Origin of the sequence: Candidatus Pelagibacter sp. HIMB1593 (assembly GCF_052047755.1) — a bacterium.
Taxonomy (GTDB): domain Bacteria; phylum Pseudomonadota; class Alphaproteobacteria; order Pelagibacterales; family Pelagibacteraceae; genus Pelagibacter.
Genome location: NZ_JBNAJK010000001.1, coordinates 918,529 through 1,147,260 on the forward strand (window position 1 = coordinate 918,529; position 228,732 = coordinate 1,147,260).

General features: G+C 29.5%; 253 protein-coding genes, 11 tRNA genes, 1 pseudogene and 1 riboswitch (2 of these 266 cut by a window edge). Of the genes and pseudogenes, 113 read left to right on the forward strand and 152 right to left on the reverse strand.

All coding sequences use genetic code 11. The features are described 5' to 3' along the window. The 7 genes from ACTTA0_RS04775 to phoB form a co-directional block, all read left to right on the forward strand. Positions 1-140, forward strand: partial view of an ATP-binding protein gene (locus ACTTA0_RS04775; protein WP_440676292.1) — the 3' end only. 1,018 nt of this gene lie to the left of the window's left edge; only the last 140 of its 1,158 coding nucleotides appear in the window; the start codon falls outside the window, past its left edge; its stop codon occupies positions 138-140. 106 nt (positions 141-246) lie between these two features. Beyond that, positions 247-1,266 (forward strand): substrate-binding domain-containing protein, encoded by a 1,020-nt coding sequence (locus tag ACTTA0_RS04780; protein ID WP_440676293.1) that lies wholly within the window; start codon positions 247-249, stop codon positions 1,264-1,266. A 110-nt stretch (positions 1,267-1,376) separates the two neighbouring features. Continuing rightward, positions 1,377-2,780 (forward strand): phosphate ABC transporter permease subunit PstC, encoded by a 1,404-nt coding sequence (gene pstC / locus ACTTA0_RS04785; protein WP_440676294.1) that lies wholly within the window; start codon positions 1,377-1,379, stop codon positions 2,778-2,780. Further along, positions 2,773-4,035 carry a phosphate ABC transporter permease PstA gene (pstA, locus tag ACTTA0_RS04790; protein ID WP_440676295.1) on the forward strand — a complete coding sequence of 421 codons (1,263 nt, stop codon included), beginning with the start codon at positions 2,773-2,775 and terminating at the stop codon, positions 4,033-4,035. Before pstC ends, pstA begins: the two co-directional genes overlap by 8 nt. Continuing rightward, entirely contained in the window at positions 4,035-4,796 is a 762-nt protein-coding gene (gene pstB, locus ACTTA0_RS04795) for a phosphate ABC transporter ATP-binding protein PstB (protein ID WP_440676296.1), read from the forward strand. Before pstA ends, pstB begins: the two co-directional genes overlap by 1 nt. A 3-nt stretch (positions 4,797-4,799) precedes the next feature. Next, on the forward strand, positions 4,800-5,492 hold the full coding sequence (gene phoU / locus ACTTA0_RS04800) for a phosphate signaling complex protein PhoU (protein WP_262589241.1): 693 nt from the start codon (positions 4,800-4,802) through the stop codon (positions 5,490-5,492). Positions 5,493-5,494: 2 nt separating this feature from the next. Continuing rightward, the gene (gene phoB / locus ACTTA0_RS04805) at positions 5,495-6,175 is read left to right on the forward strand and encodes a phosphate regulon transcriptional regulator PhoB (protein WP_440614404.1); all 681 of its coding nucleotides are present in this window, start codon (positions 5,495-5,497) and stop codon (positions 6,173-6,175) included. On the opposite strand, the gene ACTTA0_RS04810 is transcribed toward phoB, so the two are convergent. The 5 genes from ACTTA0_RS04810 to ACTTA0_RS04830 all read right to left on the reverse strand — a co-directional run bounded on the left by ACTTA0_RS04810 (position 6,164) and on the right by ACTTA0_RS04830 (position 9,546). Further along, positions 6,164-6,820: an MIP/aquaporin family protein gene (locus ACTTA0_RS04810; protein WP_440614403.1), complete on the reverse strand. Its 657-nt coding sequence runs from the start codon at positions 6,818-6,820 to the stop codon at positions 6,164-6,166. The two genes, phoB and ACTTA0_RS04810, sit on opposite strands and share 12 nt — an antisense overlap. After that, on the reverse strand, positions 6,810-7,241 hold the full coding sequence (locus tag ACTTA0_RS04815) for an arsenate reductase ArsC (RefSeq protein WP_440648448.1): 432 nt from the start codon (positions 7,239-7,241) through the stop codon (positions 6,810-6,812). Before ACTTA0_RS04815 ends, ACTTA0_RS04810 begins: the two co-directional genes overlap by 11 nt. Beyond that, positions 7,241-7,465, reverse strand: coding sequence for a DUF6552 family protein (locus tag ACTTA0_RS04820; protein ID WP_440614401.1), 225 nt, complete (start codon positions 7,463-7,465; stop codon positions 7,241-7,243). Before ACTTA0_RS04820 ends, ACTTA0_RS04815 begins: the two co-directional genes overlap by 1 nt. A 50-nt stretch (positions 7,466-7,515) precedes the next feature. Further along, positions 7,516-8,397: a phytanoyl-CoA dioxygenase family protein gene (locus ACTTA0_RS04825; RefSeq protein WP_440614400.1), complete on the reverse strand. Its 882-nt coding sequence runs from the start codon at positions 8,395-8,397 to the stop codon at positions 7,516-7,518. Between the two features lie 132 nt (positions 8,398-8,529). Next, on the reverse strand, positions 8,530-9,546 hold the full coding sequence (locus ACTTA0_RS04830; RefSeq protein WP_440676297.1) for a zinc ABC transporter substrate-binding protein: 1,017 nt from the start codon (positions 9,544-9,546) through the stop codon (positions 8,530-8,532). A 70-nt stretch (positions 9,547-9,616) separates the two neighbouring features. Between ACTTA0_RS04830 and ACTTA0_RS04835 the strand changes: the two genes are divergently transcribed. From ACTTA0_RS04835 to ACTTA0_RS04850, 4 genes are read left to right on the forward strand one after another with little or no spacing between them, the layout of a single operon-like run. Continuing rightward, positions 9,617-10,363: an ATP-binding cassette domain-containing protein gene (locus tag ACTTA0_RS04835; protein ID WP_440676298.1), complete on the forward strand. Its 747-nt coding sequence runs from the start codon at positions 9,617-9,619 to the stop codon at positions 10,361-10,363. 1 nt (position 10,364) lies between these two features. Next, positions 10,365-11,168, forward strand: a complete 804-nt coding sequence (locus ACTTA0_RS04840; protein ID WP_440634127.1) for a metal ABC transporter permease — start codon at positions 10,365-10,367, stop codon at positions 11,166-11,168. Positions 11,169-11,192: 24 nt separating this feature from the next. Further along, complete coding sequence (locus ACTTA0_RS04845; protein WP_440676299.1) at positions 11,193-11,591, forward strand: Fur family transcriptional regulator; 399 nt, start codon at positions 11,193-11,195, stop codon at positions 11,589-11,591. Next, complete coding sequence (locus ACTTA0_RS04850) at positions 11,591-12,589, forward strand: Ldh family oxidoreductase (RefSeq protein ID WP_440676300.1); 999 nt, start codon at positions 11,591-11,593, stop codon at positions 12,587-12,589. Before ACTTA0_RS04845 ends, ACTTA0_RS04850 begins: the two co-directional genes overlap by 1 nt. Here ACTTA0_RS04850 and xth read toward each other — a convergent pair. Both xth and ACTTA0_RS04860 read right to left on the reverse strand, forming a co-directional pair. Next, a complete protein-coding gene (gene xth / locus ACTTA0_RS04855) occupies positions 12,581-13,357 on the reverse strand; it encodes an exodeoxyribonuclease III (protein WP_440676301.1) in 777 nt (258 codons plus the stop codon). The genes ACTTA0_RS04850 and xth overlap by 9 nt on opposite strands. Continuing rightward, entirely contained in the window at positions 13,357-13,674 is a 318-nt protein-coding gene (locus ACTTA0_RS04860) for a HesB/IscA family protein (RefSeq protein ID WP_262589230.1), read from the reverse strand. Before ACTTA0_RS04860 ends, xth begins: the two co-directional genes overlap by 1 nt. 50 nt (positions 13,675-13,724) lie before the next feature. On the opposite strand from ACTTA0_RS04860, the gene ACTTA0_RS04865 reads away from it, so the two are divergent. The 13 genes from ACTTA0_RS04865 to secF are packed head-to-tail and all read left to right on the forward strand — an operon-like array spanning position 13,725 to position 24,517. Then, complete coding sequence (locus tag ACTTA0_RS04865) at positions 13,725-14,843, forward strand: deoxyguanosinetriphosphate triphosphohydrolase (protein WP_440676302.1); 1,119 nt, start codon at positions 13,725-13,727, stop codon at positions 14,841-14,843. Further along, positions 14,840-16,573, forward strand: coding sequence for an arginine--tRNA ligase (argS, locus tag ACTTA0_RS04870; protein WP_440676303.1), 1,734 nt, complete (start codon positions 14,840-14,842; stop codon positions 16,571-16,573). The genes ACTTA0_RS04865 and argS overlap by 4 nt, the downstream gene beginning before the upstream one ends. Continuing rightward, positions 16,573-16,836, forward strand: coding sequence for a hypothetical protein (locus ACTTA0_RS04875; RefSeq protein WP_262589227.1), 264 nt, complete (start codon positions 16,573-16,575; stop codon positions 16,834-16,836). Before argS ends, ACTTA0_RS04875 begins: the two co-directional genes overlap by 1 nt. Continuing rightward, on the forward strand, positions 16,826-17,776 hold the full coding sequence (locus tag ACTTA0_RS04880; RefSeq protein WP_440676304.1) for a glycoside hydrolase family 3 N-terminal domain-containing protein: 951 nt from the start codon (positions 16,826-16,828) through the stop codon (positions 17,774-17,776). The genes ACTTA0_RS04875 and ACTTA0_RS04880 overlap by 11 nt, the downstream gene beginning before the upstream one ends. 9 nt (positions 17,777-17,785) lie before the next feature. Continuing rightward, positions 17,786-18,529 carry a segregation and condensation protein A gene (locus ACTTA0_RS04885; RefSeq protein ID WP_440676305.1) on the forward strand — a complete coding sequence of 248 codons (744 nt, stop codon included), beginning with the start codon at positions 17,786-17,788 and terminating at the stop codon, positions 18,527-18,529. Continuing rightward, complete coding sequence (gene scpB / locus ACTTA0_RS04890) at positions 18,522-19,223, forward strand: SMC-Scp complex subunit ScpB (RefSeq protein WP_440676306.1); 702 nt, start codon at positions 18,522-18,524, stop codon at positions 19,221-19,223. Before ACTTA0_RS04885 ends, scpB begins: the two co-directional genes overlap by 8 nt. A 47-nt stretch (positions 19,224-19,270) precedes the next feature. Beyond that, positions 19,271-19,471, forward strand: a complete 201-nt coding sequence (gene tatA / locus ACTTA0_RS04895; protein WP_262589223.1) for a twin-arginine translocase TatA/TatE family subunit — start codon at positions 19,271-19,273, stop codon at positions 19,469-19,471. 5 nt (positions 19,472-19,476) lie between these two features. Next, positions 19,477-19,695 (forward strand): Sec-independent protein translocase protein TatB, encoded by a 219-nt coding sequence (gene tatB, locus ACTTA0_RS04900; RefSeq protein ID WP_262589222.1) that lies wholly within the window; start codon positions 19,477-19,479, stop codon positions 19,693-19,695. Continuing rightward, positions 19,688-20,458, forward strand: a complete 771-nt coding sequence (gene tatC, locus ACTTA0_RS04905) for a twin-arginine translocase subunit TatC (protein WP_262589221.1) — start codon at positions 19,688-19,690, stop codon at positions 20,456-20,458. Before tatB ends, tatC begins: the two co-directional genes overlap by 8 nt. Further along, a complete protein-coding gene (serS, locus tag ACTTA0_RS04910) occupies positions 20,451-21,710 on the forward strand; it encodes a serine--tRNA ligase (protein WP_440676307.1) in 1,260 nt (419 codons plus the stop codon). Before tatC ends, serS begins: the two co-directional genes overlap by 8 nt. Before the next feature lie 53 nt (positions 21,711-21,763). Then, on the forward strand, positions 21,764-22,054 hold the full coding sequence (yajC, locus tag ACTTA0_RS04915; protein WP_262589219.1) for a preprotein translocase subunit YajC: 291 nt from the start codon (positions 21,764-21,766) through the stop codon (positions 22,052-22,054). 13 nt (positions 22,055-22,067) lie between these two features. Beyond that, positions 22,068-23,621, forward strand: a complete 1,554-nt coding sequence (gene secD, locus ACTTA0_RS04920; RefSeq protein ID WP_440676308.1) for a protein translocase subunit SecD — start codon at positions 22,068-22,070, stop codon at positions 23,619-23,621. After that, the gene (gene secF, locus ACTTA0_RS04925) at positions 23,621-24,517 is read left to right on the forward strand and encodes a protein translocase subunit SecF (RefSeq protein ID WP_440676309.1); all 897 of its coding nucleotides are present in this window, start codon (positions 23,621-23,623) and stop codon (positions 24,515-24,517) included. Before secD ends, secF begins: the two co-directional genes overlap by 1 nt. Here the strand turns inward: secF and ACTTA0_RS04930 are convergent. Together ACTTA0_RS04930 and uvrA are read right to left on the reverse strand one after the other, a co-directional pair. After that, positions 24,514-25,116, reverse strand: a complete 603-nt coding sequence (locus tag ACTTA0_RS04930; protein ID WP_262589216.1) for a urate hydroxylase PuuD — start codon at positions 25,114-25,116, stop codon at positions 24,514-24,516. The genes secF and ACTTA0_RS04930 overlap by 4 nt on opposite strands. 50 nt (positions 25,117-25,166) lie before the next feature. Then, complete coding sequence (uvrA, locus tag ACTTA0_RS04935; RefSeq protein ID WP_440672401.1) at positions 25,167-28,019, reverse strand: excinuclease ABC subunit UvrA; 2,853 nt, start codon at positions 28,017-28,019, stop codon at positions 25,167-25,169. A gap of 89 nt (positions 28,020-28,108) precedes the next feature. Between uvrA and ssb the strand changes: the two genes are divergently transcribed. From ssb to ACTTA0_RS04965, 6 genes are all read left to right on the forward strand, one after another. After that, positions 28,109-28,561: a single-stranded DNA-binding protein gene (gene ssb, locus ACTTA0_RS04940; RefSeq protein WP_440676310.1), complete on the forward strand. Its 453-nt coding sequence runs from the start codon at positions 28,109-28,111 to the stop codon at positions 28,559-28,561. Positions 28,562-28,566: 5 nt separating this feature from the next. Continuing rightward, complete coding sequence (gyrA, locus tag ACTTA0_RS04945; protein WP_440676311.1) at positions 28,567-31,146, forward strand: DNA gyrase subunit A; 2,580 nt, start codon at positions 28,567-28,569, stop codon at positions 31,144-31,146. Next, entirely contained in the window at positions 31,146-31,640 is a 495-nt protein-coding gene (coaD, locus tag ACTTA0_RS04950) for a pantetheine-phosphate adenylyltransferase (protein WP_262589212.1), read from the forward strand. The genes gyrA and coaD overlap by 1 nt, the downstream gene beginning before the upstream one ends. Further along, positions 31,633-32,193, forward strand: a complete 561-nt coding sequence (locus ACTTA0_RS04955; RefSeq protein WP_440676312.1) for a peptidylprolyl isomerase — start codon at positions 31,633-31,635, stop codon at positions 32,191-32,193. The genes coaD and ACTTA0_RS04955 overlap by 8 nt, the downstream gene beginning before the upstream one ends. 8 nt (positions 32,194-32,201) lie before the next feature. Further along, positions 32,202-33,314 (forward strand): tRNA guanosine(34) transglycosylase Tgt, encoded by a 1,113-nt coding sequence (tgt, locus tag ACTTA0_RS04960; RefSeq protein ID WP_440676313.1) that lies wholly within the window; start codon positions 32,202-32,204, stop codon positions 33,312-33,314. Positions 33,315-33,466: 152 nt separating this feature from the next. Then, positions 33,467-33,542: transfer RNA gene (locus ACTTA0_RS04965), tRNA-Lys, on the forward strand. Positions 33,543-33,551: 9 nt separating this feature from the next. Here the strand turns inward: ACTTA0_RS04965 and ACTTA0_RS04970 are convergent. Continuing rightward, positions 33,552-34,379 carry a M48 family metallopeptidase gene (locus ACTTA0_RS04970; RefSeq protein WP_440676314.1) on the reverse strand — a complete coding sequence of 276 codons (828 nt, stop codon included), beginning with the start codon at positions 34,377-34,379 and terminating at the stop codon, positions 33,552-33,554. 112 nt (positions 34,380-34,491) lie between these two features. Here ACTTA0_RS04970 and ACTTA0_RS04975 point away from each other — a divergent pair, with 112 nt between their 5' ends. Beyond that, on the forward strand, positions 34,492-35,148 hold the full coding sequence (locus ACTTA0_RS04975; RefSeq protein WP_440634822.1) for a DUF502 domain-containing protein: 657 nt from the start codon (positions 34,492-34,494) through the stop codon (positions 35,146-35,148). Here the strand turns inward: ACTTA0_RS04975 and recG are convergent. Further along, on the reverse strand, positions 35,145-37,196 hold the full coding sequence (recG, locus tag ACTTA0_RS04980; protein ID WP_440676315.1) for an ATP-dependent DNA helicase RecG: 2,052 nt from the start codon (positions 37,194-37,196) through the stop codon (positions 35,145-35,147). The genes ACTTA0_RS04975 and recG overlap by 4 nt on opposite strands. Positions 37,197-37,219: 23 nt before the next feature. On the opposite strand from recG, the gene ACTTA0_RS04985 reads away from it, so the two are divergent. After that, positions 37,220-37,477 carry a succinate dehydrogenase assembly factor 2 gene (locus tag ACTTA0_RS04985; RefSeq protein WP_440676316.1) on the forward strand — a complete coding sequence of 86 codons (258 nt, stop codon included), beginning with the start codon at positions 37,220-37,222 and terminating at the stop codon, positions 37,475-37,477. A gap of 5 nt (positions 37,478-37,482) precedes the next feature. Here ACTTA0_RS04985 and ACTTA0_RS04990 read toward each other — a convergent pair. Beyond that, a tRNA-Ser gene (locus ACTTA0_RS04990) sits at positions 37,483-37,572 on the reverse strand. 85 nt (positions 37,573-37,657) lie between these two features. On the opposite strand from ACTTA0_RS04990, the gene rarD reads away from it, so the two are divergent. From rarD to ACTTA0_RS05035, 9 genes are read left to right on the forward strand one after another with little or no spacing between them, the layout of a single operon-like run. Continuing rightward, positions 37,658-38,536: an EamA family transporter RarD gene (rarD, locus tag ACTTA0_RS04995; protein WP_440676317.1), complete on the forward strand. Its 879-nt coding sequence runs from the start codon at positions 37,658-37,660 to the stop codon at positions 38,534-38,536. Beyond that, positions 38,523-39,524, forward strand: a complete 1,002-nt coding sequence (locus tag ACTTA0_RS05000) for a lytic murein transglycosylase (RefSeq protein WP_440676318.1) — start codon at positions 38,523-38,525, stop codon at positions 39,522-39,524. Before rarD ends, ACTTA0_RS05000 begins: the two co-directional genes overlap by 14 nt. Then, a complete protein-coding gene (locus ACTTA0_RS05005; RefSeq protein WP_440676319.1) occupies positions 39,514-40,353 on the forward strand; it encodes an SPOR domain-containing protein in 840 nt (279 codons plus the stop codon). Before ACTTA0_RS05000 ends, ACTTA0_RS05005 begins: the two co-directional genes overlap by 11 nt. Then, entirely contained in the window at positions 40,346-41,497 is a 1,152-nt protein-coding gene (locus ACTTA0_RS05010; RefSeq protein ID WP_440676320.1) for a D-alanyl-D-alanine carboxypeptidase family protein, read from the forward strand. Before ACTTA0_RS05005 ends, ACTTA0_RS05010 begins: the two co-directional genes overlap by 8 nt. Further along, positions 41,490-42,104 carry a dTMP kinase gene (gene tmk, locus ACTTA0_RS05015; RefSeq protein ID WP_440676321.1) on the forward strand — a complete coding sequence of 205 codons (615 nt, stop codon included), beginning with the start codon at positions 41,490-41,492 and terminating at the stop codon, positions 42,102-42,104. Before ACTTA0_RS05010 ends, tmk begins: the two co-directional genes overlap by 8 nt. Further along, positions 42,101-43,030: an AAA family ATPase gene (locus ACTTA0_RS05020; RefSeq protein WP_440676322.1), complete on the forward strand. Its 930-nt coding sequence runs from the start codon at positions 42,101-42,103 to the stop codon at positions 43,028-43,030. The genes tmk and ACTTA0_RS05020 overlap by 4 nt, the downstream gene beginning before the upstream one ends. Continuing rightward, positions 43,023-44,564, forward strand: coding sequence for a methionine--tRNA ligase (metG, locus tag ACTTA0_RS05025; protein ID WP_440676323.1), 1,542 nt, complete (start codon positions 43,023-43,025; stop codon positions 44,562-44,564). Before ACTTA0_RS05020 ends, metG begins: the two co-directional genes overlap by 8 nt. After that, on the forward strand, positions 44,557-45,318 hold the full coding sequence (locus ACTTA0_RS05030; RefSeq protein ID WP_440676324.1) for a TatD family hydrolase: 762 nt from the start codon (positions 44,557-44,559) through the stop codon (positions 45,316-45,318). Before metG ends, ACTTA0_RS05030 begins: the two co-directional genes overlap by 8 nt. A gap of 4 nt (positions 45,319-45,322) precedes the next feature. After that, a complete protein-coding gene (locus tag ACTTA0_RS05035; protein WP_440676325.1) occupies positions 45,323-46,093 on the forward strand; it encodes an MBL fold metallo-hydrolase in 771 nt (256 codons plus the stop codon). Here ACTTA0_RS05035 and ACTTA0_RS05040 read toward each other — a convergent pair. The 3 genes from ACTTA0_RS05040 to ACTTA0_RS05050 are packed head-to-tail and all read right to left on the reverse strand — an operon-like array spanning position 46,088 to position 48,288. After that, a complete protein-coding gene (locus ACTTA0_RS05040; protein ID WP_440676326.1) occupies positions 46,088-46,597 on the reverse strand; it encodes a glutathione peroxidase in 510 nt (169 codons plus the stop codon). The two genes, ACTTA0_RS05035 and ACTTA0_RS05040, sit on opposite strands and share 6 nt — an antisense overlap. 29 nt (positions 46,598-46,626) lie before the next feature. Next, positions 46,627-47,808, reverse strand: coding sequence for a Na+/H+ antiporter NhaA (nhaA, locus tag ACTTA0_RS05045; protein WP_440676327.1), 1,182 nt, complete (start codon positions 47,806-47,808; stop codon positions 46,627-46,629). A gap of 6 nt (positions 47,809-47,814) precedes the next feature. Continuing rightward, positions 47,815-48,288 (reverse strand): zinc-ribbon domain-containing protein, encoded by a 474-nt coding sequence (locus ACTTA0_RS05050; protein ID WP_440676328.1) that lies wholly within the window; start codon positions 48,286-48,288, stop codon positions 47,815-47,817. A gap of 94 nt (positions 48,289-48,382) precedes the next feature. Here ACTTA0_RS05050 and ACTTA0_RS05055 point away from each other — a divergent pair. The 9 genes from ACTTA0_RS05055 (at position 48,383) to ACTTA0_RS05095 (ending at position 54,945) form a co-directional block, all read left to right on the forward strand. Beyond that, positions 48,383-48,459: transfer RNA gene (locus ACTTA0_RS05055), tRNA-Pro, on the forward strand. Positions 48,460-48,464: 5 nt separating this feature from the next. Then, positions 48,465-48,746 carry an ETC complex I subunit gene (locus ACTTA0_RS05060; protein ID WP_440676329.1) on the forward strand — a complete coding sequence of 94 codons (282 nt, stop codon included), beginning with the start codon at positions 48,465-48,467 and terminating at the stop codon, positions 48,744-48,746. Between the two features lie 3 nt (positions 48,747-48,749). Further along, positions 48,750-49,751, forward strand: a complete 1,002-nt coding sequence (locus ACTTA0_RS05065; RefSeq protein ID WP_440676330.1) for a putative transporter — start codon at positions 48,750-48,752, stop codon at positions 49,749-49,751. Further along, a complete protein-coding gene (gene glpX / locus ACTTA0_RS05070) occupies positions 49,741-50,688 on the forward strand; it encodes a class II fructose-bisphosphatase (protein ID WP_440676632.1) in 948 nt (315 codons plus the stop codon). Before ACTTA0_RS05065 ends, glpX begins: the two co-directional genes overlap by 11 nt. A gap of 46 nt (positions 50,689-50,734) precedes the next feature. After that, positions 50,735-50,809, forward strand: a tRNA-Glu gene (locus tag ACTTA0_RS05075). 5 nt (positions 50,810-50,814) lie between these two features. Then, positions 50,815-51,069, forward strand: coding sequence for a GIY-YIG nuclease family protein (locus ACTTA0_RS05080; RefSeq protein WP_440676331.1), 255 nt, complete (start codon positions 50,815-50,817; stop codon positions 51,067-51,069). Next, a complete protein-coding gene (locus ACTTA0_RS05085) occupies positions 51,066-53,171 on the forward strand; it encodes a glycosyltransferase (RefSeq protein WP_440676332.1) in 2,106 nt (701 codons plus the stop codon). The genes ACTTA0_RS05080 and ACTTA0_RS05085 overlap by 4 nt, the downstream gene beginning before the upstream one ends. Positions 53,172-53,176: 5 nt before the next feature. Next, on the forward strand, positions 53,177-54,055 hold the full coding sequence (locus ACTTA0_RS05090) for an NAD-dependent epimerase/dehydratase family protein (RefSeq protein WP_440676333.1): 879 nt from the start codon (positions 53,177-53,179) through the stop codon (positions 54,053-54,055). A 5-nt stretch (positions 54,056-54,060) separates the two neighbouring features. After that, entirely contained in the window at positions 54,061-54,945 is an 885-nt protein-coding gene (locus tag ACTTA0_RS05095) for a glycosyltransferase family 2 protein (RefSeq protein WP_440676334.1), read from the forward strand. 9 nt (positions 54,946-54,954) lie between these two features. Here the strand turns inward: ACTTA0_RS05095 and ACTTA0_RS05100 are convergent, their stop codons facing one another. Then, entirely contained in the window at positions 54,955-55,800 is an 846-nt protein-coding gene (locus ACTTA0_RS05100; RefSeq protein ID WP_440676335.1) for a glycosyltransferase family 2 protein, read from the reverse strand. 133 nt (positions 55,801-55,933) lie between these two features. Here ACTTA0_RS05100 and glf point away from each other — a divergent pair, with 133 nt between their 5' ends. Beyond that, on the forward strand, positions 55,934-57,061 hold the full coding sequence (gene glf / locus ACTTA0_RS05105; protein ID WP_440676336.1) for a UDP-galactopyranose mutase: 1,128 nt from the start codon (positions 55,934-55,936) through the stop codon (positions 57,059-57,061). Here glf and ACTTA0_RS05110 read toward each other — a convergent pair. Then, complete coding sequence (locus ACTTA0_RS05110; RefSeq protein ID WP_440676337.1) at positions 57,058-58,011, reverse strand: site-specific integrase; 954 nt, start codon at positions 58,009-58,011, stop codon at positions 57,058-57,060. The two genes, glf and ACTTA0_RS05110, sit on opposite strands and share 4 nt — an antisense overlap. Before the next feature lie 81 nt (positions 58,012-58,092). On the opposite strand from ACTTA0_RS05110, the gene ACTTA0_RS05115 reads away from it, so the two are divergent. From ACTTA0_RS05115 to ACTTA0_RS05125, 3 genes are read left to right on the forward strand one after another with little or no spacing between them, the layout of a single operon-like run. After that, positions 58,093-58,569, forward strand: coding sequence for a DUF2938 family protein (locus ACTTA0_RS05115; protein WP_440618401.1), 477 nt, complete (start codon positions 58,093-58,095; stop codon positions 58,567-58,569). Positions 58,570-58,613: 44 nt separating this feature from the next. Then, positions 58,614-59,051, forward strand: a complete 438-nt coding sequence (locus ACTTA0_RS05120) for an N-acetyltransferase family protein (protein ID WP_440654153.1) — start codon at positions 58,614-58,616, stop codon at positions 59,049-59,051. After that, positions 59,032-59,307 (forward strand): methylated-DNA--[protein]-cysteine S-methyltransferase, encoded by a 276-nt coding sequence (locus ACTTA0_RS05125; RefSeq protein WP_440618399.1) that lies wholly within the window; start codon positions 59,032-59,034, stop codon positions 59,305-59,307. The genes ACTTA0_RS05120 and ACTTA0_RS05125 overlap by 20 nt, the downstream gene beginning before the upstream one ends. A gap of 544 nt (positions 59,308-59,851) precedes the next feature. Here ACTTA0_RS05125 and ACTTA0_RS05130 read toward each other — a convergent pair. The 7 genes from ACTTA0_RS05130 to rplM are packed head-to-tail and all read right to left on the reverse strand — an operon-like array spanning position 59,852 to position 65,085. Further along, the gene (locus tag ACTTA0_RS05130) at positions 59,852-60,703 is read right to left on the reverse strand and encodes a DMT family transporter (RefSeq protein WP_440676338.1); all 852 of its coding nucleotides are present in this window, start codon (positions 60,701-60,703) and stop codon (positions 59,852-59,854) included. A gap of 16 nt (positions 60,704-60,719) precedes the next feature. Further along, positions 60,720-61,622 carry an AEC family transporter gene (locus ACTTA0_RS05135; protein ID WP_440676339.1) on the reverse strand — a complete coding sequence of 301 codons (903 nt, stop codon included), beginning with the start codon at positions 61,620-61,622 and terminating at the stop codon, positions 60,720-60,722. Next, a complete protein-coding gene (locus tag ACTTA0_RS05140) occupies positions 61,622-62,914 on the reverse strand; it encodes a homoserine dehydrogenase (protein ID WP_440676340.1) in 1,293 nt (430 codons plus the stop codon). The genes ACTTA0_RS05135 and ACTTA0_RS05140 overlap by 1 nt, the downstream gene beginning before the upstream one ends. Continuing rightward, positions 62,911-63,135: a hypothetical protein gene (locus tag ACTTA0_RS05145; protein ID WP_440676341.1), complete on the reverse strand. Its 225-nt coding sequence runs from the start codon at positions 63,133-63,135 to the stop codon at positions 62,911-62,913. Before ACTTA0_RS05145 ends, ACTTA0_RS05140 begins: the two co-directional genes overlap by 4 nt. Beyond that, on the reverse strand, positions 63,132-64,154 hold the full coding sequence (gene argC, locus ACTTA0_RS05150) for an N-acetyl-gamma-glutamyl-phosphate reductase (protein WP_440676342.1): 1,023 nt from the start codon (positions 64,152-64,154) through the stop codon (positions 63,132-63,134). Before argC ends, ACTTA0_RS05145 begins: the two co-directional genes overlap by 4 nt. Positions 64,155-64,187: 33 nt before the next feature. Beyond that, positions 64,188-64,625, reverse strand: a complete 438-nt coding sequence (rpsI, locus tag ACTTA0_RS05155) for a 30S ribosomal protein S9 (protein WP_440614345.1) — start codon at positions 64,623-64,625, stop codon at positions 64,188-64,190. Position 64,626: 1 nt separating this feature from the next. Then, a complete protein-coding gene (gene rplM, locus ACTTA0_RS05160) occupies positions 64,627-65,085 on the reverse strand; it encodes a 50S ribosomal protein L13 (RefSeq protein WP_440676343.1) in 459 nt (152 codons plus the stop codon). A 141-nt stretch (positions 65,086-65,226) separates the two neighbouring features. Continuing rightward, positions 65,227-65,293, forward strand: a riboswitch (SAM riboswitch). A 2-nt stretch (positions 65,294-65,295) separates the two neighbouring features. On the opposite strand from rplM, the gene ACTTA0_RS05165 reads away from it, so the two are divergent. Further along, complete coding sequence (locus tag ACTTA0_RS05165) at positions 65,296-66,624, forward strand: O-acetylhomoserine aminocarboxypropyltransferase/cysteine synthase family protein (protein WP_440649103.1); 1,329 nt, start codon at positions 65,296-65,298, stop codon at positions 66,622-66,624. Positions 66,625-66,651: 27 nt separating this feature from the next. Here ACTTA0_RS05165 and ACTTA0_RS05170 read toward each other — a convergent pair whose 3' ends face one another. Continuing rightward, positions 66,652-67,677: a COX15/CtaA family protein gene (locus ACTTA0_RS05170; RefSeq protein ID WP_440676344.1), complete on the reverse strand. Its 1,026-nt coding sequence runs from the start codon at positions 67,675-67,677 to the stop codon at positions 66,652-66,654. Between the two features lie 43 nt (positions 67,678-67,720). Here ACTTA0_RS05170 and ACTTA0_RS05175 point away from each other — a divergent pair, with 43 nt between their 5' ends. After that, positions 67,721-68,011: a chorismate mutase gene (locus ACTTA0_RS05175; protein ID WP_440651441.1), complete on the forward strand. Its 291-nt coding sequence runs from the start codon at positions 67,721-67,723 to the stop codon at positions 68,009-68,011. 1 nt (position 68,012) lies between these two features. Here the strand turns inward: ACTTA0_RS05175 and ACTTA0_RS05180 are convergent, their stop codons facing one another. The 6 genes from ACTTA0_RS05180 to ACTTA0_RS05205 are packed head-to-tail and all read right to left on the reverse strand — an operon-like array spanning position 68,013 to position 70,527. Next, positions 68,013-68,204, reverse strand: a complete 192-nt coding sequence (locus ACTTA0_RS05180; RefSeq protein WP_023853780.1) for a 50S ribosomal protein L33 — start codon at positions 68,202-68,204, stop codon at positions 68,013-68,015. Continuing rightward, the gene (locus ACTTA0_RS05185; RefSeq protein WP_440651442.1) at positions 68,205-68,567 is read right to left on the reverse strand and encodes a MerR family transcriptional regulator; all 363 of its coding nucleotides are present in this window, start codon (positions 68,565-68,567) and stop codon (positions 68,205-68,207) included. Then, positions 68,560-68,859, reverse strand: a complete 300-nt coding sequence (locus tag ACTTA0_RS05190; RefSeq protein ID WP_262589169.1) for an HU family DNA-binding protein — start codon at positions 68,857-68,859, stop codon at positions 68,560-68,562. Before ACTTA0_RS05190 ends, ACTTA0_RS05185 begins: the two co-directional genes overlap by 8 nt. After that, positions 68,860-69,861, reverse strand: a complete 1,002-nt coding sequence (gene plsX, locus ACTTA0_RS05195) for a phosphate acyltransferase PlsX (protein ID WP_440676345.1) — start codon at positions 69,859-69,861, stop codon at positions 68,860-68,862. Positions 69,862-69,874: 13 nt separating this feature from the next. After that, on the reverse strand, positions 69,875-70,057 hold the full coding sequence (gene rpmF / locus ACTTA0_RS05200) for a 50S ribosomal protein L32 (RefSeq protein WP_023853776.1): 183 nt from the start codon (positions 70,055-70,057) through the stop codon (positions 69,875-69,877). A 2-nt stretch (positions 70,058-70,059) separates the two neighbouring features. Then, positions 70,060-70,527, reverse strand: a complete 468-nt coding sequence (locus tag ACTTA0_RS05205) for a ubiquinol-cytochrome C chaperone family protein (RefSeq protein WP_440676346.1) — start codon at positions 70,525-70,527, stop codon at positions 70,060-70,062. On the opposite strand from ACTTA0_RS05205, the gene bamE reads away from it, so the two are divergent. Then, positions 70,526-71,008 carry an outer membrane protein assembly factor BamE domain-containing protein gene (gene bamE / locus ACTTA0_RS05210; protein WP_440676347.1) on the forward strand — a complete coding sequence of 161 codons (483 nt, stop codon included), beginning with the start codon at positions 70,526-70,528 and terminating at the stop codon, positions 71,006-71,008. The two genes, ACTTA0_RS05205 and bamE, sit on opposite strands and share 2 nt — an antisense overlap. Here the strand turns inward: bamE and ACTTA0_RS05215 are convergent. From ACTTA0_RS05215 to ACTTA0_RS05265, 11 genes are all read right to left on the reverse strand, one after another. Continuing rightward, the gene (locus ACTTA0_RS05215) at positions 70,995-73,100 is read right to left on the reverse strand and encodes a sodium-translocating pyrophosphatase (RefSeq protein WP_440676348.1); all 2,106 of its coding nucleotides are present in this window, start codon (positions 73,098-73,100) and stop codon (positions 70,995-70,997) included. The genes bamE and ACTTA0_RS05215 overlap by 14 nt on opposite strands. Positions 73,101-73,176: 76 nt before the next feature. Further along, positions 73,177-74,136, reverse strand: coding sequence for a thiamine-phosphate kinase (gene thiL, locus ACTTA0_RS05220; RefSeq protein ID WP_440676349.1), 960 nt, complete (start codon positions 74,134-74,136; stop codon positions 73,177-73,179). Further along, positions 74,129-74,530 (reverse strand): transcription antitermination factor NusB, encoded by a 402-nt coding sequence (locus ACTTA0_RS05225; RefSeq protein WP_262589163.1) that lies wholly within the window; start codon positions 74,528-74,530, stop codon positions 74,129-74,131. The genes thiL and ACTTA0_RS05225 overlap by 8 nt, the downstream gene beginning before the upstream one ends. Further along, on the reverse strand, positions 74,527-74,916 hold the full coding sequence (gene ribH / locus ACTTA0_RS05230) for a 6,7-dimethyl-8-ribityllumazine synthase (RefSeq protein ID WP_075506742.1): 390 nt from the start codon (positions 74,914-74,916) through the stop codon (positions 74,527-74,529). Before ribH ends, ACTTA0_RS05225 begins: the two co-directional genes overlap by 4 nt. Further along, entirely contained in the window at positions 74,916-76,016 is a 1,101-nt protein-coding gene (ribB, locus tag ACTTA0_RS05235; protein WP_262589161.1) for a 3,4-dihydroxy-2-butanone-4-phosphate synthase, read from the reverse strand. The genes ribH and ribB overlap by 1 nt, the downstream gene beginning before the upstream one ends. Beyond that, entirely contained in the window at positions 76,003-76,596 is a 594-nt protein-coding gene (locus ACTTA0_RS05240; protein WP_440676350.1) for a riboflavin synthase, read from the reverse strand. The genes ribB and ACTTA0_RS05240 overlap by 14 nt, the downstream gene beginning before the upstream one ends. Beyond that, positions 76,589-77,701, reverse strand: a complete 1,113-nt coding sequence (gene ribD / locus ACTTA0_RS05245; RefSeq protein WP_440676351.1) for a bifunctional diaminohydroxyphosphoribosylaminopyrimidine deaminase/5-amino-6-(5-phosphoribosylamino)uracil reductase RibD — start codon at positions 77,699-77,701, stop codon at positions 76,589-76,591. The genes ACTTA0_RS05240 and ribD overlap by 8 nt, the downstream gene beginning before the upstream one ends. Beyond that, positions 77,682-78,140 carry a transcriptional regulator NrdR gene (gene nrdR, locus ACTTA0_RS05250; protein WP_075506746.1) on the reverse strand — a complete coding sequence of 153 codons (459 nt, stop codon included), beginning with the start codon at positions 78,138-78,140 and terminating at the stop codon, positions 77,682-77,684. Before nrdR ends, ribD begins: the two co-directional genes overlap by 20 nt. A gap of 3 nt (positions 78,141-78,143) precedes the next feature. Then, positions 78,144-79,451, reverse strand: coding sequence for a serine hydroxymethyltransferase (gene glyA / locus ACTTA0_RS05255; RefSeq protein WP_440676352.1), 1,308 nt, complete (start codon positions 79,449-79,451; stop codon positions 78,144-78,146). A 6-nt stretch (positions 79,452-79,457) separates the two neighbouring features. Beyond that, positions 79,458-79,883, reverse strand: a complete 426-nt coding sequence (gene rpiB / locus ACTTA0_RS05260) for a ribose 5-phosphate isomerase B (protein ID WP_075506748.1) — start codon at positions 79,881-79,883, stop codon at positions 79,458-79,460. A 1-nt stretch (position 79,884) separates the two neighbouring features. Then, on the reverse strand, positions 79,885-80,523 hold the full coding sequence (locus tag ACTTA0_RS05265; protein ID WP_440614331.1) for an aspartyl/asparaginyl beta-hydroxylase domain-containing protein: 639 nt from the start codon (positions 80,521-80,523) through the stop codon (positions 79,885-79,887). A gap of 73 nt (positions 80,524-80,596) precedes the next feature. Here ACTTA0_RS05265 and hemB point away from each other — a divergent pair, with 73 nt between their 5' ends. Beyond that, on the forward strand, positions 80,597-81,586 hold the full coding sequence (hemB, locus tag ACTTA0_RS05270; protein WP_075506750.1) for a porphobilinogen synthase: 990 nt from the start codon (positions 80,597-80,599) through the stop codon (positions 81,584-81,586). On the opposite strand, the gene recO is transcribed toward hemB, so the two are convergent. Genes recO through dapA form a run of 10 tightly spaced genes read right to left on the reverse strand, consistent with a single transcriptional unit; the run spans position 81,587 to position 88,909 of the window. Further along, on the reverse strand, positions 81,587-82,267 hold the full coding sequence (gene recO / locus ACTTA0_RS05275; protein ID WP_440676353.1) for a DNA repair protein RecO: 681 nt from the start codon (positions 82,265-82,267) through the stop codon (positions 81,587-81,589). Position 82,268: 1 nt separating this feature from the next. Next, on the reverse strand, positions 82,269-82,934 hold the full coding sequence (gene rnc, locus ACTTA0_RS05280; protein WP_440676354.1) for a ribonuclease III: 666 nt from the start codon (positions 82,932-82,934) through the stop codon (positions 82,269-82,271). Next, positions 82,934-83,671 (reverse strand): signal peptidase I, encoded by a 738-nt coding sequence (gene lepB, locus ACTTA0_RS05285; protein ID WP_075506753.1) that lies wholly within the window; start codon positions 83,669-83,671, stop codon positions 82,934-82,936. The genes rnc and lepB overlap by 1 nt, the downstream gene beginning before the upstream one ends. After that, complete coding sequence (gene acpS, locus ACTTA0_RS05290; RefSeq protein WP_440614327.1) at positions 83,671-84,054, reverse strand: holo-ACP synthase; 384 nt, start codon at positions 84,052-84,054, stop codon at positions 83,671-83,673. The genes lepB and acpS overlap by 1 nt, the downstream gene beginning before the upstream one ends. After that, the gene (locus ACTTA0_RS05295; protein ID WP_440614326.1) at positions 84,054-84,773 is read right to left on the reverse strand and encodes a pyridoxine 5'-phosphate synthase; all 720 of its coding nucleotides are present in this window, start codon (positions 84,771-84,773) and stop codon (positions 84,054-84,056) included. Before ACTTA0_RS05295 ends, acpS begins: the two co-directional genes overlap by 1 nt. Further along, entirely contained in the window at positions 84,770-85,357 is a 588-nt protein-coding gene (gene pyrE, locus ACTTA0_RS05300; RefSeq protein ID WP_075506756.1) for an orotate phosphoribosyltransferase, read from the reverse strand. The genes ACTTA0_RS05295 and pyrE overlap by 4 nt, the downstream gene beginning before the upstream one ends. Then, positions 85,314-87,059 carry a RelA/SpoT family protein gene (locus ACTTA0_RS05305; RefSeq protein ID WP_440676355.1) on the reverse strand — a complete coding sequence of 582 codons (1,746 nt, stop codon included), beginning with the start codon at positions 87,057-87,059 and terminating at the stop codon, positions 85,314-85,316. Before ACTTA0_RS05305 ends, pyrE begins: the two co-directional genes overlap by 44 nt. 20 nt (positions 87,060-87,079) lie before the next feature. Beyond that, on the reverse strand, positions 87,080-87,598 hold the full coding sequence (gene folK / locus ACTTA0_RS05310; protein WP_440614324.1) for a 2-amino-4-hydroxy-6-hydroxymethyldihydropteridine diphosphokinase: 519 nt from the start codon (positions 87,596-87,598) through the stop codon (positions 87,080-87,082). Beyond that, a complete protein-coding gene (gene smpB / locus ACTTA0_RS05315) occupies positions 87,564-88,034 on the reverse strand; it encodes an SsrA-binding protein SmpB (protein ID WP_440676356.1) in 471 nt (156 codons plus the stop codon). Before smpB ends, folK begins: the two co-directional genes overlap by 35 nt. Next, positions 88,034-88,909 carry a 4-hydroxy-tetrahydrodipicolinate synthase gene (dapA, locus tag ACTTA0_RS05320; protein WP_075506760.1) on the reverse strand — a complete coding sequence of 292 codons (876 nt, stop codon included), beginning with the start codon at positions 88,907-88,909 and terminating at the stop codon, positions 88,034-88,036. Before dapA ends, smpB begins: the two co-directional genes overlap by 1 nt. Positions 88,910-88,952: 43 nt before the next feature. Here dapA and ACTTA0_RS05325 point away from each other — a divergent pair, with 43 nt between their 5' ends. Continuing rightward, a complete protein-coding gene (locus ACTTA0_RS05325) occupies positions 88,953-91,139 on the forward strand; it encodes a lytic transglycosylase domain-containing protein (RefSeq protein WP_440676357.1) in 2,187 nt (728 codons plus the stop codon). Here ACTTA0_RS05325 and ACTTA0_RS05330 read toward each other — a convergent pair. Further along, positions 91,140-91,231 (reverse strand) — tRNA-Ser (locus ACTTA0_RS05330). Between the two features lie 67 nt (positions 91,232-91,298). Here ACTTA0_RS05330 and ACTTA0_RS05335 point away from each other — a divergent pair. From ACTTA0_RS05335 to ACTTA0_RS05350, 4 genes are read left to right on the forward strand one after another with little or no spacing between them, the layout of a single operon-like run. Beyond that, positions 91,299-92,552 (forward strand): sarcosine oxidase subunit beta family protein, encoded by a 1,254-nt coding sequence (locus tag ACTTA0_RS05335; RefSeq protein ID WP_440651460.1) that lies wholly within the window; start codon positions 91,299-91,301, stop codon positions 92,550-92,552. After that, entirely contained in the window at positions 92,552-92,827 is a 276-nt protein-coding gene (locus ACTTA0_RS05340; protein WP_075506763.1) for a sarcosine oxidase subunit delta, read from the forward strand. The genes ACTTA0_RS05335 and ACTTA0_RS05340 overlap by 1 nt, the downstream gene beginning before the upstream one ends. Before the next feature lie 5 nt (positions 92,828-92,832). Next, on the forward strand, positions 92,833-95,838 hold the full coding sequence (locus ACTTA0_RS05345) for a sarcosine oxidase subunit alpha family protein (RefSeq protein ID WP_440676358.1): 3,006 nt from the start codon (positions 92,833-92,835) through the stop codon (positions 95,836-95,838). Continuing rightward, positions 95,831-96,394 (forward strand): sarcosine oxidase subunit gamma, encoded by a 564-nt coding sequence (locus tag ACTTA0_RS05350; protein ID WP_440676359.1) that lies wholly within the window; start codon positions 95,831-95,833, stop codon positions 96,392-96,394. Before ACTTA0_RS05345 ends, ACTTA0_RS05350 begins: the two co-directional genes overlap by 8 nt. Positions 96,395-96,397: 3 nt before the next feature. Here ACTTA0_RS05350 and ACTTA0_RS05355 read toward each other — a convergent pair whose 3' ends face one another. From ACTTA0_RS05355 to gatC, 7 genes are read right to left on the reverse strand one after another with little or no spacing between them, the layout of a single operon-like run. After that, on the reverse strand, positions 96,398-96,925 hold the full coding sequence (locus ACTTA0_RS05355; RefSeq protein WP_440676360.1) for a thermonuclease family protein: 528 nt from the start codon (positions 96,923-96,925) through the stop codon (positions 96,398-96,400). Further along, on the reverse strand, positions 96,925-98,262 hold the full coding sequence (locus ACTTA0_RS05360; RefSeq protein ID WP_440676361.1) for an MATE family efflux transporter: 1,338 nt from the start codon (positions 98,260-98,262) through the stop codon (positions 96,925-96,927). Before ACTTA0_RS05360 ends, ACTTA0_RS05355 begins: the two co-directional genes overlap by 1 nt. Before the next feature lie 20 nt (positions 98,263-98,282). Further along, a complete protein-coding gene (trhO, locus tag ACTTA0_RS05365; RefSeq protein WP_440676362.1) occupies positions 98,283-99,188 on the reverse strand; it encodes an oxygen-dependent tRNA uridine(34) hydroxylase TrhO in 906 nt (301 codons plus the stop codon). Then, positions 99,188-99,838, reverse strand: coding sequence for an O-methyltransferase (locus ACTTA0_RS05370; protein WP_440676363.1), 651 nt, complete (start codon positions 99,836-99,838; stop codon positions 99,188-99,190). Before ACTTA0_RS05370 ends, trhO begins: the two co-directional genes overlap by 1 nt. Before the next feature lie 4 nt (positions 99,839-99,842). Next, on the reverse strand, positions 99,843-101,306 hold the full coding sequence (gene gatB, locus ACTTA0_RS05375; protein WP_440676364.1) for an Asp-tRNA(Asn)/Glu-tRNA(Gln) amidotransferase subunit GatB: 1,464 nt from the start codon (positions 101,304-101,306) through the stop codon (positions 99,843-99,845). Next, the gene (gene gatA, locus ACTTA0_RS05380; RefSeq protein ID WP_440676365.1) at positions 101,303-102,760 is read right to left on the reverse strand and encodes an Asp-tRNA(Asn)/Glu-tRNA(Gln) amidotransferase subunit GatA; all 1,458 of its coding nucleotides are present in this window, start codon (positions 102,758-102,760) and stop codon (positions 101,303-101,305) included. The genes gatB and gatA overlap by 4 nt, the downstream gene beginning before the upstream one ends. Then, positions 102,760-103,047 carry an Asp-tRNA(Asn)/Glu-tRNA(Gln) amidotransferase subunit GatC gene (gatC, locus tag ACTTA0_RS05385; protein ID WP_075506772.1) on the reverse strand — a complete coding sequence of 96 codons (288 nt, stop codon included), beginning with the start codon at positions 103,045-103,047 and terminating at the stop codon, positions 102,760-102,762. Before gatC ends, gatA begins: the two co-directional genes overlap by 1 nt. Before the next feature lie 50 nt (positions 103,048-103,097). Here gatC and ruvX point away from each other — a divergent pair, with 50 nt between their 5' ends. The 7 genes from ruvX to ACTTA0_RS05420 are packed head-to-tail and all read left to right on the forward strand — an operon-like array spanning position 103,098 to position 109,774. Continuing rightward, a complete protein-coding gene (gene ruvX / locus ACTTA0_RS05390; RefSeq protein ID WP_440634565.1) occupies positions 103,098-103,553 on the forward strand; it encodes a Holliday junction resolvase RuvX in 456 nt (151 codons plus the stop codon). A gap of 42 nt (positions 103,554-103,595) precedes the next feature. Continuing rightward, positions 103,596-104,534 carry an aspartate carbamoyltransferase catalytic subunit gene (locus ACTTA0_RS05395; protein ID WP_440676366.1) on the forward strand — a complete coding sequence of 313 codons (939 nt, stop codon included), beginning with the start codon at positions 103,596-103,598 and terminating at the stop codon, positions 104,532-104,534. Beyond that, positions 104,535-105,821, forward strand: a complete 1,287-nt coding sequence (pyrC, locus tag ACTTA0_RS05400) for a dihydroorotase (protein ID WP_440676367.1) — start codon at positions 104,535-104,537, stop codon at positions 105,819-105,821. It abuts the gene before it with no gap. A 2-nt stretch (positions 105,822-105,823) separates the two neighbouring features. After that, on the forward strand, positions 105,824-106,402 hold the full coding sequence (plsY, locus tag ACTTA0_RS05405; RefSeq protein ID WP_440676368.1) for a glycerol-3-phosphate 1-O-acyltransferase PlsY: 579 nt from the start codon (positions 105,824-105,826) through the stop codon (positions 106,400-106,402). 37 nt (positions 106,403-106,439) lie between these two features. Continuing rightward, entirely contained in the window at positions 106,440-109,025 is a 2,586-nt protein-coding gene (gene topA / locus ACTTA0_RS05410; RefSeq protein WP_440676369.1) for a type I DNA topoisomerase, read from the forward strand. Continuing rightward, complete coding sequence (locus tag ACTTA0_RS05415) at positions 109,022-109,309, forward strand: hypothetical protein (RefSeq protein WP_440676370.1); 288 nt, start codon at positions 109,022-109,024, stop codon at positions 109,307-109,309. Before topA ends, ACTTA0_RS05415 begins: the two co-directional genes overlap by 4 nt. A gap of 3 nt (positions 109,310-109,312) precedes the next feature. Continuing rightward, complete coding sequence (locus ACTTA0_RS05420; protein WP_440676371.1) at positions 109,313-109,774, forward strand: RidA family protein; 462 nt, start codon at positions 109,313-109,315, stop codon at positions 109,772-109,774. A gap of 1 nt (position 109,775) precedes the next feature. On the opposite strand, the gene ACTTA0_RS05425 is transcribed toward ACTTA0_RS05420, so the two are convergent. Both ACTTA0_RS05425 and ACTTA0_RS05430 read right to left on the reverse strand, forming a co-directional pair. Next, entirely contained in the window at positions 109,776-111,071 is a 1,296-nt protein-coding gene (locus tag ACTTA0_RS05425; protein WP_440676372.1) for a UDP-glucose dehydrogenase family protein, read from the reverse strand. Continuing rightward, on the reverse strand, positions 111,068-111,883 hold the full coding sequence (locus ACTTA0_RS05430) for a sugar phosphate nucleotidyltransferase (RefSeq protein WP_440676373.1): 816 nt from the start codon (positions 111,881-111,883) through the stop codon (positions 111,068-111,070). The genes ACTTA0_RS05425 and ACTTA0_RS05430 overlap by 4 nt, the downstream gene beginning before the upstream one ends. Positions 111,884-111,887: 4 nt before the next feature. On the opposite strand from ACTTA0_RS05430, the gene panC reads away from it, so the two are divergent. Then, the gene (gene panC / locus ACTTA0_RS05435) at positions 111,888-112,733 is read left to right on the forward strand and encodes a pantoate--beta-alanine ligase (protein WP_440676374.1); all 846 of its coding nucleotides are present in this window, start codon (positions 111,888-111,890) and stop codon (positions 112,731-112,733) included. Here panC and mgtE read toward each other — a convergent pair. Then, positions 112,730-114,103 carry a magnesium transporter gene (gene mgtE / locus ACTTA0_RS05440; RefSeq protein WP_440676375.1) on the reverse strand — a complete coding sequence of 458 codons (1,374 nt, stop codon included), beginning with the start codon at positions 114,101-114,103 and terminating at the stop codon, positions 112,730-112,732. The two genes, panC and mgtE, sit on opposite strands and share 4 nt — an antisense overlap. A 61-nt stretch (positions 114,104-114,164) precedes the next feature. Between mgtE and lipB the strand changes: the two genes are divergently transcribed. Further along, positions 114,165-114,782, forward strand: a complete 618-nt coding sequence (lipB, locus tag ACTTA0_RS05445) for a lipoyl(octanoyl) transferase LipB (protein WP_440676376.1) — start codon at positions 114,165-114,167, stop codon at positions 114,780-114,782. Here the strand turns inward: lipB and ACTTA0_RS05450 are convergent. From ACTTA0_RS05450 to ACTTA0_RS05655, 42 genes are all read right to left on the reverse strand, one after another. Continuing rightward, a complete protein-coding gene (locus tag ACTTA0_RS05450) occupies positions 114,760-115,677 on the reverse strand; it encodes an RluA family pseudouridine synthase (protein ID WP_440676377.1) in 918 nt (305 codons plus the stop codon). The genes lipB and ACTTA0_RS05450 overlap by 23 nt on opposite strands. 10 nt (positions 115,678-115,687) lie before the next feature. Beyond that, positions 115,688-116,131: a 50S ribosomal protein L17 gene (rplQ, locus tag ACTTA0_RS05455; RefSeq protein WP_440676378.1), complete on the reverse strand. Its 444-nt coding sequence runs from the start codon at positions 116,129-116,131 to the stop codon at positions 115,688-115,690. Next, on the reverse strand, positions 116,131-117,159 hold the full coding sequence (locus ACTTA0_RS05460) for a DNA-directed RNA polymerase subunit alpha (protein WP_075506787.1): 1,029 nt from the start codon (positions 117,157-117,159) through the stop codon (positions 116,131-116,133). Before ACTTA0_RS05460 ends, rplQ begins: the two co-directional genes overlap by 1 nt. Next, entirely contained in the window at positions 117,159-117,608 is a 450-nt protein-coding gene (gene rpsK, locus ACTTA0_RS05465) for a 30S ribosomal protein S11 (RefSeq protein WP_075506788.1), read from the reverse strand. Before rpsK ends, ACTTA0_RS05460 begins: the two co-directional genes overlap by 1 nt. A gap of 2 nt (positions 117,609-117,610) precedes the next feature. Next, complete coding sequence (rpsM, locus tag ACTTA0_RS05470; protein WP_075506789.1) at positions 117,611-117,994, reverse strand: 30S ribosomal protein S13; 384 nt, start codon at positions 117,992-117,994, stop codon at positions 117,611-117,613. Positions 117,995-118,049: 55 nt separating this feature from the next. Next, positions 118,050-118,613, reverse strand: coding sequence for an adenylate kinase (locus ACTTA0_RS05475; protein ID WP_440656745.1), 564 nt, complete (start codon positions 118,611-118,613; stop codon positions 118,050-118,052). Continuing rightward, the gene (gene secY, locus ACTTA0_RS05480) at positions 118,614-119,894 is read right to left on the reverse strand and encodes a preprotein translocase subunit SecY (RefSeq protein WP_075506791.1); all 1,281 of its coding nucleotides are present in this window, start codon (positions 119,892-119,894) and stop codon (positions 118,614-118,616) included. It lies immediately after the preceding gene. Positions 119,895-119,903: 9 nt separating this feature from the next. Next, on the reverse strand, positions 119,904-120,356 hold the full coding sequence (rplO, locus tag ACTTA0_RS05485; RefSeq protein WP_075506792.1) for a 50S ribosomal protein L15: 453 nt from the start codon (positions 120,354-120,356) through the stop codon (positions 119,904-119,906). After that, on the reverse strand, positions 120,356-120,871 hold the full coding sequence (rpsE, locus tag ACTTA0_RS05490) for a 30S ribosomal protein S5 (protein ID WP_075506793.1): 516 nt from the start codon (positions 120,869-120,871) through the stop codon (positions 120,356-120,358). The genes rplO and rpsE overlap by 1 nt, the downstream gene beginning before the upstream one ends. A gap of 2 nt (positions 120,872-120,873) precedes the next feature. Next, positions 120,874-121,230: a 50S ribosomal protein L18 gene (gene rplR / locus ACTTA0_RS05495; RefSeq protein WP_262589109.1), complete on the reverse strand. Its 357-nt coding sequence runs from the start codon at positions 121,228-121,230 to the stop codon at positions 120,874-120,876. Beyond that, positions 121,230-121,769, reverse strand: coding sequence for a 50S ribosomal protein L6 (gene rplF / locus ACTTA0_RS05500; protein ID WP_262589108.1), 540 nt, complete (start codon positions 121,767-121,769; stop codon positions 121,230-121,232). Before rplF ends, rplR begins: the two co-directional genes overlap by 1 nt. Next, on the reverse strand, positions 121,769-122,164 hold the full coding sequence (rpsH, locus tag ACTTA0_RS05505) for a 30S ribosomal protein S8 (RefSeq protein WP_440614294.1): 396 nt from the start codon (positions 122,162-122,164) through the stop codon (positions 121,769-121,771). The genes rplF and rpsH overlap by 1 nt, the downstream gene beginning before the upstream one ends. Before the next feature lie 11 nt (positions 122,165-122,175). Continuing rightward, a complete protein-coding gene (rpsN, locus tag ACTTA0_RS05510) occupies positions 122,176-122,481 on the reverse strand; it encodes a 30S ribosomal protein S14 (RefSeq protein WP_440676379.1) in 306 nt (101 codons plus the stop codon). Positions 122,482-122,483: 2 nt separating this feature from the next. Further along, positions 122,484-123,038: a 50S ribosomal protein L5 gene (gene rplE, locus ACTTA0_RS05515; protein ID WP_262589106.1), complete on the reverse strand. Its 555-nt coding sequence runs from the start codon at positions 123,036-123,038 to the stop codon at positions 122,484-122,486. Further along, positions 123,038-123,283 carry a 50S ribosomal protein L24 gene (gene rplX / locus ACTTA0_RS05520; protein WP_262589105.1) on the reverse strand — a complete coding sequence of 82 codons (246 nt, stop codon included), beginning with the start codon at positions 123,281-123,283 and terminating at the stop codon, positions 123,038-123,040. The genes rplE and rplX overlap by 1 nt, the downstream gene beginning before the upstream one ends. Position 123,284: 1 nt before the next feature. Further along, positions 123,285-123,653: a 50S ribosomal protein L14 gene (gene rplN / locus ACTTA0_RS05525; RefSeq protein WP_008544079.1), complete on the reverse strand. Its 369-nt coding sequence runs from the start codon at positions 123,651-123,653 to the stop codon at positions 123,285-123,287. Then, on the reverse strand, positions 123,653-123,889 hold the full coding sequence (rpsQ, locus tag ACTTA0_RS05530; protein WP_428080011.1) for a 30S ribosomal protein S17: 237 nt from the start codon (positions 123,887-123,889) through the stop codon (positions 123,653-123,655). The genes rplN and rpsQ overlap by 1 nt, the downstream gene beginning before the upstream one ends. After that, positions 123,882-124,073 (reverse strand): 50S ribosomal protein L29, encoded by a 192-nt coding sequence (rpmC, locus tag ACTTA0_RS05535; RefSeq protein WP_075506802.1) that lies wholly within the window; start codon positions 124,071-124,073, stop codon positions 123,882-123,884. The genes rpsQ and rpmC overlap by 8 nt, the downstream gene beginning before the upstream one ends. Continuing rightward, positions 124,074-124,484, reverse strand: a complete 411-nt coding sequence (gene rplP, locus ACTTA0_RS05540) for a 50S ribosomal protein L16 (protein ID WP_075506803.1) — start codon at positions 124,482-124,484, stop codon at positions 124,074-124,076. Further along, the gene (rpsC, locus tag ACTTA0_RS05545; RefSeq protein WP_075506804.1) at positions 124,484-125,164 is read right to left on the reverse strand and encodes a 30S ribosomal protein S3; all 681 of its coding nucleotides are present in this window, start codon (positions 125,162-125,164) and stop codon (positions 124,484-124,486) included. Before rpsC ends, rplP begins: the two co-directional genes overlap by 1 nt. After that, positions 125,148-125,546 (reverse strand): 50S ribosomal protein L22, encoded by a 399-nt coding sequence (gene rplV / locus ACTTA0_RS05550; protein WP_075506805.1) that lies wholly within the window; start codon positions 125,544-125,546, stop codon positions 125,148-125,150. Before rplV ends, rpsC begins: the two co-directional genes overlap by 17 nt. 2 nt (positions 125,547-125,548) lie before the next feature. Beyond that, positions 125,549-125,839 carry a 30S ribosomal protein S19 gene (rpsS, locus tag ACTTA0_RS05555; RefSeq protein ID WP_075506806.1) on the reverse strand — a complete coding sequence of 97 codons (291 nt, stop codon included), beginning with the start codon at positions 125,837-125,839 and terminating at the stop codon, positions 125,549-125,551. After that, on the reverse strand, positions 125,839-126,678 hold the full coding sequence (rplB, locus tag ACTTA0_RS05560) for a 50S ribosomal protein L2 (protein ID WP_075506807.1): 840 nt from the start codon (positions 126,676-126,678) through the stop codon (positions 125,839-125,841). The genes rpsS and rplB overlap by 1 nt, the downstream gene beginning before the upstream one ends. 3 nt (positions 126,679-126,681) lie before the next feature. Next, positions 126,682-126,975 (reverse strand): 50S ribosomal protein L23, encoded by a 294-nt coding sequence (gene rplW, locus ACTTA0_RS05565; protein ID WP_440676380.1) that lies wholly within the window; start codon positions 126,973-126,975, stop codon positions 126,682-126,684. A gap of 1 nt (position 126,976) precedes the next feature. Continuing rightward, a complete protein-coding gene (gene rplD / locus ACTTA0_RS05570) occupies positions 126,977-127,600 on the reverse strand; it encodes a 50S ribosomal protein L4 (RefSeq protein WP_262589100.1) in 624 nt (207 codons plus the stop codon). Then, on the reverse strand, positions 127,600-128,310 hold the full coding sequence (gene rplC / locus ACTTA0_RS05575) for a 50S ribosomal protein L3 (protein WP_440676381.1): 711 nt from the start codon (positions 128,308-128,310) through the stop codon (positions 127,600-127,602). The genes rplD and rplC overlap by 1 nt, the downstream gene beginning before the upstream one ends. 2 nt (positions 128,311-128,312) lie before the next feature. Next, on the reverse strand, positions 128,313-128,621 hold the full coding sequence (gene rpsJ, locus ACTTA0_RS05580; RefSeq protein WP_023853699.1) for a 30S ribosomal protein S10: 309 nt from the start codon (positions 128,619-128,621) through the stop codon (positions 128,313-128,315). Next, positions 128,621-130,699, reverse strand: a complete 2,079-nt coding sequence (fusA, locus tag ACTTA0_RS05585; RefSeq protein WP_440676382.1) for an elongation factor G — start codon at positions 130,697-130,699, stop codon at positions 128,621-128,623. Before fusA ends, rpsJ begins: the two co-directional genes overlap by 1 nt. Before the next feature lie 6 nt (positions 130,700-130,705). Further along, positions 130,706-131,176 (reverse strand): 30S ribosomal protein S7, encoded by a 471-nt coding sequence (gene rpsG / locus ACTTA0_RS05590; protein ID WP_075506812.1) that lies wholly within the window; start codon positions 131,174-131,176, stop codon positions 130,706-130,708. Then, on the reverse strand, positions 131,176-131,547 hold the full coding sequence (rpsL, locus tag ACTTA0_RS05595) for a 30S ribosomal protein S12 (RefSeq protein WP_075506813.1): 372 nt from the start codon (positions 131,545-131,547) through the stop codon (positions 131,176-131,178). The genes rpsG and rpsL overlap by 1 nt, the downstream gene beginning before the upstream one ends. 169 nt (positions 131,548-131,716) lie before the next feature. Beyond that, positions 131,717-135,889 (reverse strand): DNA-directed RNA polymerase subunit beta', encoded by a 4,173-nt coding sequence (rpoC, locus tag ACTTA0_RS05600; RefSeq protein WP_440648603.1) that lies wholly within the window; start codon positions 135,887-135,889, stop codon positions 131,717-131,719. After that, positions 135,889-139,974: a DNA-directed RNA polymerase subunit beta gene (rpoB, locus tag ACTTA0_RS05605; protein ID WP_440676383.1), complete on the reverse strand. Its 4,086-nt coding sequence runs from the start codon at positions 139,972-139,974 to the stop codon at positions 135,889-135,891. Before rpoB ends, rpoC begins: the two co-directional genes overlap by 1 nt. Before the next feature lie 56 nt (positions 139,975-140,030). Beyond that, complete coding sequence (rplL, locus tag ACTTA0_RS05610) at positions 140,031-140,396, reverse strand: 50S ribosomal protein L7/L12 (protein WP_262589092.1); 366 nt, start codon at positions 140,394-140,396, stop codon at positions 140,031-140,033. A 6-nt stretch (positions 140,397-140,402) separates the two neighbouring features. Next, positions 140,403-140,921, reverse strand: a complete 519-nt coding sequence (gene rplJ, locus ACTTA0_RS05615) for a 50S ribosomal protein L10 (protein WP_440676633.1) — start codon at positions 140,919-140,921, stop codon at positions 140,403-140,405. A 5-nt stretch (positions 140,922-140,926) separates the two neighbouring features. Further along, a complete protein-coding gene (rplA, locus tag ACTTA0_RS05620) occupies positions 140,927-141,616 on the reverse strand; it encodes a 50S ribosomal protein L1 (protein WP_440618335.1) in 690 nt (229 codons plus the stop codon). Then, a complete protein-coding gene (rplK, locus tag ACTTA0_RS05625) occupies positions 141,616-142,041 on the reverse strand; it encodes a 50S ribosomal protein L11 (RefSeq protein WP_262589090.1) in 426 nt (141 codons plus the stop codon). The genes rplA and rplK overlap by 1 nt, the downstream gene beginning before the upstream one ends. After that, positions 142,041-142,571: a transcription termination/antitermination protein NusG gene (gene nusG, locus ACTTA0_RS05630; protein ID WP_262589089.1), complete on the reverse strand. Its 531-nt coding sequence runs from the start codon at positions 142,569-142,571 to the stop codon at positions 142,041-142,043. Before nusG ends, rplK begins: the two co-directional genes overlap by 1 nt. Next, positions 142,571-142,762 (reverse strand): preprotein translocase subunit SecE, encoded by a 192-nt coding sequence (gene secE, locus ACTTA0_RS05635; RefSeq protein WP_262589088.1) that lies wholly within the window; start codon positions 142,760-142,762, stop codon positions 142,571-142,573. The genes nusG and secE overlap by 1 nt, the downstream gene beginning before the upstream one ends. A gap of 17 nt (positions 142,763-142,779) precedes the next feature. Then, a tRNA-Trp gene (locus ACTTA0_RS05640) sits at positions 142,780-142,855 on the reverse strand. Positions 142,856-142,866: 11 nt separating this feature from the next. Beyond that, positions 142,867-144,057 carry an elongation factor Tu gene (gene tuf, locus ACTTA0_RS05645; RefSeq protein WP_262589086.1) on the reverse strand — a complete coding sequence of 397 codons (1,191 nt, stop codon included), beginning with the start codon at positions 144,055-144,057 and terminating at the stop codon, positions 142,867-142,869. A gap of 44 nt (positions 144,058-144,101) precedes the next feature. After that, a tRNA-Gly gene (locus ACTTA0_RS05650) sits at positions 144,102-144,175 on the reverse strand. Between the two features lie 46 nt (positions 144,176-144,221). Continuing rightward, positions 144,222-144,307: transfer RNA gene (locus tag ACTTA0_RS05655), tRNA-Tyr, on the reverse strand. Between the two features lie 130 nt (positions 144,308-144,437). Between ACTTA0_RS05655 and rlmB the strand changes: the two genes are divergently transcribed. Continuing rightward, on the forward strand, positions 144,438-145,181 hold the full coding sequence (gene rlmB / locus ACTTA0_RS05660) for a 23S rRNA (guanosine(2251)-2'-O)-methyltransferase RlmB (RefSeq protein ID WP_440676384.1): 744 nt from the start codon (positions 144,438-144,440) through the stop codon (positions 145,179-145,181). Positions 145,182-145,214: 33 nt separating this feature from the next. Continuing rightward, positions 145,215-145,290: transfer RNA gene (locus ACTTA0_RS05665), tRNA-Thr, on the forward strand. A gap of 152 nt (positions 145,291-145,442) precedes the next feature. Here the strand turns inward: ACTTA0_RS05665 and ACTTA0_RS05670 are convergent. From ACTTA0_RS05670 to ACTTA0_RS05690, 5 genes are all read right to left on the reverse strand, one after another. Next, a complete protein-coding gene (locus ACTTA0_RS05670; RefSeq protein ID WP_440676385.1) occupies positions 145,443-146,213 on the reverse strand; it encodes an NAD kinase in 771 nt (256 codons plus the stop codon). Between the two features lie 4 nt (positions 146,214-146,217). Next, positions 146,218-146,303 (reverse strand) — tRNA-Leu (locus ACTTA0_RS05675). Positions 146,304-146,347: 44 nt separating this feature from the next. Further along, positions 146,348-147,640: an NAD(P)H-dependent oxidoreductase gene (locus tag ACTTA0_RS05680; protein WP_440676386.1), complete on the reverse strand. Its 1,293-nt coding sequence runs from the start codon at positions 147,638-147,640 to the stop codon at positions 146,348-146,350. Between the two features lie 5 nt (positions 147,641-147,645). Next, positions 147,646-148,047, reverse strand: a complete 402-nt coding sequence (locus tag ACTTA0_RS05685) for a gamma-glutamylcyclotransferase family protein (protein ID WP_440672185.1) — start codon at positions 148,045-148,047, stop codon at positions 147,646-147,648. Further along, entirely contained in the window at positions 148,047-148,796 is a 750-nt protein-coding gene (locus tag ACTTA0_RS05690; protein WP_440672184.1) for a competence/damage-inducible protein A, read from the reverse strand. The genes ACTTA0_RS05685 and ACTTA0_RS05690 overlap by 1 nt, the downstream gene beginning before the upstream one ends. A 20-nt stretch (positions 148,797-148,816) precedes the next feature. Between ACTTA0_RS05690 and sfsA the strand changes: the two genes are divergently transcribed. The 9 genes from sfsA to grxD are packed head-to-tail and all read left to right on the forward strand — an operon-like array spanning position 148,817 to position 156,036. Next, positions 148,817-149,515, forward strand: coding sequence for a DNA/RNA nuclease SfsA (gene sfsA / locus ACTTA0_RS05695; protein ID WP_440676387.1), 699 nt, complete (start codon positions 148,817-148,819; stop codon positions 149,513-149,515). Next, positions 149,508-150,278 (forward strand): type I methionyl aminopeptidase, encoded by a 771-nt coding sequence (gene map / locus ACTTA0_RS05700; RefSeq protein WP_440676388.1) that lies wholly within the window; start codon positions 149,508-149,510, stop codon positions 150,276-150,278. Before sfsA ends, map begins: the two co-directional genes overlap by 8 nt. Positions 150,279-150,281: 3 nt before the next feature. Then, on the forward strand, positions 150,282-151,574 hold the full coding sequence (gene purB, locus ACTTA0_RS05705) for an adenylosuccinate lyase (RefSeq protein ID WP_440676389.1): 1,293 nt from the start codon (positions 150,282-150,284) through the stop codon (positions 151,572-151,574). Next, a complete protein-coding gene (purC, locus tag ACTTA0_RS05710; RefSeq protein ID WP_440676390.1) occupies positions 151,574-152,359 on the forward strand; it encodes a phosphoribosylaminoimidazolesuccinocarboxamide synthase in 786 nt (261 codons plus the stop codon). The genes purB and purC overlap by 1 nt, the downstream gene beginning before the upstream one ends. Beyond that, a complete protein-coding gene (gene purS / locus ACTTA0_RS05715) occupies positions 152,356-152,598 on the forward strand; it encodes a phosphoribosylformylglycinamidine synthase subunit PurS (RefSeq protein WP_440633465.1) in 243 nt (80 codons plus the stop codon). Before purC ends, purS begins: the two co-directional genes overlap by 4 nt. A 3-nt stretch (positions 152,599-152,601) precedes the next feature. Continuing rightward, positions 152,602-153,285 carry a phosphoribosylformylglycinamidine synthase I gene (purQ, locus tag ACTTA0_RS05720; RefSeq protein WP_440676391.1) on the forward strand — a complete coding sequence of 228 codons (684 nt, stop codon included), beginning with the start codon at positions 152,602-152,604 and terminating at the stop codon, positions 153,283-153,285. Next, positions 153,282-155,474 carry a phosphoribosylformylglycinamidine synthase subunit PurL gene (purL, locus tag ACTTA0_RS05725; protein ID WP_440676392.1) on the forward strand — a complete coding sequence of 731 codons (2,193 nt, stop codon included), beginning with the start codon at positions 153,282-153,284 and terminating at the stop codon, positions 155,472-155,474. The genes purQ and purL overlap by 4 nt, the downstream gene beginning before the upstream one ends. After that, positions 155,474-155,704 (forward strand): BolA/IbaG family iron-sulfur metabolism protein, encoded by a 231-nt coding sequence (locus ACTTA0_RS05730; RefSeq protein ID WP_440676393.1) that lies wholly within the window; start codon positions 155,474-155,476, stop codon positions 155,702-155,704. Before purL ends, ACTTA0_RS05730 begins: the two co-directional genes overlap by 1 nt. Further along, positions 155,704-156,036: a Grx4 family monothiol glutaredoxin gene (gene grxD, locus ACTTA0_RS05735; RefSeq protein WP_440676394.1), complete on the forward strand. Its 333-nt coding sequence runs from the start codon at positions 155,704-155,706 to the stop codon at positions 156,034-156,036. Before ACTTA0_RS05730 ends, grxD begins: the two co-directional genes overlap by 1 nt. A 9-nt stretch (positions 156,037-156,045) precedes the next feature. Here the strand turns inward: grxD and rpsD are convergent, their stop codons facing one another. Genes rpsD through ACTTA0_RS05770 form a run of 7 tightly spaced genes read right to left on the reverse strand, consistent with a single transcriptional unit; the run spans position 156,046 to position 163,438 of the window. After that, positions 156,046-156,663 carry a 30S ribosomal protein S4 gene (gene rpsD, locus ACTTA0_RS05740; RefSeq protein WP_440676395.1) on the reverse strand — a complete coding sequence of 206 codons (618 nt, stop codon included), beginning with the start codon at positions 156,661-156,663 and terminating at the stop codon, positions 156,046-156,048. A gap of 40 nt (positions 156,664-156,703) precedes the next feature. Then, positions 156,704-157,417: an RNA methyltransferase gene (locus ACTTA0_RS05745; RefSeq protein WP_440676396.1), complete on the reverse strand. Its 714-nt coding sequence runs from the start codon at positions 157,415-157,417 to the stop codon at positions 156,704-156,706. Continuing rightward, positions 157,417-158,280: an urea carboxylase-associated family protein gene (locus tag ACTTA0_RS05750; protein ID WP_440676397.1), complete on the reverse strand. Its 864-nt coding sequence runs from the start codon at positions 158,278-158,280 to the stop codon at positions 157,417-157,419. Before ACTTA0_RS05750 ends, ACTTA0_RS05745 begins: the two co-directional genes overlap by 1 nt. A gap of 2 nt (positions 158,281-158,282) precedes the next feature. Further along, positions 158,283-159,884, reverse strand: coding sequence for a citramalate synthase (gene cimA, locus ACTTA0_RS05755; RefSeq protein ID WP_440676398.1), 1,602 nt, complete (start codon positions 159,882-159,884; stop codon positions 158,283-158,285). Beyond that, positions 159,881-161,236, reverse strand: coding sequence for a cysteine--tRNA ligase (gene cysS / locus ACTTA0_RS05760; protein ID WP_440676399.1), 1,356 nt, complete (start codon positions 161,234-161,236; stop codon positions 159,881-159,883). The genes cimA and cysS overlap by 4 nt, the downstream gene beginning before the upstream one ends. 45 nt (positions 161,237-161,281) lie before the next feature. Beyond that, entirely contained in the window at positions 161,282-162,019 is a 738-nt protein-coding gene (gene nadE, locus ACTTA0_RS05765) for an NAD(+) synthase (RefSeq protein ID WP_440672173.1), read from the reverse strand. 39 nt (positions 162,020-162,058) lie between these two features. After that, a complete protein-coding gene (locus tag ACTTA0_RS05770) occupies positions 162,059-163,438 on the reverse strand; it encodes a class II 3-deoxy-7-phosphoheptulonate synthase (protein ID WP_440676400.1) in 1,380 nt (459 codons plus the stop codon). Between the two features lie 122 nt (positions 163,439-163,560). Between ACTTA0_RS05770 and ACTTA0_RS05775 the strand changes: the two genes are divergently transcribed. Further along, on the forward strand, positions 163,561-165,099 hold the full coding sequence (locus ACTTA0_RS05775; protein ID WP_440676401.1) for a tetratricopeptide repeat protein: 1,539 nt from the start codon (positions 163,561-163,563) through the stop codon (positions 165,097-165,099). Positions 165,100-165,104: 5 nt separating this feature from the next. On the opposite strand, the gene glmS is transcribed toward ACTTA0_RS05775, so the two are convergent. Both glmS and ACTTA0_RS05785 read right to left on the reverse strand, forming a co-directional pair. Beyond that, positions 165,105-166,925 (reverse strand): glutamine--fructose-6-phosphate transaminase (isomerizing), encoded by a 1,821-nt coding sequence (glmS, locus tag ACTTA0_RS05780; RefSeq protein ID WP_440676402.1) that lies wholly within the window; start codon positions 166,923-166,925, stop codon positions 165,105-165,107. A 3-nt stretch (positions 166,926-166,928) separates the two neighbouring features. Further along, positions 166,929-167,552 (reverse strand): DapH/DapD/GlmU-related protein, encoded by a 624-nt coding sequence (locus ACTTA0_RS05785; RefSeq protein ID WP_440676403.1) that lies wholly within the window; start codon positions 167,550-167,552, stop codon positions 166,929-166,931. A gap of 69 nt (positions 167,553-167,621) precedes the next feature. Here ACTTA0_RS05785 and ACTTA0_RS05790 point away from each other — a divergent pair, with 69 nt between their 5' ends. From ACTTA0_RS05790 to ACTTA0_RS05805, 4 genes are read left to right on the forward strand one after another with little or no spacing between them, the layout of a single operon-like run. Continuing rightward, positions 167,622-168,302, forward strand: coding sequence for an HAD-IA family hydrolase (locus ACTTA0_RS05790; protein WP_440676404.1), 681 nt, complete (start codon positions 167,622-167,624; stop codon positions 168,300-168,302). 53 nt (positions 168,303-168,355) lie between these two features. Next, a complete protein-coding gene (locus tag ACTTA0_RS05795) occupies positions 168,356-169,858 on the forward strand; it encodes an MmgE/PrpD family protein (protein ID WP_440676405.1) in 1,503 nt (500 codons plus the stop codon). Continuing rightward, complete coding sequence (gene prpB / locus ACTTA0_RS05800; RefSeq protein WP_440651517.1) at positions 169,858-170,754, forward strand: methylisocitrate lyase; 897 nt, start codon at positions 169,858-169,860, stop codon at positions 170,752-170,754. Before ACTTA0_RS05795 ends, prpB begins: the two co-directional genes overlap by 1 nt. Beyond that, positions 170,754-171,878 carry a bifunctional 2-methylcitrate synthase/citrate synthase gene (locus ACTTA0_RS05805; protein ID WP_262589057.1) on the forward strand — a complete coding sequence of 375 codons (1,125 nt, stop codon included), beginning with the start codon at positions 170,754-170,756 and terminating at the stop codon, positions 171,876-171,878. Before prpB ends, ACTTA0_RS05805 begins: the two co-directional genes overlap by 1 nt. A gap of 14 nt (positions 171,879-171,892) precedes the next feature. Here the strand turns inward: ACTTA0_RS05805 and ACTTA0_RS05810 are convergent, their stop codons facing one another. Next, entirely contained in the window at positions 171,893-172,906 is a 1,014-nt protein-coding gene (locus tag ACTTA0_RS05810) for a ribonucleotide-diphosphate reductase subunit beta (RefSeq protein ID WP_262589056.1), read from the reverse strand. Then, a complete protein-coding gene (locus ACTTA0_RS05815) occupies positions 172,897-174,834 on the reverse strand; it encodes a ribonucleoside-diphosphate reductase subunit alpha (RefSeq protein WP_440614252.1) in 1,938 nt (645 codons plus the stop codon). The genes ACTTA0_RS05810 and ACTTA0_RS05815 overlap by 10 nt, the downstream gene beginning before the upstream one ends. A gap of 179 nt (positions 174,835-175,013) precedes the next feature. On the opposite strand from ACTTA0_RS05815, the gene ACTTA0_RS05820 reads away from it, so the two are divergent. Beyond that, a complete protein-coding gene (locus ACTTA0_RS05820; RefSeq protein WP_440676406.1) occupies positions 175,014-176,468 on the forward strand; it encodes a phosphomannomutase/phosphoglucomutase in 1,455 nt (484 codons plus the stop codon). Positions 176,469-176,560: 92 nt separating this feature from the next. On the opposite strand, the gene ACTTA0_RS05825 is transcribed toward ACTTA0_RS05820, so the two are convergent. The 5 genes and pseudogenes from ACTTA0_RS05825 to ACTTA0_RS05845 form a co-directional block, all read right to left on the reverse strand. Further along, positions 176,561-176,971 (reverse strand): HIT domain-containing protein, encoded by a 411-nt coding sequence (locus tag ACTTA0_RS05825; protein WP_440676407.1) that lies wholly within the window; start codon positions 176,969-176,971, stop codon positions 176,561-176,563. A 2-nt stretch (positions 176,972-176,973) separates the two neighbouring features. Then, complete coding sequence (locus ACTTA0_RS05830; RefSeq protein ID WP_440676408.1) at positions 176,974-177,759, reverse strand: sulfite exporter TauE/SafE family protein; 786 nt, start codon at positions 177,757-177,759, stop codon at positions 176,974-176,976. Positions 177,760-177,799: 40 nt separating this feature from the next. Beyond that, on the reverse strand, positions 177,800-178,792 hold the full coding sequence (gene dusA / locus ACTTA0_RS05835; protein ID WP_440676409.1) for a tRNA dihydrouridine(20/20a) synthase DusA: 993 nt from the start codon (positions 178,790-178,792) through the stop codon (positions 177,800-177,802). Positions 178,793-178,972: 180 nt separating this feature from the next. Then, a pseudogene (rpoZ, locus tag ACTTA0_RS05840) lies at positions 178,973-179,353 on the reverse strand (DNA-directed RNA polymerase subunit omega); the annotation flags it as partial. A 45-nt stretch (positions 179,354-179,398) separates the two neighbouring features. Next, on the reverse strand, positions 179,399-180,607 hold the full coding sequence (locus tag ACTTA0_RS05845; RefSeq protein ID WP_440676410.1) for an MFS transporter: 1,209 nt from the start codon (positions 180,605-180,607) through the stop codon (positions 179,399-179,401). An 11-nt stretch (positions 180,608-180,618) separates the two neighbouring features. Here ACTTA0_RS05845 and ACTTA0_RS05850 point away from each other — a divergent pair, with 11 nt between their 5' ends. Together ACTTA0_RS05850 and ACTTA0_RS05855 are read left to right on the forward strand one after the other, a co-directional pair. Then, complete coding sequence (locus ACTTA0_RS05850) at positions 180,619-181,494, forward strand: NAD(P)-dependent oxidoreductase (protein ID WP_440647983.1); 876 nt, start codon at positions 180,619-180,621, stop codon at positions 181,492-181,494. 3 nt (positions 181,495-181,497) lie between these two features. Then, the gene (locus tag ACTTA0_RS05855) at positions 181,498-182,103 is read left to right on the forward strand and encodes a flavin-binding protein (RefSeq protein ID WP_440676411.1); all 606 of its coding nucleotides are present in this window, start codon (positions 181,498-181,500) and stop codon (positions 182,101-182,103) included. On the opposite strand, the gene ACTTA0_RS05860 is transcribed toward ACTTA0_RS05855, so the two are convergent. From ACTTA0_RS05860 to ACTTA0_RS05870, 3 genes are read right to left on the reverse strand one after another with little or no spacing between them, the layout of a single operon-like run. Continuing rightward, positions 182,100-182,390 carry a DUF1330 domain-containing protein gene (locus ACTTA0_RS05860; RefSeq protein ID WP_262589034.1) on the reverse strand — a complete coding sequence of 97 codons (291 nt, stop codon included), beginning with the start codon at positions 182,388-182,390 and terminating at the stop codon, positions 182,100-182,102. The two genes, ACTTA0_RS05855 and ACTTA0_RS05860, sit on opposite strands and share 4 nt — an antisense overlap. Positions 182,391-182,417: 27 nt before the next feature. Beyond that, complete coding sequence (locus ACTTA0_RS05865) at positions 182,418-183,335, reverse strand: ROK family protein (protein WP_440676412.1); 918 nt, start codon at positions 183,333-183,335, stop codon at positions 182,418-182,420. Between the two features lie 11 nt (positions 183,336-183,346). Further along, complete coding sequence (locus ACTTA0_RS05870; protein ID WP_440676413.1) at positions 183,347-183,859, reverse strand: gamma carbonic anhydrase family protein; 513 nt, start codon at positions 183,857-183,859, stop codon at positions 183,347-183,349. A 20-nt stretch (positions 183,860-183,879) separates the two neighbouring features. Here ACTTA0_RS05870 and ACTTA0_RS05875 point away from each other — a divergent pair, with 20 nt between their 5' ends. From ACTTA0_RS05875 to ACTTA0_RS05885, 3 genes are read left to right on the forward strand one after another with little or no spacing between them, the layout of a single operon-like run. Beyond that, complete coding sequence (locus ACTTA0_RS05875; protein WP_440676414.1) at positions 183,880-184,434, forward strand: thioredoxin family protein; 555 nt, start codon at positions 183,880-183,882, stop codon at positions 184,432-184,434. Beyond that, the gene (locus ACTTA0_RS05880) at positions 184,434-185,516 is read left to right on the forward strand and encodes a glycosyltransferase family 4 protein (RefSeq protein WP_440676415.1); all 1,083 of its coding nucleotides are present in this window, start codon (positions 184,434-184,436) and stop codon (positions 185,514-185,516) included. The genes ACTTA0_RS05875 and ACTTA0_RS05880 overlap by 1 nt, the downstream gene beginning before the upstream one ends. Next, on the forward strand, positions 185,513-186,403 hold the full coding sequence (locus ACTTA0_RS05885; protein WP_440676416.1) for a DMT family transporter: 891 nt from the start codon (positions 185,513-185,515) through the stop codon (positions 186,401-186,403). The genes ACTTA0_RS05880 and ACTTA0_RS05885 overlap by 4 nt, the downstream gene beginning before the upstream one ends. Here the strand turns inward: ACTTA0_RS05885 and ACTTA0_RS05890 are convergent. From ACTTA0_RS05890 to ACTTA0_RS05900, 3 genes are read right to left on the reverse strand one after another with little or no spacing between them, the layout of a single operon-like run. Continuing rightward, positions 186,400-187,899 carry a tripartite tricarboxylate transporter permease gene (locus tag ACTTA0_RS05890; protein ID WP_440676417.1) on the reverse strand — a complete coding sequence of 500 codons (1,500 nt, stop codon included), beginning with the start codon at positions 187,897-187,899 and terminating at the stop codon, positions 186,400-186,402. The genes ACTTA0_RS05885 and ACTTA0_RS05890 overlap by 4 nt on opposite strands. Beyond that, complete coding sequence (locus ACTTA0_RS05895) at positions 187,896-188,366, reverse strand: tripartite tricarboxylate transporter TctB family protein (RefSeq protein ID WP_440618295.1); 471 nt, start codon at positions 188,364-188,366, stop codon at positions 187,896-187,898. Before ACTTA0_RS05895 ends, ACTTA0_RS05890 begins: the two co-directional genes overlap by 4 nt. A 28-nt stretch (positions 188,367-188,394) precedes the next feature. After that, entirely contained in the window at positions 188,395-189,375 is a 981-nt protein-coding gene (locus ACTTA0_RS05900; protein ID WP_440676418.1) for a tripartite tricarboxylate transporter substrate binding protein, read from the reverse strand. An 80-nt stretch (positions 189,376-189,455) separates the two neighbouring features. Here ACTTA0_RS05900 and ACTTA0_RS05905 point away from each other — a divergent pair, with 80 nt between their 5' ends. Further along, on the forward strand, positions 189,456-190,529 hold the full coding sequence (locus ACTTA0_RS05905) for an AbrB family transcriptional regulator (protein ID WP_440676419.1): 1,074 nt from the start codon (positions 189,456-189,458) through the stop codon (positions 190,527-190,529). On the opposite strand, the gene ACTTA0_RS05910 is transcribed toward ACTTA0_RS05905, so the two are convergent. After that, a complete protein-coding gene (locus tag ACTTA0_RS05910) occupies positions 190,519-191,460 on the reverse strand; it encodes a glycosyltransferase family 9 protein (protein ID WP_440676420.1) in 942 nt (313 codons plus the stop codon). The genes ACTTA0_RS05905 and ACTTA0_RS05910 overlap by 11 nt on opposite strands. A gap of 32 nt (positions 191,461-191,492) precedes the next feature. Between ACTTA0_RS05910 and ACTTA0_RS05915 the strand changes: the two genes are divergently transcribed. Next, on the forward strand, positions 191,493-191,882 hold the full coding sequence (locus tag ACTTA0_RS05915; protein ID WP_440652322.1) for a DUF6165 family protein: 390 nt from the start codon (positions 191,493-191,495) through the stop codon (positions 191,880-191,882). Here ACTTA0_RS05915 and ACTTA0_RS05920 read toward each other — a convergent pair. Genes ACTTA0_RS05920 through ACTTA0_RS05955 form a run of 8 tightly spaced genes read right to left on the reverse strand, consistent with a single transcriptional unit; the run spans position 191,872 to position 198,595 of the window. After that, positions 191,872-192,660: a phytanoyl-CoA dioxygenase family protein gene (locus tag ACTTA0_RS05920; protein WP_440676421.1), complete on the reverse strand. Its 789-nt coding sequence runs from the start codon at positions 192,658-192,660 to the stop codon at positions 191,872-191,874. The two genes, ACTTA0_RS05915 and ACTTA0_RS05920, sit on opposite strands and share 11 nt — an antisense overlap. A gap of 1 nt (position 192,661) precedes the next feature. Continuing rightward, positions 192,662-193,339 (reverse strand): ABC transporter permease, encoded by a 678-nt coding sequence (locus ACTTA0_RS05925; protein ID WP_440676422.1) that lies wholly within the window; start codon positions 193,337-193,339, stop codon positions 192,662-192,664. After that, the gene (locus ACTTA0_RS05930) at positions 193,339-194,031 is read right to left on the reverse strand and encodes an ABC transporter permease (protein ID WP_440676423.1); all 693 of its coding nucleotides are present in this window, start codon (positions 194,029-194,031) and stop codon (positions 193,339-193,341) included. Before ACTTA0_RS05930 ends, ACTTA0_RS05925 begins: the two co-directional genes overlap by 1 nt. 44 nt (positions 194,032-194,075) lie before the next feature. After that, positions 194,076-194,927 (reverse strand): transporter substrate-binding domain-containing protein, encoded by an 852-nt coding sequence (locus ACTTA0_RS05935; RefSeq protein WP_440676424.1) that lies wholly within the window; start codon positions 194,925-194,927, stop codon positions 194,076-194,078. Between the two features lie 56 nt (positions 194,928-194,983). Then, positions 194,984-196,024, reverse strand: a complete 1,041-nt coding sequence (gene speD / locus ACTTA0_RS05940) for an adenosylmethionine decarboxylase (RefSeq protein ID WP_262589017.1) — start codon at positions 196,022-196,024, stop codon at positions 194,984-194,986. Next, positions 196,024-196,659: a class II aldolase/adducin family protein gene (locus ACTTA0_RS05945; RefSeq protein ID WP_440676425.1), complete on the reverse strand. Its 636-nt coding sequence runs from the start codon at positions 196,657-196,659 to the stop codon at positions 196,024-196,026. The genes speD and ACTTA0_RS05945 overlap by 1 nt, the downstream gene beginning before the upstream one ends. Then, complete coding sequence (gene mtnA, locus ACTTA0_RS05950; protein WP_440676426.1) at positions 196,656-197,726, reverse strand: S-methyl-5-thioribose-1-phosphate isomerase; 1,071 nt, start codon at positions 197,724-197,726, stop codon at positions 196,656-196,658. Before mtnA ends, ACTTA0_RS05945 begins: the two co-directional genes overlap by 4 nt. After that, positions 197,723-198,595 (reverse strand): S-methyl-5'-thioadenosine phosphorylase, encoded by an 873-nt coding sequence (locus ACTTA0_RS05955; RefSeq protein ID WP_440676427.1) that lies wholly within the window; start codon positions 198,593-198,595, stop codon positions 197,723-197,725. Before ACTTA0_RS05955 ends, mtnA begins: the two co-directional genes overlap by 4 nt. 33 nt (positions 198,596-198,628) lie before the next feature. On the opposite strand from ACTTA0_RS05955, the gene ACTTA0_RS05960 reads away from it, so the two are divergent. The 3 genes from ACTTA0_RS05960 (at position 198,629) to ACTTA0_RS05970 (ending at position 201,907) form a co-directional block, all read left to right on the forward strand. Beyond that, entirely contained in the window at positions 198,629-199,156 is a 528-nt protein-coding gene (locus ACTTA0_RS05960; protein ID WP_440618283.1) for an adenine phosphoribosyltransferase, read from the forward strand. 229 nt (positions 199,157-199,385) lie between these two features. After that, entirely contained in the window at positions 199,386-200,816 is a 1,431-nt protein-coding gene (locus tag ACTTA0_RS05965; protein WP_440676428.1) for a hypothetical protein, read from the forward strand. Positions 200,817-201,133: 317 nt separating this feature from the next. Beyond that, positions 201,134-201,907 (forward strand): heparin lyase I family protein, encoded by a 774-nt coding sequence (locus ACTTA0_RS05970; RefSeq protein ID WP_440676429.1) that lies wholly within the window; start codon positions 201,134-201,136, stop codon positions 201,905-201,907. 25 nt (positions 201,908-201,932) lie between these two features. Here ACTTA0_RS05970 and ACTTA0_RS05975 read toward each other — a convergent pair whose 3' ends face one another. Continuing rightward, entirely contained in the window at positions 201,933-202,712 is a 780-nt protein-coding gene (locus ACTTA0_RS05975; RefSeq protein WP_440676430.1) for a hypothetical protein, read from the reverse strand. A gap of 147 nt (positions 202,713-202,859) precedes the next feature. After that, positions 202,860-202,936, reverse strand: a tRNA-Met gene (locus ACTTA0_RS05980). 58 nt (positions 202,937-202,994) lie between these two features. Between ACTTA0_RS05980 and ACTTA0_RS05985 the strand changes: the two genes are divergently transcribed. Further along, positions 202,995-203,468, forward strand: a complete 474-nt coding sequence (locus tag ACTTA0_RS05985) for a DM13 domain-containing protein (RefSeq protein WP_440676431.1) — start codon at positions 202,995-202,997, stop codon at positions 203,466-203,468. A gap of 9 nt (positions 203,469-203,477) precedes the next feature. Here the strand turns inward: ACTTA0_RS05985 and ACTTA0_RS05990 are convergent, their stop codons facing one another. The 3 genes from ACTTA0_RS05990 to ACTTA0_RS06000 are packed head-to-tail and all read right to left on the reverse strand — an operon-like array spanning position 203,478 to position 208,420. Further along, positions 203,478-205,922, reverse strand: a complete 2,445-nt coding sequence (locus ACTTA0_RS05990; RefSeq protein WP_440676432.1) for a GcvT family protein — start codon at positions 205,920-205,922, stop codon at positions 203,478-203,480. Between the two features lie 2 nt (positions 205,923-205,924). Continuing rightward, on the reverse strand, positions 205,925-207,043 hold the full coding sequence (gene ald, locus ACTTA0_RS05995) for an alanine dehydrogenase (protein ID WP_440676433.1): 1,119 nt from the start codon (positions 207,041-207,043) through the stop codon (positions 205,925-205,927). Positions 207,044-207,073: 30 nt separating this feature from the next. Then, on the reverse strand, positions 207,074-208,420 hold the full coding sequence (locus tag ACTTA0_RS06000; protein WP_075505902.1) for an aspartate aminotransferase family protein: 1,347 nt from the start codon (positions 208,418-208,420) through the stop codon (positions 207,074-207,076). 203 nt (positions 208,421-208,623) lie between these two features. Between ACTTA0_RS06000 and ACTTA0_RS06005 the strand changes: the two genes are divergently transcribed. The 3 genes from ACTTA0_RS06005 to ACTTA0_RS06015 all read left to right on the forward strand — a co-directional run bounded on the left by ACTTA0_RS06005 (position 208,624) and on the right by ACTTA0_RS06015 (position 212,374). Further along, positions 208,624-209,565 carry an ABC transporter substrate-binding protein gene (locus ACTTA0_RS06005; RefSeq protein WP_440614218.1) on the forward strand — a complete coding sequence of 314 codons (942 nt, stop codon included), beginning with the start codon at positions 208,624-208,626 and terminating at the stop codon, positions 209,563-209,565. Positions 209,566-209,651: 86 nt separating this feature from the next. Beyond that, positions 209,652-210,449, forward strand: a complete 798-nt coding sequence (locus ACTTA0_RS06010; protein WP_262590519.1) for an ABC transporter ATP-binding protein — start codon at positions 209,652-209,654, stop codon at positions 210,447-210,449. Next, positions 210,449-212,374: an ABC transporter permease gene (locus ACTTA0_RS06015; RefSeq protein WP_440676434.1), complete on the forward strand. Its 1,926-nt coding sequence runs from the start codon at positions 210,449-210,451 to the stop codon at positions 212,372-212,374. The genes ACTTA0_RS06010 and ACTTA0_RS06015 overlap by 1 nt, the downstream gene beginning before the upstream one ends. 18 nt (positions 212,375-212,392) lie before the next feature. On the opposite strand, the gene ACTTA0_RS06020 is transcribed toward ACTTA0_RS06015, so the two are convergent. From ACTTA0_RS06020 to ACTTA0_RS06030, 3 genes are all read right to left on the reverse strand, one after another. Next, a complete protein-coding gene (locus tag ACTTA0_RS06020; protein WP_440676435.1) occupies positions 212,393-212,902 on the reverse strand; it encodes a TRAP transporter small permease in 510 nt (169 codons plus the stop codon). Continuing rightward, the gene (locus ACTTA0_RS06025) at positions 212,902-214,185 is read right to left on the reverse strand and encodes a TRAP transporter large permease (protein WP_440633518.1); all 1,284 of its coding nucleotides are present in this window, start codon (positions 214,183-214,185) and stop codon (positions 212,902-212,904) included. The genes ACTTA0_RS06020 and ACTTA0_RS06025 overlap by 1 nt, the downstream gene beginning before the upstream one ends. A gap of 90 nt (positions 214,186-214,275) precedes the next feature. After that, complete coding sequence (locus ACTTA0_RS06030) at positions 214,276-215,316, reverse strand: TRAP transporter substrate-binding protein (RefSeq protein WP_440614214.1); 1,041 nt, start codon at positions 215,314-215,316, stop codon at positions 214,276-214,278. Between the two features lie 224 nt (positions 215,317-215,540). Between ACTTA0_RS06030 and ACTTA0_RS06035 the strand changes: the two genes are divergently transcribed. The 3 genes from ACTTA0_RS06035 to ACTTA0_RS06045 are packed head-to-tail and all read left to right on the forward strand — an operon-like array spanning position 215,541 to position 219,200. Next, positions 215,541-217,028: an aldehyde dehydrogenase gene (locus ACTTA0_RS06035; RefSeq protein WP_440634456.1), complete on the forward strand. Its 1,488-nt coding sequence runs from the start codon at positions 215,541-215,543 to the stop codon at positions 217,026-217,028. Positions 217,029-217,031: 3 nt separating this feature from the next. Continuing rightward, the gene (locus ACTTA0_RS06040; protein ID WP_440676436.1) at positions 217,032-218,186 is read left to right on the forward strand and encodes an epoxide hydrolase family protein; all 1,155 of its coding nucleotides are present in this window, start codon (positions 217,032-217,034) and stop codon (positions 218,184-218,186) included. Next, complete coding sequence (locus ACTTA0_RS06045) at positions 218,187-219,200, forward strand: Ldh family oxidoreductase (protein ID WP_440676437.1); 1,014 nt, start codon at positions 218,187-218,189, stop codon at positions 219,198-219,200. It abuts the gene before it with no gap. Here the strand turns inward: ACTTA0_RS06045 and ACTTA0_RS06050 are convergent. Beyond that, complete coding sequence (locus ACTTA0_RS06050; protein ID WP_440651552.1) at positions 219,180-219,377, reverse strand: hypothetical protein; 198 nt, start codon at positions 219,375-219,377, stop codon at positions 219,180-219,182. The genes ACTTA0_RS06045 and ACTTA0_RS06050 overlap by 21 nt on opposite strands. A 114-nt stretch (positions 219,378-219,491) precedes the next feature. On the opposite strand from ACTTA0_RS06050, the gene ACTTA0_RS06055 reads away from it, so the two are divergent. After that, positions 219,492-220,448, forward strand: a complete 957-nt coding sequence (locus tag ACTTA0_RS06055; RefSeq protein ID WP_440676438.1) for a MarR family transcriptional regulator — start codon at positions 219,492-219,494, stop codon at positions 220,446-220,448. Here ACTTA0_RS06055 and ACTTA0_RS06060 read toward each other — a convergent pair. Then, the gene (locus ACTTA0_RS06060) at positions 220,441-221,289 is read right to left on the reverse strand and encodes a bile acid:sodium symporter family protein (protein WP_440676439.1); all 849 of its coding nucleotides are present in this window, start codon (positions 221,287-221,289) and stop codon (positions 220,441-220,443) included. The genes ACTTA0_RS06055 and ACTTA0_RS06060 overlap by 8 nt on opposite strands. A 144-nt stretch (positions 221,290-221,433) precedes the next feature. Here ACTTA0_RS06060 and ACTTA0_RS06065 point away from each other — a divergent pair, with 144 nt between their 5' ends. Genes ACTTA0_RS06065 through ACTTA0_RS06090 form a run of 6 tightly spaced genes read left to right on the forward strand, consistent with a single transcriptional unit; the run spans position 221,434 to position 228,382 of the window. After that, entirely contained in the window at positions 221,434-222,471 is a 1,038-nt protein-coding gene (locus ACTTA0_RS06065; RefSeq protein ID WP_440676440.1) for an ABC transporter substrate-binding protein, read from the forward strand. Between the two features lie 12 nt (positions 222,472-222,483). Further along, positions 222,484-224,676 carry an ABC transporter permease gene (locus ACTTA0_RS06070; protein ID WP_440676441.1) on the forward strand — a complete coding sequence of 731 codons (2,193 nt, stop codon included), beginning with the start codon at positions 222,484-222,486 and terminating at the stop codon, positions 224,674-224,676. 3 nt (positions 224,677-224,679) lie between these two features. Continuing rightward, a complete protein-coding gene (locus ACTTA0_RS06075) occupies positions 224,680-225,735 on the forward strand; it encodes an ABC transporter ATP-binding protein (protein WP_440676442.1) in 1,056 nt (351 codons plus the stop codon). A 4-nt stretch (positions 225,736-225,739) separates the two neighbouring features. Then, a complete protein-coding gene (locus tag ACTTA0_RS06080) occupies positions 225,740-226,651 on the forward strand; it encodes a bifunctional enoyl-CoA hydratase/phosphate acetyltransferase (RefSeq protein WP_440676443.1) in 912 nt (303 codons plus the stop codon). Between the two features lie 60 nt (positions 226,652-226,711). After that, complete coding sequence (gene hisD / locus ACTTA0_RS06085) at positions 226,712-227,992, forward strand: histidinol dehydrogenase (protein WP_440614200.1); 1,281 nt, start codon at positions 226,712-226,714, stop codon at positions 227,990-227,992. 24 nt (positions 227,993-228,016) lie between these two features. After that, the gene (locus ACTTA0_RS06090) at positions 228,017-228,382 is read left to right on the forward strand and encodes a rhodanese-like domain-containing protein (RefSeq protein ID WP_440676444.1); all 366 of its coding nucleotides are present in this window, start codon (positions 228,017-228,019) and stop codon (positions 228,380-228,382) included. On the opposite strand, the gene ACTTA0_RS06095 is transcribed toward ACTTA0_RS06090, so the two are convergent. Beyond that, positions 228,379-228,732 carry the end of an ester cyclase gene (locus ACTTA0_RS06095; RefSeq protein WP_440648057.1) on the reverse strand. It continues 732 nt past the right edge of the window, so the window shows 354 of its 1,086 coding nt (coding positions 733-1,086); its start codon lies off the right edge, out of view — the gene reads right to left on this strand; its stop codon occupies positions 228,379-228,381. The genes ACTTA0_RS06090 and ACTTA0_RS06095 overlap by 4 nt on opposite strands.

A 228,732-nucleotide genomic window follows, 5' to 3' on the forward strand; every position in this document is an offset into this window, starting at 1 on the left:
GCAAAAGTCGTAGTGTTGGAGGAACTGGTCTTGGTTTAGCTATTGTTAAACATTTAGTTTCGCAACATAGAGCTGAAATGGATATTAATAGTGTAGAAAATCAAGGGACAACTATAGATATCAAATTTAACTCACTATAATACAACTAAAAAGTTAGTGGTTGTAACAAAAGTTTAACCTTTCTTTAATAAAATATTTAAGAATCAAATCTATTTAGTTCGCATTATGAATCTAAAAAGGAGAATTATGAAAAAAGTAATAAGTGTAATATTTGGATTTCTTTTAGTACTTAGTTTTACAACAACTAGTTACTCAAGAGATCAAATCAAAATTGTAGGATCTTCGACTGTATATCCTTACGCAACAGTGGTTGCAGAAAAATTCGGTAAAAGTGGGAAGTTTAAAACCCCTGTAATCGAAAGTACAGGTACTGGTGGTGGAATGAAATTGTTTTGCGCTGGTGTGGGTGTTAATCACCCAGATGTAACTAATGCATCAAGAGCGATTAAACCAAAAGAAAAAGCATTATGTGAAAAAAATGGTGTATCTGAAATTATAGAAATTGTAGTAGGTAATGATGGTATTTCTTTTGCACATGCAGTTAGTGCTCCAGACTCTAACTTTACAAAAGAGCAATTATGGAGAGCTTTAGCAGCTAAAGTTGATGTTGATGGTAAACTTATTGAAAATCCATATAAAAAATGGAGTGATATTGATGCAAGTCTTCCAAACAAAAAAATTGAAATTTTAATTGCACCCCCAACGTCAGGAACAAGAGATGCTTGGAATTCATTAGTGATGGGTAAAGGTTGCTCTAAAACAGCAAAATCTTTATTTGGTGATAAAGCTAAAAAAGAATGTGCAAAAATGAGAGAAGATGGTTATGCAGTTGAGGCTGGTGAAAATGATACTCTTATTGTACAAAAATTAACATCAAACCCTGATGCTTATGGTTTCTTTGGTTACAGTTACCTTGTGGCAAATAAAGATAAGGTAAAAGCAGCTTCTATTGAAGGTGTACAACCATCTCTAGAAGGTATTCAAGATTACTCATACCCAATTGCAAGACCATTATTCTTTTACGTTAAAAAAGCACATATTGGTGTTGTTCCTGGTATTGAGGAATACTTAAAAGAGTTTACTTCTAAAAAAGCTATGGGTAACAGAGGATACTTGGGAAAAATTGGATTAGTTCCTTTAGCATCTGACAAGTACAAAGTTACTCGAACTGCAGCATTAGATTTAAACACAATAAGTATTAATTAATTAAAATCTTATTTTCAAAAAAAGGCCAGTTTATCTGGCCTTTTTTTTATTCAATCTAGAATTTAATTTGTAACAAAACTGTAACATTTAGAATATAGACATCATTTCTAATGAACTTCGTCTTAATATTCTTAATATCAATATTTTCATTATCTTTATTTTTTTACGGTAAATCAAAAACTAAAAGTATCTCAATAAACAAAAATATTAAATTAAACGCACTTCCAAAATTTTATGGATACTACCTGGTATTATGGTGTTCGATACCTTCTTTAGTGTTCCTGGTTATCTGGACATTGTTCGAACCAGTAATTATTAAATCAATAATTATTGAAACTGCTGCAAATAAGGGAGCTATTTTTAATGATAAGAATGAAGCAAATTTAGTTTATGAAAAAATTAAAGCTATTTATGCTGGTACTTTTTTTGGAGATATAGATATTATTTTAAAAGAAAGTGCAATTTCATATGCAAAATTTATTAATATTTTTATTAATTCAAAAATAGTATTAATTTTTACTATTGTCATTGCTTCAGTAATTTATTCGTTAAAAAAAATCAAAAATAACAACAAAGCAAGAGATGATGTTGAAAAAATTTTAAAAGGATTATTATTTGCTTCATCTCTAATTGCAATTTTAACCACTTTAGGAATAATTTTTTCACTTTTATTTGAAAGTATAAAGTTTTTCTCAGTGATAAATATTTTTGATTATTTATTTGGGACTAATTGGAGTCCTCAGAGAGCTTTTGTTAGTGATGCCTCTGCAATCACAGCAGCCGAATACGAAGAGCTTAAAGATGCATTTGGATTTATTCCATTGATTGCAGGAACATCATTTATTGCTTTAATTGCCATGTTAGTTGCAGTTCCAATTGGGTTATTTTCTGGAATTTATATGGCAGAATACGCTTCACTAAAAATAAGGAGAATATCAAAACCAATAATTGAAATCTTAGCTGGTATTCCAACAGTTGTTTATGGATTTTTTGCAGCCCTAACCGTTGGTCCTTTTTTTAGACAAATTGGTGAAAATTTAGGATTAACTGTATCATCGGAAAGTGCTCTAGCAGCAGGATTAATTATGGGTATTATGATCATTCCTTATGTGTCATCATTATCTGATGATGTTATTAATTCGGTGCCACAATCTTTAAGAGATGGTTCTTATGCAATAGGTGCAACAAAGTCTGAAACAATAAAAAAAGTTGTTATACCTGCTGCATTACCAGGTATCATTGGCTCAGTTTTACTTGCAGTATCAAGAGCAATTGGTGAAACAATGATTGTTGTTATGGCAGCTGGTCTTGCAGCAAATTTAACTATTAACCCATTAGAATCCACAACAACTATAACCACTCAGATTGTAATGATTTTAGTTGGTGACCAAGAGTTTGATAGTCCAAAAACTCAATCTGCTTTTGCTTTAGGATTAACTTTGTTCATAGCAACTCTTGTTCTTAATTATATAGCACAAAGAGCTGTTAAAAAATATCGAGAGAAATATGACTAAAGAACAAAGATTAAAAAAAAGACATAATGCTGAAAAAAGATTTAGATTTTATGGTCTAGCATCAATTTTTGTAGCATTGTTGTTTGTTATTATTTTGGTTCACAATATTTTTTCAAAAGGAAGTTCTGCATTCATGAAAACTGCAATAAATGTTGAAGTTTTTTTTGATCAAGAACTTTTAGAAATTCAAAATGGAGCAACAGAAAATGAGATTTTAGATGCTGATTTTTATGATGTTACTATTGAGAGTTTGTTAAAAGTTTATCCTGCTAAGAATTTAGATCAAGAAAATCAATTGATTGACTTATTCACAACAGATGCTGAGATTGAAATTAAAAGAGCTTTTTTAGAAAATAATAATTTAATTGGAAAAACATTCAATATAGAGATTACAGCATCAGATGATATTGATCAGTTACATAAAGGAAATTATCCAAGAGATTTACCAGAAGACAGAAGAAGAATATCAGATTTTCAATTAGTTATTTATGATACGTTAGTTGAAAATAAAAAAATTATTAAGAATTTTAATAATTATTTTTTTAAAAATGGAGATTCTCGTGATCCTGAACTTGCAGGAATTGGAGGTGCTTTAGTTGGATCTTTTTACAGTATAATTATCTGTTTATTATTAGCTTTTCCTGTTGCAGTGTTAGCTTCAATTTATTTAGAGGAATTTGCTCCCAAAAATAAGATTACTGATTTTATAGAAATTAATATCAATAATTTAGCTGCTGTTCCCTCAATAGTTTATGGTTTATTAGCTTTACAAATATTATTAGCCACAATCCAATTGCCAAGATCCACACCATTAGTTGCTGGAATAACTTTAGCTTTAATGACACTGCCTAGGATAATTATACCTTGTAGAGCTTCATTGAAGGCAGTACCTCCATCAATACGAGAAGGGGCTTTAGCAGTTGGTGCTTCCAAATTTCAATCTGTATTCCATCATGTTGTTCCTTTAGCGTTGCCTGGAACTTTGTCTGGAACAATTATAGGATTAGCACAAGCTTTAGGAGAAACAGCTCCATTAATATTAATTGGTATGGTTGCTTTTGTTGTGGATATTCCTTCAACACCAATAGATCCTTCAGCCTCTCTACCTGTTCAAGTATATTTGTGGTCTGAGTCTGCCGAAAGGGGATTTGTAGAGAAAACATCTGCTACCATCATGATGTTATTAAGTTTTTTAATTGTAATGAATTTCTTAGCGGTATATTTAAGACAGAAATTTGAGAAAAGATGGAACTAATGAACCAAGTAAAAATTAAATCAACTAACTTAAATGTTTACTACGGTGAGAAGCAAGCATTGTTTGATGTTAATTTGGATTTAAATGAAAAAGAGGTTACAGCTTTAATTGGTCCATCTGGTTGTGGAAAATCTACTTTTATTCGATGTTTGAACAGGATGAACGATGTTATTGATATCTGTAAAGTTACTGGAAATATAGAAATTGATAGTATTGAAATTAATGACAAAAATTTAGATGTTGTATCTTTAAGAGAGAGAGTAGGTATGGTCTTTCAAAAACCAAATCCATTTCCAAAAAGTATTTATGATAACATTTCATATGGTCCAAAAATTCATGGAAAAGGTGAAACTAAAAGTGAATTAGATGAAATCGTTGAGAGTAGCTTAAGAAAAGCTGCTCTATGGGAAGAGGTGAAGGATCGACTTGACGAACCAGGTACAGGACTTTCTGGGGGTCAACAACAACGACTTTGTATCGCGAGAGCAATCTCTGTAAATCCTGAAGTTATATTAATGGACGAACCTTGTTCAGCATTAGACCCTATAGCAACAGCAAAAATTGAAGAATTAATCGATGAACTTAAAAAAACATATACAATTGTGATTGTAACACACTCAATGGCTCAAGCAGTTAGAGTTTCGCAAAAAACAGGCTTTTTCCATCTAGGTAAGTTAATTGAGGTAGGTAAAACAGAGAAAATTTTTAAAAATCCTGACAATAAAATGACACAAGACTATATTACAGGTAGATTTGGATAAATTATGAGTAATGAGCACACAGTAAAATCATACGAAGAAGAATTAAGATACTTAATTGATTCAGTAATTAAAATGGGAAGTTTAACAGAGTCTCAAATGGTAGATTCTATGGATGCTGTAATCAAAGTTGATAAAGACTCTATTGATAAAATTATTAAAAGCGATGAAGAAATAAATAAATTCAGATCCAAAATAGATACTCAGATTATGACATTACTAGTCAAAAGAGCACCTATGGCTATTGATTTAAGAGAAACAATCAGTTCTTTAAAAATATCTCAAGATTTAGAAAGAATAGGTGATCTATCAAAAAGTAACGCAAAAAAAGTAAAACCTTTACCATTAGATTTGCCTGAGGAACTATTAGGAAATTTAAAGAGATTAGGAGATTTAGTAATTAAACAATTAAATGATGTTCTAGATAGTTACGTAAATAAAAATTATGATAAAGCTAAAGAAGTATGGGAAAAAGATGAACAAGTTGATGATTTGACCTATATAGCCATGGAAAGTGTTATTGATTTTCTTTCAAAAGATAAAAAGAATTTAGATTTTTCAACCCATTTGATTTTTGCAACAAAAAATCTTGAAAGAGCTGGAGATCATATAACTAATATAGCTGAAACAATTTGTTTTTTAATTAAAGGTGAATACTTAAAAGGTAGCAGACCTAAAGGAAAAGTTATTCAACAATAAAAATGAATGGTAAGATATTTATTATTGAAGACGAACCTTCAATAATTCAATTAGTTCAACATAATCTAGAAAAAAACGGTTTTATAGTATCATCATCATTAAATGGCAATGATGGTTTAAAAGAATTAAAAAAATTTCAACCTGATCTACTATTATTAGATTGGATGTTACCTGATCTTTCAGGGATAGAAATTTGTAAAAGTATAAGAAAAGACAATAGTTTTAAAAGTTTACCAGTGATTATGCTAACTGCTAAAGGTGAAGAGGAAGACAAAATAAAAGGTCTAGATAGTGGTGTAGATGACTATTTAACTAAACCATTCAGCTTTAATGAATTAATGGCAAGAATGAAGGCTGTGTTAAGACGATCTAATCCAAATATAGTATCTGACAGTTTAGAGTATGAAGACCTAAGCTTAGATAGAATTGAAAAAAGAGTGTTTAGAGATCAACAAGAAATTAAGCTTGGACCAACAGAATTTAGATTGTTAGAATTTTTTTTAACTAATCCTAAGAGAGTTTATTCAAGAGATCAAATTTTAGAAAATGTTTGGCCAAATAATGTAAATGTTGAAAGCAGAACTATTGATGTCCATATCAGAAGATTAAGACAATCTGTAAATTTAAAAAATAAAAAGGAATTAATTAGAACTGTAAGATCTTCTGGTTATTCACTTATTTAAAAAAACTTTTTTTACCAGATAAACAGCTATTATCATTCCAATCAATTCAGCTATTATATAAAATGGTGTATTTAAATAATTTATACCAGTAAAAGACTCTGTGAAAGTTCTAGCTATTGCAACTGCAGGATTTGCAAATGATGTTGATGAAGTAAACCAGTAACCTGCTGTAATATATAAACCAACTGAAGCAGCCACAGTAATTTTACCTGATTTCATTGAACCAAAAATTATCATTATAAGACCTAATGTAGCTACTATTTCTGATACAAATATATAAATGCCATCTCTTGATTTTGTAGATAGTTCAAATATTTGATGTTCAAAAAAGAAGTTAGCTAAAGCTACACCTAACATACAGCCTAAGATTTGAGCAGAAATATAAAATGGAAGTAATCTTTTTTTTAATTTTCCTGTAATTGTCATTGCAATACTAACAAATGGATTGAAATGAGAACCAGATACATCAGCAAATACTGTGATTAATACAAATAAGCCTGCACCTGTTGCTATAGTATTAGCAATTAACATTACAGCTATATCGTTGGTCAAGTTTTCTGCCATTAAACCTGATCCAACTATGATCATTACTAGAAAGCAACTTCCAATAAATTCTGAAAGAAAATATTTACTTTTATTTTTCATTTATCCAATCTTTAATTTTACTACTAATAATATTAAATGTATTTCTAATGATTATTTGTTTTTCTTCATTATTTGCACTTTGAAGTTTGGATACAGGATCTTCAATATCCCAATGTATTATTTGTTCCTTTTGAGGCCAGATAGGGCACACCTCATTATTTGCGTTATTGCATACGGTAAATACATGATCCATTTTAATTTCATTATTTATAAATTCTTCAAAGTTTTTAGAGCTATAATTACTTAGATCATAATTTTTGTTTTTCTCTAAAAAACTTCTAACATCTTGATTGATTGTTCCAGAAGGATTACTTCCAGCACTAAAAGCTTTAAATTTATTTGAGTATTCGTTATTTATAATACTTTCAGCTATAATACTTCTTGCAGAATTACCAGTGCATACAAATAAAACATTTTTCATTAAAAAATAATTTTGTAAATACCGATTACAAATAGTGGAATTTGTAATCCAAAATTAGTTAAAATAGCCTTATCCTTTAACAAGAAACCTGAAATTGTCCATCCAACAACACCCAGTCCATGAAAATATATATTCAGTGGATAAACATTAAGATTTGTAAGCAAAATGCCAGTTAACACCAAAAATGTGCTGATCCATTTAAGATATTTTTTTATAAATAACATTCAAAATTTATATGAATGTTATGTTAAAGATTTATTACAAAGAATTTAATTTAATTTTTTTGAAGTTCGTAGATAGAAACATAATGTTTCTTCTTAGGTAGTGGGATTATTGTTGGAACTTTAGCTAATCTTGGTTTTATTGATTTATTTCCTACAATAATATTTTTATCATAATTTTCTAAATTGACTTCAGGATGAGGGTTTCCATCATTGATTAATGGCCAAGCATCACAAGCTCTATAACCAAATAAAATTAAGGGTCTTGAGTTATTCATTTGGTTGTGTCCAGACCCATGAACTGATCTACAATGAAAAAAAACAACTGTTCCAGCAGTTCCTGTTATAGAAACACTATCTTTAGTTCCTATTTTATTTTTTTTAGTATCTATTTTTCCAACAAAATAATTTTCTTTGCTGTGGTGGCTGTATAATTTCTTTTTGTGTGAATTTTTTATTATTTTAAGAGGTCCATTTTTCTCATAGCAATCATCTAAATATATACCAACCGTGATTAAATCATCGTTTGTATGAGGGTAAAAAGCCCAATCTTGGTGCCATCCAATTTCACTTCCTTTTTTCTTATTTGGAAGCTTAAAATTTAATTTACCAAGATGAAATCTAACTGTTCCACCTAACAATTTTTTAGCTATTGATATAATCTTTTTATCTCTAGATAATTCATAGAAAACTTTATGCCTGTTCTGAGGATTATTTAGTCTTAAAATTTCTTTATTTTTGGATGAGCCTGAATTGTAAACAAAATGGTAATTATTATAGGATTGAGTTCCATTTACACCATTATGATATTTTTTATTTTTCTCTTTTGAAATAACTTCATTAACAATTTTATTTATTTTGTTTATCTTTGTTTGAGAAATTAAATTGTCTTTAACAAGAAAACCATTTTTTTTAAATAAATTTAAATCGTTCATAAAATCAAATTATAAAGAAAATAAATCCTCTTAGAAAAAATTACAATGCTTATTGTATTATAAAAATATCAGTGAATGTTATATGTTAATCCGAGAATTTAAAAAAATTCCCGGATTAAACCTAATTTTTAATTAACAACCTTTGAAAGATGCAGACATATTTCTAATTAAATTGAAATATAGATCTTTACCTGGATCTAATGTTGCACCTAAAGGATCCATAACACCAGTTTTAATCTTCATATCTTTTGCTACAGCATTGATAATAGCAGGATTAAACTGAGGCTCTGAGAACACACAAGCTACTTTATCATGCTCAATAATTTCTCTTATTTCAGCAAGTTGTTCTGCACCAGGCATTACATCAGTATTAACAGTAAATGCTCCTAATATTTTAACGTTAAATCTTTCCTCGAAATATTGATAAGCATCATGAAATACAATTGAAGATACGCTGTTACTTAAATCAGTCATTACATCAATTGTAAGTTTATCAATTTCTTGCAAAGCCTTAGCTAAATTACTTTTGTATTTAGCTTCATTTTTTGAATCATTTTCAATTAAATGTTCTGCCATTTCATTTAAGATAACTTTTGCATTAATTGGGTCCAACCAAATGTGTGGATCAAATTCACCATGTGCATGTCCATTATGATCATCATGTCCATGGTCGTCGTGATCATCTTCTTTTTTACCATGATCTTCGTGACCGTGGTCGTGATCATCTTCTTTTTTACCGTGATCATCATCATGTCCATGGTCGTCATGATCATGTTCGTCAAAAATATTTCTTTCTCTAAATTTTAATACTTGTAATCCTTTGATTTCTATTAGTTCAATTTTTTCAGCTTTTTTTGCGATTGAACTTAAAGGTTTTTCTAAAAAATTTTCTAAATCTTCTCCTACCCAAAACACAAGATCAGCATTTTGAAGCATTTTTGCATGAGAGGGCTTCATTGCAAATCCATGAGGTGAGCTATAACCATCCACTATTAGATCTGGTTTACCTACACCATCCATTAAATAACTTGCTAATGAATGTATTGGTTTAATAGAAGCAACTACTTTGATTTCAGCATTTACTGATGAAAATATAGTTAAAAAGGATATTAATGAAAAGATTATTGGTAATTTTTTTAGATTTATCATAAGTAATTATTTAAAAGTTGTTATAATATAACGTTATGTAATAATATAACATTTACAAGTCAAGCAATATATGAGCTCAGAAAATAATACATTAGTAAAATTAAATAACGCTGGTTTTAAACAAAATGATAAATGGCTAGTGGAAGGTGTTTCGTTAAAAGTTGAAAAAGGAAAAATTGTAACTTTAATTGGTCCTAACGGGTCAGGAAAAAGTACAACTGCGAAAATTGCTTTAGGAATTTATAAAAATATAGAAGGGAATGTTGAAAAATATACTAACAAGATTGGATATGTTCCTCAAAAAATATCTATAGATTGGACATTACCTCTTCGTGTTTATGATTTTATGCTGTTAACAGAAAATATTGATGAGGAAGTGATAGATGAAGCTTTAAATTTAACTGGTGTCATTCACTTAAAAAATAAAAATTTAGGAAATTTATCTGGGGGTGAGTTTCAAAGAGTTTTAATAGCAAGGGCTATTTCAAAAAAACCAGAATTATTAGTTTTAGATGAACCTGTTCAAGGTGTAGATTACACAGGTGAAATTGCTCTTTATGAATTGATTAAAAAAATTTCAGACACTCTTAATTGTGGAATTTTATTAATTTCACATGATTTACACACTGTCATGACAGCTACTGATCATGTTGTTTGTCTAAATGGTCACGTTTGTTGTTCTGGTACACCAATGGATGTGGCAAAAAATAACGAATATAAAACCTTATTTGGTGAAAAAGCATCTCAAATTCTTTCTGTATATGAACATAAACATGATCATGTTCATTCAGAGGAAGGACAAATAAAGAAAAATTAATATGTTTGATGATTTTTTTATTAGAGCTTTAGTTGCTGGAATAGGTGTGGCTTTAGTTACTGGCCCCTTAGGTTGTTTTGTAATTTGGAGAAGATTATCTTATTTTGGTGATACACTCTCTCACTCAGCTTTATTAGGAGTGACTATGGCTTATTCTTTAGAGTTAAATATAGCCTTATCTGTTTTTGTAATTTCATCTGTAGTTGCTTTAATTCTTATTCAACTTCAAAAAAAAACTAATCTACCAGGTGATGCTTTGCTAGGTTTGTTAGCCCATTCTTCTCTAGCAGTAGGCTTGGTTGTGATAGGTTTTTTAACATTCATTAGATTTGATATAATGGGTCTGTTGTTTGGTGACATATTAGCTGTAACTACAAATGACATACTAATAATTTGGATAGGTGGTGCTATCATTTTGCTGATTTTAAAATTGATATGGAAACCTTTATTTGCATCGACTGTTAATTATGAATTAGCTGAGGCAGAAGGGTTAAATCCAGAGCGAGCCAAAGCTGTATTCACAATTTTAATGGCAGCAATCATCGCAATTTCAATAAAAATGGTAGGATTATTATTAATAACCGGAATGCTAATCATTCCAGCTGCTATGGCTAGAAATATCTCAGACAGTCCTCAGAAAATGATATTTTTCTCAATTATAGGTGGTTTATTATCTGTAATACTAGGATTGTTTTCTTCACTTGAGTTTAACACAGCTTCAGGACCCTCAATTATTGCTGCTTCATTGTTTTTATTCATTTTATCTTTGTTTAAAATAAAGCAATCCATTCAATTGAAAAACTAATGACTAATTGATAAGAATTTATAGATGCAAAAAGAACACAATCTTTCTAAAAACCAAAAAATAATTTTTGATCTCATTGATAAATCTGGTGAACCTATGAAGGCTTATTCAATTCTTTTTAATGTTCAAAAAAAAGGAATTAAAGCACCACTACAAGTTTATAGAGCTTTAGATAAATTAGTTGAAATTGGAAAAATTCATAAGATCGAAAGCAGAAATGCTTTTATTGCCTGCCAAAATTCTAGCTGTCAGATCTCCAAAGCGACAGCTTTTTCAATTTGTGAAAGTTGTGAAAATGTATCTGAAATAAGTAATTCAAAACTTTCAAAATATTTATCTAATTTTTCAGATGAGTCTGGTATGAAATATAGTAAATATAATTTAGAATTTTTTGGTATGTGCAAAAAATGTAAATCAAAATAATGAGCACTGTACCATTAACTTTAGATGAAATATTTGAACTTACCAAAAAAACTCTTTTGACTAATGGATGCGATGATGAAACAGCATCAATTTTATCAGATTTAATAAGAAATGCAGAAAGAGATGGATCAGTATCTCATGGTTTATTTAGATTGCCAGCATACGTGACCGGTCTTAAAAGCGGAAAAATTAATGGAAAAGGTAAACCTGAAGTTAAAAAAATATCTCCATCAGTAATTAAAGTTGAAGGAAATAATTGTTTAGCACCAGTTGTTTTAAACAAAGGTTTACCTGAATTAGCCAAAGCTGCAAAAGAAAATGGTGTTGCCGTATTAGCAATAAATAATTCACATCATATGGCTGCTATGTGGCCTGAAACAGAAAAGTTAGCAGAAGAAGGTTTAGTTGCATTTGCTTGCACATCATACAAACCCGCTGTTGCACCTGCAGGAGCAATAAAACCATTATTTGGAACGAACCCAATTTCATTTGCTTGGCCAAGACCTGGAAAAACTCCAGTTGTTTATGATATGGCAACTGCATCGATGGCAATGGGTGAAGTTCAGGTTGCTAAAAGAGAAGGTCACAAAGTTCCACTTGGAACTGGTTTGACTAAAGATGGAAAAGAAACAACTGATCCAGGTGAAATTGCTGATGGTGGAGTATTATTACCTTTCGGTGGTTACAAAGGTTCTGCAATTGCAATGATGGTTGAATTATTAGCGGGTGCTTTAGTTGGTGATAATTTTAGTTATGAAACAGCTGCTAAAGATAATAATGATGGCGGTCCTCCAAGCGGTGGTGAATTTATATTAGCAATAAATCCAGATAAAACTTCAGGAACTAACTGGCAAAAACATACAGAAGAATTTTTTGAGAAGATGAAATCAATGGGTGAAGTAAGATTACCAGGTGAAAGACGTCATAAAAATAGATTGGACACCGGTCCAAGAAATATAAACAAAGAGTTAGTTAATAAAATAAAATCTTTAAGTTAAAGTAATTTCAATAGGAGTGTGGTCAGAGGGTTTTTCTCTTCCACGAGGATCTTTGTTGATGTTTATATCCCTAATTTGATCAATTAATGAATTAGACACTAAAAAATGATCAATTCTCATGCCATTATTTTTTTGCCAGGCACCTCTCATATAATCCCAAAATGTATATCCTTCTTTCTCTTCATTAAAATATCTATAAACATCGTTAAAACCTAGATTTATCATCTCTCTAAATTTTTTTCTTATTTCCAACCTATATAAAGCGTCATCCTCAAAACTTTTTACATTATAAACATCTTCTGCTGATGGAATTATATTAAAATCACCAGCTAAAATTAAATTTGGATTTTTTTTAGATAAAGTTTTTAGTTGTTTGATTAATTGATCAAGCCAATTTTTTTTGTAGTCATATTTTTCAGTATCAACAGGATTTCCATTTGGAGTGTATATATTAATTAATTGAATAGTTTTTTTCTTATATTCAAATTCAGCAGAAATTATTCTTGATTGTTTTAATTTATCTTTAATTAAATCAGTTTTAATATTTTTTAATTTATTTTTAGAAATAATTGCTACACCATTATAACTTTTTTGACCAAATACGTGGCTTTCATAATCCATTGAAGAAAAATCATCATAAGGAAAATTGATATCCTCGGTTTTGATTTCCTGCATCATTAAAATATCTGGTTTATATTTTAATAAATAACTTTTGATATTTTCAATTCGTGCTCTTACAGAATTTACATTCCAAGAAGAAATCAGCATTAAAGTGAGAAAGAAACACCACAACCACAAGAGGATTTTGTTTGTGGGTTAGATATTTTAAATTGTTCACCTATTAATTCAGAAACATAATCAACTTCAGATCCTTTAAGTAAATCTGCAGAAGTTTTATCAATTAAAATATTTTGATAATTTAAATCATCATCTTGTTTTGATTTATCAAAAGTGAATTCGTATTGAAATCCTGAACAACCACCACCTTTAATAGCGATTCTAAAAAATGAACCTTTGTCTTTTTTTGCTAACAAACTTTCTATTTGTTTTAACGCATTATCTGTAAATTTAATTTCTTTAATCATGTCTCAACACTGATATTACTAATATAATACTTAATTATTTTAATTAAAGGATGAAAAAAGACGCTTTGTTAGGGGTATACAAAAGTAAAGGCAGACTAATCAAGGAAGCTAACTCAAAATATCGATCTCCTTTTCAAAGAGATAGAGATCGTATTATTCATAGCGCATCATTTAGAAGGTTAAAACATAAAACCCAAGTATTTGTTAATACTGAGGGAGATCATTTTAGAACAAGGATTACTCACTCAATAGAGGTTGCTCAGATTGCAAGATCAATAGCCAAATATTTAAAATTAAATGAAGATTTAGCTGAAACTTTAAGTTTAGCACATGATTTAGGCCACACGCCGTTTGGTCATGCTGGAGAAGATGCCTTACATGAATGCATGGATAATTATGGTGGTTTTGATCACAACCTTCAAACTTTAAGAATAGTTATGTTTTTAGAAAATAAGTATTTTAAGTTCAATGGATTAAACTTGACCATAGAAACGTTAGAAGGTCTTCTTAAACATAACGGACCTATTGAGGATATTGGTTTAGTTAATAAGTTAATAGGGTTAAAAGCTTTTAAAGGTAAAATTAAATATAATTCATTTCCCTCTCTTGAAGCTCAAATTTCAGCAATTTCAGATGATATTGCATATAACAATCACGATATTCAAGACGGAATAAAAGCCAACCTTTTTAAAATGGAGGAATTGGTTGAAATAGATTTTTTTAAAAATATTCATATAAAATATAAAAATAAAATTACTAATAAAAATTATAAAATTGCAATTTATCAAATTATAAGAGACTCAATTGACCTCATGGTTAAAGATTTATTGAGCAATACTCAGAAAAATATTCAAAAGCTTAAGATAAAATCCTCAAGAGATGTAGCTAAATCTAATGAGTTAATTGTTTGCTTTTCAAACCAAATTAAGAATGCAGAAAAAGAAATTAAATCTTTCTTAAGACACAAAATGTATGACAATAAATCAGTATTGAAAAAAAATCATAAAGGTAAATTAATAATTAAGAAATTATTTAAAATAATTAAATCAAATCCAAGAAAATTTTTGTCCAAAGATCAATTGACTAAAGACAAATATAGAGCTATTTCAGATTTTATATCTGGTATGACTGATAGATATGCTATTAAACTTTATAACGATAATAAATGAATATTTTTGAATTATATTTAGACAAAATTAAATCAGTTATTGTTGATTTGAATAAAAATAATCATCTAGAAATTTCAGAGAGTTTTAATGGTATTAATGCAGAAATACCTCCACCAAAATTTGATTGTGATATTTCAACAAATGTTGCAATGGTTTTATCAAAAATCAATAAAACCTCACCATTACAGCTTGCAGAAAAACTTGCTCCTGAAATTAAAAATAATGACAGCGAAATTGAAACAATATCTGTAGCCAAACCAGGATTTATTAATATTAAATTTAAACCATCTTTTTGGTCAAATTTTATTAAAGATATTACAGATAATGCAGATAATTTTGGAATTAATGAGAAAGAAAAGAAAAATAATTATTTAGTGGAGTTTGTTTCGGCAAACCCTACAGGACCCTTACATGTAGGACATTGTAGAGGTGCTATTCTAGGCGATGTTATCTCTAATGTTTTAATTTTTAATAAACATAAAGTTACAAAAGAATATTATGTGAATGATTATGGTAACCAAATTATAAATTTTACTAAATCCGTATATTTTAGAATTAGAGAAGTTCATTTTAAAGAAACATTTCCTGAAGATAATCCTGATTTGTATCCTGGGGATTATCTAATTGATTTTGCAAAAAATATAATTTCAAATAATTCAAATCTTAACTTTGATAATTTTGACGAAATTAGTGATAAATTAACTGCCTTATCAATAGAGCAGGCACTTCTGCTTATCAAAAACAATCTTAAAAGCTTGGGTATTAAACATGATAACTTTGTTAGTGAAAAAAGTATTGTATTAAACAATGAAGTTGAAAGTGTAATAGATTTTTTAGAAAAAAATAACTTTATTTATAAAGGAAAAATTAAAGCCCCCGCTGGTGAAGATAACAAAGATTGGGTTGAAAGGGAGCAATTATTATTTAAATCAACAGACTTTGGAGACGATAAAGATCGTGCACTTCAAAAATCAGATGGTACATGGACTTATTTTGCAAGTGACGTTGCTTATCATAAAAATAAAGTTGATAGAAATTTCGATTACTTAATCAATATTCTTGGAGCAGATCACGCAGGTTACATAAAACGGATTACTTCATCTGTTGAAGCACTGTCAGGAAAAAAAGATACATTAATTTGTAAAATTAGTCAGTTAGTAAAATTAATAAAAGATAACAAGCCTTTTAAAATGTCTAAAAGAAAAGGGGATTACATTACGGTTGATGACTTGATTGAAGAAGTTGGAAAAGATGCAACAAGATTTATTATGCTTAACAGAAGTAGTGATGTTGAATTAGATTTTGATTTCGATGCAGTCAAAGAAAAATCTAAGGACAATCCACTATATTATGTTCAATATTGTTACGCTAGAATTTCATCTGTATTTAGACATATAGATGAAGATGTAAATTCAAAAATTGAATTAAATGATTTCAATTTTGAATATTCTAATGATGAAATTAAAATTTTAAAAAAGTTATCTGAATGGCCAAAATGTATTGACGCAGCTAGTACAAAATTAGAACCACATAGAATACCTGTTTATTTATATGATCTTGCATCAGAATTTCACTCGTATTGGAATTTAGGAAAACAATTTCCAGAAAAAAGGTTCATTAATGATCAAAAAATAGTCTCACCAGATAAATTGATCTTTTTGAAGGCTATTTCCAATGTAATAAAAACAGGTATGGATATTGTTGGTGTTGATACACCAAATCAAATGTAATGCTTAAAGAAATAAAGTACTTAATATTTGTTTTAGTAATACTTTTATTTATTTTTTTTACAGGAAAATATTATTTTTCAGATGAACACAAAAAAAAATCATACAGATCTCATCAAAATATTGATGAGAAAATAAAATTATATTCAAAAAATTTACCAGTTTTAGAGAATGATACTCAAAATGTAATTGAGTATGTTAAGCAAACAAACAAAAAGAAAAAGAAAAAATTTAATTTTTGGAAATTATTAGACAATGATAAGTAAAAGAAAATCTTTTATAGTTGGTTTAAAATCAACAAAATTATCTAAAAATGAAATTTTATTTCTAAAAAAATATAAACCCTGGGGAATTATCCTATTTACTAGAAATATTAAATCTTTTGATCAAGTTAAAAAATTAACCTCTAGCATTAGAAAAATTTTTAAGGATAAAAAATATCCAATTATGATTGATCAGGAAGGAGGAAGAGTAAACAGATTAAGAAATTTAATTTCCTTTGATAATATGACATCTGAATATTTTGGAGATTTGTTTAATAAAGATAAAAAAAAATTTGAAATCGTTTATAAGTTATTTGTAGATAAGACTTCTTATTTATTGAATTTAATTGGAGTGAATATTAATACTGTTCCAGTTTTAGATCTTAGAGTTAATGGCGCTAGCAAGGTAATTGGTGATAGATCTTATTCAAAAAATAAAAAAATTGTCTCTAAATTAGGGGATATTTGTATTGAATTATTTCAAAATAACTCAATAGGAGCTGTAATGAAGCATATACCTGGTCATGGTTTAGCAAAAGTCGACAGTCATTATTCAACACCGATTATTAATAAAACATATGGATATCTTCTCAAAAACGATTTTTGGACATTTAAAAAGAAGAAATGTTTATTTGCAATGACAGGTCATGTTGTTTATTCAAAAATTGATAAAAATAACACCGCCACTCACTCTAAAAAAATAATTAATATTATTAGGAAAAATATAGGATTTAAGAATATTTTAATTTCAGATGACTTATCAATGAAGAGTTTAAGTGATGATTTAAAACTTAATACTATTAATTTATTCAGTGCAGGTTGTAATATAGCACTTCATTGCAATGGAAATATGAAAGAAATGAATATAGTTGCAGAAAATTCACCTCAAGTGAATAGTTTTATTGTTAAAAAAACATCTCAATTTTATAAAATTTTAAGTTAATATCTTTTCATGTCTGCCACTGATTCTGAATTATTTAATGTCGATATAAATAATTATAATGGACCATTAGATGTACTTTTAGATTTAGCAAAAGCTCAAAAAGTTGATCTAGAAGAAATATCTATAACTAAGTTAGCAGATCAATTTCATGAGTATATTACTAATGAAAAAAACTTAAATTTAGAAATTGCTTCTGAATATCTTTTAATGGCTACATGGTTAGCCTATTTAAAATCAAAATTACTTTTACCTGGTACTCCAGAAGAGGAATTTAAAGTACAAGAAGTTGCAGAAAAGTTAAAATTACAGCTAAAAAAATTAGAACTAATTAGATTATTATCCGAACAAATGCTTAAGAGAAAAAGATTAGGTAGAGAAATAAGAACAAGAGGTATGAAAGGAAATATTAGATCAATTTATAGCACAGAATATAACTTAAGTTTATTTGAACTAATGAAAGCTTACTCAACAATAATAATGACTAAAGATTTTCAAAAAATGAATATTCCAAAACTACCTGTGTTCACAACAGAAGATGGCATCAAAACAATTAGAGAATTTTTTGGCAAACTATTTGAATGGAAAAAACTTGATGAATTAATACCAAGTAATTTTAAAAGTGGTTCAAAATACAAAAGAACTGGTAAGGCTGGGATATTTGCTGGATCATTAGAATTAGTTAAAGAAGGAAATTTATCAATTAAACAAGATAAATTGTTTGATGAAATATATATAAAGGAAATAAATGATTAAAAAAGCAAAAGCTTCAAAAGATAATGTTTTAAAGTTTCCATCAAAATTATCGGATTTAGATAAAGAAATAGAAGCAATTATTTTTGCTGCAGCTGAACCTTTAGATGTAGATACTATAGAAAGTAAAGTTTCTAAAAAAGGCAACGTTCCAGAGTCTTTGGAAAAATTAAAGCAAGAATATTCAAATAGAGGAATTAATTTAATTTGTATAAAAGATAAGTGGTCTTTTAGAACATCACCAAATTTATCAAGTTTGATGTCCCAAGAAAAAACTGTTGAAAAGAAACTATCTAGAGCTGCAGTAGAGACATTGGCTATAATTGTTTATCATCAACCAGTTACGAGAGCTGAGATAGAGGAAATAAGGGGAGTTGCTTTTGGTACAAATACTTTAGAGATATTAATGGAATTAAATTGGGTAAAACCAGGTGGTCGAAAAGATGTTCCAGGTAGACCAATTCAGTACATAACTACTGATGATTTTTTAAGTCACTTCAACATACAAAAATTGTCTGATCTTCCAACAATTGATGAATTGGGTGCTGCTGGTTTAATTGATAGTTCAAGTGTTGATAATGCTATTTTTGGAACTGGAAAGTTTTACAAAGAAAAGCAAGAAGAGAAAAAAGAGGATATTTATTCCAATATAGATGAAATGCTAAACAGCACTCTAGACCCTGAAGAGAAAGATTAATAAAAAAGTAACTTTCAAAATAACCTTAAAAAGGTTATAAGTTTTTCATGAGTATAGGAATTTGGCAAATAGCTATTGTAGTTATATTGGTTGTTTTATTGTTTGGAAGAGGAAAAATTTCAAGCTTAATGGGTGATGTAGCTAAAGGTATTAAAAGCTTCAAAAAGGGAATGGCGTCAGACGTGACTGACGATACAGAGCCAAAAAATATATCTGACGATAACAAAGACTCGGATAACAAAAATTAATTTAAATGCCTACTATCGGTTGGTTTGAAATTTTAATTGTTGTTGCTATTGCTATAATAGTTCTTGGTCCAAAGGATTTTCCAGTAATGTTAAAAAAAGCAGGCTCGTGGATCGGATCAGCAAAAAGATACGTTAACAATATTCAAAATGAAGTTTCAAATCTAGAGATAGATGAAGAAAAAATTGATAACGAAATAAAAAAAGAAATTAAAAAAGATGAGTAATGAAGATCAGGAAGGTGGATTTGTAAGTCACCTTACAGAATTAAGAAAAAGATTGATAAATAGCTTTATCTTTTTATTTATCTTTTTTGTGATTTGTTACTTATTTGCAGAACATATCTATGGTTTCCTTGTTGATCCATTTGCAAGAGCTGTAAAAGAAGATGGATCTGATAGAAGATTGATATTTACAGCTTTACAAGAGACCTTTTTAACATACCTTAAAGTATCATTCTTCACAGCTTTTTTTGTTACATGTCCTTTTATCTTGATGCAAATTTGGAAATTTATTGCACCTGGTTTGTACAAACATGAAAAGGTAGCAATTCTGCCTTACCTTATATTAACACCAATATTATTTTTTTTAGGAGGTATGCTGGTTTATTATTTGATAATGCCCCTTGCGATTAAATTTTTTCTTTCATTTGAAAGCACAGGTCTTTCTACAAATTTACCAATCCAATTAGAGGCTAAAGTTAATGAATATTTATCACTAGTTATGAAATTAATTTTTGCTTTTGGTATCAGTTTTCAGCTACCAGTTGTTTTAAGTTTACTAGCAAGAATTGGAATAGTTGATAGTCAATTTTTAAAAGAGAGAAGAAAATATGTAGTTGTTATTATATTTGCAGCAGCTGCATTGCTAACACCGCCAGATCCAATAACTCAAATTGGTTTAGCAATACCTTTATTAATTCTGTATGAATTATCAATATTTTCAGTAAAATTTATAGAAAACAAAAATTTACAAAAAGAAGATGCATAACATTAAAGAAATACGGAAAGATTTTTCAAAATTTCAAAAATCTCTTGAAAAAAGAAACTTAGAAGTAGATTTTGAAAAAATACAAAAATTGGATGAACAAAATAGAAATTTAATTCAAAAAAAAGAAAGTTTAGAAAAAGAAAAAAAAGACATTTCTAAATCAAAAGATGAGAGCTTGTTTAAGAAATCTAAAGAAATCAGCAAGGAACTCGACAAAATTGTAGAAGATCAAAAACAAATTAAGTTTGATTTAGATAGTATTCTGTCTAGCATACCTAATATACCGCATGAAGATGTTCCAAATGGTAAAGACGAAAATGATAATAAAGAAATATTAAAATCAGGAGAGATACCTAATTTAGAATTTAAACCTAAAACACATTACGAATTAGGTGAAAAACTAAATATGCTTGATTTTGATTTAGCTACAAAAACTACTGGTTCAAGATTTGTATTTGTAAAAGATAAATTGGCTCTTTTAGAAAGAGCAATATCAAATTTTATGCTTGATACACATATTCATCAAAATGGTTATCAGGAGATATCACCACCGTTAATGGCATCAGAAAGCACTATGTACGGTACCGGACAGTTGCCAAAATTTGAAAATGATCAGTTTGAAATTAAATTTGACGAAGGTTCAGATAGAAAATTTTTGATACCAACAGCAGAGGTCATTTTAACGAATATTGTTAAAGATAAAATGATTGATCTTAATAATTTACCAATGAGATTTGTAGCTTCAACTCCTTGTTTTAGAAAAGAGGCTGGAAGCTATGGAAAGGATACAAGGGGTATGATTAGACAGCATCAATTTTACAAAGTTGAAATGGTAAGCATTGTTGAGAATGAAAAATGTTTAGAAGAATTAGAGAGAATGACAGATTGTGCAACTGACATACTAGATAAATTAGAGTTACCTTATCGGAAAGTAATTTTATGTTCAGGTGATATGGGTTTTAGCGCAGAGAAGACCTATGATATTGAGGTATGGTTGCCATCAGAAAATAAATATAGAGAAATATCATCATGTTCATCTTGTTCAACGTTTCAAGCACAGCGTATGAAGGCAAGATACAAAAACAATAATAAGGAAAATGTTTTTGCAGGTACGTTGAATGGAAGTGGTTTAGCTGTTGGAAGAACTCTGATTGCAATTATGGAAAACTATCAGCAAAAAGATGGTTCTATTATAATTCCTAAAGTTCTAAGACCTTATATGAACAATATGGAATTGATTTCTAACAATTAAAGTTGTTTTAATTAGTTAGATGGTATAAGAATGCCATAATTTAAAGGAGATTTATGGAAGGTTCAGGAATAGGTCAGTTTATACCGCTAATTTTAATTTTTGTTATTTTTTATTTTTTCTTAATCAGACCACAGCAAAAAAAAGTTAAAGAGCATAAAGCAATGGTCGAAGGTTTAAAGAGAGGTGATAAAGTTGTCACTTCAGGCGGTATAACAGGAAGAGTAGAAAGATTAATTGATAACGACAAAGTAGAAGTTGAAATAGCTGAAAATGTTAAAGTAGAAATTGTTAAAGCCACAGGTATTCAAAGTCTCTTAAACAATACTCCAGAAGTTAAAAAATAATCAATTAAGATAAGTGCTTTATTTTTCTAAACTAAGAATCTTATTTGTAACTTTATTTTCTTTATTATTTATTTTAATTGCGTCATCAAATTTATTTAAGTTTGATGATAGTTTTTTTAATAAGAAAATAAACCTTGGTTTAGATTTACAAGGTGGTTCTTACCTTTTACTTGAAATTGATAATGAGCCTGTAATTGAACAAAAATTACAAAATTTAACAACCACTATTAGAAATTATTTCAAAGAGAAAAACATCAAAATTAATAATATAAAAATTGATAATCAAAATATTTTTTTCAATGTTGCTGATTTAGACAAACAAGCAGTACTAGATGTGTTTCAAGATGAAAATAGTGATCTAAATCCTTATTACCCAAGATTTAAATCACACCAACTTGATATAGAAGATAATGGTATCAATTTAAAAGTAAGTTTTTCAAGACAAGGCATAATCAATCTTAAAACTTCATCGCAAGATCAAGCTATAGAAATTGTAAGAAGAAGGGTAGATGAAGTCGGTACTAATGAACCAAATATTTTAAAAAGAGGAAATGATAGAATACTTGTTGAGCTTCCAGGTCTAGATGATCCTCAAAGAATTAAATCACTATTAGGAAAAACTGCAAATCTTACATTTAGATTTGTAACTAATGATGAAAGTGACAGATTTGGTGTTGAGAAGTTAAAATTTGAAGATGGCTTAGAAGAGGCAACAGTAAGTAAAAGAATAATCATCAGTGGTGAAAATCTATTAGATGCACAACCAAAAATGGATACTCAAAATAATCAAACAGTTGTAAATTTTACCCTTGATAGAGTAGGTGCTAAAAGATTTGGTAAAGCGACGTCTACTGGTATTGGAAAACAATTAGCCATAGTTTTAGATGGAAAAGTAATTAGTGCACCAGTTGTTAGAGATACAATTGCAAGCGGTTCTGGACAAATAAGTGGAGGATTTACTTTTCAAAGTGCTACTGATTTAGCTTTATTATTAAGATCTGGAGCTTTACCTGCTCCATTAGAGATTATAGAGGAACGAACTGTGGGTCCTGATCTTGGACAAGATTCGATTAATGCAGGAATGATTGCTTTAGCTATAGGCTTTTTATTAGTTATTATTTTTATGTTTGTTAAATACAAAGTTTTTGGACTAATCACTAACGTAACATTAATAATTAATTTATTTTTATTACTTGGTATTTTAACTTTATTTGAAGCAACACTAACTCTTCCAGGTATAGCAGGGATAATTTTAACCGTTGGTATGGCTGTTGATGCAAATGTACTAATTTTTGAAAGAATTAAAGAAGAACTTAAAGATGAAAGTAATAATATTTTAGCTTTTGATGGAGGTTACACAAAATCAAGAACAGCAATTATTGATGCAAATATTACTACTTTATTAGCAGCTATAATTTTATTTTTTATGGGTTCTGGTCCAGTAAAAGGATTTGCCGTTACTCTTGGTGTTGGAATTTTTACAACACTATTTTCAGTTTATTTTATAGCAAGATTGTTCACTAGTTTTTATGTGACAAGAAATAAAAATAAGGAAAAACTAATCTAATGATAGCATTTAATAAATACTATAATCACTTTAACATACTATCTATATTCTTAATTACAGCATCACTTTTATTACTAATTTTTAAAGGTTTAAATTACGGTATAGACTTTAAAGGTGGAACATTGATTGAACTAAGATCATCAGATAGCAAAATTAGCGTTAGTTCATTGAGAGATAAATTTAATCAAATGGATTTAGGAGATGTTTCTGTTAAAAAATTTGGAAATGACACTGATTTTCTAATTAAATTTGAAAATAAAGATAATAAAAAAAATATTATAGAAGAAATTAAAAAAGATTTAGACAGTTCTTTTGGAAATAACTATGATTTTAGAAGAGTTGAAAACGTAGGTCCTAAAGTTAGTGCTGAGTTGCTTAAAGCTGGCGTGATAGCAATTTCTTTATCTTTAGCTGTAATGCTTATTTATATTTGGATACGTTTCGAGTGGCAATTTAGTTTAGGTGCAATTTTGGCATTATTTCATGATGTAATTGTTACATTAGGAATTTTTTCATTGTTTAGTCTTGAGATTAATTTATCAATTATTGCAGCTGTTCTAACTATTGTTGGTTATTCTATGAACGACACAGTTGTAATCTTTGATCGTGTTAGAGAAAATTTGAGAAAATATTCAGACATTAAAATTTTTGAATTAACAAACATTTCAATTAATGAAACTTTATCTAGAACAATAATAACCTCAGCTACAACTTTGTTAGCTTTGTTGGCGATATTCTTTTTTGGTGGCGAAATTTTAAAAGGTTTTTCTTTAGCAATGATACTTGGTGTTGTGTTTGGAACTTATTCTTCGATTTATATAGCTAATACAGTTTTAGTGAGATTAAGAGTATCACAAAAAACAGTCTTAAGAGAAGACGATAGTAAAACAGTTTAATATAAGTTTTGAGCAGCTACCATTGAAAGTAACATTGGTAAAGATAAAAGTGTATTTGTTCTTGAAAATAACATTGCAGTTTTAGCAGACTTAGCTTTTGTTTCTGGATCAGCTTCAACTATTCCTAAAGCTCTTTTTTGGTTTGGCCAAATCACAAACCAAACATTAAAAGCCATTACAATTCCTAACCACATACCAATTCCTATTGCTGTATGTTTTGGAACACCAGATCCAATGCTAAAAGTCATAGCATCATGTAAATATCCATTTAACAGAGCTAAAATTAATCCTGAAAGAACAGTAAACGCAGCTGCCCATCTAAAATAAAATAATGCAGCAGGAGCAATTACTTTCCCAATAGCAGGTTTTTGTTCATCAGGTATTTTTCCCATATTTGGAATTTGAACAAAATTAAAATACCACAATAATCCTATCCACATTATTGCAACAACAACATGAATGTATCTAAATAACCAGCTCCAAAAAAGCGTATCGAATGCAATACCATCATTTAAATAGGAAAGACCTAAAAACAATATGATTGCTAATGCAAGCGATGCATGAATTGTTTTAGATAGTGATGATAATAAACTGCTCATGATTCTAATTTAATATACACTAAATTTAGATTTTTTATAAGTTTTTATATTTAGTACAAAAGAGGTTTTAAAAACTGGCCTGTGTAGCTTTCTTTCACTTTGCAAACTTCTTCAGGTTTGCCTTCTGCAACAATTTTACCACCTTTAACACCGCCCTCAGGACCCATATCAACTATATGATCAGCTGTTTTTATAACATCTAAGTTATGCTCTATTACAACTACGGTGTTTCCTAATTTCACGAAGGTATGAAGAATTTCTAGTAATTTTTTAATATCGTGCTGATGTAGTCCAGTAGTTGGTTCGTCTAATATGTACATAGTTCTACCAGTTGATCTTTTTGATAATTCTTTAGCTAGTTTAATCCTTTGTGCTTCACCACCTGATAGAGTTGTGGCCTGTTGTCCAATTTTAATGTAACCAAGTCCAACTTTTTTTAAGGTTAATAATTTAGATTTAATATTTGAAATGTTTTCAAAATATTCACAACCTTCATCAACAGACATATCTAAAACATCGGCTATACTTTTTCCTTTAAACTTAATCTCTAAAGTTTCTCTGTTGTATCTCGTTCCTTTACACTCATCACACTGAATATAAACATCTGGTAAAAAATGCATTTCATAAGTAATAACACCGTCTCCTTCGCAAGCCTCACATCTACCACCCTTAACATTAAATGAAAATCTTCCTGGCTTATAACCTCTAGTTTTAGACTCGGGTAAACTAGTAAACCAATCTCTTATAGGACCAAAAGCTCCAGTATATGTTGCTGGGTTAGATCTTGGAGTTCTACCAATAGGGGATTGGTCGATATCAATAATTTTATCAATTAATTCCACACCTTTGTAACCTTTAAATGCTTTGGGGGTTTTTCTAGCTTTATTATTAAGTGTTAAATTTAATGCATGAAATAATGTTTGTAATACTAATGTAGATTTACCACTACCTGAAACTCCTGTTACACAAGTAAATGTACCTGTAGGAATTTTAAGATTAACATTATTTAAATTATTTCCACTAGCACCATTTATTTCTACAAATCTACCATTTTTTGCCAATCGTCTAGTTTTAGGAATTTCAATTTTTTGTTTATTTGCAAGATATTGTCCAGTTATACTCTTCTTATCCTTTTTAAGTTCTTCATAAGTTCCTTGAGCTGTTATTTGACCACCATTCGTTCCAGCTTCAGGCCCAAGATCAATAATATGATCTGCATTTTCCATTGTTTCAGTATCATGTTCAACAACAATTACTGTATTTCCAAGATCTCTTAATCTTTTTAATGCATTAATTAATTTAACGTTATCTTTTTGATGTAAACCAATTGATGGTTCATCTAAAACATACAATACTCCAGTCAAACCAGATCCAATTTGTGATGCCAATCTAATTCTTTGAGCTTCTCCACCTGATAAAGTTCCAGATTCTCTTGATAGTGTTAAATAATCTAAACCAACGTTAAGTAAGAAATTTAATCTTTCATTTATTTCTTTTAGGACATGCTCTGCAATTTTAAATTGCCTTTTATCCAAATTGTTTTCTAAGCTTTTAAACCATTCGGCGGCATCATGAATTGATTTTTTAGTGACCTCACTAATATTTAAATCATTAATCTTAACACATAATGCCTCTTCTTTAAGTCTATCACCATTACAAGCTTCACATGCAGTATCAGATTGATATTCGGCAATTGCTTCTCTTTTCCATTCACTATCAGATTCTAAGAAACGTCTTTCAAGATTATTAATTACACCTTCAAAAGTTTTTTTATATGAATATTTTTCATATCCATCATCATAATTAAATTTAATTTCGTCCTCATCTGAACCATATAAAATTATATCTTTTATTTTTTTTGGAAGTTTTTTCCATTTTTCATCAAGAGAAAATTCATAATGCTTTGCAAGAGAAGCTAATGTTTGGGCATAATATAAAGTTGTCGATTTGGCCCATGGTTCAATTGCCCCATCTGCTAAACTTTTTCGCTCATCTGGAACTACTAAATTTGGATCTACATTTAATTTCATTCCTATACCTTCACATTCTTCACAAGCACCATAGGGACTATTAAACGAAAACAATCTTGGTTCTATTTCTTCGATAGTAAAACCACTTTCTGGACAGGCAAACTTTGTTGAGTAAATTAATTTTTCAATTTTTCTAAATTTTTGAGGAAGTGTTTCATCTTCGTATTCAACAAAAACTAATCCATTAGCTAAATTTACAGCTGTTTCTACACTTTCAGCCAATCTGTTTCCAAGTTTTGAATTAAGTACAATTCTATCAACTAGAATTGAAATATCGTGTTTTAATTTTTTATCAAGGTTAGGAGATTTTTCTATGTCGTATAATACATTATCAATCTTTATTTTTCTAAATCCACGTCTCTTATAGCTTAAAATATCTTTTTTATATTCACCCTTACGACCTCTAACTACTGGAGCATAAATATAAATTGTAGATTTTTTTGGTAATTTTTTAATTAAATCAACAATTTGAGTAATTGTTTGAGAGGTTATTGGCTTACCTGTAAAAGGAGAGTAGGGAATACCTGCTCTTGCATAGAGTACCCTCATATAATCATAAATTTCTGTAACAGTTGCAACAGTTGATCTGGGATTTTTTGAAGTGTTTTTTTGTTCAATTGCTATAGCAGGACTTAAGCCTTCAATTAAATCAACATTTGGTTTTTTCATTTTATCTAAAAACTGACGAGCATAAGCAGATAAACTCTCAACATATCTCCTTTGACCTTCAGCATAGATGGTATCGAAAGCTAATGAGGATTTTCCTGACCCAGACAAACCTGTTATCACTACAAATTTATCTTTTGGAATCTCTACAGTCACATTCTTCAAATTGTGTTCTTTAGCGCCCTTAATAACTATCTTTTTCATCATATTTTTTGTTGCTTTGAGTCAATAAAATTAATATTCAGAAGAATTGTGATATAAATCTTATTAATTAATTTAACAAATAGTAAAATATTATGGCTGGAAGTTTAAATAAAGTATTATTAATTGGTCGTTTGGGCGCAGACCCTGAAATTAAACAAATGGTAAATGGTAAGAGTGTAGCTAGACTAAGCCTTGCAACCAGTCAAACATGGAAAGATAAAAATACTGGTGAAAGAAAAGAAAAAACTGAATGGCACCGTATAGTTGTATTTAATGAAGGTTTGGTAAATGTAGTTCAACAATATTTAAAAAAAGGTGCTCAAGTTTATGTAGAGGGACAAATAACAACGCGTAAATGGAAAGATGAACAATCTGGTCAAGACAAGTATTCAACAGAAATTGTCATACAAGGTTACAATTCTTCACTTACAATGTTAGGTGGAGGAAATACAGGCGGTGGAATTCAGAATGACACAACTCAACAAAATAATATTGAGGACTCTTCTCAGGTGTCAAATGATATGGATGACGAAATTCCTTTTTAATTTCTATGCAAAAAACTGAAGAACCAAAAGATAAAAACATTAATCTAATCTCTATGCATGACGAGATGAGCTCGTCTTATTTATCATATGCAATGAGTGTTATTGTAAGTCGTGCATTACCTGATGTAAGAGATGGATTAAAACCAGTTCACAGAAGAATTCTTTATGCAATGTATAAAGGTGGTTATGATTGGTCTAAACAATTCAGAAAATCAGCAAGAATAGTCGGGGACGTAATTGGTAAATACCACCCTCATGGCGATCAATCTGTTTATGATGCTTTAGTTAGGATGGTGCAAGATTTTTCTATGAGTTTACCGTTGGTTCAAGGTCAGGGTAATTTTGGATCTATAGACGGTGATCCAGCGGCTGCTATGAGGTACACTGAAACAAGATTATCAAAAGTTTCACAATATTTGATTGATGATATCGAAAAAAATACGATTAGTTTTAAAAGTAATTACGATGAAACAGAAAAAGAACCCAGTGTATTACCTGCTCAATTTCCAAATTTATTAGTTAATGGTGCTGGTGGTATTGCTGTTGGAATGGCAACTAGTATTCCCCCACATAATTTAGGTGAGATAATTGATGGTACTTTAGCCTTAATAGACAATAAAGATATTAAAATAAAAGAATTAATGAAACATATTCCAGGACCAGATTTTCCAACTGGAGGTGTAATAATCGGTAAAGATATAATTAAACAAGGTTACAACAATGGAAGAGGTTCATTTAAAATAAGAGGTGAAGTATCAGTTGAAAGCTTAAAGAATGGTAGAGATAGATTAGTAATTACTTCAATTCCATACCAAGTAAATAAAGCTGTACTAAATGAAAGAATTGCACAATTAGTTAGAGAAAAGAAAATTGAAGGTATTAAAGATATAAGAGACGAGTCTAATAGAGAAGGTATAAGAGTTGCTATTGATTTAAGAAATGGTGTTGAACCAGAAACAATTAAAAGACAACTTTACAAAAATACTCAAATAGAGAGTTCTTTTGGTTTTAACACTTTGGCAATAGTAGAAGGGAAACCAAAAACATGTACATTAAAAGAATTTCTTTCTAATTTTTTATCCTTTAGAGAAGATGTAGTAATCAAAAAAACAAAATTTGATCTTCAAAAAGCAGAGGAAAGAGCTCATATCTTAATTGGTCTGTCTGTAGCTGTAGAAAACTTAGATAAAATTATAAAAATCATTAGATCTTCCAAAACACCTGAAGATGCAAAAAATGCTATTCTTAAGACTAAATGGAAAATAAACAAATCACAAAAATTAATTTCTTTAGTAGAAGGAAAAAAAGGTAAAAATATTTATTCTTTATCCGAACCACAAGTGTTAGCTATCTTAGAATTAAGATTACAGAAATTAACAGCTCTTGGTATCAATGAAATTGAAGTTGAGATTAAAAAATTAGCTGAATTAATTGCAAAATATAAAAAAATTATATCCTCAAAAAAAGAACTTTTGAGAGTAATAAGTGAAGAATTAAAAAATATTAAAGAGAAATTTGCTGTTCCAAGAAGAACCAAAATCATTGATGCGGTGTTAAATTATGACATCGAAGAAACAATCCAAAAACAATCTGTAATTATTACAGTAACCTTGCAAGGGTATATTAAAAGAGGATCATTAAATAATGTTAAACAACAAAAAAGAGGTGGTAAAGGCAAATCTGGAATTACTACCAGAGATCAAGACTCTGTCATACAAACTCTTTCGGTAAATACCCATACATCAGTTTTATTTTTTTCAACAGAGGGACTTGTTTATAAAATTAAAGCTTGGAAAATACCTGAGGGCTCATCGGCTTCAAAAGGTAAATCCTTATTTAATATTCTTCCGCTAAAGAATCATCAATCCATTAGTTCAATTATGCCAATGCCTGATGAAGATACAGATTCAAAAAATTACCAAATTATTTTTGCAACCGCACAAGGTAAAGTTAGAAAAAATAGTTTAGAGGATTTTTCTTCAATTAATGCTTCTGGAAAAATTGCAATGAAGCTTGACAACAACGATAAAATTGTTGGTGTTAAAATTTGTAAAGATGACCAAGATATAATTCTAAGTACTAGATTTGGTAAATGTATCCGTTTTGAAGCTAGAAAACTAAGAGTATTTAAGGGAAGATCTTCAAAAGGAATTAAAGGAATTGAACTCGCATCTGGTGATCAAATTGTTTCATTGTCCGTAATTGATAACGATAAATTAAATAAAAATGGAAAAAAATCAAAAGATGAAAAATCAGAATTAAAAGCAAAAGAAAAATTTGTTTTAGCAATAAGTGAAAACGGTTATGGCAAAAAGACTTCTCATATTGACTACAGAGTTACTAATAGAGGTGGAAAGGGTATTATTGGAATTATAAATTCTCCAAGAAACGGGAATATAACCTCATCTTTTCCAGTTTTTGAAGGTGATGAAATTTTAATTTCCACAAACAAAGGAAGAGTTATTAGAGTTGCAGTGAAAGAAATAAGAACCGCTAGTAGAAATACTCAAGGTGTAAGAATTATAAAATTATCTGGTGATGAAAAAGTTGTTTCTGCAATTAAAATTGATGATAATTTAATTTAATGAGCAAAATTGCTATTTATCCAGGAACTTTTGATCCAATTACTTATGGTCATATAGATGTTATTAAAAAAGCACTAAAACTTTTTGATAAAATAGTAGTTGGAGTTTCAGATGTTAGTAATAAAAATTATTTATTTTCATCAGAGGAAAGAATAGAAATTGTTAATAAAGCTTTATTTAAGGATTTAAAATTAAATAAAAAAAAAATTATAGTTGTATCCTTTGGTTCACTAACCACTGATTTGTGCAAAAAATATAAATCAAACATCATTTTACGTGGCTTGAGAGCTGTATCTGATTTTGAATACGAATTTCAACTTGCTGGAATGAATAGAAAACTCAACCAAAATATTGAAACAATTTTTTTAATGTCAGATGTAGAAAATCAAATCATTTCCTCAAGGTTTGTTAAAGAAATTGTAAAATTAAATGGAAATATTAAAAAATTTACTACCAAAAGCACAATAAAATCTTTAAAAGAAAAATATGAATAGAATTTTATCGTACATATTTATTTTATTTTTTGTTAGTACAAATCAATTAATAGCTGAGGAGAATATAATGATTTTAAAACTAAAAGATGGTGATGTAAAAATTGAATTATTTGAAGACGTGGCACCAAACCACGTCAAAAGAATAAAAGAATTAGCTAACAGCGGAAAATATGACAACGTTGTATTTCATAGAGTAATCGATGGTTTCATGGCTCAAACAGGTGATGTTAAATTTGGAAATTCAGAGTCTAAAGAATTTGATTTAAGAAGAGCCGGTATGGGTGGATCTGATATGCCTGATTTAGAACAGGAGTTTAATAGTTTACCTCATGATAGAGGCACATTATCTATGGCTAGAGCTCAAGATCCAAATAGTGCAAATAGTCAGTTTTTCATTTGTTTTCAACCAGCACCTTTTTTAGACAGACAGTATACTGTTTTTGGTAAAGTTATTGAGGGAATGGAGTTTGTAGATAAAATTAAAAGAGGTGACCAAAATAACAATGGTGCTGTAACAGATCCTGATAAAATTATAAGTTTTAAATCTTTGTAAAATATTAAATGGCATTAAAAAATTTTGCCTTTAAAGTTTTAAACAAAGATAAATTTGCTAGACGCGGTGTTATAGAAACTCATAGGGGTGAGATTAATACACCAGCATTTATGCCTGTTGGTACACAAGCAACAGTTAAAGCTTGTACAATCGACGATATAAAGAAAACTGGATCAGAAATAATACTATCTAACACATATCATTTAATGATCCGTCCTGGAGTGGAAAGAGTTGAGTTAGCAGGCGGTTTACATGAGTTCATGAATTGTGATTTACCAATACTTACAGACTCAGGTGGTTTTCAAGTAATGTCTCTATCAAAGTTAAATAAAATAGATCGCGAAAAAGGAGCCATATTTAATTCTCACGTTGATGGAAAAAAATTTTATTTAAGTCCTGAAGAAAGTATTAGGATTCAATTAGGCTTAAACTCAGATATTGTAATGATAATGGATGAGTGTCCAAAAAAAACTGAAGATTATGATTTAATAAAAAAATCTATGGATCTATCTTTGTATTGGGCTGAGAGATCTAAAAAGGCATTTGGAAACAATCCTCACAAAGCTTTATTTGGAATTATTCAAGGAGGATTATTTAAAGATTTAAGATTAAAATCACTTGAAGGACTTACAAAGATCGGGTTTGATGGGTATGCGGTTGGAGGATTAGCTGTAGGTGAAACTCAAGATGAAATGTTTGCTACTTTAGATGCTATTAAAGAACATTTACCAGATGAAAAACCCCATTATTTAATGGGTGTTGGTACACCATCAGATATTTTAGGTGCTGTAAAAAGGGGTATAGATATGTTTGATTGCGTTCTTCCAACTAGATCAGGTAGAACAGGTCTTGCTTTTACTTGGAATGGACGGGTAAATATTAAAAATAACAAATACCAACATGACAACACACCCTTAGATCTGAATTGTGAAAATTTAAATTTAAATAAATATTCAAAAAACTATTTAAATCATTTGTTTAATACCAATGAAATATTAGCATCAATGCTATTAACACTTCATAATATAAATTTTTATCAAGAATTAATGTCCGAAATCAGAAAAAATATTATGAATAATACCTTCGATGAATTTCACGATAAATACATTGATAAGTTGTAGTTTTATTAACTGTGCTATTATGTGTACAACTTTGTAATGAAAACCCCTCATTTATAACGAATTCTTTTTATAAAAATTACATTGAACGAATTGAAATATTAAAATTTATCTGTATACAAACCATATTCATTTTCAAAAAAATGAATCTTTGTGGGCCGTTAGCTCAGTTGGTAGAGCAATTCCCTTTTAAGGAATGGGTCGATGGTTCGAGTCCATCACGGCTCACCACTTTTTGAATTAACTTGTTTCAATTGGTGGATAATCAAGAATTACCTCATTCATCCAATCATTTAACTGTTTAATTCTAGTGTCAGATGAAGGGTGGGTACTCATAAATTGTGGAGGCTCTTTGCCTTTATTAAATTCTTTCATTCTTTCCCAAATTTTAACTGTTTCTCTGATATCATATCCGGATAAAGATGAAAAAATCATACCAAGATAATCAGCTTCGCTTTCTTGTTTTCTGTTAAATGGATTCATTAATCCAATTTGAGATAGTAGGCCAACTGTATCCATTCCAGTTGTTCTGTTGATATCTGATAATATACCTCCACTTGCAATATCAATAATTCTAGTACCTGTGTTTAGTAAAACTCCTCTACTTGCTCTTTCAACTGAATGTTTTGCAACTGCATGAGCAACCTCATGTCCCATTACTGCAGCCAGACCATTAGTATTTTTTGTAACATCTAGTATACCTGTATACACTGCAATTTTTCCACCTGGCATACACCAAGCATTTCTAACTTTTTTATTATCAATTAATATATATTCCCAATCAAAGTTAGCAGTTGGATCATTTAAATTAGATCTATAGAAATATTCACTAATTGAATCTTCCATTTTTTTTCCAATTTCTTTTATTTCATTTAAAGTTTTTGTGTCGTCACTCATTTTCTCTTTTTCTTTAACTTTCTCATAAATTTGAGCAGCTTGAGCATTTAATTTAGCTTCAGGTATTAATTTTAATTGTTTTCTGTCAGTAATTGGAGCACTTGTGCACGAAGGTAGAAGTAAGCTTCCACAACCACATCCAACATATGTTAAAAATTTTCTTCTATTCATTTCATTCTAAAATTGGTAATAATTTATCATTATGAATCTTAATAATAAAATTTTAGTTGTATTATTTATCATTGCAATAATTTTTGTTACATATTCTAGCTATAGTTAATAAATGAAAGAAACCAAAAAGAAACCTATAAAAAAAAGAGAAATTATAGGTCTATGGTTTTATATATTATCTTTAAAAATTAGGAATTATTTTTTTACAGGTGTTGTCGTTTTAATACCAATAGGACTAACTATTTATTTAAGTAAATTTTTAATAAATACGTCTTCAAAAATTTTACCGTCTCAGATAAATCCAAATTATTATTTGCCATTTAATATACCTGGTCTAGAGATAATTATTTCAATTATTTTCATAACAATCATTGGATTTATATCTTTATCTTATTTGGGGAAAAAATTTCTTCAGTTAATAGACAGTTTATTCAAAAAAATACCACTACTAGGAACTTTTTGGTCTGCAATTAAACAAATGTCACAATCATTTAAAGAAAGTGGCAGTAAAAGTAAGAGTGTTGTTCTTGTTGAATATCCAAGAAAAGGTGTATGGGCTGTAGGTTTTGCTACTAAAGAAAATTCTGGAGAAATTGCTGAAAAAACAAATCAAAAATTAATAAACGTATTTGTTCCAACAACTCCAAATCCAACAAGTGGTTTTTTGCTAATGTTCCCAAAAGACGAAGTTATATTTTTAAACATGACTTTTGAAGAAGCTTCAAAATTTATTGTATCAGCTGGAACAACAACAACAGAAAAAAATTAAGCGATATCGTTAATTATATCTGCTCTATCATACAATTTAATTAATGGTTTAAACTTACTTAAATTTTCATTTTCTATTTCAATTCTTTTTATTTCTTTTTCAGCCAATTCAAATAAGTCACTATTCTGTATTGGGTCTGCTAACTTGAAATTTTTAACACCACTTTGTTTAAAACCTAATATATCACCAAAACCCCTGATCTTCATATCTTCCTCAGAAATAACAAATCCATCATTGGTCTCTTTTAATATGTTTATTCTTTTTTTAGCATTTTCACTCAAATTTGACTTAAACATCAGAATACAAGTTGCTTCTTTCTCTCCACGACCAACTCTACCTCTTAATTGGTGGAGCTGAGATAGGCCAAACTTATTTGCATTTTCAATTACAATTACATTGGCATTTGGAAAATCTATTCCAACCTCGATAATGGTCGTAGATACTAATATTTTAAACTCTTTATTTAAAAATCTTTTTAAAATTTCATCTTTTTCATTTACATCCGTTTTTCCATGGAGAATAGAGACTTGTTTAGGGAATAATTTTTTTAAATATTCAAATTTTTGAATTGCAGAAGTATGATCTAATTTTTTAGACTCCTCAATTAATGGACAGACCCAAAATATTTGATTTCCTGACTTAATTTCTTTTTTTATAAATTTAATTACATCATCAATTTTACTTTCTAATTTACTGTAAGTTTTTATCATTTTACGGTTTTTAGGTTTTTCTCTAATAATTGATAAATCCATATCACCATAAATTGTCATTGTTAAAGTTCGTGGAATAGGTGTAGCAGTCATCAATAATACATCACAATCATTCCCTCCTTTGTCAGATAATCTTTTTCTTTGATTAACACCAAACTTATGTTGTTCATCAATAATAATTAATCCTAATTTTGTAAATTTAACTGTTTTTTGAAAAATAGCATGAGTACCAAAAATTATATTAATCTTATTATTTATTAATTCATTGAGGATTAATTTTTTTTCTTTGTAGCTAGACTTACCAGAAATTAACTCTGTTGATATGTTTGATGGAAAAATTTTTTTTGCTAAATTATAATGTTGTCTTGCTAGTATTTCGGTAGGGGCCATAACAGCTACTTGGAAACCAGAATTTATAGTATTAAATGCAGCTAATAATGAGACAATTGTTTTTCCACTTCCAACATCTCCTTGCAATAATCTAAACATTTTAGTTGAGGATGATAAATCGTCATTAATTTCGTTAATCGATTTAATTTGATCATCAGTTAATGAAAATTCTAATTTATTAATGAGTTGTTTTTGTTTAATTAAATTAATACTTTTATTTTTTTTTTTAACTTTTTTAATTTTTTTTCTTATTTCTGAATTAACTAAAAATGTTGCAAATATTTCATCAAAGGCAAGTCTTTGATAAAAATGATCTTTGTATTTACCTATATTCTCATGCTTGTGTAATTCTTTAATTGCATCATTCCAATTGATATTATTGAATTTATTTAAAATTTTACTTGAGTGCCATTCTTTTAAGTTAGGTAATTTATCTATTATTTGTTTTATGATTTTATTATAAATTTTCTCAGATATTCCCTCAGTTAATGAATATTTATTATGAACTTGTTTAATTAAACTTGAGTCCTCAGATACATACTTGGGATTGGTAATTTGATATTTATTTTTAAAGTAGCCAATTTTGCCACTTACCGTTATTTCTTTTCCCAAAGGTAGTATTTTTTTAATATATCCCTCATAACTATTAAAAAAGACACAATCTAACTCACCTGTTTCATCTGAACACTTAACTCTATTTGGTAATTTTCTAATTCGTGGAAACAAATATTTATTTGCTACAACGGTAACAGTTTGATTTTCACCAATCTTTAAATCTTTTACTTTTGTTGATAAACTTCTATCTGTATAAGCCTTTGGAAGTTTCCAAAGTAAATCAAAAATATTATTTATATTCTTTTTCTTGAGTAAATTTGTTGTTTTTATACCAACACCATTTAAAGCTGTTAAATCAGATAATAAATATTCAAAATTAGTTTTATTATCCATGATAAATTAATTATATTCTAATAATGAGCCTCAATATAGATGATTTAAAAAAAAAAATTATTTATCGTTCCAATTATCGAGGTACCAAGGAAATGGATAAGCTTTTAGGTAAATTTGTAAAAAAATACATTAATGATTTGCAAAAAGAGGATTTAATTGATTTAGATAAATTTCTTAATATTGATGACACAAATTTATATAATTTCTATAATGGTTTTGATACTGAGTTTGAAATAGAAAAAAACAATATTAGCTTGTTGTTTAAAAATTTTAAATATTAAGATAATGGCGGAGAGACTGGGATTCGAACCCAGGAAAGAGTTGCCCCTTTGCCGGTTTTCAAGACCGGTGCTTTCAACCGCTCAGCCATCTCTCCGTGAGCAAGGTTTTATAATTATAATTATTTAATTCAACCATAAAATAGTCGAAAAAAACTCATTAACGACTAATATCAAAGCCACATGATCAAAGAATTTAATAAAGGGCTTTTACTTGCTGGATTTGGATCTTTTTGGTGGGGTTTTTTTGGGGTTTTATATTTTAAATATATTACTTTTATTGGTTATATTGAGTTAGTAGTCCACAGATGTTTATGGACAACTTTGACTTTAATATTAACAACTTTCTTTTTTTCAAAGTGGGATATTTTTTTTAAGATAATTAAAAGTAAACAAAATCTTATTTATCTTTTTATGTCAGGCTTTTTGATTTTTATGAATTGGGGTGTATGGATTTATGCAATCGCTACCAACAGAATAATAGATGCGAGTTTTGGTTATTTTATAATGCCAATATTAAGTGTTCTTCTTGGTTATATTTTTTTTAAAGAAAAATTAAATAATAAAAGAATTTTTTCAATTATCTTAGTTTTTTTGTCAATTTTATATTTAATTTTTGTAAGTCTAAAATCGCTTCCTTGGGTCGGTATACTTGTAGCACTAAGTTGGGGATTTTATAATTTAGTAAGAAAAAAGGTTAATGTTGATACTGATATTGGACTTTTAATAGAAAGTTTATTTATATTACCAATTGCAATTGTTGCATTCTATCTTATTGCAGTTAATGGTTACAATGATTTCTCGTTATCTAACCCTTCAATGATGTTAATAATATTGTTGGCAGGTCCAATGACGGTAATACCTTTATTTTTATATGTAAGAGGAGTTGAATTATGTGGATTAGGTCCAACTGGGATGATTTTCTATATCACACCAACTCTTCAATTTTTACTAGGTTTTTTTTATTACGATGAAGTTTTCTCATTTAATAAACTAGTAAGTTTCTTTTTAATCTGGATTGCTGTAATAATATATTTGAGAGATTTATATGAAACTAATTAAACTTATACTTATTTTATCTCTTTTTTTTCATTCAAATACATTAGCAGGTATCAATATAGAATTCGAAAAATGGAAAAATAATTTCAAAAAAATTGCTCTAGAAAATAATATTTCTGAAGCAACATTTGATCTAGTTATGTCTAATACTAAGTTTTTACCCGATGTAATTAAATATGACAGATATCAACCAGAGTTTTATGAGGATACAAAAACTTACATATCAAAAAGAACATCTGACCAAAAAGTAAAAAAAGGAAAAAAACTTTATATAGATAATTTAAATTTAATTACCTCTGTTGAAAATGAATTTAACATAGAAAAAGAACTTCTCTTATCATTAATGGGTATAGAAACAAATTTTGGAACCTATGTTGGTAAAATGGACATTCTTTCTTCACTAGCTACATTAAGTTTTGACAAAAGAAGATCAGAATTTTTCACCAAAGAACTTTTAATACTTTTAAATTTAATTGAGAAAAATCAGATTGATTATAAAACATTGTATGGTTCTTGGGCGGGTGCTTTTGGTTACTTCCAATTTATGCCTTCTACTATGAAAAATTATGCAACAGATTATGATGGCAATGGTTCAATAAATTTAAAAAGTAACCCTGATGCGTATGCTTCAGCAAGTAATTATTTAAAGAAAATAGGTTGGAAATCTAATCAACCATGTTTTTATAGAATTGACCTGAATAATGATATTCCAAAAAAGTATTTAAATATTTCTGCAAAAAAATTACATGATAAGAAAAAATTAAAGTTTTTTAGACAATACATTCAGAACAATTCAATTATATCAAATAATTATGATGAATTAGAAGTTGCAATAATAACACCAGATAAAGATATAATTCCTGATGCGGAAACTTTAAATCCAGCTTATGTGGTATTTAATAATTATGAAATAATTTTACAATGGAATAGATCTTTAAGATTTGCTTTAGCAGTCTGCACATTAAAGGATAAATTCAAAAATGAACTTTAAAAAAGTATTACCATTATTGTTGTTTATTTTTTTTGTAGGATGCAAACAATTAGAAACAACTCAAAAAAAAACTATAAATACAGAACCTGATATATCTACAGAAAAAACAACTTTAAAATCTTCGGATGAAAATGAAGAAGATAGTTCTAAATATATTTTTGATAGAGAGTATACTAACCAGGGCTTTGCATTAATTTACGATGAAAATCTCTTTAATGAAAAAAGTATTTCAAAAAAATTAGATAATAGAGGTTTGTTTATTTTTCATACCAAAATTAGAAAAAATTCTTTTGTGAAAATTACTAACCCAGAAAATACAAAAACTGTTATTGCTCAAGTGATATCTAATAAGGCAATTTTTTCAAATTTTTATAATTCAGTAATCACCAAAAGAATTGTTGATGAACTGTTGCTTGATGAAAATGAACCTTATGTTGAATTATCTCTAATTTCTAATGAATCAACTTTTGTAGCCAAAAAAGCTAAAACGTTTGATGAAGAAAAAAAAGTAGCTCAAAAGGCACCTGTAGATGGAATAACCATAGATAATTTAGGAACCGTAAAGAAAAAGGAATTGCCTAAGACTACTCAAAGTAATTTTCTATATTCAATTAAAATTGCAGATTTTTATTATAAAGACTCAGCTGAAAATATGATCCAAAGAATTAAAGATGAAACAAAGATAACAAATCCTGTTATAAAAAAATTATCTCAAACAAAATATAGGGTATTATTAGGTCCATTTAATGATATAAAAAAAATTCAAGAGTCATTTGACGAAATAGAAAAACTAAACTTTGAAAACCTAAAAATTATTAAAGATGTTTAAAAAATTAAATTTAATTATTTTAATATTCATTTTATTTGCATCTAAATCATTTGCGAATTTTGATGTGAAAGCAAAAACTGCAATAATTCAAGATTATCATTCTGGTGAAATTCTTTTTGAAAAAGAAGCGGACTTATCAATTTATCCTGCATCTATGACAAAAATCATGACCTCCATCATTGCCTTCGACTTAATTAAGTCAGGAGATTTAAGTATGGATGAAAAATTTATTATTTCAGAAAAAGCTTGGCGATTATCTACAGCTGGTTATTCCTCAATGTTTATAATGGTAGGGGATGAGGTCTCAGTTGAAAATTTACTAAAAGGTATAATCATAGCATCTGGTAATGATGCTTGTATTGCATTAGCAGAAGGCATAGCGGGTACTGAAGAAGAGTTTGCAATCTTAATGACAGCAAAAGCTAAAGAATTAGGAATGGACAATACAAATTTTTCCAATTCATCAGGTATCAATCATCCTGATAACAATTCAACAGTTAGAGACATAATGATTATGTCTAGATACCTAATTAAAGAACATCCAGAATTTTATAAAATGTTTGCAGAAAAAGAATTTACTTGGGATAGAACAGGAGGAGATCCAATAACACAAGGTAATAGAAACCCTTTGTTATATAAAAATCTTGGAGCAGATGGTATCAAAACTGGTTATTTGGCTGTAGAAAAATATTCATTAGCTTCATCTATAGAGAGAAACGGAAGAAGATTAATTGCTGTTGGTAGTGGTTTTAATTCAAAAAATGCCAGATCGAAAGAAAGTACTAAAATGTTAACTTATGGACTTACAAATTTTGATTTAGTTAAAATTACTGAAGCTAATAAACCTTTTCAAAAAATAGACGTATGGTTAGGAAAAGAAGATACTGTTGATGTTTATACAAATGAAGACATTTACAAAACAATTAAAAAAGCCAAAAAAAAATTATTAAAAGTTTCTGTAAATTATAATGGTCCAGTAGAAGCACCAATAAATAAAGATCAAAAAGTTGCAACATTAAAAGTGGTTTATAACCAAGAATTAGTAGGTGAGTATGATTTGCTTGCTTTGAAAGAAATTAAAAAAGTAAATTTCTTTTCTAGTTTGCTGAAATCATTAAACTACTTAATTTGGGGCGATGTCTAAGAACCCAATAATTGTTTTTGAAGGTATAGAAGGCAGTGGCAAAAGTCATCATATTAAAATTGTTTCAAGATATTTCGACAAAAATAAAGTTAAATATTTAAAAATTAGAGAACCTGGAGGGAGTTTAAATTCTGAAAAAATTAGAAAATTAATTTTAAATAAGAATTCCAATTTTAATGTAAAAACAGATTTACTTTTATATCTAGCTGCCAGAAGTGAAAATATTAATCTTATTAAAAAATATTATAAAAAAAGAGTTATTTTAATTGATAGATTTATAGATTCTACAATTGCTTATCAGCATTATGGCATGGGTGTTGATATTAAAATTATAAATATAATTAATAAATATTTATTAAAAAATATTAAAGTTAATTTTACATTTCTTAATGTTGTAAATAAAAAAAATCTTTTCTTAAGATTAAAAATGAGAAAATCATTGAATAGATATGATCAATTTAATAACAGTTTCTACAACAAAGTTCAAAATGGATTTATTAAGATGTCAAAACTAAACAAGAAAAAATATAAGATAATTGATTCAAATTTAGATATTAAGAAAAATGAAAAATTAATTATCAATCAGGTTAAAAAGTTAATTAAATGAATCTAAATTCATCTACACAACAGAATTTGTACGAACATCAAGGAATTTTCAACAATTTATCTAAATTATATTTAAATAACAAATTACCAAATAAAATACTTTTATCTGGTGAAAAAGGTATTGGTAAAGCAACATTAGGTTATCATCTAATAAACTTTGTATTATCAGAAGATGAAGAGCATTCTTATGATGTTGAAAATAATAAAATTAATTTAGAAAATAAATCATTCAAACTTATACAAAATAAATCTAATCCAAATTTTAATCTTATAGACGTAGCTGAAGATAAAAAAAACATTGATATAAATCAAATAAGAGAATTAATTATTAATCTAAATAAATCTTCATTTAACAATAAAAAAAGATTTGTTTTGATAGACAATATAGAATTATTAAATTTGAATTCTATTAATGCATTACTAAAAGTCTTAGAAGAACCTAATGAAAATATTAATTTTATCTTAATTAATAATAATAAAAGAGTTTTACCAACACTTAAATCTAGATGTTTAAATTTCAAAATTTTTTTAACAAATGCTCAATCTATTGAAATTGTTAATAAATTAATAAACGATGATGTTTATAATTTTATAAATCAAGATTTAGTAAATTACTATACAACACCAGGTAAATTGTATGAATTATTAAAACTTGCAGAAAACTTTGATTTAGATCTTAAGGATTATAATTTAGATACTTTTTTGGAAAGTTTAATATCAAGTAAGACTTACAAAAAAAACAAACCAATTATTCAATTAATATATTCTTTTATTGAAGTTTATTTTAGAAACAATATATCTACGAAAAATATTAAATTATTTCACCTTTATCATTATTTTTTAAAAAAAATTAATGATACTAAAATTTATAATTTAGATGAAGAGACGTTAATTATGGAATTTGAAGATAAAATTTTAAATGGATAAAAATTTTTATATTACAACACCTATTTATTATCCATCAGCTAAACCTCACATGGGACACGCCTACTCAAGTATAGCTGCTGATTTTTTTGCAAGATTTAAAATCATTGATGATTATAAAGTACATTTTTTAACTGGTACAGATGAGCATGGTTTAAAAATTCAAAGATCTGCTGAACGAGCAGGGGAGTCTCCTCAAAAATTTTGTGATCAAATAAGCAAAACTTTTCGAGATCTTTCAGATACTCTGAATTTATGCAACACTGATTTTATTAGAACAACCGAAGAGAGGCATAAAAAAACAGTTCAATATCTTTGGTCTGAACTTGAAAAGAATGATGATATTTATCTATCAAATTATTCTGGTTGGTATTCAGTATCGGATGAAGCTTTTTATAGCGAAGATGAGATAGAAGAAATAGATGGTAAAAAAATAGCTATATCATCAAAATCTCCTGTTGAATGGATTGAAGAAGAGTCGTATTTTTTTAGACTTTCAAAATGGGAAAAACCTCTTTTAAAATATTATGAGGATAATCCTGATTTTATTTATCCAGAGTCTAGACGAAATGAAGTTATTAGTTTTGTAAAAAGTGGTTTAAAAGATCTTTCTGTTAGTAGGAAAAGTTTTTCATGGGGTATACCAGTTCCTAGTAACAAAAATCATGTAATTTACGTTTGGTTAGATGCCCTCACAAATTATTTAAGCTCAATAAATTACCCAAATAAAGATGATGAATTGTTCAAAAAATTTTGGCCTGCATCAATACATTTAATCGGTAAAGATATACTGAGATTTCATGCTGTTTATTGGCCAGCTTTTTTATTAGCTGCTAAAATTGAAGTACCAAAAAGAGTTTATGGTCATGGTTGGATTTTGTCCGGAGAGGAAAAAATGTCCAAATCTAAAGGGAATATTTTGGATCCATTAGAAATAATTGATGAGTATGGTTTAGATCCATTAAGATATTATCTAATTAAAGAAGTTTCGTTTGGCAATGATGGTAATATTTCTCAAGATAGATTGGAAGATTGTATAAACAGTGATTTAGCAAATAATTATGGAAATTTATGTCAGAGAGTTACTGCATTTGCAATCAAAAATTGTGATGGAAAAATTCCCTCTGAAATTAAATTTCTAGATGAAGATATTTTAATTTTAAATAAGTATAAAAAAAATTTAGATAATATTAGATCTAAAATTGATCATCAAAATATCAACTTTTATATAGACTACATTGTTAATTCACTATTTGAGGCTAATAAATATTTTAATGATCAAGAACCATGGAAAAAGAAAAATGACCAAATTAGATTAAATACAATTGTTTATACTACATTAGAAATTGTTAGAAAAATTAGTTTCTTATTATATCCAATTATTCCAGAGTCTTCATTAAAAGCACTAAAAATTTTTGACATCAATGAAGACCAAATAAAATTAAATTCCCTTTCAGATAATGAGTATTTAACTAAAGGAAATAATATTAATAAAATTGATATACTATTTAAAAAAATAGAAAAAAATAATGATTGATTCTCATTGTCACCTAGATCACGAACCTTTGTTAAGTGATTTACAAAATGTTTTACAAAGATCAAAAGATATAGGTATTGAAAAACTATTAACAATATCAACATCTTTTGAAAGTTTCTCTAGAGTTAAAGAATTAGTTAATAAAGATGAAATGATTTATGGCACAATTGGTATTCATCCAAATGAAAGTTCTACAAACATAATTACCTCTAAGGAAATTATTGATAGTTTAAAAAATAATAAAAAAATTATAGGCATTGGCGAAACCGGTTTAGATTTTTATTACAATAACAGTGAAAAAAACAAACAAATTTCAAGTTTTAGAGAACATATTAAAGCATCTATCAAAACTAATATTCCCCTAATTGTTCATTCAAGAAATGCTGAAAATGAAACATTTGAAATTTTAAATGAATATAAAGATGAAAATGTTAAAATTTTGATGCATTGCTTTACTGGTTCAAAAGAATTTTCAGAAAAACTATTGTCTTTAAATTCTTACTTTTCCGCTAGTGGAATAATTACTTTTAAAAATTCAGTTGATTTACAAGAGACATTTAAATCAATCCCAACTGAAAATATTTTAATTGAAACAGATAGTCCTTTTTTAGCACCAGTTCCAAATAGAGGAAAAAAAAATGAACCATCATTTATAGATTTTACAGCTGCAAAATTAGCTGAGATAAAGAATATTTCTAAAAAAGAACTGATAGAGCTAACTACTAATAATTTTAATAAACTTTTTTTTAATTAAAAATATGAAATTTATTATTTTAGGCTGTGGTAGTTCAATGGGTGTACCAAGACCAGATGGTTTTTTTGGAAATTGTGACCCAAATAATAAAAAAAATTACAGAACAAGATGCTCAGCTTTATTGAAAACTACTGATGAAAATATACTAATAGACACCTCTCCTGATTTAAGACAACAACTTTTAAGACACAAAATTAAAAAAATTAATAAAGTTCTCTTTTCACATATGCATGGAGATCAAACTCATGGAATAAATGATTTAAGAACTTTTTATATAAATAGCAGAAAACAAATTAATGTTTATGCAGATAATGATACTTCAAAATATCTTAAAAATTCATTTTCATACATTTTCGAAAGTTCCTCAAAAGAATATCCAGCAACTTTAAATTTAAATAAATTACCAAAAAATATTTTTACAAAAAATAATAATAAAAAAATTAATATTCAATCTATTACTGTTGAACATGGTCAAGTAAATTCAAATTGTTTTATTATTGATAAAAAATTAGCTTATATTAGTGATGTAAGTAAAATTTTTGAAAAAGATTATAAATATTTTAAAAACTTAAAGTATTTAATAATTGATTGTTTGTGGTACAATTTTCATCCGTCACATTTCAATTTGGAAAATTCACTCAATATAATCAAAATGTTCAAACCCAAGAAAGCTATTCTTACAAATTTATCAACAGTCTTAGATTATAAAGTACTTAAAAAGTTATTACCTAAGAATGTTATACCTGCTCATGATGGTTTAAGTTTAGAACTATAAAATATTTTCAATTGATTTAATCAACTTTTTTGACATTGGTTTAGTAAAGGATGCAAATGTATCTTCAACTTTTCCTTCTTTGTTAATTAAAATTTTATGAAAATTCCATTTTGGAACAGCAGATTTACCATGATTATTTTTTGCCCACTTGAAAAGTTCGTGGGCATTTTCCCCTTTAACTTCTGTGATTGTTGTTAATGGAAAATTGATGTTGAAATTTACTTCACAGAATTCTTTTACATCTGCATTATTTTTTTTTTCTTGATTAAAGGAATTTGAAGGGACTCCAAGAACAACTAAACCATTATTTTTATATAAATCCCACAATTCCTGCAATTCATCATATTGTTTGGTAAAACCACAAAAACTAGCTGTATTAACTACCAGGATAACTTTATCTTTGTAGTCATTTAGATTTATTGTTTCACCAGTTATGCTTTCAATTGTGAAATCATAAAACTTTTTTTCATAGTTTGCTGATGCTGTGGTTTTAAAAAAAAACATAAATATTGAAAATATAAATATTATTTTTCTCATTTTTTAGGTTTATTTGGAGTAAGTAATATTAAGAAATAACCAAATAAAGTAGATAGTAATGAACCAGTCAAAACACCTATTTTTACACCATCCATATATTGCATGTTTTCAACGAAAGCTAAATTTCCTACAAATAAACTCATTGTAAAACCAATACCTGTAAGAACTCCAACTCCATAAAAATTGTACCAACTTGTATCGTTTGGCATTTGTGCTACTTTTAATTTTATTGATACATAAGAGAATACAAATACACCAAGTTGTTTACCTAAGAATAAACCAAGCACAATACCTAGTGGAACTTTATCCAACAATGAAGCAAAAGATAAACCTTCAAGAGAAACACCTGCATTTGCAAATGCGAAGAGAGGCATTATTCCAAAAGCAACATATGGACTTATTGAATGTTCTATTTTTATTAATAAAGAAAAATCTTTGTCTTTTTTTCTATGAGGGATAGTCATAGCCAATAAAACACCAGCAATTGTAGCGTGGATGCCTGAGTTATGTGTAAAATCCCATAAGAAAAGCCCAACAACTAAATAAGGTAAAAATTTTTTAATATTAAATTTATTTATTAACAACAAAACGATGAAAGCTAAAAGCATCAAAGTTAAATATTTAATGCTCAAATCTCCAGAGTAGAAAAGGGCAATGATTACTATCGCTCCTAAATCATCAATTATAGCTAGAGCTGTTAAAAATACTTTTAGTGATAAAGGAACTCTTTTTCCAAGTAATGACAACACTCCTAAAGAAAAAGCTATATCTGTTGCTGATGGAATTGCCCATCCATTTAACGTTTCGCTATCGCCTAAATTAATAAAAACGTAAAATAATGCAGGAACTAACATTCCCCCTACAGCAGCTATGATTGGCAGTAAAGCCTGTTTAATATTTGAAAGTTCACCTTGTAGAAATTCTCTTTTTATTTCTAAGGTGACAAAGAAAAAAAATATTGCCATCAAGGCATCATTTATCCAATGTATTACTGATAACTTTAAACCAAAATTATTAATACCTATAAATAAGTATTTATTTAGAGTAGCAAAATATAAATCCGCTAATCCCGAGTTACTTATAAATAACGCAATTATTGCTGCAAACAAAAGAACAAGTCCACTTGCAGCTTCTAATTTAAAAAACCATCTAAAAGGTTTAGATATATAATTAATCATAAAAATTTAAATTAGGTCTATAATAAATAGTTTTATATCTTGCAATGTTTCAAAAAGGTTGAATAATATTACTTCTAGTCCAGGAAATACATTAATTAGTGGTGTTTTAAGCGTATCAACCAAGATTATTAAAGCAACAAAAGATATAATAAAAACTATCAAATAAGATAATAATTTAGATTTTTTACCTGCTGACTTTTCAACTGATTTTAAATTTTCATTTTCTATTTCAGCTTCAATTATTTTTTCTTGTTGTAATGTTTTGCTAATTTCTAAATTTTTTTTTTTTACCTCAATATTTTGTTCTGTTTTATTGGTAGAAACATTATTGTTTAATGTTAACGGAGCTTCACTTTCATTTTTTGGTTTGTAAAACCAGACTCTTTTACATGATCCACATTGTAGCTCACGTCCTTCACTGGGAATTAACGAACTTTCAATTTTGAATTGTTTTTTTTCACAAGGACAAGTAATTATCATGTCTAGTTATATAACAGATTTTACTCAAAATTCTTTTAATTTAGGCTTCTTTATACATTGAAATTATTAGTAACTACTGTATTAGTACTTCGATCGGAGTGTAGCGCAGCCTGGTAGCGCATCTGGTTTGGGACCAGAGGGTCGCAGGTTCGAATCCTGCCACTCCGACCATCATTATGAAAAAAGCAATTATTTACATTCCAAATAAAAACCCAATGCAGTCAGGATTAGGAAAAAATGATAAATGGATTTTAGAATTTAAAACTAAAGATCCAACAAAAAACCCGTTGATGGGTTGGGAAAGTTCTTCGGATACTTATTCAGAATTAAAATTAGAGTTTTCATCAAAAGAACTAGCAATTAATTATGCAAAAAAAAAGAAAATTGAATTTGAATTAATTGAACCGAGAAAAAGAAAAATAGTAAAAAAATCTTACGCTGATAATTTTTTAAAATAAAAAATGTTTAGGTTTTTTACTCAAAAACATTGGTTATTATGGTCATGGATTGGTTCAGCCATAATTTTATCTTCGCTTTGGATACAAGTTAAAATTGATGTAAAAATTAATGAATGGTTTGGTCAATTTTACGATATGATTCAAAAAGCACTAGGCGCACCAAACTCTATTACCTTAGAAGAGTACTGGGCAAGCTTATTATCTTTCATAACTTTAGCTGCCATGTACGTAGGCGTAGCTGTTGTTGTTAGTTTTTTTACTTCACACTATTTGTTCAGATGGAGAACTGCTATGGTTGAATGGTATCATAGCGTATATGATAAAGCTCGAAAAATAGAGGGAGCTGCACAAAGGGTTCAAGAAGATACAATTAAGTTTTCTAGAATAATGGAATCACTGGGAACGAGTTTAATTGAAGCTTTAATGATACTGATTGAATTTATGCCAATTTTATTTGGTTTAAGTATTGGAATTCCAATTTTTTTCTTTGGTGATTGGGATTATGGATTGATAGTTGGTGCTTTAATTTGGTCAGTAGGTGGAACAATTTTTTTGATTTTGCTTGGTCTAATTTTAAGATTAGTTGGTGTTGAGTATGATCTTCAAAAAAAGGAGGCTGCATATAGGAAAATACTTGTGATTGCAGAAGATGATGGAACAATTCGTCCAAAAACTATTGAAGAATTATTTGATGGTGTAAGAAATATTCACTTCTTAAGTTATATTAGATACTTATATTTCAATATTGGAAGAATAGCTTACTTACAAGCAAATGTGTTATCTGCATATGTTTTTTTAGCACCAGCAATTGTAGCTGGTGCCGTTACTCTTGGTGTAATGCAACAAATAATTAGAGCTTTTGGTAGAGTAGAAGGTTCTATGCAATATATATTGAAAGCATGGCCAACTATAATTGAACTTGCTAGTGTATATAAACGTTTAAGAGAATTTGAATCCAAAATTTTAAAAAAAGATTTGATTGAAAAAAATTCTAATGGCAATTGATAAAAAATTTATAAAACAATTTGTTAATGTAACTTCAAAAGCTGCAATAGCTTCATCATATTTTGTTGGCAAAAAAGACAAAATAGCAGCTGATAAAGCAGCAGTAGACTCAATGAGAAAAGAGTTAAATATTATGAATATAAAAGGTGAAATAGTAATAGGTGAAGGTGAATTAGATGAAGCCCCTATGTTATACATTGGAGAAAAAATTGGTACCAAAAATGGCCCTGAATTTGATATAGCTGTTGATCCATTAGAGGGAACTAATTTTGCAGCAAACAATCTTCCTGGCGCTTTATCAGTCATGGCAATTGCTGAAAAAGACAATTTGTTTAAAGCTCCTGAAACTTACATGGAAAAAATCTCAACCAAAGTAAGTGAGAAAAATGTTGTTGATTTAGATTTTTCAGTTAAGAAAAATATTTTTAATTTAAGCGAATACTTAAACAAAAAACCTGAGAATTTAACTGCATGTATTTTAGATAGACCAAGACATAATGAAATTATTTCTAAATTAAAAGATTTAAAAGTTAAAATCAAATTTATATCTGATGGAGATGTGGCAGGCGCCCTATTAGTAACTGACGAAAAATACTCAGTTGATATATTTTTAGGTACAGGAGGTGGACCGGAGGGTGTTTTGGCTGCCGCAGCTTTAGATGCTTTTGATTGTGGTTTTCAAGGAAGATTTTTATTTAAAACAGATAAAGACAAGCAAAGAGCTAGAGAAATGGGTATTGATAATCTTACAAAAAAATACGATTTAAACGAAATTATTAGGGGTGACTCTATTTTTTGTGCAACTGGAATAACTTCATGTGATTTGGTTAAGGGAGTTAATTTGAATATAAAGAGTAATGAATTTACATCAGAAACTTTAGTAACACACAAATCATCTGGATTAAAAAATATAATAAAATTGAATCAAATTGTTTGATGATAAGCTTGATTAATCAATTAATTTACAATAAAAAGCAATTTCTGGTCCCTTCGTCTATCGGTTAGGACACGTGGTTTTCATCCTCGAAAGAGGGGTTCGATTCCCCTAGGGACCGCCATCATAATGTCTTATTTCGTATATGTAATAAAATGCACCTCACCAGGTATTAAAAAAACCTATGTTGGATATAGTATTGATGTAGAAAAAAGATTAATTAAACATAATTCAAATAAAGGAGCAAAGTCAACACGTGGTCATAAATGGAAATTAATTTACAAACAGAAATTTAAAAATAAAAATGATGCTATGTCATATGAGTATAAAATTAAAAATAATAAAAGTTTAAGAAAAAATATAATAGAAAATTTTAGTAAATGAAAATTTCAATTTTATTGCCTTATAAAGAAAACTTTTCTCCTGAATATGCAGGTGCTGTTTCTATATTTATAAAGGATACTGTAGAAAAAAGTAAATATAAAAAAAATATTACAGTTTTTGGAAATACTAGTAATAAACAAATTTATAATATTAATTATAAGAATTTAAATTTTAAAAAAACAATTTTAAAAAGTTCTTCAAAATCTTATATTCAAGAGTTTTTAAAAATTGAAAAACGAGAGAAATCAAATATAATTGAATTTCATAATAGACCTACATATTTAAAATATCTTTTAAATCTAAATTACGCAAAAAAAGTTTTATATTTTCATAATGATCCTTTAGATATGAATGGATCACGTAAAAATGAAGAAAGAATATATTTAATTGATAATTTAGATAAAATTATTTTTAATAGTGAATGGTCGAAGTCAAGATTTATTAAAAATCTTAGTCCAATTTATAAAAACTCACCAAAACTTATCACCATAAAGCAATCTATTGATAAGAAAAAAATTAATTTAAATAAGAAAGAAAAAATAATTACTTTTGTTGGTAAATTAAATTCAGCTAAAGGCTATGATATATTTGGAAGAGCTATTATACCCATTTTAAATAAATACAAGGATTGGTCTTCATATGTAGTAGGTGATGAACCTAGAGAAAAAATAACATTTAATCATCCAAAATTAAAATTACTTGGTTTTCAAAAACACCCAAATGTACTTAAAATTTTAGAAAAATCCTCTATAGCTGTAGTTTGCTCAAGATGGAATGAACCTTTTGGTAGAGTGAGTTTGGAAGCAGCAAGTAGAGGTTGTGCAGTTATAATTAGTGATAGAGGAGGACTTAAGGAAACAATTACAGATGGAATTGTTATAAAAAAAATAAATGCAACAAACTTTCAAAGAGAAATAGAAAAGTTAATAAATGACAAAAAGTTGATGTCACATTTTCAATCTAATTCAATTAAAAACTTTTATCTAACAAATAAATTTGCCTCAAATAATATAGATGTGTACAGAAAAGAATTTTTACATCAAAAAACAAATAAATATATTATTAAAAATATTAAAATTTTACATATAACTAATTTAAATCAAAGGCATAATGGTAGACTTTTCTATAATACAGGTAGAAGAATAAACAATGGTTTAATAAAACTAAATCACAAAGTTTTAACTTTAAGTGATAGAGATATGTTAAGTAGTTATAGATCTATCAGAGATTTTTCTGGTTCTAAAAAATTGAATAATACTTTAATTGAAACTGTAAGAAACTTTAAACCTGATTTAATTCTTTTAGGACACGCCGATGCAATTAAAACAGAGAGTCTTAAAATAATTAAGGATGAATTTCCTAATATAAAAATTTCTCAATGGTTTCTAGATAGGATGGATCAAAATTGGAAAAAAAATAAATTAAGATTTTTACATAAAATTAATTTTATGGATCATAGTTTTTGTACAACAGATCCGAAATCACTTAATTTTAATGAAAAATATAAAATTTCATTTATTCCAAATCCAGTTGATGAATCAATTGACGATTTGAAAGTATTCAAAAATAAAAACGCTAAATATGATTTATTCTTTGCAATGTCTCATGGTGTACATCGAGGTGTATTAAAAAAAGGAAAATTTGATGAAAGAGAAAATATAATTAATAATTTGATAAAAAAGAACCCCCACCTAAAATTTAACATTTTTGGAATGAGTAACAAACAACCAATATGGGGAGATGATTTTAAAAATAATTTAAATAACTCAAAAATTGCATTAAACCTTAGCCAAGGTAAACCTTTAAAATATTACAGCAGTGATAGAATTGCACAATTAATGGGTAACGGAATAGCGACATTAATTGATGAAAAAACAAAAATTAATGAATTATTTTCAAACGATTGTGCAATATTTTATAAATCTTTAGATGATTTAAATTTAAAAATAAATAAACTAGTTAAAAACGATAAACTAAGAAATAAAATAGCAAAAAATGGCAGGTCAAAGTATCACAAGATGTACAATTCCACAAAAATAGCTGATTTTATAATTTGTAAGACTTTTGACATTAAAAAAAAATTTTTTTGGGACAAATTTTAATTTATATGAAAAAAAATATAATTTTAATAACTGGTGGTGCTGGATTTATTGGCTCTTCATTAATAAATTATTTAATTAAAAAAAAAATTAATGAAAAAATAATTAGTTTGGATAATTATTTTACTGGTACAAAAAAAAATCACGTTAATAATAAAAAAGTAAAATATTTTAAAGGTGAGAATAAAGATATTGATTTAATTTTAAGGAAATATAAAAATAAAATTAAAGTTATTTTCCATTTTGGTGAGTTTTCTAGAATTTTTCAAAGTTTTAAAAATTATAAAAAATGTTTTGATTACAATATACATCATTCATCAAAAGTTATTGATTTTGCAAAAAATAATAAAATAAAATTAATTTACTCAGCTACATCGAGTAATTTAGGTAACGATGGTAATGACGAAAACCTTTCCCCCTATTCATGGACTAAATCTAAAAATATAGAATTAATTAAAAATTATAATAAATGGTTTGGTTTAAAATATGAATTTATTTATTTTTATAATGTTTATGGACCAAGGCAAATTACAAATTCCCCGATGTCTGCTGTAATAGGAATTTTTGAAGAACAATTTAAAAAAAGAAAACCATTAACAATAGTTAAACCTGGCACTCAAAGAAGAGATTTTACTCACATAGATGACATTGTTGAAGGTTGTTACCTTGCATGGAAAAAAGGTAAACAGAATCATTATATGCTAGGTACACAGAAATCCTACTCAATAATTGAAATTGCTAAGATGTTTAAAACTAGAATTAAATTCATAGCTGCTAGACCAGGGGAGAGATTCGGCTCTACAATTCCAAACAATAATGCAAAAAAAATTCTGGGATATAAAGCTAAAAAAAATATTAGGAATTACATAAAAAATATCATTAAATAGAGTTAATGTTTTCAATTCTTATTCCATCTTTTAACAATTTGGAATATCTAAAATTGTGTATCAAAAGTATAAAAAAAAATTCTGAATTTGATCATCAGATAATAGTTCATATAAATGATGGAAAAGATGGTTCTCTTGACTTTATTAAATATAATAATATCGAATATACATTTAGTCATGAAAACATTGGGATGCCTAAAGCTCTAAATTTATCTTCAAAATTAGCAAAATTTACTTACATTTTAATTTCCCATGATGACTTTTATTACTGTCCTGGATGGGATATTGAACTTAGTAAAGAAATTGAAAAAATTGGTCATAAAAATTTTTATATTTCGGGTACAATGGTTGGAGCAGGACAAGTCAGTTTTGATGCAGGCCAATCAATTGCTAATTTTAATGAAGAACATTTACTAAAAAATCAGGAAAAAATCGAAACGTTCGATTTTCAGGGAACAACGAAGTGTCCTGGTTTAGTTCATAAAGATATTTGGAATAAAGTTGGAGGTTGGAGCGAAGAATTTTCACCAACTGGAGGAGATGATACAGATTTTGCAATGAAATTATGGAAGTCAGATATTCGTATTTTTAAGGGATTGGGTAAAAGTTTAGTATACCATTTTGGATCTATTACGACTAGAAAAAAAGATAAATCATTATTTACTTACTTGGGCAGTAGGGGAAATAAAATTTTTTTAAAAAAATGGGGAATAAGTATTAATTTTTTTGAAAAATTCTACTTGAGATCTGGCTTAGATAATAAAAAACAATTAATTTTTAGAGAATATATGGGAGAGCTAAAAGATCCTAAAAAAAATTTTAATTATTACATTGAATATTTTAAATCGAAATTACAAAAAATTTATCTTATTTTAGTTAATTACAAATAATAATTTAATTTAAATTCTCTTATGTGATTTTTTACCTAACATAGAACTAATTAAACCAGACCATCTTGTCCTATATTTATTCAGTTTTTTATTATTTTTACTGATTTTATAAAAAAAGATTCTAAACAAAATTCTAAATATTGTAGGTATAAATATAATTAGAGCAATAAAATATGTAAAATGTTTTCTATAGTAGTAAAATTTTGACCAAATAAAATGCCAAGTTCTTAAATTATCTTGTTCATTTTTATCACTTTCATTTTTTGGTATCACAGAAGTCCCTGCTTTGTGATTAACTTTTACTGAATTTAGTTGGTAATTTTTATTTAATTTAGATAATCGTAAACAAATATCATTATCTTCAAAATACAAGAAAATATTTTCATCAAAACCACCTATAGTATCAAAATTTTTTTTGTTAAAGAACATGCATATTCCACTTATCTGATTTGTTTCTAAAAGATCAATTTTATCGTAATCAGTTTTACGTCTTTCAGGTTTGTGATCTAAATCAACAGGACCCATCATGGAAAATTGATCATTAATTTTTATAGCTGCATCATAAAATTTAATAATACTATCAGATGTAATTCCTTCAACATCAGGATTACTAACTAAAAAAAATTTAGTTTTTACAAATTTACTGCCATAATTTATTGCAGCACCGTAACCTTTATTTGACATAAAATTAAATGTTACGTTTGGATATTTTGTTTTAATTTCTTTTTCTAACTCTATGTCGTTTGAGTTATCAATTACTATAATATGAAATTTTTGATAAAGATTTTTAATATAATTAATAATCAGATTTTTACTTTTATGAGCAGTTAAAACAATTGATATATGTTCATTCATTTGAATTTATTTTTTTGCAGATATATAAATTTAAAATTTTTTTTTTAAACTTATATCTTAAAATTTGAAATAAATTAAAATTAATGTAATAATAGATTTTTTAAATCAAAGTTAAATTTATAGTCCTTAACGAATGTACAACGCTGATGTGGTTATAGTAGGTGCTGGGCCTGTCGGTTGTGTTTTAGCTAATAAATTATCTACGGAATTGAATTTATCATGTCTTATTATTGATAAAAGAAATCATATTGCAGGCAACTGCTATGATGAAAAAAACAAAAAAGGTGTTTTATATCATAAATATGGACCTCATTACCTTAGATTTAAAAATAATAAAATTTTTGAATATTTGTCTAACTTTACTGAATGGATACCTGGTGACTATATTGTTAAATCAAGTATTGATAAAAAACTTTATCCATTTCCTATAAATTTAGACACTATTGAAAATTTTTTTAATGTTAAATTTAAATCTAAAAATGAAGCAATTAAATTTATAAATAAAAAAAAAGTTAAAATTAAAAACCCTAAAAATTCTGAAGATTTTATTCTATCTAAGCTTGGTTATGAAATTTATGAGAAATTTTATAAAAATTATACAATTAAACAATGGGGTATTAGTCCAAAAAAATTATCAAGTAATATTGCTGGTCGTGTACCAATTAGATTTAATAGGAATCCATATTATGTAAATGAAAAATTGAAGTTTATGCCTAAAAAAGGATTCACTAAAATGTTTGAAAAAATGATAAGCAATAAAAAAATAAGTCTAAGTCTAAACACAGATTTTTTTAAAATAAGAAAAAAAATTAAATATAACAAATTTCTTATATATACTGGTGCACCAGATAAATTTTTCAATTATAGATATGGTAAATTAAATTGGAGATCTTTAGATTTTAAATTTAAAACATTTAAAAAGAAATATATACAGAAATCTGTTCAATATAACTATCCTAATGATTATAAATTTACCAGAAAGGTAGAGATCAAGCATGTTACAAAACAAAATACTCCATATACGGTTATTTCCAAAGAATATCCTAAATCTAAAGGTGATCCCTATTATCCAATTATTAATAATGAAAATTTAATTAAATTTAACAAATATAAAAAATTAATAGATGAAATTGAAAACCAAAATATTTTTTTTGAAGGTAGATTGGCTCAATATAAATACTTTAACACTGATGAGGTAATAGAAAGAGCTCTTAATTTATATAAAAAAATAAAAAAAATAAAAGTTAACATTAAAAATTAAATCTTTATTTTGTTTAGCGCGTTATTTCTAAAAATATTTGCCTCTCTAATATATCTCCTTACCATTTGAGTTGATTTATGACCTGTCATAGCCATTATGCTTCTCTCATCAGCACCTGAATCAGCAGCTACTGTTGCAAAACCCGATCTTAAACTATGACCAGAAAAATTTTTATTTTCAATACCTGCTAACTTTAAATACTCTTTCATTAATAAAACTACAGATTGGTCAGTTAATCTTTTGTCTGTTAATGATAAACCTTTAGAAAATCTTCTAAAAATAGGCCCAGACTTAATTTTAGAAATTTCTAACCATTTTTTTAGATTTGTAACAGGGCAGTAAATTTCATTATCAAAGTAGGGTAGACCTTTAGTCATTCCTTCACCGAATTGATCAGTTTTTGATCTTTTAACTGTGATTTTAAGACCTTCAGGAACAAATTCTAAATCCTCATGATCAATTGAAATGAGCTCGGTTCTTCTAAAGCCTCCTCCAAAACCAATTAAGATTATTGATTTGTCTCTAAGTTTTTTTATTTCCTCTGTTTTTTTTTCATTAATTACATTAATAATTAATTTTAAATGACTGATTAGTATTGGTTTTTTACCTTTCTGTATACTTCCTTTAATCCTTCTTATTCCCATTAAATTTTCAACAATGATTGGATGCTTCGTGTCCAGATAATGTCCTTTAAGCCTATGAACCATGCTTATTGATACTAATCTTCTTCTTAAAGTACTTATTTTTGAGTTTTTTGAAAGATGGGTTAGATATAATGAGACTATTTTTGGCTCAGTAGGTAATGAATTTAATCCATGCTTTGCACAAAATGTCCCGAAGTCTTTAAAATCTGATTTATAAGCTCTTAAAGTATTATTTGCTTTTGATGTTTTAAGGTTATTTAAAGTTGCCTCATGAAGCAATTTTAGATCTGTTGACAATTCATTCATATTATTACTATTGATAACAATTAATTATCACTAGTAATATAATAAGTGATATTTATTGTCAATAGTTTAAATATTAAATAATTGAATGATATTTTGATTATTTTTGTTGCAGGAATATTTTCTTGCATAATATTGGATATTTTAGGTTATTTGCTTAAAAAAATGGGCATTCCAGAACCATCATGGAGTATTGTTGGAAGATGGACCTACCTAATGCTTAAAAATGGAACCTTTTACAACCCAAATATTATTGAAAAGCCAGTATTTGAACATGAGGTAATATTGGGATGGGTTTTTCATTACTTTATATCATTATGCTGGGCAACAATTTATTACATTTGCTTTATTTTTATTGGAATTAAAATGTCATATTTTTCGGGTTTTATTTTTGGCGCGATAACAACTTTAGCTCCATTGTTATTGTTTTTACCATTTACAGGACAAGGTATTTTTGCCAAAAATACTGATAAACCAATAGAAATTTCACTTATTTTCCTCATTAGGCATTCAATATATGGGTTAGCGATGTATGAAGGTTTTAGGTGGTTTGGATTTTAAAAAAAACTATAATTACAATGTTTTGTTTAATATTATTAATGTAAATGATTAGAAAAATTAGAAGAAAAGATAAAGAAAAATGGATAAATTTGTACTGCGGTTATGCTAAATTTTATAAAGTTCCTATGAATCAAGACATTTTAGATACTTTATGGAGTTGGATAAACGATGAAAATCATATTGTTAATGGAATTTGTTATGAAATTGAGGGTAAAATTGTTGGAATTGCACACTACAGAACAATGCCAAGACCAATTAAAGGTCAATATATTGGATTTTTAGACGATTTGTTTGTAGATGAACATTTTAGAGGCCAGAAAATAGCTCAAAAACTTATAAATTACTTAGAATCTTTATCTAAAGAAAATAATTGGGATGGAATTCGTTGGATAACCCACTCTTCCAATGAGACGGCGAAAAAATTATATGATAAGATTGCTAAAAATACAGGATTTGAATTATATGAACTTAAAAGGGACTAAATTTCAGATAAAAGTTTGGAACTACTTGAAAAAAATACCTAAAGGAGAAGTCAGAACTTACCTCCAGGTGGCAAAAGCTATTGGAAAGCCAAAAGCTCATAGAGCAGTTGCAAATGCAGTTGGGAAAAACCCATATCCTCCTAAAATACCTTGTCATAGGGTAATTAGGACTGATGGATCGCTCGGAGGGTACTCAGGAAAAGGTGGAATTAAGACTAAGCTGCGCTTACTTAGATCTGAAAAAGTTGATATTTAAAGATAAAAAAGTGTTGAAAATAAATACTTTTAAACGATTTTCGTAAATAATCATGCAAATAGCACTATTCACCCTTCAGTTGTACCACATATCTAAATATAACTAAATAAGTACCCTCTATGGGCGATTAAAGAGCATATTCTATTACTGCATTGCTCTATTTTTCAATGATATCAACCCTTTTTTAATGTCTCAAATTTGCTCTATTTTACAGGTCTTTTAAGCCACCTGCCCTACAATTTTTGATGTAAAAATATATTTTCGAATTTTATTAGTAAAAAACTGTTGAAAATAAACACTTCTAGGAATTTATACTATTTTTAAACGCTATTAACTAAATTTACTGTTTCTTATATATTAATGTGATCTAAAAAAGCTATTAATATTAATGATTTTAATTAAAAAACCAAAATTTTACTCTACATCAACAAATATTAATGCATTTTAATTATATTTATATATAAATAATTTATTCAATAATTACAATAGTTTAAATATATATATTAATGTAAAACATTAATAATTAGTATACAAATAAATACTATTAATTACTTCTTTTTAATATGTATTCTCGCCTGGTTATATAGAGACCACTTAAGACAATTATAAAAAGACCTAAATAAGTCCAATTATCTGGTAATTCATGAAAGAAATAATAGCTAATTAATATGTTTGTTATGATTTCTGTATAGCCCAAAGGAGCTAATTTTGAGGCATCAGCATATTTGAGTGATAAAATTAAGAAAAGATGGGCTACAGAGGCTATAAGGCCGATTAAAGCCATTAAAATCCACTGATTTGTAGTAGGATTTACCCATACAGAAGGCATAAATAAGCTAATAATGACTGTTCCTATTAAACCTGAAAGCAAAAGCGTTAAAAGAGGGTTATCTGAAGTGCTAAGTTTTCTTGTTATAATAAGGTAAAATCCATAACAAATTCCATTACCTAAAGCAGCTAAAGTAGCTAGATTAAGTTCAATAAATCCAGGTCTAATAACAATCAAAGTACCAACAAACCCTAACGATACAGCAGTCCATCTTTTCACCCCTACTTTCTCATTTAAAAAAAATGGAGATAAAGCTGTGACACAAATTGGTGCTACAAATGCTAAAGTTAAAGCTTTAGGGAGTGAAATTTCAGAAATCGCATAAAAGAATAAATACGTAGAAAAAACAAATATCAAACCTCTTATTAGTTGAAGAGCCGGTTTTTTAGTCCAAACTAATGACTGTCTATAAAATATAAGCATTAAAGACAGAGTAAAAACTACGGTAAAAAAATATCTAGCCCATGTTATTTGTAAAACATCCATTGATGAGCTTAAATATTTAGCAAACGCATCCATAACAGGGACAATCATCCAAGCAGACGCATTTAAAATTATAGCCTTCACAGCTGAAAGATATATCCTAATAGAAGTATTTTAAAGCAAAGAATACAACTATTGGAACTGTAATAAATGACATTAATGTAGAAACAACAATTGTGCTAGCGATGTTATCTACTATTTCCTTTGGTGAGTACATAGATCCAATTAAATAATTTAAAATAGCGCTTGGCATAGCAGATTGAATTAAAATTACACCTGCACCAAATCCAGAAAGATCGAAAAAAATTATAATTAAAAAACCAATTATGGGTCCAATGATTACTCTTCCTATAGAGGCAATTATTGAATTAGTGAAAGAAAAAATTTTTAATTTTGTTAATGCAATTCCTAACGACATTAATATTAAAACAATTGCTGTATATGTTAACAATTCAGTTAAATTAATAATTGCCTTGGGCATCTCCAAGTCAAAATAAATAAAAGTAACTGAAAATATAATTGCGTAAAAAGGTGGATTTTTAATTAAAATATTAAAGTCAAATTTTCTGTCGGCTAGAAACACTCCTAATGTAAAGTGAAGTAAAATTATAAGAGAAGATATTGATGCAGCTATTCCTAAACCTTGTGAACCATAAGCAAAAAGACAAATAGGAATACCCATATTTCCATTATTAGGAAGAAGAAATACTGGGATTTCTCTAATGATATCTTTAGTTTTTAATAGATATAAAATAATTATGCCTGTTAAACCAAAACCAGCAATAGCAATTAAATAATAAATAAAATAACTGGTATATTGTTCAAATGTTATACCTGTAGAAGTAATAGAATATATAACCATTGCAGGCGTACCAACATTTGAGGCAAAAGTAGTTATAAAGGAATTATCGAAATCTGGTTTTTTCTTACCAAGATAATATCCAATCCCAACAACAAAAAATACAGGAAATAATACTTCAATAAGTTTGAAATATATTTCCATTAATCAAGCAATCTAATTAACGTAGGTGATTTTAAGATATTCTTATTTTTTTTAAATATAGATAAACAGCTATTACAATTTAATTCTGTGGTTTTATGAGTAACTATAACGATTGTAGCTTTATTATTTTTTTTATCTGGAGTTTGAATTAATCTTTTTACAGAAATTTTATATTTAGCTAAACGATTGGTTATTTGAGATAAAACGCCTGGTTTATCTTTAACTTCAAATCTTAAATATAGAGAATTAACATAATTATTTACGTTGTAAGTCTTTAAAGTTTTAAGCTTATTTACACTTACACCAAATGGCTTTTTAATGTTTCCTCTTAAAATAGATAATAAGTCAGATAATAAAGATGATGAAGTGGGACCTGGTCCAGCACCCTCCCCTTGTAACACACTTTCTCCTACTGGCTTGCCATTAAGGATCACTGCATTCATTACTCCATTTACATTACCAATATATGATTTTTTACTTACAAGACATGGATGAACAGTTTCAAAAAGTTCATTGTTTTTGAGTTCAGAGATACCCAGTAGTTTAATTCTTAAATCTAATTGATTTGCAATTTTAATATCTTTTAAATCAATCTTTTCTATTCCTTCCATTAAACATTTTTTATTTGATATTTTACTATTAAAAGCCAAAGCGGATAAAATTCTCACTTTTGCAAATGCATCAAAACCATTTAAATCTAATTTTGGATTACCTGGTTCTGCATATCCAAGCAGTTGAGCTTTTTTCAAAACATCTACAAAATTTTGCTCAGAATTTTCCATCTCTGATAATATATAATTTGAAGTACCATTTAAAATTCCATAAACTTTAGATAATTTATTAGTAGCTAATCCTTCTTTAATAGATCTCAATATTGGTATCCCACCAGCAACAGATGCTTCGAATTCTAAATTGACATTATTTTTTTCAGCTAGTTTTGCTAAATTATTTCCGTGTTTTGAAATTAAAGCTTTATTTGGAGTAATTACATGAATTTTATTCTTTAAAGCAGTTTCAACTAATTTTTTAGAAACCCCATCAGATTGTCCAATTACTTCAAATAATATATCAACTTTTTCTTTTTTAAAAATATCAAAAGGGTTTTTATAAAAAATTTTTCTATTAATTTTATATTTTCTTTTTTTATTTATATTTTTTGCAGAAATAGCTACTACGTTAACTCTTTTGCCTGTTTTAAGTTCAATATCTTTTTTTTTAGCAATTAGTTCATTGAATAAATAATTACCAACTCGACCAAGTCCAACAACTGCAACATTTACTATATTATTCATTTGCTTATATCTGGATATTTACTTTTTTTTGTATAGTCATCTATATAAATCTCATATTCTTCTAATGTCATTTTTGTTATATCGTCTGACTTTTTAAGTATTTCAGTTATTTTTTTTTGATTTTTTTTATTTTCAGCTGGATGTTCTGTCCAATACCGAGAATCTTTATTTAAAGAGCAATTACATAAAAAAATTAGAAAAATAATTAACAAATATTTCATTTTAAAGCAGTTCTTTCAGGAAAATTAAATTTATTATTTAAATTTTGTACAGCCTGACCTGCTCCGCCTTTTATTAAATTGTCTATTGCAGAAATAATGATTATTTTGTTTTTATATTTTGATTTACACACTGTGATAAAGCAATTGTTTGTATTTATAACATCATTTGTGCTCAAGAGTTTATCAGAGTCTAATATTTTAACAAAATTTTCACCCTTATAAGACATCTCAAGTGTTTTGATGATTTTTGATTGATTAACATTTTTTTCTAAATCTAAATAAATTGTACTTAATATACCTCTAAACATTGGAGATAAATGTGGAGTAAAACTAAATTGAAAATTTTTATTTGTAAATTTGCTTAAAAATTGATGAATTTCAGAATTATGTCTATGAAAACCAACACCATAAGCACTCAAAGACTCGTATAAATTCTTATCTTTATATTTTTTATGAACTCCTCTACCGGCGCCAGAATATCCAGATTTTGAATCAATGATTATATTGTCTAATTTAACTAATTTTTTTTTAATTAGCGGAACAAGAGGTAATAATATTGATGTTGGATAACATCCTGGACATGAAATTATATTGTGATTTTTTAATTCATCGCGATTTATTTCGGGTAAACAATAAATGCTTTTCTTCTGTAATTTTGGAGCTCGGTGTTTTTGTTTATACCATTTTAAATAATCATTAGCTTTTTTTAATCTAAAATCTGCTGCTAAATCAATTAAAGTAACATTATCATTAAGTTTTTTTGCTATATCTTGAGCTTCACCATTTGGTAGAGCTGTAAAGACAACATCAATACCATTTAGCAGTTTAGGATTAAATTTTACGATTTTAGGTAATTTTTTTTTTGACAGAGATTTATCATAATTAGAAATATTTTTTCCAACAGACGAGTTTCCACATAGATATTTAATATTAATATATTTATGGTTAATTAATAACTTAATTAATTGAACACCAATATATCCTGTAGATCCGGCAACTAATGCATTAAGCTTAGGCATTTTTTATTATAGCAGTTTAAATTGTAAAAAAAATTATCTTTTAGAAAACTGGAAGCTTCTTCTAGCTTTTCTTCTACCAGGTTTTTTTCTCTCAACAGCTCTAGAATCTCTGGTTGTAAGCTTTTCAGTTTTCAATGTTGTTTTTAAATTTTCATCAAAGAGAACCAAAGCTTTAGAAATACCATGAACCATTGCTCCAGCTTGACCTGTAGGTCCGCCACCTTTTACACTACATCTAACATCATAATCTGTAGCTTGATTTATAATTTCAAAAGGTCTTGTAATTTGCATTTTGTGAATTTCATCAGCAAAATACTCATTATATAATTTGCCATTAACATAAATTTTACCAGAACCTTTTTTTAACCAAACTTTTGCTATTGAAGTTTTTCTTCTACCTGTCGCGTACTTACTATCTTTAAAGTCTAACTTTAATTTAGGAGTTTTTGTGTTTGATTGTACGTTTTCCATATTAATTTCTTGCAATGTTTTTATTGTTTAGTTTATCTAATTCTATAACTTTTGGGTTTTGTGCAGCATGTGGATGCTCACTTCCAGAATAAATTTTTAATTTTGTTAGTTGTTTTCTACCCAAAACACCACCAGGCAACATTCTTTTAACTGCTAATTTCAAAGTTTCTCCAGGTTTTTTTTCATGAAGTTTTTCTGGTGTGGTAACTTTAATTCCACCAGGATGTCCTGTGTGTCTATAGTATTTTTTGTTTTGAAACTTCTTGCCAGTAAATTTTGCTTGTTCGATATTTTTTACTACAACAAAATCTCCATCATCCATGTGAGGTGTATAAGTAGTCTTATTTTTGCCTCTAATAATATTAGATATAACAGTCGCTAATCTTCCAACAACTGCATTTTTTGCGTCTATCTCGTACCAAGACGAAGTAACTTGATCTTTTTTTGTGAATTTTGTCATTGTGCGAGGATTAATACTATTAAATTATTCAAAGTCAATTTTATATTTAGCTTGTAAAACATAACTAATATGCTATTTATCACTTGCCGATTTGATCCTATTGCGGGCATAAAACTGCTAAAATGGAATTTTCATAAAATTATAATCGGTAGGCATTTGAACTGTATTGTGCGCCTTGCATAAAGCAAAAGCACTAAAAAAGGAGTAAAAATGAGTACAAAAAGAAATAATCCAGAAACTATTGCGATACATGGTGGAGACTACAGAAGTGATCCAGCTACAAATTCAGTAGCAGTTCCAATTTATAGAACAACCTCGTATCAATTTAATAACACTGAACATGCAGCTAATTTATTTGCGTTAAAAGAGTTTGGAAACATCTATACACGAATAATGAATCCAACTAACGATGTGTTGGAAAAGAGAATCGCTGCTCTTGAGGGTGGTCTTGCAAGTTTAACTGTAGCTTCTGGTCAAACAGCGTCTACTTTTGCAATATTAAACGTTGCTCAAGCCGGAGATAATATTGTTAGTTCAACAGATCTTTATGGTGGAACAGTTTCTTTATTTACGCATACTTTAAGTAAGCTTGGTATAGAAGTAAGGTATGCAGATCCGTCAGATCCAAAAAACTTTGAAAAAGCAATAGACGATAAAACTAGAGCTTTTTATGGAGAAACATTACCAAACCCATATTTAAGAGTTTTTCCAATTAAAGAAGTTTCGGATATTGGTAGAAAATATAACATTCCATTAATCTTGGATAACACTGCTGCCCCTGTAATTTGTAAACCAATTGAACATGGTGCTGCTGTGGTTGTTTATTCTTTAACAAAATATATAGCAGGTCATGGAACAGTAGTTGGAGGTGCACTAGTAGATGGTGGAAATTTTGATTGGACAGCAGATCCAAAAAGACAGCCACTATTTAATGAACCTGATGCAAGTTATGGAGGTGTTGTTTGGGGTAAAGCTGTGCCCGAATTAACAGGTGCAAATGTTGCTTTTGCAGTAAGAGCAAGAGTAACCTTGTTAAGAGATTTAGGATCAGCACTTTCACCAGATAATGCATTTGGCGTCATACAAGGACTTGAAACAGTTGCTTTAAGAATGAAACAACACTGTGATAATGCCGCAAAAGTTGTAGAGTACTTAAAAAATCATAAAGCTGTTGAGAGAGTAATTTATTCCACTGAACATAATGAAGAGATATCAAGTCGAGCAAAAAAATATCTGAAAAATGGTAATGGTGCTTTAGTTGGTATTGAATTAGCTGGTGGTATCGAAGCTGGTAAAAAATTCATTGAGGCTTTAAAAATGTTTTACCACGTTGCAAATATAGGTGACGCTAGAAGTTTAGCAATACACCCAGCAACAACTACTCACAGTCAATTAAATGAGGATGAATTAGCTGCTTCAGGTGTAACGCCAGGATATGTTAGGCTTTGTATTGGTTTAGAACATATTGATGATATCATTGATGATTTAGATCAAGCTTTAGACAAATCATCAAAAGGTAATTTAAAGGCAGTTAGTTAAATTTATTTATATGTCTACAAATAGAAATTAATTAATCTGTCTTTTGTATTTTATGATAAATATAAAATACAAAGTTGAAAGTATTATCAAAATAGAATTTATCTGGTGTAAAGATGCAAATAACATTTTTACTCCAGATAAAATAGTTATCACTCCAAGAAAAATTTGAAATACCAAAGTCAAACCAATTACTGTGATAGGCTTGTATAATTTTTTGTTTCCAGTATTAATTACTTTAAAGAGGATTAGGGCATAAATGACGATAATTAAGTATGCTAAATTTCTATGTATAAATTGAACAATTGAGGGATTATCAAAAACTTTTAAATTCAAAAACTCTTTAAAACTACTATCATCAGGAAAATAATTAACACCCATCAATGGCCAAGTGTTATAAATTTTACCAGCATCCATACCAGAAACAAAAGCACCTATAATTAGTTGCAAAAATAATAAGACTAAAAAAATTTTTACTATAAAAAGATTAATAGAAACTGTTTGATTTGAAGAGGATGATAACTTTAAAAATTGCCAATATACAATTGATAAAATGATAAAAGCTGTTACCAAATGTATTGCAAGTCTATAATGACTAACATCAATTCTTTCAACTAATCCACTAGATACCATGTACCAACCTAAAAATCCTTGAAAACAAACCAGTAAAAAAATAAGTCCATATTTTTTTATAATCCAAACTCCTTGTTTTAATGAAAAATAAACCATTGGGAGTAATACAGTTAAACCAATTATTCTCCCTAACTGCCTGTGTCCCCACTCCCACCAGAATATTACTTTGAATTCGTCAAGAGTCATATTGAAGTTTTGTTGGCTGTATTCAGGAATTGTTTTATATAAACTAAAATATTCCAACCATTTTTCATTTGTAAAAGGAGGAAAAAAACCAACAAATAATTCCCAAGTAGTAATTGATAGACCAGAGTCAGTTAATCTAGTCAAGCCTCCTACCAATATTATTAAAGAAACTAAAACTAATAATGATAGCATCCACAATTTAAGTTGATTATTTAAATGATTATTCTCACTGTACATGCTCAAATAAATATAATAATTATTAAGTATTCCAATAAATTAAATGTCGCCAAATAATAAAAAAAAACTAGATTTAATAAGAGTTAAGCTAGATAAATTAGATAATAAACTGTTATCACTTATTAAATATAGAACAAATCTAGTTGAGGAAGTTTTAAAACTTAAAGAATTTAAAAAAGAAATCGTAGATAAGAAAAGAATTAATTTTATTTTAAAAAAAATTAAAGCAAAATCATTAAAACAAGGCATTGATCCAAAGATAACTAATCGTATTTGGAAAAATATGATTTGGTCTTATATTGATTACGAAAGAAGAAATTTTAAAAAAAAATAAATTATTTACTGTGCGGTGGAAGTTTTTTCTCCACAAACATTTCGTGTTTTCTAGTGTCAGGATTGTATTTTTTTGCAGATAATTTTACTTTTGCTTTTTCACCACCTGCTGGTTTTTTTACATAGTAAAAATAAGGACTATCTGGTTTAGCTTCAGGTACCATTCTAACTTTTACGTGTGTTTTTTTCGCCATTTATTTTAATGTTTTTAAAATATTTGATATTTTAGTTAACTTATTTTTTAATTTTTCAGCTTTTATAGATTTATCTGCCATTTCGTCAAGCTTTAAAGTATCTTCATTATCAAGGATCTTTTTAACTCCATTAATTGTCATTCCTTGATCTTTAAGCAAATATTTAATCTTCTTAAGAAGATCAATATTTTTTTCATCATAGTATCTTCTATTAGAATTAAGAATTTTTGGCTTGATTTGTTTAAACTGTGTTTCCCAAAATCTTATTATGTGAGTAGGCAAAGAACCCTTCTTATTGACTTTTAAGTCTAAAATTTTAGCAACCTCACCAATAGTTTTATAAGCTTGATCAGCTTTATCCATAATCTTTAAGATTTATAAACTCTTTAAATTCTTTTGAAGGTTTAAATAAAACAACATCCCTACTAGTTATTACTTTAGTTTCCTTAGTTTTTGGGTTTCTACCAATTCTACTTTTTTTTTGTCTAATAGAAAAAGTTCCAAATTTAGATAATTTTAGCTTTTTTTCAGATTTAATATTGGAAACAATTGTTGATAAAAAATCATCAATTAGATTTTCTGAAATCTGTTTAGAAAAACCTAGTTGCATATAAACTAAATTAACTAAATCTTTTTTAGTTAAATTTATTCTCATTTAAAGATTCTGTTTAATCTTTTCTATCAAATTACCTTTAACAATTCTATGACAAACATCTAATGAGTTAGCAAAACCAACGTAATCGGTACCACCATGACTTTTTACTACAGGAGAGTCTAAACCTATAAAAATTGCACCATTATACAGTCTTGGATCTAATCTTTTTTTAAATTTTTTTAAATTTGAAATGTTTAAAAGAGAAGATAGTTTTCCTATCCAATTTCCAGTCATCGCTTTTTTTAATTCACTTGTAATAAAATTTGCTGTCCCTTCAGCTGTTTTTAATGCTACATTTCCAGTAAATCCATCAGATACAATTACATCAACTTCACCATCCATTATGTGATTACCCTCGATGTATCCTGAAAAATTAAAATTTTCAGATTTTTTGTCATTAAGAATTTGATATGTTTCTTTTATTACATCATTACCCTTTAATTCTTCTGAACCAATATTCAATAAAGCAACATTGGCAATTTCATCTGGATATAAAGAGTTATAAAGTGCAGCTCCCATCGAAGAAAAATCACTTAAATTTTTTGCACTGCATTCAATATTGGCCCCAAGATCTAGTACAACACTCATGCCTTTTTTATTTGGCCACAGCGCAGATAGTGCTGGTTTATCTATATTTTCAATCATTTTAAGATTCAATTTTGATACAACTAATAGAGCACCAGTATTACCAGCAGATATAACTATATCAGCCTGCTTTTCTTTAACGCTTTGAATAGCAAGCCACATGCTTGTGTCTTTTCCTCTTTTTGCTCCCTCTAAAGGACTGTCTGTACTTTTAATTGAATTTTCTGTATGGAAAATTTCATAGAACTCTTTATTAATTTTATTTTCAATTAATGGAGAAATTTTACTTTTATCTCCAAATATTTTGTAAAAAATGTTTTTATTTGATTGATGGTTATAAATAATACCATCAATTACTTTTTTTGGTGAACCATCACCTCCCATTGCATCAACTGCAATTTTAATTTTTTCGGACATTAAGATAATTATACTATTCTTTTGGGTCTAAAACTTGTCTACCCTTATACATGCCAGTTTTTAAATCTAGATGATGAGAAAGCCTGTATTCACCTGATTTTTTATCCTCAACTATATTTTTAGTTGAAAATTTCATTGTTTGTGCCCGTCTCATTCCAGTTCTGGATGGAGTTTGTTTTCGTTTCGGTACAGCCATAATTATGGGTTACTTACACTTTTTAAATAATAATTCAAAGTTTTTTTTGATAAATTTAAGTTAAATTCATCAAAATAATCAAGTAAATCATTAATATTATTAAAATCTTCTAAAAATATTGATAATTTTTCAATTTTATCTGATTTCGATAACTCGTCCCAAAAATGAATCTCAGAAACCATGGAATGAAACAAATTAATATAATCTTTCATTTTTTTATTTATGGACTGGTCTCCATATCCTATTTCTCTAATGCTCAATTCCAATTGCCTGAAGTTGAAGTCATAAATTTCTTGTAATTTTTTTTTATTTTCTTCATTTTTATAATTTTTGAGAAAAAAAGAAAAATGAAGTAAAAATAAAGTTAATCTATCAGAAAAACTATCTTCTCTATTTAAATCCTTATATAAATCTTTATTTCTAGTGAAATTAATTAAATTATTATAAATATGTAGATACGAATTGCTCATGAATAAATTATATATATTTCTTTTATTTTTAATACTTTCAAATTGCTCTTTTAAACCTGTGGTAAAACATCATGGTGTACCTTCATTAGAAAAAAAACAATTAAAACTTATTGTTAATAAAACAAATAAAAACGATATCGTCAAATTTATTGGATATCCATCAACTACTAGTAAATTTGATAATGATGTTTGGATATATATAGAAAGAAAACAAACACAATCAAGATTAAAAAACCTTGGAAGAATGAAAATATTCAAAAATGATATTCTTGTTTTAGAAATTGATGATTATGGAATTCTTCAAAAAAAAAATTTTTATAATAAAGATGATATGGAAAATATTAAAATAAGTGAAGCAACTACACAATCAGGATTTAGAAAAAATTCATTTATTTATGAATTCATGAGCAGTATGAGGCAAAAGCTTGATGACCCTCTTGGACAGAGGGCCAAAAGACGTAAAGAACTTATGAAGCGATAACTGCTAATAATAATAAAGCTACAATATTTGTAATCTTAATCATTGGATTAACAGCAGGACCTGCTGTATCTTTATATGGATCTCCAACAGTGTCACCTGTTACAGCAGCTTTATGAGCTTCTGAACCTTTTCCACCATGGTTTCCATCTTCAATATATTTCTTAGCATTATCCCATGCGCCACCTCCAGCAGTCATAGAAACTGCCACAAATAGTCCAGTAATAATAACTCCTAACAGCATAGCTCCAACTGCAGCTAACGCAGCTACCTGACCACCTATTGATAGAATTATAAAATATAAAACTACAGGTGATAACACTGGTAATAATGATGGGATTATCATTTCTTTAATTGCAGCAACAGTCAACAAGTCAACTAATTTTGCGTAGTCAGGTTTTTGTTTTCTTTTCATGATACCAGGAAATTTTTTAAATTGTCTTCTAACTTCTACAACTACAGCTCCACCAGCTCTACCTACAGCTTGCATTCCCATAGAACCAAATAAGTAAGGTAACATTCCACCAATTAATAAACCAACAACAACATATGGATTTGATAAATCAAAAGTTACAACAATACCTTCAAGAGCAGAACCTGCTTCTTTAGAAAAATGTTTGATATCTTCAGTGTAAGCTGCAAATAAAACTAGTGCACCTAAACCTGCAGAACCAATCGCATATCCTTTTGTTACAGCTTTTGTAGTATTACCAACGGCATCTAAAGCATCAGTTGTTTTTCTAACTTTTTTATCCAAGTTAGACATTTCCGCGATCCCTCCAGCATTGTCAGTTACTGGACCATAAGCATCTAACGCAACAACCATTCCAGCTAACGCTAACATTGTTGTTACAGCAATTGCAATACCAAATAGGCCAGCAATAGAATTTGTAATTAATATACCTGCAACAATGATTAACGCAGGTATAGCTGTCGCTTCCATTGATACAGCTAAACCTTGAATAACATTAGTTCCATGACCAGTTGTTGATGATAAAGCTACAGATTTAACAGGTCTATAATTTGTACCTGTGTAATATTCTGTAATCCAGATCAACAAACCAGTAATAACTAAACCAATTACTCCACAATAATATAAATCCATTCCATTAAACGTTTTTCCATTAACAGTGTATTCATTTGTAAAACCAATAACGTGATCTGTTACAGGCCAAAGAATAGCCAATGATGCAACAGCAGAAACAATAAATCCTTTATACAATGCGTTCATCACATTGTTGTCTTTTCCAAGTTTAACAAAGAATGTACCTATAATAGATGTTAATAAACAAGCAGCACCAATCGTAAGAGGATAAATCATCATATTGAGATCACCTACGAAGAAAATTGATGATAAAACCATGGTAGCAACAATAGTAACCGCATATGTTTCAAATAAATCAGCTGCCATTCCTGCACAGTCACCAACATTATCTCCAACGTTATCTGCAATTACAGCTGGATTTCTAGGATCATCTTCAGGAATACCGGCTTCAACTTTACCAACTAGATCGGCACCTACATCTGCACCTTTAGTGAAAATACCTCCACCTAATCTTGCAAAAATTGAAATCAAAGAAGCACCAAACCCTAAAGCAACAAGAGCATTCACTATTTCTCTTTCATCCACTTCAAATTTCAATAATAAAAAATAATAAACTGCTATTGCCAACAATGCCAAACCAGCAACCAACATACCAGTTACAGCACCAGATTTAAAAGCTACAGAAAGACCTTGAGCTAGACCTTTTCTTGAAGCTTCAGCAGTTCTAACATTAGCTTGTACAGAAACTAACATACCAACATAACCTGCAATACCAGATAATGCTGCGCCTATTAAATAACCAAGACCAACTAATGGGCTAAATGCAATACTAACAATTACAAGAACAGCTGCACCAACAATTGCAATTGTTTTGTATTGTCTTGCTAGATAAGCTTTTGCTCCGATTTGAATAGCTGAAGCAATATCTTGCATTTTTGCATTTCCCGCACTTGAATTTAAAATGTTTTTTCCAGTTAAAAATCCATAAACGATAGATAAAAAACCAGCTCCGATTGTGTATAATAAGATAGTTTCGACAGTTGCGTTCATATAACCCTTAGTTGTTGGTTGTTAATTTTTTAAGCCCGGACAATACAAAAAAAGTCAAAAAAGACAATAATTAACTTCAAAATTGGTGGATATAACCACCTACATTATTGGCGATTTCTCTGCCTTTTTGATCTAAAATTACAGATTTGTTTTTACCGTATAAAATAGTTCCTATTTTAGAAATTTTTACACCAAGAGATTTACTTAATTTATAAATGATTCTGGCATTGTTTGGGTTAGCAGTAAACAAAATTTGATAATCATCTCCATTAGAAACTAAATCAATTTTATTTAAATTCTTTCTATTAATTAGGTTGTTAAGATTTCTTGATACAGGAATAAATTTTTCATAAATTTTATAAGAAACATTTTGCTTGTTTATTAATTTATTCAAATCTGCGATTAAACCATCAGATATATCCATAGAACTTGTTGCTAGAGAAAGTAAATTTTTAGAAAACTTATTTTGGATATCTGGCATATAATATTTATTGATAAAATACTTAGTTTTAGATTTATTCAACTTAATTTTATTTTTTAAAATCTGTAGTCCGATAAAACTATCACCTAAATTTCCTGTAACATATATATCATTATTTACATTAGATTGATTTCTATAGATTATTTTTTTTGAGTAACCAACTGAGGTTATAGTAAAGCTAAGTTTATTAGAAAAAGTTGTATCCCCTCCTCCTAATAATAAATCATATTTTTTTTGCTCTTCCCTTAAAGAATTGGATATTTTTTTTAGATTGTTTTTTGTAAAGTTTTTTTTGTTACCTGATCCAGCAATAAAATAATATTTTGGCTTAACTCCTTTACAAATCAAATCAGAAATTGAAGATCTTAAAATTTTTTTAATAACTAAATCTGGTCTTTTAAAATCTATAAAATGCGTACCTATGTTGTATGTGTCTACTGAAATAGCTAATCCTTTTTTTTTATCAAAAAAAACATCATCATTTAAACTTAAAGCAGCTTTATTTTTTTTAGAAATATTAGAAAAATAATTATTTATTAATTCAAATTCATGCATTTGTTCTTAATTTTTTTCCAACATTATCAAGTAAAGCATTTAGGTACTTAGTTTGTGAATTTTCTAAGAAATAATTTGATGAATTTAAATACTCTTTAATAATGATGTTTAAGGATAAATTAGGTTTGTACATTAATTCATATGTAGCAGCTTTTAAAATAGTTTGAAAAACCTTATCTAAATTTTCAAAGACAAATTCATCGCCTAATTTATTTTTTAATTCATCTATAATTAGATCATTTCTTTCAATAGTTCCTAGCACAATATCTTTAATAAATTTTTTAAATCTATGTTTTGGAAACTGTAATTCATCATCCTCGTTATAAAATTTACCATACAGTTTTTGAATTATTATAACCCTAGGATTATTTTTTGGATTAAAATGTGTTCTCATTTTTGAGATAGAACAGAAATTACTGCTTCAGCTGCTTCCGCACCTTTTTTCTTTCTTGCTTTAGCTTGAGACATATTCAAACAAGTAATTATTCCATTCCCAATTGGTTTTTTGCTTGAAATTGATAATTCCATAATACCATTAGTTGCTGCTTGAGAAATAAAATCAAAGTGAGGAGTTTGACCTTTAATAACACAGCCTAAAGCTAAAAAGGCATCATGCTTATTTATATTTTTTGAAATAGTTACTGGGATTTCAAAAGCTCCTGGAACATTAATAACTTTTATATTATTTTTTTTTGAAATTAATTTTAAAGCACTTTTAAGTAGTCCATCTGCAATATCTTTGTAATAATCAGCTATAACAATCAAAATTTTTTTCTTCATTATATCAATTCTTGTTTAGTAATTTTTATACCATAACCATCTAAACCAATAACTTTTTTTGGAGATTTTGTGATTAATATCATATTTTTAATTTTCAAATCTTTTATAATTTGAGCTCCAATTCCGTAATTTCTTATTAATTTATCATTACCCTTTTTATAAAAATCTTTATTTTTATAATCTTTTAGAGTTTGTGTTACAGATTTTAAATTAGAGTCTTTAATAAAGATTAATACACAATTGTTATATTTTTTAAAATAATTCAAAGTTTTGTTAAATGAGTTTGGTAATTGTTGATTAATTAAATAATTTTGAACTACATTTGAAGAGATCACTCTTACCCTTGGGGTAATACCCTTTTTTATTTTTCCTTTAATTAGAGCAAAATGTTCTGCACCATCAATTAAATTTTCATAAATTCGAATATTATACTTTTGATCTTTTACAATTATTGAGCTTTGTTTTTTTAATTTAATTAATTTTTCTTTTTTAAGTCTATAAGCAATCAAATCTTCAATCTTACCTATTTTAAGTTTATGCTTATTTGCAAAATTAAATAAATCGTTACCTTTAGCCATTGTTCCATCTTCGTTCATAATTTCACAAATTACAGCTGAATTATTTTTTTTTGCTAATTTTGAGATATCAACTGAAGCTTCTGTATGCCCAGCTCTTACAAGTACACCTCCGTCTTTTGCTATTATTGGAAACACATGACCCGGAGATACAATTTCATTTTTGTTAGCATTTTTCTTTGAAGCAACTTTAATTGTTTTGGCTCTATCCTTCGCTGAAATTCCTGTTGTAATTCCCTTTTTAGCTTCGATAGAAATGGTAAATGCAGTTTTATTTCTTGATTGATTAATTGGTGACATTAATGAAAGGTTTAATTTTTTTGCCTGAACACTATCTAGAGCTAAACAAATTAAACCTCTGCCATATTTGGCCATAAAATTTATATTTTTAGAATTGGTATCCGATGTCGATATTACTAAATCGCCTTCATTTTCTCTTTTTTCATCATCAACCAATATGAACATTCCACCTTTTCTGGCAATGCTAATAATAGTTTCTATTGATGCAAAATTATTTTTTGTCATTAAAATAATTTCTTACATATTTAGACAAGATATCAATCTCAATATTTACCAAACTAGATTTTTTTAAAGTAGATAAATTGGTTTCTTTATAAGTATGGGGAATAATCCAAATTTGAAAACCTTTTTTTGTAATTTTTGAAATTGTAAGAGAGATGCCATTTACACATATTGAGGCCTTCTCTATCAAATGTTTTCTTTCTTTTTTTGGTATCTCAAAATCAAAAAGATAAGATTTATCTATTTTATTAATACTATTAACTATTCCAACCGTATCCACATGACCCTGACAAATATGGCCAGAAATTTTAGTTCCATATTTCAAAGGTAATTCTAAGTTCAAAACATCATTTGTTTTGAGAAATTTAAATTTAGACCTAATTAAAGTTTCATTAGATAAATAAAATTCCATTATTTTTGACTTATAGGAAATTAGTGTGAGACATACACCATCACATGCAACTGACAATCCCATATCTTTTAATGAAACCTTTAAGTTACTTTTAACAAATATATTGATGCCTTTTGGTCTGCTAGTAATTTTTTTGACAGTACCTTGGTTATATATAATTCCGTTAAACATAATTTTTATATAATTCTATTTTATCTTTTTTTAATTTCAGATTTAATTTTGACTTATATCTATATTTTGAATTTAAAGTATTTAAACTGTTAAATTCAACAAATTCTGTATTTTTAGATAAATTATTTGAACTTTTAAACAAATAAAATTTATTAAAAATTTTATCATTTATGAATGATTTTGTAAGAATATCTCCACCTTCAACCAATAAATTTCTACTTCCTAAAGAATAAAGTTTTTTTAATATCTCTTTTAATTTGAATTCTTTATTTTTATTAATTTTAGATTTGATTACTAAGACTTTTTTAGATTTAAATAACGAGATTTTTGATTTTGACGCTTCATTATAAAAAATAATTGTTTTTATTTTAGTTGCAGATTTTATTAAGTAAGAGTTTGGATTAGAATTTAGCTTATTATCTAAAATAACTCTTATAGGTGAAAAATTATTTTTGCTTTTAAGTCTACAATCAAGTTTTGGATTATCCTTATTTAAGGTTTTGTATGAAATTAATATCGTATCATTTTTATATCTTAAAAAATGCGAAAATTTATCAGAATAAATATTAGTAATTTTTTGCTTTTCTTTACTATAAATTAAATTGTTCTTTGAAACAGCAATTTTACCTGTAACAAAAGGTTTTTTATTTTTTCTGTTAAAAAAATAAGGATAGTAAAACCGACTGATTTCTTTTTTTAAAAGATTTTTTCCAACTTTTATTTTACTTGATTTCAAAACTTTAAAAGATTTTCCACTAACACGTTCGTCAATATCAGAAATTGAATAAATAACTTCTGATATTTTTGATTTAATTATTAAATTTGTACAAGGTGGTGTTTTTCCTTTATGACAACAAGGTTCTAATGTGACATACATCTTTGAGCCAGCAACATTTTCTATAGAATCTTTAATTGCATTTCGTTCAGCATGAGGTCTTCCATTGTATGAAGTTTGTCCTATAGATATAATTTTATTATCTTTAACGATTACACATCCAACGGATGGATTTGTTCCGGTTAAACCTTCACGAGCAATTGCCAAATTGAGGGCAATTTGCATGAATTGTTTATCTTTGCTGGTAAAATTATCTTTTTTTGTAGACATCTAATCTGTCCACGAATTGCACAAAGTCTTTTTCTTCTCTGAAATTTCTATAAACGGAAGCAAAACGCACATATGCTACAGGATCAAGCTCTTTTAATCCTTCCATAACCATTGTTCCAATTGTACTAGTTGATATTTCTGTTTGTCCGAGTTCTTCTAATGATCTTGAGATTTTACTTATAAATTTTTCAGCAGTTTCGGTATCAATTGGTCTCTTTTTTAATGCTATATAGATTGATTTAGATAATTTATCTCTGTCAAAAGAAGACTTTCTTCCATTTTTTTTAACGACCATTAATTCTCTAAATTGAATTCTTTCAAAGGTAGTAAATCTTTCACCGCATATACATAATCGTCTTCTTCTAATTGCAGTTCCATCTTCAGTTGGTCTAGAATCTACAACTGATGTATCACCTTTTTTTTCACAAGGACAAATCATTATTTATAAATTTTTATATATTGGAAATGATGAGGTTAGATTAATAACTTCATTTCTTACTTCGTTTTCAACTTTACTGTTATCATCAGGATTTTCAGATAAACCTTTAATAGTTTTTGTTATCAATTCACCTACGGTTTTAAATTCATTTAATCCAAATCCACGTGTAGTAGCAGCTTGAGCACCTAATCTAATACCCGATGTAATCATTGGCTTCTCTGTATCAAAAGGTATTCCATTTTTATTACATGTTATGTTAGCTCTTGATAGACTTTCCGCTGCAAGATTTCCTTTAACATTAAAAGGTCTTAAGTCAACAAGCATTAAATGAGTATCAGTTCCATCTGAATAAATTTTAAACCCATTGTTTTTCAAAGTTTCAGCTAAGATTTTTGCATTAGCTAAAACAGATTTTATATAATCTTGAAAATCTGGTTGAAGAGCTTCTAGAAAACCAGCAGCTTTAGCAGCAATAATATGCATCAAAGGTCCACCTTGATAACCAGGAAAAACAGCTGTGTTAAACTTTTTACCAAGCTCTTCGTCATTAGACAAAATTATTCCACCTCTTGCGCTTCTAAATACTTTATGTGTAGTTGAGGTTACAACATGAGCATAATCACATGGATTTGGATAACCTTTACCAGCCACAAGTCCTGAGAAATGTGCCATATCAACCATTAAATAGGCTCCTACTTTATCAGCTATTTCTCTAAATCTTTTAAAATCTATTACTCGAGAATAAGCACTTCCACCTGCTATTATTAATTTAGGCTTGTGTTCTAAAGCAAGTCTTTCAACATTATCATAATCAATCAACTCAGACTCTTTATCAACGTCATAACCTATAGCGTTAAACCATTTACCTGACATAGATATTTTCAATCCGTGTGTTATGTGTCCACCTGAATTTAAACTCATTCCCATAAATGTATCTCCAGGATTTAATAAAGCTAAAAATACAGCTCCATTTGCTTGTGCTCCAGAGTGCGGTTGTGCATTTGCATAATTACAATTAAATAATTTTTTTAATCTCTCAATTGCAAGACTTTCTGCAACATCTACATGTTCGCAACCATTATAGTATCTTTTTCCAGGATATCCTTCGGCATACTTATTAGTTAAAACTGATCCTTGAGCTTCAAGAACTGCTTGTGAAACTATATTTTCTGATGCAATTAATTCTATATGTTGTTGTTGTCTTAAGAGTTCGTCTTTTATAGCTTTATATAATTCAGGGTCCTTGCTAGACAAACCATCTTCAAAGAAACTCTTATAACTATCGTTTAAATAACTTTTTTCACTAGACATAATCAATCATATTTTTTTTACTCTTTTTAAGTGTCTCCCACCTTCAAACTTTGTATTTAAAAAAATGCTAATAAATTTTAATGCATTTTTTTTAGTTAGTAATCTAGAACCCAATGTAATGATATTTGCATCATTATGCAATCTAGATAATTTAGTCGATTTTTCATTAAAGCATTGAGCGGCTCTAACATTTTTATGTTTATTTGCCGCAATATTCATTCCAGTTCCTGATCCACATACCAAAATACCAATATTTTTTTTTGATGAATTTACTTTTCTTGCAACTTTATGTGCGTAATCTGGGTAATCAACGCTATTCTCATTTGAGGGACCAAAATCTTGGAAATTAATTTTTTTCTTTTCTAAATAAATTTTAATTGCTTCTTTAAGTTTAAAACCAGCGTGGTCTGATGAAATAAATATCTTTTTCAAATTAATTGAATTTATAATCTAGCACACAAGCAACAAGGTGGACTCTATTTTCTTCACCACCATTAAATGCATTATGATATTTTGTGTTATTAGTCACCCACACAGAACCATCTGCTGGCATATGTTTTGCAACATTATCTATAACCATTAAGCATCCAGGATTAGTTACAATTGGAATGTGCAATCTTGGTTCTGGATCTCTATGCCAACTTAAAGTTGATCTTGGTTCTTTTAGCAAAATTCTTACTCTACCCAATTTGTATTTGCTTGATAAAACATCATAAACTTCTTTAAAATAAGTGTTCTCATAATCTTTTATAAATTCAGAATAAGCTGCTTCATCAATTTCAACATCTCTAGAAACCTCTTGTCCAGTTTTATCAGGTTTAGTCCAGTAAACACCTCTAGCTTTATTGCCTTTGATTGAGTCAGGATCACCAGGAATTTGAGTTAATGAAATTGCTCCAAAGTGTGTTATTCCAGCATCTTCGAATTTTTTTGTCTTAATAATTTGGTTATAGGCCTCTTGAAGTTTGTTTATATCAAATTTCAAGTTTTGTTTTTGAAAATCGCTAAAATCTAAAACTCTTTCTTCTTTTTTTAGGTTTAGGTTTACAACTTTTGTGTTATCAATGCTCATAAAAATGGTTTTGTACTTAATTTAAGAGTTATTTGTATAATACATTTGTCGCATTAATAAAGTAAATTTAAACATGATTGTAGGAAAATATCCAAGCCTAAGATTAAGAAGAAACAGAAAATCTTCTTGGACTAGAAAACTAATACAGGAAAATACTCTAAGTCCTAATGATTTTATTCTTCCAATTTTTCTTATTGATGGAGTAAATAAAAAACAACATATAAAATCAATGCCTGGCGTCTACAGGTATTCAGTGGATAGAATCGGTCAAATTATTGATAAAGCGATAAGCAAAGGAATTCCGATGGTTGCTCTTTTCCCAAACACAAAAAAGTCATTAAAAAATGAACTAGGATCAGAAGCGCTCAATGAAAATAATCTTGTTTGTAGAGCATCAAGAATGATTAAAAAAAAATACAAAAATCAAATTGGAATTATGTGTGATGTTGCATTAGATCCTTATACCTCTCATGGACATGACGGATTAATCAAATCTAATAAAATTTTAAATGATGAAACAATTCAAGTTTTAATAAACCAATCTTTACTTCAAGCTGAAATGGGTTGTGATGTTTTAGCTCCATCAGATATGATGGATGGAAGGATTAGTAAAATTAGAAAAGCAATCGATCAAAACAATTTCCAAGACGTTCAGATTTTATCTTATGCAGCAAAATATGCATCCAGCTTTTATGGTCCCTTTAGAGATGCTGTGGGATCAAAAAGTTCATTAAAGGGTGATAAAAAAACATATCAAATGGATTTTAGAAATTCTGATGAAGCATTAAGAGAAGTTGCTTTGGATATAAAAGAAGGAGCTGATATGGTTATGGTTAAACCAGGAATGCCATATTTGGATATAATTAAATCAATTAAAGAAAAATTCAAAATCCCAGTTTTTGCATATCAAGTATCTGGTGAGTACAGTCTAATAGAAAATGCTATTAATAAAAACCTTGTAAATAAAGATGCAGTGTATGAAAGTTTAGTGTCTTTTAAAAGAGCTGGTGCAAATGCGATTGTGAGTTATTACGCTGATCGAATTGACAAAATAATAAAGTAATCACCTTAAAGTATTTAGAAATAACAATCTATTGTTTGGAAAATTAATATTATTTGGTTTTAAAATTGTTTTATCTAGATAATCATTAACTAACTTCAAACCTTTTAGTAAAATTTTAATATCTTCAACCTCTTTATCTTTTTCAATAAGAAAGTTTGGAACATATTTTTTTTCATTTGATGATGAAACATAGTAAACAGTTTTGTTATTTTCAGTATCTTTCTCTACTAAGTTTTCTAATTCTAAATCATAACCTAATATTTTGAGTAATTCTAATTCCCAAAAAATATATTTTTTTAACCAATTTTTATCTTGTAAAATTAAAAAAAAATTCTGAATTATGAAAAAAACTTTTTCATTTGATTGTGCGTCTGCTGTTAAAATTTTAATCAAATTCATTGCAGAAGTTAAGCATGATAATTTTTGTCTATCATCAAAATACAAAGGGCTGTAAGCATTTAAAATTTCAACTTTAAAATAGCCAATCCTATTCTCATTTTTTGAATTATAATTAACATGCAACTTATTTCCTATTTGCAGATAATTTTTAATTTTTTTTGATGTTCCACCAAATATGATGCCTGATACTTTACCTTTTTCTTTGGTGAAAATTTCTACAATTAAGGAGTTTTCGTTATATCTATTTTTACTTATCAAAAAACCTTCATCAGACCAATTCATATTATTTATTGAAACTATTTAAACACTCTGTAGCTGCACTTTGCTCGGCATTTTTTTTGGAATTGCCAATGCCAATAAAGTATTTTGTATTGGGTAATTTTACTCCTACTTTAAATAAAGGTTTGTGTCTTGGACCAGTATTTGAGATTAATTTATATTTAGGAAGACTTTTAAATTTTTTTAATGTTTGTTCTTGTAACTTAGTTTTGGCATCAATTTCGGTAACAACACTATCGCTAATTTTTGCTTCCCACTGCTTTAAAATAAATTTTTCAACAATATTAAAGCCTTTATCGAGATAAATTGCTCCTATTAAAGCTTCACAACTATCTGCAATAATTTTATCTTCAATTTTTATTTTTTTATTTCTTGGATTAAAAGTTTTAATATATTTTTCTAAATTAATTGATTTTGCAATTTCAAGACAAGATTTTTTATTAACAAGTGAAGCAAATTTCTTATCAAGTATTCCCTCTTTTTCATTTGGATAAATTTCTAATAATTTTTTAGCCATGACCAGTCCTAGTACACGATCACCTAAAAATTCAATTTTCTCATTATTTTTAGAGGAATTAAAACTTTTATGAGTAAGAGATTGGTCTAATAAATTTTTGTTTTTAAAAACTATATTTATTTTTTTTTCTAGTTCTTGATGCTTTATTTTCATTAATTAATAACATTAAAGGTTCTTTTAAATCTTATAGATTTATGCCATTTCCAAAATTCAATAAAACTTCCTATTTTTTTATCAGATGAAAAAAAAATAAATTGAGCCTTACCAACCAGGTTATCTTTATGAACATAACCAACACTTGAAAGAAATCTGCTATCCTTAGAACAATCTCTATTATCACCCAAAAAGAAATAATGATCATCTGGAACTGTAAAAACATCTGAATTTTGATATGTATAATTTTTTAAATAAACTGTATGAAATTTTTTACCGTTAGGTAATTTTTCCTCAAACTTTAAGACATCTATTGTTGTGTCACCACAATAAATTTTTGTTTTAAGTGGGATTTTAGATTTAAGTATTTCGCTACTATTTAAATATAGATTGGCGTCAATAAACTGGATTTTATCTCCTGGCAGCCCAATTAAACGTTTTATATAATCTGTTCTATTGTCAGCTGGTGTTTTAAATACAATTACATCCCCTCTTTCAGGACTTTTAAACATTATTCTTTTACTAAGTATTGGCGGACTAAAAGGGAAAGAATGTTTACTATACCCATATGAATATTTTGTAACAAATAATCTATCTCCTACAAGTAATGTGGGTTCCATCGAAGAAGAAGGTATATAAAAAGGTTGCACTAAAAGTGATCTAATTATTACTGCAATTATCAAAGCATAAAATAAAGTTTTTATATTTTCTGAAAAAAATTTTTTATCTAGTTTCATTATGATTGAATAATAGCAAATGCTGTTGAATATTTTTTTTCATCCGAAATGGATAGAAAACAATTATATTTTTTAATTTTAAATTTATTTTGGATCATTTTGGTGATTTTTTTGTTTGTAACATAATTTGGTTTACCCATTTTATCGTTAACTACTTCTATATCTTTAAAGTTCAATTTCATTCTAAATCCGGTACCCAAAGCTTTGGCAAATGCTTCTTTTGCTGCAAATCTTTTTGAAAAAAAAGCCACTTTATTCTTTATTAAGTTTGATTGTCTTTGCTCTCTCACACTATAAACTCGATTAATAAAAGATTTATTTTTTATAGCTTCTTTAATTCTTTTATTTTCAATTATATCAACTCCAATACCTAAAATTTTCATTAATTTTTAATAATTTTTTTAAAATCTTTAATTACTTTGGGTAGCCCATAAAATATCGACTCTCCAATAATAAAATGTCCTATGTTGAATTCCTCGATTTCTTTAATTTTTGTTAAAATTTTAGTAGTCTTGTAATCTAAACCATGACCTGCATGTACTTCTATATCTAGCTTAGATGCAAGTTTTGAGCTTTTTTTAATTCTATTTAATTCGCTTGAAAAATTTTTATGCGATTTAACATAATTAGCTAGTTTTCCAGTGTGGATTTCAACACAATCCACATTTAATTTTTTTGAAAGTTTAATATCATTTAAGTTGGGGTTGATAAATAAACTAGTTCTAATATTTGACTTTTTAAATTTAAAAATTATTTCTTTTAATTTTTTATAATTATCTTTTAGATTTAAACCACCTTCTGTGGTTATTTCTTTTCTGTTTTCTGGAACAATACAAATGTAATTTGGTTTATATCTTAAAGCTTTTTTAATTATTTCACTATTCATTGAGACTTCAAGATTCACTAACACTTTATTCAAAGCACAAATCTCTTTAGTATCTAAATCATTTATGTGCCTTCTATCTTCTCTCAAATGAATAGTTACGGAGTCTGCACCCAATTTTATAACTTTTTTTGCTGCAAATACTGGATTAGGATGTTTTTCACCACGTGCATTACGCAGTGTTGCAATATGATCTATATTTACACCTAATCTTTTCACTTAATAAATCTACTTCCTGGAGTAGTAATGGGAATTGATTTTAGAGATTTAGGTATGTTTTTAAGGTTATAGCTAGGCACATCTATTTTTAAATGAGAAACAATTTTATTTTTTATTTTCAGAGATTTTTTTGTTGATCTGTCAATTATAGAAGCAAATCCAACAAGTCTTGCATTTGATTTTTTTATAAGTTTTACGCATTCCAAACTAGATTTACCTGTCGTAATCACATCTTCTATAATTAAAACTCTTGCTCCCTTTTTTATACTAAAACCTCTTCTGAGAGTAAATTTTCCATTCACCCTTTCGCAAAAAATTGTTTCTTTTTTTAAAATTTTACCAATTTCATAGCCTATTATTACACCACCCATAGCAGGAGCGAGTATTAAATCTATTTTTTTAAAATTTTTTTTAATTTTATTTGCTAGTGATTTGCAAATTTTTTCAGCTAAATAAGGAAAGCTTAAAAGTTTAGCACATTGAATATACTTTGGAGAGTGTAGTCCTGAGGATAAAACAAAATGTCCTTCTAATAACGCATCAGTCTTTTTTAAAATATTTAAAGATTTTTTGAGTGAAAGCATTTCTTTTTTCTTCGTGTCTAATTATCTTAAATTTTATACCTTTTTGCTTTAGCTCTGCAATAAAATTTGTAAAATTCTTAAGATTTCTGATTATTAATCTAAATTTAAAATTAATATAGTTTGGATTTTTACCCGCCATCTCTAAATTAGAAATGTTAAGTTTATGACTTCCAATTAAAGAACTTATATCACCAAGTTGACCGGGTTTATCAGGTAATGAAATCCAAAGTGTAGTGTTATATTTTTTTGTTTTTTCCTCTTTTTGTTCACCTTTGTCATGCCAATATCTTCTAATAGCAGCTCTTGCTTTACCTGTTTTGGTGGTAGGTATCCAATGCAGAGATGGTGAACTATTTTTAGATGTGAGAATGTTAACCCTATCACCATTTCTTAATATTGTTTGTAATTCACAGTTATTTCCATTTACTTCACAACCAATTGCGGAATTACCAATTTTAGTGTGAACAGCATAAGCAAAATCAATTGCTGTTGCATCTTTTGGCAATTTAATTACAGATCCTTTTGGTGTGAAGCAAAAGACATTTTCCTGAAACATTTGAAGCTTTGTATATTCATAAGAGTCCTCAGGATTTTCATTTTTTTCAATAATCTCCACTAAATCTTTTAACCAATCATACTCTTTCCAACTTAATGAATTAAATTTTTCAGAAGATTTATATTGCCAATGCGATGCAACACCTCTTTGTGCAAAGTCATGCATTTCTTTAGTTCTAATTTGAATCTCTATAGGCTTTTTATTTGAAACAATAACTGAAGTGTGAATTGACTTATATCCATTTATTTTGGGCGAAGAGATGTAATCTTTAAATTTACCAGGAATACAGTTCCATTTCTTATGAAATATACCAAGAGTTTTATAACAGTCATCAATAGTATCTAGTATAATTCTAAAGCCAATGATGTCTGTTATCTGCTCTAATGAAACTCTTTTTTTTTGAACTTTTCTCCATATTGAAAATGGAGTTTTTTCTCTTCCATAAATTTCAGCATTAATTTCGTGATCATTCAATATTTCACTGAGTTCATATGATTGTTCTTCAAAAATATCTTTTCTATCTAATTTTATTTCATCAAGTCTTTTTTTTATTAATTTTCTCGCATCGTAATTTAAAATTTCAAACGATAAATCTTCAAGCTCATCACGTATTCTGTGCATACCCATTCTGTCTGCCAATGGAGCATAAATTTCCATTGTTTCTTGAGCAATCCTTTGTCTTTTTTCCACTTTAGTAATTGCTTTAATCGTTCTCATGTTGTGCAATCTGTCTGCAATTTTTACTAATAAAACTCTAATATCTTTTGATGTTGCTAAAATTAATTTTCTAAAGTTTTCTACTTTAGAATTTGATCCAGCTGTATTTTCAAAAACAGATATTTTAGTGACACCATCTACTAAGTCAGCAACCTCATCACCAAATTCAGCTTTTATTGTTTCATAAGTTGCAAAGGTATCTTCAATAGTGTCATGCAATAACCCAGTGGTAATTGTAGCACTGTCTAATTTTAACTCTGTTAAAATATTTGCAACTTCAATTGGATGTACAGAGTAAGGATCACCGGAAGCTCTTTTTTGACTCTTATGGGCCTTTACAGCAAAATTATAAGCTTTATCTAATTTTTCAGGATTTAAAAATTTATTATAATTTTTAACTTTATTAATTAGTTCATTAGAATTTAGCATAACCCTATTATAACATTAATTTAAATTTGTTTAATAGACCTAATGTCTGCTTGAGAGAGTGAAGAAATCAAGCTTTTAAGATCTTTTTTAATAATTGGATGATGCCATTCTTTTTGAATTTCAAAAAAAGGGATGAGTACAAAATTTCTTTTATGCATAAGTTTATGAGGCAAAGTTAATTTGTTTTTTACTTTTAAAATCTTTTTATTAAAATCAATAATGTCAATATCACAAATACGTGGATCATTTTTTTTACCTTTTTTTCTTCCTAATAAAATTTCAATTTTCTTACATATTTTAAGGAGACTTTCAGGATCAAAACAAAACTTTGCCTTGATAACTACATTTAAAAATTTAGGTTTTTTGGGGTCCGGCCAAGAAGGTGTTTCATAAAAACTTGAGATAGATAAAAAATCTAGATTATTTTCGCTTAAATGAGATTTTGCAATTTCTATATTTTTTTTTCTATCACCCAAATTAGAGCCAATACCTAAGTAAACAATTTTAGCTTGATTTTCTGATATATCTTGCCTTTTCACGGTTCCAGTCTCTGCTCTTTTTTGTTGCTCTTTTATCGTATTGCTTCTTTCCTTTAGCAACTGCTAATTCAATTTTGGCCTTTCCTTTTTTAAAATACATTTTTGTTGGAACAATAGTAAAGCCATCTCTTTGCATTTTTCCAATCAATTTGTTTATTTCTCTTTTATTTAGTAGCAACTTTCTTTCATCGGTTGGGTTATGATTGGAATAACTTGCTTGTTTGTAAGGTGAAATATGAGAATTAATTAAAATTATTTCTCCATTTTTTTCAACTGCATAAGAATCTGCTATATTAACTTTTCCACCTCTTACTGATTTAATTTCAGAACCTTTAAGAACAATTCCTGCTTCTAAAATATCCTCAAAAAAATAATTAAAACTAGCTTTCCTATTTAAACAAATTATTTTTAAACCAGAATTGGTTTTTTTGTTCATTAAATCAATTTTGCTGACTGAAGAGACTTTTTAACAATTTCCTTAGTTTGTTCGGTAACTTTTACCAGAGGTAATCTAACATCATCTTCGCATAGATTTAATAATTTAGCAGCATATTTTACTGGACTAGGATTACTTTCAACAAACATTGAATGATGAATTGGCTGTAAAATTTTATCTAATTTTTCAGCTTCACCAATATCATTTTCTGATTTAGAAAATTTTTGAAAATCTGAACAAAGTTTTGGTGCTATGTTTGCTGTTACACTTATTGCACCTACTCCACCTCTTTTATTAAATTCTAGCGCATTGTCATCATTACCAGTCAATTGAACAAATTCTTTACCCATTTTTGATAACTGTTGATCAACCCTATCCAAATCTCCAGTGGCATCTTTTACACCAACTATATTTTTTAACTCGAACAGTCTTGCCATTGTATCAACATTCATATCAATAACTGATCTACCTGGTATATTGTAAATTATTATTGGTATCCCGCATTTGTCATTTATAGCTTTATAATGCTGGTACAAACCTTCTTGAGTAGGTTTATTATAATAAGGTGTTACGATTAGAGCACCATTTGCACCTGCCTTTTCAGCGTGTGAAGTTAAAGAAATAGCTTCCTCAGTAGAATTTGAACCTGTTCCAGCTATAACTGGAATTTTTCCATTACTTTCTTTTATGCAGAGATCAATTACTTTTTGATGTTCATCATGACTTAATGTTGGGGATTCTCCTGTTGTACCAGCAGGTACAAGCCCACTAGTTCCATTTTCAATATGAAAATGTATTAATTTAATATACGCCTCTTCATCTAAGAGATTGTTTTTAAACGGCGTAATTAAAGCAACATTTGATCCTTTGAACATAAATACTTATAACATAGTTTAAAGATTCATATACCAAAAGATTATGATTAAAAAATTATTATTTTTAATAATAACTTCCTTGATTAGCTTTAATTTCAGTGGTGCACAGATTGTACCTTTAAAAAAACCATCGCTATCCTCTGAGGAATTAAATAAAAAAATAATATTAAACACAATCAAACCTCTAAAAAAACCTTCAAAAGTTAAAGTTGAGAAAAAGGTAGCTAAAAAAGAAACCAAACTTAGTTTTCTTTTACCTAAAAAAAAACCAGTTATTAGAGGATTAATTAATTCAGAAACAGTAAAAATTTCTAAATTTTATAATAAAAAAGATTTTGGGATTGCAAAAAAAGCTATTGGCGAAATGCAAAAAGGCCAGTGGAAATCTGCAATTAAAATCTCAAAAAAAGCTAAAGATAGATCTATATATAATTTTATAAAATGGAGACATTTATTAACTACAGGTAATCAAGAGACATTTTTTGATTACCAAGTCTTTATCGAAGAAAATTCAGATTATCCAAGAATAGATAGATTGAGATATTTGGCTGAGCATAAACTTTCGACGGAAAAAGTTTCTCCAAAAAAAATAATCAATTGGTTTTCAAAAAATGAACCTTTAAGTGGATATGGTAAAATGATTTTAGGTGAAAGTCATATTTTATCAGGAGACAAAGCAAAAGGTATTGCTCTTATTAAAAATGGATGGATTTCTGCAGATTTATCAAAAAGTGAGTTAAGGTTTTTCAGAAAAAAATATAAAAAATATCTTGATGCAAATGACTATATTAAGAGAGCTGATCATCTTGCATGGAATAGTGATCATTGGGATTTAAAAAGACTAATCAGATATTTACCTAAAGACTATGAATTGCTCTATACAGCAAGACATATTTTAATGACCAAGGGATACGGTGTAGATCAAGCAATCAAAAATGTTCCAAATAAATTTAAAAACGATGCTGGATTAAACTATGATCGTTTAAAGTGGAGAAGAAAAAAAGGACGATTGGAGTCTTCTACTGAAATTTTGCTCAAGATAAGAAATGATAAAGATTATTTAGTTAGACCTGACAAATGGTGGAAAGAAAGAGAAATCATTTCTCGAAAGTTAATTTATAAAAAACAATATGAACTAGCTTATAAAATTAGTAGCAATCACGGAATGTCTGAAGGATCTGAATTTGCTGAAGCAGAATGGATGAGTGGTTGGATAGCACTAAGTTTTTTAAATGATCCACTTCTTGCTAAAGATCATTTTAAAAACTTTTTTGATAATGTTAATTATCCAATAAGTGTTTCTAGGGGCGCATATTGGTTAGGTAGATCATACGAAAAACTAAAAGATAAAGATCGATCGGAAAAATGGTATAAAGAGGCTACAAAATATTTAACTACATATTACGGACAACTAGCATTTTTAAAAATTAATCCTAATGGAAAATTTGAACTTGATAAAACAATGTTGGTTGAAGATGAATATAGAAAAGCTTTTTTTAATAAAGAATTAGTAAAAATCACACATCTTTTGCATGAATTAGATAAAGACAAGTATACAAAATTTATCTTAAGACATCTTGCTAATGATAACGTTTCTGAAGGCAGTGAACTTTTAGCTGCTGAACTTGCTACAAGTATCAGTAGATATGATTTTGCAATACAAGTATCAAAAATTGCCTCTTATCAAAAAAGATTTCATAACAAATACAATTATCCATTAATAAGCACACCTAAATACATTAATGGAAGAAAGATTCCTGAAAGCGCATTAATTTTATCAATTATAAGACAAGAAAGTGAATTTGATTTAAAAGCAAATAGTCATGCGGGTGCAAAAGGTTTAATGCAATTAATGCCTTACACAGCAAAATTAGTTGCTAAACAAGCAAAGTTTCCCTATACAAAATCTCGATTAACAACCGACCCAGAGTATAATATAAATTTAGGGTCTCATTATATTGCTGGTTTAATTCAGCAATATGATGGAGCTTATCCATTTGCAATAGCTGCGTACAATGCTGGCCCAAATAGAGTTAAATATTGGAAAAAATTAAATAAGGATCCACAAAAAAAACAAATAAATTATGTTGATTGGGTTGAGCTGATTAAATTTAGAGAGACTAGAAACTATGTTCAGCGTGTATTGGAAAATTATAATGTTTACAGATATGTGCTGGAACAAAACCCAATAGTAATGAAAGATTTTTTTAAAGATCAGCCTTTATATTAGTGGCGGAGAGAGAGGGATTCGAACCCTCGGTACAAGTTTCCTCGCACGGTCATTTAGCAAACGACTGGTTTCAGCCTCTCACCCATCTCTCCGTATGACATTGTGTAATAAGTGATTTTATTGAAAATTCAATATTTATAAAGTAATTATTCAATTATTATGGGAAATAAATACTCAGTATTTTCATTAATCAAAAACGCTTTTTCATACCATGAGAATTGGCAAAGAGCATGGAAAGACCCTACTCCAAAAAAAGAGTATGATGCTGTCATAGTTGGTGGAGGTGGTCATGGTTTAGCGACAGCATACTATTTAGCAAAAAAACACAATATGAAAAATATTGCTGTTGTTGAAAAAGGATGGATTGGTGGAGGAAACACTGGTCGTAACACTACAATTATCAGATCAAATTATTTATGGGACGCTAGTGCTGGACTTTATGATCACGCGCTAAAAATTTGGGAAGGATTATCTCAAGAGTTAAACTACAATGTAATGTTTAGTCAAAGAGGTGTAATGAATCTTGCTCACAATTTGCAAGATGTAAGAGATTTAAAAAGAAGAACACACGCAAATAGACTAAATGGTATTGATGCCGTTTACTTGAGTACAGAAGAAGTTAAAAAGTTTTGTCCAATTATAAATACATCTCAAGATATAAGATATCCGGTACTTGGTGGTACATTACAAAGAAGAGCTGGTACAGCAAGACATGATGCTGTTGCCTGGGGTTATGCTAGAGGTGCTGATGAAATGGGTGTTGATATAATTCAAAATTGTGAAGTAAAAGGTATAAAAAGAAATGGTGATAGTGTTGAAGGTATAGAAACAACAAAAGGATTTATTAAAACAAAAAAAATTGGAGTTGTGGCAGCTGGACATTCAAGTGTGATTGCTAATATGGCTGGAATAAGACTTCCTCTAGAGAGCAAACCTCTTCAAGCACTAGTATCAGAACCTGTGAAACCAATTATAGATACAGTTGTTATGTCAAACGCTGTACACGCTTATGTAAGTCAATCTGATAAAGGTGAATTAGTTATTGGCGCTGGAACAGATGATTATGTTTCATACACTCAGAAAGGAAGTCATCAAATAGTCGAGGGAACTCTAAATGCTATTTTAGAATTGTATCCAATTTTCAGCAGAATGAGAATGCTAAGACAATGGGGAGGAATAGTAGACATTTGTCCTGATGCAAGTCCAATATTAAGTAAAACTTCTATCAAAGGACTTTATTTTAATTGTGGTTGGGGTACAGGGGGTTTTAAAGCTACACCTGGATCAGGAGATTTATTTGCACACACAATTGCTAATGATGAGCCACACAAACTCAACGCAGCATTTAATTTAAATAGATTTGTAAGTGGAGACCTTGTTGATGAACATGGCGCTGCAGCAGTTGCTCACTAATGTTTGTTATTAATTGTCCATATTGTGGTGAGAGAGATCAGCAAGAATTTAAAGCTGGTGGTGAAGCTCATATTGAAAGACCAAAACAACCGACAGAACTTAGTGATGATGAATGGGCAGAATATTTATTTATGAGAAAAAATATTAAAGGTGTTCAATATGAAAGATGGAACCATGCTCATGGTTGTCGTAAATGGTTTAATATGATTAGAGACACTTCGAATGATGAGATTAAAGCAATCTATAAAATGGGAGAAAAACCCCCATCGATATAAAACAAATGTCAGAAAATTTAAGAGTTAAATCTAGTCAATATATTGATGAAACAACAAGAGTTTCGTTTAAATTTAATGGTACAACTTATTATGGATTTAAAGGAGACACTCTTGCTTCTGCTTTATTAGCAAATAATGTTCATTTAGTAGGTAGGAGTTTTAAATACCATAGACCAAGAGGTATAATGACATCAGGTTCTGAGGAGCCAAATGCAATTGTTCAAATTAATCCAAATACTAATAGAACTGAACCAAATGTTAGGGCAACTGAAGTTGAAATATATGAAGGAATGGAGGCATCAAGTCAAAATTGCTGGCCAAGTGTAAACTTTGATATTGGTGGAATAAATAATTTTTTATCACCCCTACTTCCAGCAGGATTTTATTACAAAACATTTATGTGGCCTGCAAGCTTCTGGGAAAAATATGAATACTTTATAAGACACTCAGCAGGATTAGGAAAATCACCAACGTTAAAAGATCCTGACATTTACGATCACAGAAATATTCATTGTGATGTTCTTGTAGTTGGCGCAGGTATATCTGGAATTCTAGCAGCTAAAAATGCTGCGAAGAATAATTACAAAACTTTACTTTTAGATGAAAAAAATGAATTAGGAGGATCAACTATTTATGAAAACAATGAAAGTAATAAAATTGATAATAAAATTTCATCTGAATGGTTAAAAAAAGAAATTGAAGAACTTAAAAATATTAAAAATTTAGAAATAAAAACTAGAACAAGTGTTGCTGCCTACCATCAATATAATTATTTGCTTGCAAGAGAGAACTTAACAGATCATTTAGAAAAAAAAGATAAGACAAATAAAATTAGACAAAGGTTACTTAAAATTAGAGCAAAGAAGGTAATTTTGGCAACAGGTGCTTTGGAAAGACCGATGGTATTTAATAATAATGATAGACCTGGAATAATGCTTTCTTCTGCAATTAAAAAATATAGTGATTTTTATGGTGTAGCCTGTGGTAGTAAGATTGTATTTTTTACAAATAATGACAGTGCATATGAAAGTGCACTTTCATTAAACGATAAAGGTATCAAAGTTGAAGCAATAGTTGATATTAGAAAGCAATCAGAAACAAATTTAGAAAAAAGAGTTATTAATGCAGGTATAAAAATATACTGGGAACATACAGTTGTTGATACCTTTGGTTATAAAAGATTAAACAACGTCTCAATAATGAAACTATCAAATGATGGAACTTCAGTAACTGGAAATAAAATTTCTATTTCATGCGATTGTTTAGGGGTTGCTGGTGGATGGACTCCAGCTGTTCATCTATATACTCAGTCAGGTAGCAAACTTGCTTTTGATGAGGACAAAAAAATATTTATTCCAAATAAAAATAATTTAGATCAAATAAGTGTTGGATCTTGTTGTGGTGATTTTAAACTTGATGAAATATTTAAAAACTTAAATGAAAAACTAAAAGATTTTTTAGATATAAATAAAACAGATTTTGAAAATATTACTGTTAATAACAACCAAGAGATTTCAAAAAGAAACATATGGTTATTACCATCTGATAAAGCTTTAGGCAAAACTAAGCCTTTTGTTGATTATCAAAATGATGCAACTGCAAAGGATATAAAATTAGCTCTAAGAGAGGGTTTCAGATCTATTGAACATGTCAAAAGATATACAACAACTGGGATGGGAACTGATCAAGGAAAATTAGGAAATATGCATGCTTTGGGAATAATAGCAGATACAGCAGGTGTTAAGATGGGAGAACTTGGAACGACTACTTTTAGACCTCCATACACTCCTTTAACATTTGGAACAATTGTAGGACGTAATGTTGGTAAGTTTTTTGATATTTTTAGAAGAACGCCTATGAATGATTGGCATGTTGAACAAAAAGCAGAATTTGAAAATGTTGGTCAATGGAAAAGAGCTTGGTACTACCCTATGAATGGTGAAACTATGCATCAAGCAGTTCAAAGAGAAAGCAAAGCTGTAAGAGAAAGTTCAGGAATATTGGATGCGTCCACACTTGGTAAGATTGATATACAAGGAAGTGATGCCTCAGAGTTTTTAAATAGAGTTTATACAAACGCATGGTCAAAACTTGGTATTGGCAAATGTAGATATGGTTTAATGTTAAATGAAGATGGTATGGTATATGACGATGGTGTTACGACGCGATTAGGTGAAAATCACTATCTAATGACAACAACAACTGGTGGTGCAGCAAACGTTCTTGGAAAATTAGAGGATTATCTTCAAACTGAATGGCCAGAATTAGATGTGTATTTAACTTCAGTTACAGATCAATTTGCTACAGCAAGTTTGTGTGGCCCTAATAGTAAAAAAATTCTTAAAAAAATTATTCCTGATTTAGATTTGTCTGATGAAAATTTTCCACACATGTCATTTAAAGAAGCAAAAATTGGAAGTATTGTTTGCAGAATTATGAGAATAAGTTTCACAGGAGAACAAAGTTTTGAAATTAACGTGCAAGCAAGTTATGGAAAAGCTCTATGGGAGAAATGTATAGAGGCTGGTAAAGAATTTAATATTACTCCTTATGGTACGGAAACGATGCACTTACTAAGAGCTGAAAAAGGTTTTATTATTGTTGGCCAAGATACAGATGGAACAATGACTCCAATAGATTTACAAATGGATTGGATTGTTAGTAAAAAGAAATATGATTTTATTGGCAAAAGATCTCTATACAGATCCGATACTATGAGAGAAGACAGAAAACAATTGGTGGGATTGTTAACAGATGACCCTGAGGTTGTATTAGAAGAAGGAGCACAAATTGTTTCTGAACTAGATAAAAAACCTGTTGAAATGCTTGGTCATGTTACATCAAGTTACTTTAGTCCAAATTTAAATAAATCTATAGCCCTAGCCGTTGTCAGAGGTGGAAAAGATATGATGGGTAAAAAACTATTTATTCCTATGGAAGATAAAACAATTAATGTAACTGTTTCAAATCCAGTTTTTTTTGATCAAACTAATGAAAGATTAAATGCTTAGTTATAATCAAGTAACAAATAGTGAAATTAATAACAACGGTGTTTCCATAAAAGAAATTGCACCAATAATGAAATTAAATTTAAGAGGTAAAACACGAGAATTTTTTACAAATGTAGGAAAAACTTTAAATATGATTTTGCCAACTGAGGCGAATACATCCTCATCTAGTGATAAACTTACTGCGATATGGTTAAGTCCAGATGAATGGATGATTGTATCAAATGAGACTACTAGCAAAGAAAACAATACATACCAATTAAATGATCTATTATTTAATAACATTTCAAAAACATCATTAGGGGCAGTAACTGATGTAACTGACCAATTTGTTCAATTAGAGATAAAAGGTGAAAAAATATATGAACTTTTTTCCTCAGGATGTCCTTTTAATTTTAACTTATTTCGTGAAAAAAAAGGGTCAACAACTCAAACTTTGCTAAATCATATAGATGTTATTATTCACAATAAAGACAAAGATTTAGTTAATTTATTTGTTAGAAGATCATTTGCTGAACACCTTTGGGAATGGATGGAAGATAGCTCTTCAAGATTATAAAGACTAATTTTTACGCCTATAATCCCACGGCATTTCAAATTTACCTTGCCAAATACCTAATTTATTTTTTTTGGCATTAATTTCATATGAAACATATTTTTTAGAATACTTTCTATATGCTACTGCATAACCATTTGAAACCATCCAAGAATTTAAATTTATATTTCTTTTAAAACACTCACCTATTAACCTTTTATACCTATCAACGTCTATAACATTACAATTCAATTTTTGATTATTAATCTTTTTAATTAACTTTTGAGTAGATACTTCTCCACACATATAATCTTTAGTTAAAGACATAAAAGATATTGTTAAATAAGTTTTTTTACATTTTTGTTTTTTTTCAGGTGCATCAATACCGTATAATCTAATTTTTTTTGAATTGATCTTAATTGTATCTCCGTCAACAACTTTAGCAAAACCTGATATTTTATTTAAATTTTCAGATCTTACATCTTTATATGTAAGTATAAAAAATATAGATGAAATAATTATCAAAATTATCAATTTCTTTTTTGTATAAAACATTAACCGGTAGTTAATTTATTGTTAATATAATATTTAACATAAAAGAATAGTAAGATTGATATTAACCATTGCAATATTGCCCAGATATAAAAGAAAGTTTTAAAGTCTGCATCAATAGAACGTGCTATATAATAAGATAAAAATGGAACCAAAACATTCCTTAATATATTGTTAATCATTGCTTTCTCAGATTTTTTTAAAGCCATAAAAAAACCATTTGATAGAAAAAAAATTGGGTATGCTGGTAAGATAAATGCAGAAATTTTTAAATACATTGACCCATATTCAATAACTTCCGTGTTAGATGAGAAAAATTTTGGCATTAAATCTGCAGTTACAAACACCAATACTCCAGACGCTAACATTATAATCAAGCCGTATTTTACAGATGTAAAATAAGATTGCTTTACTCTATCATAATATTTCGCACCTATATTCTGTGCAATAATTGATATTATTGCTGTATTTATCCCTAATACAGGCAGTAAGACAACCTGCTCTATCCTTGTTGCTGCTCCATAACCAGCAACGGCATATTCTCCTGTAAATGCAACATAAGTAAATACAATCGTTGCAGCAATTGAGTACCCAAGAATAGCTATTGTGATTGGCATTGATTGGAAGAAAATGTTTTTAATGTAGAAAAATTTAATCTTAAAATTTTGAATAGTGATCTCTTTAATACGTTTATTTTTTAACAATTTAATTAAAACGATTATTAGAGAAAGAAATTGGGCAATCAAAGTTGCATAACCTATACCCGCAACACCAAAAGCTGGGATAAATAAAAATCCAAATATAAATATTGGATTTAATAAAATGTTTAAAAAAAAAGATAATATAAGAGCATTTCTATATGTAACTGTATCTCCCTCAGCATGAAGAAATGAGTTTAATGCAACAACTAGAATAAAGAGAATAGTTCCATAAAATATTACATTAGTATACTCAAGGCCAAGAGTAATTACCTCTCTCGATGAATTCATGGTTAAAAATAATTTTTCAGAAAAACTAAAGCCAATTATTGATACAATTATTGAAATTATTACTGAATAAAGAATGATATTTGTAAAATAACCTAATACATTTTTTTCATTTTTTTCTCCAATACTACTTCCAATTAATGAAGTGCCCGCAACAGTGACACCAATAGATGTAGCGATAATTAGAAAGTAGATTGGAAAGGATTTACTTAAAGCAGATAAAGCTTCAGGTGAAATTTTCCCAGCATAAAAAGTATCAACTAAAGTGTACAATGTTTGAAATAATGTTCCAACACTTGCTGGTATTGCAAGTTTTTTTATAAGTTGAGAGACGTCATCTTTTAATAAATTCATTTCTTTAAACTAAAAATATTTTAATATTCTTTTTGAAAGATATGACTTTTTCCAGTTTTTTTGGCAAGGTTAATTTGTTTTTGTCTCATTCTAAATCTTGATTTTTGATCATTTGTTAAATTATCGTGACAATTTGGACAAGAAACACCTTCTTCATATTTTTTAGATTTTTTATCTTTTGGAGAAATTGGTTTTCTACAACCACTACACATTGAGTAAGAACCTATTTTCAAACCATGCTTTAAACTAATTCTGTTATCAAATACGAAGCACTCACCTTTCCATAAGCTTTTTTTTGGGTCTGTTTTTTTTAAATAATTTAAAATACCACCCTTTAATTGGTAGACATTATTGTAGCCTTTGTTTTCCAAAAAAACTGACGCTTTTTCACACCTAATGCCTCCAGTACAAAACATAGCAATAGGTTGATTTTTTTTTAATTTTTTAAGATATTTTGGAAAATCTCGAAAATTATCTACATCTGGATTAATTGAACCTTTAAAAGTTCCAACTTTATATTCAAAAGGTTTTCTTGCATCAATTAAGACTGTTTTTTTGTCTTTTATTAAAGAGTTCCACTTTTGAGGGTTAACATGACTATCTTTTTTTTTAATTCTCTTTTTTAAACTTAAATTCATTGGAACCACTTCTTTTTTAATTTTTACTTTTGGTTTATGAAATGGCTGAAAAGAGCTTTTTGAATTGTTAATGCTATCAAATTTTTCAAATTTAAATAATTTGTGCAAATAATCTTTAATCAATTTAATATCTTTTTTTTTTCCAGAAATTGTTCCATTTAATCCTTCCTTGGAAATAATAATTGTTCCTCGTATGTTTTTATTCAATAATTGATCTTGAAGTATTTTTTGATTTTTCTTTAAATAAGAAATTTTAATAAACTTATAAAATCCAAAAACATCAAACATTATAATTTTCTACAAACTGTCATACCATCACCTAATGGAACTATAATTTTTTCAACTCTTTTATCTTTAGAAATATAATTATTAAAATCTTTTATAGTTAAAGTGATTTTATCATCACTATTTTCATCAACAATTTGACCGTACCATAGAACATTATCAATTATTATTAAGCCATTTTTCTTTAAAAATATTAAAGATTTTTCATAATATTCTTTATAATTTTTCTTATCAGCATCGATAAAAATTAAATCAAAATCATTTTCTTTTATTTCGCTCAAACTTTCTAAAGCAGGTTTAATTATTGTTTGAATTTTATGACTTTGTTTTGCTTTTTCAAAAAATTTTATTGCAATTTCGTTAGTTTCTTGATTTTTGTCTAAAGCAATAATTCTACCATCTTCTGGTAAAGCAAGAGCCATTGACAAAGCACTTAAGCCAGTAAAAGTTCCAATCTCTAGGATTTTTTTAACATTAGATGTTTTTACTATTAAGTGTAAAAATTGAGATTGTGAGATAGATATTTGCATCCTTTTAATATCTCCCAAGGACTCATTATAAGAAATAATCTCTTTTTGAACTGAATGAAGATCTAGTCCATTATTTAAAATGTACTCTTGAATTTTAGTGCTAATTTTTAGGTCTGAGCCCATGAACCTAAAGTTTTTTCTTTAAAATCTCATTTACTAGCTGAGGGTTAGCTTTTCCACCTGAAACTTTCATTACTTGTCCAACAAAGAAGCCAAATAATTTAACTTTACCAGATTTATATTCAGTAGCTTTATCTCTATTGCTATCAATTACTTTATCAATTAAAGCCTCTAAAGCTTTTGGATCACTTTCTTGTTTTAAACCTTTTTCTTCAACAATTTTTTTAGGATCCTTGTCCCCTTCCATCATTTGTTCAAAAACAGTTTTTGCAATTTTTCCAGAAATTGTTCCATCCTTAATTAAATTAATTAATTTTGATAAATTACCGGCACTAATTGGACTATCGGTTATTTCTAAATTTTTTTCATTAAGTACAGCAAATAATTCACCTATGATCCAGTTTGTTGCTAATTTAACGTCTGATTTTTTAACAACATCTTCAAAATATTTTGAGGTTTCTATATCTGAGACCATGATATTTGCTTCATATGGTGTTAATTTAAATTGATCTATAAATCTCTTTTTCTTTTCATCGGGTAACTCTGGTATTTCTGATTGTAATTGATCGATAAATTTATCAGAAACTTCTAATGGTAATAAATCAGGGTCTGGAAAATATCTATAATCATGAGCATCTTCTTTTGATCTCATGGATCTAGTTTCATTTTTTTTAGTATCAAAAAGTCTTGTTTCTTGATCAACAGATTGTCCATCTTCAATTAAATCGACTTGTCTATTTGCTTCATATTCAATTGCCATTTGCATGAATTTAATAGAATTAACGTTTTTAATTTCACATCTAGTACCAAAATCTTTTGTTCCTTTTTTTCTTACAGAAACATTAACATCTGCTCTCAAAGATCCTTCCTGCATATTACCATCACAAGTTCCTAAATATCGCATAATTGATCTTAATTTCTTAATATAAGCATTAACTTCCTCTGGTGATCTTAAATCAGGTTTGCTAACAATTTCCATTAAAGCTACACCTGACCTATTTAAATCAACAAAGGTGTTTTTTGGGTCTAAATCATGGATACTTTTACCCGCATCTTGTTCTAAGTGTAATCTTTCAATACCAACCTCTTTTTGACCATCTGGCATATCCAAAATAACTTTACCTTCACCAACTATTGGGTCCTTAAATTGAGAGATCTGGTATCCTTGAGGTAAATCAGCATAAAAATAATTTTTTCTATCGAATACTGATCGTTTGTTAATTTTAGCTTTTAATCCTATTCCAGTTTTAATTGCTTGCTTAACACAAAATTCATTAATCACTGGAAGCATTCCAGGAAAAGCAGCGTCTACTAAACTTACCTGTGTGTTTGGTTCAGCGCCAAATTTAGTAGCTGATGTAGAAAATAACTTTGATTGGGAAAGTACTTGAGCATGAACTTCTAAACCAATGACAACTTCGTATTGATTATCTTTTCTATTAATTAAATATTCTGATTTTTCTTTACTCACTTAATCCACCAATCAGTTATTTTATTTTTAAAATTAATTTTTTCTTCCATTGCATAAGCAATATTTAAGATATTTTGTTCATCAAATGCTTTTCCAATAATTTGTAAACCTAAAGGATAACCTTTACTGTCATGACCAGCTGGAATAGAAATTCCTGGCAAACCTGCTAAATTTACAGGAACGGTAAAGATATCGTTTAAGTACATTGAAACTGGGTCATTTGTTTTTTCACCAATTTTAAAAGCAGAACTTGGAGTTGATGGCGTTAATATTGCATCTACTGTTTTGTACGCTTCATCAAAATCATTTTTAATTAGTTTTCTAACTTTTTGAGCTTTCAAATAATATGCATCGTAATAACCTGAAGATAAAACATATGTGCCTATCATTATTCTTCTTTGAACTTCGGCTCCAAATCCCTCTGATCTAGTTTTTTCATACATATCAATAAGATTTTCTCCATCAGCCCTAAAGCCATATTTAACGCCATCATATCTTGCAAGATTAGAAGATGCTTCAGCTGGTGCCACTATATAGTAAGTTGGTAAAGCATAATTTGTGTGTGGAAGAGAAATATCAATTATTTCCGCGCCACAATCTTTAGCATACTCAATACCTTTCTGCCAAAGATCATCAATTTCTTTTGGCATTCCATCAACTCTATATTCTTTTGGTATACCTATTTTTTTTCCTTTAATGTCTTTTGTTAATTCTTTGCTGTACTGGTTTCTTTTAAAATCAATAGAAGTTGAGTCTTTTTGATCGTATGAGCTAATTACCTCTTGCAACAAAGCACAATCTTGAACATTTTGAGCCATTGGACCAGCTTGATCAAGAGAAGATGCAAAAGCAACTATTCCGTATCTTGAACAACTACCATAAGTTGGTTTTAAACCCACTGTACCAGTAAATGACGCCGGTTGTCTAATAGATCCACCTGTATCAGTTCCAATTGTAATTGGAGTTAATTGTGCTGCTACAGCAGAAGATGAACCACCAGATGAACCACCTGGAACTAAATTTTTATCAATCGGATTTTGAACATTTCCAAAAAAACTTGTTTCATTTGATGATCCCATTGCAAATTCATCGCAATTTAATTTACCAATAAGAATTGCTCCCTCATGCCAAATATTCTGAGTAACAGTAGACTCATAAGTAGGTACAAAATTGTTTAATATTTTGCTACCAGCTGTTGTTCTTACATTAGCTGTACAAAATAAATCTTTTACAGCCATTGGTATTCCTGGTAATTTTAAATCCAATTTTGGGTTGTCATCAAATTTTTTAGCTTTTCCTAAAGCATTACTAAAATCTTCAGTAATATATGTGTTTAATTCTTTTGATTTTTCTGATCTATCAACAAAAGCTTTGGTAACTTCTGAAGAAGAAAGTTTTTTTTCTTTAATATTATTAACTAATTCAGAAAGTGTTTGCTTGGTTATATCAGACATTATTCTATAACTTTTGGTACAACAAAATAATCTTCATTATCTTTTGGAGAATTTTTTATTATTTGTTCCCTTAAATTTTTACTTTTAACTTCATCAGGTCTTAATTTTAAAGTCGTTTCAGCCACTGATGTGAGTGGTTCAACATTTTCAGTTTTAAGTTCATTGAGTTTTTCAATGAAATCAAAAATCGAATTCAAATCACTAGCAAGTTTTTCAGCTTTTTTCTCATCTACTGAAATTCTTGATAATTTAGATATGTGCTTTATGGTTTTAAGATCGATGCTCATATGATATTTAAATATGACGCAAACTATCACTATAGTTTAAAATATACAACATGATCACAATAGAAGAATTTAAAAAAAAACAGTCAGAAAAATGTCGTTTGATAGGTTTAGATTTGGGCTCAAAAAGAATTGGTGTATCAATTTGTGACGAAAAGCAATTAATTGCTACCCCTTATAAAACTATACATAAATCAAAAAATAATGAATTAATTGAAGAGTTAAAAAACATTATTCAAGAGAATGACATCAAGGCAATTATCATTGGTTATCCTTTAAATATGGATGGATCTTCAGGCTCTTCAGCACAATCAGTCAATGATGTGTCTAAAAATATAGATAAAGAGATAGATGTTGATGTGTGTCTTTGGGATGAAAGACTATCAACTGTTGGGGCTTTTAATTTATCAAGCCAATTAGATGTTAATGTATCTAAAAGAGAAAAGAATATAGATCAGAACGCAGCAGCTTTTATTCTTCAGGGAGCCATAGACTATCTAAATAATTAATCCTTGCCATTCAATGGCTTTATAGTTATAGAGTTAATTTTAATGGCAAAAAACATCAAAGCTATTAAAATTTCTCAAAAACATTTGTTAGGTATCCAAGATCTATCAGTTAGTGATATTAACTACATTTTAGATGAATCTGAAACTTTCATTAAATTAAATCAGAGTAAGAACAAAAAAATTGATGTTCTTAGAGGCAAAACTCAAATTAATCTATTTTTTGAACCATCAACAAGAACACAAAGTTCATTTGAGTTAGCTGGAAAAAGACTTGGTGCAGATGTGATGTCAATGAATATGAATAATTCAGCAATTAAAAAAGGTGAAACTTTAATTGATACAGCAATGACTCTAAATGCGATGCATCCTGACATTATTGTAATAAGACATCAAGATTCTGGAGCATGCAATTTGTTATCTCAGAAAGTAAATTGTGTAGTATTAAATGCAGGTGATGGAAGGCGTGAGCACCCTACTCAAGCATTACTGGACGCTTTAACAATAAGAAATAGAAAGAAAAAAATTGAAGGATTAAAAATTGCTATATGTGGAGATATTCTTCATTCCAGAGTCGCAAGATCAAATATTTATTTACTAACAATGCTTGGTGCTGAAGTAAATATTGTTGCCCCAACAAATTTGATGCCAAAAGAAATTGAAAGGTTTGGTGTCAATACTTTTACCGATATGAAAAAAGGACTGAAAGATTGTGACATTGTAATGATGCTAAGATTACAAAATGAGAGAATGACAAGTTCTTATTTATCATCAAATAGAGAGTATTATGAATATTACGGTTTAACACCTGATAAATTAGATCATGCTAAACCTGATGCGCTAATAATGCATCCTGGCCCAATGAATAGAGGTATTGAAATAGATACTAGATTGGCAGACGATATAAATAAAAGTGTAATCAAAGAGCAGGTTGAACTTGGAGTTGCTGTAAGGATGGCCTGTTTAAAAATATTTTGTGAATAAATGAAAAAACAATACTTTATTAACGCAAATATAATTGATCCACAAAATTCAATTAATGAAAATGGAGGACTAATTGTTAGTGAAGAAGGTAAAATTGAAGCAGTAGGAAAAAAAGTAAATACAAATAATTTACCATCTAGAGAAAAACCAATTGATTTAAAAGGAAAACATATATTCCCTGGTTTAGTCGATATGAGAGTTTTTGTTGGAGAACCTGGGTATGAGTATAAAGAAAATTTTAGAACTTTAAGTAATGCAGCTCTATCTGGAGGAGTAACATCTGTGGTAACAATGCCTAATACAGATCCTGTAATTGATAATGTTTCAATAGTAGACTTTTTAAAACGAAGAGGACGAGATAAATCTAAGATTAATATATTTCCATGCGCATCTCTTACGCAAAATGTAGAGGGAACAAATATGACGGAATTTGGATTGTTAGCTAGTAAAGGGATTGTAGCATTTACAGATGGTGTAAAGACAATTCAAAATACTAGATTAATGTCAAGAATAATGAATTCAGCGAAGGATTTAGGATGCCTAATAATGCAACATGCTGAGGATTATGAGTTGGCAAAAAACGGTATGATAAATTCAGGTATAATCGCTACAAAACTTGGGTTATCAAGTATACCAGATGTGGCTGAGAGAATAATTATTGAACGAGATTTAACATTGTTAGAAAAAGCAAAGTGTCGATATCACATATCTCAACTATCATCAGGCAAATCAGTAGAAATCATTAAACAAAGAAAAAATGATATTAAATTTTCTTGTGGAGTTTCAATAAATAACCTTTCCTTAAATGAAAATGATATTGGAGATTTTAAAACATTTTTAAAATTATCTCCGCCATTGAGAAAAGAAGAAGATAGATTGGCTTTAGTCCAAGGATTAAAAGATAAAACAATTGATGTCATTGTTTCAGATCATAAACCCGAAGATGAAGAATCAAAAAGATTGACATTTTCGCAAGCAGCAACAGGTGCGTCTGGTATAGAAACTTTATTGTCTTTAAGTTTGGAACTATTTCATAATGGATCTGTAAAACTTGAAACAATAATCCAAGCACTAACATCTAATCCAGCTAAAATTTTAAATATCAATAAAGGAAATCTTTCAATTGGTAATGATGCTGACTTTTGTATAGTTGATATAAATAAACCTTGGATTGTAAAAAAAGAAAATTTAATTTCTAAATCCAAAAATACGTCTATTGAGGACAAAAAACTTCAAGGAAAAGTAACCAATACATTTGTAAAAGGTAAAGAATTATTTAAGATATAAAAATGGAATTATTGACAATAGGTATTGTCTCCTACCTAATGGGTTCTATCCCTTTTGGATTAATATTAACTAAAATATTTTTAAAAAAAGATATTAGAGAAATTGGATCAGGTAACATTGGAGCAACAAATGCTCTAAGAACTGGTAATAAATTTATTGGTTATTCAACTTTAATACTTGATATAGTTAAAGCTGTTATCCCAGTTTTATATGTAAAAGTAAGTTTTCCTGATCTGATTTATGTATCAGCTTTATGTGCTTTTCTAGGTCATGTTTTTCCAGTTTGGTTAAGGTTTAAGGGTGGTAAGGGAGTAGCAACTTATGTTGGTATATTATGTAGTATAAACATAATATTTGGGTTAGTTTTTGGCATTTGTTGGCTTGTAACTTTTTTTATTTCTAAATTTTCGTCATTAGCATCACTGATTGGATCATTCTCAATTCCTATTTATTTGTTAATTTTTGATTCAACAGAAAATGAAATATTTTTTGGGATAATGTTTATTTTAATATTTTATACTCATAGAGAAAATATTAAACGACTGATAAATAAAGAGGAAAACAAGACTAAAATTTATTAATTTGACTATCAAACACTTTTAAGTAGTTTGTTAAATTATGAATCTAGTGATAGTTGAAAGTCCAGCAAAAGCTAAAACCATCAACAAATACCTTGGTGATAATTATACTGTTTTAGCTAGTTATGGCCATATAAGAGATCTACCATCGAAAAATGGATCGGTTGATCCTGATCATAATTTTAAAATGGAATGGGAAGTTGATAGTTTTTCAAAAAAATATTTAAAAGAAATAACTGATGTTGCAAAAGAATCCTCTAAAATAATACTTGCGACTGACCCTGACCGTGAAGGTGAAGCTATAGCATGGCATGTTAAAGAATATCTTGATGAAAAAAAACTTTTAAAAGATAAAGAAATTGAAAGAGTTGTTTTTAATGAGATAACAAAAAAAGCCGTAATTCATGGCATTGAAAATCCACGACAAATCGAACCTTTGTTGGTGGATGCCTATATGGCAAGAAGAGCTCTTGATTACTTGGTTGGTTTTAATATTTCTCCAATACTTTGGACTAAACTACCTGGATCAAAATCAGCTGGAAGAGTTCAGTCTGTAGCTTTAAAATTAATCACTGAAAGAGAGCATGAAATAGAATTATTTAATCCAGAGGAATTTTGGACACTTACTCTTAAATTTGGAGATGATAATAAAAATACTATTACTGCAAGCATCTCACAATTAAATGGTAACAAAATAGAAAAATTTACTTTTAGAGACAAGAATAGCATTGAAAAAGCAATCAAAGAAATAAAAGAAAAAAGATTTCAAATAACAGATATTTCGTCAAAAGTCGTAAAAAGAAACCCCTCAGGTCCATTTACAACTTCAACATTACAACAAGTAGCATCTAATAGGTTAGGTTTTGGAGCTTCAAGAACAATGCAAATTGCACAAAAACTATATCAAGGTGTTGAGATTGATGGGGATACTGTTGGATTGATTACTTATATGAGAACTGATGGAACTAATTTATCAGCTGATGCAGTAAATGATTTTAGAAATTTTATTAAAAATGAGTATGGTAATGAATATTTACCTGCTTCTGCAAATAATTATTCAGGTAAAAAAGCTAAGAATGCACAAGAAGCTCATGAGGCTATTAGGCCAACAGATATAAATAGAGCACCCGACACTTTAAAAAAATATTTAAGTAGTGATCAACAAAAACTATACAATTTAATTTGGTCCAGAGCTTTGTCCTCACAAATGGAAGTTGCTCAATTTGATAGAAATACCATAACAATAGAGTCAGAAGATAATCGGACAATATGTAAGGCAAGTGGCTCAGTATTAAAATTTGATGGTTTTTTAAAAGTTTACTCAAATACAAGTAAAGATGATGATGAAGAAATTTTACCAGAAATGTCTAAAGGGCCAATTAATATTGAAGCATTAATAGATGAACAACATTTTACACAGCCACCTCCAAGATACTCTGAAGCAAGCTTAGTCAAAAAATTAGAGGAATTGGGAATTGGTAGACCTTCTACTTATGCAAGTATAATTTCCACAATAGCTAATCGAGGTTATGCAGAAATAATAAATAAAAGGTTTTTTCCAACAGATCGTGGAAAACTTATCTCTGCCTTTTTAGAAAAATTATTCTCTAAATATGTTGATTATAACTTTACTGCAGGTTTAGAAGATCAATTAGATGAAATTACAACAGGGAAGGAAAGCTGGATAAAAGTTTTAGAGATGTTTTGGAAAGATTTTAATAATAATGTTTCTGAAGTTAAGGAGAAAAGAACTAGAGAAGTGTTAGATCTTTTAAATGAAAGTCTAGGTGCTTTAATTTTTGATACCGATAAAGATGGAAATATTGTTCGAAAATGCCAGCTATGTGATACGGGTTCACTAAGTCTTAAAAATAGTTTTAGAGGTGGAGCTTTTATAGGATGTTCAAATTATCCAGAGTGTAAATTCACTAGACCCTTGTCCAAGGCTAAAGCAGCAGCTCAATCACAGTTAGCAGAGCCTAAATTTTTAGGAAAACATGAAAATGGTAATGATATATATCTGAAAAATGGAAGATTTGGTCCCTATCTTCAATATGAAAAACTTGAGGAAGAAAAATTAGAGGAGACAAAAACTAAAAAAAAGAAAAAAACTAAAAAATCTAAACCGGATGTAAATGAATTAATTAAAAATGTTTCTATACCAAAAGGTTTGGAGTTAGAAAGTATAGATATAGAAAAAGCTCAATTTTTATGTTCTCTACCAAAATCAATTGGAGTCAACCCTGATAATCAAAAAGAAATTATTTTAAATACTGGAAGATTTGGTCCTTATTTAAAATGTGAAAATAAATCTGCTAGAATAGAGAATATAGATGAAATTTTCTCTATAGGATTAAATCGAGCAATTACTCTTATTGCTGAAGCAAAACCAGGAAGAATGTCTTCTTCAATTATTAAGGATTTAGGAGAACACCCAGAAGATAAAAAACCAGTTAGAGTAATGAAGGGACAATATGGTCCTTACATTAAATATAAATCTTTAAATGCAACAATTCCTGAAGAAAAAGATCCAACAGAGCTTACAATGGAAGAGGCTTTAATCTTAATTGAAAAAAGAAGAGAATACGACAAAAACAAAAAAGGCAAAAATAAAAAGAAAAAATGAAAAAATTATTTATAATTTTCTTAGTTTTTTTTTTAAAAAGTGCCTTTTCATTTGCAGAAGAAAATAAATGTAATCAATTTAAAAAATTATCAAAAGAGTACATAGAATGTAATGCAAAGAAATTAAAAGAAGCAAGTTCAAAAAAAGCTAAAGAATTAAAGGATGGAACATCAAAAAAAACTCAAAAATTAAAAGAAGGAACATCTAAAAAAGCCAAAGAACTGAAAGAAAATCTTGTAGAAATTGGAGATAAAGTTAAAAATAAGATTAAAAAAAAAGAATAGTTAATGAATTTTGGTAAAAAAATAGAAGAATTAAAAATAGAACTTCCGGAGGCGAAGCCTCCTGTTGGATCTTATGTTGCAACAAAAAAAACAGGAAATTTACTTTTTATTTCTGGTCAAATTTCGATTAATGAAAATGGAGAATTAATTAAGGGAAAAGTTGGAAAAGATTTAACCACAGAACAAGGTTATGAAGCTGCAAAAAGATGTGGATTAAGTTTAGTTGCTCAAGCAAAAGCTGCTTGTGATGGAGATTTGTCTAAAATAAAATCATGCATCAAATTAACTGGATTTGTTAATTCAACAAATGACTTTACTGAACAGCCGAAAGTAATTAATGGAGCTTCAGATTTAATTGCATCAATATTTGGAGATGTTGGCATGCACACAAGAGCTGCGGTTAGTACCAATAGTCTACCACTTGGTGTTTCTGTAGAAGTTGATGCTATATTTGAATTAAACTAAACTATCTTCCAATACCAAAATATTTTATACCCAGTTTCTCTATTTTAGTTGGTGAGAATATATTTCTCATATCGTAAATAATAAGTTTTTTATTCTTAGAAAGTTTTCTAAAATTAATTGATTTAAAGTCATTCCATTCTGTATGAATAATTATAACGTCTGAACCAGAAATACAGTTTTGTATTGAATTAGCATATTCTACATTTTTTAGATTGTTGAATTCTTTTTTGGAACCAGTGGGATCATAATATTTAATCTTTGCTCCCCTTTTGGATAGATAAGGAATTATTTTTAAACTTGAGGAGTCTCTCATATCATCAGTGTTTGCTTTAAATGTGACTCCCAAAAATGAAACTTTTTTATTATTAAATTTTTTAATTATTGAATGAAGCCTTTTAAGTAATAAATCTGATCTATTCTGATTAGATTTAATAACACTTTTAATTACAGATAAATTAGATTTAAATTTATCAGCTGTAGATACAATAGCTTTAGTATCTTTTGGAAAACAAGAGCCTCCATATGCAGGACCAGCTCTTAAAAATCTACTTCCTATTCTGTTATCAAGTCCAATTCCTATGGATATATCTTCAACATCGATACCAGTTTTTTCGCATAAATTAGCAATTTCATTTATAAATGTAATTTTAGTTGCTAAAAAAGCATTAGAAGCATATTTAATTAACTCAGCAGCTCGTCTATTTGTAGAAACATATTTCGCACCTTTTGAAATTAATGGAGAATATAAATTTCTAAGTATTTTTTTTGATTTTTCTTCGTTTGAACCAACAACTACTCTATCAGGATAAATAAAATCTCTAATTGCCTCACCTTCTCTCAAAAATTCAGGATTAGATACTACTGAAAACAACCTTTTATTTACTTTTTTTGAAATAATCTTTTCTAGCTCATCACCTGTAGTAACAGGAACAGTAGATTTTGTTATTATTATTTTAAATTTATTAATTGATTTAGATATTTCTTTTCCAACTGAATAAACTTGAGAAAGGTCAGCACTGTTACTATTTTTTTTAGTTGGTGTTCCTACGCATATAAAAATTATGTCAGATTTTCTTACAGATTCTTTTAAATTTGTTGAAAAATTTAATCTATTATTTTTTATATTTTTTTTGACTAATTCCTCTAAACCTGGCTCGTAGATAGGTATTTTACCATTCTTTAAATTATTAATTTTATTATTATCTTTATCTACACAAATAACATCATTGCCTAAGTCTGAAAAACAGACACCACTTACCAAACCAACATAACCAGTTCCTATCATGCAAAGTTTCATAGTTTACCTATTTCTTTATTTGAATTAATAAATCCTTGCATTGTCCCACAGTCTAAATACTTTCCTAAAAAATTGTGAGCAATAAATTTTTCACCTTCTTTAATTAAAGTTTGAATTGCATCTGTTATATGTATTTCACCACCATTACCAGGTTTCTGTTTAGCTAGTTTTTTAAATATAGTTTTAGGAAGAATGTACCTTCCTATCACAGCTTTATTTGAAGGAGCTTTTTTAACATCAGGTTTTTCTACCACACCATTAATTAAATAATCATTTTTTGAAATTTTTTTATTTAAACTATAGATACCCCATCTTGAAACTGTTTTGGAATTAACCTTCATGCTAGCCATCACAGATGCTTTATTTTTATGATGAACTTTAATCATATCTTTAGAACAGTTTTTTTTTATTATTAAATCATCTGGCAATAACATTAAAAAATATTTATCCTTTATATATTTTCTTGTTTTAAATACAGCATCACCTGTTCCTTTAGGTGTATTTTGATATACAAACTTTATTAATTTTTTATATTTTAATATTTTTTTATATTCAGCAATTATTCTAGAGTCTTTTTTCTTTTTAATAATTTTATTATAAAAAGCGTCACTGTAGAAATAATTTTTAATCATCTTTTTTTTATTTGATATGATAAAAACAATTTCTTTAATCCCAGCTTCAATGCACTCATCTAAAATATATTCAATTCCAGGCTTTCCATTTATTGGAAGAAGTTCTTTTGCAAAAACACTTGTTAAAGGCAAAAGCCTAGTTCCTTGACCTGCTAGAGGAATAATTGCTTGTTTAATCATATAAATGTTTTACTTATCTAGAATTTTAATACAAATGAAAATTATATTAAATAATAATTCATTATTTAAATCTTTAAGGCCATTTAATGATATTGGTTTTGTTCCCACAATGGGAAGTATTCATGAAGGTCATTTATCACTTATTGATAGATCAAATCGAACTTGCAAAAAGACAATAGTAAGTATTTTTGTTAACCCCAAACAATTTAATAACAAAAAAGATTTCAAGAATTATCCCACAAATATTAAAGAGGATATAAAAATTTTAAAAAAAACTAAAAAGGTTGATTTCTTATACATCCCAAAATTCAAAGATATTTACAATAATAGTAAAAAATCAAACATAAAAATTGGAAATAAAGATAAAATTTTATGCGCTAAATATAGAAAAGGACATTTCGAAGGAGTACTAGATGTAATGGGAAGACTAACTAATTTGGTAAATCCAAAAAAAATATTTATGGGAAAAAAAGATTATCAACAATATTTCTTAATAAAAAATTATTTAAAAAATAAATATAAAACTTCTATTATTCCATGCAAAACTATTAGAAATAAAAACAAAATAGCTTTATCTTCCAGAAATAATCATTTGGATTTAAATGGTATTAAAAAAGCAAGTTTTCTAACCAAAAGTCTAATTAAATTAAAAAGAAATTTAGTGAAAAATAAAAAAATAAAACAAAATTTAAGAATTCAAATGAAATATTTTGAGAAATTTTTAAAAATTAAAATTGAATACTTAGAATTAAGATCAATTAAAAATCTTAAAATATCTAATACTGTAAGAGATTCACGTTTATTTGTTGCTTATTATATTGATAACGTAAGATTGATTGATAATTTTTAGAGAAAGTAAGCTCCAACACCTAAAAATGAGACAAAACCTATAACATCAGTAATGGTGGTAACAAAAACACTCGATGCAATTGCAGGATCAATATTCATTTTTTTTAAAGTAAAAGGAACAAGAATACCAAACAGTCCAGCTATAATCATAGTAAGTACCATTGATATTGAAATGATTATTGAAAGAATACTATCTTGAAACCAAATTTGAACTATTAAAGCACTTATGACAGCAAATATAATTCCATTTAATATGCCAATTGAAAATTCTTTAAAAACATTTGATGAAAAATTATTTTGAGTTAAGTCATTTGTTGCAATTGTTCTGACTGTAACAGCCAATGTTTGCATACCTGCATTTCCACCCATTGAAGCAACAATTGGCATCAGGAAAGCAAGAACAACCATTTGCTCAATAGTTGCTCCAAATAAGCTAATACACCAAGTTGCTAAGAAGGCTGTAAATAAATTCAATAAAAGCCAATTAAATCTTCTTTTAGTTTTTGTAACAACACCATCGGTAATTTCCTCATCACCTACACCAGCTAACCTCAATGCATCCTCCTCCGCCTCTTCTTTCAGGACTGTAAGAACATCATCGTTCATAATCATTCCTACCAATTTATTATTTTTATCAATTACGGCTGCTGAATTTAGATTGTAATTTTCAAATAGATTAGCCACCTCTTCTTTGTCCATATCAACAGGCACTAATAATTGAGACTCAGACATGATGCTTGCCATTTTTGTGTCTCTTGGTGAAGTAAGCACTCTTGATGATGGAACAGTTCCAATAGGTTTAAATTCTTCATTAACAATAAAAATTTCCAAAAATTCTTCAGGCAAATCTTTATTTTCTCTCAAATAGTCAATTGTTTGACCTACAGACCAGTTGCTTGGTATAGCTGTAAACTCACGCTGCATAAGTCTAGCAGCAGTATCTTCAGGATAGCTTAAGCTTTCTAACAGAGCAAATCTGTCTTTAGGAGGCAATGAGCTTAATATAGTGTTCTTGTCTTCTTCAGGTACATTTTCTAAAATCGAAATAGCATCATCTGACTCTAAGTTGGTAAGAATAGTTACAATTGAATCTGAAGATAAATATTTAATTATCTCAGTTTGTATAGACTCATTTAATTCTACAAAAACCTCTGCATCAATATTAAAATTATTTAGTTTAATTAAACTTTCTCTATCACTAATACTTAAGTGTTCAATTATGTCTGCTGCATCAGCAGGATGCATTTCATTGAATGAATCATTAATAAATTTTGCATCATTGTCAGCTATTTTAGAGGTAACAACTCTCAAATATTCTTTATTGAATTCAAAATTTACTTTTTTATCTTTAGTTTTTTTAATTAAAGACATAAATGTACCTATAATTTAGTTGTGCACTATTAATACATAATTAAAATATTACAAATTTTAAATGGATATAGAGATCAAAAAGTCAATAAAACCGGTAAATTATTTTGAGGCAATTGATCTATTAGAGTCTAGATTAAAAAATATTACAGCTAATAAAGAAAAAGAATTAATTTGGATTTTAGAGCATCCTGAAATTTTTACTGCAGGTACATCCTATAAAGAAAATGAAATAATCGATAAATCAATTGATCTATTAAAAACAAACAGAGGTGGAAAAATTACGTATCATGGTCCAGGTCAATTAATTTGTTATTTTGTTATTGATCTAAGAGAAAAAAAAGACATTAGAAAATTTATTACAACCATCGAAAACACAATTATTCAAAGTTTAAAAAAATATAATATTGAAACCTTTCCTGATAAAGAAAATATTGGAATATGGTATAAAGAAAAAAATGAAATTCAAAAAATTGCTGCGATAGGTATTAGAGTGAGTAAGTGGATTGCATATCATGGATTTGCAATAAATGTTGATAACAACCTAGAAAATTATAAAAAAATAGTACCTTGTGGAATTTCAGATAAAGGTGTTACAAATTTAAAAAAAATTTCAAATCAAGATTATTCCAACTTAAATAATGAAATTATTGAAAATTTCATTTCAAATTTGAAAAACTAAGTCTTTTTGATTTTAACAACTTTTTAAAATATTCTGGTAATAAGGCTGAATAAGTATACTTCATATCATTTATTTTAAATTTAATTTGATACGAGTGCAGCATAAGATTTTTATTTATACCTTTATCTGATTTAGATAGTTTATATTTCGTATCACCAAATATAGGATTTCCAATTGCAAAAAGTTGTTTACGTAACTGATGTTTTCTTCCAGTTATTGGTTTTAACTCCAAAAAAGATGCTTCAGAATTTTTATCTATTACCTTGAATATAGTTTTTGCTTTTTCTACTAACTTTTTACCTCCATCATATCTTATTAAGTCATCATCCCAAACACCTGTGTTTTTATTTACTTCTCCTTGGCATATGGCAAGATAAGTTTTATGTACTTTTCGTAATCTAAATAATGATGTTAGTAACTGTGCGCTCTCTCTATTTTTCGCCATTATAAATACACCAGATGTATCTTTGTCTAATCTATGAACAGAATAAGGTTTTGTTCCTTTAAAAATTTCACTCTTTGCAAAAATATCAACTAAGTTTTTTTTAGATTTTGTACCACCTTGTACTGATATTCCGGATTCTTTATTTAATACAACAAAATTATCGTTATCATCAATTATTTGATCTTCGTTTGATTTTATTATTTCTTTAGTTGGTAAAAATTTTATTTTTTTTTGTTCTACTCTTTCTTTAAATTCAATATTAAATATATTTATTTGATCTTCTTTTTTTATTTTGTGAGAACTTTTAACTTTTTTTTTGTTAATTTTAATTTTTCCTGTCCTAAGATATTTTTCAATTAAACCTTGAGGTATTTTTCCAATATTTAATCTTATCCATCTATCAATACGCATATCATTACACGTTGAATCAACGATGTATGACTTGTTCATGACTAAGGCTTTAAGCTGTAGCTTGTTTATTTTCTTCTGTTTTTGGAGCTTCTTTTGACGTATCTTTTTTCTTCTTATCTACTCTTTTGGCTTCAACATCTCTATCTACAAATTCTATAATTGCCATTGGAGCATTATCACCATATCTAAAACCCGCTTTAATAATTCTAGTGTAGCCACCTTTTCTATTAGAATATCTTTTAGAAAGAGTTTTTTTTACTTTGTTAGCTGATTTAACATCCTGTAATTGAGAAACAAGCATCTTAGTTGTTTGCAAAGTATCTTTTTTACCTAAAGTAATAATTTTGTCAGCTTGAGGTCTTAAAAACTTTGCTTTTGGCAATGTAGTTTTAATCTGTTCATATTTTATTAAAGAATTTAACATATTCTTTAATAGAGCTTTTCTATGCTCAGAAGTTCTATTTAACTTTTTGTTGGCTAAGCCGTGTCTCATTAAATTGCTTCCTCTAATTTTTTAGACATTTCTGCAATATTATCTGGTGGCCAGTTAGGTATTTCCATTCCTAAATACAGAGACATTCCAGTTAGTACTTCTTTAATCTCATTTAAGGATTTTCTACCAAAATTTGGTGTTCTTAACATTTCACCCTCAGATTTTTGAACTAAATCACCAATATAAATTATATTGTCATTTTTTAAGCAATTCATTGATCTAACAGATAGTTCTAGTTCATCAACTTTTCTTAATAAATTCTTATTAAACTCAGGTTCAGATGAAACTTCTTTTACTGGAGCTTCAACTGGCTCATCAAAATTAACAAACATTTTTAACTGGTCTTGAAAAATTCTTGCAGAATACGCAACAGCATCTTCTGCTGAAATTGAACCATTAGTCTCTACTTCCATTGTTAATTTATCATAATCAAGAGCTTTACCTTCTCTTGCTGTGCTAACTGAATAAGAAACCTTTTTTACTGGACTATACAAGGAATCAATTGCAATTAAACCTAATGGTGGCTCCTCTGGTTTGTTAAGCTCAGCTGGAACATAACCTTTTCCAGTGTTTACATTCATTTCCATATGAAAAGTAGTATTTTCATCTAAGTTACAAATTACTAACTCAGGATTTAATATTTCTACATCAGTCACAGGAGCAATGTCTGAAGCTTTTATTTCACCTGGACCTTTTGCATCTAAAACTAATTTTTTTGTCCCTTCAGAATTACATTTTAAGGCTAGTGATTTAACATTTAATACTATGTCTGTTACGTCTTCTCTTACACCTTTAATTGATGTAAATTCATGTAGAACACCATCTATTTGTATTGAAGTAACTGCAGCTCCTCTGATTGAAGAAAGCAAAATTCTTCTTAAGGAGTTTCCTAAAGTTAATCCATAACCTTTTTCTAAAGGCTCAGCTATAATCTTAGCATGTGTTAAGTCATCACTAATTTGAACATCTAATTTAGATGGTTTAATCAAAGATTTCCAATTTTTAACATTAACGTTTTCTACTTCCATTAAACTCTCCTTTTTTTTGGTGGTCTAGTTCCGTTATGAGGCATCGGTGTTGTGTCTTTAATTGACAAAATTTTAAAACCTCTTGCTTGTAAAGCTCTTAATGCAGTTTCTCTTCCTGAACCAGGCCCTTTTACCTCAACAGATAAAGTTTTCATTCCATACTCTAATGCTTTTGATGCAGCTGAGTCTGCTGCTATTTGAGCCGCATAAGGAGTAGATTTTCTTGATCCTTTAAATCCTTTCTGTCCAGCAGATGCCCAGGATATTACATTTCCATTTGTATCAGCAATTGAAATTATTGTGTTATTAAATGTCGACTGCACATATGCAATTCCATTTAAAATATTCTTTTTTATCTTTTTCTTTTTTGAATAAGAGCTCTTTGCACTTTTTTTAGAAGATTTTTCTACCTTCTGATCTTTATTGTCAGTTTTTTCTGTTTTTGCCATTATTATTTTTTAGTTGGTGTTAATTTCTTCCCTGCAATAGCGATTGCTTTTCCTTTTCTTGTTCTTGCATTGCATCTTGTTCTTTGACCTCTTACAGGTAATTTTTTTCTATGTCTTGTTCCTCTATAACATGCAAGATCTATTAATCTTTTAATACTTAAAGAATAATCTCTTCTAAGGTCTCCTTCGACTTTAAAATTTTGATCGATATATTCTCTTATTTTTAAAATTTCATCATCAGTTAACTCGTTCACTCTTTTGGCTCTTGGAATTTCTAGAGAAGAACAAATTTGTTGTGAGAATTTATCTCCAATTCCGTAAATATATGTTAATCCAATGTGGACAAGCTTATTTTGTGGAATGTTTATACCTGCGATACGAGCCATAATTTTTGTGATAAATTGTGCCTTTTATATAAGAAGATTAATCAAAGTCAACGTCTTAAACATTTATAAAAGTGTCTATTTTCCTTGTTATTTCGTCTATTTCTAAGCTCCCATCAATTTCCTTAAATTTAGGATTCTCTGAGTAGTAATTAAGTACTGGCTCTGTTGTGTTCATGTATGTATCAAAACGTTTTAGAATAGTATTTGTTTCATCGTCTGATCTATTTTCAATAATTTTTCTTTTCTCTAGTCTTTTTACAACTGTATCCTTATCAACTTTGAGATACAAAATTAAATCTATCTTTTGATTTGATGCCTCGAGTAAGATATCTAAATTTTTTGCTTGGCTCAAAGATCTAGGGTATCCATCAAATATTAATCTATTTTTTTTTTGAGGGTCAGAAACTAAATTTTCAATAAGTTTATTTACAATTTCATCACTTACAAATTTACCATTTTTCATGTCATTGGTAATCATCTTACCAATATCTGAATTTTTATAAATTTCTTCTCTTAGAAGTTCGCCTGTTGAAATCTGAAATGAGTTTAGTTTCTTTACTAAATATTTAGCTTGAGTACCTTTACCAGCACCAGGCGGTCCAAACAAAACTATATTCACTTACTTTCCAAATTTAGTTTTTTTAATTAATTGTTCGTATTGAGAACTCATTAATCTTGTTTGAATTTGAGTTACAGTATCAATTGCAACAACAACAACAATTAAAATAGATGCGCCACCTAAATAAAAAGGAATTGGGTAATTAGCTATTAAAAATTCTGGCATTAAACATACAAGTGTCAAATATAAAGCACCTATTGTAGTAAGTTTAGTTAAAATATTTTCAATATATAATGCTGTACTTTCACCAGGTCTAATTCCTGGAACAAAGCCACCATATTTTCTTAAGTTTTCTGCTGTTTCAGTTGGGTTAAATGTAATTGAAGTATAGAAAAATGTAAAAAATATTATACCAGATGCATATAGCAACATGTACAAGGGTTGACCTTGAGTGAAATAAGAACTTAAGTTTAAAAAAGTTTCATTATTTGAAAAAGAAAAATTAGAAAAAGTTACAGGTAACAATAATAAAGCAGATGCAAAAATTGCTGGTATTACTCCTGCTTGATTAATTTTTAATGGCAAATGAGAAGACTCTCCACCATACATTTTGTTTCCCATTTGTCTTTTAGGATAATTGATAAGAATTTTTCTTAACGCTCTCTCCATAAAAACAACAAATAAAATAGTTAATATTAATAGAACAAAAATTGCTAAGATCATGAAAGTTGACACAGCACCTGTTCTACCTAATTCAAAAGTTGTAACTAAAGCTCTAGGTATTTCGGCAACAATACCAGCAAAAATAATTAAAGAAATTCCATTACCAATTCCTCTTTGAGTGATTTGTTCTCCTAGCCACATAAGAAAAATTGTACCAGCAACAATAGTTGTCACTGTTGTAATTTTAAAAAATGCTCCTGGATTAATTACCAAATCTGCAGAAGATTCTAAACCTACCGATAAACCATAACCTTGAACTGTAGCAAGTAAAACTGTTCCATATCTTGTTATTTGAGTAATCTTTGCTCTACCTGTTTCTCCCTGTGCTTTTAAATTCTTAAAATAATCTGAAACCCCTGTTAACAACTGAACTATAATAGCAGATGATATGTATGGCATTATACCAAGAGCGAAAATTGCCATTCTACTAACTGCTCCTCCAGCAAAAACATTAAACATACCAAGTAACCCTTTTTGATTGCCATCCATCATGATTTTTAATTGTTCTGGATCAATTCCTGGTAAAGGAACAAATGTACCAAATCTATATACTGCAAGAATTGCTATGGTAAAAATTATTCTATTTCTTAGATCATTTGTTGAAGATGATGCACTCATTTAAACAAATTATTTTTTTAATTGAATAGATCCACCAATTTTTTCTAGTTTTTCTATTGCTGATTTTGATGCTAAGTCAGCCTCAATATTAATTTTATCTTTTAACTCTCCAGTACCTAATATTTTTAATTTTGTAGAGTTTTTGTTTATTAGTTTTAATTTTTTTAGAGATGAAGAATTAAGCACTTCATTTGGATTAATATTTTTTTTATCAATATAAGACTGAATTTTTTCTAAGTTTAAAATTGCTATGTTTTCTCTTGAAATTGGATTAAAGCCTCTTTTAGGTAGTCTTCTATATAAAGGCATTTGACCTCCTTCAAAACTTTTAATTGCTACACCAGATCTAGATTTTTGACCTTTAACACCTCTCCCCGATGTCTTACCTTTTCCAGAACCAATACCTCTTCCTACTCTAATTTTAGGTTTATTAATTTTCTGTCTTGTATTTAATGTAATCATTATCCTCTTTTTTCAATAATTTCTGATATTTTTTTATTTCTTATTGCTGAAATTTGTTTTGGTGAATTTTGTTTCATTAAAGCTTTCATGGTAGCTCTAATCACATTGTGTGCATTTGATGTGCCCATTGATTTAGCAACAATATCTTTTACACCCAATACCTCACATACTGCTCTAACTGGACCACCTGCAATAATACCTGTACCTTTTGATGCTGCTCTTAAAACTATTCTACCAGAGCCATCTTTAGCTTTCACATCATGATGAATTGTTCGTCCTTCTCTCAAAGGTATATGTGTTAATTTTCTTCTAGCCATTTCATTAGCTTTTTTAATTGCATCTGGAACTTGTTTTGCTTTAGCGTGTGCTATTCCAATTTTTCCAGCCTGATTCCCTACCACTACAAGAGCTGAAAAACCAAATCTTCTTCCACCTTTTACAACTTTTGTAATTCTATTGATATGAACTAACTTTTCTAAAATATCGTCTGTTTTTTTGTCTTTGTTATTTTCCATAATTAAAATTCCATCCCATTTTCTCTTAACGTGTCTGCAAATGCTTTAATTCTACCATGATATTTATAAGATCCTCTATCAAAATAAATTTTTGTAATATTTTTTTCCTGAGCTTTTTTTGCAAGTTTTTGGGCAACTAATTTTGAAAGCTCTGTTTTGTTAATTTTATCAGATGATTTTAAATCTTTCTCAATGGATGAAGCTGATAATAAAGTTACTTTTTTTGTATCATCAATGATTTGAGCTGAAATATTTTTGGCAGATCTAGAAATACTTAATCTAAATCTATCTTTTGGAGCAACTTTTTTTACTTTGTTGCTAACTCTAAATCTTTTTCTAATACTAGTGTTTAGTTTCATTATTTTTTCTTACCTTCTTTTTTAAGAACATATTGGCCTTTTTCTCTAACACCTTTACCCTTATATGGCTCAATTTTTCTAAATGTTTTAATTTTTGATGCAACTTCACCAACTAATTGTTTGTCAGATCCAGTGATCTTAAGTGTAGTTTGTTTTTCTACAGCAATTTTAATTCCTTCTGGAATGTCAAAATCAATATCATGACTGTAGCCTAATTGTAAATTTAGCTGATTTCCTTTTAATGCCGCTCTATATCCAACACCTACAAGCTCTAACACTTTTTCATAGCCAGTGCTTGAACCAATCACAGCATTATTAATCAAACTTCTGTTCATGCCCCAAAGTCGTTTAGAATTTTGGTCAATTTTTTTTGGTTTTATTGAAATTTCTTTTCCTTCTTTGATATCCAAATTAAACATATCCAAATCAATATTTATTGATTTCTTTCCTAATGGCCCTTCTATATTTATAATATTGCCAGCTAAAGCCACTTTAACTTTTTCAGGGATTGATATATTTATTTTTCCAATTTTAGACATTAAAATACCTTACAAATAATTTCGCCACCAACACGTTGTTTTCTGGCGTCAATATCAGTCATTACACCTTTTGGTGTTGAAACTATTGCAATACCAAGACCGTTATTAATTTTAGGTAAACCTTCGGCACTAGAAAAAATTCTTCTTCCTGGTTTAGAAACTCTTTCAAATGCACTGATAACTGGGTTACCAGAGTGATATTTAAGTTCTAAAGACAATGTTGGTTTATTATCCTCTGAACTGATTTTAAAATCTTTTATAAAACCTTCATTTTTAAGTATATCTGCAATTTTTGATTTAAAGTTTGATGATGGCAGATTTACTTTTTTATGATTTCTCGCTTGAGCATTCTTAACTCTAGCTATCATATCTCCTATTGGGTCACTTAAACTCATAATTTTCCTTCCTACCAGCTCGACTTAACTAAGCCAGGTATTTTTCCTTGTAATCCTAATTGTCTAAGAGCAATTCTTGATATTTTTAATTTTCTATAAACACCATGTGGTCTACCTGTTATTTCACATCTATTCATCACTCTTGTTTTAGCTGAATTTCTTGGCAATTTTGATAATTTCTGCTGTGCCTTAAATCTTTCCTCTAATGGAAGTTTTTTATTCATTATTATTTTTTTCAAATTTTGTCTTTTCTTGAACATTTTGTCTGAAAGTTTAATTCTTTTTTTATTTTTATTTACAGCACTAAGTTTAGCCATTTTTAATTGTCTCCTTTTTTAATAAATGGAAAATTCATTTTTTCTAATAATGCAAAGCTGTGCTCTTTGTTAATTGCTTTTATAACAATAACGATATCTAATCCTCTAACTTTATCAGCTCTATCAAAACTAACTTCGGGAAATATGATATGTTCCTTTATGCCAAAAGTATAATTTCCGAATTTATCAAAACCTTTCGGTGATAATCCTCTAAAATCTTTAATTCTTGGAAGAGCAATATTCACCAATCTGTCTAAAAATTCATACATTTTGTTCTTTCTTAAAGTAACTTTTAAACCTGCATTAGACCCTTTTCTTGTCTTAAAGTTTGCTACAGATTTTTTAAATTTTGTAGTTACAGGTTTTTGGCCTGTTATCTTAGCCATATCCTCTTCACATGATTTAAGAATTTTAGAGTCTGAACCATCTAAACCAAGACCCATGTTCAAAACAATTTTCTCAATTCTTGGAGCCATGTAAATATTTTTGAAGCCAAATTGATCTTTTAAAGCTGGTTGTATTTCTTTATTAAAAATTTCTTTTAATCTTGGAGTCATTATTTCTTAGCCTCTTTTTTCTTTTCTGCTTTTTCATCTATTAATTTTAAATTTGATAAATGAATAAAACCTTCTTTTGAAAAAATACCACCTTTTTTCTCTTTTGTTGTTTTAACGTGTTTTTTAACCATATTAATTTCTTTTACTTTGGCTCTATTATTTGCTCTGTCGATTTCGATAACTTCACCTTCTTTTTTTTTGTCTTTTCCAGTTAGCACTCTTACTTTTAGACCTTTTTTAATCATCTTATAAAACCTCCGGCGCTAGTGAAATTATTTTCATTTGCCCTCTACTTCTTAATTCTCTAGTTACAGGGCCAAATATTCTAGTACCAACTGGTTCACCTTTATCGTCAACTAATACTGCTGCATTATTATCAAATTTTACTTTTGATCCATCGTTTCTATGAATTCCTTTTTTAACTCTTACTACTACAGCTTTATGAACGGTTCCTTTCTTTACTTTGCCCTTAGGGATAGCCTCTTTCACAGCAATTACAATTGTATCTCCAATACTGGCATATCTTCTCTTAGATCCACCCAATACTTTGATGCACTCTATTCTTTTTGCACCTGTGTTGTCAGCAACTTGTAATTCTGTCTGTACACCAATCATTATTTATTATTCTCCATAACTTGAAACTTTTTATTTTTTGAAAATGGTTTGCTTTCAATAATTGAAACTTTATCACCTGTTTTAAATGTATTATTTTCATCATGAGCATTGTAATTTTTTCTGACTCTAATGACTTTTTTCAATACAGGGTGTGAATATTTTCTCTCTACCATAACTGTAATTGTTTTATTAGGTTTGTCGCTTATCACCACTCCTGTTAATATTTTTTTAGGCATTTGATTTTCCTTTTAAAATTGTTTTCAATCTTGCAATTGTTTTTCTTGTTTCTCCAATTTTTGCAGGATTAGTTATTTGAGAATTCATTTTTTGAAATCGAAAATTAAATAAGTCTTTTTTAAGCTTATCAATATTTTTGATAACCTCATCTTTGCTTAATTTTTTAATCTCTTGTTTTTTCATTTATGCAAATCTCTTTATTGTCTTTGTTTTTATTGGTAACTTTGCTGAAGCTTTATAAAGTGCCTCTTTAGCAATTTGTTCAGAAACACCATCAACTTCAAATAAAATTCTTCCAGGTTTTACTCTACAAGCAAAATATTCTGGTGATCCTTTTCCTTTACCCATTCTAACTTCTATTGGTTTTTTAGAAACTGGAATATTTGGAAAAACTCTTGTCCATACTCTTCCTTGTCTTTTCATGTGTCTAGTTAAAGCAACCCTAGCAGCTTCAATTTGTTTTCCAGTAACTCTTTCAGGCTGTAATGCCTTCAAGGCATATGCACCGTAATTAATAGTACTTGCTCTAGTAGCATTACCATGAATTCTTCCTTTATGAGCTTTTCTCCATTTAGTTCTTACTGGCTGAAGCATTATTGTTTACCTTCCTTTGGAGTGACTTTGTTTGTTTCCTGGCTAAATTCTCTTGCAAAAACTTCACCTTTATAGATCCAAACCTTAATTCCAATAATTCCATATGTTGTAAGAGCTTCCGCTTCTGCATAATCTATATCTGCTCTTAAAGTGTGTGATGGTATACTACCATCTCTTAACCATTCGGTTCTAGCGATCTCATTACCACCTAATCTTCCACTTACTGAAACTTTAATCCCTTTTGCACCTAGTCTGATACATGATTGCATGGCTCTTTTCATGGCTCTTCTGTATGAAATTCTTTTTACTAACTGTTGTGCAATGTTTTCAGCAACTAAATATGCATTTGTTTCAGGTTTTTTAACCTCTTTGATATTTAAGTTTACCTCATTTGTAGTAAATTTTGATAAGTTGTTTTTAATTTTATCAATATCACTACCTTTTTTACCAATTACAAATCCAGGTCTAGATGTGTAAATTGTGACGTAACATTTGTTTGATGTTCTCTCTATCATCACTTTAGATACACCTGAATTAATTACATTTTTCTTGATGTATTCTCTTATTTTAAAATCTTCAATTAGATAGTTGCCAAAATCTTTTTTCTTAGCATACCAAACAGAGTCCCAACCTCTGTTTACACCTAATCTAAAACCTACAGGATTAACCTTTTGTCCCATGTTTCTCCATTTGTTTTGCCTCTGATAAAATTATAGTTACTGTTGACCAAGGTTTTAAAATTGGTGCCGCTCTACCTTTTGCTCTTGGTCTAAATCTTTTCATAACAATTTTTTTTCCACAATACGCTTCTTTGACAATTAAATTGTCAATATCATATTGAAAGTTATTTTCAGCGTTTGCAACAGCTGAGCTAATTGTTTTTCTAATATCTCTGGTAACTCTTTTTTCCGAAAACTGTAGATCTCTAATAGCTACATCGACCTTTTTACCAACAATACTTTTTAGAATTGGATTAATCTTTCTTACGCTAGATCTAATTCCATTGTTTATAGACTTTACAGTCTTATCGTTGTTTTTATCAATTTTCTTTTTCTTACCCATAATTATTTTTTCTCTGCTGGTTTAGCTTTCTTATCAGCTGGTGTGTGTCCAAAAAAAGTTCTTGTTGGAGCAAACTCTCCTAATTTATGACCCACCATATCCTCTGAAACTGTTATTGGTATAAATTTCTTACCGTTATATATTTGAAAAGCTACCCCTACAAAATCTGGAAGAATAGTAGACTTTCTAGACCATGTTTTAATTGGAATTTTCTTCGGATCATCTTTGTACTTGTCTACTTTTTTCATCAAGCTTTCTTCAACAAATGGTCCTTTCCATACAGCTCTAGCCATTACTTAGTATCCTTCCTTTTATTTCTTCTCTTCACTATAAATTTATCTGTTCTCTTATTATCTCTAGTTTTTAAACCTTTTGCCGATTGTCCTGTTGGAGATACAGGATGTCTTCCTCCAGCTGACTTACCTTCACCACCTCCATGTGGGTGATCTACTGGGTTTTTAACAACACCTCTAGTATGAGGTCTTCTTCCCAACCATCTTGATCTACCAGCTTTACCAATTTTAATATTTTTTTGATCAGGATTACTTAATATTCCAATAGTAGCTAAAGCCCTTGAGTCTATTTTACGTACTTCCCCTGATGCTAATTTAATTAAACTATAATTTCCATCTAATCCACTAATCGTAACTGAAGAACCGGCTGCTCTAGCTATTTTACCGCCGCCACCTGGTTGAATTTCAACGTTATGAATATTGATACCAACTGGTATATCTTGTAGCGGCATGCAATTTCCAATTTTAATTTCTTTTTTTGATCCACTCTCAATCTTATCTCCAACTTTAATTTTTTGAGGAGCTAAAAAATACGAATGTGTTCCATCTTCAAATTTAACCAACATGATGTAGCAAGATCTATTCGGATCGTATTCTATTCTTTCAACGGTAGCCTCCATGTCAAATTTTTTTCTATAAAAATCAACATGTCTATACATTTTCTTATGACCACCTGCTCTGTTAATTGAAGTGATGTGTCCATTATTATTTCTACCCTTCATAGCATTTTTTGGGGAAACAAGAGTTTTAAAAGGTTTGCCTTTCCATAGCCCTGTTCTATCTACTAAAATAGTACCTCTAGTAGATTTTGTGTATGGTTTAAAAGTTTTTAATGCCATTTCTTAAATTCCTGTTGTTAGATCAATGCTTTGACCTTTTTTTAGAGTTATGATTGCTTTTTTGTATCCTGAAACTTTCACTTTTTTACCTCTAGTGAGTTTAGTTCTATTTTGTTTATTGATGATGTTAATTTTAGTGACATTAACTTTAAAAATTTTTTCAATATTTTTTTTAAGGTTTTTTTTATTAGCACCGTCAGGAATCTTGAAAGTAATTTTATTCAATTCTGATAGGTTTGTTGATTTTTCAGTAACAACTGGGAAAAGAATTTTGTCGTATAAATGAATTTTATCCATATTAAGAATACCTTTTCTCCAATTCTTTTACTGAACTTTCAGTAAAAACTACTTTCTTAAATTTTATAATATCGTAAGCGCTAAAATGATTTACGTCAGTAACTTTTACGTTTGGAATATTTCTCACAGATTTTTCTATCTTATCTTTTGAATTTTTATCAAGAATAATTAATGAATTAGAAATCTCTAGTTTATTAATTATTGAATTCATTTCTTTTGTTTTTTTAATTTCAGAATTAAAATCATTTAAAATTAATAAGTTCTTATTATTATTTTTTTCAGTAATTAAAGAAGCAACACTTTGTTTCTTTTCATTTTTATTTAACTTTCTTTTTTTGTAAGCTAATTCACCTTTTGGACCATGAGCTATACCACCACCAACAAAAATAGGAGCTTTTCTACTAGCGTGTCTTGCTCCACCAGTTCCTTTCTGTGCATAAATTTTTGAGGTTGGACCTTTTACTTCATTTTGTTGTTTAGTTTTAGCGTGTCTACCTTTGTAGTTGGCATTTGTTTTATATAAAACACTAGCAACTAACTTTTGATTAATTTTTGCAGAAAATATTTTATCTAACACTTCAATAGTATCTTTTTTTCCGTCTATGCTAATTTTATCTAATTTCATTATTTTTTCTTTTTATCTGGTGTTTTTTTTGCTTCCTCAGCAGCAGCTTGTTTTTCACTGATTGTCATTTTGCTTATATTTTTTACTGATTTTTTTACCATCACTTCAGCATTTTTTGATCCTGGAATAGATCCCTTTAAATAAAGTAACTCATTTTCTAAATCTGTTTTTATTATTTCGATATTTTGCATTGTTCTTAATTTATCACCCATATGACCAGCCATTTTTTTTCCCTTAAAAACTTTACCTGGATCTTGACTATGTCCTGTTGATCCATGAGCTCTATGTGAGATAGAAACACCGTGGCTGGCTCTTAAGCCCCCAAAATTATGTCTCTTCATTGCACCAGCAAAACCTTTACCAATCGTTTTTGATCTTGTGTCTACAAATTTTATATCTTTGAAAATTTCTAAACCAAATTCATTTCCTTCTTTGTAAGCAGAAGTATCGTTTACTCTAAATTCTTTTAATTTTTTCTTAGCTTCAGTGTTTTTCTTTGCAAAAACACCTTTCATTGCTTTTGTTAATTTTGAATTTTTTATTTTTCCATATCCAAGTTGAACAGCTTTGTAACCTCTTTTTTCTTCTTCAATTACTTGAATAACTCTAGCTTTTTCAACTTTAAGAACTGTAACAGGCACTAACTGACCAGATTTATAAAATTCTCTAGTCATGCCAATTTTCTTACCTAATAAAGCTATCTCGCTCATAATTAAATTTTTATCTCCACATCAACACCTGAGGCTAAGTCTAATTTCATTAAAGCTTCTACCGTTTGTGGTGTTGGTTCTATAATATCGATTAATCTTTTGTGAGTTCTAGACTCGAATTGCTCTCTACTTTTTTTATCAATATGTGGAGATCTTAAAACTGTATATCGTTCAATTCTAGTAGGAAGTGGTATTGGACCTTTTATAGTAGCTCCAGTTCTTTTAACTGTATTAACTATTTCTTCGGTAGAAGCATCTAAAACTTTATTGTCGTATGCTCTTAATTTAATTCTAATATTTTGTTTTTCCATTAACCCGCTACCTTTTTAGTTACTTCATCTTGAACGTTTTGTGGAACTTTAGAATAATGATCGAAGAACATTGAATATTGCGCTCTTCCTTGTGACATTGATCTAAGATTATTAATGTAGCCAAACATATTAGCTAAAGGGACCATTGCTGTTATAACAGTTGCATTTCCTCTTTGCTCTTGAGTGCTAATTTGGCCTCTTCTACTGTTTAAATCACCAATTACATCACCCATATAATCTTCTGGAGTAACAACTTCCACTCTCATAATAGGCTCTAAAAGCTTTAGTCCACCTTGAGTACAAGCTTCTTTAAAACATGCCCTGCTGGCAAGTTCAAATGCCAGAACGCTTGAGTCTACATCATGATGCAGACCGTCAACAATTGTTACTTTATAATCAATCATAGGAAAACCTGCTAGTATTCCACTATCAGAAACTGTCTCAATACCTTTTTCAACACCAGGGATAAATTCTTTTGGAATAGCTCCACCTTTTATGGCACTTTCAACCTCTCTACCCTTGCCTGGTTCTTGAGGTTCAACAAATAATTTTACTTTAGCAAATTGGCCAGCACCACCACTTTGTTTTTTGTGTATGTATTCAAATTCAGCTGACTTTTCTATTGTTTCTCTGTAAGCAACTTGTGGAGCACCAACATTTGCTTCAACTTTAAATTCTCTTTTCATACGATCAACAATAATATCTAGATGAAGCTCACCCATTCCTTTGATGATTGTCTGACCAGATTCCTCGTCAGATGAAACTCTAAATGAAGGATCTTCTTTAGCTAATCTTGCTAAAGCTTCACCCATTTTTTCTTGGTCACCTTTTGTTTTAGGCTCAACAGCAATTTCAATTACTGGTTCAGGAAATTCCATTGGCTCTAATAAAACAGGATTTTCTTTGTCACACAAAGTGTGTCCTGTCATAGTATTTTTTAAACCTGCCAAAGAAACAATATCACCTGCATTTGCTTCTTTAATATCTTCTCTAGAGTTTGCATGCATTAAAAGCATACGACCAACTCTTTCTTCTTTATCTGATGAAGAATTGTACACAGCTGTACCAGATTTAATTGTACCAGAATAAATTCTAACAAATGTTAATGAACCAACAAATGGGTCATTTGCTACTTTAAATGCTAATCCTGAAAAAGATGATCCATCTTCGAATTTCATTTCAATCTCATCATCAGAACCAAGTTTTGTTCCTTTAATAGATCCAATATCCACTGGACTTGGAAGGTAATTAATAACTGCATCTAATAAAGGTTGGACACCTTTATTTTTAAAAGCTGAACCAGTTAAAACAGGCACAAAGCTAAAATTTAAAGTTCCTTTTCTAATACATTTAACTAAATCTTCCTCTTTAATTTCATCTCCATTTAAATACGCTTCCATTAGCTTTTCGTCTTGCTCAACTGCAGACTCAATTAATTCAGTTCTGTATTTTTCTGAAATTTCTTTTAAATCATCAGGTATATCTTTATATTCCCACTCTGCGCCTAAAGCTTCATTTTTCCATACTTGAGCTTTCATTTTAACAAGATCAACAACACCAGTTAAAGAAGCTTCAATTCCAATAGGAACTTGTAAAACTAATGGTTTAGCACCCAATCTATCTCTGATCATATCAACACATCTAAAGAAATCTGCACCAGTTCTATCAAGTTTATTTACAAAACAAATTCTTGGAACTTTATATTTGTCTGCTTGTCTCCATACTGTCTCAGATTGAGGCTCTACACCAGCAACTCCATCAAATACAGCCACAGCACCGTCTAATACTTTTAAAGATCTTTCAACTTCAATTGTAAAATCTACGTGGCCTGGAGTATCGATTATGTTAACTCTGTGGTCATTCCAGAAACAAGTTGTTGCTGCAGAAGTAATTGTGATACCTCTTTCTTGTTCTTGCTCCATCCAATCCATTGTTGCAGCACCATCATGTACTTCACCAATTTTATGACTTTTTCCTGTATAATATAAAATTCTTTCTGTAGTAGTTGTTTTACCAGCATCTATGTGGGCCATGATCCCAATGTTTCTATATTTATCTAATGTATGAGTTCTAGCCATAATTTTTTACCATCTAAAATGTGCAAATGCCTTGTTAGACTCTGCCATTTTATGAACATCCTCTCGTTTTTTTACTGCAGCACCTTTTTTTTCATAAGCATCATACAGTTCGTTAAAAATTTTATCTGCCATGTGTTTATCTTTTCTTTTTCTTGCTGAATCAACTAACCATCTTATTGCAAGTGCTTGAGCTCTTTTGCTTTTTACCTCAACTGGTACTTGGTATGTTGCACCACCTACTCTTCGTGATCTAACTTCTACTGTTGGTTTGATGTTGTTAATTGCTTCATTAAAAATATTTATAGGTTCATCTTTAGTTTTTGTTTTGATTTTCTCTATTGCTTCATAAACTATTTTTGCAGCAATACCTCTTTTGCCATCATACATAATGTTGTTTATTAATTTTGGAATTATAGTTGAATTAAATTTTGGATCAGGAACTACATTTTTTTTGGGTTGAGTTTTTTTTCTAGACATTATTTACCTTTTTTTGTTCCGTATAAAGATCTTCTCTGTTTTCTATTTGCAACACCTTGTGTATCTAAATTTCCTCTTAAGATATGATATCTAACACCAGGTAAATCTTTAACCCTTCCACCTCTAATTAGTACTACAGAGTGTTCTTGTAAATTATGACCTTCGCCTGGAATATAAGCAGTTACTTCAAAACCGTTTGACAATCTAACTCTAGCAACTTTTCTTAATGCAGAGTTTGGTTTTTTTGGAGTGGTTGTATAAACTTTAACACAAACACCTCTTTTTAAAGGTTGCTTTTGTAAAGCAGGAACTTTGTTCCTAGAAACTTGTTTAACTCTTTTTTTTCTTAACAACTGATTAATAGTTGGCATAATTCTTTTTTAAAATTAATTAATTTATTTTTGAGATGAAAATAACTGACAGGTTATTTTGTGGCAGCGTTTAGTACCTCAAGAGCACTACATTCCAACCAAAAACATCGCCAAAATACTTATTAATCAGCTATTGTCAAACTAAAACTGCAATTTTTAGGTGATTTTTTTATTGATTTACTTGTGTTTCTTCAGGCTCAGAAGCTTCAAGTTTATCCTGTTCTGCTAAGAAGCTATTATCATCTTCCAAGGCCTTGTTGTTCCATCTGTTCTTGATATTACCCGTTCCAGCAGGAACTAATCTTCCAACAATTACGTTCTCTTTTAAACCGTTTAATGGATCAACTTTCCCTTTAATTGCAGCATCTGTTAATACTCTTGTCGTTTCTTGGAAAGATGCAGCAGAAATGAATGATTCTGTTTGAAGTGAAGCTTTAGTAATACCCATTAAAACTCTTTCTCCAACTGCAGGAGTTTTGCCTTCAGCAACTAATTTTTCATTAGTATTATCAAACTTGATTCTATCAACCACTTCACCTGGTAAATAACTTGAATCTCCAGATACCTTAACTTCAACTTTCTTAAGCATTTGTCTTAGAATTGTTTCAATATGTTTATCGTTAATAATTACACCTTGTAATCGATATACTTCTTGAACTTGATTAACAAAATATTCTGTTAATTCTTTAATGCCTAAAATTCTTAAAATATCATGCGGTAATGGCTGTCCATCTAAAAGATATTCACCTTTTTGAATTTTTTCACCAGGATTAAAGTTAATGTGTTTTCCTTTTGGAATTAAATAATTTGATGGTTCTGATCCGTCTTCAGGAACAATCGAAATTCTTTGTTTACCTCTAACTTCTTTTCCAAAAACAACGCTTCCATCATTTTCAGCAATAATAGCACTGTCCTTAGCTTTTCTAGCTTCAAAAAGTTCAGCTACTCTTGGAAGACCTCCAGTAATATCTTTGGTTTTCGTTGTTTCTTTAGGCAATCTTGCAATAACATCACCAGCATAAACTTTTTGACCATCTTTAATTGATAAAATTGAATCTGGTACTAAGTAATATCTAGCTTCATTGTCATCTGCTTTTTTAATTACATTTCCTTTTTCATCTCTTAAAGTAATTCTTGGTTTTAAATCTGTGCTCTTAGATTGACCTCTCCAATCAATCACAGATTTTGATGAAATACCAGTTGCATCATCAGTAGTTTCTTGAATTGAAACACCATCTATTAAATCAACATAACTTGCAATACCACTCTTTTCAGCAATAACTGGAGTTGTATATGGATCCCACTCACAAATTTTTGTATTTGCTTTAACTTTATCTCCATTATTAAAAAATAATCTTGATCCATAAGCAACTTTATAAACTGCTATTTGAACTCCTTTATCATCCTCAATAGAAAGTTGAGTATTTCTTCCCATAACAATTAAATTCTTTTTAGAATCTTCTAGAATATTTGAGTTAATAATTTTTAATGTTCCATCGCTTTTGCTGATAATTTGGTTATCTTGTTTAACCGAAGCTGTTCCCCCAACGTGGAATGTTCTCATCGTTAACTGCGTACCTGGTTCTCCAATTGATTGAGCTGAAATCATACCAATTGCTTCACCCACATGCACCATTTTACCTCTAGATAAATCTCTTCCGTAACAAGTAGCACAAACACCCTCTTTAGAACTACAAGTCATTACTGAATAAACTTTTATAGATTTAACACCTGCTGCATCAATTTTATCACAGCCTGCCTCATCGATCATTTCAGACTTTTTGATTATTACCTCACCACTTAAAGGATTTTTCACTTCAGCAGCTGTAACTCTACCTAGTGCTCTTTCTGCTAAACTAACAACTACATTACCACCCTCTAAGATCTCTGATAGTTCAATAAAACCTGGTTCTTCACATTTAATTTTTGTTACTGTTAAATCTTGAGCAACATCACACAACCTTCTTGTTAAATAACCAGAGCTTGCTGTTTTAAGCGCAGTATCTGCTAATCCTTTTCTTGCTCCGTGTGTAGAATTAAAATACTCTAAAGCTGTTAAACCTTCTTTAAAGTTAGAGATAATTGGACTTTCAATAATTTCACCTGAAGGTTTTGCAATTAATCCTCTCATACCAGCTAATTGTTTCATTTGCGCTGCTGAACCTCTGGCACCGCTATCAGCCATCATAAATACAGAGTTTATTTTTAAGCCCTCTTCTGTTTTTTCAGTTGCAGAAATTCTTTTCATCATTTCACCCGCAACTTTATCAGTACATTTAGACCATGCGTCGACAACCTTGTTGTACTTCTCGCCTCTTGTAATCAAACCTTCAGCATATTGAGTTTCATAATCAGCAATTAATTTTTTAGTATCATCAATTAATTGAGTTTTATTTTCAGGAATAATTAAATCATCTTTTCCAAATGAAATTCCTGCTTTAAATGCATGCTTAAATCCTAAATCTTTAAGTTTATCACAGAAAATAACTGTCGTTTTCTGACCACAGAATCTGAAAACAACATCAATTATTTCGGAAACAACTTTTTTTGGTAGCAATCTATCAACTAGTGAAAATTTAATATTGCTATTTTTTGGTAATAGGTTGGCTAATAAAAATCTTCCTGCGGTTGATGTGTATTTTTCAATCTTCTTATTTCCTTGTTCATCAACAGTTTCATATCTTGAAATAATAGTGCTATGAACGTTAATTTCACCTGAAGATAATGCAAACTCTATTTGATCAGAATTAGTAAAGTATCCAGATGGTTTATCCGATACTGGTTCCTGAGAAAGATAATATATTCCTAAAATCATATCCTGACTTGGAACGATTATAGGTTTACCATTTGAAGGAGATAGAATGTTGTTTGTTGATAGCATTAGTATTCTTGCTTCCAACTGAGCTTCCAAACTTAAAGGTACATGAACAGCCATTTGGTCACCATCAAAATCAGCATTAAAAGCTGCACAAGTTAAAGGGTGTAGCTCAATTGCATCACCTTCAATTAATTTTGGTTCAAAAGCTTGAACACCTAGTCTATGAAGTGTTGGTGCTCTATTTAATAAAACAGGGTGCTCTCTTACGATTAACTCTAGTGCATCCCATACAGCATTAGTTTCTTTCTCTACTAATTTTTTAGCTTGTTTAATTGTAGATGCTAAACCTAATTTGTTTAATCTTGCGTATAAAAATGGTTTAAATAACTCCAAAGCCATTTTTTTTGGTAATCCACACTCATGTAATTTTAAGTCTGGACCAACAACAATTACTGATCTTCCAGAGTAATCTACCCTTTTTCCTAACAAGTTTTGTCTAAATCTACCCTGCTTACCTTTAAGCATTTCTGCAAGAGATTTAAGTGGTCTTTTACCTGTTCCAGTAATAACACGACCTCTTCTTCCATTGTCGAAAAGAGCATCAACAGACTCTTGAAGCATTCTTTTTTCATTTCTAACAATGATGTCTGGAGCTTTAAGATCCATTAATCTTTTTAATCTATTATTTCTGTTAATAACTCTTCTATATAAATCATTAAGATCTGAAGTAGCAAATCTACCGCCATCTAGCGGAACCAAAGGTCTTAATTCTGGTGGAATAACTGGAACTACAGTCATAATCATCCACTCTGGTTTTTGACCAGTTTCAATAAATGACTCTATTAATTTTAATCTCTTAATTGCTCTTTCTTCATTAACTTTAGATTTAGTCTCTTTAATAAAGCTAACAAGGTTTTTTCTCTCTAATTCTAAGTCAAGATTTTTTAACATCTCAAGAACAGCTTCTGCTCCAATACCTGCAGTAAAGCTTTCTTCTCCAAATTCATCTTGATATTTTGCTAATTCTTCTTCATTTAACAGTTGGTTTTTTTGCAAACCAGTTAATCCCGGTTCGATTACTATAAAGTTTTCAAAATAAAGAACTCTCTCGATTTCTTTCAACTTCATATCTACCGCAAGTGCAATTCTACTTGGTAATGATTTCAAAAACCAAATATGTGCCACAGGAGTTGCGAGATTAATGTGGCCCATTCTCTCTCTTCTTACATTAGATTTTGTTACCTCAACGCCACATTTTTCACAAATAATACCTCTAAATTTCATTCGTTTATACTTTCCGCACAAACATTCATAATCTTTGATTGGTCCAAAAATTCTTGCACAGAATAGACCATCTTTCTCTGGTCTAAATGTTCTGTAATTTATAGTTTCTGGTTTTTTGATTTCACCAAATGTCCAAGATTTAATTTTCTCAGGACTAGCTAAAGAAATTTTAATACTATTAAAATTTTGCGCTTCTGAAATTTCGCTTCCTTTAAATAAATCAGTTAATTCTTTTTTCATTAATTAAGCTCCACGTTTAATGCTAATGATTTAATTTCTTTAACTAAGACGTTAAATGACTCTGGAATACCAGACTCGAAATTCTCTTCACCTTTAACTATAGTTTCGTAAACTTTAACTCTTCCTGCAACATCATCAGATTTTACAGTCAAAATTTCTTGCAAAGTATAAGAAGCTCCGTAAGCTTCAAGAGCCCATACTTCCATTTCTCCAAATCTTTGACCACCTAATTGTGCTTTACCACCAAGAGGTTGTTGTGTAACCAAACTGTAAGGACCTGTAGATCTTGCATGAATTTTATCTTCAACTAAATGATGAAGTTTCAGCATATAAATTATTCCAACTGTAACTGGTCTGTCAAATTTTTCTCCAGTTCTTCCATCCCATAAATAAGTTTGTCCAGATCCTGGTAAGTTCGCTAACTCTAACATGTCAGTTACATTTTTCTCTTTAGCGCCATCAAAAACAGGAGTGGATATTGCAATACCATTTTGTAAATTTTCACACAGATCTTTAAATTCGTTCTTACTTAATTTGTCTACTTTTTCATTGAAAGTATCTTCTCCATAAACAGATTTTAAAAATTTTTCTATTTTTTCAGTTCTTTCAATCTTTTTATTATTTTCGTTAACTAAATTTTTAATCTGTTCACCAAATTCTTTACAAGCCCAACCAAGGTGAGTTTCTAAAATTTGACCTACATTCATCCTACTTGGAACTCCTAGAGGGTTTAAAACAATATCAACTGGTCTACCATCTTCTCTGTATGGCATATCTTCAACTGGTACTATTTTACTAACGACGCCCTTATTACCATGTCTTCCTGACATTTTATCACCTGGTCTTAATCTTCTCTTAATAGCTACAAAAACTTTTACCATTTTCATAACACTTGGTAATAAATCATCACCACTTCTAATTTTTAAAACTTTATCTTCAAATCTTTCTGTAATGTCTTGTTTTGCTTTGTTGTATTGATCTTTAAGTTGCGCCAAAGTCGCTTCATCATTTACATTACCAACCGTTATTTTAAATACATCATTTATAGATAGATTATTAATTGAATCAAAATCAAGTTTTGTTCCTTCAGATAAATCTTTTACTTTTTTAGTTAATGATGATCCTGATAAAATTTGTGATGCTCTTTGTTTAATGCTTCTCTCTAAAATTTCTTCCTCTACTAATTTATCTTGCTGAACTTGTTCAATTTCAGCTCTTTCAATAGTTATTGATCTTTCGTCTTTTTCAATGCCATGTCTGTTAAATACCCTTACATCGACAACTGTACCACTAGCACCTCGTGACATTCTCAAAGATGTATCAGTAACATCAATAGCTTTTTCTCCAAAAATTGATCTTAATAGTTTTTCTTCTGGTCCTGATGCTGAATCACCTTTTGGTGTAACTTTTCCAACTAAAATATCGCCAGCGTTTACTTCAGCTCCAATGTAAACTATTCCTGATTCATCAAGATTTTTTAAAGCTTCCTCGTTAACATTAGGAATATCTCTGGTAATTTCTTCTTCTCCAAGTTTTGTGTCTCTTGCCATTATTTCATATTCTTCAATATGTACTGAAGTAAATACATCGTCAGTTACACATCTTTCTGAAATCAAAATTGAGTCTTCAAAGTTGTAACCTTGCCATGGCATAAATGCTACTGTTACATTTTTTCCAAGTGCTAATTCACCTAATTTTGTTGAAGGACCATCTGCAATAATATCACCAGATTTAACTTTATCACCAACTCTAACAAGCGGTCTTTGGTTAATACACGTATTTTGGTTTGATCTTTTAAATTTTTGTAAATTATAAATATCTACACCTGATTCACTAAAATCAGTTTCTTCTGTTACTTTAATAACAATTCTCTTACCGTCAATTTTATCAACAACTCCATCTCTCTTAGCAACAATAGTTACACCAGAGTCTAAAGCTACATCGCTTTCAATTCCAGTACCAACCAATGGAGATTCTGGTTTTAAAAGAGGAACTGCTTGTCTCATCATGTTAGAACCCATTAGAGCTCTGTTAGCATCATCATTTTCCAAGAAAGGTATTAAAGATGCTGCAACAGAAACAAGTTGTTTTGGTGAAACGTCGATATAATCAATTGCATCTGGTTTTGATAAAAGGAAGTTTAAATTTTGTCTGCAAGAAACAAGTTCCTCAACTATCTTTCCATTTTTATCTAACTTTGTATTTGCTTGAGCAATTGTAAATTTGGTTTCTTCCATTGCAGATAAATACTCAACTTTATCTTGCACAACCCCATCTTTTACTTTTTTATATGGGCTTTCAATAAAACCATATTTATTTATTTTTGCATAAGTTGATAAACTATTTATCAAACCGATATTTGGTCCCTCTGGAGTCTCAATTGGACAAATTCTTCCATAATGGGTTGGGTGAACGTCTCGAACTTCAAATCCTGCTCTTTCTCTAGTTAGTCCACCTGGTCCAAGAGCAGAAACTCTTCTTTTATGTGTAATTTCAGATAATGGGTTCGTTTGATCCATAAACTGTGAAAGTTGAGAGCTAGCAAAAAAATCTTTCAATGAAACAGTTAGTGGTTTTGCGTTAATTAAATCTTGTGGCATCGCAGACTCAACATCTAGAGTAGTCATTTTTTCTTTAATAGCCCTTTCCATTCTGTAAACACCTATTCTCGCTTGGTTTTCAACTAACTCACCTACAGAACGTACTCTTCTATTTCCTAAATGATCAATGTCATCAACATCATCCTTACCATCACGCAAATCTAACATTTTGTGAATAATTGCAATGATGTCATCATTTCTTAAGATTGTAATTTTATCAGAACACTCTTGGTTTAGTCTTGAATTCATTTTCACTCTACCAACATCAGATAGATCGTATCTGTCTGAGCTAAAGAAAAGATTGTTAAATATTTGAGTGGCTATCTCTATTGTAGGTGGCTCTCCAGGTCTTAGCATTTTATATATTTCAGTTATAGCTTCATCTTTAGAGTTATTTTTGTCAGCTAAAACTGTTGTTAATAAATATGGTCCTTTATTTATGGAATTTGTTACGGATATTTGTAAAGAGTGAACATTTGCATCCAGTATTTGTTGAATAATTGTATCATTAAGTTCGGTACCAATTTTAAAAGTACCTTCTTCTTCATCACTTACTTTAACATCTCTATGTAAGAATTTTCCAAAAAGAGATTCTCTTGAAACTAAAATATCTTTAAGTCCGTCATTAGCTAATTTTTTAGCATTTAAAAAATTAATTTTATCACCTAATTTGATTACTACTTCACCAGTTTTTGCATCAATTACTTCTTCAGAAAAATTTTTAGCCTTGTAATTCTCAGGATTAAATTTAGTTTTCCATTTTTCTGTCTTAGGATCAAAAGTATATTGCTCACTATCATAAAACTCATCAACAATTTCTGATTTAGAAAAACCTAAAGCTAAAAGTAACGTTGAAGCAAATATTTTTTTCTTTCTATCAATTTTAAAATATAAAAAATCTTTAACATCATATTCAAAATCTAACCATGATCCCCTGTTAGGTATTACTCTACAATTAAATAATAATTTTCCACTTGCATGAGTTTTTCCTTTATCATGGTCAAAGAAAACTCCTGGACTTCTATGCATTTGGTTTACAACAACACGTTGAACACCATTGGTAATAAACGTTCCACTATTAGTCATCATAGGTACTTCACCCATGTAAACTTCTTGTTCTTTTGCTGATAAAATATCTTTAGTATTGTTTTCTTGATCTATTTCGTAAACAACTAATCTTAAAGTACATTTAAGAGCTGAAGAATAAGTTAGACCTCTTGTTATACATTCTTCAACATCAAATTTAGGTTTTTCTAACCTGTATGAAACATATTCAAGAGTTGCTTTGTCATTTAAATCTTCAATTGGAAAAATACTTTTAAAAACTCTATCAAAACCTTTTGTTAATTCGGTTTCAGCATAGAATTCGGTTAATTCTTTGTAAGAATTTTTTTGAACTTCAATAAGATTTGGAATTGATAAGCTTTCTTTTAGTTTACCAAAACTTTTTCTAATGTTTTTCTTTTCAGTAAAAGATAATTGCATCTATATTTATTAATACTGATTAAAAATAATCAGTATTTGAATTCTTTCTAATTAATTTATTTAAGTTCTACTTTTGCGCCAGCAGCTTCTAACTTAGCTTTGATCTCTTCAGCATCTTTTTTGTTAACACCAGATTTAACTTCTTTTGGTGCTCCCTCTACAAGATCTTTTGCTTCTTTTAAACCTAATGAAGTAGCTGCTCTTACTTCTTTGATAACATTAATTTTTTTATCACCTGCAGAAACTAACATGATAGTGAAATCATCTTTTTCTTCTGCTGGAGCTGCACCACCTGCTGCTGCTGGAGCTGCTGCTGCCATTGGAGTTACACCCCACTTTTCTTCTAACTGTTTTGAAAGTTCGGCTGCTTCAGCGACAGTCAAACTTGATAAGTCTTCAATAATTTTATTTAGGTCAGGCATATTTTTCTACTCTTTGGGTTGTGTTTCAGAATTTTCTGCGGTCAAACTACTCATTTTTTCCGAATGTGCAAGCAAAATACTAATTAATTTTGAGGCTGGAGCGTTTAAAATACCTACAATATTAGCTCTTGCTTCATCAAGTGTAGGTAAACTAGCAACATTTTGGATACCGGCCTGATCCAGGACCTCATCATCCATTATTCCGCCAATTAATTTGAGATTTTCATTATCTTTAGCGAATTTGGATAAGATCCTTGCAGACATTATTGCATCTTCACCAAATGCAACCGCTGTTGGACCTGTGAAAAGATTGGATAAATCTTTACACTTAGTTTTTTCTAATGCTAATTTTGTAATTCTGTTTTTAGTGATTTTGAAGACGATACCATGCTCTCTCATTTTTGCTCTTAAATCATCTAATTGAGTCATTGTTAAGCCTTGATAGTGTGTAACCATCACAGCTTTACTACTCTCAAATTTATAAGTCATTTCTTCAATATAATTTTTCTTTTGTTCTTTGTTCATCATAACTATATCGATTTTCCTAATTTAACTTTGTATGAAACACCCATAGTAGAAGTTGCAAAAACACCTTTTATTAAATCACCTTTGAGTGTGTTGTTAGACTTTTCTTTTTCTAATGCATCTATTATTGCATTATAATTTTTTAATAATTGATCATCACTGAATGATTTTTTTCCAATACTTACCCCAATATTTCCATCTTTATCATTTCTAATTTCAACTTGTCCTGATTTTGCATCGGTAACTGCTTGTTTAATATTTTCAGATACTGAACCAAGTTTTGGATTTGGCATTAATCCTTTTGGACCTAAAACTTTTCCTAATTTCGAAAGTTTAATCATCATTCCTGGTGTACAAATTAATTTTTCAAAATTTAAATCCCCACCTTTTATTTGTTCAACAAATTCATCTCCACCAACAATATCTGCACCTGCATCTTTTGCTTCTTGAGCTTTATTATCTTCACAAACAACAGCAACTTTTACTTTCTTGCCTGTTCCTCCTGGAAGATTTACTACAGTTCTAATGTTGACTTCACTTTTCTTTTGTTTGTTATTTATTTGAAAACTTAAATCTAGAGATTCATCAAATTTTGTTGTGCAGTTTTTTTTTAGTTCAGGTAATAATTTTTCAATAGATTCTGCATTTAAGTCTTTAGTTTTTTCTGGCAATTTTTTATATCTTTTTGAAGCCATTATTCTTTCACCTCTATACCCATTGATCTAGCTGAACCTGCAATAATTTTTACTGCTTCGTTTATATCGTGGGCATTTAAATCATTCATTTTTTCTTTAGCAATATCTTCTAATTGTTTTTTTGAAATTGAAGCTACAATATTTCTCCCTGGCTCTTTTGATCCACCTTTTAATTTAACAGCTTCTTTAATATAAAAAGATGCTGGTGGTGATTTAATTTTAAAATCAAATTTTTTATCTTTATAAACAGTAATTTCAACTGGAACAGGTTTTCCAGCCATAGATTTTGTTTTGTCATTAAATGCTTTACAAAATTCCATTATATTAACGCCACGCTGACCTAAAGCAGGACCAACAGGAGGAGCGGGATTAGCTTGTCCGCCTTTAATTTGTAACTTTATAAATCCACTTATTTCTTTTGCCATTAACTTACTTTCTCAACTTGGTTATATTCTAAATCTACTGGTGTTGGACGACCAAATATAGAAACTGACACCTTAAGTCTAGCTTTTTCTTCATCAATTTCTTCAATCATTCCATTAAATGATGCAAATGGACCATCAACAACCTGAACTTTTTCACCAACGCTGTAATCTATACCAGATTTTGGCTGAGCCACACCATCTTTAATTTGGCCTAAAATCTTCTCAACTTCCTTATCAGAAACAGGTACTGGGATGCCTTTTGATCCAAGGAAACCACTAACTCTCTTTATTCCTTTGATCATATGATAAATATTGTTATCCATTTCACTCTTTATTAGTACGTATCCAGGAAAATATTTCTTTTTTCTTTGAATTCTCTTTCCTCTTTTAACTTCCGTAACATCATGAGTTGGAACTATAATTTCTTCAAATTTCTCACTTATTTTAGCCTTATCTGCTTCTTCTTTAATTAATGAAGCAACTTTATTTTCAAAACTGGAGTGTGATTGAACAATGTACCAATTTTTCATTAAATACTCACCTTTAACAACAGTTCTAAGAAGAATTTAAGAACCTGATCTAACAAAAGAAAGAATAAAGACATTACAACTGCCATAACAAATACCATTAAAGCACCTTGCAAAGTTTCTTTCCAAGTTGGCCAAGTAACTTTGAATGCCTCTTGTTTTACTTCCTGAATAAATTTAATCGGGTTCTTCATAATTCTTTAGCTCAAATTGGCAGGAGCGGAGGGACTCGAACCCTCAGCCTCCGGTTTTGGAGACCGGCGCTCTACCAATTGAGCTACACTCCTAATTTATAGAGTTACTCTATAATTTTAGTTACTACTCCTGCTCCAACAGTTCTACCACCTTCTCTAATAGCAAAGTTTAATTTTTCTGCCATTGCAATAGGTGTAATCAGTTTAACAGTGAATTTAGCATCATCACCTGGCATAACCATTTCAGTACCTGCTGGTAATTCTACTTCTCCTGTAACGTCTGTTGTTCTAAAATAAAACTGCGGTCTATATTTTGTAAAGAAAGGAGTGTGTCTTCCACCCTCGTCTTTTTTAAGAATATAGGCTTGAGCTTCAAATTTAGTATGAGGAGTTATTGATCCAGGCTTACAAAGAACTTGACCTCTTTCAATGTCAGTTCTTTCAATACCTCTCAATAAAATTCCTACGTTATCACCAGCTTCACCTGAGTCTAAAAGTTTTCTAAACATTTCTACTCCAGTACAAACTGATTTTTTTGTTTCTTTAATTCCAACGATTTCAACTTCCTCACCAGTTTTAATTACACCAGATTCTACTCTTCCAGTTGCAACTGTTCCTCTTCCTGAAATTGAAAATACGTCCTCAACTGGCATCAAGAATGGTTTGTCAACTTCTCTAGCTGGTTGCGGGATATGTTCGTCAACAGCTTTCATTAATTCTAAAATTGAATTTTTTCCAATTTCATCATCTCTTTTTTCAACTGCTGCTAAAGCTGAACCTTTAACGATTGGAGTTGTATCTCCAGGATATTTGTATGAAGTTAAAAGTTCTCTAATTTCTTCTTCTACAAGTTCAATCATATCTTTATCATCAACTTGGTCTACTTTATTTAAGTAAACAACAATTGCTGGAATACCAACTTGTCTTCCTAAAAGAATATGTTCTCTTGTTTGTGGCATAGGACCATCAGCTGCATTAACAACTAATATTGCTCCATCCATTTGTGCTGCACCAGTAATCATATTTTTTACATAGTCAGCGTGACCAGGACAGTCTACATGAGCATAGTGTCTTTTTTCAGTTTCATATTCAACGTGCGCTGTTGAAATTGTAATTCCTCTTTCTTTTTCCTCTGGAGCTTTATCGATTTGATCGTATGCTACAGCTGTTCCACCACCAGCTTCAGCTAATACATTTGTTATAGCTGCAGTAAGAGTTGTTTTACCATGGTCGACATGACCAATAGTCCCAATGTTACAGTGGGGTTTACTTCGTACGAATTTTTCTTTTGACATTTCTTTTTAACCTCAGTTTTTTTTTGTTTCTTACTTTAATTTCTTGGAGCGGGTAAAGGGAATCGAACCCTTACATCCAGCTTGGAAGGCTAGCGTTCTACCATTGAACTACACCCGCACAACCCCAAGAGTAACACTCCATTGTTATTTAAAATTATATTAAATGGTGGAGGGGGAAAGATTCGAACTTTCGAAGACCGAAGTCAACGGGTTTACAGCCCGCCCCATTTGACCGCTCTGGAACCCCTCCTTTGGGGAAGTGTCCCCTTGTTCAATATAGCTTCAAATAACATGCGTTTTATATATTTTATTTATCCAAATGCAACACGTGATTTATTAAGAAAAACTATTAAAAAACGTGTAAAACTCATCATAATTTTATGAATAAATCGTCTTTTTTTATTGTTGGTCAACATGCGGTAATGGAAGCATTACGTAATCCAAATAGGAAAGTTTTAAGAGTGTTTTTGACAGAGGATGCTAAAAAAAATATTCATAGAAAAAATCCAAATAAAAATCTTCTTGAAGAGGTAAAAGTCTATTTTAAATCAAAAAAAGAGTTAGACAAATACTCATCAAAAGAACAATTAATGCATAATGGATATGTTGCTGAGATTGAACATTTAGATCAACCAGAATTAAAAGAATTTATTAAAGAAAAAAATAATTTAACCTTTGTATGTTTGGATGAAGTTACTGATCCAAGAAATATAGGTTCACTCATTAGAAGTGCAGCATCATTTAAAATTGATGGTATAATAATTAAAGAGAGACATTTTCCAAAGGATAGTAAACTAATGTATAAATCAGCGAGCGGATGTATGGAGCATGTAAATATTTTTGAAGTTTCAAATGTTAATTCTACCTTAAAAAATTTAAGAGAAAAAAATTTTTGGGTTTATGGTTTTGATTCAAAGGGCCAAAAAGATTTTACTGATGTCGAATGGGAGGGAAATAATATTTTACTTTTTGGATCAGAAGGATTTGGAATGAGGCAACACACTGGAAAATATGCAGATTTTTTTGTCAAAATTGACATCAATGAAGAAATAGAAAGTTTGAATATATCAAATAGTGCAGCAATAGTGTTTCATCATTTAAGTTATTTAAAAAAAAAGGGTTGATTATTTAACAAATAATTAATAATTATTGCGCATGCCCTTGTAGCTCAGTTGGTAGAGCAATTGATTTGTAATCAATAGGTCCGCGGTTCGAATCCGTGCGGGGGCACCACTTCTTTCTTTACCAAGCAGTTAACTTCAAACACTTATCAAAATTCTCGATACGAACATAGCAACTGAAGAATGACATTAATTTAAATGCAAAAAATCCTACAAATATAACTAAAGCAACTATTATAATTGGATTAAATTTATTCATTAAATCTAACTTGTTTCTTTTCTTATTTGTTCAATTTTAATTTTTTTTTGTAAACTTCTATTTTTATCATAGAGAAGATTAAACTTAATTTTATTATTTATTTTAACAGTAATAGATTTTGCATTTCTTACTTCCAAATTATCTGCAACTGCACTAATGGGTCTCTTGGATGGATTAAGATTTGTGATAACAATTTTAGATTTATCATTAACTATTTTACCCTTCCACCTTCTTGGTCTAAATGCGCTAATTGGAGATATGGATAATTTTTTTGAATGAAGACTTAATATAGGTCCATGAACAGATAAATTGTAAGCAGTGCTTCCAGCAGGTGTAGACACCAAAACTCCATCAGAAACTAATTTTTTTATAATTTGCCTAGAACCTTGTTTAATTGATAACGAAGCTGCTTGTCTGCTCTGTCTTAATACAGAAACTTCATTAATAGCAATAGATTTTTTGATTTGATTATTTTTATTTCTTACAATCATCTCTAAAGGAGAAATTGAAACCATATTTGCTTTAGAAAGGTTTTTTATTATATCTTTTGAGGAAAATTTATTCATTAGAAAACCGTAGTTTCCAGAGTTAATTCCATAGAAAAATTTATTAGAATTTTTGTTTCTTTTAAGAGTTTGGAGCATAAAACCATCACCTCCAATAACAATAGTTAAATTTTTGTTTTGTAAATTATTAGAACTAATTTTTTTTAATAAAATATTTTTTATATTTAAGGATTTATTATTTTTATCAGAAATAATTTGTAGTTTGTTCATTTAATGGTGCCCTCGGCCAGACTCGAACTGGCACTCCGCAAGCGGCAAGGATTTTAAGTCCTTTGTGTCTACCAATTTCACCACGAGGGCATTAATGAATTTCACTGTTATATCCACAATTATTTATAACTCAACTATATTAAATTGTATTGGTAATCTCTAGCGTCTATTACCTCTTTTGGCAAATTGAGCTCAACATCACCAATTTTTATTATTTCATCTTTGTTGATATTTTTTTTCAATATTGCATTATCTGTTAAACCAAGTGGTAAAATCATTTCATTTTTTGAATTTTGAGATGTAATTAATTTACCTCTTGTACAAAACCCTCCTTCCCCGTCGAGCTTTTCACCAACTTTTAAATCTTTTTTTGCAACACTTGCAACATCTGCATTATATTTTTTTGTATAACCTGTTGCTCTATTATCAAGCGCTATAGAATATATGGACTGAGCAAGTTCTAAACCAATATAATGATAAGGTCTCCATATTGCCGAGTAGTTTCCAGAGGAATCTGTGACCATTCCATAATCTTTAAAACAATTTTTTACATATTCATTTTGAGCTTTAATTACAATGTATACGCCCCACCTCAAGTCATTAGGAATATCTTTTTTATTTAGATCAATACTTGATATAACTTCAACTTGACCTTCAAAATCAATTAATCCACCATCTTTTTTTGGTATTAATTTTTTTGCTATATCATAAACCCCAACTGCAGGAAAAGTTAATCCGTTAGAAGGACATTTAAGATTTGCAGCATTGCTTACTGCGCACATTTCAATTGCAGATTTATCACCACATAAAAAACTATTGAACATTTTAGGATTCATTCCTGACTCACTCTCTGCTCTTTCTTTAGTTAAACCATAATGACCCCAAACTGTATCAGGTGTAGAATATTCAAAACTTGGATGGTATTTTGTTCCTTTTCCAGCACAAATAACTTCAAAACCATTAAGTCTAGCCCATTCAATTTGTTCTAGAATTAACGAAGGTTGATCACCATAAGCCATCGAACAAATAACTCCATTTTCTCTAGCTAAATCTGATAAATATTTTCCACATGTAATATCTGCCTCTACATTAACTAAAATCAAATGTTTCTTTTCTTTTAAGATCCTTGTTGCATGGACAGTGCCTACAATAGGGTTTCCTGTTGCTTCAATAAAGATTTCAATATTTCTATCAATAATTTGATCAAGAGAAGTTGAAAAATTAATTTTAGATACCTCTTCTTTACTTACTCCACTTTTTAAACAATTTCTTTTTGCTTGATCAATATTGAGGTCAACTATGCTATCAATTTTAATTTTATTTAAGTTAGAATATTGAGATAAAAACATACTTACAAATTTTCCACATCCAATAAAAGCTACTCTTATTGGATTTTTTTGATCTTCTAATTTTGTGTGTAAAAACATTTCAATTAAAATTGTAAAGCTTTTGTTAGAAATTTTTTATCTAACTTGCAATCTTTATATCCTCTTTTAACTATGTTTAGATATCTTTCTGTAGGAAACTTAAATGGAGATTTCTTGACCATTGTATAAGTCATGACTTTTTTTCCATAATAATAAAAATAGTGTTTTTTATATAAAATTGGAAAATCCTCATAAACATCCAACTTTTTCTCATCACTTTTTGATATTTCAAATAATCCACCTGGTACGATCGAATTTTTTTTTGGCTCTATATCTGCTGCTCTGTATTTACTTCTAAATGTTAATTTAAAATCTTTTAAGTTTATTTTTTTTAAAAAAACACTGTCTTTACATCTTCGTTTCATTTGAAAATGATGAAGATTGCTACCGTAAGCAAAATACAACATTAGCGCTCAACTACCTCAATTTTTTTTTCATTTACAAATTTTAAAATCTGCGAATTACAATCATCAATTTTATTTTGATCTTCTGATCTAATAACTATCGATACACCAAGCTTACCAGCATGAAAAAATGGGTAACTGCCAATCTCTACGTCCAAATTATTATTTTGTACTTTTGTTAATGAACTTGCTATTTCACTTTCAACTGTTCTTAAACTTATAGTTAAACTTTTGATTGGTTCACCTCCAACTATATTATTTGTTAATCCACCTAACATGGATTTTAATATAGAAGGAACTCCTGGTAGTGAGTAAACATTCTCAACATTAAATCCTGGAGCACCACTTGTTGGATTTAAAATAAGATTTGCATTTTCAGGCATCCATGCCATTTTTTGTCTTCCCTCATTAAATTCTCCAGGTTGATAATATTCTTCTAGAATTTTGAAAGCTTCCTTGTGAACTTCGTATTTTATTCCAAATGCTTTTGAAACTGATTGAGCTGTTATATCATCGTGAGTAGGTCCAATACCACCAGTTGTAAAAACATAATCATATTTTAATCTAAGTAAATTTAGTGTTTCAACTATAATATTTTCAACATCGGGAATTACTCTAACTTCCTCAACCTTTACCCCTATAGAATTTAACCAAGTTGCTAATGTTGAGGTATTAGTGTCTTGTGTTCTTCCAGATAAAATTTCATTACCAATAATTAAAATTGAAGCTTTAAATTTTGCTTTTTTATCCATATGAAATATATAATTTACTCATGGAATTTACCAAGTCTTTAGTAAAAGGCAAACTAATCAAACGTTACAAAAGGTTTTTTACCGACATAAAACTTGGTAAAGAAATTGTCACAGCTCATTGTCCTAACACGGGTTCTATGAAAGGTTTATTAGATGAAGGTAATGAAGTTTATTTACTACCAAATAATAACCCTAAGAGAAAACTAAAGTTTGGACTTGAAATAATTAAATCAAGAAATAATTTAGTAGGTGTCAATACTCATATGGCTAACAAGATAGTAAATCATGCTATCGAAAATAATTTGATCAAAGAATTAAAAAATAACGATAAAATAAAACCAGAGGTATTCTTTAATAAGGAAACTAGATTTGATTTTTTGCTAGAAAAAAAAAATAAAAAAAGCTTTGTTGAGGTCAAGAATGTTACTTTATTTAGAGATAAAGAAACTGCTGAGTTTCCAGATGCTATTACTTCAAGAGGATCTAAGCACTTATTAACTCTTATTGATGCCATAAATAAAGGTTATAAAGGTTATCTGATATTTTTAGTTCAAATTCAAAATATGAAATATTTTAAAATAGCTAAAGATATCGATGAAGAATATTATGAAAATTATAAAAAAGCTAAAAGAGCCGGAGTAAATTTTCTAGCTTATAGATGTGATATAAGTTCAAAAAAAATTATTATAGATAAAAAACTTAAAATTTTAGATGAGTGATTATAAAGAAAAATTTGAAAAAATGAGAGTTGCTGGTGATTTAGCATCAAGGACACTTGATATGTTAACCGATAACATTAAGGAAGGTGTCTCTACAGACTATATAGATAAATTGGGATATGAGTTTATAAGAGATAACGGAGGACACTCTGCTCCACTTTACTATAGAGGTTTTACAAAATCTTTATGTACTTCATTAAATCATGTTGTATGTCATGGAATTCCTTCAGATAGAGTTTTGAGAGATGGTGATGCGGTGAATGTTGATGTTACTGCAATTGTAGATGAACATTATGGTGATACCAGTAGAATGTTTTGCATTGGTAAAACACCAATTAAATTAAACAATCTAATAGATGCTACTTACGAGTCTATGATGAGAGCAATTAGAATTTTAAAACCAGGAATTAAATTAGGTGATATTGGTCACGAAATTCAATCATTTGTTGAAGAAAAAGGATACTCTGTTGTTAGAGATTTTTGTGGTCACGGTATAAGTACAACATTTCATGAACCACCAAACATTTTACATTATGGAAGTAAAAACTCAGGACCAGAGTTAAAACCTGGAATGACTTTTACAATAGAGCCAATGATAAATTCAGGTAAATATGATGTTAAAATGTTAAATGATGGTTGGACTGCTGTCACAAAAGATAAATCTTTATCTGCTCAATTTGAACATACATTAGGAATTACTGAAAATGGTTATGAAATCTTTACAGAATCTGCTAAAGGTTATTCAAAGCCTCCATACTTATAATTAATGATTAAAAGATACTCTCGAAAAGAACTAACTGATATTTGGTCAGAGGAAAATAAATATAAAATTTGGCTAGATGTAGAAGTTGCAGCTGCTGAGGCTATGGAAAAACTTGGTCAAATACCAAGAGGAGTAGCTTCGATTGTTAGAAAAAAAGCAGTTATCAATGTCAATAGAATTCATAAAATTGAATCTGAAGTTAAACATGATGTTATAGCATTTCTTACCTCTGTTACAGAAAAAGCAGGAATTAAAGCAAGATATTTACATCAAGGTATGACTTCATCAGATGTACTTGATACCAGTTTTAATATTCAATTAGTTCAATCTGGAAAAATAATTCTTAAAGATATCGATCAAATTTTAAAAGTACTTAAGAAGCAAGCAAAAAAATATAAAATGACTCCATGTATGGGAAGAAGTCATGGAATTCATGCTGAACCAGTTACTTTTGGATTAAAATTAGCTTCTTTTTATGAGGAATTTAAAAGAAACAGAAGAAGACTTAAAGATGCAATAGACGAGGTATCCACGTGTGCAATATCAGGAGCCGTTGGGACTTTTGCAAATATAAGCCCTAATGTAGAAAAACATGTTGCAAAAAAATTAGGTTTAAAAATTGAACCTATTTCAACGCAAGTTATTCCAAGAGATCGACATGCATTTTATTTTTCAGTTTTAGGTATTATTGCAGGGTCAATTGAGAGAGTTGCAATTGAAATAAGGCATTTACAAAGAACAGAAGTTTATGAATTACAAGAGTATTTTTCGAAAAATCAAAAAGGATCATCCGCGATGCCTCACAAGAAAAATCCAATTTTAAGTGAAAATTTAACTGGTTTAGCTAGAATGGTTAGAAGTGCTGTGATACCAGCTTTAGAAAATATAGCGCTATGGCATGAAAGAGATATTTCACACTCAAGTGTTGAAAGAAACATCGGTCCCGATGCAAATATTACAACAGACTTTGCATTGGTTAGATTAACAAATATTTTAGACAACATGATTGTTTATCCTAAAAAAATGTTAGAAAACTTGAATATAACAAAAGGGCTAATTTTCTCTCAAGAAGTTATGCTAGAATTAACAAAATCTGGTTTAAGTAGAGAAAAATCTTACAGAATGGTTCAATCGTATGCGAAAAAATGTTTTGCAGAAAACCTAAACTTATTAGACGTGATATCTAGTGATAAGTTTATTATGAGTAAAATTCCTTCGAAAAGGCTAAAATCAATATTTAGTTACGCAAAACACTTTAAAAATGTGAATTTGATCTTTAGAAGAGTTTTTAAATAATGAAAAAAGGAAAAAAACTATACGAAGGTAAAGCAAAAATCATTTATGCAACAAATGATAAAAATATAGTTATTCAATATTTTAAAGATGATGCAACGGCATTCAATAATCAAAAAAAAACTACAATTGAAGGTAAAGGTGTTTTAAACAATAGAATATCTGAACATATTCTCTCAAATTTATCTCAAATAGGAATTAAAAATCATTTAGTGAAAAGATTAAATATGCGTGAACAAATAATAAAACTAGTTGAGATAATTCCAATTGAATTTATTGTTAGAAATGTTGCTACAGGATCTATTACTAAAAGACTAGGTGTTGAGGATGGAACTGTTTTAAAAGAACCATTAATTGAATACTGCTTAAAAGATGACAAATTAGGTGACCCTCTAATTGCAGAAGAGCACATAATAGCTTTCGATTGGGCTAGCAAGAACGAAATTGATAAAGTCAAGAAAATGATACTAAGAATTAATGACTTTATGATTGGAATGTTCAGAGGAGTTGGAATTAAATTGATTGATTTCAAACTAGAATTTGGAAGGTTAAAGTCTAATGGGAAGCAAGAAGTAATACTTGCAGATGAAATTAGCCCAGATACATGCAGACTTTGGGACAGTATAACTGATAAAAAACTTGATAAAGACAGATTTAGAAAAGATTTAGGTGATTTAATTCCAGCCTACACAGAAGTTGCTAAAAGATTAGGTATTTTGCATGAACAATCAAATGTAAGTGCCGTGAATGTAACAAAACTATCATCTGTTAAGAGAAAGAAAAAATGAAAATCTCAGTAATAATTACTTTAAAAAAAGATGTTTTAGATCCACAAGGTAAAGTTATTCATCAAACTTTAGATGGAATGGGCTTTGATGATGTTAATGAAGTTAGACAAGGTAAATATTTTGAAATTGATACAAAAGAAAATGATCCAAAAAAAGCTAAAGATAAAGTTGAAGAAATGTGCAAAAAACTTTTAGCCAATCTTGTAATTGAAAACTATAAAATTATTGATCTAAAGTAATCAATGAAATCATCTGTCATTACTTTTCCTGGATCCAATTGCGATAGAGATATGGATGTTGCTCTAAGAAAATTTGGATTTAAAAATAAAATGGTTTGGCATGATGATGTTGAACTTCCAAAAAGTGATTTAATTGTTTTACCAGGAGGATTTTCATATGGTGACTATTTAAGATGTGGGAGTATGGCATCTAAATCAAAAATCATGAAGTCAGTCATTAATTTTGCTAACTCTGGTGGTATGGTAATGGGAATTTGTAATGGATTTCAAATATTAGTTGAAACTGGACTAGTTCCAGGCGTCTTATTAAGAAATAAATATTTAGAATTTATTTGCAAAAATGTATTCGTAAAAATTAATAACAAAACAAATAATTATTTTAATAATATTAAAAATGATGTTTTGGAATTTCATATTGCTCACAATGAAGGAAATTATTTTTGTACCAAAGATCAATTAAAAGAAATTGAAGATAATGAACAAGTTGCAATAAATTATTGTGATGAAAATGGTAAAATAGAAGAAAAATTCAATCCAAACGGTTCAATTAAAAATATTGCTGGTATTTTTAATAAAGAAAAAAATGTTTTAGGTATGATGCCTCATCCTGAAAGAATGATTGATAATTGTTTATCAGGAGAAGATGGTTCAATTTTTTTTAATAATTTAATTAATAATTTAAAATGATAGTAAACGAACAAGTAGCTATTGATCATGGTTTAAAAAAAGATGAATATGCTAAAATTTGTGAATTATTAAAAAGAACTCCAAATATTACTGAACTTGGTATTTTTTCAGCAATGTGGAATGAGCATTGCTCATATAAATCATCCAGACTTCATTTGAAAAAACTTCCAACAAAAGGAAAAAAAGTTATTCAAGGTCCTGGTGAAAACGCTGGTGTTATTGATATTGAAGATAATGATGCCATTGTTTTTAAAATTGAAAGCCATAACCACCCATCTTTTATTGAACCCTATCAAGGTGCAGCAACTGGTGTTGGTGGGATTATGAGGGATGTGTTTACAATGGGTGCTAGACCTATTGCAAATTTAAACTCAATTCATTTTGGTTCCCCTCAACACAAAAAAACAAAAAATCTGCTAAGAGGTGTAGTTCATGGAATTGGAGGATATGGAAATTGTATGGGTGTTCCAACTGTTGCAGGACAAACAAGTTTTGATAGTTCATATAATGGTAATATCTTGGTTAATGCAATGACCTTGGGATTGGTTAAAAAAGATAAGATTTTTTACTCAAAAGCAGCTGGTTTAAACAAGCCAGTTATTTATGTTGGTTCAAAAACAGGTAGAGATGGAATTCATGGAGCTAGTATGGCTTCAGCAAGTTTTGATGACAAAATAGAGGAAAAGAAACCCACTGTTCAAGTTGGAGATCCATTTACTGAAAAACTACTACTAGAAGCTTGTTTAGAATTAATGGCTGGAGACTCAATTATAGCTATACAAGATATGGGAGCTGCTGGATTAACATCATCAAGTATAGAAATGGCATCAAAAGGAAATCTTGGAATTGAAATAAATCTAAACAAAGTTCCTTGCAGAGAAACTAAGATGACACCTTATGAAATTATGCTCTCTGAAAGCCAAGAAAGAATGTTAATTGTTTTAGAAAATGGAAAAGAAAAACAAGCAAAAAAAATATTTGATAAATGGAATTTAGATTTTGCAGTAATTGGCAAAACTACTAATTCAAAAAAAATACAACTTTACTTTGACAATGAAAAGGTTGTTGACATCCCAGTAAATACATTAGTCGAAAATTCACCTATGTACGATCGTAAATGGAAAAAAGCAAAGCTACCCAAAAAAAAAAAAGTTAAAAAAGAAGATTTAAAAAATTTCAAAATTATAGATGTTCTGAAAAAAGTTTTAGCAAACCCAAATATTTGTAGCAAAGATTGGATTTGGCAGCAGTATGATCATACGGTAATGGGTGACACTATTCAAAAACCAGGTGGAGATGCTGGAGTCGTAAGAGTGCACGGGACAAATAAAGCTGTAGCTGCTTCAGTCGACAGTTCTGCTGTATATTGTTGGGCTCACCCTCTTACAGGTGGAAAACAAGTTGTTTGCGAAAGTTTTAGAAATTTAATTGCTGTTGGTGCAAAACCTATAGCTATTACAAATTGTTTAAATTTTGGAAGCCCTGAAAATGAAGAGAATATGGGTGAGTTTGTCGAATGTGTTCAAGGAATTGGTGAAGCAAGTGAATATTTAAAATTCCCAGTAGTTTCAGGAAATGTATCTTTTTACAATCAAACTAAAGATGAAGGTATAAAACCAACTCCTGCTATTGGAGGTGTAGGTTTGATAAAGGATTATAATAAAATGATCACTATGGATTTTAAAAAGATTGATAATGTGGTTTTGGTTGTTGGAAAAACAGAGGGACATTTGGATCAAACTATATTTGCAAGGAATATATTAGGTGAAAAAAATGGTCCTCCTCCTGAAATAAATTTATTTAATGAAAAAAATAATGGAGAAACTTTATTGAAACTTGTCGAAAGCAATCTCATCAAAAGTGCTCATGATGTTTCTTTAGGTGGAATTATTACAGCGGTAGCCAAAATGTGCATCAAAGGTAAAAAAGGAATAAATTTAAACAAACCAAAATATTTAATTAATGAATTGGAGTATTTCTTTGGCGAAGATCAAGGACGTTACATTATTGAGGTTGGTGAAAAAGATTTAAAAAAAGTCACAGATATATTGAATAAAAATGCTGTTCATTTTGATGAACTTGGAACAATTATTGAAAATGAGCTATATATTAATGATAAGACAAAAGTTACAATTGACGAATTAACAAGTTCAAATACAAAGTGGCTTACAGATTATATGAGTAACTAATGGCAATGGATTTAAAAGATATTGAGAGTTTAATTAAAGAAGCAATGCCTGATGCGGTTGTAGAAATTCAAGATTTAGCAGGTGATGGAAATCATTATTCAGCGACTGTGACTTCTTCTCAGTTTTCAGGGAAAAGTAAAATTGAACAACATAAAATGGTATATAATTCTCTAAAAGGACGTATGGGAAATGAATTACATGCCCTAGCAATTAAAACAAAGGAGCAATAATGGACGATAATACAAAAAATATAATTCAAAATTATATAGACAACAATGATGTTTGTTTATTTATGAAAGGAACTCCAGATGCTCCACAGTGTGGTTTTTCAATGGCTGTCTCAAACATGTTAAAAATTCTTGAAGTAAATTTTAAAGGAGTAAATGTTTTAGAAGATCAAAACATCAGAGAAGGTATTAAAGTTTACAGTGATTGGCCAACAATTCCTCAATTGTATATTAAAAAAGAATTTGTTGGTGGATGTGATATCGTAAAAGAAATGTACGAAAACGGAGAGCTTAAAAAAGTTCTTGAGGATAAAGGTATTAATTTTAAAAATTAAATTTAGAAATTATCTAGAGTAATATTCAATTACAAGATTGGGTTCCATTATTACAGGATAAGGAACTTCTTCAAATTTAGGAACTCTTACAAATTTTAATTTTTTATTTTTCTCATCCATTTGGATGTATTCTGGTGTTTCTCTTTCTTTATTTGCTAGAGCGATATCAATGATTGCTAATTGCTTAGATTTGTCTCTAATTTCAATTGTATCCTCTTCTTTTACTAAATAGCTTCCAATATTAACTTTCTTGCCATTTACTCTAACATGACCGTGATTGATTAATTGTCTAGCTGAAAAAATAGTTGTTGCAAATTTTGCTCTATAAATAATTGCATCTAATCTTCTCTCTAATAGACCAATTAAATTTTCACCCGTATCACCCTTAAGCATAACTGCTTTTTTGTATATATTTCTGAATTGTTTTTCATTTATATTTCCGTAGTAAGCTTTTAGTTTTTGTTTAGCTTGTAACTGAATTCCATAATCTGAAGGCTTAGATGTTTTTGTTTGACCATGCTGACCAGGTCCATAAGCTCTAGTATTAAAAGGACTTTTTGGTCTTCCCCATAGGTTAACCTTTAATCTTCTGTCTACTTTATGTTTAGAGTTTAATCTTTTTGTCATTTAATAGTGGGCTTTATAAACTTACTCTTACTTTTGTCAATCAACGTTTTTTACCTAAACTCGCAAATACACCTGATAAAATACGTGTTTCTTTAGTTGATAATTCCATTCGGTAAAAGATATTTCTTAAGTTTTCAAGCATTATTGGCTTCTTCTCTTTTGATTTGAAGAAATTAATCTCCTCTAGATTCTGGATGCATAAATTAGCCATAGCAGCAATCTCTTTTTTAGAGGCGGATTTTACTTTATTTGATTTATTAAAAGAGGACACTTTTGAATTAAGAATACTTGATACATATTGAGCAATAATAATCAAACTATGGGATAGGTTTAATGACTTGAAATCAGGATTTGTTGGAATTTGAAGGGTGTAATTGGCATAACTAATTTCATTATTGGATAAACCTGATGCTTCTGATCCAAGCAGAAAAGCTACTTTTTTTTTATAATTAATTTTTTTTAAATGTTCTAATTGAATATGCTTGATATTTTTATTTCTAAATCTCGCTGATGTTGCAATAACAATATCGATATTCTTTAAAGATTTTTCTAAATTTTCATAATTCTTTGTTTTGTTTATAATATTCTTAGCACCAACAGAAGTTGCTAAAATTTTATCGTTAGGAAATATTGGTTTAGGATTAACAACAATTAATTTTTTAAAATTAAAATTTTTCATTCCTCTGGCGCAAGCTCCAATATTTTCTGAAAGCTGAGGCTTATGTAAAATGAAAGAAATATTATTAACTGACATTAATCAATGCCATGATTTCTGTTATAACTAGAAACAGCAGATGATTTAATGCCTGTTAAATACTTGGGATCTATAGACCAAATAGAAACTTTTAATGGATAACATTTTGCAACATCAGAAGAGTGTTCGGATCCACAATCTCCTCCAGGACAAGCTGAAAGTGCGCCCAACAAATCTGTTTCAGCAAAAAACTCTAAATAATCCCCTGGTCTAACAGGACTAGCTTTCATAAAGTATTGTTTGGTGTCATTAGTAAAACCAGTTAACATAAATACATTTAATACATCATGAACTAATTTTTCTGCATGATCTAGCTGAACATTTTTTTCTTTAACTAATGCTCTTGTTAGATTTGAATGGCAACAATAGTGGTAATCATTATCACTTAAAAGTTTTGACGTATAAGGATCACATCTGGTTCCAATTACATCATGAACAGAGCCACCATCTTTATCATAATCATACCAATCCAAAGTGTCCCAAGTTATTGTCGCTAAAGACCTAAGGTATGGAAAACTGCTAAACATTTTGTCTCCAACGGATAGATGCGTTCCATATAAAGCTCTTGTTTTTCCTGAATAAAATTTTTCCTCTAAATTATTTAAATTAAATAAATTTAGATCTCCTACTTGTGGGCCATCTACACTTTCAATTCTAAAAAACTCACCAAATTTTACCTCGAACGTTTTTGCATCTCTAGGAGGAATAATTACTTCATCTTTTTTAATCAAATGTTCTCTTGCAGAATGTAAAATACTTAAATTTTTATCTTCAATAGTGGTATTTGGATAACAAACGATAGGCTTTGCCCCTATTCTACTATCGATATCTGTTGGTTTTTCTGAAAATTTTTTAATTTTCATTTTTATAAACTTCCAGGTGCTTTATCCTTAAATAATTTATAATCTAAACTATCCACTAAAGCTTTAAATGAGGCGTCAATTATATTGGGTGACACTCCAATTGTGAACCAGTTCACTCCTTTGGAGTCTGTGCTTTCAATACTAACTCTGGTAACTGCTTCTGTACCTGTATTTAGAATTCTAACTTTATAGTCAACAAGTCTTAAATCTTTCAAGTACTCAGAATATTTAGCAAGTTTATTTACATTCTTTCTGATCGCATTATCTAAAGCATTAACAGGTCCGTTTCCTTGTCCTTCGCATAAAATTTTGTCTCCATCTACTTCTAATTGCGCTTTCGCATAAGATATAATCTCTCCAGTTTTATCTTTCTTTACTGAAACATCATACTCATTAATTGAAATATATCTTGGTATCTCTCCCATCAATCTTCTCGCAAGTAATTCAAAAGATGCATCTGCACCATCATAACTGTAGCCAATGAACTCTCTGTCTTTTACTTCATCTAAAAGTTTTTTTATTTTTGGGTCACTTTTCTGAACATTAATCCCAATTGAATTTAATCTAGACATAATATTTGATTGTCCTGATTGATCAGAAACTACAATATTTCTAGAATTTCCAACCTCTTCAGGACTGATGTGCTCATAAGTTTTTGGATCTTTTTGAACTGCAGACACATGCATCCCACCTTTGTGGGAAAAAGCTGATGCACCAACATAAGGTAAATGTTTGTTAGGTTTTCTATTTAATATTTCATCTAGTAATCTTGAGCATTGAGTTAAATTTTTTAAATTATCTCTCTTGATACTTAGTTCAAATTTATCAGAAAAATCTTTCTTTAAAAAGAATGAGGGTATTAATGACATCAAGTTTGCATTACCACATCTTTCACCTAATCCATTTATAGTACCTTGAACTTGTCTTACGCCAGCTTGAACTGCTGCAAGACTATTAGCAACAGCATTTTCAGTATCATTATGAGCGTGTATTCCTAAATTTTTTCCCGGAATATGTTTGGTTACTTCAGTTACAATTTTAGAAATTTCATGTGGTAGCGTCCCACCATTAGTATCACACAATACAATCCATCTAGCTCCATTTTCAAACGCAGCTTTTAAACAAGACAAAGCGTATTCTGGATTGGATTTATAACCATCAAAGAAATGTTCAGCATCAAACATAAATTCTTTACCTGATTTAACAATATGTTTGGTACTTTCACTTATGTTCATTAAATTTTGTTCGTTAGTTATTCCTAAGGCAACTTTCACTTGAAAATCCCATGATTTACCAAATAAACAAACAGATGAGCTTTTTGAATTTATTAATGATGATAACATTGGATCATTTTCAGCACTATGCTCTGATTTTTTTGTCATACCAAACGCAGTTAATTTAGTTGATTTAAAATCATGATCTTTATTAAAAAATTCTGTATCTGTTGGATTAGCTCCAGGCCATCCTCCTTCAACATAATCTACTCCCAACAAATCCAATGCAGATGAAATTTTTTCTTTATCATCGATAGAAAAATCTACTCCTTGTGTCTGTGCTCCATCACGTAATGTTGTATCAAAAATATAAAGTTTTTCTTTACTCATTTAAATTTCCAAATCGTTTTACCATTTTTATCTTCTATTAAAACACCTTTGTCTGAGAGTTCATTTCTAATTTTATCAGCTTCTTCATAATTTTTGTTCTCTCTTGATTTATTTCTCTCATCAATTTTCTTCAAAATTTCTTCCTCTGAAATAGAAGCTCTGCTCATTTTGAAACTTAACCACTTCTCTTTATTTTGTTTCAATAAACCTACAAATCGACAAGCAGATACAAATAAGGCTTTATCATTGTCATTACCTTTTAGTGCTTTTTCATATAATTTGTGTAAATTTGCTATGTAACCTGGTGTGTTTAAATCATCATACAAAGGTTGAAGAATTTCATCCGAGATATCTGCATTATTTTTACTATCTACATAAACATTGTACCATTTATTAATTGTATTTTGACAATCTTCTAAAAGTTTATCGTTCCAATCTAATGGTTGTTTATAATGTGCACTCATTAAAGCTAATCTTAAAACCTGACCACTTATCTTATTTCTAAAATCTTTTATTTTTAAAATGTTACCTTGAGATTTTGCCATCTTTTCATTGGACATAGTAATAAATGCATTGTGCAACCAAAAATTAGCAAATACCTTTGTATCATTAGCACATCTTGATTGTGCTATTTCATTTTCATGATGGGGGAATATTAAATCAATACCACCTCCATGAACATCAAACTCATCTCCTAAAAATTTTTTTGACATTGCTGAACATTCTAAATGCCATCCAGGTCTTCCTTTTCCCCATGGAGAATCCCAAGAAGGTTCATCACTTGCTGATGGCTTCCATAAAACAAAATCTTCTGAATTTTTTTTATTTTCACTTATTTCAATCCTTGATCCTGCAATTAAGTCTTCTAGTTTTTTGTTTGATAGCTGACCATAATCATTAAACTTTTTAACCTCAAAATAAACATGGTTGTTATTCACATAAGCAAAACCTTTTTTAATTAATTCAGAAACCATTTCAATCATCAAATCAATATTTTCAGTTGCTTTAGGTTGATGAGTTGGTGTTTCACAATTTAAATAATTACAATCTTCACCAAAACTTTCAGTAACTTTATTTGTTAGCTCTGAAATTGAAATATTATTTTCTTTTGAAGATTTAATAATTTTATCATCTACATCTGTAATATTTCTAACATAAGTAACTTTTGAATATTTTTTTTTAAAAATTTTATAAAGGATATCAAAAACAACTATTGGTCTAGCATTACCAATATGAGGATCATCATAAACTGTTGGTCCACAAACATACATTCTTATATTTTGTTCATCTATTGGAACAAATTTTTCTTTTTTGTTTGTAAGATTGTTTGTTAAAAAAATATCGTTACTCATAATTTTAGAAATATACTTAAATTATAGATTTGTGAATCTATTTGATTAATTTGGAATTTTGCATACTGGAATAGGCTCCATTTTATGCAAATTTTGTTTTCTAATAGTTTCGTATTTTGCTCTATTGGAAGATTTAGGATTATCCATAGCTTCCTCAAGTTCTTCATATTTTAATCCAAGCTGACCTTCATCTGTTCTACCGTCATCCCACAAACCATCAGTAGGTGCTGCTTCAATAATTTCATTTAAAATACCAAGTTCTTTGCCGAGTTCCCAAACCTGAGTTTTGTTGCAATCTGCAATTGGAGAAATATCTACGCCTCCATCTCCATATTTTGTGTAAAATCCTACTCCAAAATCTTCTACCTTATTACCAGTTCCAACTACTATTCCTTTATTAGCAGCAGCAACTTGGTAAAGAGTGGTCATTCTTAATCTTGCTCTAGAATTTGCCATTCCATGCTCGTTGTCAAATTTAGATAAACTTGAACTAAATGCCAAAAATAATTCATCTAAATTAATTGTATGTGCTTCAACATTTTTAAAATTTTTTACTAACCATTCCTGGTGTTTTAAACTTAAATCATGTTGATGCGATTTTTGTTTAATTGGCATCGACAAAACTATTGTTTTCAAACCTGTCATAGCACTTAAGGTGCTAGAAACAGATGAATCAATACCTCCAGATATTCCTATAACAAGAGACTGTGCCTTTGAAGGCATATTGTCTACATAGTTTTTAATCCAATTAGATATAAACTTGGCTTTTTCTGAGGCATTCATAATTTATAAATTATTTTATTATATAGATTTTACAATGCCTTAAGATGCCGCTCTATCTGCATTTTTAGAATATGAGCTATTCTTTTTAATCTCATCTGAAATCATAAATGCTAATTCTAAAGCTTGATTAGCATTTAACCTAGGATCACAATGAGTATGGTATCTTGAAGAAAGATCTTCTTCAGAAATTTTTTGTGCTCCACCAATACATTCAGTTACATCTTGACCAGTTAATTCAATGTGAAGACCTCCTGCATAACTTCCTTCACTTTGGTGACATGCAAAAACATTTTTAACCTCATTTAGTACACTATTGAATGGTCTAGTTTTGAAACCTGTTGCAGCTTTAATTGTGTTACCATGACATGGGTCACAAGACCAAATTACATTCAATCCTTCTTTTTTAATTGCTCTAATTAATTTTGGTAAAAATTTTGAAACATTATCTGCTCCAAATCTTGAAATTAAAGTTATTTTACCTTTTTCATTTTTTGGATTAATTCGGTTACAAAGATTAATTAAATCATCTGGTTTTAAAGTCGGTCCACATTTAATACCTATAGGATTTTCAATCCCTCTACAAAACTCCACATGTCCTCCATCAAGCTGTCTTGTTCTGTCTCCTATCCAAACAAAATGAGCAGAAGTATCATGGTTCTCACCTGTAGTAGAATCTGTTCTGGTCATTGCTTCTTCAAAAGGTAACAGTAAAGCTTCGTGCGATGTCCAAAAATTAACAGTGTATAATCTATTGTTAAAATCTGATGTAATTCCACACGCTCTCATAAATGCTATAGCATCAGCAATTTTATCCTCTAAGTCTTTAAATTTTTTAGCTTCTGGACTTTTTTTAATGTAGCCTAAATTCCATAAATGAACTTTATTCAAATCTGCAAAACCTCCTTTTGAGAATGCTCTTATAAGATTTAGAGTTGATGCAGATTGAGAATAAGCTTTATATAATCTTTTTGGATCAGGAATTCTTGCTTTTTCGGTAAATTCCATTCCATTTATGTTATCACCTAAATAACTAGGAAGCTCCACACCATCTTTATTTTCAACTGGAGAACTTCTAGGTTTTGAAAATTGACCAGCAATTCTTCCAACTTTAACCACTGGCAAAGAAGCTGAATAAGTTAAAACTAAAGACATTTGTAAAATTAATTTAAATGTGTCTCTTAGATTATCAGGGTTAAATTCAGCAAAACTTTCTGCACAATCTCCGCCTTGAAGTAAAAACGCTTTACCATCCACAACATCCGCTAACTGGTCTTTTAAATGCCTAGTTTCTCCTGCAAATACCAAAGGAGGAAAAGTTCCAATTTTATCTAAAACTTTATTCAGTTCTTTTTTATCTGGATACTCAGGTATGTGTTTAACCGGATATTTTCTCCAACTGTTTTTTTTCCAATTTTTCATATTCAACCTGTGGGTGTTCTAACATAAAATGTTATTTTAACAACTAACATTATTTTAGTTTTCAATTATAATTTTAGTAATTTTGTTAGTTATACCCACTAAAATTAAAAGATTAAAATATTATGGATTTAAACAAGGCATTAATTTTAGCACATGAATTTTTAATCTCAGGAAAAATTAATGAAGCAGAAAATAAATTTAATGAAATTTTAAAATATGACCCACAAAATTTACATGCACTAAATAACCTGGGAAATATTTATATTCAAAAGAAAAATTTTTCTAAAGGTATATTGTTTTTTGAAAAATGTTTGAAAATTAATGAAAATTTTTTTCAAGCACAAATAAATAAAGGAACGTGTCATCAAAATTTAAAACAATATTCAGATGCTTTAGATAGTTACAAAAAAACATTAGAAATTAAACCTGATTTTATAGAGGCATATTTTAACATTGGCAATTGCTTACTTAAACTTAATAAATATGAAGATGCTATTTTAAATTATGATAAAATATTAGAAAAAAAACCTAAAAATATAAATGCAATTTTTAATAAAGGATTATGTTTTGAAAAACTTGAAAAGTTTGAAATAGCATTAAAAAATTATAATCAAATAATTCAAATAGAAAAAAAATTTTTTATAGCGCATTTGCACAAAGGAAATTGTTTAAAACAACTTCATTGTTTTCAAGAAGCTATTGATAGCTACAACAAAGCTATTGAAATTGGATCAAATAGCACAAATTTTAAAAGTGTTGCCAAATATAGCTTGGGATGCCTTCAATTGTTAATGGGTAACTACAAAGATGGATGGAAAAACTATGAATATAGAAAAAAAGAGAAATTTGAATTTTCGCAAACAAAAGAATGGAAAGGTGAACAAAATTTACAAGGTAAAAGTATCTTTATTCACAACGAACAAGGATTTGGAGATTACATTCAATTCATTAGATACTTGCCTATGTTAAAAAAATTAGGTGCAAAAATTATTCTAAATACTCCAAATAAGTTATTGCCATTAATCAAATCAATGAATGTTGAATTTGAGATCATAGATATTAATAGACAAGATCAATTAAACTTTGATTATTATTGCTCAATTCTAAGTTTGCCTTTTAATTTTAAAACTTCAATAGATAATATACCTAACGCAGTTCCTTATCTTAAAGTTAATGAAAAAATAAAAGAATTTTGGAAAAAAAAAATAAGTAAAACTAAAAAAAATATTGGGATTAAATGGACAGGTAACAAGAATTATTTAGATGATAAAAATAGAAGCACTAATTTAAATCAATTAAAATCTTTATTTGATCTTCCAATTGATTTTCATTCTTTAGAAATAGAATATTCTACTGAAGATAGTTTTTTTAAAAAAAATACTAAAAATTTATATTGCTATGATAAAGAATTAATGGATTTTGAATATACTGCTGGATTGATTGAAAATATGGATTTAATTATTACAACTGATACATCCATTGCTCATTTATCTGGTGCTCTAAATAAATCTACATGGATTATGTTACCAAAATTACCTGACTTTAGATGGTTAATTAATAGACGAGACTCTCCATGGTATCCATCTTTTAAACTTTACAGGCAAGATAAAATTAGGAGCTGGAACAATGTTATTAAAAAAATAAAAGAAGATCTAAAATAAAAAATTTACTCAACCGTGACAGATTTAGCCAAATTTCTTGGCTTATCTATATCATAACCCATTTTCAAAGCTGAATAATAAGCAAGCTTTTGAAGTGGAATTGTTAAAAGGAATGGTAACAAATCATCGTTCGTATTTTCTACTTCGATAGTTTCCCAAATATTCTCCGAAATAATTTCATCTTTACTTTTGTTTGTAATTAAAAGAACTTTAGCACCTCTTGCAATAACTTCCTGCATGTTGGAAATTGTTTTTTTATAGTAACTGTCTCTTGGTGCTAGAATAACAACTGGCATCCCCTCTTCTATTAAAGCAAGTGGTCCATGTTTCATTTCACCAGCTGGATAACCCTCCGCATGAACATAAGATAATTCTTTCAATTTCAATGCACCTTCTAAAGCTATTGGGAAAGAGAAACCTCTTCCAAGAAACATAGATCCTTTAGCTTCATTGAATGTTGAAGAGATTGCTTGAATATCATTATCTATTAATAAAGTTTTTTCTATTAAGCTTGGTAGGTTTTTAAGATCTTTAATTTTTTCTTGATAATTTTTTTTATCAATTTGACCAGACAAAGATCCTATTTTTAAAGCTAAAATATATAAAACAAGTATTTGACCTAAAAAAGCTTTTGTAGATGCAACTCCAATTTCAGGTCCGCAGTGAATTGGTAAAACAAAATTTGAATCTCTTGCTATAGAACTTTCAATTACATTAACTACAGCACACGTTTTCATGTTATTTTTGTTACAAAGATCCAAGGCCGCATAAGTATCTGCAGTCTCACCAGATTGAGAAACAAAAATATATAAACTATCCTTTTTAAATCTATTTTTTCTATATCTAAACTCAGAAGCTATATCAATATTAACATCTAAAGAAGTTAATTCTTCAAACCAATATTTTGCCATTAAGCATGAATGATAAGCTGTACCACAACCAATTAAAGTAACTGATTTAATTTTGTTGATTTTCCATGGAAAATTGAAAATATTTATCTCATTATTTACGCTATCTAAATACTCTTTAATTCCAGTTTTAATTGTTACAGGCTGCTCTTCTATTTCTTTAGCCATAAAATGTTTGAAGTCACCTTTATCATAATTTGACTCGTTTGATGATAATTCTAAAATTTTTTTATTAATTTTTTTACCCTCTTCATTGTAAAAATGAACTTGATCTTTTTTAACAATACAAAATTCTCCATCATCAAGATAAGTAATTTTATTTGTCATAGATTTTAAAGCGTAAGAGTCAGAACCTAAATAATTTTCATTAGGACCATATCCTACTGCTAATGGTGAACCTCTTCTTGCGCCTACAATTAAATCTGGAATATCTTTAAAAATTATTCCTAATGCATAACTTCCGTGAAGCTGTTTTAAAGTTTTAGTTATCGCTTCTTCCAGTTCCACAGTTTTTAAATTTTCTGTAATTAAATGAACAATTACCTCCGTATCAGTTTGGGATTTAAAAGTATGACCTTTGTTAATCAAATGTTTTTTTAGAATTGTTGAATTCTCTATTATTCCATTATGGACAACGGATACATTGTCTGATGAATGTGGATGAGCATTAATACTATTTGGTACACCGTGGGTAGCCCATCTAACATGACCTATCCCTATATTCCCTTTTAAAAATTTTAAATCAAAGTTTTGTTCTAAATTATCAACTCTTCCTTCAGATTTAACTTCATTAATTTCACCATTAAATAAAGTTGCGATCCCAGCAGAGTCATAACCTCTATATTCAAGTTTTTTTAAAGAATTTATTATATTTGCAGAAACAGATTTGTTGCTAGATATTCCTATAATTCCACACATAATTTATTTTGTCTTTCTTTTATAATTTTTAATTTCCACTTGTACAGATCTGGTTAGTGCAAGAGATTTTTTTTTAACATTTTTTGTTATTACAGATCCTGCACCAACAACACTTTCTTTGTCAATTTTTATAGGAGCTACTAAAGATGAATTTGATCCTATGAATACTTTATCTTTAACTATTGTCTTACTTTTTTTTACACCATCATAATTACAAGTAATTGTTCCAGCACCAACATTTACCATCTTACCAATATCGCTATCTCCGACATAAGATAAATGATTAACTTTTGATTTATTTCCAACAGTTGATTTTTTAATCTCAACAAAATTACCTACTTTTGAACCTTCTTTAAGAATTGTATCGGGTCTAATTCTTGCATAAGGACCTATCTCAACTTTATTTTCTACCTTACAAGATTCTAAATGTGAAAAAGATTTAATTACTACATTATTTCCTATTTTAACTTTAGAACCAATTACCACATAAGGTTCGATTGTAACTCCTTTTCCAATTTTGGTATCACCTGAAAAAAAAATAGTTTCAGGACCTGTCATTTTAACACCAGCTTTTAAAAACTTATTTCGAAGTTTGTTTTGATTATTTTGCTGCTTTGTAGGTTTCATCTAGACTTTCTTTACATTAAGTATATATGTTAATTAATTCACAAATTATTTCTTTAAAATACTTTTAATATGAAACAAAAATTTACTGTATTATTTGATTTAGATGGAACATTGGTTGATACAGCACCAGATTTGATGCTTGCTCATAATCATGTAATGAAAAAATTTGGATATCCTACCAAATCACTAGATGATTTAAAAAGTTCAGTTGGAAAAGGTGCGGGTGCTATGATAGGTAGATCAATATGGAGCCAAGCAAAAAAAGAACTGACTAGTATTAATGAAAAAGTTAAAAGTGATATGACTGATGAGTTCATATCTTATTATGGTAAAAATATTTTAAGAGAGAGTGTTTTAATTAATGGCGCAAAAGATTTTTTAAATTGGTGTAAAAATGAAAATATTTCTATGGCTGTATGTACTAATAAAACAGAGCATCTAGCAGTTGATCTTTTAAAAAAAATTAGAATTTATGATTATTTTGAATATGTAGCGGGGTACAATACATTTGATTATTGTAAGCCTGATCCAAGACATTTGACTACAGTTATAGAAATTTTAGATGGTGATTTAAAAAAATCTATTATGATTGGAGATAGTGAAACAGATGCTAATTCTGCAAAAGCTGCGGATATTCCAATGATATTGCTTGAGGATGGATACACTGAAAAAAAAACTGATGAAATATACCATAATCACCTAATAAAAGATTTTGTTGGTATCGAAAAAATCATATCTGAATATCTTTAATATTGATTAATTTATTTTAGCTATTAAAACAAAATTACTTATAAGGAGTTATTTTGTTACTACATACAGTTAAAGTTTTTCCATCTAAAATTCATTTACCAAAGAAAAAACAACTTGCCTGGAAAATTGCAGAAATTGCAAGTGATAATGCCAAATTGAATAAGGAAGCAGTTGAAATGGTGATCAATAGAATAATTGATAATGCTTCAGTTGCTATTGCTTCTTTAAATAGGAGACCAGTAGTTTCATCTAGAGAAATGGCTTTAAAGCATTCTAGGAAAAATGGAGCAACTCTTTTTGGTGTTAATTCAAAATTAAAATTTGATTGCGAATGGGCAGCTTGGTCAAATGGAACTGCTGTAAGAGAACTTGATTTTCATGATACTTTTTTAGCTGCAGATTACAGTCACCCTGGTGATAACATTCCACCACTATTGAGTGTTGCTCAACAAAGTAAAAAAAGTGGTCTAGATTTATTAAGAGGAATTATTACTGCTTATGAAGTTCAGGTGAATTTAGTTAAAGGTATTTGTTTACATAAACATAAAGTAGATCACATTGCTCACTTAGGTCCAAGTGTTGCTGCAGGATTAGGATCCATGTTAAAATTAAATACTGAAAAAATTTATCAAGCAGTTCAGCAAGCACTACACACAACTATTTCTACAAGACAATCAAGAAAAGGAGAAATTTCTAGCTGGAAAGCATATGCACCTGCACATGCGGGTAAACTTGCGATAGAGGCTGTTGATAGAGTTATGAGGGGTGAAGGTGCTCCAAGTCCAATTTATGAAGGTGAAGATAGTGTAATTGCAAGGATACTTGATGGAAAAAAAGCAAAATATAAAGTTCCATTACCTAAAAAAGGAGAAAGTAAAAAAGCTATATTAGAAACTTATACAAAAGAATATTCTGCAGAGTATCAATCTCAGGCTTTAATAGATCTTGCAAAGAAATTAAAAACTAAAATACCAAATTTAAACCAAATCAAAAAAATAGATATTCATACTAGTCATCATACACATTATGTAATTGGAACAGGTGCAAATGATCCTCAAAAAATGGATCCAAATGCAAGTAGAGAAACATTGGATCACTCTATAATGTATATTTTTGCAGTCGCTCTAGAAGATGGTGATTGGCATCATGTAAAATCTTATACAAAATCAAGAGCTAATAGAAAAAGTACTATTAAGATATGGAATTCAATAACAACCTATGAAGATAAAAAATGGACAAAAAAATATCATGATCCAGATCCAAAAAAGAAATCTTTTGGAGCAAAAGTTGTCGTTACATTGAACAGTGGGAAAAAATTAACTGAAGAACTTGATAGAGCTGATGCTCATCCATATGGAGCAAGACCATTTAAAAGAGAGAATTATATAAATAAATTTTTAACTCTAACAGATGGCATTTTAGATAAAAAAGAGAGTGATCGTTTTTTAAGAAATGTTCAAAATTTAAAAAACTTAAAAGCTGGTCAATTAGACAAACTAAATATTGAGATTAAAAAAAGTAAGTTAAAAAGAAATTTGAAAAAAGGAATTTTTTAATGCACTTTGTTGAAAAAGAACCAAGCCAAAAAAGAATTGATTTTGACCAAAAACTTAAATCAAATAAAATTCTAAGAGTTCCTGGGGCTTACAATCCTCTAACAGCGAAATTAATTGAGGAAATTGGTTATGATGCAGTTTACGTATCAGGTGGCGTTATGGCCAATGATCTTGGTTTTCCAGATATTGGTTTAACAACTCTTCAAGATGTGAGTACTAGATCCTACTTAATTTCCAGAGTTACAAATCTTCCAACGATTGTTGATATAGATACAGGATTTAAATCTTGCAAAGAAACTATAGAAACTTTCGAAGAGTTTGGATTAACTGGTGTTCATTTGGAAGATCAAATTGAAAGAAAAAGATGCGGGCATCTAGATAATAAAGAACTTGTTTCAACAGAGGCTATGGTTTCAAAAATAAAAGAATGTGTAGCTACAAAAAAAGATCAAAATTTTAAAATTATAGCACGATCAGATGCAAAAAGTGTTGAGGGAATTGATAAAATGATTGATAGATGTAAAGCTTATATTGATGCTGGAGCAGAAATTATATTCCCTGAAGCTTTACATGATGAAAAAGATTTTGAAAAAGTAAGAAAAGAACTTTCATGTTATTTGTTAGCTAATATGACAGAATTTGGTAAATCCAAGTTATTTAACTATAAGGAGTTAGAAAACCTTGGCTATAATATTGTTATATATCCAGTAACTACACAAAGACTAGCAATGAAAAATGTTGAAGATGGATTAAGAGACATTTATGCAAATGGACATCAGAATAATATAATAGATAAGATGCAGACAAGAAAAAGATTGTATGAATTGGTAGAATACGAAAAATACAATTCTTTAGATGAAAAAATTTATAATTTTAGTACAGAAGGACATGAATAATGAGTGATGATATTAAAAAAGGTTTGCTTGGAATTGTTGTAGATGAAACTGAAGTTTCAAAAGTTATGCCGGAGATTAACTCTCTGACATATAGAGGTTATGCTGCTCAAGATTTATGTGAATATTGCAGATTTGAGGAAGTCGCTTATTTAATTTTAAATAAAGATCTACCTAACACTATTCAATTAAGACAATTTGAAAAAGAGGAGAGAAATAATAGAGAGCTTACAAAAAATTTATATGAAATTATAAAACACATGCCAAAAAAATCTCATCCGATGGATGTTGCAAGAACAGCTGTTAGTGTAATGGGATTAGAAGATAAAGAAACCTCCAACTCCACTCCGGAAGCCAATATGCGAAAAGCATTAAGAATTTTTGCAAAAACTCCTACAGCTCTTGCTGCTTTTTACAGAATTAGAAGTGGTAAAAAAATAATTAAACCTAAAAAGAATTTAACTTTTGCAGAAAACTTTTTCTACATGTGTTTTGGAAAAGTACCTCAAAAAGAAATTGTTAAAGCGTTTGATGTTTCTCTAATATTGTACGCTGAGCACAGTTTCAATGTTTCAACTTTTACTGCTAGAACAATTACAAGTAGTTTGTCTGATATTCATGGAGCAATTACAGGTGCAATTGCTAGTTTAAAAGGTCCATTACATGGTGGTGCTAATGAAGAAGTGATGCACATGATGAACAGAATTAAAAAACCAGAAAATGCATTAAAATGGATTAATAACGCTCTTAAAAATAAAGAGGTAGTTATGGGCTTTGGTCATAGAGTATATAAATCAGGAGACTCTAGAGTTCCAACTATGAGAAATTATTTTGGCAAAGTTGCTAAACTTAAAAAAGACAAAAAGTTTGAAAAAATTTACGATATTGTTGAAAAAGTAATGATCAAAAAGAAAAATATCCATCCCAATGTAGATTACCCTACTGGTCCAATGTACCATTTAATGGGATTTGATACTGATTTTTTCACACCTATATTTGTTATTTCTAGAATTACCGGTTGGTCAGCGCATATTATGGAGCAACATGCTGCAAACAAACTTATTCGACCGCTTGCTAAATATAAAGGTAGCAAGCATCGAAAAGTAATGGAATTAAATTACAGATAATAAAATTATATTTATTAACTAAATGCTTCTGCCCAAGTTCCTTGGGTTGATGCTTTAGAATATTCTGTAGCTCTTCCTTCAAAGAAGTTCATGTGCTCTACAGCATTTAACATTGTATCTAACCAAGTTAATGGGTTTTTATCAATGTCATAGATCGCTTCTAATCCTAATTGATCTAATCTTCTATTTGCAATAAATCGAATATATTTTTTAATATCCTCTGCAGTCAAACCTTCCATTGGACCCATTTGAAAAGCTAAATCAATAAAAGCATCTTCATGCTCAACAATTGTTCTGCATGCTTCATAAATTTCTTTTTTCAATTGAGGTGTCCATGTTTCAGGATTTTCTTTAATGAAATCTTTAAATAATCTGATCATCGAATTGCAATGCAATGTTTCGTCTCTCACCGACCAAGTAACAATCTGACCCATTCCTTTCATCTTGTTATGTCTTGGGAAGTTTAACAAAATTGCAAAACTTGCAAACAACTGAAGACCTTCTGTGAAAGCACTAAATACAGCAATTGTTTTTGCGATATCATGATTTGATTTAACATCAAAACCTTGCATGTAATCGTATTTATCTTTCATTTCTTTGTATTTCATGAATGCTGAATACTCTGACTCTGGCATACCAATTGTATCTAACAAATGTGAGTAAGCAGCAATGTGAACAGTTTCCATTGAAGCAAAAGAAGACATCATCATTAATACTTCAGTTGGTTTAAATACATTCATGTAATGTCTTATATAACAGTTGCTAACTTCGACATCTGCTTGAGTAAAAAATCTAAAAATTTGTGTTAATAGATTTTTTTCTGAAGTTGAAAGATTTTTTTGCCAATCTCTCACATCATCTCCAAGTGGAACTTCTTCTGGTAACCAGTGAATTCTTTGTTGTGTTAACCATGCGTCATAACACCATGGGTATCTAAAAGGTTTGTAAACTGGGTTTGCAACAAGCAATCCATTATTGTTTTTTTGTGGTTGAATAATTTCTGACTTAACTTTTTCTGCTACTGACATGATAAACACTCCTCGTACTCTGGTTCACTATTTTCGGTTGATTTATTTTTATACACATTAGCCATGATGTCTGTTGACTTAGAGTCGTTAACATTCTCAGCTCTTTGAATTGATTTTGATCTACAATAGTAAAGGCTCTTTAAACCTTTCTTCCACGCATCAAAATGAATTTTATGTAATTCTTTTTTATGAACATCTGCAGGTAAAAATAAGTTAACTGATTGAGCTTGTGAAATAAAAGGAGTTCTGTCTCCGCTCAATTCGATTATCCAGCTTTGATTAAGTTCAAATGCAGTTTTAAATACATCTTTTTCTAAATCGGTTAAAAAATCTAAATGGTTAACTGAGCCTTGGTTTGTAGTAATACTAGACCAAGTTTCCTCATCATTTTTACCATGACTTTCAAGAATTTCTTCAAGATATCTGTTTCTCACATTAAACGAACCAGATAAAGTTTTGTGAGTATAACTGTTTGCTGCAATGGGCTCTACTCCTGGAGAAGCTCCTCCACAAATAATAGAAATTGATGCTGTTGGTGCAATTGCAGTTTTGTTAGAAAATCTTTCTTGATAACCATACTCTGCAGCATCAGGACACGCTCCTCTTTCTTCAGCCAAATCTTTAGAAGCTTGATTAACTTTTTCATGAATATTTTTAAATATTTTTTTATTCCATGATTTTGCCATTACAGACTCAAGTGGAATTCTATTTTTCTGTAAGAAAGAATGGAAGCCCATCACACCCAAACCAACACTTCTCTCTCTTTCAGCAGAGTATTTAGCATCTTTAAATTGTTCAGGAGCTTTATTAATGAAATCAGATAACACATTATCCAAAAATCTCATTACATCACTAATCATATCTGGATCATCTTTCCATTCTTCATATTTTTCTAAATTTAAAGATGATAAACAGCACACCGCTGTTCTATCTCTACCGTCTTTATCAATTCCTGTAGGAAGAGTTATCTCACTGCATAAGTTAGAAGTTTTAACAGTAAGATTTGCTAACTTATGATGTTGAGGAATTTGTCGGTTAACTGTATCTATATAAATTATATAAGGCTCACCAGTTTCAATTCTAGCAGTTAATAATCTTATCCATAAATTTCTTGCAGAAATAGTTTGTTGCACAGTTCCGTCTGCTGGACTTTTTAATGCCCACTGTTCATCTGTTTCTACTGCTCTCATGAAAGCATCTGAAACTAAAACACCATGATGTAAATTTAATGCTTTTCTATTTGGATCTCCACCGGTTGGTCTTCTCATTTCAATAAACTCTTCTATCTCAGGATGATCAATTGGAAGATAACAAGCAGCAGAACCTCTTCTTAATGAACCTTGGCTGATTGCCATTGTCAAAGAATCCATCACTTTAATAAAAGGAATTATTCCTGAAGTTTTCCCAACTCTTCCAATTTTTTCTCCAATGGATCTTAGGTTACCCCAGTAGCTTCCAATTCCCCCACCCTTTGCAGCAAGCCAAACATTTTCGCTCCAAAGATCTAAAATTCCACCTAAGCTATCAGATGCTTCATTTAAAAAACATGAAATAGGTAAACCTCTTTTAGTTCCACCGTTTGATAAAACTGGTGTTGCTGGCATAAACCAAAGATTGCTTATGTAATTATAAATTCTTTGTGCATGTAGATTGTCATCAGCATAAGTGCTTGCTACTCTTGCAAATAAATCTTGATAAGATTCGTTTAAACCAAGATATCTATCTTTTAAAGTTGCTTTACCAAAATCTGTAAGTTTCGAATCTTTAGAACGATCAATTTTAATTATTATACCTTTGTCGTTTTGAAATAATTCTGTTTCATTATTTAAAGAAAATAAATCAGGCTTATTTGCTTTTGAAACTTCTTTAACTTCTGGGCTATATTCGGAGACAGCTTTCTTGAGGGCTTGAGATAGAATCTTGTTCATATTTATTATTATATTATTTTAGTTTTGCGAAAACAACTATATGTTGTAGGCGCTTTGATTAAATATACTAAATAAACGTTTAATCAATGGAACATTTATAGAACGCGACAATATGATTATCAATAAAAAAATAAAATTTTTTTAAAGAAATTAACATAAAAAGAGTAAGTAGTGGATAAATGAGTGAAAATTTAAAAATAGATCCTTATGGTTTTAGAGAATATGACGCCCGTTGGTTGTATGAGAAAGACATAAACTCAGCAGGAATAGAGAATCTCGGTAAAGGACTTGGGACACAAGTAAAAAATCACACCAAAAAAGATCATCCAAGAATTATTGTTGGACATGATTACAGATCTTACAGTGAGGAAATAAAAACTTCACTTAAAAGAGGATTAAAGTCAACAGGATGTCATATAGAAGATATTGGTTTGTCATTATCTCCAATGGTTTATTTTGCACAATTTAATTTAGATGCAGACGCAGTTGCTATGGTTACAGCAAGTCATAATGAAAATGGTTGGACTGGTGTAAAAATGGGTATCAAAAAAGGCTTAACACATGCACCTGAGGAGATGAAAGAATTAAAAGAAATTACGTTAAATGAAAAGTTTTCAAAGGGTGATGGAAATGAAAAAGAAATAAAAGATTTCGATAAAATTTATAAAAATGACCTGATTAATAAAAACAAAATAAATAAAAAGATTAAAGCTGTAGTTGCTTGCGGTAATGGAACTGCAGGTGTTTTTGCACCAGATATATTAAGGGGTATTGGGTGTGAGGTTATAGAGTTAGATTGTAAATTAGATTGGAATTTTCCTAAATATAATCCTAATCCAGAAGATTTAGAAATGCTTCATGAAATTGCTAAAGTAGTTAAAGAGAATAATGCTGATATAGGTTTTGGCTTTGATGGGGATGGAGATCGAGTTGGTGTTATTGATAATGAAGGTAACGAAATATTCTCTGATAAAATTGGTTTACTAATTGCAAGAAACTTATCAACTAAACATAAAAATTCTAAATTTGTTGTAGATGTAAAATCAACAGGTTTGTACTCAAAAGATAAAATTTTATTAGAAAACAATTGTGAAACAATTTATTGGAAAACAGGTCATTCCCATATTAAACGTAAAGTTAACACTGAAAAGGCATTAGCAGGCTTTGAAAAAAGTGGTCATTTCTTTTTCAATCAACCTTTAGGATATGGTTACGATGATGGAATAAATTCAGCCATTCATATCTGTCATTTATTGGATAATGAAAATAAAAAAATGAGTGAAATAATTAATGAATTGCCAAATACTTTTCAAACACCGACGATGGCTCCATTCTGTAAAGATGAAGAAAAATATCAAGTTGTTGAAAATTTAGTTAAAAAAGTAGAACAATTAAAAAATAATAAAACTAAAATTGATGATCAAATAATAACTGAAGTTCTTACAGTTAATGGTGTAAGATTTTCTTTTGAAGATGGATCTTGGGGATTGATAAGAGCATCATCTAATAAACCTTCATTAGTAATTGTAACTGAAAGCCCAACCTCAGATAATAGAAAGAAGAAAATCTTTGATTTTATTGACGATTTACTTCAAAAAACGGGGAAAATAGGCGAATACGATCAAAAAATTTAGTGCTTAATAAAGTTAATTTTCAACTAATAAGTGTTCATAAAACTGCAAAGAATCATTTAAAAATTAGATGAGGTGACGGAGGGAGACTGAAGTCACCTCTTTTTATTTAGAGATTTTCTTAATTTATCTACTATTACTTTTATAGCTGTCTTTGAGTAATTTTTTCCTTTAACAACCCATACAGATAATGGCCATGAACTATCTTTTTTACTTCTAGCGATAATATGTATGTGCAACTGAGGAACAATATTTCCAATTTTTTCTACATTTAGTTTTGAAATTTTAAATAATTTTTTCATTATTTTACTTACATAAACAATTTCTTTCATCAGCAGAGTTTGATCTTTAGGATTAAGGTCGCTTATGTCGGTAATCTTTTTTCTTTTAGGAATTAGAATTATCCATGGAAATTTAGAATTATCGTTTAATCTAATAGTGCATAATTTAAGATCAAGAAGATGATATGAAGTCTTTAAAAATTTCCTATTTAACTTAAACGACATACTTATAATTTAATATATTCGTAGAAAAACTTAACTGCTACGATTAGTAAGAAAATAGCAAGTAATTTACTAATTTTATTTTTATCTATTCTGTGAGCTGTTCTTGCACCTAGTCTTGCCATAAAAGTTGTAATCGGAATAAAGATTAAAAAAGCTGGTACATTTAAAAATCCAATACTAAATGGTAAATTTGTTTTTAAATAACTTCCTGAAATAAAAAAACCTGTAGCACCAAATAGTGCAATTAAAAAACCAATCGCTGCAGCGCTTCCAATTGCTTTATTAATTGAATAACCGAAAAATTTAAGGATTGGTACATTCATAACAGCACCACCTATACCTGTTATAGCTGAAATAAATCCAACAATCGCACCAAGAATTATTTTTAAATACAATTTCATTTCAGATATTACATTTTGTTTTTTTTCTTTAATCGTAAGTAAATAAATTCCTAAAAGAAAGATAACGATTGCAAAAAAAAGGACTAATGATTTTGTTTTGAAAGTTGCAGCAAAAATTGTTCCCAAAACAACTCCTACAACTACAAAAATACCATAGCTTTTAACTATATTAAAATCGACTGAATTAAATTTATGATGGGTTAAAACTGAAACTATTGATGTTGGAATTATTATTGCAAAAGAAGTTCCTACCGCTAAATGCATTATATAAGCTTGATCAATTCCAAGTTTGCCAAATATGTAATAAAGAAACGGGACAGTTATTAAACCACCACCGATACCAAAAAGGCCAGCTACAAATCCAACTGGAATTGCAGTCAAAACCATTAATAAAACTATATAGATATATTCATTTGCTAAGATTGAACTAAGCAGATTGACCTTCTCTCATATCAACATTGTTGTATTTAATTTTATCCATTATGTGATCAATTTTTTTTACATCAGCATCTCTCACACACATATTTTCACTTAAATATTTTTTCCAATGACTAGCACCAGTTTGGCCGTGAAATAAACCTAATGTGTGTCTCATGATTTGGTTTAAACGAGTTCCTTTTTTCAATTCATCTTTTACATAAGGAATTAACTGTTCAATAACATCTTGCCTACTAGGAATATCCTCATTATTAAAAATTTCTTTCTCAATATCTGCTAACAAATAAGGTGTGTGATAAGCAGCTCTTCCAATCATAACACCATCAGTTTTTTCTAAATGTGGTTTAATTTGATCAACAGAAGTTATTCCTCCATTTATAATTATTTCTTCATTTGGAAAATCTTCTTTTAATTTATAAACAAACTCATATTTTAAAGGTGGAATGTTTAGGTTTTGTTTGGGTGTAAATTTGCCAAGCATAGCCTTTCTTGCATGAATAATAAAAGTTTTAATACCTGTGGATTTAAGTGTAGATATAAAATTGTGTAAGTTTTCATAATCTTCAACACTGTCATATCCAATTCTAGTTTTTATGGTTACAGGTAATTTAGTTTTTGATTGCATCTCTGTTAAACAATCTGCAACTAAATTTGGCTCTTTCATTAAACAAGCACCAAATCTATTTTTCTCTACTTTTCTACTTGGACATCCTAAGTTTAAATTAATTTCATCGTAACCAAAGTCTTCTCCAACTTTTGTTGCTTCCGCTAGTAACTTAGGTGAAGATCCACCTAATTGAAGTGCTACAGGCTTTTCATTGATATTGAATTCTAGTAATTTTTTTTTATCACCTCTATTGATTGCTTCATCGACAACCATTTCAGTATAAAGAAGTATATTTTTAGATATTAGTCTTAGAAAATATCGTTCATGACGATCTGTACAGTCCATCATAGGAGCAACTGATACTAACCTATTCATAAACTAAGACTTTATATTATTTTTTTATGAGTTTGAAGCTTCTGGATCTTCAGAAGCAACATCTGCTTCTTGATTTTCTGATTCTGAAACTTCATCTAATGAAACTTCACCTTGTTCATTCATAGTTTCTTGACCAACTGAAGCGTCAACTTCAGGTGTGGCTGTTTCAGATAATTCAGCTAAATCTTCCTTTGATACTTGAATTTTTTCTGGAGTTTTTCTAGCTCTTTTAGATGGTAAAATTGGCGTTCCACTTTTTGAAATCTCTCCTTTGTAAAGATTTTCAAAATCATCACCTATATCTTCGTCGTCTTCTACACCATCATCCACTTGTTCAACGTGTTTTCTAAGTTTATAAACAGCACTTTCAGTTAAATCTGATACTTTAATTTTCTCTTCAGCAATTTCTCTTAAAGATATCACTGTATTTTTGTCATTATCCCTATCTATTGTTGGTTCTAAACCAGCATTAAGTTGAGTAGCTCTCTCTTTAGCTACTAAAACTAATTCATAAGGACTTTCTACTTTATCTATACAGTCTTCTACAGTAACTCTAGCCATGCGCAGTATCTACACAGTGAGTCTAATAAAATCAAGGGATATTTTTTATAAATAATGAGGATTTAACTTATTTTTTATCATGAATAAAAGCATAAGCATAAATCCAACATATATTGCGGAAAAAGTAGCAATTTGTTCGATACCAAATCCTTTGTCTATTAAAAATCCATACAAAGCAGTTCCAAAAGCTGTGGAGAAAACCATAAGAGCAGAAGTCATAGCCTTTATTCCTCCAATAAATCTTACACCATATAATTCTGCCCATGTAGATGTACCTAAAACATTTGCAAAACCATTTGTTATCCCCATCAATCCTAAAAAAATAAATGAAACAATCGGATGATCAAAAAATATCAATATCAAAGCAGCAATCAACATAGGAATATTTGTAAAAATTAATAATTTCCTGCTTGAAAACTTATCAATTAAAATACCAGTTATAAATAAAGTCAAAACAGAACAAATCGAATAGGCCATAAAAGATTGGGCTATCACATATGGACCCCATCCCTTAGAAACTTGAACAAATGATTGAAAAACTGCAAAGCCTGTAAAAATCCATGGCATTGCCAATAAGTTCCCACAAATAATATAAAACTTATAATCTTTTAATACTTCTCCTCTAGTCCATTGTTTAATTGTATCCTCTTGAAAATTATTATTACTGTCAGACTCTCTAGAATTAATATTTAAATTATTTATTAAAAAAATAGAAGCAACAGGTAGAAATAAAATAATAATTAAAGAAAATCCTACCCACAACTCTCTCCAATGTATGAATGTCAAAAAATATACTATTAAAACTGGTAAAATAAATTCTGCTAATGACAAACCTAGCCAAGAAGTACTTAATGCTTTTCCTCTTGATTTATCAAAATATCTTGAAACTGTAGTACTAGCAGTATGAGACATTAACCCTTGACCAAATAACCTCATTAAAAAAATTGCTAAAAATAAAAAAACTATTGAATTGATTTTAGAAAATATAAATGAAGATATGCTTAATGATATAATTACAAAATATGCAAATTTAATTGCACTAAAATCATCTATTTTTTTTCCAACCCATATTAAAATAAAACTACTGCATAATGTTGCAGAAGCATAAATTGAGCCAAATTGTCCATGAGATATAGAAAGAGCTTCTCTAATACTAGTATTAAACAAACCAAGAAAATAACTCTGTCCAAAGCTAGAAAAAAATGTAAAAATAAATCCAAATACAATTACTTTTAAACTTAAACTTTTAAACATAGAAAAAAATTATGACTTGTAATGTTGCTTTCATAGGTCTTGGGGTTATGGGCTACCCAATGGCTGGTTATATATCAAAAGCCGGACACAATGTAACTGTTTTTAATAGAACGAAATCAAAAGCTGAAAAATGGATTGGTGAATACAAAGGTAAAATGGCTGACACTCCTGCTCAGGCAGCAGAAGGTGCAGATTTTATTTTTACATGTGTAGGTAACGATAATGATTTAAGAGAAGTGGCTACAGGAGAGAATGGATTATTTAACACAGCAAAAGCTGGGTCAATATTTATCGATAACTCAACTGTATCTGCAGAAGTATCTAGAGAATTATATAAAGCTGCAAAAGATAAAGGTTTTGATTTTTTAGATGCACCTATATCTGGGGGTCAATCAGGTGCTGAAGGTGGAATACTTACTGTAATGGTTGGTGGTGATGAAGAAGTTTTTAAAAAAGCAGAACCAGTAATTGATTGCTACAGTAAAAAAGTAAAATTAATTGGATCGTGTGGAAGTGGACAACTTACTAAAATGATGAACCAAATGTGTATTGCTGGGGCAGTGCAAGGTTTATCTGAAGCAATTAATTTTGGAATAAATGCAGGTTTAGATATGGATAAAGTAATGGAAACTATATCTAAAGGTGCAGCACAGTCTTGGCAGATGGAAAATAGATATCGAACTATGACAGATGATAAGTTTGATTATGGATTTGCTATTGATTGGATGAGAAAAGATCTAAAAATTGCAATTGAAGAAGCAAAAAGAAATGGTTCACCAGTGCCGATAACAGAAATCATAGATGGCTACTATGCTGAGGTACAAGAAATGGGTGGTAACCGATGGGATAGTTCAGCTCTTATTGCTCGATTAAAAAAGAAAAAATAATCTGTGACTGATACCGTTCCTTATTATGAGAACTTTATAGAAATCAAAAAGAAAATTTGGTCTATGTTAGATAATGCTGTCAAAGACAGAAGTTCGCCTTTCAGAATACCTGTATTTATATGTGGTAGCCAATCTGATTTAGATGGTAGAATTGTAGTTCTTCGAAAATCAGATCAATCTAATAACTTAGTTCAGTATCATAGCGATATTCGTTCTGATAAAATTGGAAAATTAAAATCTAACAATAATGCAGCAATGTTGTTTTATGATAAAGATGAAAAAATTCAGGTTAGGCTAAAAGTAGAGTGTACCATTAATCATAATAACGAAGTTACTAAAGAATCTTGGTCAAAAACCCAACACATATCTAGAAAATGTTATTTAGTTGATAAAGGACCAGGAACTATGTCTGATACTCCTACATCTGGACTAAAACCTGAGCTTGATAATTTTGATTACACTAAAGAACAAAGTGAAGAAGGTTACAAAAATTTTACGGTTATTCAGTGCAAAATAAAATCAATAGAATGGTTATATTTAGCCGCTAAAGGTCATCGAAGAGCAAAATTTGATTTAGTAAACAATAAAGATACCTGGTTAGTACCTTAAATCCCTTTTACAATTATATTGCTTCCTTCAGAGTTTTGAAGACGAATATCTTTAACTGGCTTATACTCATCAGAGTGATACCATTCTAAAGCTTTTTCATATGATGGAAATTTAATGATTACTAATCTTGGAAAATTATCTTCGCCCTCTACTACTTGATATTCACCATTTCTAACTAGATATTCTCCACCAAATTTTTTTACAACCTCTGTAACTTTAGCCACATATTCTTTATAGTTTTCTGGATTTGTAACTTTTAATTGAGCTATAACGTAACCTGCTGACATAATTCCACTCCTTTATTAATTGTTCTGTTAATTATTCCAAAGCCAAGCTGCTCCCCTCACACCACTTGAGTCACCGTGTAAATTTTTTAAAACTTTCGTTTCTATTTTTTTTGCAAATGTATATCTGGGAATTAATTTTGGAATATTATTATAAAATCTTTCAATATTTGACATGCCTCCACCTAAAACAATTGCACCAGGATCAAAAATACCAATCATTACAGCTAATAATCTTGCCATTCTATCCTCATATAAAGAAAATTCTAAATTAGCACGATCATCATTATTTTTATCTAATTCTACAATTTCTTTTGTTGTAAGATTTGTATTATATTTTTTATTAAATATATTTGTAAAACCAGTTCCTGAAATAAATTGCTCTGCACATAAGGGTCTTCCACAATTTCCTGAGGGACATTTAACGTCTAGTTTAATTTCTTCATCAGTTGGATAAGGTAATGGTTGATGTCCCCAATCTCCTGCTATTTGATTAGCACCTTCAATTATTTCTTTTTTATAAGATAAACCTCCTCCAAAACCTGAGCCTATTATTATTCCAAAAACAGAGTCATAATTTTTTCCTGCACCATCAATTGCTTCCGATAAAGTCAAGCAATTCGCATCATTCATCAATTTTACTTGTCTTTTTAAAGCAATTTCTAAATCTTTTTGAAAAGGTTTGTCATTTAACCATGATGAATTTGCGTTTGTTATTAGTTTGGTTTCTTTTGATGAAAATCCTGGTATCCCTAGTCCTACGCTACAGGTTTGACTACTAATATTGTCAAATTCATCGACAAGTTTTTTTATTGTATCAATTCCAGAAACATAGTTTTTATCATAATAATATCTTTTTCTTTCAATTTGATTGCCTTTATCGTCAATTATAATTCCTTCAATCTTAGTACCTCCATAATCAATACCAATTTTAAATTTTTTATTCATAGATTTAATATTTAAAATATTGATTTTGAATACTTCTTCCAGTTATCTTGATAGTGTTTAGTGTTTTCCTCTACTGCTTTTTTTTCTTCCTCAGTCACTTCTCTTATAACTTTTCCCGGAGAACCAACAACTAAGGAATTGTCAGGTATCACTTTATTCTCAGTAATTAATGCTTTTGCTCCAATGATGCAGTTTTTTCCAATATTTGCTTTGTTCAAAATTACTGCTCCAATTCCAATTAAACTATTATCTCCAATAGTACATCCATGAAGCATCACTAAATGACCTATAGTAACATTTTTACCTACTCTCAACGGACAGCCGGGATCTGTATGTAAGACACTACCATCTTGAATATTAGATCCCTCACCTATATGAATATTTTCTATATCTCCTCTTAAAACAGCATTAAACCATATGCTTGTATTCTTCTCCAATATAACATCTCCAATTACAGTTGCGTTTGGAGCTACCCAATTTTCGCCAGAGTTTTTTGGTTTTTTATCTTTTAAATCATAAAACATAATTTATATATTCTTACAGTATGCCAATACAAACTCCAATATGTGATTTTGGTCAAAAAGCTATTCCATTTGAATTAAAATCAACTGAAAATAAAATTCTTTCGTTAGATGATATCAAGGGAGAAAATGGAACTTTGATAATGTTTATCTGTAATCATTGTCCTTATGTAAAGGCCGTTACAAAAGAAATAGTTGAAGATTGCAATGAATTAAAAAAAATTGGAATAAATTCTGTAGCAATTTGTGCAAATGATGCTGAGAGTTATCCAGAAGACTCTTTTGAAAATATGATTAAATTTTCAAAAGATAACAATTTTAATTTTCCTTACTTAAACGATGAAACTCAAAATATCGCAAAAGCATATAACGCTGTATGTACACCAGATTTTTTTGGATATAACAAAAATTTAGAACTTCAATATCGTGGGAGATTAAGAGAGTTAAGAAATCTTATACCTGTTAAAGAAGGTGAGAGTGATTTGTTAAAAGCTATGAAACAAATTGCTGAAACAGGCGAAGGTCCTAAAAAACAAATTCCTAGTGCTGGCTGTAGCATAAAGTGGAAAACTAATTAATGTATTTAATTGTTACTAGATCTTTTCCTCCTGAACTAGGTGGAATGCAAAGCTTAATGTGGGGTTTATCAAGAGAGTTATCTAAAAACTTTATGATAAAAATGTTTGCAGATTATATTGATAATCATAAAGATTTTGATGAACAAGCTTCGTTCTCAATTGAAAGAGTTGGTGGAATAAAACTTCTTAGAAAATACAGAAAAGCTCAATTAATTAATGAGTTTATTAAAGATAATAAAGTTGAAGGAGTAATTGGAGATCATTGGAAAAGTTTAGAATTAATTAAAACTTCTAAAAAAAAATATTGCCTTATACATGGTAAAGAAATCAATCATCCTAAAGGATCAAGTCAAAATAAAAGAGTTTTGAATGTTCTTAATAATGTAGAAAAAGTTATTGCTAACTCACAATATACCAAAAACCTTGCTATTGAATGTGGTATTAATGAAAATAAAATTGTTGTTATAAATTGTGGAGTAGATCTACCAAAAGAATTAAACGAAAAATCATTAGAAAAAGTTGAAAGCTTATTAAAAGTCAAAACTCCTAGATTAATTACTGTTTCAAGATTTGATAAAAGAAAAAATCATGAAAAAGTTGTGATGGCTCTTAGAAATCTAAAACAAATTTATCCAGATATTGTTTATATTTGTATTGGATATGGTGATGAAGAAGAAAACATAAAAAAATTAGTAAAAGAATTAAATTTAGAAGAACAAGTAATGTTTTTTAAAGACATAAGTGATGATTTAAAAAATGCTCTTGTTGCTAAATCAAATTTATTTGTAATGCCTTCTATAATTCATAAAAAATCTGTTGAGGGGTTTGGAATTGCATATGTTGAAGCAGCTCAATACGGTGTACCATCTATAGGCGGTAAAGATGGTGGTGCGGCAGATGCAATAGATCATGAAAAAACTGGTTTAATATGTGATGGTAATAATCTTGATGATATTTATTCTTCAATCAACTCAATGTTAGAAAATAAAAAATATTTAGAACTTGGAAAAAATGCAAAAGAATTTGTGAATAAATTTCAATGGTCAAAAATAATTGAGGAATACAAAAAGATACTAAATTGATTTCAAATAATAAATTAGCAATTTTTTTAATTATAATCTCAGTTTTTTGCGGAACATTAATGTTAACCTTTTTAAAATTAGCACAAGAGGAAGTTAATGTTTATGTAGCAGGTTTTTTTAGATTTTTATTTGGTTTTCTGATTATTTTTCCTTATATGTTAAAAACTAAATTTGCAGTTTTTAAATCTAATCATCATAAAAAACATTTTCTTAGAGCAGTTTTAAACTTGCCTTCAATGCTTTTATATTTCTCAGCTTTAACAATGATGCCAATTGAAAAAGCTACAGCAATATCTTTTGTTGTTCCTTTCATAGTAACTATTTTGGCTGTTTTGTTTCTTGGAGAAAAAATTTATATCTACAGAAGTTTTGCACTAGTTTTAGGATTTATTGGTATGCTGGTAATTTTAAGACCAGGTATTATTGAAATCTCTATTGGAGTGTATATGGCACTGGCATCTTCTTTTATGTGGTCAATAGTGATTATAATTACAAAAACTATAACCAAAGACGATAGTTCAATTACAATTTTATCTTATGGATACTGTTATATGACTATTTTTAGTTTCCTTATTGCATTGTTTTATTGGCAAACACCTAGTTTACAAACTTTGATTTATTTGTTCTTTGCAGGTCTATCTGGCACATTGTTGCATCTTTGTATTAATCATGCATATAAACTAGTAGATGTGAGCATGACACAACCCTATTCTTTTCTAAGTTTAGTATTTGCATCTCTAATTGGTTACTTCGTATTTAGCGAAATCCCTGATCTCTTCACTTGGATTGGTGCAAGTATAATATTTTTAGGAGTTTTCATTATATCATACCGTGAAATGAAGCTTAATAAAGAAATCATTAGAAAACGAATAGATATTAAATCTTAATTTTTCTTCTTAAGGGTTTTATAAATATGCCAGACTACAATTAAAATTGTAGTAGCTAGGATACATGCGGTTAATGTTCTGTCCCACAAAAATTCCCACGAACCATTAGTTAATAACAAAGAACGTCTTAAGTTTTCTTCCATCAATCCACCAAGTACAAAAGCTAATATCAAGGGTGGCATAGGAAAATCATATAATCTTAAAAAAGTTGCAACTACTGCTATCCCAATCATTAAATAAATATCGAAATTATTAAATGACATTACATAAATCCCAGTGACAGAGAAAAATAAAATTAAAGGAATTAAGTAATTTTTAGGAACAGCAAGAATTCTAGCTATATAAGGTATGAGTGGTAAGTTTAATATAAGAAGAATTACCATTCCAATATACATAGACATAATTATTGACCAAAAAATTTCTGGATTAGTCATATAAAGTCTAGGACCAGGTTGAACACCAAAACCTAAAAGAGCCCCTAACATTACTGCTGTGGTTCCACTCCCAGGAATTCCTAAAGTAAGCATTGGCACAAAAGAACCAGAGCAAGCAGCATTGTTTGCTGTTTCAGGTGCTGATAAACCATTTACGCTTCCCTTACCAAATTTTTCTTTTTCCTGATCACTAACTACGTTTCGTTCCATTCCATAAGCTAAAAAGGATGCAATTGTTGCACCAGCTCCAGGTAAAACACCAATTAAAAAACCAATTACCGATGATCTTGGAATTGTTTTATACATTTTAGTTCGTTCTTCTTTATTAATCTTAATTGAGCCTAATTCAGTTAATGAAACTTGTTTAGCAGCAGTTGTTGGATCATTTCTCTTTAAAATAATTGTTAAAGCTTCACTCATCGCAAAAGTAGCCATCACAACTAATACAAAGCTAATACCATCAGTTAAGTTCATATTGTTAAATGTATATCTTGTAATATCAGACAAACTATCTTGACCAACAGATGCTAACATCAAGCCTAAAACAACCATCATCATTGCTTTTAAAAATTGTCCCTTAGATGAGAAAGCTGCAATGGCCGTTAAACCTAAAATCATCAAAGCAAAATAATCAGGTGATCTAAAAGATAAACTCACTTTAGATAAACTTGGTGCCATAAATAATAAGTAAATTGCAGATAGTGTTCCACCTGCAAATGAACTCCAAGCAGCAATCGCTAAAGCTTTTCCAGCCTTACCTTGTTGTGCCATTGGATAACCATCAAATGAAGTTGCAACTGTTCCTGGAACACCGGGGGCATTTAATAATATTGAAGAAGTTGAACCACCAAATACTGCTCCATAATAAACTCCAGCCATTAAAATTAATCCAGTTGCAGGTTCAAAACCATATGTAATAGGTATCATTAAAGCTATTGCAGTCATTGGACCAAGACCAGGAAGCATTCCAATGATTGTTCCAAAAAAACAACCAACCATAACCATTAGTATATTTTGGAATGTAAGTGCTGTTGTTAATCCAATTAGTATTCCTTCAATCATCCCATCACTCCAATTAATTGTAGAAATGGATCTCTTAAATAAATATCAAGAATACCATGAAGCAAATACATAAAGGCAGCAACAAATGGAAAGGATAATAAAAACATTAAAATCCACCTTCGTTCTCCTAAAAAATAATATGAAGCAAATAAAAATAAGGAAGTGGTTAAAAAATAACCAACTTTTAAAATTGTTGCTCCGTAAATAATTGCAATTAATATAAGTATACCAGTTTTTTTATACTCTAAATTTTTATGCTCTACTTTAATTGTATTTGGGTCTGGTAAAATAAGTTTTAATCCAGAAAAAAATAATCCCGCATAACCTAAATAAATTGGAAATGTCCTAGCATTAAATGGAGCATTTTCATCAAATGTAAAAACTTGAATTTGATAAGCTAAATATAAATAGAATGCAGAAAAAACAAAAAAGAGCAGTGATATAATTTTTGTAGTATTTATATTCACTGCTCTAATTTTAATTTCTAACCAAAGGTTAGATAACTCCTAGTTTTTTCATAAGAGCTGTCATTTCTTCAGTTTGTTTTTCTAAGAAAGAAACAAACTTACCTTCAGGGTTATAAATATTAACCCAAGCATTTCTTGCTCTTACTGTTTCCCATTCAGGAGTTTTTTGTACATCGCCAAGCATTTTTGCAATTGCAGCTTTATCAGAATTGCTCATACCTGGAGGACCAAAGAAACCTCTCCAGTTAACGAATTGTACATCATACCCTTGTTCTTTAAGAGTTGGTGCATCTGGTGCATCAGAAACTCTTGAAGGAGCAGTAATACCAATAATTGTTACTTGATCTCTTGCGCCCATCAATTCACCTAAACCAGTTGAAATGATTTGAGTTTCTCCAGATAAAAGTCCAGCTAAAGCTTTTCCACCAGCATCATAAGGAATGTATGCAACAGCATTTGGATCTGCACCCGCAGCTTGGAATGCTAAAGCACCAATTAAATGGTCCATACTTCCTCTTACTGATCCACCAGCCATTTTAATTGAGCTTGGATCTTTTTTGTATGCATCAACTACATCTTTGAAGTTTTTGTAAGGTGAGTTTTTTGCAACTGCAATAGCACCGTAGTCACCAATTACACCAGCAATCGGCACAACATCTTTATAAGATAAAGTTCCACTACCTTTTACATAACCTTCGTGTCTAGTAATTGATCTTAATACTAATGGTGTAGATTGAACTAACACTGTATTAGCAGGTTTAGTATTAATCATGTAAGCAAGTGCTTTACCACCACCACCACCTGACATATTTTCAAATGATGCGCTTTTTAACATACCAGCTTTTGTTAAAGCTTCTCCAGTACCTCTAGCAGTTCCATCCCAACCACCACCAGCACCACCACCGATTACAAAGTGCAATTTATCAATTGCTACTGAGCTAGTAGTTGTTGCTGAGAATAGTAAGATTGATGAGAATAATACTGAAAATAATTTTTTAAGATTACTCATAATACCTCTCTTCTTGTTTATTAATTAAATTATATTAAACATTTAATATAAGGTAGTGTCAATCATATAGAAATTTAAAGATGAATTCATCGACTCAGAAAATCAAAAAAAATTTGTCTCAGTTATTTACATTAAAATTTCTAACTGTTTTTTTGACAAGTGTACCAAGTGCAATAATTGCGGAACAATTCAATATTCCACTTGCTTGGTTTTTAGGTCCAATGATTATCACATCAATTGCTGCATTGTCAGGTCTAAAAATCATCATGCCTAAAATTGTGTTAAGTTTTATCTTGATAATTTTAGGTTTGCATATTGGAAATTACATAGATCAAAATCTATTTAATCAAATGTTTGATTGGATTTGGACTTCGATAATTATGCTAATCTACATAATAATCTGTATTTTAGTTGTTGCTAAGTATCTGCAAAAATTTGCAAATTACGGTAACAAAGCCTCTATATTTTCTGCTGCTCCTGGTGCTTTAGGTCCATTAATGATTTTAGCAGAAAATGAAAAAACGGATTTATCTCAAGTTGCAACTTCTCACTTAATTAGATTGATCATTATTATAACTGTAATTCCACTTATTATCGTAAACAATACTGACAATGATGTTTTATTAAATGGTGAATTTAATTACTTGGCTCAAAATCATTTAAATTTAATTTTACTTATTATTGCATCTTTATTTTTTATTTTTGTTTTTGATAAAATTAGAGTGCCAGCAGCCTTATTATCAGGAACATTATTTGCAAGTGGCCTATTACAAATTACAGATGTAGCAACGTATAAATTGCCAGATGAAACAATAAATTTTTGTCTGCTAATTCTTGGCTCTTCTGTCGGATGTAGGTTTGCTGAAAAAACTGTTAAAGAGATAGCCAATAATTCTCTTCATAGTATCGTAGCGACAGTAATATTGGTGGTATTGGGCTTACTTGCTGCATACATTGCAACATTCTTTGTTGATACGAATATTTTAACTTTAATATTATCTTTTAGTCCTGGAGGAATTTATGAAGTGGCAGTTATAGCAATTGCTTTTGATTTAGACCCAGACTTTGTTGCTTTTCACCATATAATAAGATTGCTTTTTATACTTTTCACAGTTCCAATATTTTTAAGAGTTTTAGAAAAAATTAAGAAATAATTTCAGAAAGTCTTTCAAAAACTTTTTCTGATGAGAGTTTTGATAATTCAGGGGCTTGTATTGCTTTAAAATTATCTCTTTCAATACTTACTTTAAAAGGAGTTGTATGAGAACCAAATAGAGCAATTCCTTTTGATCCTATGTGTGCAGTTATGTGAGCAGGTCCAGTATCATTAGCGACCACAAACGAACTATCATTAATTAATCCAGATAATTGTGAAATATTTAAAGCTTTTCCGTTATCTAAAACACATAAAGCATTTATATTTTTTGCATCTTTAATTTCATCTGGTCCAGGAGCTGTAACCACTTTAAATTTATTTTCAAATTTTTCATTAATCATATTTATTAGATCATTATAATAAGGCCATTTCTTTGAAGTTAAATGAGGTGAGCAAAAAGGAAAAAGTATTATGTATTTATCTAGTTCATAACTTTTTTTTATTTCTGAAATATCAACTGTACTCCATGAAAAATCTGGTTTCATTGTATGATTGGTATTAATTCCTGAAGATTTTAACTGATGATCAAATCTTGAAAGAACAGAATCTTTATCAAAATCTTTTTTGGTTGTTCCTTCTGGTAGAGTTGTTTCTGTTGAACTCCAAATGGTTTTGTCAGCTTTAGGAAATAAAATGTTTTTATAAAAAGATGTTCTACTTGAATTTTGAAGATCATAAACTTTTGAGAAATTATGTTTTTTAATCTCTCTCATTAGTAAATATAAATAAATTAAATTAATTTTTGATAATCTCTTATCTAGAATAACATTTGAAATATGTGGGTTTTTTTTAAATAGTTCAAAATAAGGTTTTGTTGTTAATAAATGAATTTGATCTTCTTTATGATTTTCAGAAATATCTTGAATTGCCCCACACGCTTGAGCTATATCGCCTAAAGATCCATGTTTAATAATTAAAATATTAGACATAATTCTAACAACTTAACATAGTATAGAGTTTTATGAATAAAATTATAGTCGAGGTTTCTGTTGGTGAACTTTTAGACAAGATTTCAATATTAGAAATCAAACAAGATAAAATTAAAGACCCAGAAAAATTAAGTTTTATAAACAATGAGCACTCTATTCTTAAAAATCAGTTAGAAAAAAATGTTCAGTCCGATGAGAAACTTGAAAAATTATTTCAAGACTTAAAAGATATAAATGCCAAACTTTGGGTTATTGAAGATGATAAAAGAGATTGTGAGAAAAATAAAGATTTTGGAGAAAAATTTATAAAACTTTCTAGAGATGTTCATTTTTTAAATGATGATCGTGCAAAAATAAAATTAGAAATGAATAACCATACTGGTTCTGCTATTAAAGAGATTAAAGAGTATACTAGTTACTAAAAACTTTTGGAAACCAATCCTGTCTCATCCGATCTCCTGATTTTAAATTAATTCCATCGAATGGTGGTGATGTTGGGCCACCTCTTTCAGTAAAAGTAACATCATCACCTATAAATCTCATAGAAAATGCTCTACGAGATTGAGAACTTTGATTTCCTGTGGAACCATGAACGGTTTTAAAATTAAACAAAACTGCATCACCTAAATTTATGTCTGGAACCAATACATCTTCTTCAAATTCTTCTTTTTTTGGAAGGTTCATAAAAGAACTATCATCTTCATACCAAGGTTGATTGTTAGACCATTTAGTGGGTCTTAAAAGTTTTTGCCATTTATGTGATCTTAAAATTAATTTAAGGTTATTTTCTTTATTTACTTCATCTAATGGTATCCAAAAACTTCCTGTGTCATTTCCATCAATACAGTAATACGGCATATCTTGATGCCAAGGTGTTTCTTTATTTGTTCCAGGGTCTTTAATAAAAAGATGATCATGAAAAATTTGTATAGATTTTGAATTTGTAGCCTCAGCAACTATTTGGCCTGCAAGAGAATTGAACATGCAATCTTTAAATTCTTTTATTCTTTCCCAATTACAATAGTCTTCAAAAAACCTTCCTTCATTTTCATTTACATTTTCTCTTCCATGTTGGCTTGGGTTATCTAAAACTTTTTGAAAACCATCTCTTAATGGTTCGATCCAATCTTTAAATGCACCTTTAATTATTATTGCACCAAGATTTTGATAATCATCAATCTGTTTTTGAGAAAGATACATTTTATTGTTGGAAGCTATATTTTTTTTCTAAATACTTAATCACATTATGAATAACAAAAGTCATAAATAAATAGATTCCACCAGCTACAATAAATACTTCAATAGGTTTAAATGTCGTTGATATGATGTATTTTGCTACACCCGTTAAGTCCATTAGTGTTACGGTGCTTGCTAATGAAGTACCTTTCATCATTAAAATAATTTCATTTCCATATGCAGGAAGTGATTGTCTGATCGCAATAGGTATTTGAATTTTATAAAATATAATTTTATTTGAAATACCTAAACTTTTTCCAGCTTCAATAACTCCAGGTTTTATAGTTTGAAATGCAGATCTTAATATCTCAGACGTGTATGCACCTGTATTTAATGAAAAAGCAATAATTGCGCACCAATAAGGTTCTTTTAAAACAACCCATAAAAATGTTGATCTTAAATATTCAATTTGTCCTAATCCAAAGTAAATTATAAAAATCTGAACTAACAAAGGAGTGCCTCTAAACACATAAGAGTATCCATAAGCAAATTTATTAATAAATATATTTTTGTTTAGTCTTAAAATTGCAAAAAATAATCCAAGAAATAATCCAAAAAATAAAGAAGCTGATAAAAGTTTTAAAGTAATAACAGTTGCTACTAAGAGTTTTGGAAAACTAGTGATCATTAAATCAAAATCCATTAATAACCCCTGCTATATTTCACTTCTAACTTATTAATTAACTTCATACTTATGTAAGTGAGCATTAAATATAAAACTGCTGCAAAAGAGTAAAAAAATAATGGATCTCTTGTAGATCCTGCAGCAATATAAGATTGTCTCATTATTTCAACTAGTCCTGTCACAGATATTAAAGAAGTATCCTTTAAAGTAATTTGCCAAACATTGCTTAAATTTGGAATTGCAAGTCTTAACATTTGAGGAAGAATTATTTTATAAAATTGACCAAATTTGCTTATACCTAAAACTTTTGCAGCCTCGAACTGTCCTTTATCAATCGATTGAATAGCTCCTCTAAAAACTTCTGTTGAGTAAGCTCCTGAAATTATGCCAATAGCAACTGCACCAGTAACAAATGCATTAATCTCTATATATTCGTAATAACCAAATATTGATGCAACATACATGATTGCACCACTCCCACCAAAAAATAATAAATATATTACTAGCAGTTCTGGTACACCTCTAATTACTGTTGTGTAAAAATTACCTACAAAGTTAAGAGTTTTGTATTTTGAAAGTTTAAGAGGAGTAAAAATTAAAGCAAAAAGAAAACCAACTAACATTGCTGTAACAGATACAGCAACAGTCATTAAGGTTGCGTAAAATAGCTCGTCACCCCAACCTGTTTTTCCAAATGCAAGAAGTTCCATATAGACTGGCGACTATATATTATAGTCGCCAAATCCAAAATTAATTACATAGAAGCGTCGAAACCAAAATGTTTAATTGCAAGTTTGCTAATTATTCCTTGTTTTCTAGCTTTGTTAATTGCTTTATTGAAATCTTTTAAGATTTTAGCATCTCTTTTTCCAATAGCGCTATCACTAGCTTGTCTGATTCCAACACCAACTCCATTTCCAAACGCACCGCCTGAAAAAGTTGGTCCAACTAATACAACTGATTTACCCGATTTATCAGCATAGTCTGTAAACGCTACAGCTGCAGCTAATGCAACATCACATCTTCCAGAAGTTAAATCTAAATTAACCTCGTCTTGAGTTTTGTAAGTTCTAACATTCACACTCCCAACATCACCAGACTCTAAAAAGTTTTGGTGAATTGTTCCTGTTTGTGTACATACAGTTTTTCCAGCTAGAGCATCAGTTAGAGTTTTAAGTGCTTTTTTAACACTAGAGCCACCTAAAGATAAATTTATACCTTCTGGTGTATCCATGCCTTCTAAGCTTGAACCTTTCATTACAGCAAGAGATGCAACTTCATCAGCATAACCTTGTGAGAAAGTAATTGTTTTCTTTCTTTCATCAGTGATTGACATACCAGCCATGATTGCATCGAATTTTCTCATTACTAATGCAGGTATCATTCCATCCCAATCCTGTTCAACAATTGTACACTCGTACTTCATAATTTTACAAAGCTCTTGAGCTAGCTCAACCTCAAATCCAATTAAATTGCCCGAAGCATCTTTTGAATTCCATGGAGGATAAGCACCTTCAGTTCCAATTTTAATTTTCTCAGCAGAAACATTTCCGATGATTAAAAAAGAAGCTAGAACTGTTAAAATAGTTTTTTTGAATATATTCATATTTTCTCCTTTAATTGGAATAATTATTTCACAATTTTTAGAAAGAAAAAAGAAAATTAATGATTTATTGATGATGAAAAGTTCCAAGCACAATCAAAACTTGGTATGTAAACTCTAGATAATTTAGCATTACCAAAATTTTGGTTAAAGACATTTAACCAGCTATCAACTTGCTTAGGTTTTTTATCCTGACTACCAACTTGAGCTGTAATCACACCTTTTGGTTTTAATATTCTCACTAAAGAGTCCATATTTTTTGCAGCTAGATCTATGCAAAACTGATCATCATTAAGATCAACAAAAATATGATCGTAAGTATCATCAGCTACTGATTTAATACTTTCAAATGCATCTCCCCAGACACATTTAACTGAATTTTTTTCCGTAGCTTTTTTTCCAATATCACCAAGATGTTTATTACAAACATCTACAACTTCTGGATCTAACTCATACCAATCGATAAAATTAAAATTTTTAGAAATACATTCTCTTGCAACTCCACCATCTCCACCTCCGATGATAGCTGCCCTTTCATTATCTTTGTTTAGATTTAAACCTGAACCAACAAATGTAGAGCTATATAAATGTTCATCTGTTGCAGCAACTTGGATTTCACCATCTATAAATAATGATTTTCCAAACTGCTCAAGATCTAAAATTTCAATATGTTGACCAACTTTAGATTTAAAATCTTCTAAAACATCATTTACAACATAAGATTTTTGTAAACCTGGAGAGCTATAAATGTCATGATATAGTGATTTTGTGTCTCTATTAAATTCTTTTTTAACAATTCTTGTATGTTCAAATTCTTTTTTAATTATATCAATTGCAACTGAAGGACTTACTTTCCCGCAAGTAAAAAAATCAAAACTAATAATTCCTTTTTCAGGAAATGTATGAAAACTAATATGACTTTCTGCTAAAAGAGCTAATATTGTGAAACCTTGTGGTTCAAATTTATATTTAGAAATATTTAATATTGTAACTTTTGCAGCTTTTGCAATTTCATGAATTACTTTTTCATAAATAGAAGGATCGTACTCTTTTGTAGTTCCAATGATATCTAGAGTTATATGCTCTCCAACTTTGGTCATTAGCTATCCTTTTTATAATTTTTAGCTTTGGATAAAACTTTGTTCATTTCTGCTATAGAAAGAATTTTAGGCTTACCCAATTTCAGGCTCGTTATATACTGAAGCGATATATTTTCAACCTCTTCAGCTAACTCAAAAGCTTTTGGTAAATTATCTTCAAATGCAATCTGACCGTGATTTGCAATTAAACAGGCTTTTCTACCTTTTAGAGCTCTTAAAATATTTTTAGATAATTCTCTCGTTCCAAAGGTTGCATATTTTGCACATTTAATGTCATGGCCACCAGCCATTGCAACCATGTAATGAAAAGGAGGTATCCCTTTATTATGAGTAGATACAGCAGTTGCATTTGTTGAATGAGCATGAACAATTGCTTTAGCTTCTTTTTTATTTTTATAAATATCTTGATGAAATTTCCATTCTGAAGAGGGAATACCTTTTTTCTTGTCAAACTTACCGTCTAATGAAACGAAAACTATATCTTTATTTTTTAAAGTTGAGTATTTTTTTCCAGACGGGGTAATTAAAAAACCATTTTTATACCTTACTGAGATATTTCCAGATCTTAAAGCTGATAATTTTTTTGTATTCAACATTTTTGAATATCGAATAATTTCAGAACTTAAATTTTTCATTTAAATAAGTTTTTTAGTCCATCGGTGGAAGCTTTGCATACTCCTCTTTCAGTAATTAATCCACTTACATATTTTGCAGGAGTTACATCAAAAGCTAAATTCATTGCTTTACTTTTTTGTGGGTATATCAAAACTTTCTTAACTTGATTGTTTTCATCAATACCCTCAACATAAGACAATTCCTGAGAATTTCTTTCCTCAATAGGAATGTCTTTTGCATCTTTGATATTCCAATCAATTGTTGAACTTGGAAGTGCAACATAAAAAGGGACTTTGTTATCATGTGCAGCTAAAGCTTTAAGATAAGTTCCAATTTTATTACAAACGTCTCCATTTGATAAGGTTCTATCTGTTCCAACAATACACATATCAACTTCGCCTCTTTGCATTAAAATACCACCAGTATTATCAGCAATAATTGTATTTGGAATTTCTTCCTCATTTAGCTCATATGAAGTTAAATTTGCACCTTGGTTTCTTGGTCTTGTTTCATCTACCCAGACATGAACTGGAATTCCTTTTTTATGAGCATGATAAATTGGTGATGTCGCTGTACCCCAATTGATAGTTGCTAACCAACCTGCATTACAATGAGTTAAAATATTTACTGTACTTTTTTTCTTATTGTAGATTTCTTCAATTATTTTTAATCCATTTATACCTATATTCTCACAAAATTTTTCATCATCATCACAAATTTCTTTAGCTTCTTTTAAAGCAATATCTAAAATTTGGTCGGTATTGATCCCTGATAATTTTTTCATCATACGATCAACTGCCCATTTTAAATTTATGGCAGTAGGTCTTGAGTCAATTAATTCTTCCGAACATTTACTTATAAATTCGCGAGAGTTGTTCTCATGAATAGCCAAAACTATTCCGTAGGCAGCTGTTGCCCCAATTAAAGGAGCGCCTCTAACTTCCATTACCTTGATTGCATTTATTGCATCTTTAATTGATTTAAGATCTTTTATTATAAATTGATGTGGAAGTTTTGTTTGATCAATTATTTTTACTATTTTATCTTCATACCATATTGTTCGGTATTCTTTTCCTTGAATTCTCATTTACTCAAAACCCTACCCGCAACCGTTTTTAACCTGTCTATTGTTTTTTGGGTTCGTTTTTCTGGGGCAGTAATAATGGCTACATCTAAGCAATTATTAGTTGGATCGTTTGGATCTATATGACTTTCGAAATTATCAATCAAATTTTTAATCATTACTTTTGCTTTTTCAGCATTTCCTAACAAAACTTTAATCACTTGTTGAACATCAACGTTTTCATGATCTGGGTGCCAACAATCAAAATCTGTAACCATTGAAACTGATGCATACCTAATTTCTGCCTCTCTTGCGAGTTTTGCTTCAGGCATATTGGTCATACCAATTACATCTGCTTTCCAAGATCTGTATAAATTAGATTCTGCCAATGTAGAAAATTGTGGACCTTCCATAACAACATAAGTTCCATTTCTTTGATATTCTATATTGGATTTTTTAATCGCATCTTCACAAGCATTCATTAATCCATTAGATGTAGGATGTGCCATAGATACATGAGCAACGATTTCATCATCAAAAAAAGATTTTACTCTTGCAAAAGTTCTATCAATAAATTGATCAACAATAACAAATTTTCCAGGTGGCAATTCTTCTTTCAGAGATCCTACGGCTGAAACTGAAACAATATCAGTAACACCTAACTGTTTTAACGCATCGATATTTGCTCTAAAATTTATATTAGAAGGAGAAACAAAATGCCCTCTTCCATGTCTTGGCAAAAAATAAACTTCTTTATTATTATAATTGGTTTTTAATATTTGATCAGATGGTTTACCCCAAGGTGTATCAATTTGTAATAATTCTCTGTCAGTAAATTCTTCAACATCATAAAGACCACTTCCACCAATTATTGCTAATTTATTTGTTGTCATAATTTAAAATATATTTATTTATAATTGAGTATTATGAATTTAAAAGATCATATTAGATCAATTCCTGATTATCCTAAAAAAGGTATTCTATTTAGGGATATAACCACTCTAATTAAAAACGAGGAAGCTTTTGCTGAAACAATTAATCAAATTATTGAAAGATCTAAAAAATACAAAATTGATAAAATTGCTGCAATAGAATCAAGAGGTTTCGTATTTGCCTCTGCTGTTTCTTATATACTTAAAAAACCTTTTATAATGTTGAGAAAAAAAAATAAATTACCTGCTGAAGTACATTCAGTAGATTTTGAATTAGAGTATGGCACTGCAACTATTGAGGTTCATAAAGACTCTATTTTAAAAGATGAATCTGTTTTAATAATTGATGACTTAATTGCAACAGGTGGTACCGCAGAAGCTGCCGCTAAATTGGTTGAAATGTGTGATGCAAAAGTAGCTGCATTTGTTTTTGTTATTAATTTATTTGATTTAGGTGGATCAGATAACTTAGTTAATAAAAACTATAAAGTTGAAAATTTAATTGAATTTCCAGGTCATTAAATGGTAGCGGGAAGTGGGATCGAACCACTGACCTCGGGCTTATGAGTCTATCGCCATGAACCCTGCTCACTCACTCTAAAGCAATTACTCCTGTAAATGCTCTCTTTCCTTTCTAGTGATATTGAATCAAATTAAAGAATCTTAGTCAAGAACCAATGTCATTGGAGCACTATTGGAGCAGGATTTTCAGTGATTAGACTCGTAAAATAAAGTTTGCTAATATTTAATAATGAAAAAACTCATACTTATTATTTTTAGCTTAGTATTTTTGTCCAGCAACGTGTTTGCAAATGATAGAAATCTTAAAAAGTTTAATGAATGGTTGTTGCAAAATAACTTCACAGAATATTTAGAAATAAATGAACATTATGAAGAATGTAGAAACTGCTCATTAGAAGCATTACCACGTTGCTGGGAAGAAAGTGGAAAACCTAAAAAGCAATGTGTTATTGATGGTGATCAAGGTCTTGGTGAGTATGGATTTAAGTGGGAAGAACAATCAAAATATAAAAATAATCTTAAAATAAAGTTTTACGATAACAGATCAGAAATACCCGAAAAGGTAAAACCTAATTATGATACTTTGTTGTATTATTATTGGATGTATACCAAGAGTAATTGGAACAATAACTCAGTTTACAGTAATATTAAAGCATCTGAAAAACCATATGAATTTAAATTTGACTTAAGAAATGACAAAATAGTCAAAAAACAAATGCAGAAAACTGCTTTATTAAGTTATCTACTTTATGAAGATGGGAAAATTGTTGTAGACGAAATAAGTCCCAAAGATAAATTTGGAAGAGTTTTTACAAATGAAACTAAATTTCATTCTCAATCAGTTGGAAAAAGTCTTGTGTCTTATATTTTAGGACACGCTATATGCAAAGGTTATGTAGAGAGTATTGATGCACAACTAAATGACTGGCCTTTAATTGAGAATAGTCTTTATTATAATCAAAAAATTATTGATATTATTAATATGGCAGCTGGAGATAAAGAATATTTTTCTAAAAGAGATAGTGCAAATAGATACAAAAAAACTGACCGTTCAGTTACAAATACAACTATAAAAAAAGCGATTGAAAATGAATTTAAAAATTCAAAAAAATCATCAAACAAATATAGCTATAATAATTTCTTACCTCATTTGATTATGAATTATATAATTTTTAAAGCTGGTGATGAAAATTATCAGCAGTTAATGAATGAGATATTCAGAGAAAAAATTGGAATAGAGCATGAAGTTAATTTTGTTGAACCAGAAACCTCAGAACCAAGTGATAGATCAACCACTAGTACCTTTTTGGCTAGCAGATACGATTATATGAGAATTGCAAAAACAATGTTGGATGATTGGAAAAATGATACTTGTGAAGGAAAATTTTTAAAATCGATTTATGAGAGAAAAATAAATAAAAATTTTGATTACCGTGATAAAAAGCACGCCTTTACTAACACAAAATCTTACGGTGGTTTTTTTCATCTAGATCCTTCTGGTATGAAAAATAGACCAGTATTTATAATGGATGGATATGGTGGACAAACTTTAACAATTGATTTTGATAGAGGAAGAATAGTTACTACTTTAGCTATTCATAGAGATTTTAACTGGATGAAAATAGCTCACTCAGTTATCAAAAAAGGGAAAAAAAAATAGCTTAAGGAACTATCCAATTAAGGATGTTTCATTTAAAGAACCAATGTCATTGGAGCACTATTGGAGCAAAATGATACCGATCGTCTAGAATGGTAGCGGGAAGTGGGATCGAACCACTGACCTCGGGCTTATGAGTCTATCGCCATGAACCCTGCTCTACTCAACTAGAACAATTACTCCTGTAAATGCTCTCTTTCCTTTCTAGTGCTATTGAATCAAATTAAAGAATCTTAGTCAAGAACCAATGTCATTGACGCATATATGGAGTATGAATTGCAGTGATTAGACTCTATAATTAGGATTTGTTAATATTAAATATGAAGAAAGTTTTAGCTATCGTGGTTGTGAGTTTAATGTTGATTGGGAACGCATTTTCATTCGGATTACCAAAAGATGTAGGGTCAGGGAACTCGTATACAAAAAGTCTTGGAAGTGGCTTTAAAAAACATGGTGTTAGAATTGTTAAAAAAGAAGATGGTTTTCCAGTTAGGGCTGGAGAAAAATCTGTAAGATTTGAAGTCAGATTTGGAGATTGTGGAAAAGACAAACCTCCAGGAAAGTGGAGTGATTGCAAAAAAGATCGGCAAAGACACGAATTGAGTGGCAAAAAATTCAAAGGTGAAAAATGGACAGCCTTTTCAATTTATCTTCCAAAAGATTTTAAAAGTGTAGATCCTGTAAAATTAGCAATGGGACAGTTCCATCAAAAAGGTGGTTCACCAAATTTAATGTTTCAATTTAACAATTATGGATTTTGGGCAGATAGACAGAGAGGTTTCATGACTATAGAACAAAAATTAATTCTTCCATATGGAGACATGATAGGGAAATGGAATGATATTTTAATACATGGAAATTTTACAAAAAAGGAAGACGGTTTTTTTAAAATTTGGGTAAACAATAAATTAAAATACGAATACAGTGGTAGAACTACATCAGGAAAACCAAGTTATTTTAAATTTGGAATATACCAAACTTATGTCAGTAGGTATTCTCTTTATGAAGAAAGAACTTACCCAACTCAAATTGTTTATTTTGATGAAATTAGACATGGAAATTCACGAGAAAAAGTTGTGAAAGACTTATATTGAATATTAACTAAAAGTGATTAATTTTTTAAATATTCTTTTCAATAAATTTTATAATGGCATCAGCTAATTCTTTTCGACTATCTTCAAACATATGGTTTTTGCCAGTTCCACATTTACTATCTTTACTTAAATTTCCTGACTCTATTAATATAAATGCGGTAATTCCTAGATTTATTTCTTTTAATTTATTTTGTAATTTTTGAGCTGTTTTGTGATGTGAGTTATCACAAACATCTTTTATATGATGGAATATTCCAATAGGTAAATTTAGATCTTTAATTTTTTTTAACGGAACTTTAAGAGTATTATTTTTGACTGAACCGACTGCAGTTCCTGTAAGGATAATACCTGATATTAATTTTGAATTATTTGAAGAAGCAGCCAAATAAGCCATAGTCCTTGCAGCGCCAAAGCTTTGTCCTCCAAGCCAAATTGGTTTTTTGTATTTATCACTATAAAATTTTATAATACTTTTAATCCTATCTGCTTGATCGGGCTTGTATGCTGCTGGAGCATATCCATCAGATCTCCTTTGACTACCAGAACTAATATTATAAGGATTATACATGACTACAATATCATATTTCCCCTCTACTTCAGATAATGGGTCAGTGCTAAAAAATTGACCTGTTCCACCTGACAACCAAACAATTATAGGTTTATCACTTTTTTCTTCCGCTTCAATAAATCTAGTAAGTGTTAAATCAAATTTTTTATCGCATTTTGGTTCATTGCACGGAACTATTTCTGAAAAACTAAAATTTGGTTTAAGTATTATTAAAAATATTAATAATAACTTTTTCATTTTCCTAGATTAACAAAACTAAATACGTCCTACAACAATCTGAAACTAATAGTTGAAACTATGAATATGCATGCAATTAAAGAATCTTGGTCAAGAACTAATATCATTGACGCATATATGGAGCAAAATGATATCAATCGTCTAGAATGGTAGCGGGAAGTGGGATCGAACCACTGACCTCGGGCTTATGAGTCCCGCGCTCTAACCAACTGAGCTACCCCGCCATAAAGTGAGAGATTTATACTACATTTATTAACTCTTTCAACTATAAGTAAATTTCCTATGAAAAAAAAAATTACTTTTCTATTTATCAGCCACTTTTTCTTTTTAATAATCGGCTTTGGTTTAGGTGTTTATTTTCTACCAATTTTAACCGCACCAGAATCAATCGAAATAAGTAAAATTAATGAGTATGAAAATAAATCTCAATATCAAACTGAGTTTGTAAGAGATTTAAGAGGCAGTGATCCATTTCACTGGGGAGAAGCAAAAGTTACAATCTCAAAAAAAAAAATTACAGTTAATGGCTCAATTTCACCTGGACCTGATTACAAACTTTATCTAACAAATGAATTTACACAACATGAAGATGAATTTTTACCAATTAAAGATGCAGCCAAATATGTTGCAGAGGTCAAAAGTTTTGAAAATTTTGTTGTTGATGTTCCTTCAAATGTAGATGTAAATAAATTCAATACCGTAGTTATTTGGTGTGAAAGTTTCAGTGAATTTATAACTGCAGCTAAATACCAATAATTTTTTTAATTAACTATTTTTAAAATTAGTTTGCTTTAATGGTTTAAAGATAATTTCAGCAGGATATTTAATTTTCTCTATTTCTATTGAAATGTTTCCATTTAGAAGCTCGTCATCTGAATAGTCATTATTTATATAACCAAATGCAAGATTTTTTTTGAAGTTAAAAGAATAATTACCCGATGTAGTTCTTCCAACTATTTTATTATCAAAATAGATTGGTTCATCGTGAAGTAGAAGGGGTTTTCCTGGTTCGTTATTTTTAAGGACAAACATAGCAAACTTCCTATCAATTTTTTTATCTTTTATTTTTTCCAATGCCTCTCTTCCAATAAAATTAAATTCTTTCTTGTAACTAATTGTAAAGTTAAGACCCGCTTGATATTGATTTTCTTCAGGTGAAATATCATGACCCCAATGTAAAAAACCACTTTCCATTCTCATTGTATCTAATGCATGCATTCCACAATTAGATAAATTATATTTTTTTCCTTTTTCTATTAATTTCTCATATATATTTTTAGACTCAGAATTTTTAACATAAAGCTCATAACCTAACTCTCCAACGTAAGATAATCTTTGAGTCCATATTTTAGTTCCGTCAATTTCTATATATTTTGAATTAGCAAACTTAAAGTTTTCATTACTAAAATCATCTGAACTTAAATCTTGCATTAACAACCTACTCTTTGGACCAAATATTCCAAACACACAATAATCATCAGTAATATCAGTTAACTCTCCACCTTCTGATAAATGCTTTTTAATATGAAATTTATCTCTTTCTCTTGTTGCTGCAGAACTAATAATTCTAAAATGATTTTGATCTATACAAACTACTGTAAGATCTGTCTCTATTCCTCCATCTTTATTGAGCATATGAGTATAAGTACATTTTCCAGGTTCCTGTTTTATATTTGATGTGCAAATTCTCTGAAGATCTTTATGTGCTTTCTCGGATTTAATTTCAAATTTAGAGAAAGGAGACAAATCATATAGACCAACATTTGTTAGTGTGTTGTTAGTTTCGTATTCAACTGATGGGTACCAATTTTGATAGTTATAACTGTATTCATACTCAGCTTTTTCTCCATCTAAAGCAAACCACATTGGTCTTTCGTATCCAGCAGAAACTCCAAAGCATGCACCAAAACTTTTTAATTCATCATGGTATGGTAGTTTTTTTATATTTCTAGATGTTTTGTGTTGTTTGTAAGGCCAATGCATTCCATACAAATCCCCAAGTGACTCGGTAATACGATCTTTAATAAAACCTAATTCAGAATGAAACTTCTGAAATCTTTTTATATCATAATTAAAAATGTCTTCGTTGATATGACCGTTCATTAACCATTCGGCAGTTACTTTTCCTACTCCACCTCCACTACCAATACCTATGCTATTCAACCCACAGCTAACAAATAAATTTTTAACCTCAGGAACTTCACCCAATAAAGAATTGGTATCAGGCGTAAAAGATTCTGGTCCTGAAAAAAACTTTCTAATTCCAGCTTGCTCTAAAACTGGAAATCGCTTCATGGATTTTTCTAAATATGGTTCAAAGTGATCAAAATTTTCTGGAAATTCACCAAATGAAAAATCTTCTGGAACTTTATTAGTATCTTTAAATGCTGGGATTGATTTACCTTCAAATATTCCAATTAAAAGTTTTCCAGCATCTTCTTTAATGTATGTGCTGCTATCAAAATCTCTTATCACAGGTAATGTGGGTGAAAGATTTTCAATTGGTTCTGTAATTACATAAAAATGTTCTGCAGGATACAAAGGAACGCTTACTCCTATTTTTTCTCCAATTTGTCTAGACCACATACCTGTTGCAAGAACCACATACTCACATTCAATATCTTGCCCATTAACCCTAACACCACTTACTCTACCATTTTTAGTTAAAATTGTTTCAACAGGAGAATTTTCAAAAATTTTTGCTCCACCTAATCTTGCACCTTTTGCTAACATGTGTGTAACACCACTTGGATCAGCTGCACCATCACCAGGCATTAACACTCCGCCTTTTAAATCTTCTGTGTACATGATTGGATAATTTTTCTTAATTTGATCTTTATCTAAAATCTTAATATCAACATCATACAATTGAGCCGTAGTTGCTTGTCTTTGAAGCTCTTGCCATCTAGCATCTGTTTGAGCAATAGATAAGGCTCCATTAATTCTTAAACCTGCGGAGTGATCAACTTCTTTTTCTAATTTTTTATAAAGATCTAAAGTATATTTTCTAATTTTTGTAACAGCTGCTGTAGGTCCTAATTGACTAACTAATCCTGCTGCATGCCAAGTTGTACCTGATGTTAATTGATCTCTTTCTAAAAGAACAACATCTTTCCAACCAAATTTTGTTAAGTGATAAGCAACAGAGCAACCAATAACTCCACCCCCAACAACAACTACCTTTGTGCTAGAAGGATACTTTTTTTCCATTACTAATGTTTGACAGCTTCTCCTGGATCTACAAAGTTGTGACCAAATACATCTGCAACTGCCTTATAAGTAACCATTCCTTTATGAACATTTAATCCAGCTAAAAAGTTTTTATCTTCACTTAGTGCTTTTTGATAACCATTGTTAGCAAGTTTAACTAGATAAGGTAACGTTGCATTGTTTAACGCTAATGTTGAAGTTCTTGGAACTCCACCCGGCATATTTGCTACACAATAATGAACAACATCATCAACGATATAAGTTGGTTCACCGTGAGTAGTTGGTTTGCTTGTTTCAACACATCCCCCTTGATCAATTGCAACATCAACTATAACAGATCCTCTTTTCATACTTTTGATCATGTCTTTAGTAACTAATTTTGGAGCTTCAGCACCTGGAATTAAAACTCCTCCAACTAATAAGTCTGCTTCAGAAACTAATTTTGGAAGATCAATTTTGTCACTTTGTTCAGGAATAATTTTGTCACCAAACATCTCCACTAATTGTTTTAATCTAGCCTCTGATTTATCAACGATATGAACTTTAGCTTGCATTCCTGTTGCAATAACTGCAGCGTTTTCACCCACAACACCACCGCCTAAAATTACAACAGTTCCACCGGTTACACCTGGAGCACCACCTAACAAAAGTCCTCTTCCACTTTGATTTTTTTCTAAACAATGAGCACCAGCTTGAACAGACATTCTACCTGCAACTGCACTCATTGGCGCTAACAATGGTAATCTACCATTATCATCTGTTACTGTCTCATAAGCAATGTTAACACTTTTTGATTTAATTAATCCTTCAGTTAATTCTTTCGCTGCAGCTAAATGAAGATATGTGTAAACAATTTGATTTTCTCTAATCATATCAACCTCAACTTTTTGAGGCTCTTTAACCTTAACAATTATGTCTGCATCATTAAAAATATCAGCTGCAGTGCTTGCTATTTTTGCACCTGCATTTGTATATTGTTCATTTTCAAATCCAGCTTCAAAACCAGCATTGTTTTCAACAATAACTTCGTGACCTTCAGAAACTAAAGTTTTAACACTCTCTGGTGTTAACCCTATTCTATTTTCTTGAGGTTTTATCTCCTTAGGTACGCCTATCTTCATAAGCACTCTCCATGTCTTTAATTAAACTAATTAGTTCTTTTGGTTTTTTTGATAGTTCGTAATACCTGTTCTTAGTTTATCAATAATCTCATCTATATGTTTTTCTTCACATATAAATTGAGGAGCGATAATTAGACAGTCACCAGTTGCTTTGAAGTTCACACCTGCTTCATAACAAGCTTTAAAACATTCATAACCTGCTTTACCTGGTTTAGTATTCATTTTCATATCAATACCACCCATCATTCCATAACCTCTTATGTTTTCAACAGACTCTAAATCTTGAAGAGAAAATAATCCTTTTTGGAAATAAGGTGCTAAATTTTTTGCCCTGTTAAAAATATCTTCTTTTTCAAAAATATCTTGAACAGCTAAACCTGCAGCTACTGCAACTGGAATTCCTGAATAAGTGTAACCATGAAATAATTCAACAGATCCCATTGGAGAAGCATCCATTACTGCATCGTAAATTTCATCTTTACATGCAACTACACCCATTGGAACAACACCATTAGTTGTTGCTTTAGCCATAGTCATCAAATCTGGAGTAACACCAAATTCATGACTTGCAAAAGAAGAACCTGTTCTTCCCCAACCTGTTATTACTTCATCAAATATTAAAAGAATTCCATGCTTGTCACAAATTTCTCTTAATCTTTGTAAATATCCTTTTGGTGGAACTAAAGTTCCAGTAGATCCAGCAATTGGTTCTACGATACAAGCTGCAATATTTTCTGGTCCAAAGTTACTTGCAATTCTTTCTAAATCATCTGCAAGATCTCCTCCTGTTTCAGGTTGACCACTAACAAATTTATGTTCTGGTAAATGTGTGTGTCTCATATGTTGAACACCTGGCATTAAAATGCTTGCAAATGTTTTAACATTATTGATCATTCCACCAACTGAAACACATCCAATGTTCATTCCGTGATAACCTCTTTCACGTCCTACAAATCTAAATCTATGAGCATTTCCTTTTGCTCTATGATAAGCAATTGCAATTTTAATTGCAGTCTCAACAGCAGTTGAACCACAAATTGTAAAAAACATTTTATTTAAATCACCTGGAGTGTGTTTTGAAATTTTTGTAGCTAATTCAAATGAACCACCAAAACCTTGTTGAAAAGGTTGAGCATAATCTAAAGTCTCTAATTGTTTAGTAACTGCTTCTGTAATTTCTCTTCTTCCATGTCCTAAAGGATTACAAAATAATCCTGAGCTCGCATCAATTTGTGTTTTTCCATGGTGAGTTTTTAAATAAACTCCTTTTGCTTCAGTAATTAATCTTGGGTTTGCTTTAAAATCTTTATTCGATGTAAACGGCATCCAATGTTCATTTAATGAATTTGGAACTGAAGTTCTTGTCTCTGAGCTCATAAATTTTTTTTCTCTCTTTATTAACTGTTATAAATATTCCCAACTATTAGACTAAATCAATTGGTTTGCTAGAAATATTTTGACCACCTAAAATGATGCGTCATAAGTATACAACTTTTAATTGAACCTATCTTTTTGTTTTACAACCACCTAAAATTGAATTTAAATAACGATAATTTAATTAAATTAACATAGGGGAATAAATGAAAAAAATACTAAGTTTTATTCTAGGATCTATTTTTGCTCTTAACCTTTCAATTTCAGTTGCAAACTCTGCAGCTACTGAAGTTAGAGTTGCATACTTTCTAGAATGGCCAAGTCCAAATCTAGAGGACATGCAGAAGAAAAATTTTGCAAAAGCTCTTGGTGTACCAGTTAAGTGGACAAACTTCACTAACGGTGGAGCTATGACTGATGCAATGTTAGCAGGAGATATTGATATTTCTTACTCACAAGGTTTAGTACCCTTCATCAATGCTGTAAAATCAAATGCACCACTTAAGTTAGTGGATATTGCTATGGAATACGGAATGGGTGGAACTACTTGTGTAACATCAAATGCATCTGGAATTACAAAAGCTAACGCTACTGAATTAGAAGGTAAAAAAGTTGCTGTTCCACTTGGAACAATGGCTGAATACGTTTTTGATGAAAGTATGAAAGTTGTTGGTGCTGACAGAAGTAAAATGGATATCATTCAAATGGACCCTGAAGAAGGTGCTGCTGCATTAGTAAGTGGTGATGTTGTTATGGCATGTTTATTTGGTGGTAACTCTATTAAAGCAGCAACTGCAGTTGGTTCAAGATTATTAACTGTAGATGAAGCAAGAGCTGCTGGTATCTTAGGTATAGATATCACATCTGTTACAGATAAATTCATGAAAGAAAATCCAGGAATGCTAAGAACTTTCATCGAAGTAACTCACGAAGCAAACGACAGATACAGATCAGGTAAATCTGATATGAATGCTATGTCAAAAGCTTCTGAAATGACTGTTGCTGACATGAAAGAAACTTTAAGTGGATTTAAATTCTTAACTCCAGAAGAAACTAAAGCTTCTATGGAGAGCGGAAACCTAGATGGGTTCTTAAAAGGAATGGGAACTCCAGCAGGTAACGTAGACACAAGTTTCTTACCTTTATAATTTTAAAGGTTTAAGACTTTTTAAATAGGCACTGATTTAAAAATTAGTGCCTATTTTTTTTAAAAAATTTCTAATATAAGGGCGCTATGAGTGATCTTGTTTCTCAAAATCTAAATATGATTTTTAAAACTCCAAAAGGAGAAACAGTTCATGCATTAAAAGATGTTAGCTTTACTCTAAAAAAAGGAGAACTACTTACTGTTCTTGGCCCATCTGGTTGTGGAAAAACAACTTTATTAAATATTACTGCTGGATTTTTAAGACCGACTTCTGGAAAAATTACTTTAAACGATAATGAAATAGATGGACCTGGTGTTGAACGAGGAATGGTGTTTCAACAAGGTGCTTTGTTTGAATGGTTAACAGTTGCTGAAAACGTAAACTTTGGTCTTCGTATGAAAAGTGAAGATCCAGAAGTAACAGCAAAAAAAGTTGAAGAATGGTTAGATATAGTTGGACTAAAAGGATTTGGCAACACTCCTACTTATCAATTATCAGGTGGTATGCAGCAAAGGGTTGCGCTTGCACGATGTTTAATAAATGATCCTGATTTAATTTTAATGGACGAGCCATTGGGTGCTTTAGATGCATTAACAAGAGAAAAGATGCAGTCTTTAGTTTTAAAAATTTGGAAAGAAACTGGAAAAACAATTATTTTAATTACTCATTCTGTTGAAGAAGCTCTTTTACTTGGTGAAAGATTATATGTCATGGCACCAAGACCTGGAAGAATACATAAAGAGTATAATCTTCCATTTGCTGAAATGGGTCTTACTCAAGATTTAAGAGAAATTAAAAAAAATAAAGAATTTTCATCTACTAGAGAAGAAATTTTATCCATGATCTGGAATATGGAAGAAGAAATAATGGGGAAAGATAATTAATGTTAACCCAATTTGTAACAATATTAATTATCGTTTCTGTCATTGGCTGTATTCTTTATGGAAGAAGATTAATCAGAACTGAAAAAGTAGATGCTGTTTTTGGTAATCCAGAAAGAGCTAAAGGTGGAACGCACTGGGTAATTGTTGGAAGTAGTGCAATCTTAATGCTCTGGCTTTATTATTCATGGGATATTGCAAAAGGTTTTTATCCAAAATCAGCAAATGAATTATGTCAGGTTGCTAAAATTAATGAGTCGTTATTAGGTTTAAAATATCAGTTCCCTATTGAAGAAAGAGAATTCAAAAGTACATCCATTATTAAAATTGAAAATAAAAATCTTATAAAAATTGCAAATGAAATAAAAGGATCTCCAGATCTAAATGATCAACAAAAAACAATTCTTGTAAGCTACATTGATAGAACTTCTAAATTAATTCCACTGTTAACAAGTGAAGAATTAATGGAAATGGATACCAAAATTAAACTTCAAGAAATAACGGAAGAAATAAAACTTCTAAGTTCAAACTTTCAAAAGAAAGATTATCCCTTTGAGACAGATGCACAAAAAACTGAAAGACAAAAACTTATTGATGAACAAGGTGGCTGGGGAATTACTACAATAGATTCTGGAAGTGGGTCTATTGAAAATACAATTGAAATACCAACTGCACCTCAAACAAATAAAGGTTTAAAATTTCATGCAGCTGCAGCAGAATTAAAAAAAATTGACGACAAATTTTTCAAATTAAAAAATCATAATCCACCTTTCAAAAGCTCAATTAAACAACTTAAAGATGATATAAAAGCTTACAGAAAAGGTTTAGATGATAGTGAAGAAATAGCATCTGACTATGCAAAAAATATTGTTAAAATTGCAAGAAGAATAGAGTTTGCAAGTATCTATCCTCCTAATGCATTAAATGAAATGCAAGCAGCAATTATTGAGTTTGATGAGTTACAAAATAAAGAACAAGCTGGATTAAGATTAATCGATATACTTTTATTTCCTGCTGGAACAATTGTAGCAAGTGGACCTACTTGTTCGGAGCAAGGCTCAGGTAGATGGTTACCTAAACCATCTGATACATTTAATAAGTTTGTATTGATGTCTAAACCAAGTGTTGGATACAAAAATGTTCCTCTTTTATGGATTGAAATGGTTGATGTTAGTAAAATGATTGGCTTCGTTTTACCAGATTGGATAGCTGATATCTTGCCTGGTGATTATCCAGTTCATACAAAAGATGGGATAGTTAAAGAGAACTTTAAAAGCAATGTTTTAAAAGTTGTTACTGGTGACTTTAAATTATTCAAAGTTCCTGTTCCATACGGTCACATCTGGGATTCATTCATGCGTGTGTTTTTAGGATTAGTGTTTGGAATTATTATTGGTGTTCCTCTTGGTTTATTTATGGGTCTTAATAGATTTGCAAAAGGTTTCTTTGATCCATTAATTGAACTTTATAGACCGGTTCCCCCACTTGCTTGGGCTCCATTAATTATTTCTGTACTTGGAATTGATAACTCTGGAAAAATATTTTTATTATTTATGGTCTCTTTATCTATTATGATTATTTCAGCAAGAGCTGGAGCATCAGGAACTCAATTATCTAAAATTCATGCTGCACACTCATTAGGAGCTACAAAAAAACAAATTTTAAGATATGTAATTTTCCCAAATTCTCTTCCAGAAATTTTAACTGGAATTAGGGTTGCGGTTGGTATGTGTTGGGGAACATTGGTTGCAGCAGAATTTTTAGCTGGAACAACTGGTATTGGTTTCGTTGAAAACGTTGCTAAAAAATATTTCCAGTATGAAGTTATTTGGATAACAATATTTATTATGGGTCTTCTTGGTTTATTATTCGATGTAACTTTAAGAAAAATAATTGATAAAACTATACCTTGGAGAGGTAAAGGTTAATTGTCTTTTAATTAAAAGTTAGACTTTTTTAATTAAACTTATTGCAGCACCAAAGGTAGTTAAAAATCCAGCTAATGGTAGAATTGCAACTGCATATTTTTTAGGCATATAATTAGGTTTGAACTCAATACCTTGCATACTAATTTCAAAATACCACATTTCCCAATATTTCCCTCTCATACCCTCTACAAGTTCAATTCCATAAATTATTAAGACAATACCGATAATCATAATCATAACTTTCCAGAACTGACGAATATATAAGGAAACACGCTCAGGTAATTTTTCATAGATTAAATTTAAAGCTACATGTTCATTGTCTCTAGCTGTCAAAGAAAGTGCTATAAACATCAACCAAATATTACTTAATACTGTAAGTAGATCTCCCCATACAGGAGGATTATTAAAAACATATCTCATCGTAACGTTATAAAGAGTAAAGCCAACCATCGCCGCCAAAAATATTGAACACATTGCTTCAAGTATCCTATGAACAAAACGATCAATACTATTTAAAAATTTCATCATTAATTACTTAATAGGTTTGGAAGAAACATTGTTAATTCAGGAACAACTAATATAAAAAATAAAAGTAAAAAAAGTCCAACTAAGTAAGGAATTAAAGCAACAGCTACTTTTTCTAAACGAACTTGTGCTATTGTTGCAGATGTAAAATACGCAACGCCAACTGGTGGTGTAACTGACCCAATTAAAAACCCTACTATTACAACGATTGCAGCTTGTACCTCTGGAAAACCTGCTTGAGACATAACATTCACAAGTACTGGGCCAACAATGATAATGTTTACTGCTGAGTCCATTACGGTTCCAAGAAGAAAAATAAACAATATTAATGCTAAAATAAATAATATTGGAGAATCCGCTAAACCTAAAAGCCAAGTTTCAAGGTCACCAATTGCTCCAAGTGAGGTAAGTAACCAACTAAAAGGTCCTGAAGCAGCTATAATGATAAAAACCATTGCTGAATTACGGAATGCTCTACGAAAAGCACCAGTACAATCTTTCCATTTGATAGTTCGGTAAACAAATACACCAGTAAACAAAGCAACTAAAGCAGTGATAGCACCTGCCTCAACAACCGATGCGACACCTCCCATCACCGAACCTACTAATACTAAAGGTATTAAAAGAGCAAATGAAGAACGATACAATTCTTTACCAGCTCGACGAACTGAGAACGGCTGATCACTACGCTCGAAATTATATTTAACTGCAAAGTAATGATTGATTACCATTATAACAACACCAATCAAAATACCTGGAACAATCCCAGCTGCAAATAAAGATGCAATTGAAATTTCAGTTGCGTTAGCAAGAACGATCATCATGATACTGGGTGGAATAATTCCTCCTATTGTGGAACTTACACCTGTAACCGCAGCTGAAAATGCTGCAGGATAACCAGCTTTCTTCATAGCTGGTAAAACTAACGCTCCAACAGTTGCAGTATCTGCTACAACAGAACCATTCATGCCTGCAAAAAACATACTCACAAGAACATTAACTTGAGCCAACCCTCCTCTTATACGACCAATTAATGCTCTACTTAAAGCAACTAAACGGTCAGTAATTGTTGCACTTGTCATCAGCTCACCTGTTAACATAAAGAATGCAATGGCAGTCAATGGAACCGAGTCTATAGCGGTAAACATTTGACTGGGAATTAAAACGAGAGGAACGGCATCTGTTAATAGAATATAAACAAATGGTATGAGTATTAATATAAAGCCAATTGGAGCTCCTAATAAAATTAGCAAAAGGAGTACGACAAGTAAAATAATACTTTCCATAGATCTTTATAAGTTATGATTTTTTTTAGGTAAAGACCATCTAATTCTAAAATAGAACTAAATGGTCTTCACAAAGTTTTAATTGAAGACTTATAGAGCTCCAGCTGCTTCTAACTGAGCTACAAATCCATCCATACCTTGTTCAAGAAGCACTCTTTTAGCAACTTCTGGTTCAAAAGTACCCTTAGCATCTAACCAAGCACCGATTGCACCAGCTCTCCACTTAGTCATTTCTGCTTCTGTTGGAACATACCACTCTTTAGCAGATGCTTTAATTGCATCTTCACCATTTTTAATCCAAGCGTTATCCAACTCGTTTACTTTTTCTCCATAAGCATCAGCTGCTTCATGTAACCATTTTCTTTGTTGGTCAGACAATGCATTGTACTGTTTAGCATCCATCGCTAAGATATTTCCAGACCACATTCCTCCGATCTCAGTGAAATATTTTGCAACTTCATGAAGTTTTGCTACATGCTGCCATGGACTAGCAACATACTGACCTTCAACTACACCTGATTGAAGACCTTGATATAATTGACTCCAGTCATAAGGTGTTGGTGTTGCACCCCAGTTTTTAACTAGCATGAACTCAACTGGACTTTTAGTAGTTCTCCATTTAAGTCCTTTCATATCATCTGGTTCGTGAACAGGTTTTGTTGCATTTCCAAGCTGTCTAAATCCTCCACTTGAATATACAGAAAGGCAAATGTGACCAGCATTTTCAAGAGCTAGTTTACACTGTCTTTCAGCTAACCATTCATCTGATATTCTTTTAGCATCCTCTAATGATTTGAAAATAAAAGGCAAATCGAAAATTGCTAATTCAGGACCAAAGTTACCATAGTTTGCAGTAGAACTAGTCCACAAAGCTATAAGCCCTTGGTTAGCTTGTTCACCACATTTTTGTTCTGCGCATAAGCTTCTTTGGTAGTGAGGTTCAATTTTCATTTTACCTCCAGATGCTTTCTCCATAGCTGGTATTAAAGCCTGATCTATTGCGTCACCAATTGGCATACCCAATCTACCAGTAGTTCCAAGCTTAAGAGTTACTTCTGCATAAGCAGCTTGTGCAAAGAAAATAATTGCAGCCACTTTTATAAGTGTCTTGCTTATTGTTTTAATAAACATTTTATTTATCTCCTCTTAGTTAGTTAAAGTATCAATTTAAATTAATTGAAGCCTAATTAACTTTAAGTTAGAAGTATAGAAAAAAAGTAGTTATTATAAAATTATTTTATAGTGATGCAGTTTTGAATTGTATGATTAATCTTTTTGTAAATCTATTTATTTTAATCTTTAGGAACCTTAGATTAAATTTAATAAATAAAATAAATTCAATATAGGAAAAATTTATGAGTTCAGGTAACAAATATAAAGTAATAGCTAGTAAAATTAAATTTGAAGGAAGAGCATTTATTAATGGTAAATATGTAAATGCTATTGATGGACAAAAATTTGAAACAATTAATCCTGCAACTGGTAAAAAACTTTGTGCTGTTGCAAAATGTAATCATAAGGATGTTGACTTGGCAGTTAAAGTTTCAAGAAAGGCATTTAATAGTGGAGTGTGGTCTAAAAGTTCACCTGAACATCGAAAAGAAGTTTTATTAAAATTTGCTGAATTACTGAGAAAACATGGTGATGAAAATTCAGTTTTAGAATGTATAGACACAGGTAAACTTATTGCTGATTGTATTAATGAAGTTGCAAATGATGCTCCAATGCATTTTCAGTGGTATGGAGAATTAATTGATAAAGTTTTTGGAAAAGTTGGTCCAACAGAGCCATCTATTACTAGTTTAATTGTTAAAGAACCAATTGGTGTTGTTGCTGGAATTGTTCCTTGGAACTTTCCTTTAATGATGGCGGTATGGAAAATGGCCCCAGCACTTGCAGCGGGTTGTTCAGTAATAATTAAACCAGCGGAGGATACACCACTCACAGCTATTAGAGTTGCTCAAATTGCAAAAGAAGCTGGTGTACCGGATGGTGTTTTAAATGTGCTTCCAGGTTATGGCGATGTTGGTGAAGCTTTAGGTCGACATAAAGATGTTGATGCAGTTTCATTTACAGGTTCAACTGAGGTTGGAGGATACTTTTTAAAATACGCAAGTGAAAGTAATTTAAAACCTGTTGCATTAGAAATGGGAGGAAAAAGTCCGTTTATAGTATTAGAAGATGCTAAAATTACTGATGACTTAATAGATAACGCGATGAATTCTGCATTTTGGAATGGTGGACAAAACTGTTCAGCCAATATGAGACAGATAGTTCATAAGAAAGTTAAAGATGAATTTTTACATAAAATTATCAAAAAAGTTAAAAAGTTAAAAGTTGGAGATCCATTAGATCTTAAATCAAATATGGGATCTATGATTTCTAAAGGTCACCTACAAACTGTTGATGGATATATTCAAACAGGTATTGATGAAGGAGCAAAACTTTTATCTGGTGGAGTTTCAAGTAAGAAGCAAAAGGGTTTTTATGCAAAACCAACTTTGTTTGATGGATTAAAAGAAAATATGACTATCGCTCAAGAGGAAATTTTTGGACCTGTGCTTGGAGTGTTAACTGTAAAAAATGATGAAGAAGCTTTGAAAATTGCAAGTAATTCTAAATATGGATTACATGCAAGTGTGTTTACACAAGACATAAACAGAGCATTTCATTTAGCTAAAAGTTTGCCTTGTGGAACTGTGTCAGTGAATACTTTTTCTGAGGGAGATATCAAAACACCTTTTGGGGGATATAAGCAATCAGGCTCATTAAGTAGAGATCAAGGTACTGAAGCTTTAAATTCATTTCTTCAAACGAAAACTATTTGGATAAGTCATAACTAATTGATGATCAAACCATACAAAATAAGTGTGCCCAAAAGCACACTTAATAATATTTACAAAAAAGTAAGAGCCTATCCGTGGAACATGATGCAAAATTTAAATGGATGGGAGTATGGAACTAATTATAATTATTTAAAAAAAATATCTCAATATTGGGTTTCAAAATATAATTGGAAGAAATTTGAAAACAAAATTAATTCTTTTAAAAACTATAAGACTAATGTGGATGGTATAAATCTGCATTTTATTATTGAAAAAAGTAAAAATCCAAAATCTAGACCATTGTTACTTTTGCACGGTTGGCCAGGTAGTGTAATTGAATTTTTTGATATCATTCCAAAGCTTGCTCATCCTGAAAAATATGGTGGAAAAATTGAAGATGGTTTTGATGTCATTGTACCCTCTTTACCAGGATTTGGATTTTCAACTCCGATTAAAAAAGCTTTAGGTCCAAGGAGAATTGGAAAAATTTTAAATAAATTTATGGTCAAAAATTTAGGTCATAAAAATTATATTGTTCAAGGTGGGGATTGGGGGGCGACTATTGCTGCATGGATTGGTCTTGATAGTGCAAAAAATTGTAAGGGAATTCATATTAATTGTTTACCAATCAGACATCCAAAAGGACCAAGAAATAATAAAGAGAAAAAATGGGAAAAAAAATTCAATTTTGATCAAATAATGCAGGAAGGCTACAGAACTCAACAAGCAACAAAGCCACAAAGTTTATCTTATGCAATGATAGATAGTCCGGTCGGAACAGCCGCCTGGATTTTAGAAAAGTTTCACGGTTGGTCACACCTAAATAAAGGGAAGATAGAAAAAACATTTTCAAATGATGAATTAATATCAAACATAATGATCTATATAATAACAAATAGTTTTAATACTGCTGCTTGGATTTATTTTGGAAGAAGAAAAGAAGGCGGCAGATCTTTTCCAAAAAATTTTAAAAAAATAAATGTTCCAACAGCAATAGCAGAATTTCCGAAAGAAATGCTAGAATGGCCTCCAAAATCTTACGTAAACAGAATATTTAATATTAAAAGATGGAAAAAATTTCCTAAAGGTGGTCATTTTGCAGCTTTAGAGGTTCCAAATTTATTAATTAATGATATTAAAAATTTTTTTAACGAAGATTTAAAAATATTCAAATAAGTGAAAACACCCCTATTAAAAAAACAAGTAATTAAGATTTTTCAAAAATTTGGTTTAAGTAAAGATCATGCTTTAATTTCTGCTAATGCTTTAATCAATGCAGAACTAGTTGGTGCTTATGGTCATGGTTTATCAAGACTTAAAATGTATTGTGATCGTATTTCTAAGAAAGTAATTAATCCAAAACCAAAAATAAAAATTAAAAAAATTTCATCTTCTATCTCACATATTGATGCATACAATAGTATTGGATTTGTTGCTGCTGATCTTGGAATAAAAACTGCAATTAAACATGCACAAAAAACAGGAATAGGAATGGTTGCAGTAAAAAATAGTGGTCACTATGGTTTATCAGGTTATTACGCAGAACAAGCGGTTAAGAAAAATTTAATAGCAATGATTTATACAAATGCTCCCCCAGCAGTTGCTCCTCATGGAGCATTGAAAACTTTATTTGGAACTAATCCAATTTGTTTTGGAACCCCTACTGGTTCTAAAATTCCTTTTATTTTAGATACTTCAATCTCAATGATTAACAGAGGTAAAATTAGAGTTGCTGCAAGAAACAATCAAACTATTCCTGCAGGTGTGGCATTAGATAAATTTGGAAAACCAACTACTGATGCAAAAAAAGCATTAGCAGGAGTTCAATTGCCTATTGCTGGATTTAGAGGTTCGGGACTTGCTTGGATGGTAGATATTTTAAGTGGTGTACTAACTGGAGGAAATCATGCAGGTCGAGTTAAAGATCCTTTTGATGATTTTTCAGGACCACAAAATATTGGACATTTATTTATAACGTTTAAAGCAAACTTATTTCAAAAAAATTATAATCAAAGAATTAAAGACAATATTAAAACAATTAAAAAACTTCCTAAGATTAAAGGTGTTAAAGAAATAATGTATCCAGGACAAAACAAATTTAATCGTTTCAAACAAAATCTTAAAAAAGAAATTAATATTCCTGATATTATTAAAAAAGATTTAGAAACTTTAATAAGTAAAAAAAGTTAAAACTCCTAAACAAGCAACAACAGAAGAAACAATGATTGTTCTTTTAACTTTTTCTTTTTTTTTCTCTTCAAGAAGTCTTTGCTTTAGAACATCCACATTCACTCTTTGTGGAGCTTCAATATTTTGAGGGGGGTTCTCAATTTCAACGGATGTTCTATTTAAGCTTTCTGTACTCATAATTTTTAAATACAAAATCATTTAATCATTAATAGTTACATTATTACATATTAGGAATGTCCAAAATGGGTTGACTCTTATTTATGTATTGTCCATATTGGGTTTTTTTAAATCATGAGCACACTACCAAGCATATCTGATGCACTGGATGAAAAAAAGGTTACATCAGTAATCAATAAAAAATTTAATAATTTCGTTCCAGCTTTTTATAAATTTGTATCTGAATGGGTAATTAGTGCTTATTCAAATTTCAAAGACATAGATATGTATATGATCTTGATCTATTTGGTTAATAATAATTTTAAATTTTTTAAAAAAAATGGAATTCAGGTCGATTACAACACCTTTTATAAAGACAAAACTTTAGAAATCGAAGCAATTAAAATAATTGAAATTTCTAGAGATCTTCAAATGCCTAAAGAAAGTGTAAGAAGAAAGATTATTTATCTAGAAAAAATAGGCGTAATTAGACGAACAAGAAAAAAAATTTTTATTGATAGATCTGCTTATGAAACAGTACAGCCAATAAGTGCATTAAAAAATATATCGTATTTGGTATCAATTTCTTCAAAAATTTTAAAACAAGAAAATAAAATTCCAAACTCTTTTTCTTCCAATGAAATAACAGATACTATTAAGAATAATTTCTCATATTGTTGGTACGAATTTTATAAATTTATTTTTTCTTACTTTTTCAGATGGAGAAAAGAAACAAAAGATTTAGAAACATTATGCGTAGCTTTGCTTATAATATCAAATGCATCATCAAGTAAAAATTTTATTATCCAGGATATAGATATTGAAAAGTGGAGAAAGCGAATATCTTATGCAGATACAGTTGGTTTGAATTCCATGTCAATATCAGAGATTACAGGTATTCCAAGACCGACTGTTGTTCGAAAAGTTAATTTTTTAATTAAAAGAGGTTTTGCAAAAATGGATCAAAAAAAATTAATTTCACTTAAAATTGATGAAAAAATTTTTTCAAAAACCCAAAAAATACAAGAACAAACAATAAAAGAAATTTCAGAACTAATTTATAAAATTTTAAATAAAGCTACAATTAACTAGATCTTCTTAAAATATATATAAAAATAAATCCCGTAATATACATGACTAAAGCATAAGCAGCTGTTGGTATCATGTAAGCAACATCATTAAAAATTTGAGATGCAACAAATACTGCTAAAGTTCCATTTTGAAGACCACACTCTAAAGAAATGCATTTTCTCTGAGCAACTCCAGTTGCAAAAACTTTAGCAATATAAAAAGCTAAAATCATCATCACTATATTTAAAATTAAAACCGCTATTCCAGCTTGAGCTAAATAATTAAAAATATTTTCTCTTTCCTCAATCCATATTGCTGCAAATACAATAACAAATAATAAACTAGTAGTTCTATTGACAATGTTAATATTTGAAGAGATAAAATTCTCTGCAAATGCTCTTATAACCATTCCTATAATTACTGGAACAGTTACAACCAGAGCCATTTTAAGTGCAATCCCTGTCATCGTAATATCTGTAGACATTTCAGTAACCCCTAGTATTCCAGCTGAAGTAAAAACTATAAATGGAACTGAAATAATACTAATTAAACTTCCAACAGCTGTTAAAGAAATTGATAAAGCTACATCTCCATCTGCAAACTTGGTCAGAACATTTGATGTAACACCTCCTGGTGCTGCAGCTATAATCATTAAACCTAAGGCTATTTCAATTGGTAATCTTAAAATCAAAACTAATATGTAAGCTACAATTGGTAAAAGAATTAATTGGCAAGTTATTCCAATTAAAAAATCTTTTGGATTTCTAATTACTCTTGTAAAATCTTTAATAGATAAACCAAGTCCAAGACCTAACATAATTAAAGCTAGAGCAATTGGAGCAATTTTTGTAACTATTTCCATATCTACAATTATTAAAATTATATCATGTTAACAAATTTAATAACTAAAATAAAAATTAAACCTGAGGGTGAATTGCTCAATAAAACTAGTGACTTTTATTTCTTATTATTATTTAGTTTCAAAAACTAACTTAAAGAGGAAATTATGAAAAATCTAATTAAGATAGCTTCTATCGTCCTTCTTTTTTCATTAACAATGTTTGGCTTAACAAATAAAGCTTCTGCTGCAAAATTAACTTTATATTGCAGCGTTGAAATTGATGTTTGTGAAATGCTTGAACAAGCTTATGAAAAAGAAACAGGCACAAAAGTTGCTATGACAAGAGCAAGTAGTGGAGAAACTTTTGCAAAAATTAAAGCAGAAGCTTCTAATCCAAAAGGTGATGTTTGGTTTGGTGGAACAGGTGATCCACACTTAACAGCTGCTCAGGAAAATTTAACTGAAAAATATAAATCAAAACACTTTGATGATTTATTGCCAGCAGCACAAAACCAAGCAAAAAATGCTGACTATAAATCTGTAGGGATTTATGTTGGTGCATTAGGTTTTGGATACAACAAAGATCTTTTAGCAAAAAAAGGTCTTCCAGCTCCTAAATCATGGATGGACTTAACAAAACCTATTTACAAAGGTGAAATCCAAGTAGCTAATCCAAATTCATCTGGAACTGCTTACACAACTTTAGCTACAATTCTTCAAATTTTTGGAGAAGATAAAGGTTGGGATTACATGAAGAAACTTCATGCAAATATAAACACTTATACTAAATCTGGTTCTGCTCCAATTAAAGCTACTGGAAGAGGTGAAAACTTAATTGGTATTTGTTTCCAACACGATGGTGTGAAACAAACTAAGAAAGGTTTACCTGTAGTAACTGTTTCTCCTGAAGAAGGAACTGGTTATGAAGTTGGATCAATGAGTATTATTGCTGGTGCAAGAAATATGAAGGAAGCTAAAAAGTTTTATGACTGGGCATTAAGTCCTGCAATACAAACTATGGTGTTCACTTCAGGAAAATCTTTGCAAGTACCATCTAATACTAAAGCAAAAGCTGATCCTGATGCTCCAGATTTATCAACTATAAACTTGATTGATTACAATTTCAAAGTTTATGGAGATAAAGCAACAAGAGCGAGTCTGTTATCTAAGTGGGATAAAGACGTATCTGTAATTCCTAGATAATTTTAGGAATTAATGAGAGGGCTCGTCATTTGTTGGATACTAATTGGTGGAACAGGTTTCTTTCTCTTTCCATGGTATGTAACAGGTGACGGGTTTTTCTCAATCAATTGGATTTTAGAGTATTCTTTAGAAGATTACGGCTCTGCCCTACCTCAAGTTTTTATAAATAAAAAATATTGGTTATTTCCATTAATCTTTCCATTATTTTTGCCTTTAACCACAATTAAATTAAATCAAACCAATCCTCTGTATTCAAAAATATTTTTGTACTCAGGTTTATTTGGTTTCTTTTATTTTTTCTTACAAGGTTTTTCTGTTGGGATAAGAGGATGGAATTATGAAATATTCCAATCAATTTTTGGAGAAGTAGAAAATCAATATGGTATGGGCTCAGGTGCTGTATTAACATGTTGTGCTTTTATATTCTATATTACTCATGGTCTTGCATCTCGTGGCTGGTTAAATGGAGATAATTTCATCGTAGGAAGTATTGGAAGTATAATTATTTTAGTATCTACTTTTGTATTTTTTCCAATATTTAGAATGTTTGGAGTAGCCTTTAAAGGAACTGAAGGTGGTTACGAAATTAGTAATTTTTCAGAAAAGATTTTTAATAAAGGGATATGGGGATTAGATTGTTTATATAGTGATTATGCTTGTGGTGTTTTTTGGAACACTATTACCATGGGTACACTTACAGCTTTTTCATCGACAATTTTAGGTTTAGGTTTTGCTCTTTTAATTGCAAGAACCAGTTTTAAATTTAAAAAAACAGTTAGAATATTATCTGTTTTACCAATCATTACCCCTCCATTTGTAATTGGTTTAGCTATCATAATTTTATTTGGAAGAACTGGTGTTGTAAGTTCGTTTCTTGAATGGGGATTTGATATCGAACCTTCAAGATGGATCTATGGCTTACCAGGGATTTGGTTTGCACAAACTCTTGCTTTCACACCTATTGCATTTTTAGTTTTAATTGGAGTTGTTGAAAGTGTTAGCCCATCAATGGAAGAGGCATCACAAACATTAAGAGCTTCAAAGTGGCAAGTCTTTAAAACTGTTACTTTGCCTTTAATGAGACCAGGAATAGCCAATGCATTTTTACTTGGCTTTATTGAAAGTTTAGCAGACTTTGGAAACCCTTTGGTGCTTGGAGCTGAGTACGATGTTTTATCTACCGAAATATTTTTTGCAATTGTTGGTGCACAATATGATGAAACTAAAGCAGCAATACTTGCTATGATTTTATTGTCTGTTGTCTTAGTTGTATTTTATCTTCAAAATCAGTGGTTAGGAAAAAAATCTTATATTTCAATTTCAGGTAAAGGAGATAGTGGTGTTCATCCTGAGCTACCGAATAAAACAAAATGGGTCATTTATTCAACAGTGCTTCCATGGGCTTTACTAACTTTTATTATCTATGTCATGATTATGTTTGGTGGATTTGTGGAGATGTGGGGCATTGATCATAGCTTTACTTTAAAACATTACATTGAAGCCTTCAGTGTTGAATGGGTAGAAGACAGAGGCTTCTTGTGGACTGGAACTGCGTGGAATTCATTTAATACAACATTTACAATTGCATTGATTTCATCTTTACCAACTGCTGCAATAGGAATTTTAACTGCATATCTTTTAACAAGACATAGATTTAAAGGAAAAAATGCTTTTGAATTTGGTACCATGTTAAGTTTTGCAATACCTGGTAGTGTTATTGGTGTTAGTTATGTTTTTGCTTTTAACGTTCCACCATTAGAGTTAACAGGTACAGGAATTATTTTAGTAATTGCATTTGTATTTAGGAATATGCCAGTTGGTGTAAGAGCTGGAATAGCGGCCATGAACCAACTTGATCCTCATTTAGATGAAGCTTCTTCAACTTTAAATGCATCAAGTGCTCAAACTTTTAGAAATATAATTCTTCCATTGCTTAAACCAGCAATTACGGCTTCATTAGTATTTAGTTTTGTAAGAGCCATGACAGCAATTAGTGCTGTTATATTCTTAGTCAGTGCAAATTACGATCTAGCAGTATCTTATATATTAGGAAGATTAGAAAATAATGACTATGGTTTAGCGATAGTATATTCATCTGCTTTAATTGTAGTAATGTTGTTTACAATTATGTTAATGCAATTAATAATAGGAAAACGTAAACTAGGAAGAAGAGATCAAAACTCATCAATTTTACAGGGAATTTAGATAATGAAAAAAGCTGAAGTAAAGTTTGAAAATATTACAAAGAAATTTAACGAAACTACAGCTGTTGATAATGTTAGTTGTAAATTTGAAGCTGGAACGTTGACAACTTTGCTTGGTCCATCTGGATGTGGGAAAACTACTTCACTAAGAATTATTGCAGGTCTAGAAAGAGCTACAAGTGGAAAAATTTTAGTTGATGATGAGGACGTAACATTACTGCCTGCAACAGATAGAGATGTGTCTATGGTATTTCAATCTTACGCTTTATTTCCACACATGAGTGTATTGGAAAATGTTTCTTATGGTTTAAAAATGATCAATGTAAATAAAGAGGAATACGTTCAAAAATCATTAGAAACATTAAAACTAGTAAACCTTGAAGGATATGAAAACAGAATGCCTTCAGAATTATCTGGAGGACAACAACAAAGAGTTGCTGTGGCAAGAGCTATTGTATTGGAGCCAAAAGTGCTTCTATTTGATGAGCCTCTTTCAAACTTAGATGCAAAATTAAGAAGACAAGTTAGAGAAGACATCAGGGAAATCCAACAAAAGTTGGGGGTAACAACTATTTACGTAACACATGATCAAGAGGAAGCTTTAGCTATCTCAGACAAAGTAATCGTAATGAACAATGCAATAATTGCTCAAGAAGGCAGCCCAAAAGATCTTTATAATTTTCCTAAAAATAAATTTGTTGCAAATTTTATTGGTGATGCAAATGTTGTGAAAGCCGAGGTCATAAATAAAAATTCAAATTCATATGATATTAAAATAGCTGAAATGAATATCAAAATTCAAAGTGAAAATGAATTAAATGGAGATATTTCTGTCGCCTTAAGACCAGAAAAAATATCAATTGATAGAAATAAAGGTGATAATTGTATTCATGCTACTGTAAATAATGCATCTTTTGTGGGCAGTAGTTATCAATATATTTTAAATTCTAAAGTTGGGAAATTATATGTTGTATCAGGTGATACAAATGACATTTTTAAAGTTGGAGAAGAAGTTTTCTTGAGTATAAATGAGCAAGAAGTAAAAATTCTTAACGACTAAAATTATGCTTTCAAATAAAGAAATTGTCTGTCCAAATAAACTATTAGATATAGCTCATAGTAAAAAAGGAGTAAGAGTTGCAGTTGTAAATGCGGGGAAACCCCTGCCCATGTTATCTGTTCAAGATGCTGTAAATGAAAATCTAATTGAACCAGTTTTTATCGGTCATGAATTTGAAATACAAAAATGTGCTGAGGATCTTGGTTGGGATATTTCAAAATATGAACTTATCCATGAGCCAGTTGAAAACAATACGGCAAAAATTGCTGCTAAACTTGCAAGTGAAGGTAAAGTTAAAATAATTGTTAAAGGACATATTCATACTGATGTTCTTATGAAAGAAGTTTTAAAGCGAGAGTACAACTTATTGGGTAAAACAAGATTAAGTCATATCTGGCATATGACTATTGGAAAAGATGATAAGCCATTAATAATAACTGATGGTGCTTTAAATGTATTGCCAAATGTTAAAACAAAAATGCATATTCTCAAAAATGTAATAAATTTTTCAAATCGTATAGGAATTGAAAGACCAAAAGTTTCTGTATTGTCTGCAACAGAAGAAGTTTTAGAAAGTGTACCAAGCTCAATTGAAGCTGCTGAAATAACAAAACTTGCTAAAGAAGAAAATTTAAATGCAGATGTATTTGGACCCTTAGCATTTGATAACAGTATTTCAAAAAAATCTGCTGGTATTAAAGGTATTAAAAATTTAGTTGCTGGAGAAGCTGATGTATTATTGGTTCCAAGTGTTGAAACTGGAAATGCTTTAGTTAAAATGATGATTTATTTTATGGGTGCATGTGCTGCAGGAGTTGTAGTTGGAGGAAAAGTCCCAGTTGTAATAACTAGTAGATCAGATGAAGCACAAGCAAGATTGGCATCTATAGCTGCGGCAGTAGTAGCTTTGGACTAAATGATTAATTGAATTTTATTAGAAATTAACCTAAAAACTTTAAATTTTAAAAGGAGAGAAATGGCAATTACATACTTAAAAAAATCACCAAAAACATCATCAACTGACGATACAAAAACTAGAGAAATAGTTGAAAATATTCTTAAAGATATTGAGACAAGTAAAGAAGAAGGTTGCAAAGAACTTTCTAAAAAATTTGATAAGTATGAAGGTGAAGTAGTTATCTCTAAAGAAAAAATTGAAGATATTAAAAAAAATTTAGATCAAAAAACAAAAGATGATGTCCAATTTGCTCATGAAAGAGTGAGAAAATTTGCGGAAGCTCAATTAAAAAATTATGGTCAAGATTTTGAAGTTGAATTATCTGAAGGTTTATATGCAGGTCAAAGATTAATTCCTGTTAATACAGCTGGATGTTATGTACCTGCTGGAAGATATGCTCACATTGCATCTGCAGTAATGAGTGTAACAACTGCAAAAGTAGCAGGAGTTAAAAATATTTTAGTATGTAGCTCTCCAAAACCTGGTGTTGGTGTTCATCCAACTATTGTTTACACAGCTGATCTTTGTGGTGCAGATGTAATTATGAATTTAGGTGGAGTTCAAGCAATAGCTGCAATGACAAATGGTTTATTTGGAAATGCGCCTGCTGATATATTGGTAGGTCCTGGAAACCAATTTGTTGCTGAAGCTAAAAGAATTTTATTTGGTAAAGTAGGTATTGATTTATTTGCAGGTCCAACAGAAATTGGAATTATTGCTGATGAAAACGCAGATCCAGAAATCGTTGCAGTAGATTTAGTTGGTCAAGCAGAGCACGGATACAATTCACCAGCTTGGCTTTGGACAACAAGTAAAGAATTAGCAGAAAAGGTAATTAAAAGAGTGCCTGAACTTATTGCTGATCTTCCTGAGTTACCAAGAACTAATGCAGAAGCTGCTTGGAGAGATTACGGAGAAGTTGTTCTTTGTGATACAGATGAGGAAATGGCTACGATTAGTGATGAGTACGCGCCTGAACACTTAGAAGTTCAAACTAAAAACTTAGAGTGGTTCCACAAAAGATTAAAAAATTACGGGTCTTTATTTATTGGTGAAGAAACAACTGTTGCTTATGGTGATAAATGCTCCGGAACAAATCATATTCTTCCAACTAAAGGTGCTGGAAGATATACGGGTGGTTTGTTTGTTGGTAAATTTATCAAAACTTTAAGTTTCCAAAGAATGACCAAAGAATCTACTGAACTTGTTGGAGCAGCTGCTGCTAGACTTTCAAGATATGAAGGAATGGAAGCTCATGCAAGAACTGGTGATGTTAGATTGAAAAAATACGGTTACTAAACAATTTATTAAATAGGATTTAACATGAAAAAATTTGAAGATGTAATGAGCGTCAGCAATGAAATTGAAAACATCACTGCTGAAGAGGCAAAAAAGAAATTAAATGATCCTAATGTTCAATTTATCGATGTTAGAGATAAAGAAAGTTATTCTAAAGGGACTATTGGAAATGCAATGCATTTAGATAGAGGTTTGCTAGAATTTTATTTAGCTGAAGGAAGTCCTATTGAAAACGATACTTTTAAAAATAATCCTGACAAAGAATATGTTGTATTTTGTGGTTTAGGAGGACAAGGAACTCTTGCTACAAAAACAATGAAAGAAATGGGAATTAAGAACGTTAAAAATATTTCAGGCGGTATGTCTGAGTGGGATAAGTTAAAAGATTAGTCCTTAATTAAATCTAAAACATCAATACCTATTTGCTTAAGTATATGTATTAAGTCTATAGGTACCCAGTTTTCTCTAATTTTACCTTCGTGGTGATGGTAAAAATCCATTACTCTCATAGTTACATTTTGATTATCAGATTTGTATCCTAACCAATCTTCTGACCCGTAAACTGCTTGTATACTATGCCAGCCAGCAGTCATTGAAAAGTTTCCATCACCAAGTTCACAGTAATGTCCTAGCTTCCAGTAATTTCTTTCTTTAAAAGTTTTTCTAAATGGTAACTGATGATTATCAACAAATCCCTCCAGGTTTCTTCCAGTACCTATTCCACTTGGTCCATACCATAT

Excerpts from the sequence above, each read along its gene's own strand:
- ribD (WP_440676351.1), bottom strand. The coding sequence starts at position 77,701 with ATGTCTACAAAAAAAGATAATTTTACCAGCAAAGATAAACAATTCATG.
- purS (WP_440633465.1), top strand. The coding sequence starts at position 152,356 with ATGAAAATCTCAGTAATAATTACTTTAAAAAAAGATGTTTTAGATCCA.
- ACTTA0_RS05450 (WP_440676377.1), bottom strand. The coding sequence starts at position 115,677 with ATGAACAAGTCATACATCGTTGATTCAACGTGTAATGATATGCGTATT.
- topA (WP_440676369.1), top strand. The coding sequence starts at position 106,440 with ATGAATCTAGTGATAGTTGAAAGTCCAGCAAAAGCTAAAACCATCAAC.
- glpX (WP_440676632.1), top strand. The coding sequence starts at position 49,741 with ATGGCAATTGATAAAAAATTTATAAAACAATTTGTTAATGTAACTTCA.
- ACTTA0_RS05960 (WP_440618283.1), top strand. The coding sequence starts at position 198,629 with ATGAATTTAAAAGATCATATTAGATCAATTCCTGATTATCCTAAAAAA.
- ACTTA0_RS05005 (WP_440676319.1), top strand. The coding sequence starts at position 39,514 with ATGAACTTTAAAAAAGTATTACCATTATTGTTGTTTATTTTTTTTGTA.
- ACTTA0_RS05335 (WP_440651460.1), top strand. The coding sequence starts at position 91,299 with ATGGGAAATAAATACTCAGTATTTTCATTAATCAAAAACGCTTTTTCA.
- ACTTA0_RS05360 (WP_440676361.1), bottom strand. The coding sequence starts at position 98,262 with ATGAATTTATTAAAAGATGACGTCTCTCAACTTATAAAAAAACTTGCA.
- rplK (WP_262589090.1), bottom strand. The coding sequence starts at position 142,041 with ATGGCAAAAGAAATAAGTGGATTTATAAAGTTACAAATTAAAGGCGGA.
- ACTTA0_RS05845 (WP_440676410.1), bottom strand. The coding sequence starts at position 180,607 with ATGTTTAAAAGTTTAAGTTTAAAAGTAATTGTATTTGGATTTATTTTT.
- phoB (WP_440614404.1), top strand. The coding sequence starts at position 5,495 with ATGAATGGTAAGATATTTATTATTGAAGACGAACCTTCAATAATTCAA.
- ACTTA0_RS04825 (WP_440614400.1), bottom strand. The coding sequence starts at position 8,397 with ATGAACGATTTAAATTTATTTAAAAAAAATGGTTTTCTTGTTAAAGAC.
- ACTTA0_RS06080 (WP_440676443.1), top strand. The coding sequence starts at position 225,740 with ATGCTTTCAAATAAAGAAATTGTCTGTCCAAATAAACTATTAGATATA.
- prpB (WP_440651517.1), top strand. The coding sequence starts at position 169,858 with ATGCACTTTGTTGAAAAAGAACCAAGCCAAAAAAGAATTGATTTTGAC.
- ACTTA0_RS06010 (WP_262590519.1), top strand. The coding sequence starts at position 209,652 with ATGAGTGATCTTGTTTCTCAAAATCTAAATATGATTTTTAAAACTCCA.
- smpB (WP_440676356.1), bottom strand. The coding sequence starts at position 88,034 with ATGAACAAAAAAACCAATTCTGGTTTAAAAATAATTTGTTTAAATAGG.
- ACTTA0_RS05265 (WP_440614331.1), bottom strand. The coding sequence starts at position 80,523 with ATGAGCATTGATAACACAAAAGTTGTAAACCTAAACCTAAAAAAAGAA.
- panC (WP_440676374.1), top strand. The coding sequence starts at position 111,888 with ATGTTTTACTTATCTAGAATTTTAATACAAATGAAAATTATATTAAAT.
- ribB (WP_262589161.1), bottom strand. The coding sequence starts at position 76,016 with ATGACAAAAAATAATTTTGCATCAATAGAAACTATTATTAGCATTGCC.
- purL (WP_440676392.1), top strand. The coding sequence starts at position 153,282 with ATGATAGTAAACGAACAAGTAGCTATTGATCATGGTTTAAAAAAAGAT.
- ACTTA0_RS05095 (WP_440676334.1), top strand. The coding sequence starts at position 54,061 with ATGTTTTCAATTCTTATTCCATCTTTTAACAATTTGGAATATCTAAAA.
- ACTTA0_RS05135 (WP_440676339.1), bottom strand. The coding sequence starts at position 61,622 with ATGGAAATATATTTCAAACTTATTGAAGTATTATTTCCTGTATTTTTT.
- ACTTA0_RS06075 (WP_440676442.1), top strand. The coding sequence starts at position 224,680 with ATGAAAAAAGCTGAAGTAAAGTTTGAAAATATTACAAAGAAATTTAAC.
- ACTTA0_RS05860 (WP_262589034.1), bottom strand. The coding sequence starts at position 182,390 with ATGTCAGCAGGTTACGTTATAGCTCAATTAAAAGTTACAAATCCAGAA.
- ACTTA0_RS05815 (WP_440614252.1), bottom strand. The coding sequence starts at position 174,834 with ATGAACAAGATTCTATCTCAAGCCCTCAAGAAAGCTGTCTCCGAATAT.
- ACTTA0_RS05035 (WP_440676325.1), top strand. The coding sequence starts at position 45,323 with ATGAAATTTATTATTTTAGGCTGTGGTAGTTCAATGGGTGTACCAAGA.
- ACTTA0_RS05425 (WP_440676372.1), bottom strand. The coding sequence starts at position 111,071 with ATGAAACTTTGCATGATAGGAACTGGTTATGTTGGTTTGGTAAGTGGT.
- ACTTA0_RS05175 (WP_440651441.1), top strand. The coding sequence starts at position 67,721 with ATGTCGCCAAATAATAAAAAAAAACTAGATTTAATAAGAGTTAAGCTA.
- pstB (WP_440676296.1), top strand. The coding sequence starts at position 4,035 with ATGAACCAAGTAAAAATTAAATCAACTAACTTAAATGTTTACTACGGT.
- ACTTA0_RS05730 (WP_440676393.1), top strand. The coding sequence starts at position 155,474 with ATGGCAATGGATTTAAAAGATATTGAGAGTTTAATTAAAGAAGCAATG.
- pstA (WP_440676295.1), top strand. The coding sequence starts at position 2,773 with ATGACTAAAGAACAAAGATTAAAAAAAAGACATAATGCTGAAAAAAGA.
- ACTTA0_RS05460 (WP_075506787.1), bottom strand. The coding sequence starts at position 117,159 with ATGGAAGTAGAAAACGTTAATGTTAAAAATTGGAAATCTTTGATTAAA.
- ACTTA0_RS05110 (WP_440676337.1), bottom strand. The coding sequence starts at position 58,011 with ATGAATGAATTGTCAACAGATCTAAAATTGCTTCATGAGGCAACTTTA.
- ACTTA0_RS05775 (WP_440676401.1), top strand. The coding sequence starts at position 163,561 with ATGGATTTAAACAAGGCATTAATTTTAGCACATGAATTTTTAATCTCA.
- ACTTA0_RS05205 (WP_440676346.1), bottom strand. The coding sequence starts at position 70,527 with ATGAGCAATTCGTATCTACATATTTATAATAATTTAATTAATTTCACT.
- ACTTA0_RS05925 (WP_440676422.1), bottom strand. The coding sequence starts at position 193,339 with ATGGATTTTGATTTAATGATCACTAGTTTTCCAAAACTCTTAGTAGCA.
- plsY (WP_440676368.1), top strand. The coding sequence starts at position 105,824 with ATGGAATTATTGACAATAGGTATTGTCTCCTACCTAATGGGTTCTATC.
- ACTTA0_RS05170 (WP_440676344.1), bottom strand. The coding sequence starts at position 67,677 with ATGTACAGTGAGAATAATCATTTAAATAATCAACTTAAATTGTGGATG.
- purQ (WP_440676391.1), top strand. The coding sequence starts at position 152,602 with ATGAAATCATCTGTCATTACTTTTCCTGGATCCAATTGCGATAGAGAT.
- glmS (WP_440676402.1), bottom strand. The coding sequence starts at position 166,925 with ATGTGTGGAATTATAGGAATATCTAGCAACAAATCTGTTTCTGCAAAT.
- nrdR (WP_075506746.1), bottom strand. The coding sequence starts at position 78,140 with ATGATTTGTCCTTGTGAAAAAAAAGGTGATACATCAGTTGTAGATTCT.
- ACTTA0_RS05745 (WP_440676396.1), bottom strand. The coding sequence starts at position 157,417 with ATGTCAGTTAATAATATTTCTTTCATTTTACATAAGCCTCAGCTTTCA.
- trhO (WP_440676362.1), bottom strand. The coding sequence starts at position 99,188 with ATGTTTGATGTTTTTGGATTTTATAAGTTTATTAAAATTTCTTATTTA.
- ACTTA0_RS04810 (WP_440614403.1), bottom strand. The coding sequence starts at position 6,820 with ATGAAAAATAAAAGTAAATATTTTCTTTCAGAATTTATTGGAAGTTGC.
- ACTTA0_RS04955 (WP_440676312.1), top strand. The coding sequence starts at position 31,633 with ATGAATAGAATTTTATCGTACATATTTATTTTATTTTTTGTTAGTACA.
- ACTTA0_RS05165 (WP_440649103.1), top strand. The coding sequence starts at position 65,296 with ATGAGTACAAAAAGAAATAATCCAGAAACTATTGCGATACATGGTGGA.
- ACTTA0_RS04875 (WP_262589227.1), top strand. The coding sequence starts at position 16,573 with ATGCTTAAAGAAATAAAGTACTTAATATTTGTTTTAGTAATACTTTTA.
- mgtE (WP_440676375.1), bottom strand. The coding sequence starts at position 114,103 with ATGTCTTTAATTAAAAAAACTAAAGATAAAAAAGTAAATTTTGAATTC.
- purC (WP_440676390.1), top strand. The coding sequence starts at position 151,574 with ATGAAAAAAGGAAAAAAACTATACGAAGGTAAAGCAAAAATCATTTAT.
- rplB (WP_075506807.1), bottom strand. The coding sequence starts at position 126,678 with ATGGCATTAAAAACTTTTAAACCATACACAAAATCTACTAGAGGTACT.
- ACTTA0_RS06090 (WP_440676444.1), top strand. The coding sequence starts at position 228,017 with ATGAAAAAATTTGAAGATGTAATGAGCGTCAGCAATGAAATTGAAAAC.
- ACTTA0_RS06055 (WP_440676438.1), top strand. The coding sequence starts at position 219,492 with ATGAGCACACTACCAAGCATATCTGATGCACTGGATGAAAAAAAGGTT.
- ribH (WP_075506742.1), bottom strand. The coding sequence starts at position 74,916 with ATGAAGAAAAAAATTTTGATTGTTATAGCTGATTATTACAAAGATATT.
- yajC (WP_262589219.1), top strand. The coding sequence starts at position 21,764 with ATGGAAGGTTCAGGAATAGGTCAGTTTATACCGCTAATTTTAATTTTT.
- ACTTA0_RS05180 (WP_023853780.1), bottom strand. The coding sequence starts at position 68,204 with ATGGCGAAAAAAACACACGTAAAAGTTAGAATGGTACCTGAAGCTAAA.
- ald (WP_440676433.1), bottom strand. The coding sequence starts at position 207,043 with ATGAAGATAGGCGTACCTAAGGAGATAAAACCTCAAGAAAATAGAATA.
- tuf (WP_262589086.1), bottom strand. The coding sequence starts at position 144,057 with ATGTCAAAAGAAAAATTCGTACGAAGTAAACCCCACTGTAACATTGGG.
- nusG (WP_262589089.1), bottom strand. The coding sequence starts at position 142,571 with ATGAAAAATTGGTACATTGTTCAATCACACTCCAGTTTTGAAAATAAA.
- ACTTA0_RS05680 (WP_440676386.1), bottom strand. The coding sequence starts at position 147,640 with ATGTTTTTACACACAAAATTAGAAGATCAAAAAAATCCAATAAGAGTA.
- ACTTA0_RS05415 (WP_440676370.1), top strand. The coding sequence starts at position 109,022 with ATGAAAAAATTATTTATAATTTTCTTAGTTTTTTTTTTAAAAAGTGCC.
- cimA (WP_440676398.1), bottom strand. The coding sequence starts at position 159,884 with ATGAGTAAAGAAAAACTTTATATTTTTGATACAACATTACGTGATGGA.
- rplD (WP_262589100.1), bottom strand. The coding sequence starts at position 127,600 with ATGAAATTAGATAAAATTAGCATAGACGGAAAAAAAGATACTATTGAA.
- serS (WP_440676307.1), top strand. The coding sequence starts at position 20,451 with ATGCATAACATTAAAGAAATACGGAAAGATTTTTCAAAATTTCAAAAA.
- ACTTA0_RS05050 (WP_440676328.1), bottom strand. The coding sequence starts at position 48,288 with ATGATAATTACTTGTCCTTGTGAAAAAAAACAATTCAAAATTGAAAGT.
- ACTTA0_RS04780 (WP_440676293.1), top strand. The coding sequence starts at position 247 with ATGAAAAAAGTAATAAGTGTAATATTTGGATTTCTTTTAGTACTTAGT.
- sfsA (WP_440676387.1), top strand. The coding sequence starts at position 148,817 with ATGGAATTTACCAAGTCTTTAGTAAAAGGCAAACTAATCAAACGTTAC.
- ACTTA0_RS05370 (WP_440676363.1), bottom strand. The coding sequence starts at position 99,838 with ATGGGCTCAGACCTAAAAATTAGCACTAAAATTCAAGAGTACATTTTA.
- ACTTA0_RS05935 (WP_440676424.1), bottom strand. The coding sequence starts at position 194,927 with ATGAATATATTCAAAAAAACTATTTTAACAGTTCTAGCTTCTTTTTTA.
- rplE (WP_262589106.1), bottom strand. The coding sequence starts at position 123,038 with ATGACTCCAAGATTAAAAGAAATTTTTAATAAAGAAATACAACCAGCT.
- gyrA (WP_440676311.1), top strand. The coding sequence starts at position 28,567 with ATGCAAAAAACTGAAGAACCAAAAGATAAAAACATTAATCTAATCTCT.
- ACTTA0_RS05790 (WP_440676404.1), top strand. The coding sequence starts at position 167,622 with ATGAAACAAAAATTTACTGTATTATTTGATTTAGATGGAACATTGGTT.
- ACTTA0_RS05420 (WP_440676371.1), top strand. The coding sequence starts at position 109,313 with ATGAATTTTGGTAAAAAAATAGAAGAATTAAAAATAGAACTTCCGGAG.
- ACTTA0_RS05085 (WP_440676332.1), top strand. The coding sequence starts at position 51,066 with ATGAAAATTTCAATTTTATTGCCTTATAAAGAAAACTTTTCTCCTGAA.
- tatC (WP_262589221.1), top strand. The coding sequence starts at position 19,688 with ATGAGTAATGAAGATCAGGAAGGTGGATTTGTAAGTCACCTTACAGAA.
- ACTTA0_RS06020 (WP_440676435.1), bottom strand. The coding sequence starts at position 212,902 with ATGATGAAATTTTTAAATAGTATTGATCGTTTTGTTCATAGGATACTT.
- rplL (WP_262589092.1), bottom strand. The coding sequence starts at position 140,396 with ATGCCTGACCTAAATAAAATTATTGAAGACTTATCAAGTTTGACTGTC.
- ACTTA0_RS05975 (WP_440676430.1), bottom strand. The coding sequence starts at position 202,712 with ATGAAAAAGTTATTATTAATATTTTTAATAATACTTAAACCAAATTTT.
- ACTTA0_RS05125 (WP_440618399.1), top strand. The coding sequence starts at position 59,032 with ATGAACTTAAAAGGGACTAAATTTCAGATAAAAGTTTGGAACTACTTG.
- secY (WP_075506791.1), bottom strand. The coding sequence starts at position 119,894 with ATGAGTGCATCATCTTCAACAAATGATCTAAGAAATAGAATAATTTTT.
- rplF (WP_262589108.1), bottom strand. The coding sequence starts at position 121,769 with ATGTCTAAAATTGGAAAAATAAATATATCAATCCCTGAAAAAGTTAAA.
- ACTTA0_RS06060 (WP_440676439.1), bottom strand. The coding sequence starts at position 221,289 with ATGGAAATAGTTACAAAAATTGCTCCAATTGCTCTAGCTTTAATTATG.
- pyrC (WP_440676367.1), top strand. The coding sequence starts at position 104,535 with ATGAAAAAACAATACTTTATTAACGCAAATATAATTGATCCACAAAAT.
- rpmC (WP_075506802.1), bottom strand. The coding sequence starts at position 124,073 with ATGAAAAAACAAGAGATTAAAAAATTAAGCAAAGATGAGGTTATCAAA.
- ACTTA0_RS04885 (WP_440676305.1), top strand. The coding sequence starts at position 17,786 with ATGTCTGCCACTGATTCTGAATTATTTAATGTCGATATAAATAATTAT.
- rpsQ (WP_428080011.1), bottom strand. The coding sequence starts at position 123,889 with ATGCCTAAAAAAATATTAACAGGAGTGGTGATAAGCGACAAACCTAAT.
- ACTTA0_RS05875 (WP_440676414.1), top strand. The coding sequence starts at position 183,880 with ATGCCAATACAAACTCCAATATGTGATTTTGGTCAAAAAGCTATTCCA.
- ACTTA0_RS05030 (WP_440676324.1), top strand. The coding sequence starts at position 44,557 with ATGATTGATTCTCATTGTCACCTAGATCACGAACCTTTGTTAAGTGAT.
- rplJ (WP_440676633.1), bottom strand. The coding sequence starts at position 140,921 with ATGAACAAAGAACAAAAGAAAAATTATATTGAAGAAATGACTTATAAA.
- ACTTA0_RS05810 (WP_262589056.1), bottom strand. The coding sequence starts at position 172,906 with ATGTCAGTAGCAGAAAAAGTTAAGTCAGAAATTATTCAACCACAAAAA.
- ACTTA0_RS05100 (WP_440676335.1), bottom strand. The coding sequence starts at position 55,800 with ATGAATGAACATATATCAATTGTTTTAACTGCTCATAAAAGTAAAAAT.
- ACTTA0_RS06015 (WP_440676434.1), top strand. The coding sequence starts at position 210,449 with ATGTTAACCCAATTTGTAACAATATTAATTATCGTTTCTGTCATTGGC.
- glf (WP_440676336.1), top strand. The coding sequence starts at position 55,934 with ATGTACAACGCTGATGTGGTTATAGTAGGTGCTGGGCCTGTCGGTTGT.
- lepB (WP_075506753.1), bottom strand. The coding sequence starts at position 83,671 with ATGAAACTAGATAAAAAATTTTTTTCAGAAAATATAAAAACTTTATTT.
- ruvX (WP_440634565.1), top strand. The coding sequence starts at position 103,098 with ATGATCACAATAGAAGAATTTAAAAAAAAACAGTCAGAAAAATGTCGT.
- rpoB (WP_440676383.1), bottom strand. The coding sequence starts at position 139,974 with ATGCAATTATCTTTTACTGAAAAGAAAAACATTAGAAAAAGTTTTGGT.
- ACTTA0_RS04860 (WP_262589230.1), bottom strand. The coding sequence starts at position 13,674 with ATGATTAAAGAAATTAAATTTACAGATAATGCGTTAAAACAAATAGAA.
- rpsJ (WP_023853699.1), bottom strand. The coding sequence starts at position 128,621 with ATGGAAAAACAAAATATTAGAATTAAATTAAGAGCATACGACAATAAA.
- rplX (WP_262589105.1), bottom strand. The coding sequence starts at position 123,283 with ATGATTAAAAAAGGTCTAAAAGTAAGAGTGCTAACTGGAAAAGACAAA.
- ACTTA0_RS05770 (WP_440676400.1), bottom strand. The coding sequence starts at position 163,438 with ATGAAAAATTGGAAAAAAAACAGTTGGAGAAAATATCCGGTTAAACAC.
- ACTTA0_RS04975 (WP_440634822.1), top strand. The coding sequence starts at position 34,492 with ATGAAAGAAACCAAAAAGAAACCTATAAAAAAAAGAGAAATTATAGGT.
- ACTTA0_RS05750 (WP_440676397.1), bottom strand. The coding sequence starts at position 158,280 with ATGAAAATTAAAAAATTTTCAGAAAAACCAACAGATATCGATAGTAGA.
- ACTTA0_RS05830 (WP_440676408.1), bottom strand. The coding sequence starts at position 177,759 with ATGGTTTTGACTGCAATTCCAGTTGGATTTGTAGCTGGCCTTTTTGGT.
- nhaA (WP_440676327.1), bottom strand. The coding sequence starts at position 47,808 with ATGATTAATTATATATCTAAACCTTTTAGATGGTTTTTTAAATTAGAA.
- rpsK (WP_075506788.1), bottom strand. The coding sequence starts at position 117,608 with ATGGCAAAAACAGAAAAAACTGACAATAAAGATCAGAAGGTAGAAAAA.
- ACTTA0_RS05990 (WP_440676432.1), bottom strand. The coding sequence starts at position 205,922 with ATGGAAAAAAAGTATCCTTCTAGCACAAAGGTAGTTGTTGTTGGGGGT.
- ACTTA0_RS05900 (WP_440676418.1), bottom strand. The coding sequence starts at position 189,375 with ATGAGTAATCTTAAAAAATTATTTTCAGTATTATTCTCATCAATCTTA.
- rpsM (WP_075506789.1), bottom strand. The coding sequence starts at position 117,994 with ATGGCTCGTATCGCAGGTATAAACATTCCACAAAATAAGCTTGTCCAC.
- rpsD (WP_440676395.1), bottom strand. The coding sequence starts at position 156,663 with ATGACAAAAAGATTAAACTCTAAACATAAAGTAGACAGAAGATTAAAG.
- argS (WP_440676303.1), top strand. The coding sequence starts at position 14,840 with ATGAATATTTTTGAATTATATTTAGACAAAATTAAATCAGTTATTGTT.
- ACTTA0_RS05970 (WP_440676429.1), top strand. The coding sequence starts at position 201,134 with ATGAAGAAAGTTTTAGCTATCGTGGTTGTGAGTTTAATGTTGATTGGG.
- pstC (WP_440676294.1), top strand. The coding sequence starts at position 1,377 with ATGAACTTCGTCTTAATATTCTTAATATCAATATTTTCATTATCTTTA.
- recG (WP_440676315.1), bottom strand. The coding sequence starts at position 37,196 with ATGGATAATAAAACTAATTTTGAATATTTATTATCTGATTTAACAGCT.
- rpsE (WP_075506793.1), bottom strand. The coding sequence starts at position 120,871 with ATGGAAAATAACAAAGACAAAAAAACAGACGATATTTTAGAAAAGTTA.
- ACTTA0_RS05965 (WP_440676428.1), top strand. The coding sequence starts at position 199,386 with ATGAAAAAACTCATACTTATTATTTTTAGCTTAGTATTTTTGTCCAGC.
- ACTTA0_RS06050 (WP_440651552.1), bottom strand. The coding sequence starts at position 219,377 with ATGAGTACAGAAAGCTTAAATAGAACATCCGTTGAAATTGAGAACCCC.
- rpsN (WP_440676379.1), bottom strand. The coding sequence starts at position 122,481 with ATGGCTAAACTTAGTGCTGTAAATAAAAATAAAAAAAGAATTAAACTT.
- secF (WP_440676309.1), top strand. The coding sequence starts at position 23,621 with ATGATAGCATTTAATAAATACTATAATCACTTTAACATACTATCTATA.
- hisD (WP_440614200.1), top strand. The coding sequence starts at position 226,712 with ATGGCAATTACATACTTAAAAAAATCACCAAAAACATCATCAACTGAC.
- rplM (WP_440676343.1), bottom strand. The coding sequence starts at position 65,085 with ATGACAAAATTCACAAAAAAAGATCAAGTTACTTCGTCTTGGTACGAG.
- ACTTA0_RS05905 (WP_440676419.1), top strand. The coding sequence starts at position 189,456 with ATGAATTCATCGACTCAGAAAATCAAAAAAAATTTGTCTCAGTTATTT.
- glyA (WP_440676352.1), bottom strand. The coding sequence starts at position 79,451 with ATGTCTAGTGAAAAAAGTTATTTAAACGATAGTTATAAGAGTTTCTTT.
- rplO (WP_075506792.1), bottom strand. The coding sequence starts at position 120,356 with ATGATTACATTAAATACAAGACAGAAAATTAATAAACCTAAAATTAGA.
- rpsS (WP_075506806.1), bottom strand. The coding sequence starts at position 125,839 with ATGGCTAGAGCTGTATGGAAAGGACCATTTGTTGAAGAAAGCTTGATG.
- gatC (WP_075506772.1), bottom strand. The coding sequence starts at position 103,047 with ATGAGCATCGATCTTAAAACCATAAAGCACATATCTAAATTATCAAGA.
- ACTTA0_RS06035 (WP_440634456.1), top strand. The coding sequence starts at position 215,541 with ATGAGTTCAGGTAACAAATATAAAGTAATAGCTAGTAAAATTAAATTT.
- ACTTA0_RS04865 (WP_440676302.1), top strand. The coding sequence starts at position 13,725 with ATGAAAAAAGACGCTTTGTTAGGGGTATACAAAAGTAAAGGCAGACTA.
- ACTTA0_RS04970 (WP_440676314.1), bottom strand. The coding sequence starts at position 34,379 with ATGAATAGAAGAAAATTTTTAACATATGTTGGATGTGGTTGTGGAAGC.
- ACTTA0_RS05145 (WP_440676341.1), bottom strand. The coding sequence starts at position 63,135 with ATGAAATATTTGTTAATTATTTTTCTAATTTTTTTATGTAATTGCTCT.
- rpmF (WP_023853776.1), bottom strand. The coding sequence starts at position 70,057 with ATGGCTGTACCGAAACGAAAACAAACTCCATCCAGAACTGGAATGAGA.
- coaD (WP_262589212.1), top strand. The coding sequence starts at position 31,146 with ATGAGCAAAATTGCTATTTATCCAGGAACTTTTGATCCAATTACTTAT.
- xth (WP_440676301.1), bottom strand. The coding sequence starts at position 13,357 with ATGCTGATTTCTTCTTGGAATGTAAATTCTGTAAGAGCACGAATTGAA.
- ACTTA0_RS05140 (WP_440676340.1), bottom strand. The coding sequence starts at position 62,914 with ATGAATAATATAGTAAATGTTGCAGTTGTTGGACTTGGTCGAGTTGGT.
- uvrA (WP_440672401.1), bottom strand. The coding sequence starts at position 28,019 with ATGATGAAAAAGATAGTTATTAAGGGCGCTAAAGAACACAATTTGAAG.
- ACTTA0_RS05805 (WP_262589057.1), top strand. The coding sequence starts at position 170,754 with ATGAGTGATGATATTAAAAAAGGTTTGCTTGGAATTGTTGTAGATGAA.
- ACTTA0_RS05945 (WP_440676425.1), bottom strand. The coding sequence starts at position 196,659 with ATGAAAAATTTAAGTTCTGAAATTATTCGATATTCAAAAATGTTGAAT.
- phoU (WP_262589241.1), top strand. The coding sequence starts at position 4,800 with ATGAGTAATGAGCACACAGTAAAATCATACGAAGAAGAATTAAGATAC.
- ACTTA0_RS05870 (WP_440676413.1), bottom strand. The coding sequence starts at position 183,859 with ATGTTTTATGATTTAAAAGATAAAAAACCAAAAAACTCTGGCGAAAAT.
- ACTTA0_RS04815 (WP_440648448.1), bottom strand. The coding sequence starts at position 7,241 with ATGAAAAATGTTTTATTTGTATGCACTGGTAATTCTGCAAGAAGTATT.
- ACTTA0_RS04840 (WP_440634127.1), top strand. The coding sequence starts at position 10,365 with ATGTTTGATGATTTTTTTATTAGAGCTTTAGTTGCTGGAATAGGTGTG.
- rplV (WP_075506805.1), bottom strand. The coding sequence starts at position 125,546 with ATGGGTAAGAAAAAGAAAATTGATAAAAACAACGATAAGACTGTAAAG.
- lipB (WP_440676376.1), top strand. The coding sequence starts at position 114,165 with ATGGATATAGAGATCAAAAAGTCAATAAAACCGGTAAATTATTTTGAG.
- ACTTA0_RS06070 (WP_440676441.1), top strand. The coding sequence starts at position 222,484 with ATGAGAGGGCTCGTCATTTGTTGGATACTAATTGGTGGAACAGGTTTC.
- ACTTA0_RS06040 (WP_440676436.1), top strand. The coding sequence starts at position 217,032 with ATGATCAAACCATACAAAATAAGTGTGCCCAAAAGCACACTTAATAAT.
- ACTTA0_RS05190 (WP_262589169.1), bottom strand. The coding sequence starts at position 68,859 with ATGAGAATAAATTTAACTAAAAAAGATTTAGTTAATTTAGTTTATATG.
- ACTTA0_RS05685 (WP_440672185.1), bottom strand. The coding sequence starts at position 148,047 with ATGTTGTATTTTGCTTACGGTAGCAATCTTCATCATTTTCAAATGAAA.
- rpoC (WP_440648603.1), bottom strand. The coding sequence starts at position 135,889 with ATGAAAAAAGAATTAACTGATTTATTTAAAGGAAGCGAAATTTCAGAA.
- ACTTA0_RS05865 (WP_440676412.1), bottom strand. The coding sequence starts at position 183,335 with ATGAATAAAAAATTTAAAATTGGTATTGATTATGGAGGTACTAAGATT.
- dapA (WP_075506760.1), bottom strand. The coding sequence starts at position 88,909 with ATGTTCAAAGGATCAAATGTTGCTTTAATTACGCCGTTTAAAAACAAT.
- rarD (WP_440676317.1), top strand. The coding sequence starts at position 37,658 with ATGATCAAAGAATTTAATAAAGGGCTTTTACTTGCTGGATTTGGATCT.
- scpB (WP_440676306.1), top strand. The coding sequence starts at position 18,522 with ATGATTAAAAAAGCAAAAGCTTCAAAAGATAATGTTTTAAAGTTTCCA.
- pyrE (WP_075506756.1), bottom strand. The coding sequence starts at position 85,357 with ATGCTTTCACTCAAAAAATCTTTAAATATTTTAAAAAAGACTGATGCG.
- rplC (WP_440676381.1), bottom strand. The coding sequence starts at position 128,310 with ATGAGCGAGATAGCTTTATTAGGTAAGAAAATTGGCATGACTAGAGAA.
- ACTTA0_RS05040 (WP_440676326.1), bottom strand. The coding sequence starts at position 46,597 with ATGTTTTTTTTTAAAACCACAGCATCAGCAAACTATGAAAAAAAGTTT.
- tatB (WP_262589222.1), top strand. The coding sequence starts at position 19,477 with ATGCCTACTATCGGTTGGTTTGAAATTTTAATTGTTGTTGCTATTGCT.
- ACTTA0_RS05080 (WP_440676331.1), top strand. The coding sequence starts at position 50,815 with ATGTCTTATTTCGTATATGTAATAAAATGCACCTCACCAGGTATTAAA.
- dusA (WP_440676409.1), bottom strand. The coding sequence starts at position 178,792 with ATGAATAGGTTAGTATCAGTTGCTCCTATGATGGACTGTACAGATCGT.
- ACTTA0_RS04845 (WP_440676299.1), top strand. The coding sequence starts at position 11,193 with ATGCAAAAAGAACACAATCTTTCTAAAAACCAAAAAATAATTTTTGAT.
- ACTTA0_RS05880 (WP_440676415.1), top strand. The coding sequence starts at position 184,434 with ATGTATTTAATTGTTACTAGATCTTTTCCTCCTGAACTAGGTGGAATG.
- ACTTA0_RS06065 (WP_440676440.1), top strand. The coding sequence starts at position 221,434 with ATGAAAAATCTAATTAAGATAGCTTCTATCGTCCTTCTTTTTTCATTA.
- rpsH (WP_440614294.1), bottom strand. The coding sequence starts at position 122,164 with ATGAGTTTAAGTGACCCAATAGGAGATATGATAGCTAGAGTTAAGAAT.
- ACTTA0_RS05915 (WP_440652322.1), top strand. The coding sequence starts at position 191,493 with ATGAATAAAATTATAGTCGAGGTTTCTGTTGGTGAACTTTTAGACAAG.
- ACTTA0_RS05240 (WP_440676350.1), bottom strand. The coding sequence starts at position 76,596 with ATGTTTAACGGAATTATATATAACCAAGGTACTGTCAAAAAAATTACT.
- rpsG (WP_075506812.1), bottom strand. The coding sequence starts at position 131,176 with ATGTCTAGAAAAAAAACTCAACCCAAAAAAAATGTAGTTCCTGATCCA.
- ACTTA0_RS05430 (WP_440676373.1), bottom strand. The coding sequence starts at position 111,883 with ATGATTAAACAAGCAATTATTCCTCTAGCAGGTCAAGGAACTAGGCTT.
- ACTTA0_RS04985 (WP_440676316.1), top strand. The coding sequence starts at position 37,220 with ATGAGCCTCAATATAGATGATTTAAAAAAAAAAATTATTTATCGTTCC.
- ACTTA0_RS05395 (WP_440676366.1), top strand. The coding sequence starts at position 103,596 with ATGGCAAAAAACATCAAAGCTATTAAAATTTCTCAAAAACATTTGTTA.
- ACTTA0_RS05825 (WP_440676407.1), bottom strand. The coding sequence starts at position 176,971 with ATGTCGTTTAAGTTAAATAGGAAATTTTTAAAGACTTCATATCATCTT.
- map (WP_440676388.1), top strand. The coding sequence starts at position 149,508 with ATGAGTGATTATAAAGAAAAATTTGAAAAAATGAGAGTTGCTGGTGAT.
- ACTTA0_RS05955 (WP_440676427.1), bottom strand. The coding sequence starts at position 198,595 with ATGACAACAAATAAATTAGCAATAATTGGTGGAAGTGGTCTTTATGAT.
- grxD (WP_440676394.1), top strand. The coding sequence starts at position 155,704 with ATGGACGATAATACAAAAAATATAATTCAAAATTATATAGACAACAAT.
- ACTTA0_RS05350 (WP_440676359.1), top strand. The coding sequence starts at position 95,831 with ATGCTTAGTTATAATCAAGTAACAAATAGTGAAATTAATAACAACGGT.
- ACTTA0_RS05120 (WP_440654153.1), top strand. The coding sequence starts at position 58,614 with ATGATTAGAAAAATTAGAAGAAAAGATAAAGAAAAATGGATAAATTTG.
- ACTTA0_RS04850 (WP_440676300.1), top strand. The coding sequence starts at position 11,591 with ATGAGCACTGTACCATTAACTTTAGATGAAATATTTGAACTTACCAAA.
- ACTTA0_RS05345 (WP_440676358.1), top strand. The coding sequence starts at position 92,833 with ATGTCAGAAAATTTAAGAGTTAAATCTAGTCAATATATTGATGAAACA.
- purB (WP_440676389.1), top strand. The coding sequence starts at position 150,282 with ATGATTAAAAGATACTCTCGAAAAGAACTAACTGATATTTGGTCAGAG.
- secE (WP_262589088.1), bottom strand. The coding sequence starts at position 142,762 with ATGAAGAACCCGATTAAATTTATTCAGGAAGTAAAACAAGAGGCATTC.
- ACTTA0_RS05910 (WP_440676420.1), bottom strand. The coding sequence starts at position 191,460 with ATGTCTAATATTTTAATTATTAAACATGGATCTTTAGGCGATATAGCT.
- ACTTA0_RS05065 (WP_440676330.1), top strand. The coding sequence starts at position 48,750 with ATGTTTAGGTTTTTTACTCAAAAACATTGGTTATTATGGTCATGGATT.
- rplA (WP_440618335.1), bottom strand. The coding sequence starts at position 141,616 with ATGGCTTCAAAAAGATATAAAAAATTGCCAGAAAAAACTAAAGACTTA.
- ACTTA0_RS05000 (WP_440676318.1), top strand. The coding sequence starts at position 38,523 with ATGAAACTAATTAAACTTATACTTATTTTATCTCTTTTTTTTCATTCA.
- ACTTA0_RS05890 (WP_440676417.1), bottom strand. The coding sequence starts at position 187,899 with ATGATTGAAGGAATACTAATTGGATTAACAACAGCACTTACATTCCAA.
- rplN (WP_008544079.1), bottom strand. The coding sequence starts at position 123,653 with ATGATTGGTGTACAGACAGAATTACAAGTTGCTGACAACACAGGTGCA.
- ACTTA0_RS05850 (WP_440647983.1), top strand. The coding sequence starts at position 180,619 with ATGACTTGTAATGTTGCTTTCATAGGTCTTGGGGTTATGGGCTACCCA.
- acpS (WP_440614327.1), bottom strand. The coding sequence starts at position 84,054 with ATGAAAATTTTAGGTATTGGAGTTGATATAATTGAAAATAAAAGAATT.
- ACTTA0_RS04835 (WP_440676298.1), top strand. The coding sequence starts at position 9,617 with ATGAGCTCAGAAAATAATACATTAGTAAAATTAAATAACGCTGGTTTT.
- thiL (WP_440676349.1), bottom strand. The coding sequence starts at position 74,136 with ATGCATGAATTTGAATTAATAAATAATTATTTTTCTAATATTTCTAAA.
- rplW (WP_440676380.1), bottom strand. The coding sequence starts at position 126,975 with ATGGATAAAATTCATTTATACGACAAAATTCTTTTCCCAGTTGTTACT.
- ACTTA0_RS04880 (WP_440676304.1), top strand. The coding sequence starts at position 16,826 with ATGATAAGTAAAAGAAAATCTTTTATAGTTGGTTTAAAATCAACAAAA.
- ACTTA0_RS05225 (WP_262589163.1), bottom strand. The coding sequence starts at position 74,530 with ATGAGAACACATTTTAATCCAAAAAATAATCCTAGGGTTATAATAATT.
- rlmB (WP_440676384.1), top strand. The coding sequence starts at position 144,438 with ATGAATAAATCGTCTTTTTTTATTGTTGGTCAACATGCGGTAATGGAA.
- ACTTA0_RS05020 (WP_440676322.1), top strand. The coding sequence starts at position 42,101 with ATGAATCTAAATTCATCTACACAACAGAATTTGTACGAACATCAAGGA.
- ssb (WP_440676310.1), top strand. The coding sequence starts at position 28,109 with ATGGCTGGAAGTTTAAATAAAGTATTATTAATTGGTCGTTTGGGCGCA.
- tatA (WP_262589223.1), top strand. The coding sequence starts at position 19,271 with ATGAGTATAGGAATTTGGCAAATAGCTATTGTAGTTATATTGGTTGTT.
- cysS (WP_440676399.1), bottom strand. The coding sequence starts at position 161,236 with ATGAGTAACGATATTTTTTTAACAAACAATCTTACAAACAAAAAAGAA.
- speD (WP_262589017.1), bottom strand. The coding sequence starts at position 196,024 with ATGACCAAAGTTGGAGAGCATATAACTCTAGATATCATTGGAACTACA.
- mtnA (WP_440676426.1), bottom strand. The coding sequence starts at position 197,726 with ATGAGAATTCAAGGAAAAGAATACCGAACAATATGGTATGAAGATAAA.
- ACTTA0_RS06005 (WP_440614218.1), top strand. The coding sequence starts at position 208,624 with ATGAAAAAAATACTAAGTTTTATTCTAGGATCTATTTTTGCTCTTAAC.
- rpsI (WP_440614345.1), bottom strand. The coding sequence starts at position 64,625 with ATGGAAAACGTACAATCAAACACAAAAACTCCTAAATTAAAGTTAGAC.
- nadE (WP_440672173.1), bottom strand. The coding sequence starts at position 162,019 with ATGAATGCCTCAGAAAAAGCCAAGTTTATATCTAATTGGATTAAAAAC.
- plsX (WP_440676345.1), bottom strand. The coding sequence starts at position 69,861 with ATGTCCGAAAAAATTAAAATTGCAGTTGATGCAATGGGAGGTGATGGT.
- hemB (WP_075506750.1), top strand. The coding sequence starts at position 80,597 with ATGATTGTAGGAAAATATCCAAGCCTAAGATTAAGAAGAAACAGAAAA.
- ACTTA0_RS06025 (WP_440633518.1), bottom strand. The coding sequence starts at position 214,185 with ATGGAAAGTATTATTTTACTTGTCGTACTCCTTTTGCTAATTTTATTA.
- ACTTA0_RS05185 (WP_440651442.1), bottom strand. The coding sequence starts at position 68,567 with ATGGATAAAGCTGATCAAGCTTATAAAACTATTGGTGAGGTTGCTAAA.
- tmk (WP_440676321.1), top strand. The coding sequence starts at position 41,490 with ATGTCTAAGAACCCAATAATTGTTTTTGAAGGTATAGAAGGCAGTGGC.
- gatA (WP_440676365.1), bottom strand. The coding sequence starts at position 102,760 with ATGTCTGATATAACCAAGCAAACACTTTCTGAATTAGTTAATAATATT.
- ACTTA0_RS05215 (WP_440676348.1), bottom strand. The coding sequence starts at position 73,100 with ATGAACGCAACTGTCGAAACTATCTTATTATACACAATCGGAGCTGGT.
- ACTTA0_RS04820 (WP_440614401.1), bottom strand. The coding sequence starts at position 7,465 with ATGTTATTTATAAAAAAATATCTTAAATGGATCAGCACATTTTTGGTG.
- ACTTA0_RS05325 (WP_440676357.1), top strand. The coding sequence starts at position 88,953 with ATGATTAAAAAATTATTATTTTTAATAATAACTTCCTTGATTAGCTTT.
- ACTTA0_RS05930 (WP_440676423.1), bottom strand. The coding sequence starts at position 194,031 with ATGGAACTTCTTGCATTTGGAAAAACAGGTTGGGGTGACGAGCTATTT.
- rplR (WP_262589109.1), bottom strand. The coding sequence starts at position 121,230 with ATGAAACTAAACACTAGTATTAGAAAAAGATTTAGAGTTAGCAACAAA.
- ACTTA0_RS05305 (WP_440676355.1), bottom strand. The coding sequence starts at position 87,059 with ATGCTAAATTCTAATGAACTAATTAATAAAGTTAAAAATTATAATAAA.
- ACTTA0_RS05785 (WP_440676403.1), bottom strand. The coding sequence starts at position 167,552 with ATGAAACCTACAAAGCAGCAAAATAATCAAAACAAACTTCGAAATAAG.
- ACTTA0_RS06030 (WP_440614214.1), bottom strand. The coding sequence starts at position 215,316 with ATGTTTATTAAAACAATAAGCAAGACACTTATAAAAGTGGCTGCAATT.
- ACTTA0_RS05060 (WP_440676329.1), top strand. The coding sequence starts at position 48,465 with ATGAAAAAAGCAATTATTTACATTCCAAATAAAAACCCAATGCAGTCA.
- rplP (WP_075506803.1), bottom strand. The coding sequence starts at position 124,484 with ATGCTTCAGCCAGTAAGAACTAAATGGAGAAAAGCTCATAAAGGAAGA.
- ACTTA0_RS05820 (WP_440676406.1), top strand. The coding sequence starts at position 175,014 with ATGAGTGAAAATTTAAAAATAGATCCTTATGGTTTTAGAGAATATGAC.
- metG (WP_440676323.1), top strand. The coding sequence starts at position 43,023 with ATGGATAAAAATTTTTATATTACAACACCTATTTATTATCCATCAGCT.
- rplQ (WP_440676378.1), bottom strand. The coding sequence starts at position 116,131 with ATGAGACACGGCTTAGCCAACAAAAAGTTAAATAGAACTTCTGAGCAT.
- ACTTA0_RS06000 (WP_075505902.1), bottom strand. The coding sequence starts at position 208,420 with ATGAGCTCAGAGACAAGAACTTCAGTTCCAAATTCATTAAATGAACAT.
- tgt (WP_440676313.1), top strand. The coding sequence starts at position 32,202 with ATGGCATTAAAAAATTTTGCCTTTAAAGTTTTAAACAAAGATAAATTT.
- rnc (WP_440676354.1), bottom strand. The coding sequence starts at position 82,934 with ATGAAAATAAAGCATCAAGAACTAGAAAAAAAAATAAATATAGTTTTT.
- ACTTA0_RS05690 (WP_440672184.1), bottom strand. The coding sequence starts at position 148,796 with ATGGATAAAAAAGCAAAATTTAAAGCTTCAATTTTAATTATTGGTAAT.
- ACTTA0_RS04930 (WP_262589216.1), bottom strand. The coding sequence starts at position 25,116 with ATGAGCAGTTTATTATCATCACTATCTAAAACAATTCATGCATCGCTT.
- recO (WP_440676353.1), bottom strand. The coding sequence starts at position 82,267 with ATGAATTGGTCTGATGAAGGTTTTTTGATAAGTAAAAATAGATATAAC.
- ACTTA0_RS05355 (WP_440676360.1), bottom strand. The coding sequence starts at position 96,925 with ATGTTTTATACAAAAAAGAAATTGATAATTTTGATAATTATTTCATCT.
- rpsL (WP_075506813.1), bottom strand. The coding sequence starts at position 131,547 with ATGCCAACTATTAATCAGTTGTTAAGAAAAAAAAGAGTTAAACAAGTT.
- ACTTA0_RS05985 (WP_440676431.1), top strand. The coding sequence starts at position 202,995 with ATGAAAAAAAAAATTACTTTTCTATTTATCAGCCACTTTTTCTTTTTA.
- ACTTA0_RS05340 (WP_075506763.1), top strand. The coding sequence starts at position 92,552 with ATGTTTGTTATTAATTGTCCATATTGTGGTGAGAGAGATCAGCAAGAA.
- rpsC (WP_075506804.1), bottom strand. The coding sequence starts at position 125,164 with ATGGGACAAAAGGTTAATCCTGTAGGTTTTAGATTAGGTGTAAACAGA.
- ACTTA0_RS05090 (WP_440676333.1), top strand. The coding sequence starts at position 53,177 with ATGAAAAAAAATATAATTTTAATAACTGGTGGTGCTGGATTTATTGGC.
- ACTTA0_RS05010 (WP_440676320.1), top strand. The coding sequence starts at position 40,346 with ATGTTTAAAAAATTAAATTTAATTATTTTAATATTCATTTTATTTGCA.
- ACTTA0_RS05670 (WP_440676385.1), bottom strand. The coding sequence starts at position 146,213 with ATGAACAAACTACAAATTATTTCTGATAAAAATAATAAATCCTTAAAT.
- argC (WP_440676342.1), bottom strand. The coding sequence starts at position 64,154 with ATGCCTAAGCTTAATGCATTAGTTGCCGGATCTACAGGATATATTGGT.
- bamE (WP_440676347.1), top strand. The coding sequence starts at position 70,526 with ATGAATAAATTATATATATTTCTTTTATTTTTAATACTTTCAAATTGC.
- ACTTA0_RS05920 (WP_440676421.1), bottom strand. The coding sequence starts at position 192,660 with ATGTATCTTTCTCAAAAACAGATTGATGATTATCAAAATCTTGGTGCA.
- fusA (WP_440676382.1), bottom strand. The coding sequence starts at position 130,699 with ATGGCTAGAACTCATACATTAGATAAATATAGAAACATTGGGATCATG.
- ACTTA0_RS04830 (WP_440676297.1), bottom strand. The coding sequence starts at position 9,546 with ATGATAAATCTAAAAAAATTACCAATAATCTTTTCATTAATATCCTTT.